The sequence below is a fragment of the Halomonas piscis genome (assembly GCF_031886125.1).
In the GTDB taxonomy this organism is placed as follows: domain Bacteria; phylum Pseudomonadota; class Gammaproteobacteria; order Pseudomonadales; family Halomonadaceae; genus Vreelandella; species Vreelandella piscis.
On the sequence record NZ_CP119391.1, the window covers coordinates 2,663,069 to 2,891,089 of the forward strand.

The window sequence follows — 228,021 nt, forward strand, 5'->3', positions numbered from 1 at the left end:
GCCGTCTCCGGCCGCGAAGTGAATATTCTGGGAATGCAGCGCCTGCTGACGCTGGCCGAAGAAGAAGCCCAGGAAGCCACGTCTTCCTGAGACAGTATTGATACCCCCTCAAGCCGCTGGACAACAAAACAAGGGGCATGGGTTTGTGGGAGCGGACTTCAGTCCGCGAAGAAACTGCCCCGACACCGCCTTCGCGCAATGAATTGCGCTCCCACACTCATAGTCGGCCAGGCGCCACCCCTAGCCCACGTTGAGCGCCTGGATGCGCCCGGCAAGCGCTTTTTCCTGCTCGGCTTCCAAGTGTTCGAAGTCAAACAGCGTACGGTCGGCAAGCTGGGACGGGGCGACGTTGGTCACCGCCTTGAACATGCTTTCCAGCCGGCCGGGATGGTTCTTGTCCCAGTCGTCGAGCATGGCCTTGACGTTCTGACGCTGCATGTTGGGCTGGGAGCCGCACAGGTTGCAGGGGATGATGGGGTATTCCATCTGCCGGGCAAACTCGGCGATATCCGCTTCCTTGCAGTAGGCGAGCGGGCGGATGACGATGTTCTTGGCATCGTCGGACAGAAGCTTGGGCGGCATGGCCTTGAGGCTGCCGCCGAAGAACATGTTGAGAAACAACGTCTCCAGGATGTCTTCGCGGTGGTGGCCAAGGGCGATCTTGGTGGCGCCGATTTCCTCGGCAAAGCCGTAAAGCGAGCCCCGGCGCAGCCGCGAGCACAGCGCGCAGGTCGACTTGCCCTCGGGGGTTTTCTCCTTCACTACCGAGTAGGTGTCGCGCTCGAGAATGTGGTAGTCCACGCCGAGGCCGTCCAGGTAGTCGGGGAGCACGTGCTCGGGAAAGCCCGGCTGCTTCTGGTCGAGATTGACCGCCACCAGCGAAAAGCGTACCGGCGCGTTGCGCTGGAGGCTGCGCAGCATGTCCAGCATGGTGTAGCTGTCCTTGCCGCCGGACAGGCACACCATCACCCTGTCGCCCTCTTCGATCATGCGATAGTCGATGATGGCGTTGCCGGTCTGGCGGCGCAGACGTTTTTGCAGCTTGTTGAAGTCGCGCTTGCGGCGCACGTCGTCTACCGACGCGCTGCCTTCGAAAGCGGCGGAAGCTGCGGGGTCATGGGCTTGCACGGGATCGGAATGCGACATGGGGAATCTGCGCGTGTTGGTGGTAAATGGGCGGCGAGTGGCGCAGGCGGCGCCACGACGCGAAATCAATGGCCGCTATTGTAGCAATACCCGGCGCCTGCCCACCAACACTGGCGGCCGTTCAGGCGTACTCCAGGTGATAGCGGTGCGACAGCCGCTGCTTGAGGTCCTTGACAATATGCAGCGATTCGCGCAGCAAATCGCGCTCAAGGGACGACAGCGCCTGCACCACCACCCGGTCGCGGCCCTGACCGCTGCTTTCTTCCTCCGCCAGCTGGCCTTTGAGCCTGAGCTCGCTGAACAGCGCCAGCGCCTCGCCGACGTCGTCGGCAAAGCGGCGCTTCAGCCGGCCGTCCTCCACCAGCGCATCCAGCCGGGCAAAGGTCGAGGTGGCCTTGATGCGCCGCTCCAGCGCCATGGTGCGCACGCCGTGAACAATGGGGAAGATACCGCCTTTCTTGATATCGATGCCGTGCTGGGGCTTTTTCAGCGAGCCGAATAGCGTCAGCGGCGTCGAGAAGCGCAGCGCCGCCCGGGCAAAGTAGGACAGCAGCAGCTCGTCGTCGGCGCAGTGGTCGAACAGCGTCTCGCGCACGCGATCGAGCAGCGCGGCGTTACCAGCCACGGCGTGGGCGTCCAGCATGATGGCAAGCTTCATCAGGCTGTCGCCGTCCCGGGCGGCTACCCAGCGCACGATGCGCGCCTGCCACTCGCTGACGCTGCCCCGCCACTGGGGATTGGAGACCATGATGTAGCCCGGGCACGGCGGGTAGCCAAGCGTTGCCAGGGCGTCGCTGAAGCGCTGCACGGTGTCGCCGGCGTCGGGCCAGTCCAGGTCGTCTTCGACGATCAGCCCGTTGTCCTGATCGGTCTTCAGGACCTGTTCGCCGCGCCCTTCGCTGCCCATCACCATCAGGCAGCTGGCGCGGCGATAGGGCGCCTCGACGCAGAACGTCCAGGCCTTGTGAATGATGCGGCCGTTGAGCGCCGCCAACAGCTCCATGGCAAAGCGCAGCTTGACCCCTTGCGCCATCAGCGCGCTGACCAGCTCCGGCGTGCGCCGGCTGGCTTCGGCCAAGGCCTCCAGGTCGGGGGCCTGCTCCACCTGCAGGCTCACCACGTAGCTGCGGCTGGAAAAATAGCTCAGCACGTCGGTCAGCTCGACCACGCCAACCGGTACGCCCTCCTCCAGCACCACCACCCGGGCCACCTGACGGCGCGTCATCAGCACCAGCGCCTCGAACAGGTATTGCGCCGGCACCACCGTAATCAGCGCGTAGCGGGCAAGCCCGCCCACCGGGGTTTGCCGCGAAGCCCCTTCCAGGACCATGGCGTTGAGCAAATCCGTCTTGGTCAGCATGCCGTGGCCGTCCTCGCCCTCGACCAGCAGGCTGTCGGCGTGGTGGCGGTTAAGCTCTGCCACCGCTTCGGCGATATCGGTGTCGGCCTTGAGCCGGCGGGGGGTACGCATGCAGTCGCGCACCTTGGCCAGCATGAAGCCGGCCATGGTCACGCCGCCCTGGGCGCGCTTTTCCATCAGCCGGCGGGCCTTGCGCGCCAGGGACTGGCGGAAGTAGTCGTCAAACTCGGGGCAGGCGCGGCACAGCTGCTGAAACAGCACTTTGGGCACCAGGTAGCATACGCATTCCTGCTCGGCGATAAAGCGGTAGCGGCTCTGACCGTTGATGATGCTGATGGCGCCGAACACGTCGCCGTCGGTATAAAGGCCGATGCGCGCGGTGGCGTCGGGCAGCGTCGGGTCCACCTCGGCGACCTCGCCCCGGTGAATCAGGTACAGAAATTCGCCGGGCTGCCCGGTATCCAGCAGGATTTCGCCGCGCTCGAAACAGGCGATGTCCATGCCGCGCCGGGCATGCTCCCGCCCGGCCGCGTCGAGCAGGGAAAAAGGCGGCTGAGACAGCTCGACATCGACCATGGCTCCTCCGGCAACAGATAAAGGCAGATGCCGGCAGTATCGACGCTATGGCGCGCGCCGGCACCTATACCATCGTCATATTCATCAGCGCCGGATATATCAGCATCTTCTGCATGGCCCCTGAAATGCGCCGGCAGGGCGGGAGTGGCGGGCGTTTGATACCTTCGTGTAGAGACCAAAGTCTGGATTTATTTTCGCTACGTTTTGCCCAGTATAAGGGCACGTCGTGCCGGGCCGGCGCCCTGCGCGATGAAATCCACATACCATCTCCAACCTTAAACAATCACAAGCGGAGAACTACGCCATGGCAGATGACAACACCAACGCCAATGCCAACGCTACGGCATACTGGAAAGCCAACGTGCGCACCATTCTTGGCTGCCTGGTCGTCTGGGCCTTTGTCTCGTACGGCTGCGCCATTCTGTTTCGTCCGTTGCTTGCGGGCATCCCCATCGGCGGTACCGATCTGGGCTTCTGGTTTGCTCAGCAGGGCTCGATTTTGACCTTTATCGCGATCATCTTCTTCTACGCCTGGAAGATGAATCGGCTCGACGCCAAATATAGCCTTGGGGAGTAAGCCAGCATGGATCAGTTCATCATCAACATCCTCTTTGTGGGCGCCTCCTTTGCGCTCTACATCGGCATTGCCGTCTGGGCGCGCGCCGGCTCGACCAAGGACTTCTACGTCGCCGGCGGCGGCGTCCATCCGGTTACCAACGGCATGGCCACGGCGGCGGACTGGATGTCCGCGGCGTCGTTCATTTCCATGGCCGGCCTGCTGGCCGCCGGCGGCTACGCCAACTCGACCTATCTGATGGGCTGGACCGGCGGCTACGTGCTGCTGGCCATGCTGCTTGCCCCCTATCTGCGCAAGTTCGGCAAGTTCACCGTCCCGGCCTTTATCGGCGATCGCTTCTACAGCGACACGGCGCGCCTGATCGCGGTGGTCTGCCTGATCATTGCCTCAACCACCTACGTCATTGGCCAGATGACCGGGGCCGGCGTTGCGTTCTCGCGCTTTCTGGAAGTGCCCAACACCGCAGGGATCTGGATTGCCGCGCTGATCGTGTTCCTCTACGCCGTGTTCGGCGGCATGAAGGGCATCACCTATACCCAGGTGGCCCAGTACGTGGTGCTGATCATCGCCTACACCATTCCCGCGGTATTCATCGCCATGCACCTCACCGGCAACCCCATCCCCATGTTCGGGATGTTCAGCACCCACACCGAGTCCGGCATGCCGCTTCTGGACAAGCTCGACCAGGTGGTGACGGCGCTGGGGTTCAACGCCTACACCGCCGACGTCGACAACAAGCTCAACATGGTGCTGTTTACCCTCTCGCTGATGGTGGGTACCGCCGGGCTGCCCCACGTCATCATCCGCTTTTTCACCGTGCCCAAGGTGGCGGATGCGCGCTGGTCCGCGGGCTGGGCGCTGGTGTTCATCGCCCTGCTGTACGTCACCGCGCCGGCGGTGGGCTCCATGGCGCGGCTCAACCTGCTGACCACGGTCTACCCGGACATGGCCCAGCAGACCGAGAACTACGACGCCGCCGCCCAGAACCCCATCCGCTATGAAGACCGTCCCGGCTGGATCCGCTCCTGGGAAGAAACCGGTCTGATCACCTTCGAGGACAAGAACGGCGACGACCGCATCCAGCTCTACAACGACGACAGCGACGCCTTTAGCGACAAGGCCGAAGAGTTCGGCTGGGAAGGCAACGAGCTGTCGGTCAACAACGATATCCTGGTGCTGGCCAACCCCGAAATCGCCAATCTGCCGCCCTGGGTGATCGGCCTGATCGCCGCCGGCGGGGTCGCCGCCGCGCTTTCCACCGCGGCCGGGCTGCTGCTGGCCATTTCCTCGGCGATCAGCCACGACCTGATCAAGAACACCATCAACCCGCGGATCACCGAGCGAGGCGAAATGCTCGCCGCGCGAATCTCCATGGCCGGGGCGATCCTGCTCGCCACCTATCTGGGGCTCAACCCGCCCGGGTTTGCCGCCCAGACCGTGGCGCTGGCCTTCGGTATTGCCGGTGCCTCGCTGTTCCCGGCGCTGATGATGGGCATCTTCTCCAAGCGCATCAACAACCGCGGCGCCGTGGCCGGCATGCTCACCGGGCTTTTGACCACGCTTCTGTATATCTTTACCTACCTGGGCTGGTTCTTTATCCCCGAAACCAACATGCTGGCCAACACGCCGGAAAACTGGGTGCTGGGTATCTCCCCGCAGTCCTTCGGGGCGCTGGGGGCGATCATGAACTTCGCCGTGGCTTTCGCCGTTTCCAGCGTTACCGCTGCACCGCCCAAGGAAATCCAGCTGCTGGTGGAAAGCGTGCGCTACCCCAAGGGGGCCGGCAGCGCGCCGCACCTGAGTCAGCACTGACGCATGACTCCACGCTGAATATCTGCCGCTGAGGCGTTCAGCCACTGGGATATTGTGTCTCTCCCACCCGGCGGGCTTCCGTAAGGAAGTCCGCCTTTTTTCCACCGCGCCAACGCCCCGCACCGGCGTTGGCGCCCCGTCATCGAGGAGACGCCATGCTCTGGCACTTGATCGCCGCCGTGGTTTCCGGCCTGGCCGCCGCGGGCATCGGCCTGTTTTTGCGCACGCTGAGCGGCAAGCGCCTGCCCAAGTGGATTGTTCCGGTCTGCGCCGGGCTGGGCATGCTCGGCTATCAGATCAACGCGGAATATCGCTGGTTCGAGCACAAGCAGCAGCAGCTGCCGGAAAGCGCCGTGGTCATTTCCAAGGAGACCGGCAGCGCCGTGTGGCGGCCCTGGACGTTTCTTTTTCCCATGGTGGAAGCGTTCAGCGTGGTCGACCGCGACAGTATTCATCGCCGTGGCCGGGAAGAAACGCCCGTCACCGAGCTGATCGTCTATCACTTCGAGCGTCACTATGCCGACGTGGTCACCCCCACCCCCTACCTGATCAACTGCGACACCCGCGAGCTGGTGCCGCTGGATGACGCCTCCGGCAAGCCGGCGATGAACGAGCTGCGCACCCTGCGCAAAAGCGCTCCGCTGTATATCGCCGCGTGTCGGCCGCCCCAAAAGGTCTGATACGCCCGCCCCGCTCGCTTCAACTGCCTGACGCCTACGCCCATTTCACCTAGAATGGGCCTTTTCCACCGGCGGCCCGGGCCGCGGTGCGCCACGGCGGGAGCGTTCGATGTTTTATGCAGGGCTACTCATCGCGGTATCGCTTTTGTACATTGCGATGCTGTTCGGCATTGCCTGGTACGGCGATCGCCGAGCCCACACCCGGGGCGCCAGCCGCCGCCGTCCGCTGATCTACAGCCTGGCGCTGGCGATTTACTGCACGTCCTGGACGTTTTACGGCGCCGTGGGCCAGGCGGCCACTTCGGGCTGGTCCTTTGCCAGCATTTTTGTCGGGCCGGTGCTGACGTTTCTGCTGTTCTGGCCGGTGCTGGCGAAGATGATTCGCGTGGCCAAGCATCAGAACATCACCTCGATTGCCGACTTCATTGCCTCGCGCTACGGCAAGGCCCAGTCCCTGGCGGTCCTTGCCAGCCTGATCGCGCTGATCGGCACGCTGCCCTACATAGCCCTGCAGCTCAAAGCCGTAGCCTCGTCGTTCAGTATCCTTACCGACAGCGCCAGCGCTCCCCATGCACCGCTGTTTGGCGACGCCGCCTTTTACATTGCCGCGGTCATGGCGCTGTTCGCCATTCTGTTCGGCACCCGCCACACCGACGCCACCGAACACCACGAGGGGCTGATCCACGCCGTGGCCTTTGAGTCGCTGATCAAGCTGGCGGCGTTCGTGATTCTGGGCGCGGTGGTCACCTGGGGCATGTTCGACGGGCTGGGCGGGCTTTTGCGCTACGCCGACGATCAGCTCCAGCTGGAGCGCCAGCTGACCGAGCAAGATTTCGCCCACGGCTTCTGGGCCCAGACGCTGCTCGCCATGCTGGCGATTTTCTGCCTGCCGCGCCAGTTCCACGTTGCCGTGGTGGAAAACACCCACCCCGACGATGCCCGGCGGGCACGCTGGCTGTTTCCTCTCTACCTGGCCGCGGTAGCCTTTTTTGTCGTGCCGCTGGCCGGCGCCGGGCTGTGGCTGTTCGGCGACACCGATATCCAGCCCGACACCTACGTGCTGGCGCTATCCATGGCGTCAAACCACGGCTGGCTGCCGCTTTTGACCTTTATCGGCGGCTTTTCCGCCGCGACCAGCATGGTCCTTGTCGCCACCGTGGCGGTGTCGATCATGGTATCCAACGAGATCGTCATCCCCGCGCTTTTTCGCCTGCGCTGGTTCGATACCCAGGCCCGGGACTACGGCCGCCTGGTGCTGCGCGTCAGACGCTTTACCATCGTCGCCGTGCTGGTGCTGGCCTACGGCTTCTATCGGCTGCTGGCCGAGTTTACCTCGCTTTCCTCCATCGGCATGCTGTCCTTTGCCGCCGCCGCGCAGTTCGCCCCGGCGCTGATCGGCGGCCTTTACTGGAAGCGCGGCAACTGGCTGGGGGTCACCGTGGGGCTGAACGCGGGCTTTGCCGTCTGGGCCTACAGCCTGCTGGGCCCGGCGCTTGCCAGCGCCGGCGTGCTGCCCGGCGGCTGGGTCGCCAATGGTCCGCTGGGGGTCGGCTGGCTCTCGCCCGTGGAGCTTTTCGGCCTGCAGCTGGGCGATCCTTTCACCCACGGGGTCATGCTGTCGCTGGGGCTCAACCTGTTTTGCTATATCTTTATTTCCCAGCTGAGCACTCAGCGAGTGGTGGAACGCATCCAGGCCTCGCTGTTCGTGGACAGCGTGGAAACCCGCCAGACGTCGATCAACCGCCCCTGGCTCGGCGCCACCACGGTGGGCGACCTGAAGGTGCTGTGCGAACGCTTTCTCGGCGAAAGCCAGGTGGCCAAGGCCTTTAACGACTACGCCCGGCGCAACGCAACCACCCTTGACGACGACGCCCGGGCCTCCATCGACGTCATCCAGTTCACCGAGCGCTTTCTGGCCTCGGTGCTCGGCGCATCGTCGGCGCGCATCGTGGTCAACTCGGCGCTGCAGGGTCGCGGTATCGGCATTTCCGACGTGATCTCGATTGTCGATGAGGCCTCCCAGGTGCTCGAATTCAACCGTGCACTGCTTCAGGCCACCATCGAAAACATCAGTCAGGGCATCAGCGTGGTGGACCAGCACCTGCGGCTGGTGGTGTGGAATCAGCGCTACCTGGAGCTGTTCCGCTTTCCCGACCACCTGATCCGCGTGGGCGCGCCCATTGATCGTATCTTCCGCTACAACGCCCACAGCGGCGAATACGGCCCCGGCGACCCGGAAGAGCACGTGGAGCTTTTGCTCGACAATATCCGCGAGGGTCAGCCCCACCGCTACGTGCGCTATCGCCAGGACGGCAGCGTGCTGGAAGTCCAGGGCAATCCCATGCCCGGCGGCGGCTTTGTCTATACCTACCAGGATATTACCCGGCAAAAGCGCACCGAAGAGGCGCTGATCCGCTCGGAAAACAACATCCGCATCTATACCGACAACGTGCCGGCATTGATCGCCTACTTCGACAAGGACTGCCGCTACCTCTTTACCAACCGCGCCTACGAGCAGGCCTTCGGCGTGGATCGCCACGCGGTGATCGGCCGGCGCTTTGCCGACGTCATGCCCGCTGACAAGGCCCGGGTGCGCGCCGACTGGATCCGCCGGACGCTTGCCGGCGAGCGGGTCAGCTTCGAAGTCGCCATGCCCATCGCCGGCGAGCGCCATCACATGCTGGTGACCTACACCCCGCACTTTGACGATGGCGGCGCCGCTCTCGGCTTTTTTGCCCTCTACCAGGACATTACCGAGCGCCGCCTGGCCGAGATCGCGCTCAAGGAAACCAACGAGACCCTGGAAGAGCGGGTGTACGAGCGCACCCAGGAGCTCTCCCGGGCCAAGCAGCTGGCGGAAGACGCCAACACCTCCAAGACGCGCTTTCTTGCCGCCGCCAGCCACGACCTGCTGCAGCCGCTCAACGCCGCGCGGCTGTTCACCTCGGCGCTGGCCCAGAACCAAACCGCCGACGACGATCGTCACACCATCGACCATATCGACAACTCGCTGCAGGCCGCCGAAGAGCTTTTAGGTACCCTGCTGGACATTTCCAAGCTGGACGCCGGCGCGCTCACGGCCCGGCGCAGCCACTTTGCCCTGGCCGACATTTTCCGCCCGCTGCGCGCCGAATTCGACGTCATGGCGGCCGACCGAGGGCTGGACCTGACCGTGGTGCCTACCGAGCAGTGGGTGGACAGCGACGCCCAGATGCTGCGCCGTATCGTGCAGAACTTTCTCTCCAACGCCCTGCGCTATACCCGGGAGGGCCGCGTGCTGCTGGGCTGCCGGCGCGCAGGGGAACGGCTGCGCATCGAAGTCTGGGATACCGGCCCGGGGATCGCCGAGGCCAAGCAAGCGGAAATCTTCCAGGAGTTCCGCCGCCTGGATCAAAGCTCACGCCACCGCGAAAACGAGAAAGGGCTGGGGCTGGGGCTATCCATTGCCGAGCGCATGAGCCGGGTGCTGGATCACCCCATCGCGGTGCGCTCCCGGGAAGGCGCCGGCACGGTATTCTCCGTCAGCGTGCCGGCGGTCGAAGCCCAGGCCGCCGCAGACACGGCCCCCGAGCCTCGTCGCCGGGCAGGCAACAAGCTCGCCGGCGCGCGCATTGTGTGCATCGATAACGAGTCGCTGATTCTCGAAGGCATGAGCGCCATGCTCGGCGGCTGGGGGTGCGAAGTGTTCACCGCCACCAGCATCGGCGGGGCCAAATCGATTCTGCGCAATATGGAAGGCGACCCTGAGGCGATACTCGCCGACTACCATCTGGGCAACGAAGTCACCGGGCTGATGGCGCTGGAGGCCCTTGGCGAACGCCTGCAGGGCGAGGTGCCCGGCATCGTGATCACCGCCGACCGCACCGAAGCGGTGGCCGACGAGGTCCGGCGCGCCGGCCACCACCTGCTGCAAAAGCCGGTGCGCCCGGCGGCCCTGCGCGCCCTGCTGACCCGGACGCTGCAGGCCCGCCGCGGGGCGCAGAAAACCTAGCGTCAGACTTCAGGATTCGAGCTTGGGCGGCTCTACCTCAAGCTTCTGGGCGGCGATGACCGCCTGGGTGCGCGAGTGCACGCCGAGCTTGCGCAGGATGGCGGTGACGTGGGCCTTGATGGTGGCTTCCGAAACGTTGAGCTCGTAGGCGATCTGCTTGTTCAACAGGCCGTCGGTGAGCATGTTGAGCACGCGAAACTGCTGGGGCGTCAGCGACGCAATGGCCTCGGCAAAGCGCGCCTCTTCCTCGTTGGCATCGTCAAGCACGCCGGCCAGGGCCTCGGGCAACCAGACTTCGCCCTCAAGCACTTCGCTCACCGCCTCGGCAATCAGCGTCAGGGAAGACGACTTGGGAATGAACCCCGATGCGCCGTAGTCCAGCGCCCGGCGCACCACGTAGGGCTCGTCGCTCCCCGAGATGACCACCACCGGTATGTCGGGCATTTGCCCGCGCAGCTGGATCAGCCCGGAAAAGCCGTTGGCGCCGGGCATGTGCAGATCGAGCAACACCAGGTCGGCATCCGGATGCCGGTTGACGGCCTCCGTGGTGGCTTCCATGGTGTCGGCTTCGACGATCTCCGCTTCGGGCGCCAGCTGACGCAGCGCCTGGGTCAGCGCGGCGCGGAACAGCGGATGGTCGTCAGCGACGATAAACTTATGGGCAATAGCCATGGGGTCTCCTCCGGATCCTTGAGCGGCCGTCTGGTAACTGCCGCACCGATAACGGCGGCAGCACCTTTCGAATGGTACCCCAAGGGCTTCACCCTGCCCAAGGGCAGCAGGCATGCCCGACTTTTTTTATCCGCGCACAGACCCCGGCGCGCCGCTGCCGCCCGAAAACAGCAATGCCGGCGCGCGGCCGGCATTGCAGAAGGTGGGCAGAAACGCGCCGCGGCTCAGCGGTTAGCGCGGTGCTCGATCAGCTCATCCACGACGCTTGGATCGGCAAGCGTGCTGGTATCGCCCAGCCCTTCGGTCTCATTGGTGGCAATCTTGCGCAGAATGCGGCGCATGATCTTGCCCGAACGGGTCTTGGGAAGGTCGGTAGCCCACTGAATCACGTCCGGCGAGGCGATAGGACCGATATCCTTGCGCACCCACTGGATCAGCTCTTTCTTGAGCTCATCGCTGGGCTCGAAGTCTTCGGCGAGGGTCACGTAGATATAGATGCCCTGCCCCTTGATATCGTGGGGGAAGCCGACCACGGCCGCCTCGGCCACCTTGTCGTGGGCCACCAGCGACGACTCGATCTCGGAGGTGCCCATGCGGTGCCCGGAGACGTTGAGAACGTCGTCCACCCGCCCGGTGATCCAGTAATAGCCGTCCGCATCGCGGTACGCGGCATCGCTGGTGAAATACATGCCCGGATAGGTCGAGAAGTAGGTCTGCACGAAGCGCTCGTGATCGCCCCAGATGGAGCGCGCGATTCCCGGCCAGGCATCGAGGATCACCAGGTTGCCCTCGGCTTCGCCTTCCAGCAGGTTGCCGTCGTTATCGACGATACCCGGCTTGATGCCGAACAGCGGCAGGGTGGCGGAGCCCGGCTTGAGGTCGGTGGCCCCGGGCAGCGGCGAGATCAAAATACCGCCGTTTTCGGTCTGCCACCAGGTGTCGACGACCGGGCACTGCGCTTTGCCCACCACCCGATAATACCACTCCCAGGCCTCGGGGTTGATCGGCTCGCCCACGGTACCCAGCACGCGCAGGCTGTCGCGGCTGCTGGAATCCATGACGTCGTCGCCGTGAGCGCGCAGCGCGCGGATGGCGGTGGGGGCGGTGTAGAGGACGTTGACCTTGTGCTTGTCGACCACCTCGCCCATGCGGCCGGGCGTCGGATAGCTCGGTACGCCCTCGAACATCAGCGTAGTGGCGCCGTTGGCCAGCGGCCCGTAGACGATATAGCTGTGGCCGGTGATCCAGCCAACGTCGGCGGTGCACCAGTAGATGTCGCCATCGTGGTAGTCGAAGACATACTGATGGGTCATGGCGACGTACGTCAGGTAGCCGCCGGTGGTGTGCTTCATGCCCTTGGGCGCGCCGGTAGAGCCCGAGGTGTAGAGGATGAACAGCGGATCCTCGGCCCCCATCTCCTCGGCCGGGCAGTCGGTAGCCTGGCGAGAGACAAGATCGTCGTACCAGACGTCGCGCCCCTCGTGCCAGTCGATATCGCCGCCGGTACGCTTGACCACCAGCACGTTTTCGCACACCTCGGTGCCGTCACGCGTCAGAGCGGCGTCGACGTTGTCCTTGAGCGGCACCTGCTTGCCACCGCGCACCGACTCGTCGGCGGTGATGATCAGCTTGGATTTGGCCCCGACCACACGCTGGGCCACGGCATCCGGAGAGAAACCGCCAAATACCACCGAGTGGATCGCGCCGATGCGCGCGCAGGCGAGCATGGCGATGGCCGCTTCGGGAACCATCGGCATGTAGAGCGTCACCACGTCGCCCTTGCCGATGCCCATTTCCTTGAAGCCGTTGGCCAGCTGACAGGTCTTCTCGTAAAGCTCGCGATAGGTGAGCGTCTTGTCGTTTGCCGGGTCATCCCCCTCCCAGATGATCGCCGGCTGGTCGCCGCGAGTCTCGAGATGACGATCAAGACAGTTGACGCTGGCGTTGAGGGTGCCGTCTTCGAACCAGCGGATATCGACGTTGTTCACGTCGAACGAGGCGTTCTTGATCTTGGTGGGCGCCTTGATCCAGTCAAGCCGCTTGGCCTGCTCCGCCCAGTAGCCTTCGGGATCCTCGATGGACTGGCGATAAAGTGCCTCGTAGTCCGCCTTGCCGATCCAGGCACGCTTCGCCAGTGCGTCGGGAACCGGATAGATGTTCTTGTGCTGCTCCGTCATAAACAGACCTCTTGATCGGGATGAGAACCAGGCAAAAAGCGTCCGACCGCGTTCGGTGTTGAGCGAGCCGGCTCCTTGTGCTCCGCACTCAGCATATAGGTCTCGGCGCGGTCTTCCCTTTAGACCTTGGTATGAAAAAAAATCTCTTTAATAACAAAGGATTACGTGAGCAATTCGGGCGTTTAACCGCCACAATAGACCAACGTCTGAGCGCACCGCCGACAGCGGTAACGCCGCCCTTTACGCCGCTGGGCATGGCGCTGCGGGGTGAAGTAGTGATCGCCACAGCTGCAAACGTAGCGGTACGGGGCCGAGCGTGCCCGGCTGACGTCCAGCCGGTGGGTCACCCGGGGCGTCAGGGCATAAAGGTCACGCATCACCGTTTGCCATTCGCGCCCGTGGGGCTTGAGCCGCGGCCCGTTCTCCAGATGAAACACCAGCCAGTGGGCCATTTCGTGGGGAATGACGTCGCTAAAGAACGCCGCGCGGTTTTCTGCCAAAAGCACCGGATTGAAGCGCAGCCCGCCGCGCCCCAGGTGGGCCTGGCCGGCCGAGGCGCCCCTGAGATCGAACCATACCCGGGGCGCGGGCAAACCCGGATGGACCTCCCGGGCGCGCTCGAGCGCCTCGGTCACTCGCCGACGGGCAGCCTGCTCCAACGCTTCGTCATCGAGCCCGGCCAGCGCCTCGTCGGGCCAGGCGGGCAGCGGCGCAGCCGTTTTTGATGGTAAACTGGACACCTTGTTTTCCCTGCTATTTTCCATGCCAACCCATGAGGCCTTGCATGTCACAGCGCCCTGCTTCCCCCCGCCCGAGCGACGACGCTTCCGCTGCCGCGCCCCCGGAGCCGCTGCTGGACGACGACGCCCTTGAGCGGCTCGACGACTTCCTCGACTCCGGCCGCGTGGACGAAGACGCCCTGGATCTTATCTCGACCCACGGCTTCATGGTTGCCCTGGCGGTGGCCCCCAGCCACATCCCCGACGACCCGTGGCAGGCCGAGCTGTTTCAGGGCGAGCCGGACTACGCCGATCGGGCCGAGCGCGATGAAATCACCGGCCTGCTGGCCGCGCTGCGCGATAACGCCGTTGCGCTGCTGGAACAGGGCGGGCTTGTCGAGCTGCCGTTCGAGCTTAGGCTCGACGGTCTGCCCCCGGAAGAAACGCCGATCGGCGACTGGTGCGCCGGCTTCATGGAAGGCGTGTTCGTTGATGAAAGCGCCTGGTTTGCCGAAGACGAAGAGGCCGCCGCCACCCTGCTGCTGCCGTTCATGCTGCTGTCCGGCCTGTTTGACGACGAGCCCGATATTGCCGAACTCGCCGGCGATACCGAACGGCTGGAAGCGCTCACCGCCCAGCTGCCCGAACTGGTGCTGGACTTATACCTGCACTACCGCGTCACGCCGGAAAATACCGGCAAGCCCAAGCCGCGACCGAAAAAATCCGCCGGCGGTGCCAAGGGCAAGGGGGGCAAAGCGAAAAAGCCGCGCCGTTAGCTATGATAATACCCGCCTGTTAGCGCCACCCGGTTTTAGACTGCCATCACGATTTCGCGCAATAAATTGCGCTCCCACCATGTAGCGAACCTAGCGCTTAAACTAAACGGGGTGGTGGAAGCTGAATTTGTTCAGCGAAGATCATGCCGCTAGCCGCGACCCGGGCGCAGGGAGCGGTGAACGTAGATATCGTAGCGGCTGGTCTTGCCCTCAAAGGCGTGCGACGCCCCGGGGCCTTCGATGGGCGGGGCCTTGCGCGGGCGCTTGACCACCACCCGGTGAGTGGCGACGTCGAGCGCGGCCTCAAGCAGCCCCGGGGCGTCGGCGTCGTCGCCGGCCAGCCGGCGAAAAAGGCGCATTTCCTTTTTCACCAGCGCGGATTTTTCCCGGTGGGGGAACATCGGATCCAGATGCACCACCTGGGGAGAAAAATCAGCCGCGGCCACCAGCGCCTCAAGCTCGACGGCGGCGTCCCCCGGCATTAACCGCATTCGCGCGGCGATGTTGGCGGTATCGGGGTGCGCCGCGGCGCGCTCAAGGCCGTCGGCCAAGAGCGCGGCGATCGCCGGCACCCGCTCGATCAAAAGCACCGGTGCACCCAGGCTTGCCAGCACAAAGGCGTCCCGACCAAGCCCGGCGGTAGCATCCACCACGCTTGGAGTCACCCCGTTCGCCAGCCCGCAGGCCCGGGCAATGAGCTGGCCGCGCCCGCCGCCAAAGCGGCGCCGGTGGCCGGCCTTGCCGCCGACGTAGTCCACCCGCAGCGGCTTGCCGTCGCGCGCCTCACTGCCGGCCAGCACCAGCCCTTCGGCGCGCCGCTCCAGAACGAGCCCTTCCGGCAGCGCCATGCCGGCCTCGCTCACGCGGACGTTTTCCACGCCACCTCGTTGCGCAAATACACCGGCTGGGCCAAATGCGCCGGCTGGCCGCGGCCGGCGTCGAAATCCCGGGCGGCAAGCCACGCCATTTCTTCGGCCCGGGGCTCCAGCGCGCCGGGCGCCAGGGCCGTATCCAGGGGCTCGAGACGTGCGCCAACCGCCGCGGCAAGGCTGTCGCGCAGGGCAAGACCGGTGCCCACGGCGGTCCACTGCCGGGCCTCGTCGTCGTCCGGCAGCGTCAGCTGCGCCGGCGCCAGCACGGCCTCGTCTCCGCGCCGAATCGTGGCACCGTCGGCGCAGTGCCAGAAGGCCGCGTAAATCTCGCCCATGCGCGCGTCGATCAGCGTGGCGACCCGGCCGGCGTCAAAGCGCCTGTGGGCCTGAAGCGCCAGCGCTTCCAGGGTGGAAATACCCAGCAGCGGGCGCTCCAGGCCGAAGGCCAGCCCCTGGGCGGCGCCGGCGGCAATGCGCAGGCCGGTAAACGAGCCGGGGCCGCGGCCGAAGGCCACGGCGTCGAGCGCTCCCGGGGCAATGCCGGCCTCGGCCAGCACTTCGTCCACCATGGGCAGCAGGCGACGGGTATGCTCCCGGGGCGTCATGGCAAGGCGCGCAAGGCAGCGCTCGCCGGCAGCATCCCGGCGCAGCAGAGCCGCCGAGCAGGCCCCCGAGGAGGCGTCCATGGCAAGCAGGTTAAGCGCCATTACGCGACCTTCGGCCCCAGCGCCTCGGTAACCTGGCGGGTAATGTCCTCGACGCTGCCCACGCCTTCCACGCGGTGGTACTCGGGCGCTGCCTCCGGGTCTTCCTTGGCCCACTGGCGGTAGTAGTCCACCAGCGGCGCGGTCTGATCGTGGTAGACGGCCAGACGATTGCGCACCGTGGACTCCTGGTCGTCCTCGCGCTGGATCAGGGCCTCACCGGTGACGTCATCCATCCCCGGCTCTTTGGGCGGGTTGTGGTCGATATGGTAGGTGCGCCCGGAAGCCGGATGCACGCGGCGCCCGGCAAGGCGGTTGACGATCTCTTCGTCGGCCACGGCAATCTCCAGGACGTGATCGAGCTTGACGCCGGCCTCTCGCATGGCGTCGGCCTGGGGAATGGTCCGCGGAAAGCCGTCGAACAGAAAGCCGTTTTCGCAGTCCGGCTGGCTGATGCGATCCTTGACCAGATCGATGATGATGTCGTCGGACACCAAGCCGCCGCTGTTCATGATGTCCTGAACCTTGAGGCCCAGCTCGCTGCCGTCCTTGATCGCCGTGCGCAGCATGTCGCCGGTGGAAATCTGGGGAATCTTGTACCGCTCGCAGATAAACTGCGCCTGGGTCCCTTTGCCGGCACCGGGGGCGCCCAAAAGAATTAATCGCATAGCCACTGTTCCTTGAATGATAGAGAAGAAAAAAGCAGGCCACCGACAATAACGGCGCTTGTCCGGCGACACAACTCTCTATTAGGGCCTGTTGACGTTTCACATTGGTAGCCATAAAAAGCCGCATGCCAAGGCCACCATGCTTTCGTAATTTCGTTTGAGCTTATCGTAGCGCGTCGCAATGGCGCGATACGGTTTCAATCGAGCAAAGGCATTCTCAACCAGATGCCGGTAGCGATATAACCCTCTGTCCAGATTGGCATTTCCTTTTTTCGAGTTACGCCTGCGTGGAATGACGGCAGCCATTCCTTTGGCTTCGACCTGCTCACGGATACGTTCACTGTCATAGCCTTTGTCAGCCACCAGCGCGTCACCTGCCGGCAAACCGTCAATCAATGCCTGGGCTTCCGTGCTGTCGTGCACTTCACCCCCGGTTATTCTGAAGGCGATCGGCAACCCATAAGCATCCACGGCCAAGTGGATCTTGCTGGTATTGCCTGCACGACTTTTGCCAATGGCTTCTGCATCTTCCGTGGCAGCCCCAGTGCTATCTTGGTGAGCCTTGACGTAGGAACCATCAATAAATAGCCACTCGACATCAGGATCTTCCACCAGAGAGATGAAAATCCTCATCAGCTTTCCACTCGCTGACCAGGCGTTGAAGCGCTTGTAGACCGTGTTCCAGGGGCCAAACGCCTCCGGTAGGTCCCGCCACGGGCAGCCGGTTCGCATCCGATAAAGGATGCCTTCCACCGTGGTACGCAGATCGGTCTTGTCATAAATACCTTGTTGAAGCAGGATAGATTTCAGCTTCGGCCAGTGTTCATCCGTGAGCATTTGTCGGGGCATGGCAGGCTTGCAGTTTGTTGGCTTAGGAACCTTTATTCTGTGAGCTTGCCCCTATCCTGCCAATACCCCTGCCATGAAACGTCAACAGACCCTAGCCGTAGAGCCGGCGATTCGTTTCGCCCCTTGCTGCCGGGCCATTGCTTATAAACACCAACGGCGCCCGCAGGCGCCGTTGGTGCATCGACACGCCGCTTGCCGGTTACAGCAGCAGGCGACGAATATCGGTGAGGACGTCGGCCAGAAACGCCGTGAAGCGCGCCGCGTCCGCGCCGTTGACCGCACGGTGGTCGTAGGACAGCGACAGCGGCATCATCAGGCGCGGCTGGAAATCACTGCCGTCCCATTCCGGCTGCATCTTGGCCTTGGAAACGCCGAGGATGGCGACTTCCGGGGCGTTGACGATGGGCGTGAACGCCGTACCGCCAATGGAGCCCAGGCTCGAGATGGTAAAGCAGCCGCCGGTCATGTCCTCGCGCTTGAGCTTCTTGTCCTGAGCTTTCTTGCCCAGCTCGCCCATTTCGCGCGCGATTTCCAGAAGCGACTTCTGGTCGGCGTCGCGCAGCACCGGCACCATCAGGCCTTCCGGCGTGTCCACGGCGATGCCAATATGGATGTATTTCTTCCATACCACGGTTTCGCCGTCGCCTTTGAGGCTGACGTTGAACTGCGGGAACTGCTTGAGCGCAAAGGCGCACGCCTTGACCAGAAACGGCAGCGGCGTGAGCTTGGCACCCTGGGCCTCGGCCTCGGCCTTCATCGACTTGCGGAAGGCTTCAAGCTCGGTGATGTCGGCCTCGTCGAACTGCGTCACGTGGGGCAGGTTCACCCAGCTGCGATGCAGGTTGGTCGCGCCCATCTTCATCAGGCGCCCCATGGGCTTCTCTTCCACCTCGCCGAACTGGCTGAAGTCCTGGTCGGGAATCGGCGGAATGCCGCTGCCGCCGGCCGCCGGCGCTTCGCCTGACGCCTGGGACTTGCCGGAAAGCGCACTTTTGACAAAGGCCTGCACGTCTTCCTTGAGCACGCGATCCTTGGGCCCGCTGGGCGGCACCTGGGCCAGATCCACGCCAAACTCCCGGGCGAGCATGCGCACGGCGGGGCCGGCGTGGACGCGCTTGCCGTCTTTGGCCGGGGCGGCGCTGGGCTCGGCGGAGGGCTTGTCGGCGCCGGACGCAGGCTTCTGCTCCGCCTGCTTTTTCGGCGCGGACTTTTGCTCGGCCTGCGGCTCCGCCTGTTTTTTAGGCGCCGACTTCTTTTTGGCCCCGGCAACTTCGACGATGCCGATGACGTCGCCCTCGGACACGCTGTCGCCTTCCTTCACGGAAATCTCGACCAGCTTGCCCTTGTAGGGGCTGGGCACGTCCATGGAGGCCTTGTCGGACTCCAGCGTAATCAGCGCGTCTTCCTCGTCGATCTCGTCGCCTTCGCTTACCGCAACGTCGATGATTTCCGCGCTGTCGCCGATGTCCGGCACGCGGATTTCCTGACGCTTCGGCTCGCCTTCGTCGCCGTCATCCTCGTCATCCCCGTCGTCTTCGGGCTCACTCTGGCTTGCCGCCGGGGCGCTGTCGGCAGAGGTATCTTCGTCCTGGGCGTCGTCGCCCTCGCCTTCGATTTCCATCTGGCCGATGACGTCGCCTTCGGAGACGCTGTCGCCTTCCTTGACGGAAAGCGATACCAGCTTGCCGGTGTAGGGGCTCGGCACGTCCATGGAGGCCTTGTCGGACTCCAGCGTGATCAGCGCGTCTTCTTCCTCGACGTCGTCGCCTTCGCTGACCGCGACGTCGATGATTTCCGCGCTTTCGCCGATGTCCGGCACCTTGACGTCGACGGTCTGCTTGCCGCCGGCCTTTTTCCGCGGCGTCTCTTCCTTTGGCACCGACTCGTCTTGCTGTGACGCAGCGCTATCCTGGCTGGACGCCTCGTCTTTTTCCGACGATTGCTGTGCCGACGCCTCTTCGCCCTGGTCGTCGCCGGCGTCGCCGCCGTCCTCGACTTCTAGCTCGACGATATCGTCGCCTTCGGAGACGGTGTCGCCCTCTTTCACCAGCACTTTGAGCACCTTGCCGGCTTTCGGCGAGGGTACGTCCATGCTGGCCTTGTCGGACTCGAGGGTAATCAGCGCATCTTCTTCTTCGATGACGTCGCCTTCGCTGACCGCGACGTCGATGATTTCGACATCGTCGCCGCCGATGTCGGGCACTTTGATGTTTTCGCTACTCAAGGTCGCGCTCCTTCCAAATCGGGTCGAGCCGGCGGGGGTACCCCCGCCGGGCAGCGGATCAGCTGGTCAGCGGATTGGACTTGTTGGCATCGATGCCGTACTTCTTCAGCGCCTCGCCCACAACCTTGCGGTCGATGTCGCCGCGGTCGGCCAGCGCCTTCAGCGCCGCCACGGTGACGAAGTAGCGATCCACTTCGAAGAAATGGCGCAGCTGCTCGCGCGAATCAGAGCGGCCGTAGCCGTCGGTGCCGAGTACATGATAGTCCATGGGCACCCAGGCGCGCACCTGATCGGCGTAGAGCTTCATGTAGTCGGTGGCGGCAATCGCCGGCCCCTGGCGGCCTTCCAGGCACGCGGTGACGTGCGGCTTGGCCGGCTTTTGGTCGGGCTTGAGAAACGCCTGGCGATCGATCTCCAGCGCTTCGCGACGCAGCTCGTTGAAGCTTGTCGCGCTCCAGGTGTTGCTGCCCACGCCCCAGTCCTCGGCGAGCATCTCGGCGGCGGCCTCGACTTCGCGCAGGATGGTGCCGGAGCCCAGCAGCTGGACGTGGCCCTTGCCCTTCTTGCCCTGGGTATGGCCCAGCAGGTACATGCCCTTGATGATGTCGTCGGCGGGCACCTCGTCAAGCGCCGGGTGCTCGTAGTTCTCGTTCATTACCGTCATGTAGTAGAAGACGTTTTCCTTGTCCTGGTACATGCGCTTGAGGCCGTCCTGGACAATGACCGCGACTTCGTGAGCGTAGGTGGGATCGTAGGTGCGGCAGTTGGGGATGGTCGACGCCTGGATCAGGCTGTGGCCGTCCTGGTGCTGCAGGCCTTCGCCGTTGAGCGTGGTGCGCCCGGCGGTCCCGCCAATCATGAAGCCGCGGGCCTGCATGTCGCCGGCCGCCCAGGCCAAGTCGCCGATGCGCTGAAAGCCGAACATCGAATAGTAGATGTAAAACGGCAGCATCGGCAGGCCGCTGTTGCTGTAGGACGTCGCCGCCGCGATCCACGAGGACATCGCCCCCGCTTCGGTGATGCCTTCCTGAAGTATCTGACCGGACTGGGACTCGCGATAGTACATCAGCTGGCCCTTGTCCATGGGCTCGTACTTCTGGCCTTCGGCGGCGTAGATGCCGAACTGGCGGAACATGCCTTCCATGCCGAAGGTACGCGACTCGTCGGGCACGATGGGCACCACGCGCTTGCCGAACTGCTTGTTCTTGATCAGGCCGTTCAAAATGCGCACGAACGCCATGGTGCTGGAGAACTCGCGTCCCTTGGAACCTTCCAGCTGGGAGGCGAAGATCTTGTCGTCAAGACCGGGGATCTCGATGGCTTCGAAGTCCGCATGGCGCGTTGGCAGATGCCCGCCCAGGCGCTCGCGCTGGAGCTTCATGTACTTGATTTCCGGGGAGTCGTCATCCGGCCGGTAGTACGGCATGCCCTTTTCCAGCTGCTCGTCGGTCAGCGGGATCTCGAAGCGATCGCGCACCTTCTTCATGACGTCGATGTCGTCGATCGACTTGATCTGGTGCGCTTCGTTGTCGGCTTCGCCGCCTTCCGCGGTGAGGCCGTAACCCTTGACGGTGTGCGCCAGGATGACCGTGGGCCGCTCGTTGGCGTTGTGGAAGGCTTCGTAGTAGGCGGAGTACACCTTGACCGGATCGTGGCCGCCGCGGTCCAGCTGGCCGATTTCCTCGTCGGTCATGTCGGCGACAAGCTCGGCGGTTTCGGGGTACTTGCCGAAGAAGTTTTCCCGAGTGTAGGCGCCGCCCTTGGACTTGCAGTTCTGATACTCGCCGTCGACGGTTTCGTCCATCAGCTTCTGCAGCATGCCGCTCTTGTCTTTTTCAAACAGATGGTCCCACTTGCGGCCCCAGATCAGCTTGATGACGTTCCAGCCGGCGCCGCGGAAGATACCTTCAAGCTCGGTGACGATGCTCTGGTTGCCGCGCACCGGGCCGTCCAGGCGCTGCAGGTTGCAGTTGATGACGAAGTTGAGGTTGTCGAGCTTCTCGCGGCTGGCCAGGTGGATGGCGCCGATGGTCTCGGGCTCGTCGCACTCGCCGTCGCCGAGAAACGCCCAGACCTGGCGGTCCTTCATGTCCTGCAGCTCGCGGTTGTGCAGGTACTTGATGAAGCGCGCCTGATAAATGGACATGATCGGCCCAAGCCCCATGGACACCGTGGGCAGCTGCCAGTAGTCCGGCATCAGCCAGGGGTGGGGATAGGACGACAAACCGTCCCCGTCCACTTCTTCGCGGAAGCGGTCCATCTGCGCTTCGGACAGGCGGCCCTCCAGAAAGGAGCGCGCGTAGATGCCCGGCGAGCTGTGGCCCTGGATATAGACCAGGTCCCCAGGATGGTCACCGTGGGGCGCGCGGAAGAAATGGCCAAAGCCCACGTCGTAAAGCGTTGCCGCCGACATGAAGCTCGCCAAGTGGCCGCCGATCCCCGGATTGCGGTTGTTGGCTCGAGTGACCATGGCCGCCATGTTCCAGCGAATCAGCGAGCGGATATGGCGCTCCATGTCCAGATCGCCCGGCATGCGCGCTTCGCGATGCGGCGGAATGGTATTGCGATGCGGGGTTGTCACCGAGAACGGCGCCACGCCCGAATCCTGGCGCATGCGGTCGGCCAGGCGGGTCAGCAGATAGCGAGCGCGATCCTCTCCTTCGCGATCCAGCACCGATTCCAGGGCTTCCAGCCACTCCATGGACTCGACCGGGTCAAGATCTTCTCGTGTCTCAAGACTCATAAAGGTCTCTCCGAATGACGATAAAATGACATTGGCCCCGCGAACCTGGGGCCCGAGTGGCCGCGGTAGTCGTTGTGCCACCACAGGCCTGCGTTCGCCGGCGCGCCTTGCCAATTGCCAGCGCAGAATGGAAATCCATTCTACAACCAAGACGTAGCGTTCGGCAAAGGTAGCAAAGCTACATAAAAATAGGAAAATAACGTTGCTTTCTGTGAAAAACGATACTCCAAAGCCGCTGGCCTGCCAATCACCGCCGTGACAAAAATCTCTCGATCGCCCCGCCATTCGCGGCAACATCGGATTTTTTTCAAGCTGTTAAGCCCGGCGTCACAAACCAACGCATTCGTAGCTAAACTACTTATTTTTGCCGCTCAGCGGTACCACCATACTGCCGTCGACGGCGCTGCTGGTAAAAGTACGCCCAGTCGAACGCCGGCCCGGGGTCGGTCTTGCGTAGCGGTGCTACATAAGCATGGCTGGTAATACGCGCGGCATCCAGCGCCGTAAAACGCCCTTCGAGCCAGGCCACCAGCTCGGCAAGCCGGGCGTACTGGGCGCGGCTAAACGGCGTGTGATCGTCGCCTTCAAGCTCGATGCCCACGGCAAAATCGTTCAGCGCCTGGCGCAGCTCCCCGCGACGCGGGTCGAACCAGCGCGAGCGGCCGGCGTGCCAGGCCCGGCGCTCGGGCTCGACAAACTGCACGCATTCGCCGTCGCGGCGAATCAAAAAGTGCGCCGATACCCGCACGCCGGCAATGCGGGCAAAAAACGGGTGGCCATCCGCGTCCAGCCGGTTGGTAAACAGCGCCTCGATGGCATCGCCGCCAAACGCTCCCGGCGGCAGGCTGATGGCGTGCAGCACGATCAACGAAACCTCACCGGCGGGACGCTCGTCGGCGTTGGGCGAAGCCAGCCAGCGCGCGCGGGCCCAGCGGCTTGCGGATACATGGTCTTGGGACACGCGATCTCCTTTATCTCCGGGCTCTTTTACTGCCGCGGCGGTCGTCTATAATAGCGACGTTAGCCCATCGCTTTACACAACGTTTGGGAAGGCACGCTGCCATGCGCTACTACACCGCTCTTGCTGAAGACATACGCTCAGGCGTTGCTCACCTGCTGGCCGAGGACCTGGGTCCCGGCGACATCACCGCCGACTTGATTCCCGAGCAGCAGTGGGCAAGTGCCAGGGTGATCACTCGAGAACACTGCGTCCTCTGCGGCGTGGCCTGGGTAGACGAAATATACCGCCGGCTGGACAACAGCGTGACCCTGAGCTGGCAGGCGGCCGACGGCGACCGGCTCACGCCCGGCCAGTGCTTTCTGACGCTGGAAGGCCCGGCGCGCAGCCTGCTCACCGGCGAGCGCGCCGCGCTCAACGTGCTGCAGACCCTCTCGGCCACGGCGACGGCTACCCGGCGCTACGTGGATCTGCTCGAAGGCACCGGCGTGCGCCTGCTGGATACGCGCAAGACCCTGCCCAATCTGCGCCTGGCGCAGAAATACGCCGTGACCTGCGGCGGCGGCCATAACCACCGCATCGGCCTGTGGGATGCGTTTTTGATCAAGGAAAACCACATCGCCGCCTGCGGCGGCATAGCGGCGGCGGTGCGCCAGGCCCGCCGGCTTTCAAGCGAGCTTGACGTCGAAGTGGAAGTGGAAAATCTCGACGAGCTGGAGCAGGCGCTGGCCGCCGAGGCCGACACCATCATGCTCGACAACTTCTCCCTTGACGCGCTGCGCGAGGCGGTGGCCCGCACCGGCGGTCGCGCCGTACTGGAAGCGTCGGGCAACGTCGACGACACCACGCTCAGAGCCATTGCCGAGACCGGCGTCGACGGCATCTCCAGCGGTGCGCTGACCAAAAACATCAAGGCCGTCGATCTGTCCATGCGGCTGGTGGAGCAGGAAGCGCCCTGACCCTTTCTGTCCGAGCCGGCTCAGGTTTCCACGGCGTAAAGGCGCTTTTGCAGCCGATAGCGCTTGAGTTCTTCGCCGCCGCGCTCGACCCACTGCTCGCCGAGGTTTTCCCAGCCCCGACGCTCCAGGCGCTCGACCAGCATGAGGCTTGCCTCGATCTCCACGGCGTCAATTCCCTGCTCCAGCAGCAGGCGCTCGGCATGTACCAGAAGCGTGGTGCCAATGCCGTGCCCGCCAAGGGAGGGCCAGACGTATAGCGTTTCCACCCTGGCCCGGGGCATATCCAGCTCCAGAAAGCCCACGCAGCGCCCGTCGCATACCGCCACCAGGGTGGTGTAAAGCGGATGGCGGGCAGCCCAGGCGCTGGCTTCCCGGGGGAGCGCCTGGGCCCAGGCTCGGCGCTGGGTCAGCGAATAGTGGCTGGCTGCGCTCTGCATGACCGCGTGATAAAACACTTCGGCCTGATCTGCCCCGTCGCGCATCAGCGCCTCGCGGTAAACGATGCGCGGCGTGGCTGCCGTCGCCGGCGTGTGGCTATCGCTCATGTCTGCCTCGTCGTCAGCACAAACGGGTCAACATAAACTCTGACCATACGAAACAATCCTTCTTTCACCAACGAAGGTCAACGTACCTTATACTAAGCCGATCTTCACCTTTTCGCCCTAGACAAGGGCGACAACCCGCCTCGCAGCGAGCTGCCCAAACCATGCCCCACCCTCGCCAGACATCCCCCACCGCCGCTTTTGCCGGCGAGCCGCCGTTGCCGGTCGGCGTTATCGAAAGCGACTATCCGGACAAGTTCGGCGTCCCCCGCCAGCCCGGCCTGGCCCCGGCGGCAAAAGCGGCGCTTGTGCTTGTTCCGCCGTTCGACGATCCGCTGGCGGTACGCGGCCTGGCGGCGTTCAGCCACCTGTGGCTGACGTTTATCTTCCACAAAACGCCGCCGCTCGACGATAATGGCTTTACGCCGCTGGTGCGACCGCCGCGCCTGGGCGGCAACCGCAAGGTAGGCGTTTTTGCCAGCCGTAGCCCCAACCGGCCCAACCGCCTGGGGCTTTCGCTGGTCACGCTGGAAAGGGTAGACACCCAAGGCGGGGTCAGGCTGACGCTCGGCGGCTGCGACCTGGTGGATCAAACGCCGGTGATCGACATCAAGCCTTATCTTCCCTGGGCAGAGGCACGCCCGGATGCCCGGGCCGGCTTTGCGCCAGCGCCGCCGCCCGAGGTGGAGGTGGCGTTTTATCCCGCAGCGCGCGACGAACTTGCGCGCCGCGATGACGGTGCCTCCCTCCAGGCGCTGATTGAGCAGGTGCTCAGACAGGATCCGCGGCCGGCGTACCGCCACGGGCGCAAGCCCACAGCGCGGGTATACGGCGTGCGCCTGCGCGATGTAGAGGTGAAGTTCCGGGCGCTCGAGGAAAAGAGGGCCACCCTCCTGGCGGTGGTGGCCATTGAGCCGCTGCCAGGCCGGGCATGAGCGGCGTCAGGGCGTGCTCTGGCCTTCGGGAAATACGACGCCCAGACGGCGGCCGACTTCTTCATAGGCTTCGATCACGCCGCCGAGCCCCTGGCGAAAGCGGTCCTTGTCCATCTTCTCTCGGGTGTTGGCATCCCACAGCCGGCAGCCGTCCGGGGAAAATTCGTCACCGAGGATAATACGGCCGTCGTAGAGGCCAAACTCGAGCTTGTAGTCCACCAGCAGCATCTCGCCCTCGGCGAACAGCTGCTTGAGCACCCGGTTGACCTTGAACGTCAGCGCTTTCATTTCGCCAAGCTGTTCAGGCGTCGCCCAGCCGAACGTTTCCGCCAGCGACTCGTTGATCATGGGATCGCCGCGCTCGTCGTCCTTCAGAAAAAGCTCGAACGTGGGCGGCTCGAGCGTCGCCCCTTCTTCGACGCCGAGGCGCTTGACCAGGCCGCCGGCGGCGATATTGCGCACCACGCACTCCACCGGGATCATGTCCATTTTCTTGACCAGGCTCTCGGTGTCGGACAGGCGCTTGTCGAAATGGGTAGGAATACCGGCGTCTTCCAGGCGCTCCATGATGAAGGCGTTGAAGACATTATTGACCATGCCCTTGCGCTCGAGCGCTTCCTTGCGCTTGCCGTCAAAGGCGCTGGTATCGTCGCGGAACTCGAGTATCAGCCGGTCCGGCGCATCGGTGGTGTAAACGGATTTGGCCTTGCCGGCATACAGTTCCTGGCGCTTTTTCATCTTGACTCCCCCTGGGTCATTTTTCCCGGCTCAATGCAGTCACCCGTGGCGCTCATCAGCGCAAGTAGCCGGACACGCGCTCGAGCAGCTCGCGCCTGGCGTCCACGCTGAGCGTTGGCTCTTCGACGCCCTGAACGCGCAGCCGGCTCTGGTCACCCTGCTCGTCGAGCGTCAGACGCACCTTGCGGGCGCTGTCATCGGCAAAGGGGTTGAGCTGGGCCAGCACGCCGCGCCGGCGGTTATCCAGGGTCTGATAGTTTACGGTAAAGGAATGGCTGGCAGCGTCGCTCTCCAGCAGCTCGCGCTCGCCGGGCTGGTCGAAGTCCAGCGCCAGATAGTGGGCAATTTCTGCCCAGGTGCGATCCGCAGAGTAGGGAATGCGCACGCTGACGTCATCCCCCGAACGCCTCAGCTGCACGGCGCGCTGTTCGTCAACCCGCTGGGCGTTGAGCGACGACAACGTATCCTCGCCGCCGGACTGGCTGGCCAGATAGCGCTCAAGGCGCTCAAGGCAGGCGGCGCGCGGCTGGCCGGCGCGCTCGCAGTGCACTTCGCTGGCGCCGGGGCGTACGGCACTGTCCAGCCGCAGCGTACCCTCGCGGGTTTCCAGCACGCCTCGGGACGGCCGGCTGCGCTCAATCCCCCCGGCGCGGGTGCGGGCAAAGCGCTCGAGCCGGGGCCAGACGCTGGCCGCGTCGTCCGCCACGACCAGCCAGCGCCTGTCGCGGATCTTTCGAGTCGTCACGTAGTTTTCCTTCAGCCCCCGCGCGGCGGTCAGCGGGCGCGGCGCACGCGCCTCTACCGGCTCCTCGGGGCGCGCCGCCGAATCGCCATCTGCCGGTATGGGCAGCGCACTCTGGTAGCGGCTCTGATCCCGGGTCTCCGGCAGCGTCAGCGGCGGCGCGGGGGCCGACTCGACGTAGTCGAGGTTGCGATCGTCGTAAAACCCGTCCCGGGCGCAGCCGGCAAGCGCCAGAGCGCCTGCCAGGGCCAGCGGTATCCATTTGAGCGCTGCGTTCATCCAGCCACCTTAATCCGTTGAGCAAGTTCCGTTGGGCCAGTCAGGCGCCGGCGGTACGCGGCCGGCGACGGCTGGGGTGTGCGGCTCCGGTCGTCCGCTGATTCAGTCTTCTACCACCTCAGCCATCTGCAGCGCTTCGCTGATGGTGGCGTGGTACCTTTCCGACAGCCACGTCAGCGGCAGGCGCAGCCCGCCGGCCTCAACGTAGCCCATGCGGTTGAGCGCCCACTTGACCGGAATCGGGTTGGCCTCGATCCCCAGGTTGGTGTGCAGCGGCATCAGCCGGGTGTTGATCGAGTGCGCGGTTTCGGTATCGCCGGCCACCGCCGCGGTGCACAGCTCGTGCATGGCCCGGGGGGCGACGTTGGCAGTGACCGAAATATCGCCGTGGCCGCCCATCAGCATGAAATCGCAGGCGGTGCCGTCGTCGCCGGAGTAGAGCATGAAGCCGCTGCCCTTGAGCCGGGCGATCAGATCTTCGGCGCGCTCCAGGTTGCCGGTGGCGTCCTTGAGGCCGACGATGTTGTCCACCTCGGCCAGGCGCATCACGGTCTCGTTGTAGAGATCGGAGCAGGTGCGTCCCGGCACGTTGTACAGGATGACCGGCAGCTTGCTGCCCTCGGCCACCGCCTTGAAATGCTGATAGAGGCCTTCCTGGGTCGGCTTGTTGTAGTAGGGGCATACCGACAGGCAGTAGTCGGCGCCCACTTCGCTGGCGTAGCGAGCAAGCTCCACGGCCTCGGAAGTGGCGTTGGCGCCGGTGCCGGCGATGACCGGAATGCGCCCGTCGACCTGCTCCACCACGGTGCGAATCACGTCGAAGTGCTCGGCGAAGGACATGGTGGTGGGCTCGCCGGTTGTCCCCGCCGCGACGATGCCGTCGGTCCCGTTCTCAAGATGGAAGTCCACCAGGCGACGAAGCGCTTCCCAGTCGATATCGCCATTGACCTTCATCGGCGTCGCAAGGGCAACAATGCTGCCAGTGATCATCCGCTTGTACCTCACGCAAAAAAGGTGGAACGCGCCGCCGGACACAGGGCGTGCGCGAACGCATTGAATTCAAGGAGCCGCGCTGGCGCCTTGGTATAACGCCCTACGGTTCCACAGACACCAAATGGTACTCAGGCGATCAAAGCCTGTACAGCGCAAAGCGCTGCCAGTCGCTCCCGCGCGGACGTTTTTTTGACACCTGGCGGCTCGCTTGCGTGTCATCGTTCTCTTGCCTTACGTTGATGGCCGTCCCTGTTAACAAGGAGTATTGCATGAGCGTTGAACTCGACAAGCCCGTTTCCGATTTCACGGCCACCGCCACCGGCAACACCACCGTGACCCTGTCGGAGCTGCAGGGCGAACAGGTGGTGATCTATTTCTATCCCAAGGCCAGCACCCCCGGCTGCACCACCGAAGGCGGCGACTTTCGCGATCGCAAGGCCGCGTTCGACGACGCCAACACGGTGATTCTCGGCGTTTCCCGGGACGGCCTGCGCGCCCAGGAAAACTTCAAGGAAAAGCAGGACTTCAACTTTGCGCTGATCGCCGATACCGAGGCTGCGCTGTGCGAGCAGTTTGACGTCCTCAAGCCCAAGGCTGATGGCGAACGCCCGGGACTTGAGCGCAGCACCTTCCTGATTGATGCCGAGGGCAGGCTGGCCAGAGAGTGGCGCGGGGTGAAAGTGCCGGGCCACGTCGACGAGGTGCTCGAAGCCGCCCAGGCCCTCAACGCCAAGGGCTAAGCACCCCGGCGTTACTCGGCGGCGGTATCCTCTTCGCTGCCTTCCAGCGCCAGCCGCTCGTCGCGCTGGCGCAGCCCTCGCGGCCAGGCATACACCAGCGCCTTGATCAGCGTGGCCAGCGGAATGGCGAAAAACACGCCCCAGAAACCCCAGATACCGCCAAAAAACAGCACCGCCACGATGATCGATACCGGGTGCAGGTTAACCGCCTCGGAGAACATCACCGGCACCAGCACGTTGCCGTCCAGCGCCTGAATGACGCCGTAGGCCAGCACCACATAGGCCAGCTGGTCGCTCAGGCCGAAATGAAACCCCGCCACCGCCGCCACCGGCAGCGTCGCCAGCGCCGCGCCGATATACGGCACCAGTACCGAAAGCCCTACCACCACGCCCAGCAGCGCCGAATACGGCACGCCGAGAAAGGCGAAAGTGGCAAACGCCACCGAGCCCACGATAATGATCTCGATCACCTTGCCGCGGATATAGTTGGCGATCTGGGCGTCCATTTCCTTCCAGATACGCGACAGCAGCGTACGCTTGCGCGGCAGCAGCGAAAGCGTAAAGCCGACCAGCGCATCGCGGTCCTTGAGCATGAAAAACACCAGGATGGGCACCAGCACCAGATAGATGATCAGCGCCAGCACGTTGCCCAGCGAAGCCAGCGACAGCGACAGCGCCCGCTGGCCCAGCTGGCTGATCTGGCGGCTGGCAGCGCCCACCCAGTTTTGTACCTGGTCCGGCGTAATCAGGTTGGGGTAGCGCTCCTGCAGCTCGCCAAGCCAGCTCTGACCGCTGGCAAACATGCGCGGCGTTTCCTGCACCAGCCCCACCAGCTGGTTCCAGATCAGCGGCAGCAGAATCAGCGCCAACGCCAGCACGATGCCCAGAAACCCCAGAAACACCAGCATTACCGCCAGCAGATGCGGCACCCGGCGGCGGGTCAGGGCGTTGACCGCGCCCTGGAGCAGAAAGGCGATGACCAGCGCGGTAAAAAACGGCGCCAGCATTCCGCCAAGCCAGATGACCGCGGCAAACCCCGCGATGAGCACCAGCAGCAGAATGACCGCTTCCTCATCGGAGAAGTAGCGATCCACCCAGCCCTTGAGGATGGCGCGCAGCGTCATTGATCGCCATCCTCGGCCTTGCGCAGCCAATAATAGTAGACCCCGTCTACCTGGCAGCGATCTTCGAGAACATGGGCGCTGTGCTCGGCAAACGACGCCATGTCGCGCCAGGAGCCGGCGTCGGTGGCGTGCACCTCCAGCAGCTGGCCGCCGGCCAGGCCGTAAAGCGCCTGCTTGGCCTTGAGCAGCGGCAGCGGGCAGGCAAGCCCGGTGGCATCGAGCACGGCATCCACAGCGCCGACGTGGTCCGGGCGCACCGACGTCGAATCGTCACGGTTCGATCCGCTATCATTTACCATGGTGTCTCCTTCAGGCGGCCGGCGGCAGCGGCCGATAAAACACCGCCGGCATCGGCAATGTCACATCCCTGCTATTATCGCATAAACCCGCAGCGCATAAACCGCTCGGCCACCCTGACCGCTTACCGTTCATCTGCGAGGACGCCATGACACGTCTGCGCCATGCACCACGCCGGCTCTGCGCGATTGCGCTGGCCGTCAGCCTGCCCCTGAGCGCACCGGCCAGTGCCGCCACGAGCGACTACCACCTGCCCTCGCTCGGCGGCGTTCCCCACGCTGCCAGCAGCAAGGAAGAGCGCCTGGGCCGCGCCTGGCTACGCCAGTTTCGCGCCCAGGCGCCCCAGTGGCAGGACCCCATCGCGCACTACTACCTGGACCGGCTGATCGCGCGTCTGGCGCCCCACAGCGGCATCAGCGGGCAGGTGCCGATCAGCGTGATGGTGGATAACGACTCGCTCAACGCCTTTGCCGTGCCCGGCGGCGTCATCGGCATCAACGCCGGGCTCTATGCCTTTGCCCCGGACGAGGGCGCCTTTGCTTCGGTGCTCGCCCACGAGCTTGGCCACCTGGCCCAGCGCCACTTCGCCCGGAGCAGCGAGCGCGCCGGGCAAACCCAGCTGCCGACCATGGCCGCGATGCTTGCCGGCATGGTGCTTGCCGCCAGCGGCGCGGGCAGCGCCGGGCTTGCCACCGCCATGGGCTCCCAGGCCGCGATGCTCCAGGACCAGCTGCGCTACTCCCGGCGCTTCGAGCAGGAAGCCGACCGCGTGGGCATGAAAACCCTGGCCGAGGCCGGCTATCCGCCTGCCGACATGGTGCGCATGTTCAAGGCCATGCAGCGCATGGCACGCCTTCAGGGCGACACGCCGCCGGAGTTTCTGCTCAGCCACCCGGTAAGCGAAAGCCGCCTGAGCGACGCCCAGTCCCGAGCCGCCCAGCTGTCGGTCGCCGATACCCATCAGGATGATACCCGGTACGACATGGTGCGCGCCCGGGCCCTGCTTCACCTGCACGCCAACGATCCGCAGCAGGCACTGATTACGCTGCGCCAGGACGACGCTGCCGCCGCGGCCATCAGCTACCTGGAGGCGCTCATCGACGCCGATCGGGGGCAGACGCAGCGCGCGCTGGACCGCCTGGACCGCCTGGCCGACGAGCATCCGGACCTCGGCCTGCTGCCGGCCTCGGCCGCAAGCATCGCCCTGGACGCGCGCCGGGTTGACGACGCCATGAGCCGCAGCCGGCGGCTTCTGCGCTTCATGCCCGGCTACCTTCCCGCCCAGCTGACGCTGGCCGAAGCGCAGCTTTCGCGCGACCCCCAGGCCGCCTACCGGCTGCTGCGGGACGTCACCTCTCAGCATCCCGAAGACCCGTCGGGCTTTACCCTGCTGGCCGAGGCCGCCGGGCGCAGCGGCCGTACGGCCGAAGGCCGCCTGGCCCGGGCCGAATACCTGCAGCTCACCGGGCGCATCGACAAGGGCATCCGCCAGCTCGACCTGGCCCGGGACGCCGCTCGGGGCAGCAACAACCCCGGCCTTGAAGCGCGTATCGAGTCGCGCCGGGAAGCGTTTATCGAATACCGCGACGCCCTTGACGAATTTTCATGATGCGCGGGCAGGCCTGGCGGTCCGCTTTCGCGCACTGAATCGCGCGCTCACCCTGTAGCCGGCTTTGTTTTGCGGGAGCCGAATTCAGTCAGCGACGGCCAGACCATCGCTCTGGGTCAGGCGTTGAAGCTGAGCATTCGCTCCAGCGGAATCAGCGCCTTTTGGCGCAGCGCTTCATCCACGCGCACCTCGCCGCTGCCTTCGCGCAGCGCACCGGCCAGGTTGTCCAGGGCGTTCATCGCCATCCACGGACAGTGAGCGCAGCTCTGGCACGTCGCCCCGTGACCCGCTGTGGGCGCTTCGAACAGGCTTTTTTCCGGCGCGGCCTGCTGCATCTTGAAGAAAATCCCCCGGTCGGTGGCTACCACCAGCTTGTCGTTGGGCAGCTCCTTGGCCGCCCTGATCAGCTGCGAGGTCGAACCCGCGACGTCGGCAAGCTCGATCACCGGCGCCGGCGATTCCGGATGCACCAGCACCGCGGCGTCCGGATAGAGGCGCTTGAGGTCTTCCACGCCCTTGGCCTTGAACTCTTCGTGGACGATGCAGGCGCCGTCCCACATCAGCATGTCGGCGCCGGTCTTTTGCTGAATGTAGCCGCCCAGATGCTTGTCCGGCGCCCAGAGAATCTTTTCGCCCCTGGCCTGGAGGTGCTCGATCACCTCTACCGCGATGGAGGAGGTCACCACCCAGTCCGCGCGCGCCTTCACCGCCGCCGAGGTGTTGGCGTACACCACCACGGTGCGATCCGGGTGAGCGTCGCAGAAGGCGCTGAACGCGTCCGGCGGGCAGCCGGTGTCCAGCGAACAGGTGGCCTCGAGGGTGGGCATCAGCACGCGCTTTTCCGGCGACAGAATCTTGGCGGTCTCGCCCATGAAGCGCACGCCGGCCACCACCAGGGTGGAGGCCTCGTGGCGGGCGCCGAAGCGCGCCATCTCCAGCGAGTCCGCCACGCAGCCGCCGGTCTCCTCGGCCAGCTGCTGGATGGCGTCGTCGGTGTAGTAGTGCGCTACCAGCACGGCGTTTTCAGCCTGCAGCCGCCGCTTGATCTCGGCCACGCGGACCTCGTCCTCGGCGGCCATACGGGTGGGGCAATAGGCGGTCGGGGCCAGCGCCTCGGCGCCTGACCGGGATGTCATTATCGTCATTGTGTCTACCACTGCGATAAAGCAGGGAATCCCCCTGCTGTTTACTGATCGCGGCGCACGCGCTTTGCATGCTCCGCGCCCTGGCGGGCAGCCGGCGCGTCTGTCGCGGTGGCCTCCCGCCTGTCTCCCGGCCATATTGCCGGGCAACGTCTGCCTCTGGCAAGCGCCCCCGCAAACAAAACGCCCCCGGCAGAAGACTGCCGGGGGCGCTGAATCTGGTGGGTCGTGCAGGATTCGAACCTGCGACCAATTGGTTAAAAGCCAACTGCTCTACCAACTGAGCTAACGACCCTTCACAGGGCTCGAAATGGTGGGTCGTGCAGGATTCGAACCTGCGACCAATTGGTTAAAAGCCAACTGCTCTACCAACTGAGCTAACGACCCCCTCGAACGGATGCATATATTACGGATATGGCCTTCCGGTCGCAAGCGTTTTTTCGCTTTTCCCCGATAAACCTAGCGGCGCGAGCGTTTTGCTCTGGGCTTGCGCATGGCCTGGACCGGGCGTCGCTTGTTCTTGTCCCGGCTCCAGCGATTTTTCTCCTCCGGCGTCAATTCCGGTACCCGGCGCGCGGGCAGGTCGGCAAGCGCGGCGAGATCGTCGACCTCGTCCTGGCCAAGCTCCACCCATTCGCCGGCGCGGGCCCGCTTGTCGAGGAAGATATTGCCGTAGCGTACCCGCTTCAGGCGGTTGACGGTGAGCGCCTGGGACTCCCACAGGCGGCGCACCTCGCGGTTGCGACCCTCAAGGATGACCACGTGGAACCAGGTGTTGATGCCCTCGCCGCCGAATTCCTGAACGTCGGTAAAGCGCGCGGGGCCGTCGTCGAGCATCACGCCTTCCACCATGGCGACGACGTTGTCCTGCTTGACCTCGCCCATCACCCGCACGGCGTATTCGCGCTCGACCTGGGTCGAGGGGTGCATCAAGCGGTTGGCCAGCTCGCCGTCGGTGGTGAACAGCAAAAGCCCGCTGGTGTTGATGTCCAGCCGGCCGATGGCGATCCAGCGTTCGCCCTTCAGCCGCGGCAGGCGCTCGAACACCGTGCGCCGCCCTTCCGGATCCTTGCGGGTGCAAAGCTCGCCTTCGGGCTTGTTGTACATGATCACCCGGCGCGGAGTTTCCTGTTCGGCTTTCAGCGTCACCGGGCGCTCGTCGACCGCCACGCTGTCGCGCGGCTCCACCCGGTCGCCCAGGCTGGCAAGCCTGCCGTTGACCTTGACGCGCCCGGCGGCAATGGCGGTTTCCATTTCCCGGCGGGAGCCCAGGCCCGCGCGGGCCAGCACTTTCTGCAGCTTTTCCCCGCTGGGGGACGGTTTGCCGTGGGGGGTTCTATTCTGACTCATGGTCGTCGGACCTCGTAGGATTCTCGTCCGGGCGCTCGTCGTCATCCGCGCGCCCGGCACGGGCCGCCAGCCTGGCTTCCAGATCGGCAAAGCTCAGCGGCCGGGTTAACGCCGTCGCGGCGTGGTTGGCGGCATCGTCTTCTTCCGACGCTGCCGTCTCGGGGGGCGCATCGTGGCGCGTTTTTTCCTCGTCGGCAAGGGGCTCTGCCGGCTTATCATCGTCGGTGGCCTCGGCGGCCTTTTGATCGCCGGTCAGCTCGTGCATGGGCGGCAGCGCGTCCAGGGTCTTGAGGCCAAAGTCGTCGAGAAAGCTCCGGGTGGTAGCATACACGCCCGGGCGGCCGGGGACGTCGCGGTGGCCGACAATGCGGATCCAGCCGCGCTCGCTTAGCGTGCGCATGATGGAGCTTGAGACGCTCACCCCGCGCACCTCTTCAATATCGCCCCGGGTCACCGGCTGGCGGTAGGCAATCAGCGCCAGGGTTTCCAGCAGCGCCCGGGAGTAGCGCGCCGGGCGCTCGTCCCAGAGCCGCGATACCCAGGGGGACAGCCGCGGGCGAATGCGCAGCTGATGGCCGGAAGCGCTTTCGACAAGCTCAAGCGCGCCGCCGGCGTGGCGCTCCCCAAGCCGGGAAAGCGCCAGGCGCAGCTCGCCCCGGGCCGGACGCTCGGCCTCGGCAAACAGCGTCTCCAGCCGCTCCACGGCAAGCGGCTCGCCGGCGGCCAAAAGCGCCGCCTCGAGGATGTCGTCAAGCGTGATGCCCGCTTCGCTCATGGCTCGTCCTCGTCGGCAAAGGCGGACTCGCCGCCGCGGTCGTGGGAGGCGTTCTGCAGACCGGGGGCGTCAAGCCCCGGCGCCGGGTATTGCGTATCGTCAGGCTCGGCGACCCGGGCGCGAACGTGAATAGGCGACAGCGGCGCGTTCTGCACAATTTCGATCATCGCCTCCTTGGCCAGCTCCAGCATCGCCATGAAGGCGACCACCACCCCGGCGCGGCCTTCTTCCAGGGTGAACAGGGCCTCGAAGGGCGTATAGCGCTCGGCGCTCAGCGCCTCCATGATGCGCAGCATGCGCTCCCGGGTGGAGAGGACTTCGCGGCTGATCTGATGGCTCTGGGTGAGCTCGGCGCGCCTGAGAATACCGCTCATGGCGCCGAGCAGCTCGTCAAGCTCCACCTCGGGATGGATGACCCGGGCATCAAGCGCCGGGACCTCAGCTCGGGCGCTGAACCAGTCGCGCCCGGTGCGCGGCAGGGTATCCAGCGTTTCGGCGGCCTCCTTCAAGCGCTCGTATTCCTGAAGCCGGCGGACCAGCTCGGCCCGAGGGTCGTCCTCTTCCTCCTCGTCCTCCCGGGGCGGGCGCGGCAGCAGCGTGCGCGACTTGATCTCGGCAAGCATTGCCGCCATCAGCAGATACTCGCCGGCAAGCTCGATCTGCATCGCCTTCATCAGCTCCACGTACTCGATGTACTGGTGGGTCACCGCGGCGACGTTGACGCTCAGAATATCCAGGTTCTGGCGGCGAATCAGGTACAACAGCAGATCCAGCGGGCCTTCAAACGCCTCCAGGAACACCCGCAGCGCCTCCGGCGGAATGTACAGATCCTCCGGAAGCTCGGTAATCGGCTCGTCGAACAGCAGCGCCAGCGCCCCGGAGACCGGCTCGCTGGCGGCTCCGGCGGCGTCGGGGCTGGACGAATGATTGGCGGCGGGCGTCTCGCTCACGCGGGCGTCTCTCTGGTGAAGGGCGCATTCAAGGGCTGAAAGCCGTTCAGTCTAGCAAACTTGCGCTTTTGGCGAGCGGCTATCCGGCGTCGGCGGCGCGGCGATAGCGCCCGGCGTAGTCGAAGAGCTTCTCGCGGACCTTGAAGTAGCGCCCGACCCGGCGGCCGATGACAAAGTCCGGGTGGCGCAGGCGCTCGCGCCCGGCCACCACCTCCTCCGGCGTGGCGGGCTTCCAGCCAATGCCCGGCGCGCGCAGGTGGCGGCGCAAAAACGCCGCCTGGAAGGCCCGGCGCTGGGCGGCGGTTTCCAGCGCGAACCACTCGTCAAGCGTGGCGCCGTCCTCGTCGTGGTAGGTCACCTTCAGCCGTGCCAGGCCCCGGCCGTTGACGGTGGCTTCGAGCTGCATGCCGGAGACCCTGAGCACCCGAGCGTCTTTTAATTTCAGCGCGTCGCGCAGCTTGTCGTCGGCGTCCACCAGCAGCTTGCCGCAGCCGTGGCAGCGGCTTGCGGCGATGTCGTTCTCGGCGCCGCACTCGTCGCAGGTCTTGAAGCGGAAGCGAAACGAACATTGCACTGCCCTTCCCGCGGCATCCTCTACCAGCCCGTGGCAGCGCCGGCCGTAGTGCTCGAGCAAAAGCTCGCCGTCGTACTTGCCCCAGAAGAGGTTGGCGTGTTCGCACTCGGGGCAGATGACCTGCACCGGCTCACTGTCGCTTGCCGGGCGCGGCTCGCCCACCTCCGGGGCATAGGTATCCCAGGGGTTGCCGGCATAGTCGAGAATCAGGCAGTCGTCCTTGCCCGGAGACAGCCGGAGTCCCCGGCCGATGATCTGCTGATAGAGACTGGCCGACTCCGTGGGGCGCAGAATCGCGATGACGTCCACGTGGGGCGCGTCGAAGCCCGTGGTGAGCACCGCCACGTTGACCAGATACTTGATCCGGCGCGCCTTGAACGCCGCGATAAGCGCCGTGCGCTCGCGCGCCTCGGTGGCGCCGGTAATCAGCGCCGCCTCGCCTTGGGGCAGGTAGCCCAGCACCTCTTCGGCGTGGGCCACGGTAGCGGCAAAGATCATCACGCCAAGGCGACCTTCGGCCCGGGCGATGATATCGGCGACGATGCCCGGCGTCGCGCGGCTGCCCGCCACCACGCGGTTCAGGGCGGCCTCGCTGAAGGCGCCGCTCTCGGTGGTTGCAAGGCCGGCGAAGTCGTAGTGCTCGACGGCCATGTCCCGCCGTTCCGGCCGGGCGAGATAGCCCTGCTTGACCATCAGCCGCAGCGGCTGCTCGAACACGCAGTCGCGAAAAAAGCAGTCGTCATCGCCGCGCACCATGCCGCGGTGGTGGCGATGATAGATAAATCCCTGCCCCAGCCGGTACGGCGTGGCGGTGAGGCCCAGGATCTTGAGGCTGGGGTTTTGCCGGCGCAGCTGCTCGACCACCCGGCGGTAGCTGCTTTTTTGGTCCAGGGATACCCGGTGGCACTCGTCGATGACCAGCAGGGTGAAATTGCCGTCGGCAAAGCGCTCGGGGCTTTTCACCACCGACTGCACCGAGCCGAATACCACCTGGCGGCCGGCCTCCTTGCGCTTCAGGCCGGCGCTGAAGATATCCGCGGTGAGGCCGTAGGCCTCGTACTTGGCGTGGTTCTGCTCGACCAGCTCGCGCACGTGGGCCAGCACCAGAACCCGGCCGCGCGCCAGGCGGGCAAGCTCGGCAATCACCAGCGACTTGCCGCTGCCCGTGGGCAATACCACCACGGCGGGCTCGCTCGAGGCGCGGAAGTGCGCCACCACGCGGGCGACGGCCTCGCGCTGGTAGGGACGCAGGGTGGGAACGGCTGAAGTCGGAGCGGCAGCAGCAGAAGAGTCGGCAGCAGTCATGTCGCTCAGGATACCGCTGCCGGGGCGACCCGCGCCAGCCGGTCTACGCCGTGGTCGCCCGCTTTTCCCACACCTCGATCGCCGCGGCGAGGTCTTCAAGCGAGGCGCCCACCGACTTGAACAGGGTGATGGCCTCGGGGCCGCTGCGCCCCTCTCTGCTGCCCCGCAGCAGCTCGGCCAGCTCGCCGCGAATGTCGCCAAAGGCAAAACCGCCCTCGTCGACGGCCTGGAGGATATCTCCGGCCTCTCCCTGCGCGCCGGCGTAGGTGTCGACAAACACTTCGCTGCGGGCCAGGCAGTCGGCGTCGGTCTCGCGCATGTTCGGGCGAAACGCGCCGATCAGGTCAAGGTGCGTCCCCGGGGTCAGCCACTGGCCGTGAATCAGCGGCCGGGTGGAAAGCGTCACGCAGCTGATCACGTCGGCGTCGGCGCAGGCCGCCTGCAGATCGGTGACCGCCTCGGTAGCAAAGCGATCGGCGTACTCGGCAGCGAGCCGCCTAGCCTTGTCGGGGCTGCGGCCCCAGATGCGCACCCGGCGGATCGGGCGCACCGCGGCGTGGGCTTCGATGACCATGGGCGCCAGCTTGCCGGTGCCTGCCACCAGCAGCGTGTCGGCGTCTTCCCGGGACAGCTCGCGAGCGGCCAGCGCCGAGGCCGCGGCGGTGCGTCGGCGGGTCAGCTCGCCGCCGTCGATACAGGCCAGCGGGCGCCCGTGCGCGCCCTCGCTGAGCAGATAAACCCCGGCAATCGCCGGCAGCCCGTGGTCGGCATTCTGGGGAAAGACGTTGACCATCTTGACGCCGATGTAGCCGTCCTGCTCCCAGGCCGGCATCAGCAGCATGGTGGCCTCGCCGTCGGGCCGCTGCACGGCGTGGTGGTGGCGCGGCGGCGACTCGACGCCGGCGCAAAAGGCCTGCGCCAGACGATCGGTCAGCGCCTTCCAGTCCAGCGCCTCGGCCACCTCGGCCGCCGTGATCACGCGCATGATCAGCCCTCCGGAAGCGCGGCAACGACCATGATCTCGACCTTCCACTCGGCGTTGGCAAGCCCGGCCTCCACCGCGGCGCGCACCGGCGGCCGCTCCGGGATGACCCAGGCGTCCCAGGCGCGGTTCATTTCATCGATTTCCGCCATGCTGGTTACCCAGACCTGTGCGGAAATCAGCCGCGTCTTGTCGGTACCGGCCCTGGCCAGCAGATCGTCAATGCGCGCCAGCACCTGCTCGGTTTGGCCGCGCATATCGGCGGTGGCATCGCTTGGTACCTGGCCCGACAGATAGACGGTGCCGTTGTGGATGACGTACTTGCTCATGCGTTCGTTGCTGTCGTGGTGGGTCAGGCTCATGGTGTTCCTCCGTGGTTAGCGACGATGGCAGTCGTAGAAAAAAATCCTGGCTCAAGGAGACGCCAGGCTTGGCGCTCAAGCCACACTGAAGCCGCGCATGACCGCGGTCAAGTTGTGCTTGAGCGCCGCGGTGGGGTAGCCGCCCTCCTGAACCAGCACCGTCGGCAGCGCCAGCGCCGCCAGCCGCCGGCCAATACGGGCAAAGTCCCCGGTTTCCAGCGCCAGGCCGGCCAGCGGGTCGTCCTTGTGGGCGTCGAGGCCCAAGGGCACCACCAGGGCTCCCGGCGCAAAGTCGCCCAGGCTCTCGATCAGTCGGTCAAGCGCTGCCAGAAAGCGCTTCCCGTCGCTTCCCAGGGGCAGCGGCAGATTGACGTTGGCGCCCAGCCCCTCGCCTTCGCCTGTTTCATCGGCGCCGCCCCAGAAAAAGGGATAGAAGTCGGCGGGGTCGGCGTGCAGCGAGCCGGTCCAGACATCGCCGCGGCGATAGAAGATGTCCTGGGTGCCGTTGCCGTGATGCAGGTCCACATCGAGAATCGCCACGCGGTCGAAACGCTCGCGCAGCACCGCGGCGGCCAGGGCCGAGTTGTTGAGAAAGCAGAAGCCGCCGGCCCGCTCCGGCCCGGCGTGATGTCCCGGCGGGCGGCACAGCGCATAGGCGCTGGGCTCACCGCCGAGCACCGACTCGGCGGCGGCCTGGGCGGTCGCGGCGCTGGCCAGGATGCCCGCATGGCTGTCCGCGCCGAGCGGGCAGGCCATATCGTGCAGGTGCCAGCCGGCCTGCCCGATCGGGTGGCGCGGATAGTGGGTACCGCCGCCGCAGGGGTGGACGTTGGGCACCACGGTTTCGGCGGCGTTCGGCAGCGCCTGCCAGCGGGCATGGATGGTCTCGAGAAAATCGAGATAGCGCGGGCTATGAACATGTCCCAGACGCTCGCGTAGCCGGCGGGTATCGACCGCGTCGGGCGCGGTAGTTGTCAGCCCCAGCGCCGTCAGCCCGCGGGTCAGCAGCTCGGCGCGCAGCGGGCGCTCCGGTGACGCAGCGGGCCGCCCCTGCAGCCAGAAGCTTCCGGGGTCGTGGCGCTGCTGGTCGGGATGATAGAAAACCTGCATACGACGTTACCTCGATAGATCGACTTTGGGTTCGCAAGCCCTGTTCACTTGAGCAGCGAGGGTATCCAGGTGGACAGCGCCGGAAAGGCCACGACCAGCAGGATCACCGCGGCAAAGGCGACATAGAACGGCAGCGAAGCAATGATCGCCCGCTCAAAGGGCACGTCGGCGATACGCGCCGCCGTCATCAGCGTCATCCCCACCGGCGGCGTGACGTTGGAGATATTGAGCACCACGATCATCAGGATGGCAAAATGCAGCGGGTCCACGCCCAGCTGCACCATCGCCGGCACCAGCACCGGCGCCACCACCACCAGCGCCGGCAAGACGTCCATCACGGTGCCGATCAGGATCAGCAGCGCACACACCAGCAATAGCTGAAGGAACATGGAGTCGCTCAGGGTAGTAATCAGCCCCGCCGCGTCCCGGGCGATGCCCGAACGGGTCACGAACCAGCCGAGCACCGCCGACGTCGCCAGCAGAAAAAACACCACCCCCGAGAAGCGCACGGTCACCACCAGCGCCTGCCAGATCTTCTGCCAGGTCAGGTTGCGGTAGAACACCACGCCGATGATGATGGCATAGACCGCCGCGAAGCCCGACGCCTCGGTGATGGTGGTCAGCCCCGAAAGGATGCCGCCAAGAATGATCAGCGGCACGATCATCGCCGGCAGCGCCACCAGAAAGGCGCCCCAGGCCACCCTGAGCGGCGTCGGTGCCTGCTTGGGGTAGCCGCGCCTCCAGGCCAGGAAAAAGCTCACCGCCAGCAGCGCCGCGGCCATCAGCAGGCCGGGGACAATACCGCCGGCAAACAGGTCGATCACCGAAATATCGCGCAGCAGGGTGGCATAGATCACCATCACCACGCTGGGCGGTATGATCGGCCCGATGATCGATGAACAGGCGGTAATCGCGGCGGCGTACTCGGCGTCGTAGCCCTGCTTTTTCATCTCGGGGATCATGATCTTGCCGATGGCCACGGTATCGGTAATCGCGGCCCCGGTCAGCCCGGCGAAAAACACCGATACCGAGATGTTGACGTGGGCCAGCGCACCGCGCACCTGACCGAAAAGCGCATTGTTGAAGGCGATCAGCTTCTGGGTCAGCCCGCCCTGGTTCATCAGCTCGGCGGTGAAAATGAAATAGGGCACGGCGATGAGCATGAATCCCGAAACGCCGGAAAACATGCGGTCGGCGATGATGCCGAGCATGCGCTCACCGCCCATGGCAAAGCCGCCGGCCAGGCCGGAGAGAGCCATCACCACGGCCACCGGCGTACCAATCAGCAACAGCAGCACAAAGGCAACAATGGCAGGCATCATGAGCGCTTCTCCCCGTTGTCGGCATCGATGAGCCCTTCGATAACCGACTCGTCATCGATGAAATGTTCGAGCAAGGCGAAGCCCTGCACCAGGTGCAGCAGGATGATGGCGCCGCTCAGGGGCAGCACCACGGCGGTAAACTTGGCGGAGACCTGTATCTGGTCGGACACCATGTAGACCTGTCGGGCGCTTTCGAAATAGCCCCAGCCGTACCAGAGCAGCAGCGCGCCGAACAGCGCGATCACCCCAAGGCAGAGGGCCGCGGCCAGTTTCAACAGGGCCCGGGGCAGAGCTCGAACCAAAAGCGTCATGGCCACGTGCTCGCCGTAGCGCAGCGAAATGGTCATGGAGAGAAAACCGATCCAGGGCAGAAACAGCCGCGCCAGGGAGTAGGTCCAGCTCAGGCTGCTGCCGGTTATCAGCTTGTAGGTGAAGGCCGTGAAGGAGATACCCAGCATGACCAGTACGCAGGCCACGCAGAGCACGATCGCCGCCTGGTTGACCCAGTCGCTCAGGCGGCGGAGAGGCTTGAGAAAGCGCATCGATGAACCCCGCAGGCTTCAGAAGCCGGCCGGCCATGCCGGCCGACGTTGACGGAGAAACGACAAGGCGTCACCGGCCGTAGTTGTCCATGTCCGACTGCTTGACCTCCTCTCCGACGCGATCGACCTCGTTGAGGAAGGCGTCGACCTTCTCGGCCTCGAGGCCGAAGTCGTTGACGATCCAGTCCTTCCACGCCGGGCGCGCGATCTCGGCCATGCGGTCGCGCTCCTCGGCGGGCATGATGTAGCATTCCTTGAAGATCTCGCAGGACTCCTGCCACCCGGCCGTGGCCAGCGCCGCGGACATGCCGTGGCCAATCTCGATGGCCTCGCGCGCCGAGGTAATGATCGCTTCCTGCTGCTCCTCGGTAAGGCTCTGGTACCAGTTCTCGCTGACCAGCCAGGCGGCGCTGTTATAGACGTGGCCGGTCAGGGTGGTGTAGTCGGTCACCTCGTCGAAGTTGAAGGTGGTGTTGAGCACCGTCGCGTTGAACTGGCCGTCGGCCAGGCCGGTTTCCAGCGCCGTGATCACCTCGCCCCAGGGCAGCGGCGTGGCGGAGGCCCCCAGCGCCTTCATGATGGCGACGTGCCCGGGATTCTCCTCGGTGCGAATATTGAGCCCTTCGAGATCCTCCACCGTCTTGATCGGACGCTCGTTGTTGGTAAAGGCCACAAAGCCGCCGCCGTCGTCGAAGGTGCCCAGGTAGCGCATGTTGGTTTCCTCGACGGTGCCGGCCATCAGGTCGGCAAACCAGTCGCCGTCGAGAAAGGCCCAGGCCTGGCGCCAGTTATCGAAAATAAAAGGCGCGGTCATCAGCTGGTAGTCGTCGTAGTAGGACGACATGGCGCCGGTGGTAATGATGGTCGACTGCAGGGTGCGGCCGCCCTGAACCTCCTTGGCGGTATCGACCTCCGAGCCCAGCTGGCTGTTGCCGAAGATGTTCACCTGGATGGCACCGTCGGTACGCGTATCGACCAGGTCCTTGAAGCGTATCAGCGCCGGGTAAATCGAGTTGTTGCTCATGTTTTCGGGCAGGATGGTGGCAATCGCCATTTCATTGGCTTGTGCCTGGGCGGCGGCCATGGCCAGCGGCAGGGCCGCCAGTGCGGCCATACGCGAATACGTCTTGATGGGCATATGCGCAGACTCTCTTGTCGTTATTGTGTGCTTTGTCCCAACGCAGGTAGAACGACCGGCAGAGGCTGAACCGGCTGCTTTCGAAAGACGCTAAGCCGTTAACTTCCTCCTGTGCCTCGTTTCAAGCGTCGTGGCCTCAACATAGGCCGGACTCTTGAAATGGGCAAGCTCATGCCCGGCGTGGCTGAGTCCAAGGCCACAGGCGATCGGGACGGCATCAACTCCCGGCAATGCTAAAATGGCCTTCCTTTCCTGTTATGACGCTTTTTCGCGCTGAAGGCAGCCCATGATCTACATCGACAACGAAGGCATCACCGATCCCCACGTCAACCTCGCTATCGAAGAACACTGCATTCGCCATCTGCCGGCGGGCGAGGACTACCTGTTGTTCTACATCAACGCGCCGTCGATCATCATCGGCCGCAACCAGAACACCCTGGAAGAGATCCACCAGGCCTATATCGACGAGCACGACATCCAGGTGGTGCGGCGTATTTCCGGCGGCGGCGCGGTCTACCACGACCACGGCAACCTCAACTTCAGCTTTTTGACCGACTTTTCCAAGGACAAGCTGAACAACTTCAAGCAGTTCGCCACCCCCATCATCGAGGTGTTGAACGAGATGGGCGTGGCGGCGGAAATGAAGGGCAGAAACGACATCGTGGTGGGCGATAAAAAGATCTCCGGCAACGCCCAGTTCTCCTCGACCAAGCGCATGTTCAACCACGGCACCCTGCTGCTGGACTGCGATTTAAGCCAGGTCAGCCGGGCGCTGGACGTGAAGATGACCAAGATCCAGTCCAAGGGCCACAAGTCATCCCGGTCGCGGGTGGCCAACATCGCCGAGTTTCTCGACGAGGCGCTTTCCACCGAGGCGTTCAAGGAAAAGATCCTCGATGGCATCTTCCCCCAGAGCACCGAACGTCGCGTCTACCGCCTGACCGACAAGGACTGGGAAAGCATCAACGCCCTGGTCGAGGAAAAGTACGGCCGCTGGGAGTGGAACTACGGCCGCTCGCCGGACTTCGATATCCAGCGCACTCGCCACTTTGCCGCCGGCATCGTCGATTTCCGCCTCAAGGTCAAGCGCGGCGGCACCGTGGAAAACGTCAAGATCTACGGCGACTTCTTCGGCCAGCGCCCGATCGAAGAGATCGAGGACGCGCTTATCGGCGTGCGCTACCACAGGCAAGACATCGAGGCGGCGCTTGCAGGCTTTGATCTCTACGCCTACGTCGGCGACGTCGACCGCGGCGAGTTCATCGACCTGATCTACGGGCCGGATGAGGTGTGATCGAACGGATAAAATAAGCGTTTTTCACGAATCAGCCCTTATATAAGCGTTCCTGATTACGCATAAAAGTCAGCCATCTTCAGGAACCGGTACGGCATCGGCGGCGTTCTCGCTGCCACCGTCAGAAAGCGCGGGATCATGGCCTTGAGGTCATAGCGCCGATTGAACCGATACTCGAACTCGGCCAGGTAGCGTGGGGCATGCTGCCCGCGGATGGCATGGTAAGTGCCGGTGATCGCGTTCTTGACGTTGCCCAGCAGGGTGTTGACCCAGTTGAACTCGGGGTTCTCCACACTGGCACGCCCACCCCCGGTGATGTGGCAGTCATGGACGTAGAGGGGCGTGTCGAAGGCTCGGAAACACCCGAGACCGTCGCTGATGACCTGGCTCCCGGGGGCAATGGCCTGTTCGGCGTAGCGACGGATCTCGGTGAGGGTGAAGCCGCTCACACGGCGAAGCTGAACCCGCAGTGGGTGGCCTTCCTCATCGGTTTGTACGGCCGCCACGAACGGGAACTTGTGCTCGGCGCCGCGCCCGCGCTTTCCCGGCCGTTCACCGCCCAGGTAGGCATCATCCAGCTCGATACGTCCGGAGAGCCGCTCTCCCTGGTTGCGCTCGTGCATGACCTGCAGCAGCTTGTGCTTGAGCTTCCAGGCGGTGTTGTAGCTGACGCCGAGCTCCCGGGACAGTTGCAGCGCCGAGATGCCGCTCTTGCGCTGGGTCAGCAGATAGATGGCCAGAAACCAGGTGGTCAACGGCAGGTGCGTGGCATGGAAGATGGTCCCGGCGGTCAGCGAGGTCTGATGATGGCAGCGATGGCACTGGTAGAGCCCCCGCGACAGCCGGCAGCCCGTGGTGTTGCCACAGTCGGGGCAGACGAACCCCCTGGGCCAGCGATGCTGGAAGAGGGCTGCCTGGCATTGCGCTTCCGTGCCGTACTGCTCGAGGAAGGCCGGCAGCGACAGGCCGGGCTGGAACTGGATAGGATTGCGTGCCATGACGTCGGCTCCTCTACTGGATATAACCTCAGTATAGGACAAGCTGGCGGGATGGTGGCTGACCAACATGAGTAATCAGGTAAGCGTTTTTCACGGTTAATAAGTGCTTTTCGCGCGGCTCGGCAGTAACCAAAAAACGCCCGCATGAGCGGGCGTTTTGTCTGCGTCACACGGCGTGGCGGGTTAGCCCAGCCACACCCGGGCGTTGCGGAACATGCGCAGCCAGGCGCCGTCTTCCTGCCAATCCTTGGGCCGCCAGGAGTTGGTCACCGCACGGGTAACCCGCTCGGGATGCGGCATCATCGCGGTGACGCGGCCGTCCGGGGTGGTGAGTCCGGTCACGCCGGAGGCGGAGCCGTTGGGATTCGCCGGGTAGCGCGTGGTGACCTGGCCGTAGTGGTCCACGTAGCGCAGGGCGATCTGGCCGCCGGTCTGCATCTGGCGCAGGTGTGCGCTGTCGGCAAACTGCGCCCGGCCTTCGCCGTGGGCCACCGCAATGGGCAGCATCGAGCCCTCCATGCCCTTGAGCATGATCGACGGCGTCTCCTCGACCCGCACCATGGCCACTCGGGCCTCGAACTGCTCGGACTCGTTGCGCACAAAGCCCGGCCAGCTGTCCGCCCCGGGGATCAGCTCCTTGAGCTGGGAGAGCATCTGGCAGCCGTTGCACACCCCCAGCGAGAAGCTGTCGTCGCGCTGGAAAAAGTCGGCGAACTGCTTTCGAGCGCGGGAGTTGAACAGAATCGACTTGGCCCAGCCGCCGCCGGCGCCCAGCACGTCGCCGTAGGAGAAGCCGCCGCAGGCGGCAAGCCCCTTGAACTGGCCAAGCGTCACGCGCCCTTCGAGAATGTCGCTCATGTGCACGTCCACGGCGTCAAAGCCGGCCCTGTCGAAGGCCCAGGCCATTTCCGTCTGGCCGTTCACGCCCTGCTCGCGCAGGATAGCCACGGCGGGTCTGGCCGTGTTCACAAAGGGCGCCGTGATGTCTTCGTCGACGTCGAACGACGGCGTGGCGGAAAGCCCCGGGTCCCGGGCGTCGAGCAGGTTGTCGAACTCGCTCTTGGCGCAGTCGGGGTTGTCGCGCAGCGCCTGCATGCGGTAGCTGGTTTCGCTCCAGGTGCGCTGGGTCAGCTGGCGAGTGGTTTCCAAAAGCGGCTCTTCGAACAGCGTCACCCGCACCTGATCGTCGTAGCGCGGGCGGGCGATCACGCCGCAAGTGTCGATGCCGGCCATGGCGAACTGGGTCAGCACCTCGGCGGTGTGCTCGCGGCTGACCTGAATCACCGCCCCCAGCTCTTCGGTAAACAGCGCGCCGACCGCGTCCACCGGCTGGTCGATGAGCCAGTCGAGCTTGATCTCAAGCCCTGAGTGGGCGGCAAAGGCCATTTCCAGCAGGGTCACGAGCAGCCCGCCGTCGCTGCGGTCGTGGTAGGCCAAAAGCTTGCCGTCGCGATTGAGCCCCTGGATGACGCTGAAAAACGCCTTGATGTCCTCAGCGTCGTCCACGTCCGGGCAGTCTTTGCCCAGCTGACCGTAGACCTGGCCCAGCGCCGAGCCGCCCAGGCGATTCTGGCCGTGGCCCAGGTCGATCAGAATCAGATCGGATTCGTTCTGGTCCAGGTCAATCTCCGGCGTCAGGGTGGCCATGGCGTCCACCACCGGAGCAAAGCCAGTCACGGCAAGGGACAGCGGCGAGGTCACGCTCTTGTCCCGAGTGACGTCGCTGTCGTCGGTTTCCTGCCAGGCGGTGCGCATGGACATGGAGTCCTTGCCCACGGGAATGGCGATGCCCAGGTCCGGGCACAGCTCCATGCCCACGGCGTAGACGGCATCATAAAGCGCCTGGTTTTCGCCCGGGTGGTCGGCCGCGCTCATCCAGTTGGCCGACAGCTTGATATCGGAAAGGCGCGCAATCGGCGCGCTGGCCAGGTTGGTGACCGCCTCGGCCACGGCCAGCCTTGCGCTGGCCGCCGGGTCGAGCAGCGCCACCGGCGCCCGCTCGCCCAGGGCCATGGCTTCGCCGGCGTGGGTGTCGAAGCTCGCCGTGGTCACCGCGGCGTCGGCCACCGGCACCTGCCAGGGGCCGACCATCTGATCCCGGGCCACCAGCCCGGTGATCGAGCGATCGCCGATGGTGATCAAGAAGCTCTTGGAGGCTACCGACGGCAGGCGCAGCACCCGGCCGAGCGCTTCGCGCAGGTCGAGGTTGTCGAGCATCATGTCCGAGCGCTCGGGCGTTTGCCGCTCGAACTCGCGCTGCATCCGCGGCGTCTTGCCGAACAGCACGCTCATGGGCAGGTCCACCGGACGGGTGTTGAAGTGGCTGTCGTGGACTTCCAGGTGATGGTCTTCCAGCGCCTCGCCGACCACGGCGTAGGGGCAGCGCTCCCGACGGCACAGCGCCTCGAAGGTGTCGAGGTCCTCCGGCGCCACCGCGAGCACGTAGCGCTCCTGGGCCTCGTTACACCAGATTTCCAGCGGGCTCATGCCCGGCTCGGCGCTGGGCACGTCGCGCAGCTGGAAACGCCCGCCGCGGCCGGCATCCTTCACCAGCTCCGGCAGGGCGTTGGACAGCCCGCCGGCGCCGACGTCGTGAATGAAGCGCAGCGGGTTATAGTCGCCCAGCGCCCAGCAGCGATCGATGACTTCCTGGGCGCGACGCTCGAGCTCGGGATTTTCCCGCTGCACCGAGGCGAAGTCCAAATCGGCGCTGGAGACTCCCGATGCCATGCTCGACGCCGCGCCGCCGCCAAGGCCGATGAGCATTGCCGGTCCGCCCATGACGATCAGCTTGCCGCCCACGGGGATCTCGCCTTTCTGCACGTGCTGGGCGCGGATATTGCCGTAGCCGCCGGCGAGCATGATGGGCTTGTGGTAGCCCCGGCGCTCGACGCCGTGGTTGCTGAGCACGTCCTGTTCGTAGGTGCGGAAGTAGCCGGCCAGGTTGGGCCGGCCGAACTCGTTGTTGAACGCCGCCCCTCCCACCGGGCCGTCGAGCATGATCGCAAGCGCCGACTGAATACGCTCGGGCTTGCCGTAGTCGAAGGTTTCCCAGGGCTGAACAAACTCGGGGATACGCAGGTTGGAGACGCTGAAGCCGGCAAGCCCCGCCTTGGGCTTGCCGCCGATGCCGGTAGCACCCTCGTCGCGAATCTCGCCGCCGGCGCCGGTGGCAGCCCCCGGGTACGGCGCGATCGCCGTGGGGTGGTTGTGGGTCTCCACCTTCATCAGAATGTGGATGGGCTCCTGATGGGTCTCGTAGCGGGCGGTTTCATCGCCCTGGCCGGTGAGCGGCGCGGGGAAAAAGCGCCCGCCCTGGGAGCCCTTGATCACCGCGGCGTTGTCGCTGTAGGCGGAAAAGACGTTGTCCGGGGAGCTGGCGAAGGTGTTCTTGATCATCTTGAACAGCGACTGGGGCTGGTCGACGCCGTCAACGGTCCAGTCGGCGTTGAAGATCTTGTGCCGGCAGTGCTCGGAGTTGGCCTGGGCAAACATCATCAGCTCGACGTCGGTGGGATTGCGCTCAAGCTCGGCAAAGGCCACCGCCAGATAGTCGATCTCGTCCTCGGCGAGCGCCAGCCCCAGCTCGCGGTTGGCCGCCACCAGCGCCTCGCGGCCGCCGCCCAGCACGTCGATGCTGGCAAGCATGGCCGGCTCGCGCCGGGTGAACAGCTTGGCCGCATCCGAGGCGTCAAACAGCACGGTCTCCACCATGCAGTCGTGCAACAGCGCGATCAGTGTTTCGAAGGCCTCCTCGCCCGGCGGCGTGGAAAAGGTGATCCGGTAATCGATACCGCGCTCGATGCGCGCCACCTGGTCCAGCCCGCAGCTGTGGGCGATATCGGTTGCCTTGGACGACCAGGGCGAGAGGGTGCCGAGCCTTGGCACCACAAGAAAGCGCTGACCGCCTTCCGCCGCCGTCTCGTCTCCGGGGCGGTCGGCATGGTGGCCCTCCCGGCCATAGTCCAGCAGCTCAGCCAGGCGTTCGCGCTCCGCCTTTGCAAGCTCGCCGTGGTGGTCGACAAAGTGAACGTAGTCAGCAGTCAGCGTTTTGACGTCGCCTACGCGCTCGCGCAGGGTGTCAAGCAGTCGCGCATGACGGAACGCGGAAAGGGCGGGAGCGCCTCGCAGTTCGAGCATATCCGGAAAGCCTCTAGAGCAGGAAAATTCGAGCAGGGAATCACCAGGCCGCACAGCGGCAATTCGCGCCATGATACTGGAAAGCGCCTGACAGACGAAATCGGCCGGGTGACAGCCTGACCGGGGCTTAGTATCGTTGCGCCATGCCAAATGTCGCCACCCTGCTATGCTGACGCCGAGCCGCCTTTTTTCCGCCCGCATCGGCGGCTACATCGCCTGTGCGGCGGTGTTCCTGCTGGTCATGCTGCCGGCGTTTCCGCCGGACCCAGAGGGCAAGAAACTGCGCGCCATCAAGCAGCGCGGCTTTCTCACCGTGCACACCCGCACCTCGCCCACGATCTATTATGCGGGGCGGCGCGGCCCTGCCGGCTTCGAGTACGAGCTGGCGCGCCGCTTTGCCGACCACCTGGGCGTCAGCCTCAATCTCGAGGCCAACCACCACCTGGACGACGTGCTGCCCGCCGTACGCCACCGTGGGGACCTGGGCGCCGCGGGGCTGGTGCTGACCCCGGCCACGCCGGGTATCAGCTTCACCCGGCCGATTATCGACATGCAGCCGCTGCTGGTCTACCGGCGGGGACTGCACGGCATCGGCGGCCCGGAAGATCTGGCCGGGCTTGAGATCGGCACGCTGCGCGGCGCCAAAGGCGCCGGCACCGCCGCTACCCTGCGCGAGCTGCAAAAGGACTATCCGGCGCTCAGCTGGAAAGAGTCCGGCGAGCTCGAAGTCGCCGACCTGCTGGCCCAGGTCGAAAACAGCGACCTTGACGCCGCCGTGGTTTTCGCCCATCAGTTCCGCGTCAACCGGCTGTTTTTCAAAAACGTCGAGCGCGGCTTTCCGCTGGGCAAACCAAGCTCTCTGGTCTGGGCCGTCCCCGACCGGCACAATCTGGCATTCTTGGGCGAGGCCAACCGCTTTCTCGACGACCTGCAGCAAAGCGGCGAGCTGAAAAAGCTGGTGGAGCGCTACTTCGGCCACGACGACTACCTGGAGTACGTCGGCACGCGGACGTTTCTCGACCACCTGGACTCGCGCCTGCCGCGCTACCGGGCGCTTTTTCAGCAGGCCGCCCGCGACACCGGCTTTGACTGGCAGCTGCTCGCCGCCGTGGGTTACCAGGAGTCCCACTGGGATCCGGACGCCGTCTCGCCCACCGGAGTGCGCGGTCTGATGATGCTGACCTCACCCACGGCGAAAGAGGTCGGCGTTACCAACCGGCGCAATCCGGCGCAAAGCATCGACGGCGGCACGCGCTACCTGCGCCAGCTGGAACAGCGCCTGCCCAAAAGCATTACCGGCGATGACCGCCTGTTCATGGCGCTGGCGGCGTATAACGTCGGCCTTGGGCATCTGCTCGACGCCCGGGATCTCGCCCAGCGGCGCGGCGGCGATCCCGACCGCTGGCGCGACGTGCGCGATGCTCTGCCGCTACTGCAGCAGCGCCAGTGGTACGAAAAGACCCGCTACGGCTACGCCCGGGGCGGCGAGCCGGTGATTTATGTGCGCAACATCCGCCGCTACTACGAAATGCTGCAATACGTCGAGCGCAGCCGCCAGCAGTTCTTTCAGCTCGATAGAAACCTTCCCTCTGACGAGACGCTGATGCCGTTTGACCTGGTGCTGCCGCTGAATTAGCGCTGCCGCCAACTCGTGGCAGTCACCTCCGGGCTCAGGCGCGCCGAACGGCAAAGAACTGCTTGAGCAGGCGTCTTGACGCCGGCGCCAGCACCCCCGGCGTCACCGCGACTCGATGGTTGAACCACGGCTGCGCCAGCAGATTGGCCCTGGATTCCACCATCCCCGTACGCGGCTCGGCGGCAGCATACACCAGACGCTCGAGGCGCGCGTTGACCGCCGCCCCGGCGCACATCATGCAGGGTTCCAGGGTCACGAACAGCGTGCAGCCGTCGAGCCGGTAGTTGCCCCGCGCCTGCCCCGCCAAGCGCAGCGCCTGTACCTCGGCGTGGGCGCAGGGGTCGAGCGCAGTCACCGGGGCATTGTGGGCGGCGGCGATAACCTCCCCCGCCGCATTCACCACCACCGCGCCCACCGGCACTTCGCCGGCTTCGGCTGCCTGGTGCGCCTGGTCCAGAGCGCGGTGCATGTAATACTCATCGCTGCGCATGGCGCAAAAACTCCGTTAAAGTAAGCAGACTGTCGCATGATATCCCAAGGAGTTGCCCCATGAATCACACGCCCGCACCCGGCACCGAAGCCCTCGGTGAGCTGGTGGCGCTGCTGGATCTCGAGCCGCTCGAAGACACGCTGTTTCGCGGCCAGAGCCAGGATCTGGGCCTGCCCCAGCTTTACGGCGGCCAGGTGCTCGGCCAGGCGCTGGCCGCGGCCACGCACACTGTGCCCGACGAGCGCCGCCCGCACTCCCAGCACGGCTATTTTCTGCGCCCGGGCGACTCCCACCGCCCGGTGGTTTACCAGGTCGACAAGGTGCGCGACGGCGGCAGCTTCACCACCCGGCGAGTCACCGCGATCCAGAAGGGCCGGCCGATCTTTTTTTGCAGCGCCTCTTTCCAGATTCCGGAAAAAAGCCCGCTGCTGCACCAGCGGCCGATGCCCGACGTGCCGACCCCCGAGGCGCTGCTGCAGAAAAGCAGCGCGGCCAGACACTCTCAGACCCTGAGCCATCCGAGCCGGTTTCTTCCGGTCCCCCGGCCGCCGGAGGAGACCCACCCTGCCAGACGCTGCCTGTGGTTTCGCTTTGACGGCGCGCTGCCGGACTCCCCGGCCCTGCACCGCCATCTGCTGTCCTACGCCTCGGACTTCAACCTGCTGACCACGGCGCTTCTGCCCCACGGGGTCAGCTTCACCGACCCAAAGCTGCAGATAGCGAGCCTCGACCACGCCCTCTGGCTGCACGCCGACGCCCGCGTGGACGAGTGGCTGCTATACGTTATCGAATCGCCCTGGAGCGGCAGCGCCCGAGGGCTTGCCCAGGGCCATATCTATCGCCGCGACGGCACGCTTGTGGCCTCGAGCGCCCAGGAAGGCCTGACCCGGCTGCACAGCGCTCCCGAACGCTAGGCACAAAAACGCCGGCGCCCGCACAGGGCGGGCGTCGGCGTCAGCAAGGTCGGTTCGGCTCGGCCGAGTCAGCCGCCGTAAACGGCGCTGATGGAGGTCAGCGGATAGTGCGCCGGGAACGGCTTGCGCGCCACGCCGGAATCCACGGCGGCCTGGGCCACGGCGGAGGAGACGCGGTCCAGCAGGCGAATGTCCACCGGGGTGGGGATGATGTACTCGCGCCCGAAGGTCATCTCGTCGCGCTCGTAGGCGTCGAGCACTTCCTGGGGCACCGGCTCGCGCGCCAGGTCGGCGATGGCGTGAACCGCGGCCACCTTCATTTCCTCGTTGATCGCCGTGGCGCGCACGTCCAGCGCCCCGCGGAAGATGAACGGGAAACCCAGCACGTTGTTGACCTGGTTGGGGTAGTCGGAGCGGCCGGTGGCCATGATCACGTCCGGGCGGGCCGCGCGGGCGTCGTCGGGATGAATCTCGGGGTCCGGATTGGAGCAGGCGAAGACCACGGGGCTGTCCGCCATCCTGCCCAGCTGCTCTTTGGACAGCAGGTTGGGGCCGGACAGGCCAACGAAGACGTCAGCGTCGTCGATGACGTCGTCCAGGGTGCGCTTGTCGGTCTCGTTGGCAAACTGCGCCTTGTATTCGTTGAGGTTGTCGCGCCCGGTGTGAATCACCCCCTTGCTGTCGAGCATGAAGATGTTGTCCCGGCGCACGCCGCAGGCAATCAGCAGGTTCATGCAGGCAATGGCGGCAGAGCCTGCGCCCAGGCACACTACGCGAGCGTCCTCGAGCTTTTTGTCGGCGATGTGCAGGGCGTTGAGCATGCCCGCCGCGGTGACGATCGCGGTGCCGTGCTGGTCATCGTGAAACACCGGAATGTTGCAGCGCTTGATCAGCTCGCGCTCGACCTCGAAGCACTCCGGCGCCTTGATGTCTTCCAGGTTGATGCCGCCCCAGGTGTCGGCAATGTTGGCGACGGTGTCGATAAACGTCTGGGCGTCTTCGGTATCCACTTCGATATCCACCGAGTTGACCCCGGCAAAGCGCTTGAACAAAACGCCCTTGCCTTCCATGACCGGCTTGCTTGCCTGGGCACCCAGATTCCCCAGGCCGAGGATGGCGGTGCCGTTGGAGATAACGGCAACCAAGTTCCCCTTGCCCGTATAGCGGTAGGCATTTTCCACATCCCTGGCGATCTCGCGTACCGGCTCTGCCACGCCGGGGCTGTAGGCCAGCGCCAGATCCCGCGCGGTGGCGGTCGGCTTGGTGAGCTCTACCGAAAGTTTTCCGGGAATCGGCTTGGCGTGGTAGTCCAGCGCCGCCTGCTTGAATGCATCCTTCATGGTCAGAGTCCAGTTCAGCATTGAAAAATGGAAAAGCGTTTCAGCGTATAGAAAAAACCAAACCGCCTCAAATGTATCAGCCGCCCAAAAGAAAGGCTGATTTCCTTCTTTTTTGCGCTACTTTCGCCGTTCTTGCCGCCAAAAGGCGTTTTCGAGCCGGGGCGTGCCGGTGACTTCCGGCGCGCCTGGCGCTTGCCCGAGGCTGTTTATGGAAAAGTATTCCATAAAACGGCGCCGAACGCATGTGCTCGCTCTCCAAGCATAGCGGATTCTACCGTCAATACGACAAAGGGCATAGGCGACGAGTGATAGCCAGCCCGCGACACGGGGTCGCCCAGTGCCGTCGCCCAGGGCCCTGCTGTTTCCTGCCTGCACAAAAAAACCCACGCCAAACAAGCGTGGGTTGTGTCTTGCCGGGCGGTGCCGGGGCGGCGTTTAGCCGCGCTTCAGGGCGGCGCCGAAGCGCTTGTTGAAGCGCTCTACGCGCCCGCCGGTGGTCGCCTGCTTCTGCTTGCCGGTGTAGAAGGGGTGGCAGTTGGAGCAAACGTCCAGGGAAAAGTCGTGGCCGGCCGTGGAGCCTACGGTAAAGCTCTCGCCGCAGGAACAGGTCGCGGTGACCGTGTTGTAATCCGGATGGATACCTTGTTTCATCGTGAGCCTCACAAAGCTGTATGCCGCCACCTGATCGCCTGCCAGGCACCGCATACGGGTTGAAAAACGTGCTAACCGGTTAGCCGTTGCGCCGCGCCGCTATCTGGGAGGAAAACCGGCGTGATGCAAAGCGGCCGCGTATTCTAGCAAACCTGACGCTGGAGGCCAATTGCCCACCCCCGCCGTTTCGCCTGCATCCATTCTGCGCGTGGCGCTGCCCTCACCCCTGCGCCGGCTTTTTGACTATCTGCCCGCCGCCCGGGCGCCGTCCTGCGGCTGGCAGCCGGGGCTGCGCGTGCGCGTGCCCTTCGGCCACCGGGAGGTGGTGGGCGTGGTCATCGAGCTTGCCGACACCAGCGAGCTCTCGCATGACAAGCTGCGCGCGGTGAGCGAAGCGCTGGACGACACCCCGCTGCCCGCGGACTGGCAGTGGCTGTGCCGCTTTGCCGCGCGCTACTACCAGCACAGCCTGGGCGACACCCTGCACCACGCCCTGCCCGCGCGGCTGCGCCAGGGCTTTCCCATGGCCGGGCGCACCCACACCCTGTGGCGCCGTCACCCAGGCGCCCCCGAGGCGCCGGACTTCGGCCGCGCCACGCGCCAGGCCGAACTCTGGGCGCTGCTGGGTCAGCACCCGGGCGGGCTGCCTACCCGAGCCATTACCGCCCACGGTCTGACCCACGACGTGCTCAACCGGCTGCTGCACAAGGGGCTGGTCGAACGCCGGGAAGTGGAAACGGCCACGGCCGGCCCCGCCGGCGGCTCGCTGCTGGCCACGCCGGCGCTGCCGCTCAACCAGGAGCAGTCCGACGTGCTCGCCGCGCTGCATGAAAAGCTCGCCGAGTTTCACCCCTGCCTGCTCGAAGGCGTGACCGGCAGCGGCAAGACCGAGGTCTACCTGCAGCTCATCGAGGCGGTCGCCGCCAAGGGGCAGCAGGCGCTGGTGCTGGTGCCCGAAATCGGCCTCACGCCGCAGACGCTTGCACGCTTTCGCCAGCGCTTCAACGTGGCGGTGCTGGCGCTGCACTCCGCGCTCACCGACGCCGAACGCCTGGACGTCTGGGAGGCCGCCGCCAGCGGCCGGGCGCGAATCATCATCGGCACCCGCTCGGCGATTTTTACCCCGCTTGCCAACCCCGGGGCCATCATCGTCGACGAAGAGCACGACGGCTCTTACAAGCAGCAGGACGGGCTGCGCTACCACGCCCGGGATCTGGCCGTCGCCCGGGCCCACTACCACGGCATCCCCGTGGTGCTGGGCAGCGCCACGCCGTCGCTCGAGAGCCTGCACCAGGCCCTTGGCGGCCATTATCGCCATCTGCATCTGACCCGGCGCGCCAGCCGCCACCCGCCGGCCAGGCTCGAACTGATCGACCTGCGCCACCGGCGCCGCCAGGGCGGGCTTTTGCCCGACGCGATCAAGGCGGTCAAGGCGACGCTCGACGCCGGCAAGCAGGTGCTGGTGTTCATCAACCGCCGGGGCTTTGCGCCGACGCTTGCCTGCCACGCCTGCGGCTGGATGGCCGAATGCCACCAGTGCGACGCGCGCATGACCCTGCACCGCGCCCCGCCGCTTCTCGCCTGCCACCACTGCGACAGCCGTCGAGGCCTGCCCGACGCCTGCCCGGACTGCCAAAGCGGCGACCTGCGGGCGCTGGGCAGCGGCACCGAGCGCAGCGAAGAAACCCTGCAGACGCTGTTTCCAGAAACGGTGATTCACCGCATCGACCGCGACAGCACAAGGCGCAAGGACAGCTTCGAGCAGGCGCTCCGGGAGATACAGCGCGGCGAACCCTGCCTGCTGGTGGGTACCCAGATGCTGGCCAAGGGCCATCATCTTCCCCACGTCACCCTGGTGGTCGTGGTCAACGCCGACGGCGGACTCTACGCCGCGGACTTTCGCGCCATGGAGCACAACGCCCAGCTGCTCGAGCAGGTTGCCGGCCGGGCCGGGCGCGCCGCCGACCCCGGCCGGGTGCTGGTCCAGACCCTGCACCCGGACGATCCCCACCTGACGCTGCTGGCCGAACGCGGCTACGGCGCGCTTGCCCGGGAGCTTTTGCAAGAGCGGCGCCTGGCCGGGCTTCCGCCCTGCGGCTTCATGGCGCTTTTGCGCGTGGAAAGCCCCAACGCCCAGGCCGCCACTGCCCTTGCCCGGAACGCCGCCGCCGCGCTCGGCGACTGGCTTGCCCAGACGGCTACCCGAGCCCGCTGCCTGGGGCCGGTCCCCGCGCCCATGGAACGGCGCCAGAACCGCTACCACCTGCACGTGATGATAAGCGCCGAGCGGCGCAGCCGCCTGCACGCCGCGGCAAGTTTTCTTGCCCGATGGCTCGAAGCAAGTCCCGAGGCACGCCGGGTACGCTGGTCGCTGGATATTGACCCCCAGACGCTGGCCTGAGCGGCGCTTTGAAACTCGCCGCCAAATGCTGATAATGAGCGCCCAGACGCAAGCGCTCCACCGCCATACCAGCGGCGCGCCCCAACCGGCGCCTGCGCACGCCGCCACCGACGTATCCGGATACCCACATGAAAGACACCATTATCTCTCTGCTCGACAGCGCGCTTAGCGCGCTCAAGCAACAGGGCGTGCTGCCTGACGACCTTCAGCCGGCGATCAAGGTTGACCAGACCCGAGACAAGGCCCACGGCGACTACGCCACCAACCTGGCGCTGGCCACGGCCAAGCCTGCGGGCATGAACCCCCGGGAGCTGGCCGAAGCCATCATCGGCGCCCTCCCGGAAAACGACGCGGTGCAGAAAATCGAAATTGCCGGCCCCGGCTTTATCAACTTCTTTGCCGATGCCGGCGCCGCCGCCCAAGTCGTCGCCCAGGTGCTGGACTCCGGCGACGCCTTCGGCCGCAGCCTGATCGGCCAGGGCAAAAAGGTGCAGGTTGAATTCGTCTCCGCCAACCCCACCGGCCCCCTGCACGTGGGCCACGGCCGCGGCGCCGCCATTGGCGACTGCCTGTGCCGGCTGTTGGAGGCCACCGGCTTCGACGTGACCCGGGAGTTCTACTACAACGACGCCGGCGTGCAGATCAAAAACCTCGCCCGCTCGGTTCAGGCCCGGGCCAACGAGCTGACCCCGGACGATGCCGACTGGCCGGCGGACGGCTACCGCGGCGAGTACATTGCCGACGTGGCGCGCGACTACCTGGCTCAGTACACCGTGGTGGCCGACGACCGCGAAGTCACCGGCGCTGGCGACCCCGACGACCTGGCAGCCATACAGGCCTTCGCCGTGGCCTGGCTGCGCCGGGAGCAGGATCTCGACCTCAAGGCCTTCGGCGTGGAGTTCGACGTCTACTTTCTGGAATCGTCGCTTTACGCGGACGGCAAGGTCGAGGCCGCGGTCAAGACCCTGGTCGACAACGGCCACACCTACGAGCAGGACGGCGCCACCTGGCTGCGCACCACCGACTTCGGCGACGACAAGGACCGCGTGATGCGCAAACAGGACGGCAGCTACACCTATTTTCTGCCCGACGTCGCCTACCACCTGGACAAGTGGCAGCGCGGCTTTACCACGGTGATCAACGAACAGGGCGCCGACCACCACTCCACCATTACCCGGGTACGCGCCGGGCTTCAGGCGCTCGAAGCCGGCATCCCCAGAGGCTTTCCCGACTACGTGCTCCACCAGATGGTGATGGTCACCCGCTCCGGCGTCGAGGTGAAACTTTCCAAGCGCGCCGGCAGCTACGTCACCGTGCGCGATCTGATCGACGAAGTGGGCCGCGACGCCACGCGCTTTTTCCTCGCCGCGCGCCGGGCTGACTCCCAGCTCACCTTCGACATTGACCTGGCCCGCTCCCAGTCCAACGACAACCCGGTGTACTACGTGCAGTACGCCCACGCCCGGGTATGCAGCATGCTGCGCCGGGCCGAGGCCGACGGCCGCACCTTTAACCACGCCCAGGCGCTGGACAACCTCGCCCTGCTGGAGACCGACCAGGAAAAGGCCGTGCTCAACCGCCTGGCGCGCTACCCCGAAGCCGTGGAAATCGCCGCCAAAAACCGCGAACCCCAGCAGATTGCCCAGTATCTGCTGGATCTCGCCGGCGACTTTCACACCTGCTACAACGCCGTCAAGGTCATGGTCGACGACGACGCCACCCGCAACGCCCGGCTGGCGCTGGGGCTCGCCGCCCGCCAAACGCTGCGCAACGGCCTCGACCTGATGGGCGTCAGCGCACCCGAGGAGATGTAACCCATGGCCACCAAGCGCAAGACGCCGCCCCGCCGGGGCGCCACCACCCAGCGCAAGGCGCCGGCAAAAAAGCGCCGCCTGCATCTGCCGGGCTGGTTTTGGGCGCTTGGCGGGGTCATCGCCGGCTTTTTCTTCGCCCAGCACCTGAACGGCACGGCCCCCTGGCAAGAAGACGCCCCGCCCTCGGGCGACGTGGCCTCCGAGCAGCGCGAGGGCCAAGGCGCCGAAGGAGAAGGCCAGGCCGAAGAGGACGACGGCATGCCCACCTTCGAGTTCTATACGCTGCTGCCCGAGTCCGAGGTCATCGCCCCGGGCGGTGCGGTACCGTCCCGGGTGAGCCCACCCGAGCCGACAGCGTCGGACGGTGAGGGCGGCGACGACCCCATCGCCCAGGTCATCGCCGCCAAGAGCAACTCCGACGAAGCGTCGGCCGCCGAGCGCGAAGCGCCCACCGAGCCCGGTCATTACATGCTGCAGGCGGCGTCGTTTCGCGAAGTGGCCGACGCCAACGAACTGCGTTCGCGGCTCGAGAACCTGAGCCTTCTGGCCAAGATCAGCGAGGTCAAGGCCAGCGGCGTCACCTGGCACCGGGTGCAGGTCGGCCCCTACGAAGACACCCGGGAGCTGACCCGCGCCCGGGACCTGATGAGCACCCAGGGCATCGAGCCCCTGCTGATCCAGCTCCAGGACTGAGCCCTCCCGCCCGGTTCTCCGGGCGGCGGTTGATTTTTTCACTCCCGCCCGCATTTTGTGGTGACGTGCTTCATTCCGGGTGCCGGCTTGACGGCATCGACAGTCACCGGGAGTTTTCCTCCCGCAAGGAGTCTTCTCCATGACCACTATCGTATCCGTGCGTCGCGGTGATCAGGTCGCGCTGGCCGGCGACGGCCAGGTATCGCTTGGCAACACCGTGATGAAAGGCAACGCCAGCAAGGTGCGCCGCCTCTATCGCGGCAAGGTGCTGGCAGGCTTTGCCGGCGGCACCGCCGATGCCTTCACGCTGTTCGAGCGCTTCGAGGCCCAGCTGGAAAAATACCAGGGCCATTTGACCAAGGCCGCCGTGGAGCTGGCCAAGGACTGGCGCACGGAACGTGCCCTGCGCCGCCTGGAAGCGCTTTTGGTGGTGGCCGATCACAGCACTTCGCTAGTGATTACCGGCAACGGCGACGTGGTCGAGCCGGAACACGGCGTGATCGCCGTGGGCTCCGGCGGCAACTTCGCCGAGGCCAGCGCCCGGGCGCTTTTGGAAAACACTGACCTTTCCGCCCGCGAGATTACCGAAAAGTCCCTGTCCATCGCCGGTGACATCTGCGTGTTCACCAACCACCACGTCACTATGGAAGAGCTTTAAACCATGACTCAGATGACACCCCGCGAGATCGTCCACGCGCTGGATCAGTTCATCATCGGCCAGAAGGACGCCAAGCGCTCCGTGGCCGTGGCCCTGCGCAACCGCTGGCGGCGCATGCAGCTCGACGACGAGCTGCGCCCGGAAGTTACGCCCAAGAACATTCTCATGATCGGCCCCACCGGCGTGGGCAAGACCGAAATCGCCCGGCGTCTGGCCAAGCTCGCCCGGGCGCCGTTCATCAAGGTCGAAGCCACCAAGTTTACCGAAGTGGGCTACGTCGGCCGTGACGTGGAGTCGATCATCCGCGACCTGATGGAATCGGCGATCAAGATGGTCCGCGAGCAGGCCAAGGAAGAGGTCGGCAACCGCGCCGAAGACGCCGCCGAGGACCGCATCCTCGACGCTCTGCTGCCGCCGCCCCGGGGGCAGGAAGACAAGCCCCGGGAAGACAGCGGCACGCGCCAGTCGTTTCGCAAGAAGCTTCGCGAGGGCCAGCTCGACGACAAGGAAATCGACATCGAGCTTTCCACCCAGGGTCAGAACGTCGACATCATGACCCCGCCGGGCATGGAAGAAATGACCAGCCAGCTGCAGAACATGTTTTCCAACATGGGCCAGCAGAAAAGCGAAACCCGGCGCGTCACGGTCAAGGACGCCTTCGGCCTTCTGCGCGACGAGGAAGCCGGCAAGCTGGTCAATGAAGACGACATCAAGACCCGGGCCATCGACGCCGTCGAAGAGCACGGCATCGTGTTTCTCGACGAGATCGACAAGGTGGCCAAGGGCGGCGGCCAGTCCAGCGGCGGCGACGTCTCCCGGGAGGGCGTGCAGCGCGACCTGCTGCCGCTGATCGAGGGCTCCACGGTCTCCACCAAGCACGGCATGGTCAAGACCGACCATATCCTGTTCATCGCCTCCGGGGCCTTCCACCTCTCGCGGCCGTCGGACCTGATCCCCGAGCTGCAGGGGCGTCTGCCCATTCGTGTGGAGCTCGACGCCCTCACGCCGGAGGACTTCAAGCGCATTCTCACCGAGCCTTCGGCCTCGCTCACTGCCCAGTACAGGGCACTGCTGGCCACCGAAGGGCTGGACGTGGAGTTCACCCCGGACGGCATCGAGCGCATCGCCGAGATTTCCTGGCAGGTCAACGAAGGCACCGAGAACATCGGCGCCCGCCGGCTGCACACGGTGATGGAACGCCTGCTGGAAGAGGCCTCGTTCAAGGGCGGCGACATGGACGGCCCGCTAACCATCGACGCCGACTACGTCAACGCCCAGCTGGGCGAGCTGGCGGTGGACGAAGACCTCTCGCGGTATATTCTCTAGCGCCGCGGGCGCTTCCCCGCTCCTGCCCCTCCCTTGCCCCGCGTACCAGGCGCGGGGCATCATGTTTCGGGCCACCGCATGCAAGAGGTACGCTTATGAATCCCCCCGTTCCCGTCAACGTTCACTATCACAAGAAAGCTCGCCAGCTGGAGCTTGCCTACCGCGGCGGCGAGACCTACCGCGTGGCGGTAGAGCTGCTGCGCGTCTGCTCCCCCTCTGCCGAGGTGCGCGGCCACAGCAACGAAGAGGCCGTGCTGCAGGTCGGCAAGAAGGACGTCGGTCTCCAGGACATCAGCCCGGTGGGCAACTATGCCCTGAAGCTGCACTTCGACGACGGCCACGAAAGCGGGCTTTACACCTGGGAATACCTTTACGATCTGGCCAGCCGCCAGGACGCCTGGTGGGAAGACTATCTCACCCGGATGCACGAAGCCGGCGCGTCGCGCACGCCGCTGGGCATCGAAATCAAGCAGGTATAACACTTCCCGGCGCCAGCGCCTCGCCGGTTGCGACCCGGGGGCGCAGACAAGCCGGGGCGGACAAGGCTACAATGTCGCCAGTTTCTTCTGCGACGGCCACCTTCGAGGAAAAGGCCGCCTTACCGTCTCGACTTCCGGAGCCACCCCATGAGCCCCACGGAAACGCGCAACGCCGACGCCGAGCATCCTCAGGGCAACGACGCCCAGACCACGGATTTTGGCTACCAGGACGTCCCGCGCCATGAAAAAGCGTCAAAGGTCGCGGACGTCTTCCACTCGGTTGCCGACCGCTACGACGTGATGAACGATCTGATGTCCATGGGCATTCACCGCCTGTGGAAACGCCTCACCATCGAGCGCTCGGGCGTGCGCCCCGGCCACCGTGTGCTGGATATCGCCGGCGGCACCGGAGACCTTACGCTCAAGTTCTCGCGCATGGTCGGCTCCCGGGGCCGGGTGGTGCTTGCCGACATCAACGCCTCGATGCTTAACGTCGGCCGCGACAAGCTCATCGACAGCGGCGTTGGCGGCAACGTCGACTACGTACAGGCCAACGTCGAGAATCTGCCGTTTCCCGACAACCACTTCGACTGCATCACCATCGCCTTCGGCCTGCGCAACGTCACCGACAAGGACGCCGCCCTGCGCTCCATGCAGCGGGTGTTAAAGCCCGGCGGCCGCCTTTTGGTGCTGGAGTTCTCCAAGCCCCGCAGCGAGCTTTTATCGAAGGCCTACGACGAATACTCCTTCCGGGTGCTGCCGCGGATGGGCCAGCTGGTGGCCGGCGACGCCGACAGCTACCGCTATCTCGCCGAGTCCATTCGCATGCACCCGGACCAGAAAACGCTCAAGGGCATGATGGAAGCCGCAGGCCTTGAGCGTGTGGAATACACCAACCTCACCGGCGGTATTGTGGCCCTGCACCGCGGAATCAAACTATGACACTGCCCTCCAACACGACGGCAACCCCGACGCTGATGCTCGCCGGCCTCGAGCGCGCCATCAACGCCCTGCTGGCCCGGGACCCTGCCGCGCCCTCGCGCCTTGAAGCGCTGGCCGGCCGCCGCCTGCTCGTCCGCCTGGAGCAGCCGCACCTGCCGCTGATGCTGCATTTTCACCGCGCCGGCATCGACCTTTGGCACGCCGGCAACGACGCCGACAGCGAAGCCTCTGCCGACGCCGTGGTCGAGCTGACGCCGGAAACCCTTTCCCGCTGGGCCAGCGGCGAGAGCCTCGAGCGGCTGATGTTTTCCGGCCAGCTGTCCCTGCGCGGGCGCACCCACCTGCTGGAAGCCACCCGGGAGCTGTTCACCGATCTGGATCTGGACTGGGAGGGCGAGCTTGCCCGGTGGCTCGGCGACATGCCCGCCCACTCGCTGGCCGAAGGGCTGCGCCGGGTCGCCCGCTTTGGCCTGCGCGCCCGGGAAGAGCTTTTGGCCGACGTGTCCGAGTACGTCTTTGAAGAAGCCAGGCTTTTGCCCGGGCGCCAGCAGCGCGAGGTGCTCCGCGACCACCTCACCGAGCTCGATGTTGCCACCGATCGGCTGGAAGCACGGCTGGCCCGGCTGCGCCGGCGCCTGCTGGCCCGGGAGCCTGAGGTGTCGCCATGAGCCTGAGGCTGGTGCGCATCGGCTGGGTGATTGCCCGCCACCGGCTGGACACTTTGGTGCCGTTCGAGCGCCTGCCCTGGTGGATCCGCGTCATGACGTGGTTCTCTCCGCTACGGCTGCTGCCCATGGGTTCGCGAAGCCGCGGCGAACGCCTGCGCCTGGCGCTGGAGGCGCTGGGCCCGATTTTCGTCAAGTTCGGCCAGATGCTCTCCACCCGGCGCGACCTCTTGCCCGAAGACATCGCCGACGAGCTCAAGCGGCTGCAGGACCAAGTACCCTCTTTCCCCGGCGACGCCGCCGCCGCGCGGGTGGAAAACGAGCTGGAAATGTCCCTTGCCGAAGCCTTCGCCCACTTCGAGCGCGAACCGCTGGCCTCGGCCTCCATCGCCCAGGTCCACGCCGCCCGGCTGCACAGCGGCGAGGACGTGGTGGTCAAGATCATCCGCCCGGGCATCAACCGCGTAATGCGCCAGGACATGGGGCTGATGTATCAGGTCGCCAGGCTTTTGGCCAAGGTGCCCGAGGCCCGCCGGCTGCGCCCGGTGGAGGTAATCCGCGACTACGAAGCCACGCTGTTCGACGAGCTCGACCTCTACAAGGAGGCTGCCAACACCTCCCAGCTCAAGCGCAACTTCAAGGACTCGCCGCTGATGTTCGTGCCCACCATCTACTGGGCCTTCACCCGGCGCAAGGTCATGGTTCAGGAACGCATCCGCGGCGTGCCGGTGGCCGACACCGACACCCTGCTGGCCCGGGGCACCAACCTCAGGGCCCTGGCCGAACGCGGCGTGGAAATCTTCTTTACCCAGGTGTTTCGCGACAACTTCTTCCATGCCGACATGCATCCGGGCAACATCTTCGTCAACTGCGACGACGGCGAAAATCCGCAGTACATTGCCATCGACTGCGGCATCGTCGGCAGCCTCACCCGGGAAGACCAGGACTACCTGGCGCGCAACCTTCTGGCATTTTTCCGCCAGGACTACTACGAAGTCGCCGCGCTGCACATCGAGTCGGGCTGGGTGGGCGAAGGCACCCGGGCCAACGAATTCGCCGCGGCCATTCGCACCGTGTGCGAGCCGATTCTGGAAAAGCCGCTCAAGGACATCTCCTTTGGCCAGGTGCTGCTGGGGCTTTTCCAGACGGCCCGACGCTTCAACATGGAGGTTCAGCCCCAGCTGGTGCTGCTGCAGAAGACCCTGCTCAACATCGAAGGGCTTGGCCGCCAGCTCTACCCCGATCTCGACCTCTGGAGCACGGCCAAGCCCTACCTTGAGCGCTGGATGAAAGAGCGCGCCGGCGTGCGCGGCCTGTGGGACTCGCTCAAGCACCAGGCGCCGGACCTTGCCACCCAGCTGCCGGAGCTGCCGGGGCTGGCGCATCAGGCGCTGAGCCGCCTGGAGCACGGCGACCGCCAGCAGCAGCGACAAATTGACGCCGTCAGCGACATGCGCCAGCAGATGTACCGTCAGGGCAAGCGTCAGCACCGGCTCAGGCTGGGGCTGATTATTCTGGGGATCGCGCTTGCCTGGCAGCCGCTCTCGGCCTGGGCCGCGGGGCAGGACTGGTCGGTGCTGGTTGCCGCGGCCATCGGCCTTTTGTTACTGGCCTGGTAACCGATAGGCCGCTCAGCTGATGCGCATCAAGAAATGCCGAAGCGCGATCCATTAGGCTACACATCACGCGACACAGAACGCTATCTATTACGGACACGCCGCCATGACCACCACGCCGACACCGCCCCCCCCGCCTGCCGCTGACGCCGTGCTTGAAGCGCTAGCCGAGGTGCTGGAAGTGCGCCGCCACGCCGACGCCGACGACTCCTACGTCGCCGCCTTGCACCACAAGGGGCTGAACCGGATACTCGAGAAAGTCGGCGAAGAAGCCACCGAAACCCTGCTTGCGGCCAAGGACGCGGGATACGAAAATGATGCGGCAAAGCGTCAGGCGCTTGTCGCTGAAACGGCGGATCTGTGGTTTCATAGCCTGGTCATGCTCTCGCACCTGGGGCTGGACCATCGCCCGGTAATGGACGAGCTGGCACGCCGGTTCGGCGTCTCGGGGCACGCGGAAAAAGCCGCCCGCACGGGCGCATAGCCACGCAACACCTTGCCCCTCCCAACGCAACCGGGGCATTCGCTAACGAGGACACGCATATGCTAGGCGGTATCAGTATTTGGCAGCTGCTCATTGTGCTGGGCATCATCATCCTGATTTTCGGCACCAAGAAGCTGCGCAACGTGGGCACCGATCTCGGCGGCGCCGTCAAGGGCTTCAAGAGTGCCATGCACGAAGAAGAGAAAAAATCCGACGACGACGCCGACAAGCCTCAGGGCAAGGTCAGCCACGAGCCCGGTGAAACGGGGAACACCTACGACGTCGAGGCCCGGGAAAAAACCTCGGAAAACGGCGACGAGCGCAAATAAGCCATGCTGGACATCGGCTTTCTCGAACTGCTGATCATCGCCGTGGTCGGGCTTTTGGTGCTCGGCCCCGAGCGGCTGCCGCGGGCGGCCCGCACCACGGGGATGTGGGTGGGCAAGATCAAGCGCACGGTCTCGAGCATGCAGCGCGAGGTCAGCGCCCAGCTGGAAGCCGAAGACCTGCGCCAGAAGCTTGACGATCAGCAAAAGAAACTCGACGACAGCCTGAACAAGGCCAAGCAGGACGTGGAGAGCCTGGCCGATGCCCCCGGCAAACAGGCTCGGCAGGTAGAGCGCCAGGCCGCCGACGCCTCGGCCCGGCTGGACGACGCCCTGGAAACCCTGCGCGAAACGCCGCCTGAAACGGGGCAGGACGGGAAAAAGGACGAAACATCACATGAGCGGTAGTTCGCACAAGCCACAGACAGACCGCCAGGAAGGCGGCGCCCAGGCGCCGCTAATCGAGCACCTGGTCGAGCTGCGCTCGCGGCTGATGCGAGCCGTCATTGCCATCGTGGTGATTTTTCTTGCGCTGTACGCCTTTGCCAACGATATCTACGGCTTTGTCGCCGAGCCGCTGATGGCGCTGCTGCCCGAAGGTTCCCAGATGATCGCCACCGAGGTGGCATCGCCGTTTCTTGCGCCGTTCAAGCTGACCCTGGTGGTGTCGGTCTTTATCGCTATTCCCGTGGTGCTGCACCAGGCCTGGGCCTTTGTCGCTCCAGGCCTTTACGACAACGAAAAATCGCTGGCCATTCCGCTGCTGGTATCGAGCGTCGGGCTGTTCTACGCCGGTGCGGCCTTTGCCTACTACGTGGTGTTTCCGCTGCTGTTTTCGTTTTTTACCCAAACCGGGCCGGACAACATCACGGTGATGACCGATATCAACCAGTACCTCAACTTCGTGTTGAAGCTGTTTTTTGCCTTCGGCGTGGCCTTCGAGATTCCCATCGCCACCTTTTTGCTGATCCTTTCGGGGGCCACCACGGTGGCAAGCCTGGGCAGCAAGCGCCCCTATATTCTGCTGGGCTGCTTCGTGGTGGGCATGGTGCTCACCCCGCCGGACGTGGTCTCCCAGAGCCTGCTGGCCGTGCCCATGTACTTGCTTTACGAAATCGGCCTTCTGTTCGGCCGCCTGGTGGGCAACCGCCGGGCCCGGCAGCGGGCCGACGACGCCTAGACGGGCGCAAGCGCCGGCGTCAGGCCGGCGTGCGCGCGTCGATCATCTCGCTTATGCGGTCCACCAGCTTAAAAAGCCCCTCGGCGGCAACGCTCAGGCTGTCGGTCTGCATCAGCGCCGGCGTGGTCACCACCTGATGCTCGAAGTCGACGACGATATCGTCGGCTTCGCCGCTGCGGTGCAGCCCGCCCATGGAGCTGATGGCCCCGGCAATGCCGGGATTGCGTCCCACCGTTACCGAAATGCCGTCACACAGCAGGCGCGGCGCCAGCGCCGGCGCAATGCCGGTGAGGCCCACGGGCTTGCCCGCCGCGTAAAACCCCGCCAGCGTCTCGCTCAGCGCTTCCACTACCCGCATACCGGCGCCTTCCCGGCGAAAGTCGGAAATATTCTTCACCACGCCCTCGCCGCCGGGCAGGATCACCGCGTCGAATTCGTTGCCGTCAAGCGCTTCCAGCGGCTGAATACCGCCCCGGGCAAGGCGTCCCGCTTCGTCGAGCACTCGGCGCGTGGCGTCTTCGTCCACGTCGCCGGTACGGTGATTGATCGCCTCGTACTGGTCGATATCCGGGGCAAAAAAACGGCAGTCGATGCCCAGCTGGTCCAGACGCAGCAGCAGCAGCGTGGTTTCGTGGGGATCGGCGCCGTCAAGGGTGCCGCAGCCGGTCAGAATGATCGCTATCTGTTTGTTCACGTTGTTGTTCCTTTGGTTGCACCGCCTTATTGTGGCACGCCAAGGAAGAGGCGAACACCACTGCCTTGTATTCAGGCTCTGCTACCCACTCTAGCCAAGCCCGTCCTGCTGCCACAACTGCCCACCCTGCCACGACGACTTTTGCCCGCGCTGCCGGCTGATATAATACGGGCGGAAAGTTTCATTTGCCTTATTCGCTGGAGATTGCCTTGACTACGTTCGCCCCGCGCCCCTTCCCCGCCACCCGCATGCGGCGCATGCGCCGCGACGACTTTTCTCGCCGGCTGATGCGCGAAAACGTGCTCACCCCGGCCGACCTCATTCTGCCGGTGTTTGTCATGGAAGGGGAAAACCGGCGCGAAGCCGTGCCCTCCATGCCCGGCGTCGAGCGCTTGACGCTGGACCTTTTGATCGAACAGGCGCGCGAGGCCCAGGCGCTGGGTATCCCCGCACTGGCGCTGTTTCCGGTGATCGAGGCCGACGGCAAGACCGAGCATGCCGAAGAGGCCTACAACCCGGACGGGCTGATCCAGCGCAGCGTGCGCGGGCTGAAGGACGCCCTGCCCGATCTTGGCATCATCACCGACGTGGCGCTGGACCCCTACACCAGCCACGGCCAGGACGGCATCCTCGACGACACCGGCTACGTGCAGAACGAACCCACCGTGGCGACGCTGATCAAGCAGGCGCTGTCCCACGCCGAGGCCGGCGCCGACGTGGTGGCCCCGTCCGACATGATGGACGGGCGCATCGGCGCGGTGCGCGACGTGCTCGAGGACAACGACCTGGTCAACACCCGCATTATGGCCTACAGCGCCAAGTACGCCTCGAGCTACTACGGCCCCTTCCGCGACGCCATCGGCTCGGCGGCCAACCTCGGCCAGGCCGACAAGCGCACCTACCAGATGGACCCGGCCAACGATGACGAGGCGCTGCACGAAGTCACCATGGACATCACCGAAGGCGCCGACATGGTGATGGTCAAGCCGGGCATGCCGTATCTGGACGTGGTCCGCCGGGTGAAGGACGAGCTCGCCGTCCCCACGTTCGCCTACCAGGTCAGCGGCGAGTACGCCATGCACCGCGCCGCCTTCGACAACGGCTGGCTGGACGCCGACAAGGTGATCCTGGAGTCGCTCACCTGCTTCAAGCGTGCCGGCGCCGACGGCATCCTCACCTACTTCGCCCTGGACGCCGCGCGGCTGCTGGCCAAATAGCAGAGCTGGTGGCGGTATCATCGCTGACTGAAGTCAGCTCCCACCGGACGGAGACTGCAGGAGGCCCGATTGCACGGTGGGAGTCCAATTTATTGGACGAAAGCAGGCCGCAAGGCCTGCCAGCGGCTGGCAACCTGCCCGGGATAAATGGCGGTATCATCGCCAAGAGAAGTCAGCATCCTCCGTGTAGCGGGTTACCTGCCACAGAAAAGCCGGCCCTTGGGGGGCCGGCTTTTGCGCGTTAGGCGGGCGCCTTTTACACCTTGACAAAGCCCGGGCGGCGGCTAGCTTCCGCGCGCTCGCGCAGGGTCTTTGCTGCCTTGACCATGTTGGCAAGGGCCGGCTCGACCTCTTCCCAGCGCCTTGTTTTCAGCCCGCAGTCCGGGTTGACCCAGAGGCGCTCGGCAGGAATCCGCTCGGCGGCCTTCTCCATCAGCGCCACCATCCAGTCAATGTCGGGCAGGTTGGGGCTGTGGATATCGTAAACCCCGGGCCCGATCTCGTTGGGGTAGTCGAAATCCTTGAAGGCGTCCAGAAGCTCCATGTCCGAGCGCGAGGTTTCGATGGTGATCACGTCGGCATCCAGCGCGGCGATCGCGCCGATGATGTCGTTGAACTCCGAGTAGCACATGTGGGTGTGGATCTGGGTGGCATCGGCAACCCCCGACGAGCTCAGGCGGAAGCTTTCCACCGCCCAGCCAAGGTACGCCTGCCATTCGGCACGGCGCAGGGGCAACCCCTCGCGCAGGGCCGGCTCGTCGATCTGGATCGCCTTGATGCCGGCGCGCTCCAGGTCCACCACCTCGTCGCGCAGCGCCAGCGCAATCTGGCGGCAGGTGATCTCCCGGGGCTGGTCGTCGCGCACGAACGACCACTGCAGAATGGTCACCGGGCCGGTGAGCATGCCCTTCATCGGCCTGTCCGTCAGTGACTGGGCGTACTCGCTCCAGCGTACGGTCATGGGCGCGGGGCGAGTCACGTCGCCAAAGATCACCGGCGGCTTCACGCAGCGCGAGCCGTAGCTCTGCACCCAGCCAAGGCGGGTGAAGGCAAAGCCGCCGAGCTGCTCGCCGAAATACTCCACCATGTCGTTACGCTCGGCCTCGCCGTGTACCAGCACGTCAAGGCCCAGCGCCTCCTGACGTTCCACGGCGTAGGCGATCTCGCGACGCATCCGCGCCTCGTAGTCTTCGGTGTCAAGCTCTCCGCTCCTGTGCGCCCGGCGGGCGGCGCGGATATCCCCGGTCTGGGGAAAGGAGCCGATGGTGGTGGTCGGATACAGCGGCAGCGAAAGCGCCTCGCGCTGGGCCCTGGCGCGGCCGGCATAGGGCGCAGCGCGGCGGCTGTCGGTTTCGCTCACCACCGCAAGCCGCGTGGCCACCGCCGGCTGGTGAATCCGCGCGGACTCCCGGCGGGCGTCGAGAGCACGGGTGGCATCGGCCAGGCGCTGCTCGTCGCCCGCGGTGGCGCGGCCGCCGAGCAGGCGGGCAAGCGCTACCGTTTCGTCGAGCTTCTGGCGGGCGAAAGCCAGCCAGCTCTTGAGCTCGGCGTCGAGGTCGGTTTCGGCGCTCACGTCCACGGGCACGTGCAGAAGCGAGCAGCTGGGCGAAAGCCACAGGCGATCTCCCAGGCGCGCTTTCAGCGGCTGCAGGCGCTCGCGCAGGGCGGCGAGGTCAGCGCGCCAGACGTTGCGCCCGTCGATTACGCCGGCGGAGAGCACCTGATGCGGGCCGAGGCGGTCGGCTACGTGGTCCAGCTCGCCCGGGGCGCGAACGGCGTCCACGTGCAGCCCGGCCACCGGCAGGCGCGCCGCCAGCGAAAGGTTGTCGCCCAGGCCGCCAAAGTAGGTCGCCAGCAACAGCTTCACCGGGGCGGCCTGCAGTCGATGGTAGGCGCGCTCAAAGGCCTGCTGCCATTCGGCGGGCAGGTCCTGTACCAGCGCCGGCTCGTTGAGCTGCGCCCATTTCACGCCCTGCTCGCCAAGCCGGGTGAGCACCTGGGCGTAGACGTCCAGCACGCCGTCGAGCAGCGCCAGGCGGTCGAACTCGCTGCCCTTCTCCTTGCCCAGCCACAGCCAGGTCAAAGGCCCGGTGAGCGCCACCTTGGGCGCAAAACCTCCGGCCTGAGCCTCGGCGACTTCGTCGAACAGGCGGTGGCAGGCCAGCCTGAACGTCTGGTCTTCGTGCAGCTCCGGGACCAGGTAGTGATAGTTGGTATCGAAGTACTTGGTCATTTCGCAGGCGGCCGCGGGCTCGCCGCTGGGCGCCCGCCCCCGGGCCATGCGAAAGGCGGTGTCCAGGGTGACGCTACCCTGCTCGACTTCGGCGGCGGCGTTGAAGCGTTCGGGCACCGCGCCCAGCAGCACGGAGACGTTGAGTACCTGATCGTAAAAGGCGAAATCGCCCACGCTGACAAAGTCCAGCCCGGCCTCGCTCTGGGCCTGCCAGTGTTCGGCGCGCAGGGTTTTGGCGGTTTGCTCCAGCGTCGCAAGATCGATCTCGCCCTTCCAGTAGGCTTCGGTGGCCGTTTTCAGCTCGCGCCGGGCGCCGATACGCGGGTAGCCCAGAATATGAGAAACTGTCATGCAATAGATCCTTTCAAAGGCAGCGAACGGATGGCGAGTTCCGATTCGGGGAAACGTGCCGACAGTTTGCGTACGGGATAAAACTGAATCAAACTAATCTTTTTAATACAGGCAGTGAAAACCACTCATCATGATCGAGCTTCGCCACCTCCGCACCCTGCTCGCCCTGCGCGAAACCGGCTCGCTGGTCGAGGCCGCCGAGCGCGTCCACCTTACCCAGTCGGCGCTTTCCCATCAGCTCAAGGACCTGGAAAGCCGCCTGGACAGCGCGCTGTTCGTACGCAAATCCCGGCCGGTGGCGTTTACCCGAACCGGAGAGCGGCTTCTGGCGCTGGCCGAGCAGGTACTGCCCCGGGTGCGCGAGGCCGAGCGCGACGTGGCCAGGCTTGCCGGCACCGAGCAGGGACGGCTGCACATGGCCATCGAATGCCACAGCTGCTTTCAGTGGCTGATGCCCACGGTGGACCATTTTCGCGACCACTGGCCGGAAATCGAAATCGACATTCCCACCGGCCATCACTTTGAACCGCTGCCGGCGCTGGCCCGGGAACAGCTCGACCTGGTCATCACCGCCGACCCCCAGCCCATTGACGGCATTCACTACGCGCCGCTGTTTCGCTACGAAGGGCTTTTGGCAGTGGCGCGCCAGCACCCCCTGGCCGGGCAGGACTTCGTGGTGCCCGAGATGCTGTCCGACCAGACGCTGATCACCTACCCGGTGGAACAGTCGCGGCTGGACGTGTTTACCCAGTTTCTCGACCCGGCGGGGGTCAGGCCGGAGGAGGTCCGCACCGCGGAGCTCACCATCATGATGATGCAGCTGGTGGCGAGCGGGCGCGGAGTCTGCGCGCTGCCGAGCTGGGCGCTGACCGAGTATCTCGAGCGCGACTACGTCAGCGCCGTGCCGCTCGGGGAAAGCGGAACATGGAGCACGCTGTACGCCGCGCTGCGCGACGACACCCGGGAGGCGCCGTGGATGCAGGACTTTCTGCGCACCGCCCGGGAAACCTCGTTTGCGGTGCTCTCGGGCATCAGGCCGGCGGGCCGCGACGCGGAAACACCAGGGTAAAACGGGCGCCGCCCAGCGTCTCGCTCTGATCCACGCTGGCGCTGCCGCCGTGGCTGGCCATGATCTTCTGCACGATGGAAAGCCCCAGTCCGTAACCGCCGGAGCTGCGGTTACGGCTGGTATCCAGCCGGGAAAAGGGCTGAAAGATCTCTTCCCGGGCATCAACGGGCACGCCGGGGCCGTCGTCTTCCACGTCGATGCGCACCAGCTCCGGCTCGCCGGTCAGCGTCACCGTCACTTGGGAATGGCCGTGGCGGCAGGCGTTGCTCACCAGGTTTTGCAGCGCCCGCTGCAGATAGCGCGGCTCGGCCTGAAGCGCCACCTCAGGGCCCTCCGCCAGACGCAGCGTCAGGCCTTCATGCAGCGGCGCCAGCGTGTCGATCACGCGGCTGGCGATCGCCCGGCACTCGACCCGGGTCATCTCCATTTCGCCCGTGACGGGCCCGCCGAGCCGGGCAAAGGTGAGGATTTCATCGATCAGTTCGTCAAGCTCGCCGATGTCGGCGTCGATGCCCCGCAGCTGACGATGGATGACGGGGTCGTCGGTCATGTCTTCGACCATCTGCGCGGCAAAGCGGATACGGGCCACCGGCGTGCGCAGCTCGTGGGAGACGGCGCGAATCATCTCCTGCTGGCCGCGTAAAAGCGCCTGCACCTGGCTTGCCATGCCGTTGAACGCCATGCCCAGCCGGCCCAGAAAGTCGCTGCCTTCCACCTTGACCCGGGTTTCCAGGCGGCCGTTGGCAATCCGCCCGGCGGCAAGCTCGAGTCGCCCCAGGCGCGACTCGATACTGCGCATCACCAGGTAGATACTCAGCGAAAATGCCAGCAACAGCCCCATGATCAGCGGCAGATTGAGGTTGAGCGCCAGCGAGCCGCCGCGGTTCATGGGGCCCATCTTGACCCAGCGCGCCTCGCCGGGCAGCCGGGCCCAGAAAGTGACCGCCAGCTGCTCGTGTTCAAGCCGGGTCACGACCTGCCCTCTATCCAGCGCGGCGCGCTGCCCGGCGGCAAGCGACTCGGGCAGGCGCTCGTGCAGCGACACCGGCCAGCTTCCCGAGGCCAGCCCGTTCAGGCGCTCGCGGCGCTGGTCGGCCGGCTGAGCGGCCAGCCATTCCCCCAGCAGCTGCGCGACGGCGTGCCAGTGGCGCTCGCTCCAGTCGTCGTCAAGCCGGGCCGTCAGCAGCCAGTCCGAGTCCGGCAGGCGCTTGCGCAGCACCCAGGGCGAGGCGCTTACCCGCACCTTGCCCTGCTCCAGCCGGGCCCGGTCAAAATAGCCCAGGTCGGCGGCCTCCATGCGCTCAAGCTCGAGCGCCATGCCCAGCCGCTCGCCCAGCGCCGCCAGGCGCTGCTCGCGCTGGTCGGGGTCAAGCGCCGAAAGCTGCGCGATCGCCAGCGACACGGGCAGCGCTGCCATCTGTTCGCGGTAGTCTTCGCGGCGGACCTGATCGATCAGCGCGCGGCCGCCCAGCGCAATCAAAAAGACTGCCAGCAGGATGGTGATCAGCAGCAGATAAAAGCGGGTAAACGAGCCGCGGCGGAGCCTCCAGCGCATCGTTCCTCTCTCGCGCTCGCGCCGGCAGCGACGCCGGCGTGGGGTGAATCGTCCATGACGACGACGTCAGCCGTCCTTGACGAACAGATAGCCTTTACTGCGCACGGTCTTGATACGGTGCGGGTGGTGGGTGTCGTCGCCGATCTTGGGGCGAATACGCGACACGCGCACGTCGATGGAGCGGTCCTGGCCGTCATACTTGATGCCGCGCAGGTCTTCGAAGATTTCTTCCCGAGTCAGCACCCGCCCGGCGTTGCTGGCCAACAGCCACAGCAGGTCGAACTCGGCGCTGGTCAGGTCAATACGCTCGCCGGAGAGCCAGGCCTCCCGGGTGGCGTGGTCGATTTCCAGATTGTCGAAGCGCAGCCGCGCTTCGTCGCCGGCCGGCAAGCCGCCTTCGGCACGGCGCAGCAGGGCCCGCACCCGCGCCAGCAGCACCCGGGGCTTGACCGGCTTGGGCATGTAGTCGTCGGCACCCATTTCCAGCCCCAGCACCTGGTCCAGATCGTCGGTGCGCGCGGTCAGCATCATGATCGGACCGGCGTAGTGGGGCCGCGCCCGGCGGCAGATGGAAAGCCCGTCCTCGCCGGGCAGCATCAGGTCGAGAATCACCAGATCCGGCTGCAGGCCGGTAATGCGCTCGACGCCGCTGGCACCGTCGGCCTCGAGCGTTACCCGAAAGCCGTTGGCTTCCAGATAATCCCGGGTCAGGTCGGCCAGCCGCTGATCGTCTTCGATAATCAGCACGTGTTCCCGTTCGGCGTCGTCCGCGCCGCCGCTATCCTGGCTCAGCGTTTGAAACTGTTTTTCCAGATGATCGACCATGTGTACTCTTGACTCCGCTCGGGCAACCCTTGATACCCGACAATATGCATAATAAACGACACCTTGCCGCTGCGGGATGACAGCGCTTGCGCTATGCCGCAAAATAAGTCAGGCGCCGCGGGCGCCCGGCCGATACCGCTGCGGGGCGCTCGCTGTCGAACCGCTGACAGAAAGGAAAACCGCATGACCCAGCGCAAACCCAAAAGCGTCATCAAGCGCGTTTACGTCCCCACCCAGGTGCACGACCTGCCCAACGGCGAACGGCTGACGGTGCCGGGGCACTACGACCCCGACCATCCCCGGCTGTCAGACTCGAACCATAGCGACGACAACGACTGATCGGGCGCCGGGCGTCCATTTTACCCTCATCCGGCGCCCTGTCACCCGAGCGCTATCAACGTCGGGCAAAAAGGCCCGGCGCCGTTTGCGCCGGGCCGGGATTTTCTCGAGGCCTTGACTGGCCAGGCCTCCATGCAAAAAAAGGCAGGCTCTCGGGCCTGCCTTTTCGACGGTGCTTGACGCTACCCCTTGGGTCCCAGCAATAGCCAGATGATCAGCCCGAATAGCGGGAAAAGCAGCAGTACCAGAATCCACAGCAGCTTGGCCAAACCGCCTGCCGAGCTTTTCGCCACCTTGACGATGGCCCAGATAACGATAATCAGCCAGATGAGGCCTAACAGTCCACCTACTTCAATGCCCATGGCAGCTCCTTAGCTGGTTAGCGTTGTCATCCCGTTAACAATCATCCTGCAAGCAGGGGTGTCTCGCGGTCGGCATCGGTGCCTCGCCAAGCTAAGCATAGCCGCCGGCCCTGTACAAGTCGTGCACAAACTCTGCTTTTTCTGCGCTACCCCTCGCCGCGCGCCTCGGGCAGCGTGAGCACCATTTCTCCTCCGCGAATCTCGATCGCCAGATGGCTTAAAAAGCTCATGCCCAGCAGCACCGTGTCGTCTTCCATGTTGGGGCTGACCGAGCCCTGAACGTTGTCCAGACGAATGCCGCCCAGGCTCACCGAGTCCAGATCCACCAGCGTTCCCTGCACCCGACCGTTGGCGGTGTTGAACCAGACGTGTCGGCCGCGCTCCAGCTCAAGCCTGTCGGCAAGCCCGGCGGACAGGGCCACGTAGGTGGCGCCGGTATCGAGCAAAAACGTCACCGGCACGCCGTTGATCTCCCCCGGCGCCTTGAAATGTCCGGCGCGATCGCGCTCAAGCGTGATCGGCGTGCCCGGCTCCGCCGAGGCGACGACTTGAGCATTGGGATTTTGCAGCGCCTCAAGGCCACCCTTGAGCCACCAGGTGCCGCCCACGATCAGCAGCACCCAGAACAGCAGCATCATGACAAGACCGCCGCGCTGCCCCTGCGCTTTTGCTGCCATACGCCCTCCTAGTCACCGGACTCTTCCGGCCGCCACTGCCCGGCTGCCGCGCGGCCCCGCGACTCGTTAACGCGTGTGCAGATCAGCATGGCCACCATGAACAGCGCCGCGCAAAGCAGTATCGACCCGGCGAGCCCCACCAGCACCTGCAGCGTGCCCAGCAGCACGATACCCAATACCCCGGCCAGCTTGTTGGCCAGCCCCCAGAAACCAAAAAATTCGGCGGACTTCCCCGCCGGGGAAAAAAGCCCCACCAGCGTACGGCTGGCCGACTGGCTGGAACCCAGACTCGCCCCGGCCAGACACCCCACCACCAGAAACAGATGCTGAGCCTGCCACGTCAGGCCAAGGCGGTCATTGACCCATTCGGTCAGCGCCGGCGTGGCCCAGATGGCAATGATCGCCGCCACCCAGAGCGCGAGCGTCAGCTGGTAGGTGCGCTTGCCGCCAAGCCGATCCTGCAGGGCGCCAAAGCCCAGGGCGCCGCCGGCAGCGGTGATCTGCACGATGATGAACATGACGTTGCGCACCCCCGCATCCCAGCCGATTACCTGCCCGCCGTAGATAAAGGCAAAGGCAATGATGATGTAGACCCCGGCCATGGAAAACAAAAGCGAGACCAGAAACAGGCTCAGGTCCCTAAAGTGGCGCAAATCTCGCCAGGTTGCCAGTACTCGCTGGCGGGCAATACGCACGTAAGAGGCGCTCACCGGCTGCGGCGTCGCGCGCTCTTTCAGCCAGGCAAAGGTGGGAATGGCGGCTATCAGGAAAAACCCGGCGGCAAACGGGCCCACAAAGCGGATGCGCTCGAAGTTTTCCGCCGTGGCCTCGCCCAGCACCAGCAGGGTAAAGCCGGCGGCAAAAAGCCCGCCCAGGTAGCCCAGCGCCCAGCCGAAGCCGGAAATTTTCCCCAGCGCCGCCGGCGGCCCCAGGCCGGGCAAAAAAGCGGCAATGAACGACTCGCCCATGGAATAGGCGTAGTTGGAGACGACGATCAGCAAAAGCCCGGACACAACGTAGCCCGGCCCGACAAAGTACAAAAGCGCGGTCGAGACAACGGTGGCTACATAGCTCCACCACAGAAAACGCTTTTTTTCCGCGCGGCAGTCCATGATGGCACCGCACAGGGGCGCGGTCAGCACCACCAGCAGATAGCTTACCGCCAGCGCCAGGCTCCAGAGAAAGTTGGCCAGCCGGTAGCTGCCGCCATACTCGCCGACAATCACCGTCGTATAAAGATCACCAAAGACCACGGTGATGATCAACAGCGTATAGGCCTGGTTGGCGAAATCGAACATCGCCCAGCCGACAATCTCCCGGCGTGAGGCGTAGCGGTGGCCCGCACCGGAAGCACGGCGGGTATCGGACTCAGGCAAGGCAGACGGCATGGCGGCTCCCGGTGGTTTCAACGGTGGTCAGGAAGGCGAAGGCTTGGCGCGCCGGCTACAGCAGCCAGTGCGCGAGCACCGCCGCCGTGCCTACAATCAGCGCCGTCACGACGGCAATCGTCACCGCCGCGTTCAGCCAGCGGTCGAGCCGGCCGACGGCGGGCGCGGGGCGCTCGGCCTTCCGCCGGGTAGCGCCACGCCGAGCGGGGCCGGGTCGCGAGTCTTTTGCCATTACGCCGCTTTGCTCCTTGGGCTCAGCACCCCTGCCCCGCGCCTGCGCCTAGCGGTTGATGCGCCGGTTGACCACGCTCGGCGCCCGCCGCAGCCGCTCGTCTTCGCCGAGCTGGTCGGCCTCGAAAGCGTCCGCCCCCACCGGCGTATCGCCGTGGCGACGATACAGCTGGGTGAGCATGGCCTTGCGGTCGGCGCGCAGCTCGCGCAGCAGCACCACCACCATCATGTAGAGAATAAACGTAAACGGCAGCGCCGACAGCACCGACGCCGACTGCAGCCCGCTGAGGCCGCCGGCCACGATCAGCGTCAGGCATATCGCGGCGATCAGCACCCCCCACAGCACGCGCTTGTAAAGCGGCGGGTTGATCGAGCCGCTGTCGGTCATCTGCGCCACGATATAGGAAGCCGAGTCCGCCGAGGTCACCAGGAACACAAAGATCAGTATCATCGCCATGATCGACAGCACGCCGGAAAACGGCATCAGATCGAACATCTCGAACAGCGCCACGGTAATATTGTCCTGGGTCGCCTGGGCCAGGCCGATATCGCTGCCGCCAAGATCCATGTGCAGCGCCGCCCCGCCGAAAACGCCGATCCACATGCAGGCCAGAAGCGGCGGCACCAGCAGTACGCCAAAGACGTACTCCTTGATGGTGCGCCCCCGCGATACCCGGGCCACGAAAGTGCCCACAAACGGCGACCAGGCGATCACCCAGGCCCAGTAGAAAATCGTCCAGTCGTTACCCCAGTTGGTCTCGTCGTACGGCGCAATGCGCAGGCTCATGCCGACGAAGTTCTGCAGGTAGTCGCCGATACCCAGGGTGATCGTCTCGAGAATCGCCACCGTGGGGCCGCTGAGCAGCACGTAAAGCATCAGACCGATGCACAGCGCCATGTTGAGGTTGGAAAGGCGCTTGATGCCTTTGTCCAGCCCCGACCAGGTCGAGGCCATGTAGGCACAAAACATGACCAGCAGAATGATGAACTGCCACCAGCCGTTTTCCGGCAGGCCGAACACCGCGTTGAGCCCGCCGTTCATCTGCAGAACGCCAAGCCCCAGCGAAGTGGCCACGCCCATGACCGTGGCCACCACGGCAAAAACGTCGAGCCAGGAGGCGTAGGGTCGCACCCGCGGGTATTTCGCGGTGACCGATGAAAGCACCGAGGACACCAGCCCCGCCTGCCCCTTGCGGAACTGGAAGTAGGCGATAATCAGCCCCACCACGGAAAACGCCGCCCACTGGTGAATCCCCCAGTTGAAATAGGTGTACTGAATGGCGTAGCGCGCCGCGGCCACGCTTTCCGGCGTTTCGTCGCCGTAGGGCGGCTCGATATAGTGCGTCATGGGCTCGGCCATGCCGTAGAACACCAGCCCCACGCCAAAGCCGGCGGCGAGCAGCATGCTCACCCAGGAAAAGAAGCTGTAGTTGGGCGTGCTGTCCTGGGGGCCAAGGCGCACCTTGCCGTACTTGGAGAACGCCAGCCCCAGCAGAAACACCACAAACCCGAATATCGAAAACAGATAAAACCAGCCGAACAGCCGGGTGATGGTATCCAGCGCTGCCTGGGCCGCGTTGCCGAAGCCTTCGGGAAACGCCGCCCCGATTAGCACCAGCCCCAGGATAATTATCGCCGAGGCGATAAATACCGTCCTGCCGCCGTGATCCGCCATTTCGTCCCCTTGCCGTGAGTCCGTTATCGAAAGCGCTGCTGCCGACCCCTTGTCGGCACCGTGCCGACTCTATCAGCTAAGCCCGAAAGGTGCATAAGCCTGCCTTCATGCAACACAGGCGTCACGCCTTACGCCGGCAAGGCACAGAACGACGCGCCGAGTGAACTCAAGCGCCGTACAGTGTTCTACTGGACAGACAGACGCACGCGCAACACCCTGCGTCTAGAGGAGCGTCTTCAGGAGAGTTTCATGACACAGCGCAATACCCGCAACGCCGCCTGGCAGGCCGCCCAGCAGTGGCGCGCCAGAGCCGCCCAGTCGCGCCCGGCAAGCCTTGGCGGCAGCATCCGGCTGTTTTTCACCTGGCTTTTGTTCGGCGCCATGATGATCGTGGCGCTGGTGCTGGGCTTTTTCCTGCTGCTGATCGGCTGGGCAATGATGCCCTTCATGCGCCACAAGATGAAAAAGCGCATGGACGCCATGCGTGCCGAACAGGCCACCGACATCGGCGGCGGCACCTACCGCGAGTCCCGGCGCCCCCAAGACGCGCTGGAAGGCAGCTTTGACGTCAAGGACGACAGCGTGAACTCGCGCTGAGCCTGACCGAGACGGCGCCGGCAAACGCCTAGGCTTGCTCGCCGGCACTGGCCGGCGGCTCGAGAAAGCGCTCCCAGAGCGCCTGGACGGCGCGCCGGTGGCCATCAAACGCCCCCGCGGCCATGCGCGGTTTGTCGCCGGTCAGCGCGGCGCGGTGGGTGGTGCTGCGATAGGCCAGATAGGCCTCGCGCAGCGCCCCGGCCTCGTCGTCGGGCAGGTGGCCGCTTTCGGCCAGGGTCTCGAGAATGCGCACGCTGTCGCTGTAGGCCAGCAGCGCCGGCGCCTCGATGCCCAGCGCCAGCACCGCGTACTGGCAGAGAAACTCGATATCGATCATGCCGCCGGCGTCCTGCTTGACGTCAAACGTATCCCGGGTGCGGCTGCCCAGGTGAGCGCGCATCCGATGGCGCATGCGGACCACGTCGTCGCGCAGCGCCCGACGGTCCCGGGGCCGGCCCAGCACTTCCTTGCGCACGGCGTTAAAGTCGTCGGCGAGCGCCGCGTCGCCGGCCACCACCCGGGCGCGCACCAGCGCCTGGTGCTCCCAGGTCCAGGCGTTCTGGCGCTGGTAGTCGGCAAAGGCGGGCAGCGACGTCACCAAAAGCCCGGCGTTGCCCGATGGCCGCAGGCGCATGTCCACCTCGTAAAGGCTGCCCGCCGGCGTCACCGCGGTGAGCAGGTGGATCATCCGCTGGCCCAGGCGGGTGAAAAACACCGACGCATCCACCTGGCGGCGACCGTCGGTGGCCCCCCGGGTGCCGCGGTGCAAAAACACCAGATCCAGGTCCGACCCGTACCCCAGCTCGATGCCGCCCAGCTTGCCGTAGCCGACGATGAGAAAATCCGGCGCGTCGCGGCCGATGCCCGGCGGCACGCCGTGCTTGCGGACCATGTGTTTCCACGCCATGGCAAGCACCGCGTCGAGAATCACCTCGGCGATGTAGGTCAAATAGTCGCTGACCTTCATCAGATGGCGGGTGCCGGCGATGTCCGAGGCGGCCACGTGCAGCGTCTGGGCGTGCTTGAACACCCGCAGCGCTTCCATCTGGGCTTCCTCGTCGTCTTCGGGCAGGCGGTTCAGGGTCTGGCGCAGCTCGTCGGCGAGCCGCGCCTTGTTCGCCGGGGTGTAAAGCGACTCCGGGGTCAGCAGCTCGTCGAGCAGAATCGGGTAGCGCGCCAGCTGGTCGGCAATCCACGGGCTTGCCGCACACAGGCGCATCAAATGCTCCAGCGCCTGGGGATTTTCCCGCAGCAGGGCAAGATAGGCCGTGCGCCGCAGCACCGCCTCGATCAGCGGCTGCACTCGAGGCAGCGCGGCGTCCGGGGTAGGGTTGTGCGCCAGGGCATCGAGCAGCAGCGGCATCAGCGCGTCCAGGCGCTCAAAGCCGATGGCCTGCATGCTCTGCACCGCCCGGGACTGATGCAGGCGTTCAAGGCGTTGGCGCGCCGCGGCGGGGTCGTCAAACCCGGCCTCGGCGAGGCGGCGTTCGGCGTCTTCTGCGGCAAGCTCGCCGCGCCACAGCCGGCGCCACTGCTCGAGCCCCGGCGTTTCGCTGTCGTCTTCCACGTCCTCTTCGGGCTCGGCGATGACGTCGTCGAAATAGTGCTGGATGCGCTCGCGGCCTTCGCCAAGCCGCGCCATCACGCCTTCCCAGCCGTCATACCCCAGCGCCAGTGCCACCTGCTCCCGGGCCAGGGCCTCCTCGGGCAGCCGCTGGGTCTGGCGGTCGTCCAGCGCCTGCAGCGCGTGCTCCAGGTCGCGCAGAAAAGCGTAGTCCGGCAGCAGCTCGTCCACCGCCTCTTGGGGCAGCAGGTCCAGCGCCGGCAGCCGCACGAGGGCGGCGCGCAGGGAAGTCTGCTGCAGCTCGGTGTCGCGGCCGCCGCGAATCAGCTGAAACGCCTGCACCACGAATTCCACCTCGCGGATGCCGCCGGGGCCGAGCTTGACGTTGTTTTCCATGCTGCGCCGCTTGACCTCGCGGTGGATCATGGTTTTCAGCCCGCGCAGGGACTCGATGGCGCCAAAATCCAGATACTTGCGGTAGACAAAGGGGCGCAGCCCGCGCAGCAGCGCGGCGCCGCCGGCGACGTCGCCGGCCACCGGGCGCGCCTTGAGCATGGCGTAGCGTTCCCATTCGCGGCCCTGATCCTGGTAGTAGGCCAGCAGCGCGGCAAAGCTGCCCACCAGCGGGCCGCCGTCGCCCAGCGGGCGCAGGCGCATATCCACGCGAAAGGCAAAGCCGTCGGCGGTGACATTGTCCAGGGCTGCGATCAGCTTTTGCCCCAGCTTGGTAAAGTATTCCTGATGGGCAAGCGTTTTGCGCCCGCCCCGGGTCTCGCCGTCTTCGGCGTAGGCAAAGATCAGGTCGATATCCGACGACAGGTTGAGCTCGCCGGCGCCCAGCTTGCCCATGCCCAGCACCACCAGCCGCTGGGCCGAGCCGTCTTCGCAAGGAGCCGGACGGCCCCAGCGCGGAGCGTAAAACGCCTCCAGCCAGCCCAGCGTCGCTTCAAGAGTGACTTCGGCCAGGGCCGTCACCGCCGCGGTGGTGTCCCAGACGTCGTAGCCGTCGGGGCGGTTCAGGTCGCGCCAGATGATGGCCAGCATCCGCGCCTGACGAAAGCGCCGCACCGCTCGGTACAGCGCCGCTTCGTCTTCGGCCGCGGCCAGCGCCTCGCCCAGCCGGCGCGCCAGCACAGCGCCCGCCGGCGCGGCGTCCAGCTCGCCGGCGTCAATAAGCTCGGCCAGCAGCGCCGGCGTGCGGACCAGCACGTCCAAAGCAAAGTTCGAGATCGTCACCGTGCGCGCAAGCGCCGCCCGCCGCGAGGCGGGCAGCGCCTGCCAGACTGCCGGCGTTTCGTCGTCGAGATCGTGCTCCAGCGCCTCGGCCAGACGCAGCCGGGCCTGTTCGGCGGTTTCGTGCAGCGCCGCCGGCAGGTCGTTCAGCGGCAGAAAATCGTTGTCCAGCGCCATATCGTGCCCTCCCCGTCGCGGGATTGATCAGCCCCAGAAGCGCAGCCAGAGCATCAGCCCCCAGACCAGCGCGGCGTAGCCCAGCGCCAGCATCACCGCCGCCGAGCCGATGTCCTTGGCGCGGCCGGAAAGCTCGTGATGCTCGGTGCCGATGCGGTCCACCACGTTCTCCACTGCGCTGTTCAAGAGCTCGGCCACCATCACCAGCACGCAGCTGCCGATCAGCAGCAGCACCTGGGTCGCGCTCTGCCCCAGCCATACCGCCAAAGGTATCAGCACGACGCTCAGGGCCACCTCCTGGCGAAACGCCGTTTCGTGGCGAAACGCCGCGATCAGCCCGTTGAACGAGTAGCGCGTGGAGTGCAGCAAATGGGAAAACCCCGTACGCTCAGGCTTCATCCTGGCTCCTTGTGCAGTGGTTCACGACCCGCCTAGTGCGTATCGATCATGTCGGCCAGGTCCGCAGATAGCGGCTCCAGCACCTTGCTCCAGCTAAGGTAGGGCGTTGAGCGATCGCCGTTGATCAGCACGCTGAACACGCCCCAGCGTCCGCCGGCGGTGCGGAAGTACCCCGCCATGGCGCGCACCGCGTAGGGCTCGTTGAGCGTGCCGGTCTTGAGCATGACGTTGTGCTGGAAGCTCTCCGGCCCCCGGCGGATAAAGCGCATCACGCCGTTTTCCGGCGACTGCAGCGCCGCCACAAAGCTCGGGAACAGCGAGCTCTGGTGATACATGGACTCGAGCATCACGTTGACGCCGTGGGCCGTGGTGCGGTTGTCGGTGGTGAGGCCGCTGCCGCTTTCAAGGGTCACCTCGCCGTGGCCGGGCAGCCCCGCCGCATAGCTTTCCAGCGCCCGGCCGGCATCGGCAAGCTCGGCGCCGGGGGTCTCGACCAGGTTCAGCGCCAGCACGTCGGCCATGTAGTTGTTGGAATAGTTCAGCGTGCGCAGTATCAGCTCCTGCAGCGGCTTGCCTTCCACCGCGGCGAGAGTCTGCGCGGCGTCGGGGGGCTTGGCCGTGGTCACCCGGGACGCGCCGGAAACGTCGATGGCGAAGCGCTCGAGCATCGCCGTCAGCGTGTCCGCCGTCTGCTCGGCGCCGTTGCTGGCGCCGCGGTATTCGTCCCGGGGCCAGGCGTTGGCGGAAATCTGCCCGTCGACGCGCATCAGGTCGCCGTGGTCGGTAGTGACGCGCTCGGCGCTGATCCGGGTGTCGCTGTCATCGGGCCGGGTGACGACCTGGTTGTCCACCGACACCAGCGACGGCGGCCCGTCGCAGTGGGTCACCCGGGCCGGCTCGCCCGGGGCAAGGCCCGGCGCGATATTGACGCACCAGCTGCCGAAGTTGACCCCGGCGGACGACAGCGGCGCGCTGTAGGCGTTATCCACCCGGGTGCGCGCCTCGCAGCGGTCGGTGGTGGCACATTCGACCGGGCCAAAGCGCCACTGGCTGACCACCACGTCGCCGTTGATGCGGCGTACCCCGGCCTGGTGCAGGCGCTGGACCAGCCGCCAGAGCTTCTCGCTGGTGAATCCCGGGTCGCCGCCGCCCTCAAACCACAGGTCGGCGTTCAGCACGCCGTCGGCCGGGGCCGCCTCGGCGAGGCTTTTCAGGCGCGTGGTAAAGCGGTGCTGGGGGCCAAAGCGCTCAAGCGTGGCCGCCGCCGTATAGGTCTTGGTCACCGAAGCCGGCGACAGCGCCTGCCGGGGAGCAATGCTGCCCAGGGTTTCCCGGGAGCCGTCCAGCAGCCGGGCCTCGGCGCTGATGGCAAAGCCGTCGTCGGCAAGCTTGCCCAGCCGGGAAAAGTCCGCCCGGGCCGCCGTACCGCTGTAAAGCGCCAGAGCCACCGCCGCGGCGAACAGAACCAGCCGCTGACCGCAGGCGGCGCGCGGCAATCCACGATGAATCATGTCCCTCGTCCTTAATGCACGTTCATGGTCGAAAACACCTGCAGCACCACCACGCCGGCCACAATCAGCGAAATCCCCGCAATCGCGGGCGCATCCGGCTGCTCGCCGAACGCGATCATGCCCACCAGGGTCACCAGCACAATGCCAAGCCCGGCCCAGATGGCGTAGGCCACGCCCACCGGCAGCGTGCGCAGCACCAGGCTCAGCAGATAAAACGCCAGCCCGTAGCCGATCACGACCAGCGCGCTGGGCCCCAGCCGGGTAAAGCCGGCGGAGGACTTCAGCGCGCTGGTGGCCACCACTTCGGCCACGATCGCCAGAATCAGGTAAATAAATGCCATTGTCGCTCCAGATCGATCGTTAGTTGCCAAAGCGGCTGCCCGCCCTCGGCGTACTTGGCCTCGAACGGCGTCAGATACGCCGCTCCCGACTCTCCCCCCGGCGCATAGCGCGCCACCGCCGCCTCGCGGCCGGTGGCCCAGGTCACCGCCAGGGCGAACTCCTCGGCGTACAGGCGCCAGTTGGTGCGTAGCTCAAGCCGCCCGCCCAGACCCAACAGCCACGGCAGTACCGGATGGCCGTGCCAGCGCATTTTCAGCTGGGAGGCCTTGGGGTACGGATTGGGGTACAGCAGATAGTGCCGCACCGGCGCCCAGCCGCCCTGCCAGGCAAGCCGCCAGAAATCCACCAGGTCCGCCCGCACCAGCAGCGCGTTCGCCGGCACCGGGCCGTGATCCCGGCTCAGGCGGTCGGCGCTGCGGTCCACGCCGATCACCGCGTGCTCGGGAAACGCCGCCGCCAGCCGTCGGGTCGAAAGCCCCACCCCGCAGCCGGCGTCCAGCATCAGCGGCCTTTGCTGCGCCGCAAGCCAGGCGTTTGCGCGGGCAAAGGCGGCCCGAGTGTGCTCGGCCACCGGCTTTTGCAGCGGCGTGGCCAACGCCCGCGCCACCCGGCGCGCCAGGTCAGGATGGGGACCGGGCTGGCCGGAGACCACAACCCGGCGAGACGGGTGCGACGCTGTAGGCAACAATGACGACGACGGCATGGCGTATTCCGGGCACAAAAGCGTGATTCTATCAGCCTTGAGCGCTTGCGGCATGACGCCGTTGCGCGGCCGGTGCTATGATCACGCCCAGCAGACTTTTAGACTTGCGTTTTATCACTCAGGCGCCCGCACCGAGCGGGGCACGCCAGCTTTTTTTCCATTACCGCACCACGAGGAACCCGGCTTGTCACATTTACCGGTGATCGTCGGCATGGGCGGCATCAACCCCGCCGGCAGAACGTCAGGCCACCAGGCCTTCCGCCGAACCGTGCTTGATGCGCTGCCCGCTGACCAGCAACGCCAAACCGTTCAGGGTCTGGCCGCCCTGATGCGCCTTGTCGAGCCCGGCAGCGGCAGCACGGCAGACGCCGAGTCGCTGCGCGCGGCGGTGCTCAAGCACACCCTGGTGCGCCGCAACGAAGATCCGGCCTTCAGCGCCCCGGGCCTGCCGGCCAACCGCCAGGCCAACATGGCCCTTGACGCCCCGCTCGAGTTTACCCTGCGCCGCCGCCAGCTCCCCGAGCATCTGCCGCCCCACTGGGAAGTGCGCGAGCTGGACCAGCGCACGGTGTCGGTCAGCGTTCCCCGGGGTGAGTTCAACGCCCTGCTGCCCGACGCCCACACGCCCAAAGTCAGGGCCGCTGCCCAGCTGCCCCGGGGCTTTGAGCCGGCGGCGCTCTACCGCAGCGTACACCACCCCCGCGGGCTGTCCATGGCGATTTTCGGCGCCAGCGACTGCCTGAAGGCCAGCGGCCTCGAGTGGGAGCACCTGCGCGATCGGCTCGACCCGGACCAGGTGGCCGTCTACGCCGGCAACTCCATCGGCCAGCTGGACGACGAAGGCTGGGGCGGGCTTTTAAAAAGCCTGGTCGCCGGCCAGCGCGCCACTTCCAAGCAGATGCCGCTGGGCTACGGCCAGATGCCCGCCGACTTTCTCAACGCCTACGTGCTGGGCAGCGTCGGCGGCACCGGCGCGGCGCTGGGCGCCTGCGCCAGCTTTCTGTACAACCTGCGCCTGGGGATCGACGATATCCGCGCCGGGCGGCGCCGCGTGGTCATGGTAGGCACCGCCGACGCCCCCATTACCCCCGAGATCATCGAGGGCTTTCGCACCATGGGGGCGCTTGCCGACGACGCCGGGCTCAAGGCGCTGGACGCGCTCGAGCTTCTCACCGACGACGACTACCAGCGCGCCTGCCGGCCCTTTGCCCGCAACTGCGGCTTCACCATGGCCGAGGCCAGCCAGTTCGTCATGCTCATGGACGACGCCCTGGCGCTGGAAGAAGGCGCCGAGATCCTCGGCGCGGTGCCCGAGGTGTTCGTCAACGCCGACGGCTTCAAGCGCTCGATCTCCGCCCCCGGCATCGGCAACTACCTTACGCTTGGCAAGGCGGCCGCGCTGGTGCGCGACATGCTCGGCGCAAGGGCGCTCAGAGAGCGCAGCTTCCTCCACGCCCACGGCACCGGCACGCCGAAAAACCGCACCACCGAGTCCCACGTGTTCGACGAAGTCGCCCGGGCCCACGGCATCACCGACTGGCCGGTAGCGGCGATCAAGGCGTTTGTCGGCCATTCCCAGGGCTCTGCCGCCGGCGACCAGCTGACCAGCGCCCTGGGCAGCTTTGCCTACGGCATGATCCCCGGCATTCCCACCCTGGACGCCGTGGCCGACGACGTCTACGCCGAGCGGCTGCGCTTCTCCCGAAAGCCTCGGGCGCTTGACGCCGACGCCAGCTTTCTCAACGCCAAGGGCTTTGGCGGCAACAACGCCACCGGGGTGGTGCTCTCCCCCCGAGTGACCGAAAAGCTGCTGGAAAAGCGCCACGGTGCAGAAGCCTTGAGCGCCTGGAAAGCGCGCCGGGAAGGCGTGCGCGAAGCCGCCGCCGCCTACCTGGAGCAGGCGGATCTGGGCCACTACCAGCCGCGCTATCAGTTTGGCGAAGCGGTGCTCGAAGGTCCGGAGCTTGGCATCCATGCCGACCGCATCGACATCCCCGGCTATGCCCGGCCGGTATCGCTGCGGCCCCATAACCCCTACGGCCGGCTCGACGAGGAAGACAGCGAGGAGTCCTGATGACCACCGCGGTATACCCCGGCACGTTCGACCCCATCACCCACGGCCACTTCGACATCATCGAGCGCGGTGCGCGGCTTTTCGACCGCGTGGTAGTCGCCGTGGCCGCCAGCTCCGGCAAGGACCCGGCGTTCGGCCTCGAGGCCCGCATCGCCCTGGTGCGGGAGGCCTGCGCGTCGCTCGCCAACGTCTCGGTGATCGGCTTTTCCGGCCTGCTCACGCAGATGATGCACGAGCAGAACGCCACGGTGATCCTGCGCGGGCTGCGCGCCGTCTCGGACTTCGAGTACGAGCTGCAGCTGGCCAACATGAACCGCGCCCAGAACCCCGAGCTCGAAAGCGTGTTTCTTACCCCGGCGGTGGAGAACTCCTATATCTCCTCCACCATCGTGCGCGAAATCGCCCGGCTCGGCGGCGACGTCTCGCCGCTGGTGCACCCCCGGGTGACCGAGGCGCTGTCAAAACGCTACCACGGCTGACGGCACCCTAGCGCTCGTTCGCCCGGCGGCTGGTCTTGCACCCCAGACAGCGGCGGAAAGTGGCCTCGGCGGGCGTCTTGACCAGCGTCTCGGCGGCTTCGTCCACGCCGCCGCCCAGCGCGGTGAACGGCAGCGACACCAGAAATACCGCCGTACCCCCCACCGTCGCCACGGCGAGCAGCGGGCGCGCTACCAGGGCGTCAAGCGTCATCGCCGCCCCGCTGGGGCTGGAGCGAACCTCGTGCTGGGGCTCGTCGAACGCCACGGCCGGCTGGCCCGCGGCAAGCGCCACGATCAGCGCCAGCCCCAGAGTCTGCAGAATACGCCTATAGCTTGTTGTCATGTCCCTTGCTCCCGCAGGTGGTGATACTCAAGCCAATGGTACCGGGTTACGCCAAACCTGAAAGGCCGGCGCGCGGATTTCCCGACGGCGACACGAGCAAACCGCAACCTTTTGTTTCATTAGTTCACGTTTTCACGCTTCTTGATACCGGCTATACTTCGCGGCGGCTGCCGCGCCGACCTCGGCGCTGGCCTTTTCCTAGCCATACTTCATACCACGACCCCGGAAGACATTCCCTTGCCAAGGAGCGCCCCATGAAGCGACTGCTCGCCGCCGCCGTCACCGCCCTGATGGCCACCACCGCCGCAGCCCAGAGCCACGTCTACAATCCCGACGAAGGCCCCTACCTGGGCGCCGGCATCGGCCACGCCAAGATGGACAACGACATCCTCAATGACCTCGATCGCTGGGGCGCCAGCACCGACGACAGCGATACCGCCTACAAGCTGTTTGCCGGCTACCAGTTCAACCCCCACTTTGCCGTCGAGGCCGGCTACGTCGACTTCGGCGAGTTTACCGCCAGTTCCAGATACGCTAATGGTACTATGAAAGCTGACGGCTTTACCGCCGCGCTGGTGGGCAAACTGCCCATCGAAGGCGGCTTCGGCGTTTACGGCAAGCTGGGCATGATCGCCTGGGATGGGGAAAGAAGCTCCACGCTCACCGCTAAAGAAAGTGAAGACGGCACCGACCCCTTCTACGGCGCGGGCCTTGAGTACGTGGTCGACCAGATCGTCATGCGCGCGGAGTTCGAGCGCTACGACATCAGCGAAGGCGGCGAAGACTTCGAGACCGACCTGATCTCGGCAAGCCTCGGCTACCGTTTCTAAGCGCCAGCGTGACCGCATCGCTCGCCGTTCCGGCCCCGCTCTGGCGGGGCCGTTGCATTTGTCGGCGGCCATCCTCATGCTACCGGCCCTGTTCATGGACGGAGCCATCGTGACCGCCACCTCTGCCCCGCAATCCGCTCCCGCCCGCCGGCGCATCTGGGCGCTGGCGTGGCCGATTATTCTTTCCAACGTCACCGTGCCGCTTCTGGGGCTGGTGGATACCGCCGTGGTCGGCCACCTGCCGGACTCAAGTTACCTGGCGGCGGTCACCCTGGGGGCGACGCTGTTCAGCTTTTTGTACTGGGGCTTTGGCTTTCTGCGCATGGGCACCACCGGGCTTACCGCCCAGGCCGTGGGCCGCGACGACGGCCAGGCGGTCAGAAACCTGCTGGGCCAGGCGCTGATCATGGCAGCGGTGATCGGCGGGCTGCTGGTGCTGCTGGGCTCGCCGCTGGTGAGCTTCGGCCTGTGGCTTTTGGACTCAAGCCCCAGCGCCACGCCGCTGGCCCAGGCCTACGCCGACATCCGCCTGCTGTCGGCGCCGGCGGTGCTCGCCAACTACGCCATTCTGGGCTGGTTTCTCGGCCAGCAGAACTCGCGGGTGACGCTGTGGATTCTGCTGCTGACCAACGTGGTCAATATCGTCTTCGATCTGTGGTTCGTCATGGGGCTGGGCATGAGCAGCAACGGCGTGGCCTGGGCCAGCGTGCTCGCCGACTACTCGGCCTTTGCCTTCGGCGGCTATCTGGTGCTGCGCCAGCTGGGTCGCCTGCCGGGGCAGTTTTTACGCCGGCAGCTGCTCGCCCTCGGCGCCTACAGGGCGCTGTTCAGCGTCAACGCGAATCTGTTTGTGCGCACCCTGGGGCTGCTGTTCGCCATGGCGTTCTTTACCGCTCAGGGCGCCCGCCAGGGCGACACGGTGCTCGCCGCCAACGCCGTGCTGCTGCAGTTCATCATGCTGACAAGCTACGCCCTGGACGGCTTCGCCCACGCCGCGGAGTCGCTGGTCGGGCGCGCCGTCGGCCGCCGGGACTGGTCGGAATTCGCCGCCACCGTGGGCGCCACCGCACGGCTGTCACTGTATACCGCACTGGCCGCGGCGCTTGGCTTTGCGCTTTTCGGCAACGCTCTGATCGCGCTGCTCACCGGCCTGCCCGAGGTGCGCGCCACCGCCGCGAGCTACCTGCCGTGGATGGTGGCCATGCCGCTGATCGCGGTGTGGAGCTATCTGTTCGACGGCGTCTTCATCGGCACCACGGCGGTGCGCGAAATGCGCAACAGCATCTTCATCGGCCTGGCGGTCTACCTGCCGGTATGGTGGCTTTCCCGGCCGCTGGGCAACCACGGGCTGTGGCTGGCGTTCATGGCGTTTACCCTGGTGCGCTCGGCCACGCTGATCGGCTACTATCAGCATTACCGACAGCACCGCTGGCGCACGCGCCGCTAAGGGTTGCGCTATACGCCGGGGCAGCGTTGCTCTATGGTAAACAGCCTTTGCCCTACCCAAGTCCATAAAGGAACGCCATGACCCAGAACACGGACGCCTATCAAGAGATGCTGAGCGGCCAGCACGAACTCTCCATGACCGTACTGATGACTCCGGACATGGCCAACTTCAGCGGCAAGGTACACGGCGGCGCTATTCTCAAGCGCCTCGACGAGGTCGCCTACGCCTGCGCCAGCCGCTATTCCGGGCACTACGTGGTCACCCTCTCCGTGGACCAGGTACTGTTCAAGCAGCCCATTCACGTCGGCGAGCTGGTCACGTTTCTGGCCTGCGTCAACCACGTCGGCCGTTCGTCCATGGAGGTGGGCATCAAGGTGGTCGCCGAGGATATCCGCCGCCAGGTCATTCGTCACACCAACAGCTGCTATCTGTCCATGGTGGCCGTGGACGACGACGGCAAACCGGCCAGAGTGCCGCCGCTGGAACTGGAAACGCCGCTGCAGCGCCTGCGCTTCGAGAAGGCCGCCCTGCGTAAAAAGCTGCGCAAGGAAGCCGAACAGGCCGAAAAGCGCGCCCAGCAGGAGCATCAGGCGGACAGCTGATGCCACCCGGAGGAGCCCCCATGTCTGCTAAACCGTCGTTTTCCCCAAGCGGTTCGCGCTCGCGTACCGCCGAGCTTGCCTATCTGGGCTGGGACGTGCTGATCATCGCCGCCGTGGTCGCCAACCTGACGCTTTTGCTGGTGGATTCCCTGTATCTGATCGAGCCGCTGAGCGAAGGGCTTGAAGCCGTCGCCCCCAACGTCCACGCCTGGTATGACCGCGTCATTCACCAGCGCTTTTTCCAGATCGACCTGGCCTTTGTTTCGCTGTTCGTGGCTGACGTGCTGCTCGGCTGGGCGATGGCCATTGCCGAGCGGCGCTACCACCGCTGGTTTTTCTACCCCTTTGTGCGCTGGTACGACGTGCTCGGCTGTATTCCGCTCAGCGGCTTTCGTCTGCTGCGGGCGCTGCGCGTCATCTCGCTCTTGCACCGCCTGAACCGTTTGAGGCTTATTCACATCGAGCGCTGGGAGGTCTACCGCTTCGTCGCCAAGTATTACGACATTCTGCTCGAAGAACTTTCCGACCGCATTGCCGTGCGCCTGCTGAGCAATATCCAGGAGCAGGTCAGGGCCGACAGCGCCCTGGCCGACGGGCTTGTCAACCGCGTCGTCGCCCCGCGCAAGGAGCAGCTCATTCGCGAGATCACCCAGCGCATCGAGGCCAGCGCCGGGCGCGCCTACGACGGCAACCGCGAAGAGGTAATGCGCTACATCAGCGAAATGGTCAACCACACCCTGCGGGAAAGCCCGGAAATCCGCCGGCTGGAGCGCCTGCCCATGGGCAGCGCGGTTTCCGGCAGCCTGGAAGCCTCGCTTGCCGGCGTGGCACACCGGCTGGTCGACGAGCTGGCCCGGGGCATCCATACCCCTCGCTTTCGCACGCTGGTCAGCGATACCGCCGAAAGCGGCTTTGACGCCTGGCTGAAAGTGGACGAAGGCAGCGCCGAGGTCACCGAAGCGGTGCTGGTGGACGCGCTGGAAATGCTCAAGGAGCAGATCAGCCGCCAGGCGTGGAAAGACCGCTACCAGTAGCGCCGCTGCCCCGCGGGCGGGCGGCTCTGGATATGCTATCCTGCGGTGTTGGCTGGTGGCCTCTACCGGCCTTTATCCTCCTCCACCTTTCGTCAGCTACCGTAACGGCTTTGCATGTCCCACTCTTACCGCTTGATCGTCTCCTGCCCCGACCGGGTCGGCATTGTCTCCCGGGTGTCCAGCTTTATCGCCGCTCAGGGCGGCTCCATCACCGAAGCCAGCCAGCACTCCGACCTTGAAACCGGCCGGTTTTTCATGCGCTACGAGGTGCGCGCCGACACCGTCGGCATTACCTATCGCGAGTTCAGCGACGCCTTTACGCCCATCGCCGAGGCGTTCGACATGGACTGGGCCATGACCGACTCGCAAGATAAGCCGCGCGTGGTAATTCTGGTCAGCAGGGAGGACCACTGCCTGACGGATCTGCTGCATCGCTGGCGTAATGACGAGCTGGACTGCGATATCGTCGGCGTCGTGTCCAATCACACCAACATGCGCCCGCTCGCCGAATGGCACGGCATCCCCTTCCACCACGTCCCGGTCGAGGCGCACCACAAGGCCCCGGCCTTCGCCGAGGTCGAACGCCTGATCGACGACATGCGCGCCGACTGCATCGTGCTCGCCCGCTACATGCAGATTCTGCCGCCGGAGCTTTGCGCCCGCTATGCCGGACGCGTGATCAACATCCATCACAGCTTTTTGCCGTCCTTTGCCGGCGCCAAGCCGTATCATCAGGCCTACGAGCGCGGGGTGAAGCTGATCGGCGCGACCTGCCACTACGTGACCCAGGAGCTTGATGCCGGCCCGATCATCGAGCAGGGCGTTCATCGCGTCAGCCACTGCCACACGCCCCGGGATCTGGTGCGCTTTGGCCGCGACGTGGAAAAGAACGTGCTGGCCAGAGGCCTGCGCTGGCACCTGGAAGACCGGGTCATCGTGCACGACAACAAAACCGTGGTTTTTGCCTAGTACTACAGTCGTAACTACAGCCGTGATCGTTCATGCATTGCCATCCGGGCTTGCTGCTGCCGACAGTGGCATTGCCAAGCCCGGTACTGGTGCTTTCGTCGCCAGTCCGACCAATGAAGCACATGGGACAGGGCCTGTTGTCCTTGCCATAGACATCTCCCGATTAGTCGCCTGAGCTCGGAGAGTGTCAACTGAATCCTGTCGGTACGAGTTTTTTTTGCTGGTGACTCGCTTGCCGTATCGCCACCAGCAAGGCGTGGGCGAGCAGCGACAAAGTAATGTGGCGATGCCAACTGGCCCAGCGCCTCACCTCATACTCATCCAGACCGCATTCCCCCTTGGCCGTCTGAAAACCCTGCTCGATTTTCCAGCGCTGACCCGCGACTCGAACCAGCGTCTCTATCGATACCCAGTCCCTGGGCGCGTGGACCACATAATAGGCCAACTCATCCGGTGTCGAGAGGCTGCGTCGGATCAGAAGATAATGGCCCCAGCGGCGTGCCTCTTCCGTAGGCTGCAGCCTTGTCAGCGGCGTCAACGCCCAGTCGTACCTGCGTTCGCCCTTGCTGCCTGAGCCAGCGGATAGGGTCTGCCATGCGTCATCCGGCAGTGCCGCCGCGATCTCGTCGGCTCGCGTGTACTGGAAACTCTTCCACCACAAGGGTTCGTTGCAAGCCACTTCTAAAACAAAGGGTTGTGAGCGATCCTCCAGCCACAGACGCAGGCTGCGGTTACCGCCATAGACGCTATCCCCCGTCACCCAGGCGGCCGGTATGTCCTGATCCATCGCGCGCTCCAGCATCCGGCGAGCGAGCTCGGGTTTGCTGGCAAATTCGACGTCATCAGGGATGCCCGCACGCCGACAACGCTCGCGGTCCTGTGTCCAGGATTTGGGCAAGTACAGGGCGCGATCCAGGAAGGCATGCCCTGCCGGGCTAGCGTAGAGAAGAAAGACCCCGATCTGACTATTTTCGATACGGCCGGCGGTGCCACTGTACTGGCGTTGCACGCCGGCCGAGTGCTGGCCTTTCTTGATAAAGCCGGTCTCGTCCAGGACCAGGACACCCTCAGGCGAGCCCAGCGTATCGATGACCCATTGGCGGAGAATATCGCGTGCTGCGTCCGCATCCCAGCGGGCACGATCCAACAGGTACTGCACCCCATCTGGGGTGGCATCCCCGAGCCACTCGGCAAGATGCCAGCTATTCTTACGTTCGCACTGACTAAGCAGACCCTGGAGGTAGCGTAGTGCGCGATCGCGCGTTTCCGAACGCGGAAAGAGCGGGCCTAACCGATCTGCCAGGTCATCCAACAATGCTGAGACAGAGAGATCCAGTTCTTGCATCCTTCACCCTGTGATCGCTTCCATATCAACCACATGCATTGTAGCTTATTCAGTTACGACTGTAGTACTAGGGGGCGTTAACAATTAGGCCAGCCATATGGCGGCTGACACGAGGCAGAGGAGTGACTGGTAGTTTCTTGCCAGTCGCTCATAGCGTGTAGATAACCGCCGGAACTTCTTGATTTTCTGAAAGAACCTCTCCACCAGATTGCGATCTTGGTAACAGTGCCAGTCTACTTCAATGCGCGCCAAACGATTCTTTTTCGGAGGAATCACCGGCTCGGCACCTGCGGCCTGAATCATGTCCCGCAGAGCAGTGGAGTCATACCCCTTGTCGCCCAGCACTGCTTGCGGGGAAAAACCTTCCAGTAGAGCGGGAGCAGCACCATACTCCGACGCCTGGCCCGGTGTGAGAACCAATCGTACTGGGTTACCTAACGCATCGACTGCGGCATGAATTTTGGTGCTCAATCCGCCTCGAGATTTGCCCATGGCTTCGACGTCTTGCGTGTTTTTTTTGACGCTCCATGCTGGTGCACCCTGACGATGCTACCGTCGATCATTAGCTGCTCTAGATCGGGATCGTCGGCTACTGTGTCAAAAATACGCTGCCAAACGCCCTTTCGTGACCAACGGTTATACCGCATGTAGACGGTGTGCCAGCGCCCAAAAGATTCGGGAAGATCACGCCACGGGGCGCCGGTCCGAGCGATCCAGAGCACGGCTTCCACGAACAGGCGATTGTCCTTGGCAGTTACCCCACAGTCTGAGGCTTTGCCGGGGAGCAGGTGCTCGATTCGCTCCCACTGATCATCGCGTAACTTCAACCGACTCATGGCCCACCAAAATCTATGAATACTAAATCAGTTTAAACGAAACTAATGATTGTTAACACACCCTAGCACCTGCCCGCTTTCCTGCCAGTCGCAGGCCCGGCGGCCAAAGGCCGCCTAGCTGTGATCTCTCGGTAGGTTGTTCATCCGGAGCCAACCCGGAAGACTGGAGATGCAAACCAACCAATCTCTCCAGGAGGCCCGGATGAACACCCATAAGAATGCCCGACTCACTCCGCACGGTCGAGCCCTGCTGGTCGCTCGCGTCATCGATGAAGGGTTGCGGCCCAGAGAGGTCGCGCAAGCCCAGGGCGTCAGTGTGAGAACGGCCTACAAATGGGTGCGTCGTTTCCGTGAGGAGGGACTCGAGGGCCTCCAGGACCGTCGGTCACGCCCTGCCCGAAGTCCCTGGGCGACCGACGCAACGACGGTGGAGCAGATCGTCGAGCGTCGTCAGCGACGCCAGACCTATTGCCAGATTGCCCAGGCGCAGGGGGTTGGCCAGAGCACGGTAGCGCGCATTCTCAAGCGCAAGGGGCTGAATCGCTTGGCGGCTCTGACACCGCCAAGGCCCAGCAATCGCTATGAGCACGACGCACCCGGGGATCTCCTGCATCTGGATATCAAGAAGCTCGGTCGCTTCGCGCGCCCGGGGCATCGGGTCACCGGCGATCGCCAACAGGCCACGCGCGGCGCAGGGTGGGAGTATGTCCATATCGCCATCGACGATCACTCGCGGGTGGCCTTCGGCACTCGCTACCCGGATGAAACCGGCTGGAGCGCCTGTTATGCGCTATTGGAGGCCATACGGTATTATCGAGACTTGGGGACTCGCTTCACGCGGGTGCTCACCGACAATGGCGCCTGCTACCGGTCCCGGGCGTTTCACCGCCTGTGCCGGCGGGTGGGGCTGAAGCACAAGCGCACTCGCCCCTATACGCCCCGCACCAATGGCAAGGCAGAACGGTTCATTCAAACCGCTCTGCGCGAGTGGGCCTATGCCCAGTCTTATGAGAGCTCGGAGGAGCGAGGCAAACACCTTTCCGCCTGGCTTCACCAGTACAACTGGCACCGGCCACATGCCAGCCTGAACTATCACCCTCCGGTTAGCCGGTTGGGGCTTTCCGTGAACAACCTGGTGGGTTTACACACCTAGCTGTGGGCGGCGTCCTGCACGGCTTCGCCGCCCTCTTCCACGTCCTGCCCCATGCCGGCCATGGTGTTGCAGCCGCTGAGCATGCCGGCCATCAGCAGCGCGGCAAAGCTTGCGGCGATCGCCTTGAGTGCGGTGTTACGCGTTGTCATCGCTTTCATCGTTATCTCCTTGATCCACCTTGCGGGGCCTGTTCATGACACTTGTTCAGCGTACTTTTTCATAATACGTCGGGTGTCTTTACCGTCAACGCACAAGGCTAACGCCTTGGCGTATAGTCAGCCTAACAGCGTTTGCCGCCTCTATGGACAAAATAATGGACGCCAAAATGTAAAAGTAGCCGCCGCCGTCTTTTTGGCGGCGCGGCATCGACGCCAAGGGGTTCTCTCGCCGCGCTTGCCTGCTATGCTGCAACACTGTCATTCGTCTTGGCCTTTCGTATAACAATCACCACCGATGACCCCTAAGGAGTTGGCACGATGCACGTTTTGCTCTGCCCCGACAGTTTCAAGGACGCCCTGGGCGCCCAGGACGCGGCCGATGCCATGGCCCGCGGCATCAAGCGCGCCCTGCCCGAGGCCCGCACCGAGACCTGCCCGCTGGCCGACGGCGGCGAAGGCAGCCTGGAAGCGCTGATCATGGCCACCGGCGCCGAGCGTCGCAGCGTCGGCGTACAGGACGCCCTGGGCCGTCCGGCTACCGCGACCTGGGGCTGGCTAGGGGCCGAACGCACGGCCTTTATCGAGCTTGCCGAAGCCAGCGGCCTGCAGCAGCTCAAGCCCGCCGAGCGCGACGCCCGCACCACCACCACCTACGGCGTGGGCGAGCTGTTTGGCGCCGCCCTGGACGCCGGCGCAAAGAAAGCCCTGCTGCTGCTCGGCGGCAGCGCCACCAACGACGCCGGTGCCGGCATGCTCGCCGCGCTCGGCGCGCGCCTGCTGGACGCCGACGGCAAGGCGCTGGCCCCGGGCGGCGCGGCGCTGGCCGAGCTCGACACCCTGGACCTTTCCGGGCTCGACCCGCGCCTGGCCGCACTTCAGGTAGAAGCCGCCGTGGACGTGGACAACCCGCTTCTCGGTGAGCGCGGCGCCAGCGCCGTGTTCGGCCCGCAAAAGGGCGCGAGCCCCGAGGCGGTAAAAGAGCTGGACACCGCCCTTGGCCACTTTGCCGACGTCAGCGCCGAGGCGCTTAGCCAGGACGATCGCCACCTGGAAGGCGCCGGCGCCGCCGGGGGCATGGGCTTTGCCGCTCGGGCTTTCATGGGCGCGACGCTCAAGCCCGGTATCGACATGATCATGGAGCAGGCGGGCATGGCCGAGCGGCTGAAACAGGCCGACCTGGTCATCACCGGCGAAGGCAAGCTCGACGGCCAGAGCCTCTCGGGCAAGACGCCCATCGGCGTCTCCCGGGCGGGCAAGGCCGCGGGCAAGCCCGTGGTGGTGCTCGCCGGCAGTCTGGGCGACGGCTGGCGGGCCTGCCACGACGAAGGCGTGACCGCCGCCTTTGCCCTGGCTGACGGCCCCATCACCCTGGAAGACGCCGTGGCGCGCACCGCGGAGCTGTTGACCGACCGCTGCGAGAGTATCGTCCGGCTGTGGCAGTCCCGCCCCTGAGCGCAAGGCGCTCCCTTGCCTCGCCCCTATCGCTTCCACACAAAAACGGCGCCTCCTTGGGCGCCGTTTCTGTGTGCCTTACCGCAGGAGGGCGGCTTTGCCGCGCGACCGCACCCCGCCGAATCCGGCAGGCCTGCGGCCTGCATCGCCCGGCAAAGCCGGCCTCCTACACAACCGGGTGACCGCCACTGCAATCGTCTGGCAAGGCTGGCCTCCTGCAAAACCCGGTAATGGCAACCAACTGCCCGTCGCAGTCACTCAGCGGCCTGCCGCCCCAGCGTTTCCACAAGCGCCTTGAGCAGCGTCCAGAACTCCTCGACCGAGTCGATATCCACGCGCTCGTCCGGCGAGTGGGCGCCGAGGATTGTCGGGCCAAACGAGATCATATCCAGCGCCGGATACTTGCTGCCCAGAATGCCGCACTCGAGCCCGGCGTGAATGACCTTCACCGCCGGCTCGCGGCCAAGTCTGGCCTGATGGCAGTCGATGAACGTGGCCAGCAGCGGGCTTTGAGCGTTGGGCACCCAGCCCGGATAGCCGTGCTCGGCCTTGACCCGGGCACCGATCAGCCCGAACAGCGCGCGAAAGCGGTCGACCATCGCGGTGACGGCGCTGTCGTGGAGCGAGCGCACCAGCGCGCAGAGGTGAGCCCGGCCGTCTTCCAGCTGGACAACCCCCAGGTTGTTGGAGGTGTCCACTACGCCCTTGACCTCGGCGCTCATACGCTCCACGCCGCAGGGCGCGGCGTGGAGCGCCGCTACCAGCATGGCGCTGGCATCCAGGTTGAGCGCCTCGTCGGGCGCGTCGGCGGCGGCCACGGGCTTCACGCTCAGGGCAAAGTCGCTGTCGGCCGGGGCAAGTTCGCCGCGCAGCGTCGCCTCGAGGGTTTGCACCTTGGCCGTCACCGCGTCGATCTCGTCTGCCGGCAGCGCCACCCGGGCAAACGCCTCCCGGGGAATGGCGTTGCGCAGGGTGCCGCCCTGGTAGCTCACCAGCCGCGCGTCGGCAAACTCCAGCAGGCGCAGCACCCGCGCCAGCAGCCGGTTGGCGTTGCCCAGCGGCCGGTGGATATCCAGCCCCGAATGGCCGCCCGCCAGACCGGTCACAGCGATATCCAGGCAGCGCTCGTGGGCCTCCACCGGCGTTTGCGGCAGCCGCGCGTCCACCACCGCGTCGCTGCCGCCGGCGCAGCCGATATAGGCTTCGCCCCGGGCTTCGCTGTCCAGGTTCAACAGCAGGCTGCCCTCAAGCCAACCCTCGTCGAGGCTGAGCGCTCCGCCCATGGAGGTTTCCTCCTCCAGGGTAAAAAGCGCCTCGAGCGGCCCGTGAGCCACCTCCGTGCTTTCCAGCAGCGCAAGAGCGGCGGCCACGCCCAGGCCGTTGTCCGCGCCCAGGGTGGTGCCCTCGGCGTGCAGCCAGCCGTCGTGCACATAGGTGCTGATGGAGTCCCGGGTGAAGTCGTGGGGGCTCTCGGCGTTGGCCTGGGCGACCATGTCCAGATGGCCCTGAAGAATCACGCCCGGGGCGTCTTCGCAGCCTTTGGCGGCGGGCTTTTTGATCCGCAGGTTGCCGAAAGCGTCGCGGTCGTGGGCCAGCCCCAGCCCGTCGGCCCAGGCTTCCAGTTTGGCCACCAGCTCGGCCTCGTGGCCGGAGGGACGCGGGGTGTTGCAAAGGGTACGAAAGTGGCGCCAAACCGGCGCGGGGCTTAGCGCATCAAGGTGTTCGTTCATGGAAAATCGTCTCTTCGTGGGTGCCAACACTGTACTCCCCCGCACAGGCGTGCGAAAGAGCAGGCCGCAGGCCTGCCGGGTTCGGTGGGGATACAGCCACCCGACAAAGCCGGCCTCTTACGGCTCACCTTTTTCAAGCTCAGCCAGCTGCGCCGCGTGACGACCTCCCCACCGAGGCTGCCCGGGCTTGCCTACCCCTCGAACGCCTGGGCGGGGAGCATGGCCTCGACAAACATCACCAGCTCTTCGAGTATCCGGCGCGAACGGTCATCCAGCGGCTGCTGGTTGTACTGCTCGATTTCCCGGGCGAAGTCCCTGAGGGTAAAGCCGGCAAGCGCCGGGTCGTTCAAGCGCTCCCAGCGGAAGGCTTCCCACTGGGCGAGCTCCTCGCCTTCCAGGGTTTCCGGATAGCTGCGCGCCCGATAGCGAAACACCATCTCTTCCAGCCGCGAGTCCTGAAAGGCAAAGCGCTGGCCGACCAGGTCCCAGGCCGGGGTTTGGCGCACGCGCTCCATTTGCTCGCGGTCGGACCTGGAAAAAAAGCCCCCGGAATACAGCATCAAATCCGGATCCTTCACGTCCTCGGCATAGGGCGTGTTAAACACTTCGGCCGCCTTGGCGGCAACGCCCGGGGTCTCGTGCAGCGTCTTCCAGTGACGGCGGCAGACGGGCAGGTCGATCCCCAGCCGCGCGACGATATCGCCGTACTCGCCCTTGTGCGGCCCGTCGATATCCTTCAAAAAGCTTGCCGGAAACAGCACCGGGCAGCGGTTGATGTGGATCACCTTGAGCGGAATACGCGTTTCGCCCTCGCTCAGGTCCGCCTGGCTGACAAACACCCGATCGCGGACCTGCTCGGCGGAAAGCTCGAGCATGGTGCCTGGCTCGACGCTCAGGTCGTAAACGATAACGCCGTTGGGGTTGGTGGGGTGCTCGGCCAGCGGCATCACCAGCGCGCTGCATCCGCGGCTGGCCGGGTAGCGCCTCGAGATATGCAGCATCGGCTTGCCGCCGGGCAAATCCAGCTCCCGGGACACGGCCCGCTTGCCGCGCCGGGCCAGCAGGTAGTCAAACAGGCCGGCGTTTTTCTCGCGCAAAAGCCGCGCCAGGGCGATGGTGGCGCGCACGTCGGCAAGAGCGTCGTGGGCGCCGGCGTGCTCGATACCGTTGGCTGCGGTCAGCTCTTCCAACTTGAAGCTTGGCGCGCCGTCGTCGCGCAGCGGCCACTCGATGCCCGCCGGGCGCAGGGCATAAAACGCCCGCACCACGTCGATCAAATCCCACCGCGAATTGCCGTTCTGCCACTCACGGGCGTAGGGGTCGATCAGGTTGCGGTAAAACAGCTGGCGAGTAATTTCGTCGTCAAAGCGCAGGCTGTTATAGCCCACCGCGCAGGTGCCGGCCTTGCTCATGTGGCCCAGCACCTCGCCGGCGAACTCGGCTTCCGGCAGGCCGTGGCGGCGGGCCTTTTGCGGTGTAATGCCGGTAATCAGGCACGCCACGGGGTGCGGTAGATCGTCATCGGCGGGCTTGCAGTAAAGCTCCACCGGCTCACCGATTTCGTTGAGCGCGGCATCCGTGCGTATGGCCGCAAACTGGGCCGGCCGGTCCCGGCGCGTATCGGCGCCGAAGGTTTCGTAGTCGTGCCAGAGAAAGCTGGCCGGGGCGGCAGTGGATGGCGCCATGAAAGATCAGTCTCCCCCTCAGGTTTTGGGCAGGGTCACGTTAAGCTCCAGCACCGAGCAGCTGTCCTCGCTGTCCATGGATATCTGCACGGCATCGTCGTCGATATCGACGTAGCGGCGAATGACTTCGACCAGCTCGCGCTCCAGCTTGGGCATATAATCCGGCTGGCCGCGCTGGTTACGCTGGTGGGCTACGATGATTTGCAGGCGCTCTTTTGCTACCGGCGCCGATTTTTTTCGCTCGCGCTTTAAAAACTCCAGCAGTTTCACCGGCGACCTCCTCCGAACATGCGGTTTAGCAGGCCCTTCTTCTGGGCTTCATGGAAACGTAGCGGAATATCTTCACCCAGCAGACGCGATACGGTATCAGTGTAAGACAGGCCGGCGTCGCTGGACGAATCGTGGGTAACCGGCACGCCCTGGTTGGACGCCCGCAGCACCGCTTCGGACTCGGGAATCAGTCCCAAAAGATCGATCGCCAGAATTTCGCGAATATCGTCAAGGGTCAGCATGTCACCGCTGGTCACCCGATTGGGATTATAGCGAGTGATCAGCAAGTGCTCCTTGACCGGATCGCCTCCCTGCTCGGCGCGCTGAGTTTTTGCCGCCAGCAGCCCCAGAATGCGGTCAGAGTCGCGCACCGACGACACCTCGGGGTTGGTGACCACAATGGCTTCGTCGGCGTGGTACATGGCCAGCTGAGCGCCGCTCTCGATCCCCGCGGGGGAGTCGCAGATAATGTAGTCGAACTGCTCCTTGAGCTTGTCAAATACCTCTTCGATGCCTTCCCGGGTCAGCGCTTCCTTGTCGCGGGTTTGCGACGCCGGAAGAATAAACAGGTTCTCCACGCGCTTGTCGCGAATCAGCGCCTGATTAAGCCCTGCCTCGCCCTGAATCACGTTGACCAGGTCATAAACGACCCGGCGCTCGCAGCCCATGATCAAATCCAGATTGCGCAGGCCCACGTCAAAATCGATGACCACGGTTTTCTTGCCGCGCATGGCAAGCCCGGTAGAAATGGCGGCCGCGCTGGTGGTTTTGCCGACCCCTCCTTTGCCTGAGGTCACTACAATGATTTTGGCCAAGGTTACTGTCCTTTAGGTAACGCCCGTCGCATAGGCATGACAACGCTTTGTCTGCCGAGCAGGCTGCTGCGCCCGGCTCGCGCGGCAAACGGCTGCGCTATGCCAGGGGCTTGATCTCAAGTTGCTGATGATGAAAGCGCACTTCGGCAGGCGCGCCCAAAAGCTGCGGATCTATGTCTTCCAGGCGCTTGTAATTGCCGGCCACGGACAAAAGCTCTGCCTTCAGCTCGCGACAAAAAATGCCGGCCTCCAGATCGCCGTGAATACCGGCCAGCGCGCGCCCGCGCAGGGCGCCGTACACATGAATATTGCCGGCGGCCAGTACTTCGGCCCCGGCGTTGACCGCCCCGATCACGACCAGATCGCCGTCCGCCGAGCTGATCTGCTGGCCGGAGCGCACCGTGCCGCGGTAAAGCCTGGCGCCCACCACCGGTGCCATTTCCGGCGGCGGCTCGGCGGCAGCGGGCTTTTCCGCCGGGGTCTCGGCGGGGGCGGCTTCGGGCGTTTTTTCCACGCTGGTCAGGCGCCGGGCGCGCTGCTCTTCGACCGGAGCAAACCAGCCAAGGCCCAGCGCCCAGGCCGACTGGCGCACCGGATCGGCGCCGCCGCGGACGGCCACCGGCAACAGCTTGTGATCCCGACATACCGCGCAAATGCGCTCGAGTGCCAGGTGTGGCTCGCCCAGTTTTTCCACGCCGAGCACGACCGGTGTATGCTGAAAGAAAGCGGGCGACTGGTTACGCTTGCTTTCCAGCTGCTGGCGGATACGCTCCGGGTCGGCACTGCCCAGCTCCATGACGGTCATGGGCAGCATGCCGCCTTTAAACGTAAAGGCCTCTTCGGCACCATCCACATTGAGGCTCATGGCCGAAACTCCATGTTGGGATCGGTAAGATAAAACGGTAGCGCATCCGTCACATGCGCCGGACGGTGGGGCGATTTCCCCGCAACACCGACCATGCCACCGCCAAAGCTAAGCGACAGCGTGGGCAACTGCAACCACCAACTGCCAATGGCTTGTTTTTTTCACGTTCGGCCCTTTTTTATGCAGGATGAGACATGCAAGGACTGTTACGTCGCCTGTTTGCCCCTCGCTGGCAGCACCCGAGCCCCGACGTGCGCCGCCGGGCGCTCGAACAGCTGGACCCCGGCCGCCCCGACGACCGCCGCGGGCTTGAAGCCCTGACCCGAGACAGCCACGCCGACATCCGCCTGGCGGCGCTGTGCGCCCTGGACGACCTTCCGGGGCTGGCGCAAGCCTTTGCCGAACAAAGCGACGACGCCTGGCGGGCAGCGCTCGCCGCGCGGCTGTGCGGCCGCGAGGGCCAAAGCCCGCTGGCCGAGCGCCAGCGCCAGGTGGAACAGCTTGACGATACCCGGCTGCTTCGCGACGTCGCCTTTCACGGGGACAACCTTGATTTACGCCTGGCCGCCCTTGCCCGCCTCAACGACGAACGCGACCTGATCGATCAGGCCTGCCACAACCGGGTGGCCACGGTGCGCCACCGGGCAGCCCAGCGCGTATCGAGCGAAGCCGGGCTCAAGCGGCTGCTGAAAGAGTCTCGCCGCGACCGCCAGGTGGCCCAGCGGGCACGCGAGCACCTTAATCGCCTGAAGGCCGATGCTCAATGGGTGCGCGACCAGCAGCAGCGCCGCGACGTCCTGCTTGAGCAGCTGGAGAGCCTGGCTCGTTCGGTGTGGGAGCCGCACTACCAGACCCGGCTGCGCCATTTGCAGAAGGAATGGGAAACCCTTGCCCATCCGCCGGGCAGCGACGCCGAGGCGCGCTACCAGCACGCCGTCACGCGCGCCGAAAAAACGCTTCACGATCGGGCCGCCGAAGAGCACGCCCGAAAGCAGCATCAGCGCCGGCAACAGTCCGCGGACGACGAGCGCGAGACACTGCTTGCCGCGTTTGAAAGCAGCCTGGACGAGCTCAGCCAGGGCCAGGCTCCCGGCGCCCAGAACTTCGCCAGCCTTCGCGCCCAGCGCCGGCTCGCCGGTCAGCAGTGGCAGGCGCTCTCTGACATTCATCCTCCCGCCGAGCCTGCTCGCCAACGCTACGCTCAGGCCATGAAGCGCTACGAGCGCTACAGCGCCGCCTGGCAGCGCTACCTTGACGCCACCCCCGAGCTGGAGCATGCGCTGAAGAATGACGATCCCCAGGCGCTTAGCGCTCAGGCCAAGGCCTGCCAGTGGCCGGAGGAGCTGCCGCTGCCGCCGCTGCTTGCCCAGGCTCGGCGGCAAGCACAGCAGCGTAAGGACGCCTCCCGAGCCGATGCCGAGCCGCACTCCCTGGATCAGGCGCTTGGCACCCTGGAGCAGCACCTGGAGCGCGGCGAATTCAACGAGGCCAACCGTCTTCACCAGCAGCTCAAGCCCCACATTCAGGCGCTGCGCGGCCCCGACAGCGAATCGCTCCAGGCGCGCCTGAGACAGCTCGGCGCCAGGCTTGCCGAGCTGCGGGACTGGCGCGGCTTTGTCGCCGGCCCCAAACGCGAGCAGCTGTGCACCAGTATTGAAACGCTGGCATACAACGTCGAGCTCACCGATACCGCGCTGGACCGCCGCCACCGCCAGCTGGTCAAGGAGTGGAAGGCTCTGGGCGACGCCGCCGCCACCCGGGAAATGTCGCGCCGCTTCCGCGCCGCCTCGGATCGCATTCACCAGCGCCTCAAGCCCTGGCGCGAGCGCCTCGACCAGCAGCGCAGCGCCAACCTGGCCGCCCGCGAAGCGCTCTGCGAACAGCTGGAAATGCTACTTAAACAGCCCGCCGACAACGCCGACCCCGACGCGCTGCGCCAGATCCGCGACCGCTCGCGCTATCAGTGGCGAGAATACTCCCCGGTGCCCCGCCAGGATGCCGAAGCCGTGGGACGCCGCTTTGGCCGGGCGCGCCACCGCCTGCAGGCGCTGATCGACCGGCGCGCTCGGGAAATCGCCGCGCACAAGCGCGCTCTGGTCGAGCAGGTCCAGGCGCTTGAGCACGGCACAGAGCCGCTCGATACGCGCATTGCCCGGGCCAAGGCCCTCCAGCAGGAGTGGCGCCAGCTCGGCCGCGCGCCCAAGGGCGAAGAAAAGCCCCTGTGGCGGACCTTCCGCCGCTCCTGCGATCGCCTGTTCGCCGCGCGCAACGCCCACCGAAACGAGCGCGCCGAACGCCAACAGCAGCGTCTGGACGCCATGCAGGCGCTGCTTGACCGCATGGATGCCTGGCAGCCCCAGGACACCACCGACGCGCCGGCGCTGGAAGCGTTTATACGGGAAGCCGAAGCGCTTGAGCCCCTGCCCCGGGGCCGACGCAGCGACGGCATGCAAAAACGCCTGACCGGCATCATCCGCGCCCGGCGCGAGCGGCTTGACCAGCTCGAAACCGATGCCGTCATTACCCGATGGCAGCAAAGCGTACCGCTGCTCAATGCCCACCTGGCCGCCGACCAGGCCGCGCTGAACGGCGACGCCGTCCGCGAAGTGGACGCCGCGCCAGTGCTCGGCGCCCCGCTGTTCGAGCGCTTTGCCGAGGCTCACCGCCAGCGCAACGCCAGCCGCCACCGGGCGAAGCACTTTGATGCCCGAGCTCATGAAGTTCAGCGCGATAGCCTCGCTCGCCTGCGCGTACACCTCTCGCTGCTGGCCACCGGCCAGGTGCGCCAAAGCGACGAGCCGCTGCGCCTGGCCATCCAGGTGGAGCGCCTCAACGAGGGCCTGGGGCTAGGCCACGAGCGCAGCACCGCCGACGAGCTAGGCAGCCTTCTCGCTGACCTGCTCGCCCTTGGCCCGATGCCGCAAGGGCTCTGGGAGGCCAACGTCAACGATTTCGACGCCCTGATACACCAGCTCTCCGGCGGCCAGGGCAACGAAGTGTCCGATGAACACAAGGATGTTTGACTTCTCACAAAAAACCGCTATACTGTGCCCGCACGTTGATGCGGGGTGGAGCAGTCTGGTAGCTCGTCGGGCTCATAACCCGAAGGTCATCGGTTCAAATCCGGTCCCCGCTACCAATATTTCGAGAGGCAGATCAGTTACTTACTGGTCTGCCTTTTTTGTGTTGGGTCAGCGCAAAATCGCCTGTGGCACATATCTGGTCCCCGTGTGGCACTCCACACGCATTTTGCTTGCCAGCAGGATATCAGTTATGGCCTTCAGGCTACTCAGGTAAAGTTTGTTGGTTACGGCTCACTAGCGTTTCTTTACCAGCCTTGCACACTTCGAGGCACATACGGCGACAAGTGTTCGAGTACTTTGAGATGGGCTGCAACCGGCAGGGTCCGAGCTCCTTTCAATAGTGTTGCGCTTGGAACTTGAGACCGCCAATGCACGTTAAATTTAAATTCAATTACAAGGGCTTACTTCTTCCATTTAAAATATTGTATAATGTATATCTTTTGGCTAAAGAGACTCCATCATGCCTCCTTTTAAGACACGCGCTCAATACGTCGCCGATGACCTTCGCCATCGCATTCTCAGCGGCGAATTCAAAGGCGGCACACAATTACGCCAGGATGCCCTCGCCGGAGATTATGAGGTCAGCCGCATCCCCGTGCGCGAGGCGCTGCTGACTCTCGAATCGGAAGGCCTGGTTGAGTTTCACGCACATCGCGGCGCGTTTACCACAGAACTTTCCGTGGCCATGATTCGTGAGCTTTTCGATCTGCGAGTACTGCTGGAAACGCACCTTCTCCAGCACGCTATTCCCCATATGACTACGCAAATATTGGATAACGCAGAATCCATTCTTCTTGAGTACGATGCAGCACTGAACAGCGGCAGCCAAATTGATAGTTGGAGTGAATATAACTTTGCGTTTCATAAGGCCCTGTATAGCCCGGCTAACCTTCCTGAGGCCATGAGTCTAGTCACTCAACTCAACACAAAATCAGATCGCTATATTCGCATGCAGCTTCTTTATACTCAGGCCATCGAGAAGGCTGAGAGGGAACACCATGCGTTACTTGAGCTTTCACGTCAGGGTGAGGTTGACGCAGCTTGTGATCTTCTGCGGCGTCATATTCTCGACGCCTGCGAAGGCATCGTTTCGCTGCTGGAAGGCCAAGTGGAAAAAGAACAAGGCTAAAAGCACCTGACGCCGCATACCATCGCCAAATACCAGCGCAAAAATGCCGTTGCCACTTCTTCATGGCAACGACATCACAGTCGATAAACGGCGCTGCTATAGTCTTACGCCCATAAGCTCGACCAGCTCAACAACAGCTTAGTTGACATACCAGATGGTTTTGGTCTGCACATATTGATCGAAGGCTTCAACCCGGCCTATTCATGAGGCCGGCCTGAAAACGAAGATAGCGGATGGTATTCTCTTGAAAATTCAATGTGTTCCGCCAAGAACCTGAACCAAGAGAGCCATCCGCTATGGGTGAAAGCCTATCTACCTGGACGCCCTCGTGCAACGGCTCCGTCCGTGTCGAGCTGAGCGGCCACCGCACCACCAGTGACAGCGGCGCTCTGCTGCTGCGTGAAGCCCTCGACAACAGCGGTGTGATCGAGGCGCTCGAAGACAATCTGGTCGATCAACGCCACCCGCTACGCATCCGCCACTCGCTGGCCAGCCAGCTGCGAACCCTGGTGCTGCAGCGCGCGATGGGCTGGATCGACCTCAGCGATACCGACACGTTGCGGCGTGATCCCCTCTGGCAGCTGGCCTGCAGCGATGCGCGTGGAATGACGCCACTGGCCCAGGACCGGCCGTCTCAAGCCACGCTGTCGCGGCTGCTGACTTGCCTTGGACGCAACGACAACATCGATGCCGTGCATGAAGGCCTGCTGCGACTGGTAGTCTGGCGCCTGACCTCGCTGAAGAACGGCGAGCGACCCAAGCAGTTGACCCTCGACATCGACGGCCTGCCGATCGAGGTCCACGGTCACCAAGGTGGCTCGGCCTATCATGGCCTTTACGGGGTCCGCATCTACTCGCCGCTGGTCGCCTCGCTGGCCGAAACCGGTGACATGGTGGGCGGCCTACTACGCGAAGGCAACGCCGGCCCGGCCGAGAACGCCGATACCTGGATCCCGCACCTGGTGAAGCGGCTCAACGAAAGCACCGGCGCCCAGGTTCGGGTGCGTATCGACGCCGGGTTCACCGACAACGACACGCTGGAGGCGTTGGAAGATCGCGGCATCGAGTACCTGGGCCGGCTGCGCAGTCACACGGGGCTGCAGACACTGGCGGCGCCGTACCTGAAGCGGCCCCGAGGTCGGCCGCCCGAGCAGCCACGGGAATGGTGTCATGACCTGGAGTACCAGGCCGGCACCTGGCCTGAACCACGGCGCGTGGTACTGGTCGTGCAAGAGCGACCCGATGACCTGCTGTTGCATGCCTTCTTCCTGGTCACCAACCTCAACAAGTTCGACTGGCCGCCGGAGAAGGTCCTGGCACTGTACCGCAAGCGCGGTAGCGCCGAAGCGCACATGGGCGAGGTGAAATCAGCGCTCGACGTACACCTCTCGTCGACGGATCGTGGCGCCTCCACGGTTCAGGACGTGATGGCGCGTAACGAGGTGAGCCTGCTACTCAGCCTCTATGCTTACCAGGTCCTGCATGGTCTGCGTTGCCTGCTGGAGCGGCAGACTCGGCAAGGCTGGAGCCTGAGTCGGATGCGCGAGCAGGTGCTTAAGGTCGCCGCCACACTGAAGCTGCATGCCCGGCGGATCACCCTTCATCTGGGTGCCGCCGCCGATAAGTGGTGGCCGACGTTGCTGAAGGGGCTGCCGAAGCTGACGGCGCTGAGTTGACGCCCGGCGAGACGGCTTCAGGACCTGAAATCGAGCGACCGCTGCAGCGGCCGGCGGTCACGGCTGCTTTGACGGTCGCAATGGATTCCCAAGAGCTATAAGAAACCGGGAAGAAAGCCATGTTCGGGCATTACTCAGCGGCCTCTCGCGTCGGAGAGGCCGATCCTGATGAGCGACGCCGCCAGCCAGCCTCTTCACGCCGCCCAGTCAGCGTCTTCGTGAATAAGGCGGGTTCAAGCCCGTTGTCGCGTCCGCCAAAACCAGAGAGCTTATAGCCGCCAAAAGGCGTGGTTATATCCCCTTCCGAGAATCCGTTTACCGATACTGTGCCCGCGCGAATGCCACTTGCCATACGCTGAGCACGACGCACATCAGAGGTATACAGCGACGCAGCCAATCCATAGAGCGTATCGTTAGCCAACGACAACGCCTCTTCTTCCGTTTCGAAGGTGGTCACCGCCAGCAGCGGCCCGAACACTTCTTCACGGAATAGCCGCATCTCGCGGGTCACGGAATCATAGATAGTTGGCTCAACAAACCACCCGCTGCCATGTTCTAGAGTACGCCCACCCACGACTGCCTGTGCACCTTCTTCCTTAGAGGGTGTTTACAAAAATAACGTACAATCAAGGATGTGATTTGAGTTGATCATCCGGAGTGCGTTTTGTCGAGAGGCGGTCGTCCCAAAAAGATTGGCGAAGAAGAAAAAGCCGTTTTACGTGAGATAGTTGAGGCGTCGCCCATGGCGACGCTAGAAGAGATCACCGCGGCGTTTTACGCGCGCACGGGGATATCAGCTCATAGCGCCACCGTGCGCAAAGGACTACGAGACGCCGGAATCCGGCGCGAGCGTGCCCCGATCGTGCAATCAAAGCCGGCGGACGAGGGCCCAGCACGATATGGCTATCAGCCCCACCATCGAGACCAGAGGCCCGAACAGCGTTATCCAAGCTGTTTGACCGATGCCGAGTGGGCGTTGGTATCGGATCTGTTTGATAACGAAAGCGGTCGCGGTGTGCCGCCGCGCTATAGCCGCCGAGCGCTGGTCGACGCCTGCTGTTACGTGGTGCGCACCGGTTGCGCCTGGCGGATGCTGCCCGCCGAGTTTCCGCGTTGGCAAAACGTCTATCGCACGTTTCGACGCTGGGCAGCCGCCGGCAAATTCGAAGTCATGCACGATCGATTACGCGCTCAATGGCGCGAACGCGAAGGCCGCTCGGCCGAGCCGAGTGCGGCTGTGCTCGACGCGCAATCCACCCGAAGCTCACCGCAGGGCGGGCCCAACGGTTTCGATGCGGGCAAGAAAGTTAAAGGGCGCAAGCGCAATCTGATCGTGGATACGTTGGGTTTGCTAATCGCTGTCACGATCTCGGCGGCGAGTGTTCAGGACCGCGATGCCGCGCCCGTGCCGGTCGCCCAGGCGATGGATAAATATCCGCATATCGAAACCCTATTTGTCGATAATGGGTATGCGGGTCAATGCGCGGCCGCGCTACGGGACGCCCATCAGTTGAACGTCGATGTCGTGCGCCACCCGGCCAACCGGCAAGGCGGTTGCTGGCGCCATCCGGACCAGGGTGAGCTATTTCCAGTTACCGCTGACAGCAAAGGCTTTGTCGTCTTGCCCAAGCGTTGGGTGGTTGAGCGTACCCACGGCTGGAATGAGCGCTCCAGGCGTCTAATCATGCATCACGATCGACGCATCGACGTGTCGGAAGCCTGGGTCTGGCTTACAGGCGCCCGAATGCTCGCGCGGCGGCTAACCGCTACTGCTTGATTTTGTAAACACCCTCTTAGAGGGTGTTTACAAAAATAACGTACAATCAAGGATGTGATTTGAGTTGATCATCCGGAGTGCGTTTTGTCGAGAGGCGGTCGTCCCAAAAAGATTGGCGAAGAAGAAAAAGCCGTTTTACGTGAGATAGTTGAGGCGTCGCCCATGGCGACGCTAGAAGAGATCACCGCGGCGTTTTACGCGCGCACGGGGATATCAGCTCATAGCGCCACCGTGCGCAAAGGACTACGAGACGCCGGAATCCGGCGCGAGCGTGCCCCGATCGTGCAATCAAAGCCGGCGGACGAGGGCCCAGCACGATATGGCTATCAGCCCCACCATCGAGACCAGAGGCCCGAACAGCGTTATCCAAGCTGTTTGACCGATGCCGAGTGGGCGTTGGTATCGGATCTGTTTGATAACGAAAGCGGTCGCGGTGTGCCGCCGCGCTATAGCCGCCGAGCGCTGGTCGACGCCTGCTGTTACGTGGTGCGCACCGGTTGCGCCTGGCGGATGCTGCCCGCCGAGTTTCCGCGTTGGCAAAACGTCTATCGCACGTTTCGACGCTGGGCAGCCGCCGGCAAATTCGAAGTCATGCACGATCGATTACGCGCTCAATGGCGCGAACGCGAAGGCCGCTCGGCCGAGCCGAGTGCGGCTGTGCTCGACGCGCAATCCACCCGAAGCTCACCGCAGGGCGGGCCCAACGGTTTCGATGCGGGCAAGAAAGTTAAAGGGCGCAAGCGCAATCTGATCGTGGATACGTTGGGTTTGCTAATCGCTGTCACGATCTCGGCGGCGAGTGTTCAGGACCGCGATGCCGCGCCCGTGCCGGTCGCCCAGGCGATGGATAAATATCCGCATATCGAAACCCTATTTGTCGATAATGGGTATGCGGGTCAATGCGCGGCCGCGCTACGGGACGCCCATCAGTTGAACGTCGATGTCGTGCGCCACCCGGCCAACCGGCAAGGCGGTTGCTGGCGCCATCCGGACCAGGGTGAGCTATTTCCAGTTACCGCTGACAGCAAAGGCTTTGTCGTCTTGCCCAAGCGTTGGGTGGTTGAGCGTACCCACGGCTGGAATGAGCGCTCCAGGCGTCTAATCATGCATCACGATCGACGCATCGACGTGTCGGAAGCCTGGGTCTGGCTTACAGGCGCCCGAATGCTCGCGCGGCGGCTAACCGCTACTGCTTGATTTTGTAAACACCCTCTTAGCGGACTCGATAAAACCACGCACCTTCTCGAAGTGAGCTTGCTCGACCATCGGACCGATATGAGTTTGTGGATCTGTAGGGTCTCCCACTTTCCAGCCCTTCAGACCCTCAACCAATTTTTCCAGTAACTGATCTTTGATACTGTGCTCAACAATCAGCCGGGAGCCGCAACTGCAATTTTCGCCCATATTCCAAAAGGCAGAATTAAGCATATCATCAACCACAGCGTCGATATCGTGCAGGTCGGCGAAAACCACCTGTGGACTCTTTCCTCCGCATTCCAGCACAATTTCCTTGAGGTTACTGCGGGCGGAGTACTCCAGGAACTTACGTCCGACTTCCGTAGAGCCGGTAAAGGACACTACATCCACGTCGCTGTGCAAGCCCAGGGGCTGCCCCGTATCCTCGCCATGGCCGGTCACCACCAGTAAAGCGGCCTCGGGTATCCCTGCCTGGTAGGCAAGTTGCGCCATACGGTACGCGCTCATGGAAGTCTGTTCGGCAGGCTTAACGATAACCGAATTACCCACAGCCAACGCCGGCCCGACTTTCCAGGCAAACATTTGCGCCGGAAAGTTCCAGGGAAGTGCTTATATGGACCCGTCCTGTTGTGCAAGCCAGAAGCAACAACGCATAAGAGTGAGGACTGCACGCTTATATCCGGCCTATTGATGGCACTTGCCGTGCCTGGCCCTGATGGAATACGCGCTCTCTGCTCTGATCTCCCACTCGGCCTCGTGATGGGCCTGCGCACTTTACAGAGTGACAGAAAGCCGGTCTGACCCGTTATGCCATCGAAGCATCTCGCCTGCGCAACCTCGGGGTTGGGTAACTTATCGCATGCTAAGCTATATTCCCTGTTTGTTCGGTATCATCAAGCGGCCTCCTGTGGCTGATAGCGCCGTTCATGGGCCAATAGCGACCAGCAAATCCGCGCCATCTTGTTCGCCAGGGCCACAATGGCCTTGCGTTGCCCAAGACGCGCCGCTAACGAGCAGGCCCAACGGGACAGCCGGTCGGGATGTTCCTGACGTTGGAACTGGCGTAATGCCGCGCGGGCACCGTGCACCAACTGCTTTCGAACCTCGCCATTGCCGCGTTTGGTGATCCCCATCAACTGGTTGCGACCCCCGCTGGAATGCTGGCGTGGCACTAGCCCCAACGAGGCGCTGAACTGACGTCCGTTGGGGAATCGCGCCGGATCGCCCAGATGGCTGAACAACAGCGTCGCATTGATCGGGCCGATGCCGGGCAGACTCATCAGCCGCTGCATGTCATCTGATGCCCTGGCCAGACGCTGCAGACGCTTGTCATAGCGCGCGATCCGGGCATCGTTCTCGAGCCATTGATCGAGCAGGTCGTTCAGCAGGGTGTAGAGTTCTTCCCCCAGCCGTGCCCGTTGCTCGTCCAGCCGCTCACGAATAACGCCCTGGCGTATCACCGCGTGCCCCTGCGACACGATTAGACCAAACTCGCCCAGCAGGCCGCGCAGCTCGTTGCCGACGGCGGTGCGTTCGCGCACTAACCGACTGCGTACTCGGTGCACTGCTTGCAGGGACTGTTGTGCTTCCGTCTTGATCGTCACTCGAGGCGTGGCCGGGCGCGCCGCGGCCTCGGCGATAGCCGCGGCATCGCGCGCATCGTTCTTGTGGCCCAGCACGAAGGGCTTGACCGCCTGCGGTGGCAGTAGTTCGGCCTCATGGCCCAGCGTGCCAATGTCTCTCGCCCAGTAATGAGCGGAGCCGCACGCTTCCATGGCGACGTGGCAAGGCGGAATTTGGGCCAGCGTCAAGCGTAACTTCTCTCGCCGGACTTGCTTGCTGAATACTTTGTGACCGTGCGCATCCACGGCATGCAGTTGAAAAACGTGTTTCGCCAGGTCAATGCCTATAATGCTAATCTGTTTCATGGATGGATCCTCCTTCACCGATGCCGTCAGTGTTCTGTGCACTGCTGGCTAGATGTTATATCCAGCTTGGCACAGAAGGACGGGTCCATCCCATTTCCCACCACTCCGATGGGTTCCTGGACAATCAAGCCCACGGCGTCACCCCCGGTCGGTGCCACCTTGCCATAGATCTTGTCCACGGCTTCGGCATACCAATGCAAGGTCGTGAGCGTCTCGGGAATATCCGTCTCACGGCATTCCGTGATCGGCTTGCCGCCATCGATGCAGTCCAGCGCGGCCAGCTCCTCGGCGTGCTGCTCGAGGAGTGTGATCCATCGCTGCATGATCTCCTTACGCTCGGCCGGGGCAAGCTTCGACCAAACGCCGCTATTAAAGCCCTCGCGCGCGCTTTCCACGGCTTGGTCAATGATACTCGCATTTCCTTTGGCTACCCGCCCGATTTCGCTACCGTTATGGGGCGCAACGGTGGCAAAACTGTCATCCCGCTTCTCGTCGAGCCCGGGGATCAGGTGCCCCGCCCATAGCTTGCCCTCGTGTGCCTGGGCAAACACCTCTTCGACGCTTAATGGCTGAGTATTCATGGTATAACTCCTCGCATTTATTCTACTGATGATCGACAGCGCTCAGTGAATCTACAAAGGACCGGGCATCGGCATCACTGACGGGGCATAGCGGTAAGCGCACTTGCCCCACGTCAATTCCATGGCGCATACAGCCCAGCTTGGCCTTCTGGTTATAATCGCCACCCTCCATATCCCGAATGGCCGGCATCATGGCGCGCATGATCGCGCGCACTTGATCCCAGTCGCCTTGCTCGGCGGCCTTGAGCATCTGCACCTGCTCGGCGGGAAAGACGTTGGCCCCTCCGCTGATCCAGGAGCGCGCGCCCCAGAACAGATAGTCGGCTGCCTGGTCATCAGAGCCGCAGACTACCTGGAAGCTCTCATCATTTAACTCCATCAACGCAATAGCGCGGCTAAAGTCACCACTACTTTCCTTGATCCCGATAATTTTCGGCATCTTGGCCAAGCGCGCAACAGTATCAATCTCAATATTTACCGCGCTTCGGTCGGGGAAGTTATAAAGAACAATTGGCAACGCCGTGTTAACCGCCACTTCTTCGTAATGGGCGACTATTTCATCCTGGTTAGGAAGTACATAAGCGGGGGGCGCTAACATCAACACCTCATAACCGAGTGCTTCAGCCTGCTTGGCACGCTTAACGGCTTCACCGGTCGATAGTGAGTTAATACCGGCAACCGCTAACGCCTGCTCGCCCACTGCGTTGCGTACAGTACGCAGCACGCCATCGCGTTCGCTTTCATCCAGCGCGTAGTATTCACCCGTGGTACCACACGCAACGACACCACCCACTCCCGCATCGAGAAATTTGGCGACCAGCGCTTTCAAGGCATCAAAATCGACGCTGCCATCAGCACCAAAGGGAGTAACAATGGGAACAAGAATGCCGTTGAGCTTCATAGGAAATGTCCTTTGTTGTGTGAAATATTGCATTGGAAAAGATACTCACGAGGTGGCCATAGCCGCATTCGACTCATTGGCATCAGTGGGGGTTGTTCGCCAGATAGCAATATTGGCGTAGCCGTAAACTACCGTAAGGACTATCACCAACATGTGATACCAGAGAAAGGGCAGATAAGTGAGTGTCGAAACGCCTAAGGTTGTTGCCATAAAGACCCCGCCGTCGGTCCAGGGAACCATGGGGGTGGTAATAGTGCCGCCGGCTTCGACGTTGCGTGAAAGTACGCGACGGTCAACACCCTGCTCGTCGTAGCTATTCTCGGTGATGGTGCTACCAGTAATTACCGAAACGTAGGCCGCACCGCCGAAGAAATTACCGAAAAATGCACTCAGCATGGTCGAGACAGTCAGCCGCCCGGGGTTATTGGCCCAGCGTAAAAAGCCATTGCTGATGGTTTGCAGCACACCGATGCGCTCCATCAGGCCGCCCAGCCCCAGGGCGAATAAAATCAGCGCGACCACGCCGAGCATCGACTCCATACCACCCCTGTTAAGCAGCGTATTGAGGAACTCCACGTCCGACTGCATGGCATTGCCCACATAGGCGGTGCGCAGCGCATCGATGGGCGCAATATCCTGGGCCAACCAAGCGCACAGGCTACCCATTACCGCGCCGAAGGTGATCACCGGAATCGCCGGATAACGCCGCGTCAGCAGGCCGATGACGATTACCGCCGGTAGCAGCAGCCAAAGGTTGATGGTGAAGTGACCCTTCAGGGCTTCCATGGCTATCTGCGTCCGCTGGGTATCAACGCTGTCACCTATGTAGAAAAAACCCACCACCAGAAACAGAAGCGATGCAATTATCGCGGCGGGGCCGCTGACCCACAGCATAGAGCGGATATGATCCACAAGGCTGACACGGCACAACGAGGCGGTCATTACCGTGGTATCGGAAAGCGGCGACATCTTGTCACCCACATAAGCGCCGGAAATCACCGCGCCGGCGACCAGCGGCAACGGGATGCCAAAGCTGTGGCCGATGCCCATCATCGCCACCCCTGCGGTGCCCGCCGTACCGAAGGAGGTGCCAGTGGCCAGCGAGGTAATGGCACAGATGAAAAACGCCGCGAACAGAAATATCTGCGGGCTCATCACCGACAAGCCATAGTAGATGATGCTGGGCACGATACCGCCGGCGATCCAGGTGCCGATCAAAGCCCCCACCGTGGTCAACACCAGCACCGCCTCCATGCCGTTATGGATGCCGTCGATCAGCCCCTGCTGCATGGCTGCGTAGGACATTTTCAGCTTCAGCCCTAGGGCCTGTTGACGTTTCATGGCAGGGGTATTGCAGGATAGGGGCAAGCTCGCAGAATAAAGGTTCCCACACCAACAAACTGCAAGCCTGCCATGCCCCGACAAATGCTCACGGATGAACACTGGTCGAAGCTGAAACCTATCCTGCTTCAACAAGGTATTTATGACAAGGCCGACTTGCGTACCACGATAGAAGGCATCCTTTATCGGATGCGCACCGGCTGCCCGTGGCGGGACCTACCGGAGACGTTTGGCCCCTGGAACACGGTCTACAAGCGTTTTAACGCCTGGTCAGCGAGTGGAAAGCTGATGAGGCTTTTCAGCTCTCTGGTGGAGGAGCCTGATGTTGAGTGGCTGTTCATTGATGGCTCCTACGTCAAGGCCCACCAGGACAGCACCGGAGCTGCCACGGAAGACGCAGAAGCCATTGGCAAAAGTCGTGCAGGCAATACCAGCAAGATCCACTTGACCGTAGATGCCTATGGGCTACCGATCACCTTCAGAATAACCGGGGGTGAGGTGCACGACAGCACGGAAGCCCGGGCATTGATTGACGATTTGCCAGCGGGTGATGCATTGGTGGCTGACAAGGGCTATGACAGCGAGCGTATCCGTGAACAGATCGAAGCCAAGGGCATGGCTGCCGTCATTCCACGCAAACGCAACTCAAAGAAAGGAAATGCCAATCTGGACAGAGGCTTATATCGCTATCGGCATCTGGTTGAGAATGCCTTTGCTCGATTGAAGCCGTATCGCGCCATCGCAACGCGTTACGACAAGCTCAAGCGAAACTACGAAAGCATGGTGGCCTTGGCCTGCGGCTTTTTATGGCTGCCCATGTGAAACGTCAACACGCCCTAGCCCCATCACCAGAAACCAGGCGGAAAATAGCGCCAGCTGGATGGGCAGATCGAAAACGTTGATATACAGGAACATGATGGCGATAAAGCCCACCATGATAGTTATCACCTCACCCATAGTGGGTAAGCGTGTCTTGCCGATTGTCTCAGTCATGAGTTGCTCCGCTCGTATGCATTTGTTGTTGTTACGATGCTGATGTCGCGCGTCAGCGCGCTTGGGAACCCATCCTTGTTGCCACTACCGCTAAGTCCTTAGGCAAAACGAGCCAGCCGATACGGCTCAAGTGAAGGCAGTGATGTTGGCGTGGTAGTTGCCACGCTTGGCGTATCCTCCTCGTGCAAAAAACTCCCGATCAAACGCGCCGTGATAGCGGCCTGCGTCAGCCCGAGGTGGTGGTGACCGAAGGCTAACCAGAGCCGTTTTCCGGGGCCCACTCGGTCGATGACAGGCAGGGAATCCGGCAGCGATGGCCGAAACCCCATCCACGGTGTCGCGCCCTCGCTATTCAGTGGACGACGGAACATCCCTTGGGCAAGACGTTCCAGCTGCCAGGCTCGCCCCATGTTCGCGGGCCGCTTGAGGCCAGCAAATTCTACGGTTCCCGCCAGGCGCAGCCCCTGGTCCATCGGCGTCATAATGAAACTGCGTTCTAGCGAGGTAACCGCCATCGGCAAGCGGTTGGATTCATTGGGTAGCATCAGGTGATAGCCGCGTTCGGTATCCAACGGCACACGTACCTCACTCAAGGCTTCAACCAGTGGGGCTGAATGGGCGCCGCAGGCGACCAACACCTGCGATGCGGTGATGACGCCAGTGCTGGTTTCAAGGCGCACCCCATCATCGCTAACGCGCCCCCCTTCCACCTCAGCCTGAACAAACCGCGCCCCATGCTGTTCGGCAGCACGGACCAGAACGCTGACGAGACGATACGGATCCGTGACGTGGCCGGTATCAGGGAAGAATAGAGCACCCTGGATGGCCTCGGTAAGCTCGGGGGCACGCTCTAGCACCTGCTCCCGGGGAAAGCGCTCAACGGGGACGCCCTGGGCCTGCATCCGCTTGGCGATACCGGCCAATGCGTCGGAGCTATCAGCTCTCTCATGTACCAATAGTGAGCCTTCGGCTTTGAGCAGCCCCGTCTGACCAATATCGCCCAGAAGCTCTTGCCACGCGGTAAGACTGGCTTCGTTCAACGCGCTTAAACCTGCCGTCGCCTGGCGTGTGGGGCCGGCCCGCATATTCCACATCAGGCGCATAAGCCAAGGCGCGGCCTTGGGCAGATAGCGCCAGTCCAACCGCAAGGGGCCCGTTGAATCCACCAGCATTCGCGGGATCCGCCACAGCATTGAGGCATCGGCGACCGGAAACACCTGCTCCGTTGCCATATGCCCGGCATTCCCGAAAGACGCACCCATTCCCGGCGCCTCACGATCGATCACCAATACTTTGCGACCTAAGCGGCTTAGCTCAAGCGCGCAGGCAACTCCGACGATACCGGCACCAACGACGACAATATCGGCATCAGTGCGTTGGCCGGCGGCGGAATGAGGGGGAGCAGCGTGTAAAGACGAGTGGGTTGTCATAGTTATCGTTCCGTCATCGCTGAAAGCAGTATTGATTGTATAAAATATATAATCTACTATTTCAAGCGTTAGAGACGAAGGTATAAGACAACGAGTAGCTTAATAACAACAACCGGAGGCTCCGATGAAAAACATCAGAATTATCGACTCACATACTGGCGGCGAGCCGACCCGCCTGGTCCTAGGCGGGTTTCCAACACTAGGCGACGGCAGCATGCAAGACCGCCTCGACGTGTTACGCCGCCAACACGATCACTGGCGCAGAGCCAGCATGTTAGAGCCGCGGGGGCACGACGTATTAGTAGGTGCCCTGCTCTGTGAGCCGGTGACACCGGAGGCCACCTGCGGCGTTATTTTCTTCAATAACACCGGATATTTAGGCATGTGCGGACATGGCACTATCGGCGTGATCGCCTCACTAAAGCACCTGGGGCGCATCGCACCGGGGAAACACCTTATTGATACGCCCGTGGGCCAGGTAGAGGCGACGCTGCACGACAACGGCGAGGTCAGTTTTCGCAACGTTTTAGCTTATCGTCATCGCCAGAACGTTCCTCTCGATATTCCTGAGCATGGAAGAATTCACGGTGATATTGCCTGGGGTGGGAATTGGTTCTTTCTGATCAGTGATCACGGCCAGCGTATCGCCCTGGACAACACCGACGCCTTGACCGACTACACCTGGCGGGTGCGACAGGCGCTGGAAGCGCAAAACATCACCGGTAAAGACGGCGGCGTCATCGACCATATAGAGCTCTTCGTCGATGATCCTAACGCCGACAGTCGTAACTTCGTACTATGTCCGGGAAAGCAATACGACCGCTCGCCCTGCGGCACCGGTACCAGCGCTAAACTGGCCTGCCTGGCCGACGACGGAAAACTGGCGCCCGAGGAAATTTGGCAGCAAGCGAGCGTAACGGGCAGCGAGTTCGATGCGTATTACGAGCAGGAAGAGGGCGCGATTCGCCCTTACATCCGCGGACGTGCTTATCTGAGTGCCGATACGACGCTAGGGCCTGTTGACGTTTCATGGCAGGGGTATTGGCAGGATAGGGGCAAGCTCGCAGAATAAAAGTTCCCACACCAACAAACTGCAAGCCTGCCATGCCCCGACAAATGCTCACGGATGAACACTGGTCGAAGCTGAAACCTATCCTGCTTCAACAAGGTATTTATGACAAGGCCGACTTGCGTACCACGATAGAAGGCATCCTTTATCGGATGCGCACCGGCTGCCCGTGGCGGGACCTACCGGAGACGTTTGGCCCCTGGAACACGGTCTACAAGCGTTTTAACGCCTGGTCAGCGAGTGGAAAGCTGATGAGGCTTTTCAGCTCTCTGGTGGAGGAGCCTGATGTTGAGTGGCTGTTCATTGATGGCTCCTACGTCAAGGCCCACCAGGACAGCACCGGAGCTGCCACGGAAGACGCAGAAGCCATTGGCAAAAGTCGTGCAGGCAATACCAGCAAGATCCACTTGACCGTAGATGCCTATGGGCTACCGATCACCTTCAGAATAACCGGGGGTGAGGTGCACGACAGCACGGAAGCCCGGGCATTGATTGACGATTTGCCAGCGGGTGATGCATTGGTGGCTGACAAGGGCTATGACAGCGAGCGTATCCGTGAACAGATCGAAGCCAAGGGCATGGCTGCCGTCATTCCACGCAAACGCAACTCAAAGAAAGGAAATGCCAATCTGGACAGAGGCTTATATCGCTATCGGCATCTGGTTGAGAATGCCTTTGCTCGATTGAAGCCGTATCGCGCCATCGCAACGCGTTACGACAAGCTCAAGCGAAACTACGAAAGCATGGTGGCCTTGGCCTGCGGCTTTTTATGGCTGCCCATGTGAAACGTCAACACGCCCTAATCATCGATGAGGACGATCCTTTTGCTTGGGGAATAAACGCCTCGTGAAGTGCGCGCAACACCCGCTATCCATCGACTGGGTTGCCCTTCACGCCCGACGTGATAGCCCCAGCAATACAATACCGGCCATCACTATGACGCCGCCGGCAAGTTGGATACTGGAAAGCCCCTGCCCCAACACCACAAAACCCAGTACCAGCGCGGCCACGGGTTCTGCGTTCATGGCTGGGGCGTTGCGTGCGATATCAAGACGCGGTAGACAGATGAACAACACCGAAAATGCCACGCCGTAGAGTAACGCCAGCATGGCGAGGCTCCACCAGCCCGGGGCTGATTCGGGCAGCGCCATACCGCCCGGAACCAGCCCTAACCCGCCCGCCAACAGCATGGCTAGCAGTACTGTAGCCATGGTCAATAAGCTTCTCAAAGTACTGCTGACTCCGCCGAGTCGGTGTTCGGTAATCCATAACGCGCCGGCATACGCCGTCGCTGATCCCAATCCGAGCCCAACACCGCTCAGCCAGCCCGGCCCCATAGCCCCGGGATTGGCGAGCCACGTTGGCACCTCGAGCACTACCACCAGGCCCGCCAGAATAATCGCCATGATCAGTGCCATTCGCCCACCTGGCCTTGGCCCACCCAACGCCCAGGTCAGCACCGCCAGCTGGATCGGGAAGGTATTCATCAGCAGCAGCGCTACCACGACGGGAATCCGTGCCACCGCCGAATACAGGCACAGGCTTTGTACCGCAATCAGCAACCCGGCCAACAGTTGCCATGGCCGACTTCGGACAGGCAACACAAGCCTTTTGCGCTGCATGACAACGAGAGCTCCTAGTACCACCACCGCGACGGCAGCGCGCACCAGGATCGCCAACAAGAGTCCCGTGCCAGCATCAAAGGTGACCCGCGCCGCAACGTGATTGCCGGCGAACATCGTCGCCACACCCACCAATAGCAGCAAGGCCAGCGGGCGAGGAAAGAAACGCGGAGCCGCCGGGGCGGTAGATGCAGACGACATGGATCACTTCTATGTGGCAATGAGCGAGGTAATATTGGCGACTTCAATACATAAGTGCAATATCTTCTCATCCGGCATAGCGTGTGCTTGATAGATAACAGGCATACGGGAGATAGCTCACTCAAGAAAATTCTCATTAAAGGCTGCTGCTATGAAGCCAGTCTCCTCACGGTCAAAAATTGCTGTAATATTTATTTTTTATTTTGTGACATCCCAGCAGTCGCCTTTATGACGCTAAACGACGTTATCCCATTTTTAAAATCGCCGAAAACCCGCGTATGACGGGACTTAGCGCCATTTTGCGCCGCATAGCATCAAGCTGGCTATGCGACCGGCATCCACCTCATAACCCGAAGGTCATCGGTTCGTTCTTTTTCAGGTCGGCCTCACTGCCGATATTTCGTCGCACAGCGTGTGCTCAGCACGATCGCTCGGCTCCCTGCCCGTGAGGAGTCTCACGCCTGAGCGAATTTGTGATACAGGTCAGGTCGCCTTTCCCTCTTGCTATGGTAGGCTGGCTGTGAACATGAATTATCGCCACTTGAGGTGATTCGGAGGCCATTATGTATCAGTCTATTTTAGTGCCCGTTGACGGCTCAGACCAGTCCCGCGCAGCGCTTGAAGTCGCGACCAGGCTCGTTGCTGCCGACGCACAAAGCCTGTACGTGCTGAATACTCAGGAGGCGCCTCTCGCCGAGGATGGCATCGGCAAGGTAGCAGGGGCACCTGCGCTCAATGCGGAAGAGCTCGTGCAGCAGAAGGGCCGGGAGGTCATTGAACAGGTATACCAGCAGGTCGGGATCGACAGCCAACAGGCACAGCCCATCGTGCGCGCAGGCAAACCGGCTCAAACCATCCTTGCGGAAGCGAAGCGCCTGGGCGTTGATGCCGTCGTGATGGGAAGCCGTGGTAACAGCAACATCAAAAGCCTGGTGGTAGGCAGCGTCTCCCACCGCGTGATGCACGTTGCGCCCTGCGCCGTGATTGTCGTTGGTTAACCCGTTCGCTGCCATTCTTCCTTGTCTTTTCTGAATTCAGGTTTCTATGACGGTAACCGGGCGGGATATCACTTCGGCAATCGCCCTCAGTGCCGGCGGCTCTTGTCGACCTCTTCCTGCAGAACCTGCATCAGTTCTTCAATACTGTGGATCCCCTGGGCCTTGAGCGATTCTTCCATATCGAGGGACTGCGCCGGCGTCGGGCGTGACTCCCGGGGCCCGTCACCCAGGCGGCGAAACCCAGCCTGGAAGGGCTCGAGCATGTAGGCGATCTCCGCCTCATCCAGCGCCTCGGGATCGAACTCGCCGCCAAGCGCCTCCAAAAGCTCCTGGCCGAAGGTATCCTTGTCGCCGGCTGCCGCGGCCTTCAGGGCCGCATAGCCGATCGTGCCACCAATATCTTCCGGCGGGCAGGCCATGGCGCCGTCAATCAACCGCGGACAAGGATTGGTCTCCTCCAGGCCTGTCGCCTCGACGACGATGCGGTGTTCCCAGCCGTCGCCGAAGTCGTAGAGGTAATGGAAAGCGCCGCCTCTGGCGCGAGCCGCCAGCGACTTAAGCTTGGCATTGTGTGCCTGCGCAATAGGCCGATCGCTCCACTCGTCCGGCTCGCCGTAGTAGCGGCCGTTGCACTCGAACTCGTAGAGGTGACAGTCTGCCCAGCCCATCACATCCTGGATGAGCTCGTGGAGACGATGCAGGTTGATCTGCTCGGGCACCACCACACGACGCCAGACCAGCGGGTCGGTATCGAGCAGTTCGATGCGCAGGCGAATATCGGGCATTGGGACACTCCGCTGATGCGTATGGTGCCATGATACCGGGTATGCACAGCGAAACCAGCCCATGTGGCTACCGCCCTGTGCGAGGCGATCCGGCTTCTTGCTTCCCCGGTGGATAGAAGAAAACTTTCAGCGTCAGACAATTGTTTAGGGAATGAATCGCTCCGAGCTTGCCGGCTTGCGCGCGAGCATGGTGGCAAACTGCAGCTGCGCGCCGTTGTGCATGGTGCCAAGATCCTCGTTGTATTTGACCAGTTCCCAGCCATTATAGGCCTCCCGCAGCTGGTCTTCTTCCAGGGTAAACGGGAACGGCATGGGGCACGGATGCTGCTGGGTATTCATGGCGCAGACGATCAGATTATAGCCGCCGGGTTGGGTGTGTGCCTGCATGTCGGCCAGCACTGCAGGAACGCTTGCCGGGTTTAAAAACATCAGAGTGACGGTGCAGGCGATAAAGCCGTAGTCCGCATCAAGGGCGGCGCTGTTGATGTCGTATACCCTGGGTTTGACGTTGGTGATCCCCTCCGCATCGACGATTTGCTGGAGGCTGTTGATCGCGCCAGGGTTGCTGTCTACCGCGGTAACATCGAAGCCGAGCCCGCTCAGGTATAGCGCGTTGCGCCCGCTGGAGCAGCCCATGTCCAGGGCGCTGCACGGGGCTATCGTCTGGCCCGCCTCTACCACTTCGCTGTGAGCCGGGTTCAGGCCGTAGCGGCTGTTCAGATCGGAGGTCATGGTTTCCACCAGAGGTTGTTGAGCAAGAGCCTTCATATTACCACTTTGACCGCAGGGGCCGGGCGAGCTATCCAGCCGTTTTCGCCGGAGTATTGCTTCGGGTCATCCACTCAGCCTCGCTGTGCAAATGGTGGCTGGGGAAAGCCATGATTGGCAAGCAGTCGGCAGCTCCAAGCGCCACGCCTGCTTTAACCTGACGCCGGCCTGCCCTATTATCGGGTGTTTGCCACCCTGAGGGTACGCGCCTTGGATTACGCCTCTCTCAGCCAGCTTCGCCGCCTCCACCCGGCCTGGCGGCTGCTGCTGGCCGACCACGCTCCGCTGATCATCAGCTTTCTGGACGCGGCTTTTATCCAGCCCAATGCGCGGGTTTTGGCCGAAGCCGGGCTGCGCTCGCAGCTGGAAGACCTGCTGTTTCAACTGCGGGAAACCCACGGCGAGGCAGCCTTTCCCCGTAGCGCCGGTGACTATCTGAATGACTGGGCGGACAACGACAAGGGCTGGCTACGCAAGTTTTACCCGCCGGGCAGCGACCAGGCCCACTTCGATCTGACCCCGGCCACGGAAAAAGCCCTTGGCTGGCTGGAAAGCCTTACCCAGCGCCAGTTCGTGGGCACCGAGTCGCGCCTGCGCACCGTGTTCGACCTGCTTCAACAGATGATCGCCGGGACCGAGACCGACCAGCAAGCCCGGCTGGACGACCTACACTCGCGCCGGGCGGCCATTGACAGGGAGATTGCCCGGGTGGAAGCCGGCGAGATCGCTATCATGGATGACACCGCCCAGCGCGAACGCTTCCAGCAGCTGAGCGGTACCGCCCGGGAGCTGCTGGCGGACTTTCGTCAGGTGGAACAGAACTTCCGCCAGCTGGACCGCGAAGCCCGGGAGCAAATCACCGCCTGGGAGGGCAGCAAGGGCAAGCTGTTGGAGCAGATATTCGGCGAGCGGGATGCCATTGCCGACACCGACCAGGGGCGGACCTTTCGCGCCTTCTGGGAGTTTCTGATGTCGCCCACGCGCCAGCAGGAGCTGTCGGAAGGGCTTGCCCGCGTCTTCGAGCTGGACGCGGTGCAAAGCCTTCAGCCGGATGCGCGCTTCAAGCGGATTCACTTTGACTGGCTGGACGCCGGCGAGCAGACCCAGCGCACCGTGGCCCGTCTCTCCCGGCAGCTGCGGCGCTTTCTGGATGACCAGACCTACCTGGAAAACAAGCGCATCATGCAGTTGATCCAGTCGCTGGAAGGCCGGGCGCTTGCGCTGCGCGCGACGCCGCCCGAAGCCACGCTGATGACCATGGAATCACCCCAGGCCGGCATTCATCTGGCCATGGAGCGGCCTTTGTTTTCGCCGCCGCTAAGGCCGGTGATCGAATCCGACGTTGACGCCGGGGACGAATCGGACGTGGAGCCCGACGCCCTGTTCAATCAGCTCATCGTGGATCGCCAGCGCCTTGCAGGCCATATCCGCGATACCCTGCGCGACCGCCCCCAGGCCACGCTCGCCGAGGTCATCGAGCGTCACCCCCTGCAGGTAGGGCTTGCCGAACTGGTCACCTATCTGAGCATCGCCAGCGAGGATGCCCATGCCAGCTTTGACGACAGCCGCCAGGAGAGTATCCACTGGACGGATGAAACCGGCACCGGCCGCCTGGCGCGTATTCAACGTGTCATCTTTACCTGCTAGGCCGGGTATTGCCGTCACCTTTCCTTCCCTTGCCCTGCCGTGGAGGCTCCGCTGACATGACCGTGCCCGAACCTTACGACACTGCTTCAGATAACGCGCTGTCCCTGGCTGTAATCAAGCTGCTCAAGGGAGTGGTCTACCAGGATGACGACCCCGACCTGTGGCAGCAGATCATGGCACTGCAGCCGCGCATCCGCGACTACGTGGCCGTGCTGGGTCTTGTCTTTCAGCTGGACGAGGCGGAGGGCTACGCCTGGCTTGCCACCCGGGAAGACGATACCGGTAACGCGCCGCTTCCTCGGCTCATGAGCCGCCGCCAGCTTTCCTATCCGGTCAGCCTGCTGATCGCCCTTTTGCGGCGCAAGCTGGCCGAGGCGGATACCTCCGGCGGCGACGTCCGGGTTATTCTGGACCGGGAGGAAGTGGTCAGCCTGATGCGCACCTTTCTACCCGAAAGCTCCAACGAAGCGCGCCTGGTCGACCGGATCGACAGCCACATCAACAGGGTCGCCGAGCTGGGGTTTATCCGCCGCCTGCGCAACCAGCCGGATAAAATCGAAATCCGCCGGATCATCAAGGCCTACGTGGACGCTCAGTGGCTGAACGAATTCGACCAGCGTCTGGCAGACTATCAGCGCCATATCACGCCGGCGGACGACACGTCAGACAACCGGGAGGGTGAGGACTAATGCAGGAACAGCTGCTGGACATGGTGGATAGCGATACCCGCGCCGGCTTTCGGCTGCAATATCTCGAGGTGCTCAACTGGGGCACTTTTGATCGCCGGGTCTGGCGGGTAGAGGTCAACGGCGACAATGGCCTGCTTACCGGCGACATCGGTTCCGGCAAATCGACCCTGGTCGACGCCATGACCACTCTGCTGGTGCCCACCCAGCGTGTTGCCTACAACAAGGCCGCCGGGGCGCAGCACAAGGAGCGCTCGCTGCGTTCTTACGTTCAGGGCTATTACAAGTCCGAGCGCAGCGACAGCGGCCACACGGCCAAACCCGTCGCCCTGCGCGACCATAACAGCTATTCCGTGCTGCTTGCCGTATTCGGCAACGAAGGCTACGACCAGCAGGTCACTCTGGCCCAGGTTTTCTGGCACCGGGAAAAGCACGGCCAGCCCGACCGCTTTTACCTGGTCGCCGAAGACGCCCTGACCGTACGCAAGCACCTGGCTCACTTCAATAACGACCTCGCCACGCTGCGCAAACAGCTGCGCGCCCGCCCGGGCGTTCAGCTGTTCGAGAGCTTTCCGCCTTATGAAGCCACGTTCCGCCGGCTGTTCGGGCTGAAAAACAACCAGGCGCTGGAACTGTTTCATCAGACCGTGTCGATGAAGTCCGTGGGCAACCTGACCGATTTCGTCCGCGAGCACATGCTCGAAGCCTTCGATGTGCAGCCACGTATTAACGATTTGCTCCACCATTTTGACGACCTGAGCCGGGCCCATGCCGCCGTGCTCAAGGCCCGCCGCCAGATTGATGCGCTGACGCCTCTGGTGGCCGACGGCGACCGGCATGCGCAAAGCGTCAGCCAGCGCCAGCGCTGGGAAAGCAGCCGGGATACGCTAAAAAGCTATTTTGCCCGGCATCGCCAGGAGCTGCTGGAAAAGCGTCTCGGCCATCTGGAAACCGAGCACGAGCGCCAGCGCCGCCGCCTGCAGCAGCAGGCCGACACCCTGAGCGAGCAGCGCGGCCAGCGTGACCAGATCAAGGAAGCCATTGCCCAGCAGGGCGGCGACCGCCTGGAGCAGCTGGCCGCCGACATCCACCGACTGGGCCAGGAACGCCAGCGGCGTCAGCAAAAAGCCGACGACTACGCGCGCCTTGCCGACGGCCTGGACCTGACACGCCAGCCCGATCTGGACACCTTTACCCGCCAGCTCGGCACGCTCAACGCGCGCAAGGACGAGCTTCAGGACCTAGCTGCCGAGCTGGACAACCGCCACACGGAGCTTGAGGTATCGCGCCGGGCGCACGGTAAAGAGCACGAGGCGCTGGAGAACGAGCTGTCCTCCCTGCGCCAGCGCCGCTCCAATATTCATTCGCGCCAGGTGGGGATTCGTGACGCCCTGTGCCAGGCCCTCGAGCTGGACGCCGACGATCTGCCCTTTGCCGGCGAGCTGCTTCGCGTGCGCGAGCAGGAAAGCGCCTGGGAAGGCGCGGCCGAGCGCGTGCTCCACGGCTTTGCGCTGTCGCTGCTGGTCGCCGACGAACACTACGCCAGCGTCGCCCGCTGGGTCGAATCCACCAATCTGCGCGGGCGGCTGGTCTACTTCCGGGTGCGTCAGCCCCAGGCTGCCGCGCCGCCCGAGCGGCACGCCCGGTCGCTGATTGACAAGCTCGACATCCGCCCCGATTCGGCCTTTTCCCCCTGGCTTGAACAGGAGCTGGCCCGCCGGTTCGACTACGCCTGCTGCGACGACCTGGCGCAGTTCCGCCGCGAGCCCCGGGCCCTCACCGCTTCCGGGCAAATCAAGACCAGCCATCACCGTCATGAAAAGGACGACCGCCACCGCCTGGATGACCGCAGCCGTTATGTCCTCGGCTGGAGTAACGAGCAGAAAATCGCCGCCCTGGAAAACCGCCAGGCCGAGCAGGAAAGAGCCATCGAGACGCTGGCCACACAGCTGGCCGAGATTGACACCCGCCGCCGTGAGCTGACCGCCCAGCGCGACGCCATCACTGCCCTGCTGCAGATGCAAAGCTTCAGCGAGATTGACTGGCACACGCCGGCGCAGCGCATCGCCGAGTTGACCCGGGAAAAGCAGGCGCTGGAGTCCGCTTCCAGCCAGCTGCAAGTGCTGACCGAGCAGCTAACGACGCTGGAAGCGCGCATTCGCGAGCAGGAAGATGCAGAACGCCAGCTCAACCGTAAGCTGGGCCGCACCGAAGACAAGCAGCGCAATGCGCAGCAGGCGCTGACAGAGGCGCAAGCGCTTTTAGCGCAAGAGCCCGGACAGGACGAGGACCTCAGGGAGCTGGAGGCACTGCGCCCCGAGGCGCTGGGCGATCAGCAGCTGACGGTAGAGTCCTGCACCAACCGCGAGCAGGAGTTTCGCGAATGGCTGCAGCGAAAAATCGACAACGAAGCAGGGCAGCTAGGACGACTGGAGGCACGCATCCTCAAGGCCATGAGCCGATTTCAGCACGATTGGCCGCTGGATACCCAGGAGGTGGACGCCAGCCTCGACGCCATGCCCGAATACCGCGCCATGCTGCACGCCTTGCAAGCCGACAACCTGCCCCGCTTCGAGCAGCGGTTCCAGGAGCTGCTGCAGGAAAACACCATCAACGAGATTGCCAGCTTTCAGGGCCAGCTGCACAAGGAACGCCAGCTGATTCGCGAGCGTATCGACCAGATCAATCGCTCGCTGGCCGATATCGAATACAACCCCGGGCGCTACATCCTGCTGGAAGCCCAGCCCAATACCGACGTGGACATCCGCGAGTTTCAGGAAAGCCTGAAGGCCTGTACCGAAAACACCACCCTGGGAGTTGAAGACGATCAATACGACGAGCGCAAGTTTCTCCAGGTCAAGGCGATTATCGAACGCTTTCGCGGCCGTGAAGGCACGACCGAGCTGGACCAGCGCTGGACCCGCAAGGTAACCGACGTGCGCCAGTGGTTCACTTTTGCTGCCTCCGAGCGCTACCGCGAGGACGGCAGCGAGTACGAACACTACACCGACTCCGGGGGTAAATCCGGCGGGCAGAAAGAAAAGCTGGCCTATACCGTGCTCGCCGCCAGCCTGGTCTACCAGTTCGGGCTGGAATGGGGAGAAGTGCGCTCGCGCAGCTTCCGCTTTGTCATGATCGATGAAGCCTTTGGCCGTGGCTCTGACGAATCGGCCCGCTTCGGCCTGGAGCTGTTCCGCCAGCTCAATCTGCAGCTCTTGATCGTCACGCCGCTGCAAAAAATTCACATCATTGAGCCCTACGTCTCCCACGTCAGCTTTGTGGCCAACCCCGAAGGCCGGGAGTCGCTGCTGCGCAACCTCACCATCGAGGCTTTCCGCGAAGAGCGCGCAGCAAGAGAAGGCAGGCCCCACTCATGAGCCAACCCCGCTGGACCCGCTTGTCTGATATACACCGGCAACTGGAAAAGCGCTGGCAAAAAGGCGAACTGCTGCGCGCCGGTGAGCAGCCGGACGAGGTCTTCCCGCTTCGCCTGGCGCTGAAAAAACCCACGGCGAGCGGGCTGCTGGAGCATTTCCATGACGCCCGGCGCTGGGCCACGCACTGGCAATGCGCTACCAGCCAGAATCTGGTACCGGAGTGGCGCACCGTCAATCATCGCCAGCTGGGGCGTAATACGCTGCCGGTGGCCGTCGTCATCCCCACGCTCGATGCCGCGCTGCGCCAAATCGGCCGGCAGGACGACGCTCGCCGCTATCACATGCTCGCCGCCGATATCACCCGGCGTTTTCCGGTGCTTGCTCATTGGTGCCGGCGCAAGCCGCTAAAAGTCCTGGCGCTGCAGGCCCAGTGGCCTGCCCTGCTGGCCACGCTTGCATGGATGGCGCAGCACCCCAGGCCAGGGCTATATATTCGCCAGCTGGAAATCCCCGGCGTGCACACCAAGTTTATCGAGAGCCACCGCGGACTGCTCGGCGAGCTGCTTGATCAGATCTTGCCGGAAGGGGCAATTGACCGTAGCACTACCGGCGTGGGCCACTTCGAACAGCGCTACGGCTTTCGCCGTCGGCCTTCCCGCCTGCGCTTACGCATTCTGGATAGCGCACACCGCCTTGCCGGACTCGACGATATCGAGATTCCCGTTGAGCAGTTCGCCGCGCTCCGCCTGCCGATCAGCACGGTGTATATCGTGGAAAACGACATCACCGCCCTGGCCTTTCCGCCCACGCCGTCGGCGATGGTGATCTTCGGCCAGGGCTACGGCATCGGCCGCCAGCTTGCCGACGCCCACTGGCTCAAGGACAAGGAGGTGCTTTACTGGGGCGATATCGACACCCACGGTCTGCGAATTCTCAGCCAGCTCCGCGACACTCTGCCCCACAGCCGCTCCTTGCTGATGGGCGCCGCCACGTTGAAAGACCACAGCCATCTCTGGGGCACGGAGCCCTCGCCGTACATCGGCGAACTGCCCAACCTGACGGACGACGAGCAGGACGTGTATCGCCTGCTTGGCACCCTGGAACCCGACCGCCACCTGCGCCTGGAGCAAGAGCACATCAAGTTCTCGGCGCTATAGCAAACCGGCATCGGTTTTCCAGGGGGCTGCAGTCATTCGGAAGCCGACACCTGCTCCAGCAGTTTCCCGGTGATTTCGACAAAACGGTATACGGCCGGGTTTGTGCTGCTGTTTAACCAGGCCATTTCAGTGGTGAGCTTTGTATCGCTATCCGATAGCGGCCGTATAACAATGCCCGGTCTGTCATAGTTGAGATGGCAATCTGGATAAAGGGTAACCCCCATCCCTGCAGCCACGAGGCCAAAAATACTATCGCTGTTAGGCGCCTCTCGGGCGATCCTGGGCATGAACCCGGCCTCTAGGCATAACGCCTGGATCTGCGGCACCAGGTGCCGCCACTGATGTATTTCACCCAGTACAAAAGACTCCCCAGCTAACGCCTTAACCGGCACGGCGTCTAAAGCGGCAAGTCGATGGTGAGCAGGCAAAACCGCAACAAATGGCGTTTGATGAACGCAGCAGTGCTGCAGCTCTTTTCCGTTAACGGCCCCAGTCAAAAACCCCATGTCCAGACGCTCGCTAGCGAGATCTTCAAGCTGCTCATGAGAATCTCGGCGAATCAAGTCAATATCTACCGCAGGTAAGGCCTCATGAAAAGCTGCCAGGATGGAAGGTAAGCGACCATTGATGGCGAAATCGGTATAGCCAATCACTAGCTGGCCCCTCTCTCCAAGGTGCGCCTGGACTGCCCGTCGTTCAGCGCGCTCCATGATCCGCTGAGCCGCACGGCACTCTTCCAGAAAAAGTTTTCCAGCGGCCGTCAGGACAACATGCCGACGGCTGCGCTGCAGCAGTACTGCCCCTACCTTTTCCTCGAGCTGCTGCACTGCCCGACTCAGTACCGGCTGCGCAATATGCAGTCGTTCCGCGGCTCGGCGGAAATGCAGCTCCTCCGCTACCGCAACAAAATGACGAATATACGGCTGGAAATGTCTCATCACTGATACCTTTAAAGCATCAAAAAGTAGAATATTGATATTATACGTATCAGCAAGCCTTCTACTACTGTCAGTAAAGCGGTAATCATTTTATCGCCCCTTTGGTAATAGCAAAAATAATTGACAAGAGAAGCTTTATGGCCGAGGAACTCAGAATTAATCAGGATCGTCTTTGGCAGCGGTTGATGCGCATGGCAGAAATCGGCGCGACGCCTGCGGGCGGCAGCTGCCGTGTTGCACTCACTGAGGAGGATCGCCAAGGCCGCGACCTATTTATCGAGTGGTGCCACACGCTTGGCTGTGAAATTCGCATTGACCGCATGGGCAATATTTTCGCCCAGCGTCCCGGTACTGATCCGCAACGCTTACCGATCGCCTGTGGCAGCCATCTCGACACCCAGCCTCACGGCGGAAAATTCGACGGTGTTTATGGCGTGTTGGCCGGCGTGGAAATTTTTGAAACGCTAAACGAGAAAAATATTGAAACCGCCGCCCCGCTGGAAATCTGCGTCTGGACCAACGAAGAAGGCGCGCGCTTTGCTCCGCCCATGATTTCCTCGGGAGTCTTTGGCGGCACCTATGAACTCGATTATGGACTAAGCCGAGAGGATGCTGATGGCATCACGCTTGGCGAAGCATTGGAAAGTATCGGGTATACGGGAGCGCTACCCTGTGGTGACCACCGGCTCGGCGCCTTCATCGAGGCGCACATTGAACAGGGGCCCATTCTTGAGCGGCAAGAGGAAACCATCGGTGTGGTCACCGGTGTCCAAGGCTCTCGCTGGTACCGGGTGACCTTTCATGGCCAGGACGCGCATACGGGCTCAACTCCCATGGAGGGCCGTCGTGATGCCCTGCTCAGCGCTGCTCAAACGATCAATGCGGTCAAGAAGATCGCAGAAGGGCAAGCACCGTCCGCCGTTGCAACCGTGGGACGTATTGACTGCTTACCCAACTCCCACAACACCATACCTGGTGAAGTAGCGCTTACCGTCGACATGCGACACGCCAGCACCGAAACGCTCGATACCATGGAAACCCAACTCCATGAAGCAGCTAGTGCGGCAGCGCAGCAGGAAAGTACGGAAGTCGAAATACAGCGGATAATGAATACGCCTTCTGTCCACTTCGATACACACTGTATTGTTGCCGTCGCTTCGGCTGTTCATCAATTGGGGTATCCCCATCGGCGCATGCTTTCCGGTGCCGGCCACGATGCCTGCCATGTAGCGCGCGTGGCGCCTACCAGCATGATCTTTGTCCCTTGTGCAGGAGGACTCAGCCACAACGAAGCAGAAAGTGCCACCCCAGAGGATCTGGCTGCTGGCGCTAACACTCTGCTTTATGCATTGATCAAGTTAGCCCGTTAAACTCTAACCTACCCTAAAACATCAACGGATTAACCGAGAAAATTGATTAAAAACATATAAAAAGACAAACCATGAAACATAAAAACAAACTACTACTGGAGAAATCCTATGGCTTGGTATTTAACCTATACTATTGCATACTTCATTTTCATGTTTGCAGTAGGCATATACTACTTCACTAAAGTAAAAACATCAGATGAGTACTTGATCGCCGGCTGGAATATGGGATTCTGGAACATTACCGGAACGATCATCAGCACGAATGCTGGCGCTGCCGTTTTTATCGGATATGTCGGCATGGGATTTACCATGGGTATGTCCGGCTATTTTAAATTTGCTGTCCCATCTGTCCTGTTCAGCATGATATTAGTCGTTCTATTCAGCAAACCCTTAAGAAGACAGCGACTCTATACAATAGCCGACTTATTCAGCGAACGCTTTGGGAAAAAAGCAGGGCTGCTCCCGTCTATATTCTCTGCGTTTGTTTACTCTGTCCCCACAACGGCATTGCAGATAGTGGGCATGAGCACGATATTTAATATTGTTTTCGACACCCCCCTTAACTATGGCATCACTCTGTCTTTTTTTCTCATTCTAGGATTTACAATCTTAGGCGGCCTGGTAGCTACCATCGTTACTGACGCAGTGCAAAGCATTATCGTAATTGTAGGAATAATACTTCTTTCCCTTGCTGCTGTAAATTTTGGCGGTGGCCTTGACCAAATAATTGAGAGCACTCCGGCAAGCTATTTAAGCCCGTTAGGCCCGGACGGCCTTAGCGATGTACTTATCTTCGCCTTTACAGTAGGTCCTTTCTATATCGTATGGCAGTCCACGTGGCAAAGAATTTTTGCTTCACGCACTGAAGAAATAGCAATCAGAGCAGGTCTGGCGGGGTTTGGTATATACTTAGTCATTGCTATTCTTCCGGTTATCATTGGCGTTATTGCACGTCAGTTCGTCCCGTTAGACACAAGTCCAGATTTGGTTTTCTCCTATGTAACGGTTGAACTTATGCACCCTGCCATCGGCGGAATTGTCGTAATGGGACTACTCTCAGCCTTAATGACAGGCGCTGACTCTTTTATTCTTCAGGGAAGTTCTAATCTGGCACAAGATTTCTACCATCGCCTAGTCAACCCTCATGCCAATAAAAAGCAAAAAATGTTTGCCGCAAGGCTCAGCGTACTTCTTATCTCTCTCCTTGCCGTAGTTGTGGCTTATTTAGTAACTGATATTATAAGCATGTATCAGTGGGCGCTACGCATCACTGCTACCACTTTGCTTATCCCCTTTATCGCCGTTATGTTCTGGCGAAGAGCTACCGGCACTGCTTGCTTGCTGAGCATGAGCTTATCAGCCATCACAACCATTCTATGGCCTATTTTAGGCACAAACATTGATCCAGTTTTTCCCGGATTCTTTGTCTCACTGACCACCCTTATTGGCGTAAGCCTTGTCACTGATCATGCCGAAGACGAAAGTGTCAAAGCGATTTATTGGGAAAACCTTCCTACCGCCATATCAAGGCAGCGTTCTGACGCCAAGCTTTCTGATGAACATTCCTAATGTGTACAAACAAAAAAGGGAGCTCTACCATGACAACAATCTATTCTGCCAAGCGCATCATTACGATGAACCCGTCTCAACCGGAGGCCACCCACATCGCTGTCCGTGACGGGCGTATCCTGGCCGTGGGAACCCAGGAGGCCATGCAAGATTTTAAGGACGCCCGCCACGACGCGCGGTTTGCCCACGACATTCTTTTACCGGGCTTCGTCGAAGGGCATAGCCATGCGCTGGAAGGCGCCTTATGGAACTACGGCTATCTAGGCTATTTTGGACGCACCGACCCTGATGGACACTATTGGGAAGGCTTACGCAGCATTGAAGCAATGCAGCAGCGGCTAAAGAAATATGCCGCCACGGTGGATAAGGCATCGCCGGTCATCACTTGGGGATTCGACCCAGTATATTTCCCTGGCGAAGAGCTCAATCGACATGTGCTGGATGCCGCCGTCAGCGAACGCCCGGTCGTGGTGTTTCATGCCAACCTCCACGTTCTGACGGTCAATACTGCCATGCTCAAGCTAGCCGGTATCGATCAGGTAAAAGATACCCAGGGCATTCGCCTGGGGGAAGATGGCAAACCCGACGGCGAGCTACAGGAAATGGCCGCCATGCATGTGGTATTCGACGCGTTGGGCTTCAGCATCTTCGATCTTGTGGCTTCCACCGAAACCTTGCAACGCTACGCGCGCATCGCACGACACAGTGGCATTACCACAATTACCGACCTGTACAACCCGCTGTCCGATGAAGGAATCACCGCCCTGGAAACGGCCACTGCGGATACCGCCTATCCGGTGCGAATGGTACCAGCCATGGCGGCCCTGAACTGGTCCCCGGATGAGGGCATAGCAAGACTACGCGATTGTCAGCACCGCGGCAGCGACAAACTCCACTTCGGCCCGGTCAAGCTAATGACCGATGGCTCAATTCAGGGCTACACCGCACGGCTAAAATGGCCTTATTATCATGATGGCAGCCCCAACGGCATTTGGAACGCACCGCCGCAGCAATTGAAAGATATCGTCCATCATTATCATCAAGCCGGCATTCAACTACACATCCACTGCAACGGCGATGAAGCCGTAGAGCTGATGCTCGATGCCATTGAGGAGGCCCAGGAACTCTGGCCACGTTTCGATCACCGTCACACCTTGCAGCACTGTCAGATCATGGATCATGCGCAACTACGGCGTGCTTCCCGGCTTGGCATCTGCCTGAACATTTTCGCCAACCATCTTTATTATTGGGGTGATATCCACCTTTCCCGCACCCTGGGCTTTGAGCGCTGCCAGCGCCTCGAGCCTCTGGCCTCCACCAGGCATTTGAACATTCCCCTGGCTATTCACAGCGATGCGCCCGTCACGCCGCTCGGTCCACTCTTCACGGCCTGGTGTGCGGTCATGCGGCATAGTGCTTCGGGGGTACAGCTGGGCGAACAGGAAAAGCTCACGGTGCCGCAAGCGCTGGAGACGATTACCCTTGGCGCTGCCTATACGCTGCGGCTGGATCATATGGTCGGCAGTCTGGAAATCGGTAAGTTTGCTGATATTACTGTCCTCGAGGAGGACCCGCTGGCCTGTGAGCCAAACCATCTCAAGGATATCCGTGTGAAAGCCACCGTCCTGGGGGGCGAGGTACATGCCGACGATTAAGTGCGCGCCGATTCCTGTAACTGTCATCGGAGGCTTCCTCGGTACGGGCAAGACCACTTACCTCAACCGCCTGATCCAAGGCGGCTTGCGCCCGGATGCCCTGATCATCGTCAACGACTTCGGCGACATCAATATCGATGCGGCGCTGATCGAGTATCGTGATGACAATGTCATGCAGCTCAGCAATGGCTGTATCTGCTGCACCTTGGGCGGCACTCTGGCAGAGCAACTCGCTGAAGCGTTGCGTATCCGTACAGAGCCCGGAGCGATCATCATCGAGGCAAGCGGTGTCGCGAACCCGGCACGCATTGCTGATATAGCGCGTGTTTCTCGCCGACTGCACTTGGCTGAAGTGGTGTGCATTATTGATGGCTCTCGGGCTCAGCAACACGCAGCAGACCCGCTGGTAGGTGATGCCTGGCGCGACCAGGTCAAGGCAGCGGATACCCTGCGGGTCAATCGTCTAGCTCCCCACGGTACGCGCGAATTCGAACAGTGGTTAAGGCAGTTCAACCCACACGCCCTTATCCAATACGAGACAGAAGGTACACCGGCCGACGCATCTCTCCAGCCGCCCATTTCTCCTTCCCCTCCAGGCCCAATCAGCCACCACGCCGCGCCGCACGGTCATTGGCATACCTTCAGCCTGTCTGGCCAAGAGAAAATCGATAAGGCGCGCCTCGCCACGCTGCTTGAAGCATACCAGGACGTACTTTTTCGTGCCAAGGGCTTTATGCTTGTCGAACCCAGTGGCGACATCGAATTATTGCAATTCAGTGGGGGGCGACTGCATTGGCAACCTGCGCTGCACGCGCCCAAGGAAACCAGGCTCGTCTTTATTGGGCTATCCGGGGAACGTTTCAGCGCCTTCGAACAAGCCGTAAGGCTATTATTGAAGGATTCATTATAAATAGCATCTCCTCTTCATCATGCATCGAGGCATCAATCCCGCCCGCCTGGAAGAGCGCATACTCAAGGTAATGAGTGGGCTTCAGCACGACTAGCCGCTGAGTAGCCGTTATCACCCCATGCTGTGCCCCCGGTATTAGGCCGCGGTTCACGGCTGACAGTGCTGCGACTATTCTATGAATCCAGGGGTTAAACTCCATGAACCCGCCTCATTCACGAGGGTGCTGATTGAGCGGTCTGAAGGTACTGACTGGTGGCATCGCTTATCAGGATCGGCTTCTTCAGTGCGAATGGCCGTTGAGTAATGCCAAAACGCTGAAATTTTCCCGCTTTCTTATAGCTCTTTGGAATCAATTGCGACCGTCCAAGCAGCCGTGATCGCCGCCCGCCGCTCCGGTCGCTCGCTTTCTGATGCTGTGGTGGTCTCGCAGGAGCGTCAGCTCAGTGCGGTCAGCTTCGGCAGCCCCTTCAGCAGCGTCGGCCACCACTTGTCGGCGGCGGCACCCAGATGAACGGTGATTCGCCGAGCGTGCAGCCTCAGCGTGGCGGCGACCTTCAGCACCTGCTCGCGCATCCGGCTGAGGCTCCAGCCTTGCCGGGTCTGCCGCTCCAGCAGGCAGCGCAGGCCATGCAGGACCTGGTAGGCGTAGAGGCTGAGCAGCAGGCTCACCTCGTTGCGTGCCATCACGTCCTGAACGGTGGAGGCGCCGCGATCGGTCGACGAGAGGTGCACGTCGAGCGCCGACTTCACCTCGCCCATGTGCGCCTCGGCGCTGCCGCGCTTGCGGTAGAGCGCCAGGACCTTCTCCGGCGGCCAGTCGAACTTGCCGAGGTTGGTGACTAGGAAGAAGGCATGCAGCAGCAGGTCATCGGGGCGTTCCTGCACCACCAGCACCACGCGACGCGGTGCCGACCAAGAGCCCGCTTGATACTCCAGGTCATGGCACCACTCGCGAGGCTGCTCGGGTGGCCGGCCGGGTGGCCGCTTCAGGTGCGGTGCCGCCAGCTTCTGCAGACCGGTGTGACTGCGCAGCCGGCCCAGGTACTCGATGTCACGCTCTTCCAGGGCCGCCAGCGTCGCGTTGTCGGTGAAACCGGCGTCGATGCGCACGCGAACCTGAGCCCCGGTGCTCTCGTTGAGTCGCCGCACCAGATGCGGGATCCAGGTGTCGGCGTTCTCGGCCGGGCCGGCGTTGCCCTCGCGCAGCAGGCCGCCCACCATGTCACCGGTCTCGGCCAGCGAGGCGACCAGCGGCGAGTAGATGCGGGCCCCGTAAAGGCCATGATAGGCCGACCCGCCCTGGTGGCCATGCACCTCGATCGGCAGGCCGTCGATGTCCAGCGTCAGCTGTTTGGGACGTTCACCGTTCTGCAGCGAGGTCAGGCGCCAGACCACCAGCCGCAACAGGCCTTCGTGCACGGCATCGATATTGTCGTTACGACCGAGGCAGCTCAGCAGCCGCGACAGCGTGGCTTGAGACGGCCGGTCCTGGACCAAGGGCGTCATGCCGCGCGCATCGCTGCAGGCCAACTGCCAAAGCGGGTCACGGCGCAGCGTGTCGGTATCGCTGAGATCGATCCAGCCCATCGCACGCTGCAGCACCAGGGTACGCAACTGGCTGGCCAGCGAATGACGGATGCGCAGCGGGTGGCGTCGATCGACCAGATTGTCTTCCAGCGCCTCGATCACGCCGCTGTTGTCGAGGGCCTCACGCAACAGCAGAGCGCCGCTGTCGCTGGTGGTGCGCTGGCCGCTCAGCTCAACACGGACAGCGCCGTTGCATGAGGGCGTCCAGGTGGATAGGCTTTCACCCATAGCGGATGGCTCTCTTGGTTCAGGTTCTTGGCGGAACACACTGAATTTTCAAGAGAATACCATCCGCTATCTTCGTTTTCAGGCCGGCCTCATGAATAAGCCGGGATGAACCGGCTCTTCGACGTTTCATGTGGATTTGGCCTGATCGAGCAAGCGTCCCACAGGACTGCCGATCAGGTAGATCATCGCGATGAAGTTGGCCTCATTTCGGTAACCACGGGCACGTGATCGAGCTGCCTGGAACAAGCCATTCATGCCTTCCAGGCGGGCGTTGGTCAGACCGGATATCCAGCGTCTTACCACCTGTTCGGTATGCCGCTCAAGCGTCGCAAGGGCCTTCGCCATCGGCTTAAGCAGTACCTGGCCGGTGACGGCCCTTCGCATGACCTTGAGGTAGTTCGTAATACGCCACCGAGCGGCGCGTGGCGTGGGGGCTTTCTGGATCCAGCGCAGCTTTTCCTTGATGACCCAGGCATCCCCCGTGGCCCCTTGATCGGCGATCAACTCCTGAAGGGCTGAGACCTGTTGGGCTGTCATATTGCCATTATCCAGATTCTTCAGGATCGCCCATCGAAGGGACTTGGGGTGTGCCTTCTCACGGCGCTCCTTCTTGCGGACCTCGTCCAACGCCCTGGTGAAGGTCTGCACGATGTGGAACCAGTCGACCGTCACCTCGGCCCGGGGCAGACTCTCAGCCACGCCGCTGAGGAACGGCTTTGACATGTCGCAGACCACTTCGGCCACGTTATCGGGCGCGCCACCATGCGTCGCCAGGAACGTGCTGAAGGCCTTGATGGCCTCCTTGCCATGGCCCGGAATGGCGAAGATGACTGGTTCCTGTTGACGCTGCATGTCGAGAAACACGGTGACGTAACGTTGCCCGCGCCGGGAGGCGGTTTCATCCACGCCGACGGTAGCCACGCGGCTCAGGTCCAGCGCTCCCAGCATGCGGCCTACATAGTGGTGCACGATGCGCCATAGTCGTTTATCGGAGATCTCCAACTGCCGGGAGACGGCCAGCACCGGCATCTCCTTGACCAGTGACATGGCGGCCTGCTCGAACAGCAGAGTGAAGTCGCTACCCGGTCTCGCCCAGGGCACCTCGATGCGCTTGACGCCATGCTCGGGGCACTTGGTGCGAGGCACGCGCGCATGCAGATAGCAGTGATGCTGGAAAAAATTCAGATGTCGCCAGATTCTGTCGGCGAAGTCGTGAGCCGGACAGGCCTCGCCGCACTCCGGGCAGGGGTAAAGGCTGCCGCGCTCGGCCTCGACATAGAGATCTAGCCGATGAGGAGACACAGCGGTATCCAGGTGTTGATCCTTGAGAGCCCAGGGGGCTTCCAGTCCCAGACCAAGCGTTAGAATTTGGGTACCGTCCATGCCATGCCTCCTGTTGTCGTCGAGGCCATATTTTGGCCCAGCTCAGGTGGCGAATTCCACACCCAACGACGAAGAGCCGATGAACCCAGCCATTAAGCAACGGAGAGAAGCCTTTGTGACCCATGCCTTTTACACGGTCGGGCATTCAACCCGATCCCTTGATCAGTTGGTCGTCCTGTTACGTATGGGCCATGTCGAGCATGTCGTTGACGTGCGTGCCATGCCACGTTCACGTACCAATCCACAGTTCAATTACGACACGCTGCCCGAGGAGCTTGCGCCGTTGGGTATCGGCTATACGCATAGCCCGGGGCTAGCAGGATTGCGCAGCCGATCGAAAGCCGTAGACGACACTACCAACGGCTACTGGCGTAACCGCAGCTTCCATAACTACGCGGACTATGCCTTGTCGGCAGCCTTTCGCCAGGCGCTCGCATCGCTGATTGAACTCGGTCGTCATCAATCTTGCGCGGTGATGTGCGCTGAAGCGGTGTGGTGGCGCTGCCATCGTCGCATCATTGCCGATCACTTGCTGCACCAGGGCAAGCAGGTTTATCACCTGATGAACGATAGCCGTGTTCAACCTGCGGTAATGACTGAAGCGGCCCGGACCGGCGATGATGGCACTCTGATCTATCCCGATCCGGCGAGGTAGTCCCAAGCTTACGCAGACAAAGCTAATCAGCTGCTAAACAAGAACGCGCAGCCGGCAAGGCGTTACCGCTGGAGCACTGTGCCATCGTCATCAAGCAGTGGATAGCTGCCTTGCTCGTCGTGATCCTCCGGCCCCACCAGCGCCGGCGAAAAGGCGCAAATCACGGTCATGCCCTTCTCGCTCGACAGAATATGCTGCTGATGCTTGTCCAGCGCATAGAGCACGCCGGGCTTGAGGTCCCATTTTCCGCCTTCGGTGAGATCCTCAATCTGCCCTTCGCCCTCGATGCAAAGCACAGTTTCCTTGTGGTTCTTGTACCACATATGGAGCTGTTTGCCGGGTTTGATATAGGTCTCGTGCAATGAGTGCCCCATACCGTCGGCGCGCAGGGTATAGCGGCGACTAATCCACTTTTCCTCGTCGACGGCATCGTTCTGGGCATCTTCGTGAGTCCGTATGATCATGTCGTTCTCCTCTGTTTGGGCTATCAACCTACTAGGGAGCAATATTCTGGCTGGCGTATCACCCTATTGCCGCTAGCACTTCTTTCCATATCTGATCCATTGGAATAGGCGACCTTTACGTCGATACGATACGGCGCATCGTTAGCCATCAGCGCCAAGCCATCATTCGTAGTAATAGCCCTGCCGCGCCTGCCTTTCCCATAGCAAGCTTATTATTTTTTGCCAGAGCCGATACCACAAAGTCAACAGGCTGTACCCGATAGATAGCGGGCCAATAGCGCTTGGGGAATGCCCCAGCCGTCTTCGACTTTGTGACGTCAAATAACCGATTCGTAGCAAGCACACTTCTGCACCAGCGCTTCTATAATCTTAAGAAATGTAAACAGCTGTATTTACATGCTTAATAATCGCTTATATAGAATTATTAACTCATTGTTTTTAAACAATTTATAAAAAATCAGTATTTTGTATTTTGTATTTCTTCAAAACTCGGCTACGGTTTCCTTGGGGCATCCCTTCATGCCTTGAACCGCGCGACACTGAATAAAACGCACAGCGAGGAAGCCGTCATGATGACAACAACAACACGCCTAACCCGCCACTGCTGCACCGCCCTGCTGATTTTGGGTCTTGGGACACCTCTGCTGGCCGATGCTGAGTCCCTGCGCTTCAGCGGCAACTTTCCGAACGACCACTCCAGCAGCAAAGCCATGGAGGTATTCAAGGAAGAGCTGGCCAGCCGTACGAATGGCAATCTGACCGCTCAGCTGTTCCCCAATATGCAGTTGGGTGGCGCCAGCGAAAATGTTGACCAAGTCTCGAGCGGCTCCATCGCCGGCACTTGGATTGGCCCTGCATACCTATCGCGTATCGTCCCAGAGCTTGAGGTACTGAGCCTGCCCTTTGCCTTCGACAGCCGCGAGGACGCCTTTCGCGTCATCGACGGCGAGGTGGGCAAGATGCTCGACGAAAAGCTGGCCGAAAAAAACTGGTTCTTCGTCGTTTCATGTGGATTTGGCCTGATCGAACAGGCGCCCCACCGGGCTGCCAATCAGGTAGATCATGGCGATGAAGTTGGCTTCGTTCCGGTAACCCCGTGCGCGTGACCGAGCCGCCTGAAACAGACCGTTCATGCCTTCCAGTCGTGCGTTCGTCAGTCCCGAAATCCAACGCCTGACCACCGCATCGGCGTGGCGCTCCAACGTCGCCAGGGCCTTTCCCATCGGCTTCAGCAATGGCTTCTCCGAGACCGCCGCCTTCATGACCCTGAGGTAGTGCGTGATGCGCCATCGAGCCGCTCGTGGCGTCGGCGCCTTCTGGACCCAGCGCAGCTTCTCCTTGATCACCCAGGCATCGGACGTGGCGCTCTGGTCAGCCACCAGCTCCTGGAGAGCCGCCAGCTGCTTGGGCGTCAGGTTCTCGTTGTCCAGGCTCTTCAGCAGGGCCCAGCGCAGCGACTTGGGGTGTTCCTGCTCGCGGCGCTCCTTCTTGCGCACCTCGTCTAGCCGCTTGGTGAAGGTCTGCACGATATGGAACCAGTCGACCGTGACCTCGGCCTTGGGAAGGTACTCAGCCACGCCGCTGAGGAAGGCTTGTGACATGTCGCAGACGACCTCGACCACGTTGTCCGGATCGCCGCCATGGGCCGCCAGGAAGGCGCTAAAGGCCTTGATGGCGTCCTTGCCGTGGCCGGGGACGGCGAAGATCACCGGTTCCTGCTTGCGTTGCATATCAAGGAACACCGTCACATAGCGCTGGCCACGCCGGGACGCGGTTTCGTCCACGCCAACGGTGGCCACGTTGCTCAGATCCAGCTGCCCCAGCATCCGACCGACGTAGTGATGCACGATGCGCCACAGCCGCTTGTCGGAGATCTCCAGCTGTCGGGAGACGGCCAACACCGGCATCTCCTTGACCAGTGACATGGCCGCCTGCTCGAACAGCAGGGTGAAGTCGCTGCCCGGCCTCGCCCAAGGGACCTCGATACGCTTGACGCCATGCTCCGGGCACTTGGTACGCGGCACGCGAGCATGCAAGTAGCAGTGATGCTGGAAGAAGTTCAGGTGCCGCCACGTCTTGTCAGCGAAGTCATGAGCCGGACAGGCCTCGCCGCACTCAGGGCAGGGGTAGAGGCTGCCACGCTCGGCCTCGACGTAGAGGTCCAGACGGTGGGGCGATACGGAGGTGTCCAGGTGCTGGTCCTTGAGAATCCAGGGCGCTTCCAAGCCCAGGCCGAGGGTCAGAATCTGGGTGCCGTCCATGTCATACCTCCTGTCGTCGTGGAGGTCATATTCTGGCCCAGCTCAGGGGGCGAATTCCACACCCAACGACGAAGAGCCAAAAAACTTCGTAGCCCTAGGTTGGATGGAAATGGGCTTTCGACAGGTTACAAACAGTCAGCGACCGCTTGAGACCATCGAAGACTTCCAGGGCCTGAAGATACGCTTACAACCCAACGAGGTTCACCTAGATACTTTCCGCGCTATCGGAGCCAGTCCAGTTTCCATGGACATTAGCGAAGTCTATAGCGCTTTGCAGCAAGGTGTAGTAGATGGTCAGGAGCAACCCTATTCCCTTACTAATACTCATCGCCTGGATGAGGTACAGAGTTACTTCTCTGATACCAAACATTTCTACGACTTCATAGTAGTCTTAATAAACCGAAATGTCTTCAATAACTTAAGTGACACACAGCAGAAAAATGTGCATGAAGCCATGTCCAAGGCCGTGGCCTGGCAGCGCGAAAAAGCTGGTCAAGAAAACGAAGCTGCACGCCAGACACTGATTGAACGCGGTATGCAGTTCACTGAAATTGGAGATAAAACCCGCTCTCAACTGCGTAAAGCCACCCAAGGCGTGGTAGAAGATCTGCGTGAAGAAGTCGGCGCAGAATTAGTTGATCAGGTGCTCGAGGAGTCCGGATCATGACGCCCCGCCCCTGGCATCGGCTGGGGGCTTATGCTTCCAGCCGATTCAAGCGTTATTTTATACATAGTTTAGCATTGCTCGACCGAGGTTCTTATTACACCATTCTAATAGCGATGGGCATGATGACGCTGCTGGTCACATTACAGGTATTCGCTCGCTACATCTTATCGGACTCGATCGATTCTGCTACTGAACTCTCTCGTTTGTTCTTCGTATGGTCGATATTTCTAGCTATTCCACATGGCATTAAGGTGGGAATTCATGTAGGTATTGATGCCTTGGTCAACTTGCTACCTAAGGCTATACAGTGCCGACTGCAGCGCCTAATGGCTCTTCTCAGCGCCGCACTTATGGCGGCGCTGGTCTGGATCAGCATAGGCGCTGTAGCCGACAAGTGGCAGCAATTGATGCCCACCATCCCAATCACTGCCGCCGTATTCTATATTCCCGTGCTACTTAGTGCCGGGCATTGTTGCCTGCACCTGATTGCGCAAGCCTGGCAAATTGAACCACTGCCCAGCGCACCCGCGGCGAGCAAAGAAGGGGAAACTTTATGACTTTGCCAATCATTATCACATTTCTAGCTCTTGCACTACTATGCATGCCGCTGGCATTTGCTTTAGGTTTAGCTTCGCTGGTCGGCCTGTATGTCGGTGGCATGGACTTTTCAGTGCTGCCGCAGCGTATGTTGCACTCGATCAATAGTTTTCCTCTGATGGCTATCCCGCTGTTCATGCTGGCCGGCGAGCTCATGGTGGCCGGCGGCATTCTGCAACGTCTGGTGGATTTTGCCAACTCTTTAATCGGCCGTGTCCATGGCGGGCTGGCACACGTCGCTATCGTCGCCGGTATGGTGCTCGCGGCCGTCAGCGGGGCTGCCGTTGCCAGCGCCAGCGCCTTGGGTAGTTCATTAGTACCGTCCATGCGCCAACAATACGATACTGGCTATAGCAGTGCTGTCGTAGCATCAGCTGCAAATTTGGGCGCCATTATTCCGCCGAGTAACGCCATGATCGTGTATGCGCTGATGGCCGGTTCCAGCGTCTCCGTCGGCGGGCTGTTCATGGCCGGTGTGGTGCCGGGGATCATTCTTGCCGTGGGCTTTATGGGGCTGGCCTCGTTTATTGCGGCAAAGCGGCGCTATCCGCTCATCGGCGGCAACCTGGGGCTGAAGCACGTGCTAGTTCAGACCTGGCGTGCCCTGCCTATTCTGCTGATGCCTATCATAGTGGTTGGCGGCATTATCGCCGGGGCTTTTACGCCAACAGAAGGGGCTGCCATCGCCGTGGTCTATGCCCTACTAATCGGTTTCTTCGTAACTCGCAAGCTGCGCCTGTCAGACCTCCCCAAGGCCATGTTCAATGCCGCAGTGACTGCTTCCATGGTCGGGGCCCTCATTGCCTTCGCCTCAACCATGACATTTGCGTTCACTATCGACCTGATCCCGATGCAACTGACTAGCTGGATGCAGGGGCTGACTTCCGAACCGTTGACTTTCCTGCTTCTGGTGATGGCACTCTTGATCTGCGTGGGTATGTTCATCGAATCCAACGCTGCCTATATCATGCTAGTGCCGTTGTTGTCACCGATCGCCCTGACTTACGGTATTGATCCGCTACTGTTCGGTTTCCTTTTCGTTATGAATCTTGTGGTGGGTATGATGACACCACCTGTGGGGGTGCTGCTATTTGTGATGTGTGGCATTTCTAAGATCAGCCTTAACGAGCTGCTGAAGAGCGCATGGCCATTCATCGCTTTCCAGTATGCGGTGCTGGTTGCCTGCATCACCTTCCCGGGCATTGTAACCTGGTTGCCGCGGACGCTTGGATACTGACTATGCCTCTAACCTCCACTCGTGCTAGAGGGGTCTTTCTTCCTTGCGTAGCAAACTATCTCATCATAACTAAAACAGTGAGCATGCCATGAAACTACTGGTCATCAATCCCAATATCTCCCAGGACGTGACGGACCTGATCGAGGCGGAAGCCTCACGCAGCATTCGCCCCACCACCGAGCTTTCCATGGCCACCGCGCCGTTTGGCGTGGCCTATATCGAGACCCGGGCCGAATCGCTGATCGGCGGCTACGCCACTCTGCAGGTTGCCGCGCAGCACTACCGCCAATACGACGCCATCGTGGTCGCCGCCTTTGGCGACCCGGGCCTCAACGCCCTGCGCGAAATCATGCCGATTCCGGTGGTCGGGATGACCGAGGCAGCGCTGATGAGCGCCTGCCAGCAAGGGGGGCGCTTTTCCATCATCGCCATTTCCCAGCGCATCCAGGCCTGGTACCGCGAATGCGTCGCGGCTTATGGCCTGGGGGGGCGCCTAGCGAGCATTCGCGCTCTCGATGAGCCGCTGCAGCATATCGGCCAGGTACAGGAAAACCAGGGCGAACGGCTGATCGAACTGGGCCGGCGAGCCGTGGAAGAAGACGGCGCCGACGTACTGATTCTGGCCGGCGCCCCTCTGGCGGGGCTTGCCCGTTCCGTGGCCGACCAGATGCCTGTACCGGCCCTGGACGGCGTAACCTGTGCCGTGATCCAGGCGCAGGCCATGGCTGATATAGGAGCAACTATGCCCTCCGCAGGTAGCTTCGCCGCCCCGCCCTGCAAGCCCTGCCAAGGCTTACCTGAGGCTTTGACAAAATTAGTTGGTCGCCAATAATTGATGACCCATACGAGCAGAGCTTCCTCGTATGAGCGGGGAATGGAACAACCCAGCTAAGAGGAAATACCCATGAATATGGAGTCGTCCGCGGGCGCTTCTCGCATTATACTACCGACCTTGGCAGAAGAAGCCTACCAAACCTTACATCGGCTGATCGTGCGTGGCCAGCTATCGCCTGGGGTCCTCCTTCAGGAACAAGCTCTATGTACGCAGTTGGGTATTTCCCGGACCCCATTGCGTGAGGCTCTAAAGCGCCTAGCAGGCGAAGGGTTGGTGCTTATGCCTCGCAATCGCCGTTCCCGGGTCGCTCCCATTGATGTCCAAGAACTTGAACACCTCTTTGAAGTAGAGGCTGGTTTGGAAAGCATGGCCGCCGGTTTGGCGGCCAGCCGCATAACTAATACCGAACTCCAACGTTTGGAAATGCTGCAGGAGCGCTTAGAGAAACTTCATGTCCAAGGCGACCGCGCCGGCTATTTCGAGCTCAACCAGCGCATCCATAGCTTAATCGTAAATGCTGCTAAAAATCCCGTACTGGAAGAAACTCATCAAAGTTTGCTGGGCAGGCTGGAGCGAGCCCGCTACTTAGCTCTTAATCGCCTGGGCCGTTGGCAGGAATCAACTAATGAACATCGTGAGATTCTCAACGCGCTCAAAAACCGAGATAGCACACTCTCTCAGTATTTATTGGCCGAGCATGTCCGGCATACTGGCGAGGCCATCGCTTCCATTAATCGTCATTCCCCATGAGGAGCCGCCCAACATGAACATTGAAGAAGAACCGCAAAATTCATAATGATTTATTCAACGGCACTGAATGTGACAATACTGTCATGGCCGATTTAGTCGTACAGAAGAACATTTCCACGCCGCCTGTGGATGATGCTAGTAACAATATTGTTTCCGTTGACCGGGCGCTAAATAATAGCAGATCAAATAAACCATCCTCAAGAGGTTAACTATGCCAACACTCATAACAGGAAATTCTGGGTTTGTAGGACTCGCCCTGACAGAGAAGCTTTTGGAACTTGGGAGTGACGTTGTGGGATTCGATACGAAACCTCCTTCTCCAGAAGCTCTAAGAATTTTTGAAAAATTACCTGGAACCTTCACACACAATATCGGTGACATTCGTGACCCATTATCTATCGAGGCAACCCTAGCTTCTCATCCGTGTGATGTGCTTGTAACACTGGCTGCGGTCACTGCTGATGAATCAAGAGAGCGTCAACAGCCCGGCTTTATTTACGAAGTCAATGTAGCCGGCGCTCTGCATGCCATTGAGGCAGCCACAAGGCACGGCATCTCCCGCTTTATCCACATGAGCTCAGGCTCAGTGTATGGTAAAAGTGGCTACGAAGACGCCGCGCTTGATGAGTTTAACACGGTTTGTCGGCCAGAAGGGCTGTATGGGATGTCAAAACACGCTGCAGAAATTGCCGTAACTCGCTTGCAAGAACTGCACGAGATCGACTTGGTCATTGGCCGCTTGGGAACATGCTTCGGCCCCTGGGAACACGATACAGGATTTCGTGATACGTTGAGTGCGCCATTTCAAATCCTGAAAATCGCCCAAAATGGACAGACCGCTATCCTACCACGCGATAGCAAGCGTGACTGGCTTTACATCCGGGATGCTGCATCAGCAATCACTTCTCTTATCCAATCTCGCCAGCTTCCACATCGTATCTACAACGTAGCTTCTGGCTTCGAATTTTCACTCTTTTCGTGGTGCCAAAAGTTACAATCATACTTCCCTAACTTTCAGTGGTATGTAGACGACTCCGACAGAAGATACAACGTCAATTTGTATGGGGATAAAGATCGCGCCAGCATGGAAATCACCAAGCTCTTGTCCACTACGAAGTTCAAGCCGCTCTATGATCTCGACACTGCATTCGAGGATTTTATGAGTTGGCAAAAGTAATTTGGAAAATGTAAGTGAAGACAGCAACCACCCTCGAGGCGCTCAAGGCCCGGGACGGCGAGCAGGCTCAACGGCTCCTATCCGACCACGTGCGCCATACCGGCGAAGCCATTACCAATAGCGCCCGCTAGCAGTCTGTCGGGTTTTCGATAACGACGTGAGATACTCTCATCATGCTGCCACTACTGGAACGTCGCCATGAGTCGCTTCATCCCCGTTGACCGCCAGACCGACTATCTCCTGCCGCCTTCGGTGGACGAGTGGCTGCCCGATGGCCACCTGGCACGGTTCGTGGTGGATATTGTCGAGCAACTGGATCTTTCGGCATTGACGCGGCGCTACGCCGGCCGCGGGCACAAGGCGCATCACCCGGCCGTGCTGCTGAGCCTGCTGATCTACGGCTACGCCACCGGGGTGGTCTCCAGCCGCAAGATTGAGCGTGCTACCTATGACTCGGTGGCGTTCCGCTACCCCTGTGTGTCAACCTGAATCCATACACCGGCTCAGTGAGTTAAGCTCAATATCAGAGCCCGAGGTTCAGGAGCCCGTATCATGCCGAAACCGCCAACCGAGCTGCCCGATCATCAGGTCACGCCGAATCCCAAGCTGGAGAAACGCACACGTCGTCAGTTCTCGACCGAATACAAGTTGCGCATCCTCGCAGAAGCCGATGCCTGCCAGCATGGTGAGCTCGGGCAGCTGTTACGCCGCGAAAAGCTCTACAACAGCCAGCTGACCACTTGGCGCAAGGAGCTTGCCGAGAGCGGCGTGGAGAAGCTCCACAAGACCGCCCCAGGGCCGAACCCGAGCAAGACGCCGGAGCAGAAGCGTATCGAGGCACTGGAGCGTGAGAACGCCCGTCTTCAGCAGAGGCTCTCGACCGCCGAAGACTGCCTATCGCTCCAAAAAAAAGCGCTATCGATGCTCGATCGCATGAACAATGGGAGCGAACCATGATCACGGTGCTCGAAGAGCGCCCGGCGCGCCTCCCATTGGCCATGGCCTGCCGAGCCCTGGGCATCAACCGCAGCACGGTGTACGCCTGGCGAAAACGCCGCCATGAGCCTTATACCGGAGCTTCAACGTCGCGCCGGCATTGCCCGCAGCCCAGGGCCCTGTCGGCCGAGGAGCGAGCGAAAATGCTGGAGATCGCACATAGCGAGCCTTATCGGGATCAGCCCTGAGGAATCCCCATGAAATGGGTAATAAAATCAGCATGATAGGATTGAAAAAGCCTGCATGAGTCATGCATGTTGTGAGTTACGACACACAACAACATGCGAAGGAGACCCATGCAGGCCCCTCGATTCTTGCATAACTTGCTGACGTCTTCACTCTCCGTGATCCATGCCAAGCGGCTACAGACCGTCCTCGATACCGTTGGCGCTCTGCTGGGCGAGCGACGTCTGGGATTAACGGCCATTGGCCGTGCGTTGCCGAGCTCGACGGATGCCAAGCACGCCATCAAACGAGTCGATCGACTATTAGGCAACCCTCACCTTCATCAGGAACGACCGCTGTTCTATTGGCTCATGGCCTCGCTGCTGATCGGCCATACAACGCGCCCACTGATTCTGGTGGACTGGTCGCCGATTGATGACCGCGGCAGGCATTTCCTGCTGCGTGCGGCGGTGCCCTTCGCCGGGCGATCGCTGCCCATCTTCGAGAAGGTTCATCACAAGGAAGGATGCCCATACTGTGAAGCCTATCTGCTGGATGCGCTGGCAAGGATCCTGCCCGACAAGGCCACGCCGATCCTGGTGACCGATGCCGGCTTTCGTAACCCGTGGTTTCGGGCCGTTGAAGCGCGCGGCTGGTATATCGTTGGACGGGTCCGTCAGCCCGCCCGTTACCAGGCGTCAGGCGAAGCATGGCAACCCGTGAAGACCCTGTTTCAACACGCGACATCGGAACCGCAGGCGTGGGGCTCCGTCCGGATCGCCGAAAACCATCCGTTCCGCGCTCAGATGGTGCTCTATTATCGACCGCCACGGGGACGTAAGCATCGCAATAAACAAGGCCGGATCTCTCGGGACGGCGGCAGCCGGACGATCGCCCGGCGTCAGCAGGAGCCCTGGGTGCTGGTCAGCAATCTGCCGGACCGCTCAACGCTGGCGAATAAAGTGGTAACGATCTACCGACAGCGCATGCAGATTGAGGAAGGGTTTCGCGATGTCAAAAGTCCCTTGTTCGGGCTGGGCTTCGGCATGCATCAGTCTCGCCAGGGCAAGCGCATCGAGGTCCTGCTGCTGATCGCCATGTTGGCGAACGTGGCCATGATGGTGGCCGGCCTGGATGTCCGAGCCCGGGGGCAACAGCGGCGCTATCAGAGCAACAGTATCCGGCACCGGAGCGTGCTTTCCGTGTGGCGCCTGGGCTTGGAATGTCTTCGTCGTCATCAACCCGACGCCGTGCCTTGGCCTGCTTGGACAACCCTCCGAGCACGACTTCGCGAGGAAGTCAGGGAGCAGAGCCTATGCGGCGAGTAGCAACATATTCGTGGGGATTCGTCAGGGATCAGCCGGTGTATGAGATCTATCACGACCTGCTGCAGCAAGGGATCTATCTTGGCTCGCTCAGCACGTGGTACCGGCAGCTGCGTGAGGCCAAGGAGAGCGGTGACCGCCGTCCTCAGCGTGCTCCCCAACACCATGCCGTCCCACGCATCACGGCAAGGGCCGCCAATGAGGCCTGGACGTGGGACATCAGCAAATTGCCCACGCGGCGACGCGGCGTCTACCTCAACCTCTACGTGGTGCTGGACCTGTACAGCCGCTTCATCGTGGCCTGGATGGTCTCCCACAAGGAGAATGCCGCCTTGGCTCAGCAGCTCTTCCAGGAGGCCGTGGATCGCTACGGTATCCCGCATGGCGCACTGACGCTCCACCAGGATCGAGGCTCGCCGATGATCGCCCGGAGCTATCTGGATCTCATGGGAGAGCTGGGGGTCACGTGCAGTCATAGCCGGCCGCGGGTCAGCAACGACAACCCCTTCAGCGAAAGCCAGTTCAAGACCAGCAAGTACCAGCCCGATTACCCGGGGCGCTTCGAGAGCATCGTCCATGCCCGGCAGTGGTACAGCGCTTACGTCGACTGGTACAACCTGCTGCACCATCACAGCGGGCTGGCTGGCTTCACGCCGGAGCAGGTCTTCACCGGCCGATATCGCGAGATTGCCGAGGTCCGCCAGCGAGCGCTCGATGACAGCTTCGAGGCGCATCCCGAGCGGTTCCTACGCGGACGCCCAAAGGTGGCGCTGCCACCGGACAGTGTCTCGATCAATCCAGTACAGCCCGATGACGACGACCCGGCCCCCTACAGCGTGGTGAACTTCCCGACGCTATCGGCGGCAGGTGCCACCGCGACGAAATCGACACTAATTTTTAACGATCTGTCCGAATCAGGTTGACAGGTTCCGCTACCTGGCCGCCAACACTCACCCCGACCACGACACGCTGGCCACCTTTCGCCGCCGCTTTTTGCCGGAACTGGAGCAGTTGTTCGTGCAGGTGCTGCTGGCCCGCGAGATGAAGCTGCTCAAGCTCGGCGCCATCGCCCTGGACGGCACCAAGCTCAAGGCCAACGCCAGCAAGCACAAGGCGCTATCGTATGGCCACGCCAAGAAGCTGGAGGCGCAGTTCAGGGCGGAGGTGAAAGCGCTGACGCAGCGGGCCGAGTCGGCGGACAAGGAGGACGCTGCCGATGGCATGGATATCCCGGCCGAGATCGCCCGCCGTGAAGCACGCCTGGCGGCGATCGCTGAGGCGAAGGCCAGGATCGAGACGCGGGCGGCGGAACGGGACGCCGCCGAGCAAGCGACCTACCAGGAAAAGGTGGCACGGCGGGATGCGCAGCGCAAGGCCGGCAAGAAGCCCCGCGGGCGTGATCCCGAGCCGCCGACGGGTGGCTCGCGTGACAAGGATCAGGTCAACCTCACCGACCCGCAGTCACGCATCATGCCGGTTACCGGCAAGGGCTTTGACCAGTGCTACAACGCCCAGGCCGCCGTTGATACCGATAGTTTGCTGGTGACCCATGTCCACGTCACTCAGGCGACCAACGACAAGCAGCAAGTCATGCCGTTACTGACGGCCTGGCAAGGCTACCCGGAGGTGCTGGGAAAGCCTGACCACCTGCTGGGTGATACCGGCTACTTCAGTGCCGCCAATATCCAGGCCTGCCATGACCATGGCATCGAACCGCTATTGGCGATGAAGCGTGACATCCATCACCTTCCGGTCTTCGAGCGTTTCGCCGCTGATCCGCCTGCACCCAAGAGCGAGGACCCTGTCGAGCAGATGGCGCATCGCTTGAAGACGCAGGCAGGGCGTGCGCTCTATGCGTTGCGCAAGCATACGGTGGAACCGGTCTTCGGGATCATCAAACACGTGATGGGATTCCGTCAGTTCTCGCTACGTGGACTGGATAAGGTCAGCGGCGAATGGCGATTGGCCACCTTGGCATGGAACATCAAGCGGATGCATCGCCTGGCAGCGGGCTGAGGGGCGTCCCTCAGCCTGACAGGGCGTCGTCACAAGCGCTCAGGCCACTCCTGGAGCGCCGAATGGCGCCATATAGAAGACATGGCCGGAGCCAACACGAAAATTAAGAGAAGTGGGTGTCGTTACTGTGAGCGACACCCATAACCCGACAGACTGCTAGGCGGGCCCGATGAGACGTATCGGTGAGCATGCGGGCGCACCGCCACTTTTCTCCCTGAATTTTTTCCCTGAACTTTTCCTCTTAGGAGAGTCAGCCATGCAGAACAACAAGGAACTCAAGGTGCGGATGTTTGTCAACGGCCAGGCGCTGGCCGGGGGCTCGATCAACTTTGCCCTGGCCGGCAGCACCTTCCTTGGCCAGGCCAGCACCGCGCCCAGCTACCGCTTTTACGCCGTGCGCGACGAGTTTCCCGGCCTGGTGCCCGCCCACGAGGGCGGTGCCAGCATTCCCGGGGAGCTTTACGAGCTTTCTTACGCTCAGCTGCGGGAGAGCCTGCTGCCCAATGAACCGGAGGAGCTGGAGCTGATGGTCATCGAGCTTGCAGACGGTTCGGGCTCGTTGAGCATGCGCCTGAGGGAAGCGCTGATCGACGGGCCGGACGTCGTCGATATTACCCACCGCGGCGGCTGGCTTGCCTACCAGGCGGGCCGCAAGCCTCAGGGCTAAGGGAAGCACAGCGGCCTTACAGCATAACGACAACAAAGGAGCAGCGAGATGCCACGCTTTGACACCCTGATCACAAACGGCCTGATCACCACCGCCGTCGACGCCTATTACGCCGACATCGGCATTAAAAATGGCCGCATTACTGCGCTCGGCCACGAGCTCGGCGACGCCGCGGCGGAGATCGATGCCGAGGGGCTGCGGGTTCTCCCCGGCGGCATCGACGCGCACTGCCACCTGGACCAGCCCATGGGCGACGGGGCGGTGATGGCCGACGGCTTTTACAGCGGCACCCGCTCGGCGGCGGCGGGAGGCACCACTACCGTGATGCCCTTTGCCGCCCAGAAAAAAGGGCAAAGTCTGCGCGCCGCCGTGGACGACTATCACCGGCGCAGCGACGGTCAGGCCTGCGTCGACTACGCCTTTCACATGATCGTCACCGACCCTACCGAGACGGTGCTGAAAGACGAGCTCCCGGCGCTGATCGAAGAAGGCTACAGCTCCTTCAAGATCTACATGACCTACGACGACCTCAAGCTCAACGACCGCGAGATCCTCAACGTGCTGGCGCTGGCCCGGCGCGAAGGCGCCATGGTCATGGTGCACGCCGAAAACGCCGACTGCATCGCCTACCTGAGCGAGCTGCTGACCGAGTGCGGCAACACCGGGCCCTACTACCACGGCGTGGCCCACTCAAGCATCGGCGAGCGCGAGGCGTCCCACCGGGCCATCTCCCTGGCGGAGCTTATCGACGTCCCGGTGCTGATCGTGCACGTCTCCGGCGCCGACACCATCGAGCAGATCCGCTGGGCCCAGAGCCGGGGCCTGCGCGTCTACGGCGAAACCTGCCCGCAGTACCTGATGCTCACCGCCGAGGACCTGGACCGCGACGGCTTCGAGGGCGCCAAGTACGTGTGCAGCCCGCCACCCCGGGACCCGGCCGCCCAGGAGGCCGTCTGGGAGGGGCTCGAGTCCGGCGTCTTTCAGGTCTTCTCCTCGGACCACGCGCCGTTTCGCTTCGAGGACACGAAAGGGAAAAAGCTGCGCGGGGAAAACGCCCACTTCGAGCACATTCCCAACGGCATTCCCGGGCTCGAAACGCGCCTGCCGATCCTGTTCTCCGAAGGCGTGGTCAAGGAGCGCATCGACATTACCCGCTTTGTCGCGCTGACCGCGACCAACCCCGCCAAGATCTACGGCCTCTATCCGCGCAAGGGCACCATCGCCATCGGCAGCGATGCCGACCTGACGCTGTGGGACACCTCGGCTAAAAACACTATCCGCAACGCCGATCTGCACCACGACGTGGACTACACCCCCTACGAAGGCATCGAACTCACCGGACGTCCGGTGCTGACGCTGTGCCGCGGGCGCGTGGTGTCCCGCGACGGCCAGCCGGAAAGCGACGCCGGCTACGGCGAGTTCCTCGCGTGCGCCAAACCCCAGCCGGCGCGCCCGCGCGGCAATGCTAAAGGATTTTGATCAGCGCCCCACTCACCGTAGCCGGCACACCTTCTCAATACGCCGATCGCGCCCGGCAAGCATGCCCATGGCAGCGATCACCAGTGCCAGCATCACGCATATACCCAGCGGCACCTGCCAGCTGCCCAACGCATCGTGCAAAAGGCCCATGGCGGGCGGGCCGGCCGCGGCCAAAGAATACCCGATGCTCTGGGCCATGCCCGAAAGCGAGGCGGCCTGCTGCGCGCTGCCGGTGCGCAGGCCAATAAACGAAAGTCCCATGATAATGCCCGAGCCGGTGCCCAGCCCGAACAGCGACGACCACAGAAGCGCCAGCTGCGGGGCGATGATAAATCCGGCCAGCGCCACCGCCGACATCAACGCCGAGCCCGCAGCGGGCAGGCGCTGATCGTAGATATGGCGCAATACCAGCCCCAGCACCAGCCCGGGCACGGCGGTCGCAAATTGCAGCACGCCGTGCACGGAACCGGCGCGCTCCGGCGACATGCCTGCCTCGGTCAATATGGCCGGCAGCCAGCCAATACCGATGTAGTAAATGGTGGAGTTAAGCCCGAAGAACAGCGTCACCTGCCATGCCAGACCGGCGCGCCAGATAGGGATCCCGGCTGCCGGCGGCGTTTGCGGCCCTGCCGCCGCGGCCGGCTGCCGAACCGGCGCCTTCAGCTGAGTGGCCCAGACCACAAGGGCTGCCAGCGGAAGCACGATGAACGCCGCCAGCGACCCGCTCCACCCCCACCGGTCGGCCATGGGCACGGCCAGGCCGGACAGCAGCGCAGCGGCCACCCCCATGGACAGCGCGTAGGCTCCGGTTAGGGCGGCAATATGATAGGGAAAATCGCGCTTGAGCAAGCTTGGCAACAGCACGTTGCCTACGGCAATGCCCATCCCGATCAGGCCGGTGCCCGCATAAAGGCTCCATAATGGGCCAACCGAGCGCAGCGCAATACCCGCAGCGACAACTCCCATAGCCAAAAAAAGCGCCCGTTCAAGCCCCAGGGCACGCGCCACGCGAGCACTAAAGGGGGACACAGCGGCAAACGCCAGCAGCGGCACCGTCGTCAGCGCGCTGGCAGCCGTGGTACCAAGGCTGAACGCGTCTTCCAGAAATCCCAGCAGCGGTGGCAGGCCGGTAAAGGGAGCCCTCAGGTTGGCGGCTATCAATAAGATGCCCGCCAGCAAAAGGCCCTTGCCGGCGGCCGACCTGTGTATCGAAGTACTCATGAAACGCTCTATCGCAGTGAAGGGGCTGTACTTTAGCCAGCCTTTTCATGCTTTAATATCGAAACAATGACACTTAATCGTTAAATCATGACAAAAAGCAGCCTGCTGACCGACCTGCTGGCGCAGTTCAAGCCGGATCCTCATGAACGGCCGGTGGTAGCCCTGCGGGTAGAGGTCGACCAGAATGACGCCGAACAGCCGGTACACTGGCATCGCAAGGGCCAGCTGGTGCTGGCGCTGCACGGCAGCGTCACGTGCGACGTGCCCAATGCCATCTGGATGGTGCCGCCGCAACATGCGGTGTGGATCCCCGGCGGAACGCCGCACAGTAACCGGGTAACGGAAAACGCGCACATTTATTTTCTGTTTATCGAGCCCGGCGCTACCCCACTGCCGAACGAGTGCTGCACCCTGGCGATCAGTCCGCTGGTGCGCGAGCTGATCAGGCATCTGGCACAGACGCCGGCCTATCCCAGCGAAAGCCCGACCGAGCGCCTGGCGTCGGTGCTGCTCGAACAGCTGCCGCTTTCTCCCGTGCAGCGGCTGCATTTCCCGGTGCCGGAACATCCCGGCATCCGCCGGCTGGCCGATGCCCTCGAACAAAACCCGGCCGACCGCACCACCGTCGCCGAGTGGGCGGCAAAGCTCGCCATGAGCGAGCGCTCGCTGGCTCGGCTGGTGCAGCGGGAAACGGGGCTGACCTTCGGCCGCTGGCGCCAGCAGCTGCATCTGATCGTCGCCCTGAGCGAGCTGGCCGGCGGCGCCACAGTGCAGCAGGTCGCCGGCACCCTTGGCTATGATTCGGTCACCGCCTTTATCACCATGTTCAAAAAGGCCCTGGGCCTGCCGCCTGCTCAGTACTTCACGGCCCTGCGTTAGCCCCGCCAAGCAGCCTTCTCTTAATTAACTCCTGCCTTGGCTGTCCCACTCTCCAGCCCCGCGGGGAAGAGAGCATCGTAGGCCCAGTTGAAGACAAAGGCGTAAACGACGTAGAACACCGAGAAGGAGATATCCATCTGGAAGGCCTGAAGCAGGGATATGCCGAGGTACCACGCAAAGAACGGCAGCAGGGCAATAAGCAGGCCGGTTTCAAACAGCAGCGCGTGCACCACGCGGATCAGCAGCGTTTTACGCACGCTGCCAAAAAGGCGCAGCATGGCGTGGTCAAACCCCAGGTTGTAGACGTAGTTCCAGCAGGTGGCCGCGGTCGCGCCGACGATGGCAAGGACGCCAATATCGTTTGCCGGCTTGTCGAACGCCCAGGCGCCAAGCGGAATCACCAGCAGTATGCCGATGACCTCAAACGACAGCGCATGGCGGATACGATCCTTAACGGTGCGCATGGCACGCTCCTTGGTTGAACCGGTGCGGGGAGCACAAGGTACGGGCAGCGCCGGGCCGCTTCAAGCGGCGCTAGCTGCGGCGGCCCGCCGGCGCAATCAGCTGATCGGCCAGGGAAGAAAGCCCCGAGGCAACGATATTCGGATGCGGCACGCCGGAGGCCGGCAGAATAGCGTTGTGGGAACGAGCGACCCAGGCACCGCGACAGCCGGCCGCCTGAGCGCCGATGGTATCCCAGAGGTGACACGCCACCAGGCACAGGTCAGACGTCTCGACGGCCAGCGCCTCGGCCACCAGGCGGTAGGTGTCGGGCGCCGGCTTGAACTGCTTGACCGCGTCAACGCTGAACGAGCGCTCGAAAAAATGGCTTAGCCCGGCGGTGTCCAGCGGGGTCGGCGAAGCGCCGCCGGCGGAGTTGGTCAGGGTAACCAGGCGGAAACCGGCATCGCGCAGCCGGGCAAGGGCCGGGGCCGCATCGGCGTGGGCCGGCATGGCGCTCAGCCGCTCTTTCAGCTCGGCGATGTCCGGCTCTGCCAGGCTGACCTTGTGAATATCGGCAACCATCCGTAGCGCGCCCGCTCCCAGCTCGCCGAAGGGCGTATAGAGGCCGGCAAGCGTCAGCGTCTGCGAGTAAAGAACCAGCTGGGCAAACCACTCTCTCAGTACCGCTTTGTCACCGAAAACGCGATCAAAAAGCGGCGCCAGATGGGTAATATCCAGCAGCGTCTCGTTTACGTCGAACACGAGAACCGCCGGCGATGTTAGATCCTGCGCTGTCTCTGCCATGGTGCCTCCCTGGTTGGTGCGGCCAAAATAGTGAGTCGGCGGGCGGTCGCCTGTCTCCGCCCCGTCTGTGCTAGGCTTTGCCTGTTTTCCCCGTCGTTTTTCGCGACGTATCGGCAGTCAGGCGCGTGCCGGGCACGCTCAGGAGATAGCAAACCATGCGAGTGATTCAGGTCAATGAACCCGACCAGCGCGAGGCCTGCCTGGCGCGGCTGTGTGCCGATACCTTCGGCAGCGATGCCGGCCTGACGCCCCTGCTGCGCTTTGCCGGCGTCGCCGGCGTCCTGTTTGAGCAGCAGGCGGCGCGGGTGCTGGCGCTGGTAGACGACAGCAGCCGTCCCCTGGCGCTGGCGCTGCTGGTACTGGATAAGGCCAACCAGGGCATGACGCCGATGCTGATGGTAGACCTTGACAGCGAGGCCGGTAACTCGCCGGCCATGGTGCTGATCCACGAGCTGGCCGAGCGCGCCCCGCTGCGCGTGGATGCCAGCGACGACGCCGAACGGGAGCGCTTTGAGCACGCCGGCATCGGCCGCTGGTTTGACGGCCCTCACGACATACGCATCGGGCTAAATTCGCACCATCCGGCCACCGGCCTAGACGACCTGTCGCCGCCGCTGGGCGTGGACGACGCCGCCGTGGCCCAGAGCCTCAAACGAGACCCAAAGCTGTTCGAGAGCTATAAGCAGCGCTTTACGAACGGCCTGGCGAATTTCCCCGCGACGCTTTAAAACCGCCGCCCGTCTTTTATACGAGATTTTTACCATGTCCCAGCGTATTCAGTTTTCGCACCCCGGGGGCCCCGAGGTTCTCGAACTCGTGGAAACCACCCCGGCGGATCCCGGCCCCGGCGAAGTGCGCGTGCAGAACAAGGCCATCGGCCTGAACTTCATCGATATTTACGTGCGCACCGGCCTTTACCCGGCGCCCTCGTTGCCCTCCGGGCTGGGCACCGAAGGCGCGGGCGTGGTCGACGCCGTGGGCAAGGGCGTCACTCATTTTCGCGAAGGCGACCGGGTCGCCTATGCCCAGGGGCCGCTGGGTGCCTACGCAGACTATCACACCCTGCCCGCCGACAAAGTGATGGCCCTGCCCCGGGCGGTGAGTTTCGACACCGCCGCGGCCTGCATGCTCAAGGGGCTTACCACCCAGTATCTGCTGCGCCAGACGTATCCGCTTCAGGGCGGTGAAACCGTTCTCTGGCACGCTGCCGCCGGCGGCGTCGGCTCGATTGCCTGCCAGTGGGCGCGGGCGCTGGGCGTACGCTTGATCGGCACCGTCAGCTCTGCGGAAAAGGCCGAGCTTGCGCGCCGCAACGGCGCCCAAGAGATCATCGACTACCGCCGTGAAAACGTCGTCGAGCGCGTGCGCGAGATCACCGACGGCGCCATGTGCGACGTGGTCTACGACTCGGTGGGCAAGGATACCTGGGAAACCTCCCTGGACTGCCTCAAACCCCGCGGCCTGATGGTGAGCTTCGGCAACGCCTCGGGCCCGGTAGAAGGCGTTAACCTGGGTATTCTCAACCAGAAGGGCTCGCTGTTTGTCACCCGCCCGAGCCTCAACGGCTATGCCACGACCCGGGAGCGCCTGGAGGCCATGGCAGAGGAGCTGTTCGCCATGCTGGAAAGCGGCCGGGTGAGCATTGATATCGCCCAGCGCTATCCGCTCAGCCAGGCCGGCGACGCCCAACGGGCGCTGGCCGAGCGGCGCACCACCGGCTCGACCCTTTTACTCCCCTGAACAGGCACCCCCAATGCCCCAGCTGAGGATGAGCCATGATCGGCGCCGTCGAGGCCAACGCATAATGCTCTGGGCGCTGCTGCTGCTCGCGGCTGCCTGGCTGGCCATGGGGCTGTGGCAGCGCTACAAGCCGCTGCCTGACGGCGTCGGCGTGGCCTGGCCCGCACGACCGGCGGACAACGTGCGCCTGCTGACGGATGAAACCTGGTACGACGCCGAGGGCCACCAACACCGCCGCCAGGCGATTTTTGACGAAGTGATGGACATGATCGCCCAGGCCCGGCGGCTCGTCGTTGCGGACATGTTCCTGTTCAACGACTTTGCCGCCGGCGCCGACAGCGACGACGTGCGACCGCTCTCCGGCGAGCTGGCCGACGCCCTGATCGAGCAAAAGCGCCGGCACCCGGGGATGAGCGTCAAAGTGATCACCGACCCGCTCAATACGCTTTACGGCGCCCAGCTGCCCGAGCACCTGGCGCGGCTGGAAGACGCCGGCGTGGAGCTGATCATGACCGATCTGTCCCGGCTGCGCGCCTCCAATCCGCTGTGGTCGGGCCTTTGGCACCTGGGGCTGCACCGGCTGGGCAACGATCGGGGCGGCGGCTGGCTGCCCAACCCCCTGGGCGAAGGCCGCATTACCCTGCGCAGTTACCTGGCGATGGCCAACTTCCGCGCCAACCACCGCAAGACCCTGGTGGTCGACCAGGGCGACGGCTGGGCCGGGCTGGTGACCAGCGCCAACCCCCACGACGCCAGCAGCCGCCACGATAACGTCGCCCTGCGCTTTGAGGGGCCGGCGGCGCTTGACCTGCTGGCCTCGGAGCGACTTCTGGCCGGCTGGTCGGGCAGTGGCAAAGCGCCTGACGCGAGGGCCTGGCCGGCGGCCTCGGCCAAAACCGCCAGACAGCGGGCGGAAACCGCGCCGGAAGGCACCGAGGGCGCGCGCCTGCGCCTTCTCACCGAAGCGGCGATCCGCGATGCCGCACTCGGTCGCATCCGGCAGGCCGGAAGCGGCGACCGGCTGGATATTGCCATGTTCTACCTGGCCCACCGCGCGACCGTCGAGGCGTTGAAAGCCGCCAGCGCCCGAGGCGTGGTCGTGCGGGTGCTGCTGGACCCCAACCGCGAGGCCTTCGGCATCAAAAAAAGCGGCATTCCCAACCGGCCGGTGGCCGCCGAGCTTGCCGGAGCCGGCGCCGAGGTGCGCTGGTGTATCACCCGGGGCGAGCAGTGCCACACCAAGCTGCTGCTGCACCGACAAGCCGCGGACGCCTCGCCGGTGAAAGCGACAATGATACTGGGTTCGGCCAACCTCACCCGGCGCAATCTCGACAACCTCAACCTGGAAACCAGCGTGTCGCTTGCGGGCAACGACGCGACCCCGGCGATCGCCCGGGCCGCCGAGCTGTTTGAACGCCAGTGGCTTTCCCCGGCGTCACGGCGCACCAGTGTAGCCCTGGCGGAAGACGCCGCTGTCAGCCCATGGAAGCGCTGGCGCTACCGGCTGATGGAAGCCACCGGGCTTTCCAGCTTCTAGCCGCGGCCAGGCGTCAATCGACGCCCTGCATGGTCTTGCGGATAAACGGCAGGCAAACCAGCAGCAGCGCCCCGCTCCCCAGGGCAATGGCCGCCATGGTAATGAAATAGGTCACTTCGGTTTCCGGTGTGTAGAGGCCGCCCAGCTCTCCGCCGGAGGCGAAGCCCAGCGACATCGACATGAAAAAGAGCGCCAGCATCTGCGTCTGAAACGCCTGGGGCGCAAGCTTCGTCGAGACCGACAGGCCGATCGGCGAGAGGCACAGCTCGGCGCAGGTAAAGCCGAGCAGCAGCACGACCAGCACGGCCAGCGGCATGCTGTCCGCCAGGCTACCCAGAAAGGGCACATAGCCGAGAAAGGTCAGTCCGATGATGCCCATGGCCAGCACGAACTTGCCCGCGGACGAGGGCTGGCGCTTGCCAAGGGTGGTCCACAGCCAGGCAAACACGCCGGAAAAGACAATGATGGTCAACGCCTGCACGGACACCAGCCAGCCCACCGGCACCGTCCAGCCCCAGAGGTCTCGATTCACGCGCTGGTCGAAAAACGCGGTAATGACGGTATAGAACTGGCTGTAGAGCGCCCAGAAGACCGCGCTGGTCAGAAACAGCGGAATAAAGGCGTAAACCCGGCGCTTTTCCTCGTCCGTTACCCGATCAGAGCGAAGGATGACGTAGAAGTAGGCAACGGAGGCGCACGCAATAATGCCCAGCAGCACGGCGGCGAGGTTGTCGGCGCGAACCCAGCCCGCGGCGATGGCCAGCGCGAGACCGGCAACGGCAGCGGCGCCGGCAATGGCGTAGCGCTTGGCGCTGCCCTCGCCCAGCGGCGTCGGCGCGGCCTTCTGTGTCTCCGGCAGCCGTTTGCGCCCCTTGGCATACTGCAAAAGGCCAACGGCCATGCCGAGGGCGGCGATGCCGAAGCCGTAATGAAAGCCGGCGCTTTGCTGCAAAAGCCCGGTGAGCAGCGGCCCGGCGAAACCGCCGACGTTAATGCCCAGATAGAAAAGGGAAAACCCCGCATCCCGCCGCGGGCTACCCGGCGCGTAGAGCGAGCCCACCAGCGACGAGCAGGTCGCCTTGACCCCGCCACCGCCCAGCGCGATGCACACAAGCCCCACGGCCACGCCGTGGACGCTGGGAATGAGCGCCAGGGCCGTATGCCCCAGCATGACAATAATACCGGAGTAGAAAAGCGTGCGCTCGGCGCCGAATACCCTATCGGCGAACCAGCCCCCGAGAATCGCCGCCAGATACACCCCGCTGCCGTAGGCGCCGACGATGCCGATGGCCACCGGCTGGCTGATATCCAGCCCGCCGCGGGAGGTCTCGTAATACAGGTAGATCAGCAGGATCGCCTGCATGCCGTAGAAGGAAAAGCGCTCCCAGACCTCCATGCCGAACAGCGTCGCAAGCGGCCAGGGGTGGCCAAAGAAAGTGCGTTCGCGTCGGGCACGGCCGTCGTTTGGCAGGTCGTTCATGTTGGCTCCACATCACTATGCGGCTAGTGATCGGTTAAGGCATTAAGCGGACTCGCCGTCGAGCAAGCGGCAGGGCTCGCCGTGCTGTTCAAGCGCGGGGCTCTGTATAAAACATCGGCAAACGGCTTGGCAAGGCATCCGCTCAAATTTTACGACGTGAACGCAGGCAGTAGGGGCAGGGCTGCAAGCGCCCGGCCGGAGGCGGGCAGCAAAAAAAGCGGCACCTCAGAAGTGCCGCTGGAGGGGAATCATTCAGGGGTGCCGGTATCGCCGCCGCCCGCCGAGGGTTCGCTGCCGCCCATGCCGCTGTCGGCAGGATCCTGGTTCATTTGATCATTTTGCATCGGGTCATCTTGCATCTGCCCGCCTTCGGGGCTGCCCGTTTCGGGTTCTGCAGGCATGTCCGAGCCGCCGTCGCAGGCGGCCAGGCCCAGCGCCGTTACGATAAAAGCGGGCGCCAGCAGAGACTGCTTGATGTTACTCATAAAGCTCTTCCCTACACATTGGATAACGTCGACAACGGGGAGTGTTACGCGGTGGGCATATCACCCCCGGCTTACATGCTTCGTGTTACAGCTGACACTAGCCCAGAAGAAACGCTGTTTTCTTTGCTGGTGCCCTTGAGTCACCGCCAGGGGGGGAAAGTTTGCCGCCAATCGCGCAAAAAACATGCAACCTGTTCCAGGTCTGCGGCCGCGAGCTTCTGACAAGCGGGCACCCCGCCACGGCGAGGGAGGCCATGCGGATACCGGCATTGAACCGGTCATGCAGTAGCGCAAGGAAATATTAGCCATGCCGCAGGGCGGCGGAGAGGAATCGAGAGAGGGGAAACCACAGACGCCGCCTGCACGGCATTAGGTGCAGGCGGCGGGTACTTCAGTCCTGGTGGAGAGTCTTAGCCGCGGCGCACCTAGTGACGCTGCGAATCGGATGACGCGTAGAACTCGTCGACTTCCTTACGAGCCTCTTCCTCGGCCAGCCCGTAGCGCTCCTGCACCTTGCCGATCAGCTTGTCACGCTCGCCGGCAACCACGTCAAGTTCGTCGTCGGTCAGCTTGCCCCAGCGCTTCTTGGCTTCGCCTTTCAGCTGCTTCCAGTTGCCTTTCGCTTGATCGCTATTCATCGCGTACTCCGTTAGCTAACGCAGCGGATCAAAATGATCCTGCCTGCTTAATTTGGCAGAAAATCGCCCGCCTGCCTAACCTTGCACTGTTTTTTCTCTATTGCGCCCGTCGCATAATGGCCCCGTCCCTTGGCTTCACGGCCTTTTACGGCAAGGAGATGTCGCGATGCGCTATATGCCCAATGAGCACCGTTACGAACGCATGCCCTACCGCCGCTGCGGGAAAAGCGGCTTGAAGCTGCCGGCGATTTCGCTGGGCCTGTGGCAGAACTTCGGCGAAAACGCCCGCGCGGACAACGCCCGGGCCATCTGCCGCACGGCCTTTGACCACGGCATTACCCATTTCGACCTGGCCAATAACTACGGCCCGCCGCCGGGCAGCGCCGAGGAGCTGTTTGGTCGCATCCTCAACACCGATTTTGCCGGCCTGCGCGAGGAAATGGTGATTTCTACCAAGGCGGGCTATTACATGCACCCTGGCCCCTACGGCGAATGGGGCAGCCGCAAGTACCTGCTGTCGAGTCTGGACAGCAGCTTGCAGCGGATGGGGCTGGACCACGTGGATATTTTCTACTCTCACCGCTTTGACCCGGAAACGCCGCTTGAGGAAACCATGGGCGCGCTGGACCACGCCGTCCGCCAGGGCAAGGCGCTGTACGCGGGGATTTCCTCCTACAACGCTCAGCGTACCCGAGAGGCGGCGGCCATTCTGCGCGAGCTGGGCACGCCGTGTCTGATCCACCAGCCGAGCTACTCGCTGGTCAACCGCTGGATCGAAGACGACGGCCTGCTGGATACGCTGGATGACCTGGGCATGGGCTCCATCGTGTTTTCGCCGCTGGCCCAGGGGCTTTTGACCGACAAGTACCTCAAGGGCGTGCCCGAGGGCAGCCGGGCGGACCGGAGCAGGACCATCCGCGCCGGGCACCTGTCCGAGGAAAACCTGGAACACGTGCGCGCGCTCAACGCCATTGCCGAGCGCCGGGGCCAGACGCTTGCGCAGATGGCCATTGCCTGGGTGCTGCGCAGCGGCCGGGTAACCTCGGCGCTGATCGGCGCCAGCCGCCCGGAGCAGGTGACCGACTGCGTGGGCGGGCTGGATGCGCCGGACTTTACGAAAGAAGAACTGGCAGAAATTGACCGCTACGCCGTGGAAGGCGGGGTGAATATCTGGGCGCCATCGTCGGAGGCGTAAATGCAACAGCCCATCGTCGGCTATCACAAGGACGAGGAAGACCATTGGGTGGCGCGGCTCGCCTGCGGCCACAACCAGCACGTGCGCCACCAGCCGCCGTGGACCGAGCGGCCCTGGGTGACGACCGAAGCCGGCCGCCGCTCCCGGCTGGGCCTTGAGCTTGGCTGCGTCAAATGCGACCGCAGCGAACCCCGGGACTGGCACGAGCCCGCGTCCGAGCCTAAAGACTGACGCCTAGCCCGCCGGCGCCACCGCCGGCAGCCAGAATGCCAGCGCCAGCAGGGTGGCCAGCAGCACCGGCGTGGTGATGACCACGCCGACTTTCATATACTGTCCCCAGCCAATGCGGTAACCCTTGCCCGCCAGCACGTGCAGCCACAGAAGCGTGGCGAGGCTGCCGATGGGGGTAAACTTCGGCCCCAGGTCGTTGCCCACCACGTTGGCGTAAATTATCAGTTCTTGAGTCATCTGCGGAAGCTCGGCCTGATCGATGGCAAGCGCCCCGATCAGCGTCGCCGGCATGTTGTTCATGACGGATGCCAGCAGCGCCGCGGCCACGCCGGTGCCCACGGTCGCTGCGACCTCACCCTGCCCGGCCAGCCACTCCAGCACGCCGGACGCCGCGCCTGTCAGCCAGGCGTTGCCCAGCCCGTAGACCACCAGATACATCCCCAGTGAAAACAGCACGATCTGCCACGGGGCGTTTTTGATCACTTTGCTAAGCGACACCGGCCGCGGCCGGCCAAGAGCCCAAACCCGCGCGGCAATAGCAGCAAGCAGCAGCGCTGCTGCGCCCATGATCACGCTAAACGGCAGCGGCCAGCGGGTGCTGGCAAACAGCGCCGCGAGCAATAGCCCCAGCAGCGGGAAGGCGGCGTAAAACACGTAGCGGTCGCGGATCGCGCTGGCCGGCGCTTCGAGCTGCGCGACGTCGTAGCGCTTGGGGATATCCCGGCGGAAGTACCACCCCAGCACGCCAAGCGTGGCGGCAAGAGAAACCAGGTTCACCGGCACCATGACTTCGGCGTAGCGGCCAAAGCCGAGGTCGAAGTAGTTGGCGCTGACGATGTTGACCAGGTTGGAAATCACCAGCGGCAGACTGGTGGTATCGGCAACAAAGCCGGTGGCGATGATAAACGCCAGCGCTGCGGCCGGGGTAAACGACAGACGCAGCAAAATCGCCGCGACGATGGGCGTAAGCAGCAAAGCGGCACCGTCGTTGGCAAAGGTGGAGGCAATCAGCGCGCCCAGCAGCACGATCAGCGGGAACAGCAGCCGCCCGCGCCCGCCGCCAAGGCGGGCAATGTGCAGCGCCGCCCAGGCAAAAAATCCCGCTTCGTCGAGTATCAGCGAGATGATGATCAGCGCGACAAAGGTAAAGGTGGCGTCCCACACGATACCCCACACCACCGCCACGTCGGCAAGGTTCACCACGCCGGTGGCAAGTGCCACGGCCGCCCCGCCCAGCGCGCTGACCCCGATACCGAGCCCTCGGGGCTGCCAGATGACCAGCGTGAGCGTGGCGATAAAGATTACCAGCGCGAGCATGCCGTGCTCCTGTGGTTAGCCATTTTACTCCCTCCGTTGGCGCTGCCTGACCGCCTAACGTGCCGCGTCACCCGGCTGCACGATCTCGCCGTTTTCCTTGGTAAAGGATTCAACCGGCGTGGCCAGAAGCGAAAGCACGGTCTCCGGCGGGCGGCACAGCTGTGCCCCCTTCGGCGTCACCACGATGGGCCGGTTGATCAGCACCGGGTGCTCGAGCATGGCGTCGATCAGCGCGTCGTCATCCAGCGCCGAGGCGTCCAGATCGAGACCGCGGCGCTCGATTTCCTTGCTGCGCAAAAGCGCTTGCGGGGTGATCTGCATGGCGTCAAGCAGTTCGACCAGCTTCTTTTGCGTCGGCGGCGTTTTCAGGTACTCGATCACGTGGGGTTCTTCGCCGGAGGCTCGCATCATCGCCAACGTATTGCGCGAGGTGCCGCAAGCGGGGTTGTGGTAGATCACGCTTGTCATGGGAATATTTCCTTGAAAGTCGAGTGTTGGCGCAGACGTCGCGCAGCGCTGCGGATCACCGGCGCAGCAGTCCTGCACCAGAAAATCCAGCGTTTCATTCAGGCTTTCCAGCCGGGCGCGGTAAATGATCGAGCGGCTTTGGCGGCGCGAATCCACAAGGCCTGCGCGCTGAAGCGTGGCCAAATGCGTCGACATGGTGTTATGCGGCACGCCAAGCGCACGCGCCACCTCGCCGGCCGAGAGCCCCTCGGGCTCGTGGCGTACCAGCTGGCGAAAAGCTTCCAGCCGGGTGGGTTGGGCCAGCGCGGCAAGAACGTCGAGTGTCTGCGTATTGTCCATCTGTCTAGAATTACAGACATAACATACCAAAACAAGAAAAAATGCCTGTCAGTGGCGATAAATTAATTAGCCTGATAATAATTTTTAATTTGTCACGACCCCGTACGCAGGCGCAGTATATGGCCACCACACGGGCGGCGCGGTCATCAAAGCGCCCCCTATCGTTACGGAGTTACACCATGAAGAAGTCACTGCTTTTCTCTCTCGTTATTGCCGCTACCCTGCCCGCTGCGGCCAGCGCCAGCGTGGTCATCCAGCAGGCCAACGAGGATATCCAGGAGCCGATCGCAGCCACCGCACCGACAGCGCAGCCGGCCAAAACCAACGTTGATGCCGAAAACGTACTAGGACACAGCGTTGCCCTGACCAAAGCCGAGTTCGCGCTGATGGCGCGCACCCACCAGACCACCGAGCTGCCCGCCAACGACCATCATCTGGATAGCCCCGAGCAGCCTTCGGACTGGTAAAGCGCTGCCCGCGCTAACGCGCCGGCACCGTCAACCGGCCGGCCTGAAAAAAGCCCCGCCCTGCAGACAATGCAGGGCGGGGCTTTTTGTCTGGGCGACTCCGGTCAGGCAAAGGTTTCGACGACCACCTTGCCCCTGGCCGTGCCGGTTTCGATCAGCGCGTGGGCCTTGAGCACGTTCTCGGCGTTGATCGGGCTCAGCACGGTCTCAAGCGTCGTCCGGAGGCGGCCGGCGTCGACTTCTCGCGCCACGCGGTTCAGCAGCCGATGCTGCTCGACCATGTCCGGCGTCTTGAACATCGGCCGGGCAAACATGAACTCCCAGTGCAGGCTCGCCGCCTTGGTCTTCAGCCCGGCCATGGGCATGGGCTGCTCGGTATCGTCAATGCTGACAATGCCGCCCTGGGGGCGGATCAGCTCCACGGCGGCGTCCCAGTGGCCCATGTCGTTGAAGATCGCGATGTGATCCACGTGTTCAAAGTCCAGCGCGCGCACCTGCTCAACCATGGGTTCGCGGTGGTTGACCACGTGATCGGCACCGAGCTCCTTCACCCAGCGGGTGGTTTCTTCCCGGGAGGCGGTGGCGATCACTTCGAGCCCGGCGGCTTTCGCCAGCTGGATGCCGATGGAGCCCACTCCGCCGGCCGCGCCAACGATCATCAGGCTTTCGCCCTTGTTGGCACCGTCCGGGTCAATGCCCAGCCGCTCGAAAAACGCCTCATAGGCCGTAATCGTCGTCAGCGGCAGCGCGGCGGCCTCGGCAAAGCTCAAGGAGGTTGGCTTGGGGCCGACAATGCGCTCATCCACGCGCTGGTATTCGGCGTTGGAACCGGAGCGGGTGATATCGCCGGCGTAGTACACCTCGTCGCCGGGCTTGAACAGCGTCACGTCCGGGCCCACGGCCTCGACCACGCCGCTGGCGTCAAAGCCCAGTACCCGGGGCGAACTTTCTTCCTGTTCGCCACCTTTACCCTTGGGGCCACGCAGCTTGGTATCGATGGGGTTGACCGAAACGGCCTTGACCGCGACCAGCAGATCGTGGCCCAGCGGCTCGGGTTTGGGCAAATCGACGTCCAGCAGCGCCTGGGGATCGTCCACGGGCAGGTGTCGCGTTAGCGCAACCGCTTTCATTACGTCTGACTCCTTTGATCAATGCACTGACGTGCGTTGGCTACCGTTTATCGCCGGTAGCGCTGTCAACGTCCCAGTGTGCCCATGACGCGCCGGGAAGTTAATCCCCCGGGCGCTAGTTCGGCGCTTTTCCGCCGCCGGCGCAGGCGATGGCCGCGCCATCCGCGGACTTTTCGCCAACGCCATTGTTTTTACAACGTTTTATTCGTATACTCACGCGCGCAACATGCTCGATGGCTTTTCTCAAGGCGAGTCGTTTTTACACCAACGCCCACTCCGCACAAGCAAAGCCACTCCCGCAATATGCAACGTCTTTATTTGATACGTCGACGTCAGGAGCCATCATGCTACGCACTGTCCTACTTACGCTGTTTTTCGCCGCCGCCCTTACCCTTGTCGGCCTCTCCCAGGCGCAGGCGAACCTCTCGCCGCATGCGATGCAGCAGGCTGAATCGATGCAGCCCATTCCAGGGGCAGTGCAATAACAGAGTGGCCGACGCTAACTCGGCATATCTCACCGTCAAGGCCGGCGCTTACGCCGGCCTTTTCTTTATGCGCCGTACTTATGCGCCGTACTTATGCGCAGTACTCGGGTTTTATCCGCCCGGGTGCGTCAATATGGAACCAGGCCAAACTACCGAATGGCGCCGCCTATATAGTAGTATATGAAATACATCATAAGGCCGGAAGCGCCGGCCGCTGACCCGCGAGGTGACCCATGGCTGACGCCCCCAATAGCGCATACGCTGCTTCTCCGGATATCGACCACCCGACGCTTGATAAAAACGCGCCCGGCCGCGGTATCGCGGTGATTGTCTACTGGCTGCTTCTGGGCAGCATCATGACGGTGATCACCGCGCCTATCGGCGCGCTGCTGGCACACCGCCACTACCGCCACGCCGCGCCCTGGGTGCAAAGCCATCTGCAGTTTCAGCTGCGCACCTTCTGGCTGGGCGTGCTGGGCGGCGTCGCCTTTATCCTTGCCTGGGAGCTGCTAGGCGTGATCGGCATTTCTCCCCTGACGCCCTGGGCCATGGGCTACGCCTTCTTTACCGTCTGCCTGATCTGGCTGGTGGGCCGCTGCGGCGTCGGCGTTTCGCGGCTGATGACCAATCGCCCCATCCCGCACCCCAAAAGCCCGGCCTTTGGCGGCGCCGGTATTACCCTGGCGGACTCATGAGTCAGTACGACCAGCCCCAACCCGGCCGCCCGCTGCCCAACCCCGGCTGGGGGCCGCTTTCCGCCCTGCCCGGCAACCCCCTGATGTGGGTGCTGATCCTGAGCGAGCTGGTAGTCTTCATGGCGTTTTTCGTGCTCTACATCACCGAGCGCGCCGCCCAGCTGTCGCTGTTTGACTCCTCTCAGCAGCAGCTGGATCCGCTTATGGGCGGGCTCAACACCATGGTGCTGCTGACCAGCGGGCTCTTTGTCGCCTTTGCCGTGGAAGCCGTTGATGCGGGGAAGATACGCCGTACCCGCCAGTGGCTTGCCTGCGCGGCAGGGCTCGGGGTGCTTTTCGGCGCTATCAAGGTGTTCGAATATACGAGCAAGTTTGCCGTCGGCATTACCCCGGAGACCAATACGTTTTTCGGCTTTTATTTCGGGCTCACCGCCTTTCACTTTGCCCACGTGCTGTTCGGGCTGGTGCTGCTGGGCCTGGTCAGCTGGAAAACCAGCCTGGAAAACGTCGAAACCGCGGCCGCCTTCTGGCACATGGTCGACCTGATCTGGATTTTGCTCTACCCGCTGCTGTATTTGCTGCGCTGAGCGGCAGCCTTTTTCAAAGGAGAGTGTCATGGCAACGCTGCCCGGCAAACGCCACCTGCTGATCACCTGGGGCGTACTGATAGCGCTGACGGTGGTCTCCATGGTCTCGGCCCGGCTGGACCAGGACGGCTGGCAGGCGCTGCCGCTGTGGTCGGCGGCGCTAGTGGTGCTGGTCACCGGCTTCAAGGCCCAGCAAATACTGCTGGTCTATCTGAACCTGCGCCAGTCCACCGGTGCCTGGAAAGGCGCCTTTATCGGCATCATCACGCTGACGCTTTTGCTGATCAGCGCGGGCTATCTCTACGCCCGCCTGGTGGTGTAGGTGTTGATAATGTAGTCACTGTGCCATCACAAGCTTGCGCAGTGATCTCGGGGTATCTTGCATTCAGCACGGTAGGGAGATTGCCACGGCGCAAGCGCCTCGCAATGACACAGGGCGCGAGGCGCCTCGTCTAAGCCGGCACTCTGGCCCAGTGCTCCAGCCGCCGGGCCAGGCGCATCAGGCCGTACACCACCGCGGGCATGATCAGCATCAGCGCAATGCCCCAGTCGCGGTTGTTGATCAGCCACACCAGCGGCAGCATCACCGCCACCGCGCAGACCAGCCACCCCGCCAGTGCCAGGCACAGGCGCGAGCGGCTGAACGATTGAATCCATGATGGGCGCAATATATTTTCCTCCCCTCAGGTGGCAATGATCTGGCGGTAAATCCCCGGCAGCGCCAGTGCCAGATGTTCCGGCCGTTCGACAATGGCATAGCCGCCGCGGCCGAACAGGCGCGGTATATACTGGCCGGCCTGACGATCGATGGTCACGCCGAACACGCGCACCTCTTCACGCCGGGCCTCGAGCACCGCCTTGCGGGTGTCTTCGATGCCGTAGCGGCCTTCGTAGTAGTCGTTGTCGTTGGGCTTGCCGTCGGTGAGCATCAGCAGCAGCCGGTGGCGGTTGGGCCGCTCGGCCAGCTCCCGGGTCAGGTGGCGGATGGCCGGTCCCATGCGCGTATAGCTTCCGGGCCTGAGCGCCGAAATGCGCCGGGTTACCCTGTCGCCCATGGTTTCGTCGAAGTTCTTGAGCGTATTGACGAAGACCTTGTGACGCCGCTGGGAAGTGAAGCTGTGGATTGCATAGTCGTCGCCGCAGCCGGCAAGCCCGTGCCCCAGCACTAAAAGCGCCTCCTTGGCCACGTCCAGCACCCGGCGGTCGTCAAGCCAGGCCTCGGTGGAAAGCGAGACGTCCACCAGAATCGACACCGCCAGATCCCGGGCCTGGGTGCGGCTGTCCACGTAAAGCCGGTCGCTGGATTCGCCGGTGGCGGCGAAATCGCAGCGCGCGCGAATCACCGCGTCCATGTCCAGCTCGCTGCCGTCCAGCTGGCCGCGCAACAGCTCGCGCCGGGGCCTTAGCGCCTCGAACTCCCGGCGCACCCGGCGGATGCGCCGCCGGGTAAGCTCGTCCGGCGTCCAGTCTTCGCCCTCCTCGCTCTGCTCTTCGCTATAGACCACGCAGTGGTCGGGCAGGTAAGCCTGCTTGCGGTGGTTCCACTCCGGATAGACGTGGCGGCCCTTCAGCCGGCCGCCGCTGGCTTCGTCCGGCGCCAGGTCAAGGTCGAGCTTGAGCTTGGAGGCCGCCTTCTTGCGGTTGGACGAGAGCACGATCTCCTCCATCTGGTCGGCAGCCTGGCGGGCGTCCTCGTCCTCGTCGTCCACGTCGCGGTTGAGGTTGACCATTTCGGCCCAGGAGAGCATTTTTTCCGAGGCGTTGAGCATAAAGGGATCGTCGCGGTCAGCCTGATCCTGTTCGCGGCGGTCGGCTCGGCGCTTGCCCTGGTCGTCTTCGTCCTCGTGGCGCGTCTTGAGCTCGGCGCCGTCGTCGTCTTCCACGGTGTCCTGCTCGGCGTCCCGGGTCCCCATCTGCACGGCTTCGCCCCAGAGCGGTACCGGCAGCGGCGGACGGTAGCCCTGGGGCGCGCGAAACGCATCCAGCGAGGCGTCGGGGTCGCGGATAGCGCGCTGATAGTCGAGCGCCTGCCCGCCTTCCGGGTCCGGCGCGCCCAGCTCGGCGCACAGCGCCATTTCAAGCGCCGCCTCCACCGGCGGCAGCCGCCGGCGCCGCGGGCGGATGGCCAGCAGCGCCGCGCACAGCGCCCTATAGCGATTTTGCAGCCCGGGAAAGCGCGCAAGCGCCGCCTGCCCGGTGCGCCGGGCCTCCCGCAGCCGGTGCAGGTCCGCCTGCAGCGGGTCGGCGGGCAGCGCCACCGGGCGCACTTCGGCCAGGTAGGCCGTCAGCCACAGATACAGATCGCGGTTGAGCGCCGTTTCGGAAAACAGCGCCAGGCGCGGCGGCAGCAGCAGATGTTCTTCGTCCCGCCGCGCCTGATCCAGGGCTTCCTCGTCCAGCCCCAGCCGCTGGCGCAGGCTCAGCCGGTGGCGCGACGCGCGAGGCTTGATCGCCGCCACTTCCACCCCGGCATCGCCGCCGGCGGCGCGAAAGAACACGCCGAGCAGGTGCTGCATGTCGTCCAGCAGCACCGCCGCGTCCGGATGGTCCGGATAGCTCTCTGCCCGGGATGCCCAGCGGTGCCAGTGGCGACCGACAAACTCTTCTACTTCAAGAAAATCCAGCATGGCTGCCTCCTGGTCGCAGGTTCCTGAGCAAAGGATCAGCCGAAGGTGGCGCGGACGGCTTCCATCAGCCCTTCCTGAACGTCGGCGTCGTCGGAAAGCGGCTCCACCAGAGTGGCCCGGGCGGCGTCGACGATGGGCATGCCGGCGCGGATCAGGGTGGCGCAGTAGACCAGCAGACGGGTGGAAATACCCTCCTCCAGATCCTGGCCCTTCATGCCGCGCAGGCTGGCGGCGAGGTTGACCAGCGCCGCGCAGCGCTCCGCGGGCAGGCCGCTTTCCTTCGCCACGATATCGCGCTCCACCGGCGGCGGCGGAAAGTCAAACGACATGGCGACAAAGCGCTGGCGGGTGCTGGGCTTGAGCGATTTGAGAATGTGCTGATAGCCCGGGTTGTACGAGACCACCAGCATGAAATCGTCCGGCGCCTCGAGCATCTCGCCGGTACGCTCCAGCGGCAGCACCCGGCGGTCGTCGGTGAGCGGGTGAAGCACCACGGTCACGTCCTTGCGCGCCTCGACGACCTCGTCGAGGTAGCAGATGCCGCCCTCGCGCACCGCGCGGGTCAGCGGGCCGTCCACCCAGCGGGTTTCGCCGCCCTGGAGCAGATAGCGACCGGTGAGGTCGGCGGCGGTCAGGTCGTCGTGGCAGGACACCGTGTGCAGCGGCTTGCCGAGCTTTGCCGCCATGTGGCTGATAAAGCGGGTCTTGCCGCAGCCCGTGGGGCCCTTGAGCAAAAGCGGCAGGCGCTGGGCAAAGGCCTGCTCGAACATCTCGGTTTCGTTGCCCACGTTCTGGTAGTACGGCACCGCGGCGTCAACCTCGGGGGCAGAAGCGGTAGATAAAGACATGAAACACTCCCGGCAGCAGGAAATCTGGGACAGGCCTGAAGGCGTAGCCTAAAAGGCCCCGCGAACGGGGCCCCTTCTTCATCGGCTTCAGGCGCTTTCGGGGCCTGCGGCGGTCATTTGCGTTCCGCTATCCGGCACCTGGAGTCGCCGGGGGCCGAAGAAAGCGTAGATCAAGAGCGCGGCGCCGATCGCTACGGCCACGCCTGCGCCCAGACGCATGACGTAGAACAGCCCCAGCTGGTCCTGAACCTCCATATAGTTCATGCCCAGCACGCGCTGCAGGTGAGTCTGCACCACGCCGCCGAAAGTCAGCGTAAAGGTCATGAAGCACATGGCGCTGGTCATGATCCAGAAGCCCCACATGTTCATCACCTGGTTATACGGCTGGCTGCGACGCAGCGACGGCATGGCGAAGGTCATCACGCCGAGGATGATCATCACGTAAGCGCCGTAGAACGCCAGGTGGCCGTGGGCCGCGGTGACCTGGGTGCCGTGGCTGTAGTAGTTGACCCAGTGCAGGGTATGCATGAAGCCCCAGACACCGGCGCCGAAGAAGGCCACGGTGGGGCAGCCCAGGGTCCACAGCATGGCGGCCTTGTTGGGGTGGTTGCGCCGACCTTTCCAGAACATGGTAAAGGCGAACAGCACCATGGTGAGGAAGGGCGCAATCTCGAGGGTGGAGAAAATATCGCCGATAGGCTGCCAGTAGCTCGGCGCGCCGATCCAGTAGTAGTGGTGGCCGGTGCCCAGAAGACCGGAGAACAGCGCCAGACCGACAATCACGTAGAGCCACTTTTCGATGACCTCGCGGTCCACGCCGGTCATCTTGATCACCAGGTAGCCCAGCAGGGAGGCCATGATCAGCTCCCACACGCCTTCCACCCAGAGGTGGACCACCCACCACCAGTAGAGCTTGTCCACGGCGAGGTTGGAGGGGTTATAGAAGGCGAACAGCCAGAAGATGGCCGCCAGCCACAGCCCCAGCATCAGCACCATGTTGATCGCGGTCTTGCGGCCCTTGGCAAGCGTGGCGCTGGTGTTGAACAGGAACAGCAAGAACGAAATGGTGATCAGCACCTTGACCCAGAACGGCTGCTCGAGGAACTCGCGCCCTTCGTGGATGCCGAACTGGTAGCCGACCAGCGCGGCCGCGCCGGCAAAGGCGAAAATGGCCAGCTGCAGATAGGCGACGGTAGGGCTGGCGATCTCATGCTCCGCTTCTTCGGGCATTAGATAGTAGGTGCAGCCCATAAAGCCGATCAGAAGCCACACGATCAGCAGGTTGGTGTGGCTTACCCGCATGATGTTGAACGGCATGATGCTGGTCATGAAGTCCGGCCAGGCATAGACCGTCGCAGACAGCAGCCCAAAGATCAGCTGCAGGGCAAATAGCGCCATGGCAACCATGAAGAACGGTAGCGCTACCTTTTGCGTTTCGTATTTCATTGATGGGTTCTCCTTGGATCAGCCGGCAGAATGCGGCGGCCAGTCTTGCGCGTTGATGCCGTCGGTCCATTCGAAAAAGTCGATCAGCGACTGCATCTCCTCGTCGCTCAGATCGTAGGCCGGCATCTGGCGGCGCCCGGGTATGTCCAGCGGCTGCGCGCGGATCCAGGCTTCGATCCCGCTACGTGCAGCCTCGGGGCTTTCATGCCCGCCGTAGCGCTCCCACACGTTGGAAAGCTCCGGGGCGAAGTAGGCGCCCTCGCCCAGAATGGTGTGGCAGTTGATGCACATGTTCTCTTCCCACACCTCTTTGCCGTGCTTGACCGATTCGGTCAGCCCGGCGCTGTCGGTGGAGTCATTCACCATGTACCAGTGGCTATGCACGGTCAGCGCCGTGAACAGCAGAAAGAAGAACAGCGACCCGCCGTAGAAAATATTGCGGGCCGCCGACCTGGTGAGTCCTTCGGCCATGAATCATCCCCCCTTTTGCTCGCCCGGCCGGTGGCAGCAGCCCCGGCTTTCGGTTTTTAAGATGCACCCTGAATGCATCTTTATTATAAAGCATTTGCCTTTTGGAAAACGTTGATAACGATCAAAAAGGCGCGGTAAATCGCCGCATCAGCGACGGACGTAAAGCGGCACGCGATCGTAGCCGCCGGCAGGATAGCGCGCGCGCACTGCCGGATCCTCGCCTGCCAGGCGAATTTCCCGAGTCGCGCTCATCAGCGCCTGGGTGAAATATACAAGCTCCATACGCGCCAAGGGTGCGCCGGGGCAGACGTGAACGCCGGCACCGTACAACAAATTGTGTCTGGGGTCACGGTCCAGCCGCACCTGGTCGGGCTCGGGGAATACCTCGGCGTCGCGGTTGGCCGAGCCCCACAGAATCGTCAGCCGCTCGCCCTTCTCGATACGACGCCCGCCCACCTCTACCGGGCAGGTGGCCACCCGGCGGTTGGACATCAGCGGCGCGTCCAGGCGCAGAATCTCGTCGATCAGCCCAGAGACAATGGTCGGCTCGTCGCGCAGGCGCTGCTGCCAGTCCTGGTTGGCGGCGAGAAAGCGCATCACGATACCGATGCTCGCCGAAATGGTGCCAAGCTCCCCGACCGTCCAGTTGCGCATCAGGCTGACCAGCTCTTCATCGGTGAGCGGGCGGCCGTCGATGGTTTCGTGCATCAGGCGGGTGGTGACGTCATCCGGCGGCGTGTCCATGCGTCGGCGCACTGCCAGACGCTCACGGATCACGCCGTCAAACTCCAGCGCCAGCTTGCCCAGCGCCTCGCGGTCGCCGGCGAAGGTTGCCGCCTGCTGACGCTTGACCCAGTCGCGCAGCGGCTCGTGCAGGCTGTCGGGCCAGCCCATGAACGCGCACTGGATTTCCAGCGCGAAATTCTGCCCCATGGCCGCCATGGCCTCGACTTCGCCGTCATGCGGCAAACGCTCCACCACGCCTTCGGCAATGGCCCGGCAGCGGGGCGAAAACTCGTCCATGGCCGCCTTGTTGAAGTAGGGCTCGATGATGCGGCGAAAGCCGGTGTGCTCCGGCGGATCCATGGCGTTGGGCACCGACAGATGCCGGCTGGCCGCGTTGCTGAAAGTGACGTGGTCTTCAAGCACGCGCATGACGTCGGCATGGCGCAGAAGCGACCACTGCAGATAGTCGCTGAAGGCTACCGGGCAATGGCTGCGCATATCGTCATAGGCTTGAATCTGATCGGCCTGGACTTCCTCCGTGCGAGGGTCCCAGTCGTTCTCGCGGGGGGTACTCATGCTGCCTCCTGAGCAGATGGTGAGAGACAACGCCCAGCAAACCACGGGCCGCCCTCTGCCCGTATTGATTCAGGTCAAGGCGGCTCGCTGCCGCGCTCAGGCTTCGCCCGGCGGGTCGGTCAGGCAGAACGTATCCCTGAACCGGCGCAGCTCCGGCTGGTGCTGCGCGGCGATTGTGCGGGCCAGCTCGGCCCCGCGGGGCAGTAGATGAACTTCGCTGCGGCGACGATCCTCACGGCCCCGCGCACGCCTGACCAGGCCGGACTGCTCGCAGCGATCCACCAGCATTACCGTGCCGTGGTGCTTGGCCTGAAGCCGCTCGGCAAGCTCGCCTACGGTCGCCCACTGGCGGCCCTTGCCGGCCAGCAGGTGCAACAGCAGCTGATACTGCAGCGGGGTCAGGCCGTGCTCGCGGCAGATATCCTCACTGTGGCGCAAAAAACAGCGCAGCTGATAGCGAAACGCCGATAGCTGCTGAAAGTCCTGCGGGGAAAGAGAAACGTCATTCATGGCGCTGTCCGCGGCGCCCCGTTCGTCTTGACAAGCGAACGGGCGCAGCCTGATGGTTTCAACACAAAACATCATAGTATGATACTTTTGGCCGCCTGACGAGCCATCGTCTTTATGCTAATGGTTGTATTAGTCCCTGGCTGCCACTCTCTTCTCCACCCACCCTCGAGGACACCGCCATGAACCCCACTACCGTGATCAAGCTGCCCTTCACGCGCCGGGCGGGCTGGAAAGAACTGCAGCGCCGCCGGCCGTCCATCGCCAAGCTGGCCTTTGGCCTGGTGCTGCCCATGTCATTGATTCCGCCGGTACTTTTGTATTATGCCGGAACGCACTACGGCGACGCCTTCGTCGCCGGATTCGGCGATCGCCAGTGGCGCTTTATTACCACCATCCTGTTTTTGTCCGAGCTTCTGACGTTCTTCGTCATGGGCTGGCTGATTCATACCGTGGTCAACATCGCCGACGACCTGACCATCGACTACCAGGACGCCTACCTGCTGGCCGCCCTGGCCCCGCTGCCGCTGTGGTCATCCGCCGTGGTGCTGCTCATCCCCAGCCTATTGCTCAACGTGCTCGCCGTGCTGGTGGCGCTGGGCATCTCCTGTAGCCTGGTGTATCAGGGACTGGGCGCGCTGTGCGAGCGCCAGGGCCAGGACATGACCACCATGTCGGCCACCTACACCATCATGGCGGCCGGGGTGCTGGCCTGGGGCCTTTTGATGGCCATCATCTGGTCGTACTGATCCAGCGTAAAAGCCGCCAGGCCGCCACGAGCCAGGCCGCACTCCAACACAGCGCCGCGCTCCACAGCGCGGCCGGACCGCCGCCCAGGCGCAGCGCCGCCGCGGCGGCAAACAGCAGCGCCAGCGGCATGAAAGCCCGCTCGCTTTCCGGACGGGCCTTCGCCCGGGACACCGCCTGACGCAGCATCACCGCGCTGGCAAGCGACCCAAGCGCTCCCACGGTCACCCCATGAAGCGCCGTGCTCATCGGCAATACTCCCGCGGTCGCTGCGGCGTACAGCCATAGCCCCGCACCGAGCCAGGCGTAACCTGCCATCAGCGCCAGCAGATCCGTCCGCGCCCGACACTGCCAGGGGGCAAAGCCCCGCAGCCGGTATAGCACCAGCGCCCCGCCGACGGCGGCCATCAGCGCCGCCACTATCCGGCCGTCAGGCAGCCAGAGCGCCATTGGCAGAGCCCCCAGAAGCACGATCAGCGCCGCTTCGAGCCGCGGCTGCACCCCGGCGCCGCTCTTGTTGAAACGCCGCTTCAGATAGCCGTTTACCGCCGGGGCGATCAGCCGCCCGCCCATGAAGGCCATCAGCAGCGCGAGCCACAGCACGCCCTGCTCAAGCAGCAGAAAAGCCGACCACCCGGCCAAATAGCGCGTCCCCAGGGTGGCGACAGCCAGCAGGCAGATCAGGCCGACAAGCGGCGCCAGCACGCGGTTGCGCCACTTTTTGGCGGCGAAAAAGCGCGGCACCACCAGCCACGCCACGGCGGCGGCAAAGAGCGCGTCGGCGAGGCTCGCGACGACCAGCCAGCCGCCGCCCGCCGTACCCAGCCGGCCGAGAAGCCATAGCGCCACCAGCGCTGCCAGCCGCCTTTTGGCCAGCGGGCCCAGCAAGTAGCCGGCGATCACCGCCAGGGCAAAGCCGAACAACAGCTCCCGGGCGTGCCCGGCGGGCGCGGCAAGCGGCGCAAGCCGGGGCAGCCAGCCGTGCATTGCCGCCAGCGAGAGCGGCACGAACAGCGCCGCGTGAAAGGCCGCCAGCGGGAAAAACGCCTGCCAGGCCGGCACGCGGTCGCGCCGACGAGACGCCGGAGGAGGGCGGTGCCCGGCCCGCTCAGCAGGCCCAAAGCGGAAAAGAGATTTTGTTGACATGGAAACAAAATACGTCTTTAACGACCCTGAGGCCAGCGCCGAGCCAGGCTTGCCGGCGCGGGGCAAGTTGCCCAAAATGGCGTTCTGTCCGGCTTAGCCGGCACTTTTTGAAAGCGGAGGTGGCCATGGCCGAAACGGCTAGGCGCGTTTTGATTCTGGTGGTCAGCGGCCCGAGCACGCCGGCACGCTGCGCGGCGCCCTTCCACATTGCCACGCTGCTGGCCTGTATGGACGCCGAGGTGACGCTCTACCTGACCGGAGAAGCCGCCGAGCTTGCTTGCCCGGGCGTTGCCGAAGCGCTTTATGCCGACCCCGACGGCGCGCCGGTGATCCATTTCGTGCGCCAGGCCAAACAGGCCGGCGCCGGGCTCTATCTATGCCGCAAACCGCCGGCGCCGGGGCAGGCACCAACGGCGCCCGAAGCGCTGATCGACGAAGTCGACGACTACGGCAGCGGCGGCGAGCTGGCCGCCATGATTCTGGAATACGACAAGGTGCTTTCCCTGTGAAACTCGACGGTTTGACGTTTCCCGACGATCGTCTTTACGCCCCCGAACACAACCTGTGGCTGCGCGAGGAGCCCGACGGCGAGATTACTCTGGGCCTGAGCGACTATGGCGTGGCGCTTTACGGCGAGATTTTCGCCTTTACCCCCAAGCGGATTGGCCTGCGCATCGCCGCCGGGCGCAGCTTCGGCGTGGTGGAATTCGCCAAGGCGGCGGCGGCGGCCAAAAGCCCGCTGGCCGGCACCGTGAGCGCGCACAACCCGCAGCTGGAGCAGCGCCCGGCGCTGATTCATCTGGATCCTTACGGCGAAGGCTGGATGATTCGCCTGACGCCGGAAGACTGGCCTGCCGCCCGGGCGCAGCTGCTGCACGGCGCCAGCGCCGTTGCCGCCTTCGAACGGGAGGCCGAGCGCGACGGCTTCAACCCCGACGACACCAGCGTGCAGGCGTTCCGCCGCGGAGAATGACGCGCTCGCACCACCGACAGCGCTCGGGCAGAACGACCGCAGATACAAGAAAACAGGGGGTAAAGAGCAGAGGCCAAGGAAAAGAGGCGGAAGGGAGAACGGGAAAGCACCGGGGAATGGCGGAAGGCAGTGGGAGTCGAACCCACCCAGGAGCGGCTGCCGCCCCCAACCGGATTTGAAGTCCGGCCGCACCACCGGATGCGATTGCCTTCCTCAATATGCGCCGGCCACGATTTTAACGCGTTCTGAGGCGCTGAGCCATGCTGCTTTCCTCGCGGATGCGCCGCCGGTTGCCAAACCGGCGCGTCACGCCGACGTGATCGAGATATTCCAGCAACTGCACGCAGCGCTTGCGCCCCAGCCCCAGCCGGTCGCGGAACGCCACCACGCTCAAACCCGTGTCGCTGTCGGCAAGGGTCATGGCCTCTGCCGCCAGCGCTTCCACGGCGGCGGCGGGGTAAAACAGATCGCGCACCACCTGATGCAGCTGGCCCATCCGTGAAAGCTTGCGCAGCAGCGCGCGCACCCGAGCCTCGTCGATATTTTCGCGGCGCGCCAGGTCGCGCACCCAGGGCGGATCCATGCCGCCGGCCTCGAGCAGCGGCCACAGCCGCGCCTTGAGCGCGTCTTCTTCGGCGCTCAGGCGTATTCGATGGTCCGGCAGATGCAGCCAGGGGCCGGACGCGTGGATCGCGCCCGCCGCCAGCGCCTCGTCCACCAGCGCGGTATACACAGCCGGCTCCAGGTACGCCAGGGCAAAACGGCGCAGCCGCGCCCGGTCCGGCCCCGGCTCGTCGGGCTGCTGCTCGTGAAACGCCGCCAGCGCCGCCGTCAGCGCCTGGCCAAGCGCTCGCCAGCGCGCCTCGGCGAACAGCCGCTCCCCGCGCCGGGTGGTCACCGAGCGCACCCCGTCGGGCAGCTGCCGGAGAGCCCCGGGGCGGTTGTACTGGCGCACCAGGGCGTCAGGGGCGAGGCCGTTATGGGCAGTTTCCAGGCGCGTGGTCAGCGTTGTCTCAAGCCCGCCGCTGGCCAGCAGCTCAAGCTCCGCCAGCCGGGCCGGGGTGCGCCGCCCCCTGGCGGGCGCCTGAGGGTCCAGCACGCACCCGCCGCCCAGGGTAAACCATGCCGACTGGTCGCGCAGCACCACGGCGTCGCCGTGCACGGCGTGAACCTGGCCTTCCAGCACCAGCTGGGCCGGCCCCTCCTCGCCCGGCGCCAGCGCCTTGCCTGCCAGCAGCGCCACCCGCCCCATCAGCCGCTGAGCGCCGAGGTGGACGTGCACCGGCGTCCAGTGGCTCAGCGCCCGGGGGGCGTCCTCGAGCACGCGCAGCTGAACATCCAGTCGTCGGCTGCTGCCGCGCAGGGCCTCGCCCACCAGCCAGCTGCCCCGGGGAACGTGCTCGGGGCGCAGGCGCTCGCCGGCGAGATTGAGCGCCACCCGCTGCCCCGCCGTCGCCGTTTCCCCCGGGCGATTCTGGGCGTGCAGGCCGCGCACCCGAAGCCGGCGCGCCCGGCCGTCCTCGCCTTCGCTCCACAGGCTGTCGCCGACGCTCAGACGCCCGGCCAGCGCCGTGCCGGTGACGACCACGCCGGCCCCGGCCACGCTGAAAGACCGATCCACGGACAGCCGAAACTCGCCTTCATCGCTGCGCGCGGCCACCTCTCGGGCCTGGCGGGCAAGCGCCTCGCGCAGGGCGTCGACGCCCTCACCGGTATGGCTCGACAGCGCAAAGCACGGCGCGTCCTGGTACCCGCTCGCGGCCAGCAGCCGGCGAACGTCGGTTTCAACAGTTTCGCAGCGGTCAGCGTCGACGCGGTCGGTCTTGGTCAGCACGATCCATAGCCGCGGTATGCCCAGCAGCCCCAGAATCGCCAGGTGCTCCCGGGTTTGCGGCATCACGCCGTCGTCGGCGGCCACCACCAGCAGGGCGATATCCACACCCCCGGCGCCGGCCAGCATGTTGTGGACAAACTTTTCGTGCCCCGGCACGTCGATAAAGCCAAGCGTGGTCGCGGCGTCCAGCGCCGCGTAGCGGTAGCCAAGGTCAATGGTCATGCCACGCTCGCGCTCTTCCCGGCGGTGGTCGCCGCCGGCCCCGGTCAGGGCGGCAAGCAGCGCCGTCTTGCCGTGGTCGATATGTCCGGCGGTGGCAACGATCATGCGTTGTCGACTCCTTCCGCGGCGGGGTGCGGCGCTTGCGCTGCGGCCAGCTGGTAGAGAAACGCCGCTTCGTCATCCAGCTGGCGCAGGTCGAGCCACAGCGCCCCGGCCTCGATGCGGCCGATCACCGGGATCGGCAGGCTTCGCAGCCGCTCGGCCAGTGCCGCCAGCTTGCCGCCAGCGTCTCGCCGGGGGGCGTTCGGCGTCAGGCAAAGAGCCGCGCCGGGCAGCCGGGCAACCGGCTGGGCGCCGCTGCCGATCATGCCCTGGGCGTCGGCGACCTCCACCTGCCAGTCCTTTCCCAGCCAGGCGGCCAGCCGCGGCGCCAGGCGTTCGGCCTGGGCGCGGATGGACTGCGCCGGCCGGGCGAGCAGCGCAAGCGTGGTCAGCCGTTCCGCCAGGCGGTCGGGGTCGCGGTAGAGCCCGAGCACGGCTTCCAGCGCGGCCAGGTTCAGCTTGTCCATCCGCAGCGCGCGCTTCAATGGGTGGCGCTTGATGCGCTCGATCAGATCGCGCCGGCCCACGATCACCCCGGCCTGGGGGCCGCCCAGCAGCTTGTCGCCGCTGAAGGTCACCACGTCGGCGCCGGCGATAAGCGACTCCTGTACCAGCGGCTCCCGGGGCAAACCGTAATGCGACAGGTCCACCAGGCTGCCGCTGCCCAGATCCTCCACCAGCGGCACGCCGTGGCAACGAGCCAGCCGCGCCAGCTCCTCGGTGGGCACGCTGCGGGTAAAGCCTTCGATGCGGTAGTTGCTGGGGTGCACCCGAGCGATGAGTCCGGTCTGCTCGCCAAGCGCACTGGCGTAATCGTGGGGGTGGGTGCGGTTGGTCGTGCCTACCTCGCGCAGAGTGACGCCGGCCTGCGCCATGATATCGGGTATGCGAAAGGCGCCGCCGATTTCGACCAGCTCGCCCCGGGAAATCACGCCTTCGCGCCCGGCGCCCAGCGCGCTGAGCGCGAGCAGCACCGCCGCGGCGTTGTTGTTGACCACGGTGGCGGCCTCAGCGCCGGTGAGCTCGCACAGAAGCGGCTCGACCAGGCTGTCGCGGTCGCCGCGCCGGCCGTCGGCGAGGTCAAACTCGAGATTGAGCGGGTAGCGCGCCGCCTGCACCACCGCCTCCACGGCAGCGTCGGGCAGCAGCGCCCGCCCGAGGTTGGTGTGCAGCACGGTGCCGGTGAGGTTGAAAAGACGCTGCACCCGGGGGCGGTGACGAGCTTCGAGCCGTCGCGACAGCGCCTCGACCAGCGCCGGTAGCGAAGCGGCTTCCGCCGTCAGCTGACCGCGGCGATAGGCCTCGCCGAGGGCGGCAAGTTCGCTGCGAGCCGCGTCGCGCACCGCCTGATGGCCAAAGCGCTCTTCGAGTTCGGCCATGCCTTCGGCCCCCAGCAGACGATCCACCGCCGGCGGGCGCGGGCCGGGCGGTGCGCTCATGGCGTCTCCTGGCCGCCGGGAACCAGCAGCAGGTTGGGCGCGCGCCGCCGATAGCCCTGCTCGTCCAGGCGCAGGTCCAGATCCAAACTCGCCAGATCCGCGGAAACCGCTTCGCCTTCCGGCGCCTGCTCCAGGTACAGCTGTTTAAGATAGGTATGGCACTCCGGGCAGGCCTCGGCCTTCATGCCGTAGGGAGCGTCGTCGAAGTGCAGGTAATCGAGCTCCTTGGTGCTCAGGCAGTGGCTGCACTTGAGGCGCACATAGTGCCACTCCGCCGAGCACAGCGAACACAGCAGATAGCGCACGCCGTCGATGGGCCGGCGGTGGCGGATCACGCCGACCACGGGCAGCGAGCCGCAGCAGGGGCACAGCGTCTGGTCTTCGCGCTCGCGGATGCCGCTGGCATCCACCTGGCTGAGCCAGTGGCGCCAGGCCAGCTGCAGCGCCGCGCCGATAAAGGGCGCCAGCGCCGCGGGCACGTCGCCAAAGCGCCCGCCCAGAAGCGCCTGGGCCCACTGCTTGCGGATATCGCCGTCGGCATCGCGCAGCGCGGCAAGCGCCTCGCTCACCGCGGCGGCGGGCGCCGGCTGCTCGGCGTCAAAGGCATCGAGCCAGGCGTCCAGCAGCGTTTGCCAGCCGGGATTCTGCACCAGCGTATCCACCGCCAGCGGCGGCATGTCGTGGCGGTACGCGGCGTCCAGATCGCCGGCGGGAAGCGCCGGCACGTCGGGCGGGTCGTCCAGCACCCGCTGCTGGGCCCGGGCCACGCTTGCCATGAGCGTCAGATAGTCGCCCATGGCGTGGCCGTCGGCCAGCTTGTCCAGCTGCTCGGCGCGAAAGCGAAACTGCGCTTCCGGCGGCAGCTGGACAAAAGGTGGCGTAGTCGCCGAGGCTTCAATCTGCCCCGGCTCGAGAATGGGGGAAGACACGGCGGCCCTCCTTGTCAGGTCGGCATGCGGATTACGCCCCGCCGCCGGCGCAGTGGCCGGCGGCGGGGCGTAGCGTTTCAGCGCTCTTTCTTGCGCATTTTCTCATCGTGCCACAGAGGATGGTGCTTGCGCGCCCAGGCCTGGCTGACCTTGCCGTGAAGCATCGCGCCCACCGAGCCCTTGACCCAGATGGCAGCGTAGATGTGCACGATAATCGTCGTCACCAGCACGAAAGCGGCGAAGGCGTGCAGCAGGCTGGCAAAGCGAATCAGCCCCACGGCAAAGGCGCCGCTGAAGTATTCGCGCCAGATCACGATCCCGGTCAGCAGCAGCACCGCAAGGCTTGCCACCAGCACCCAGAACAGCAGCTTCTGGCCGGCATTGTACTTGCCCACCTTCGGCAGCCTGTCGTCGCGCTTGGCCACGACGTCGCGCCACTGGCCGAGCCACTGGCGATCCCGGGGCTGAATGCGGTTGCGCCCGGCGAAGCGCCAGGCCATCAGCGCAAACAGCACGCTCATCGCCACGCCGATAAAGGGGTGGAGAATCCGCGTCCAGGGGCCGCCACCGAACAGGTGGCTAAGCCAGAATAGCGCCGGATGAAACAGCGCCAGCCCGGAAAGCGCCGCCAGTATGAACAGCAGCGCGACCGCCCAGTGATTGCTGCGCTCGTTGGCCGTATACCGCTGGATATCCCGTTTCATGTCAGTGCCCTCCTCGGTCAGCGTCGTGGCGCTCGTCACGCTCGGCGGCCACAGGCGGCGTCGCGTCGTCCACGTCGTCCTCCTCGACGCGGTTGGGGCCCACACGCACGTAGTGGAAGAAACCGGCGAGCGCCGTGGCGCCCATGGCCAGCATCGCCAGCGGCTTGGTCAGCCCCTTCCAGGCGCCGACCATCGGGCTGATGCTCGGATCCTCGGGCAGGCCGCTGTAAAGCCCCGGCTTGTCGGCGTGGTGCAGCACGTACATCACGTGGGTGCCGCCCACCCCCGCCGGATCGTAAAGCCCGGCGTTGTCAAATCCGCGCGACTTGAGGTCGGCAATGCGTCCGTCGGCGTGCTCCTTCATGTCTTCCTTGGAGCCGAAGACGATGGCGCCGGTAGGGCAGGTTTTCACACAGGCCGGCTCCAGCCCCACGCTCACCCGGTCGGAGCACAGCGTACACTTGTACGCCTTGTTGTCCTTCTCGGAGAGGCGCGGCACGTCGAACGGACAGCCGGTGATGCAGTAGCCGCAGCCGATGCAGTTGTCCTGGTTGAAATCGACGATGCCGTTTGAGTACTGGATGATGGCGCCGGGGCTCGGGCAGGCCTCCAGGCAGCCCGGCTCGACGCAGTGCATGCAGCCGTCCTTGCGAATCAGCCACTCCAGATCGCCCTCGTCGGTTTCGTGCTCGGCAAAGCGCATCACCGTCCAGGAATCGGCGGTGAGGTCGTCGGGGTTATCGTACACCCCGACGGTGCTGCCGATCTCGTCGCGCACTTCGTTCCACTCCATGCACGCCACCTGGCAGGCCTTGCAGCCGATGCACACCGAGGTATCGATGAGCTTGGCCACGTCCAGCTGCTCGCGCACCGAGGGGCTGGGCGTGGTGGTGGCCGAACGCGCGATAACGTCTTGAGTCGCCATATCAAACCCTCTCCACGTTCACCAGGAACGACTTGAACTCCGGCGTCTGGGTGTTCCCGTCGCCCACGAAGGGGGTCAGGGTGTTGGTGACGTAGCCGTTCTTGGCCAGCCCCACATAGCCCCAGTGCAGCGGAATGCCCACGTGGTGCACGGTCTTGCCGTCGACCTCCAGCGGCTTGATGCGCTTGGTGACCACCGCCACCGCCTCGATATAGCCGCGGTTGGACGATACCCGCACCCGGTCGCCGGCCTTGATGCCGAGCTCGTTGCCCATGGCCTCGCCGATTTCCACAAACTGCTGGGGCTGCAGGATGGCGTTGATCCGGCAGTGCTTGGTCCAGAAGTGGAAGTGCTCGGTCAGCCGGTAGGTGGTGGCCGCATGGGGGAACTCCTCGGCGTCGCCGAACAGCTCCATGTCGTTGCGGAACACCCGCGCGGCGGGGTTGCTGGTCACTTCCGGCTTGTCCGGGTTCAGCGGGTTACGGCCGATGGGCGTTTCGAACGGCTCGTAGTGCTCGGGGAATGGCCCTTCGACCATGTTGTCCCGGGCGAAGAAGCGCGCCACGCCTTCGGGGTTCATGATGAACGGGCTTATTTCCTCTTCCGGCGCCGAATCCGCGGGGAAGTCCGGCACGTCGGTGCCCGTCCACTTGCTGCCGTCCCACCACACCAGGCGCTTGTCGTCGCTGTCCCAGGGCTTGCCGGCGACGTCCGCCGAGGCGCGGTTGTAGAGGATGCGGCGGTTGGCCGGCCACGACCAGGCCCAGCCCAGCGTCTGGCCCATGTTGTAGGGGTCGGCGTTGTCGCGCCGGGCCATCTGGTTGCCTTCCTCGGTCCAGGCGCCGCAGAAGATCCAGCAGCCGCTGGCGGTAGAGCCGTCGTCGCGCAGCTGGCCGAAGCCCGCAAGCTGCTTGCCGGCGCTCAGCTCGACCTCGTCGGTGTCCTCGTTGCGCAGATCCTCGACGGCGTAGCCGCTGAACTCCCGGGCCACTTCGTCCGGCGACGGCTCGTCGGGACGCTGGTAGGACCAGTCGAGGTTGAGAATGGGATCGGGGAAAACCCCGCCCTCGCGCTGGTACAGATCGCGCAGGCGATGGAACATGCCGCCCATGATGGTGATGTCCGGCCGCGCTTCGCCCGGCGGCTCGCCGCCTTTCCAGTGCCACTGCAGCCAGCGGCCGCTGTTGACCAGCGAGCCGTCTTCCTCGGCAAAGCAGGTGGTAGGCAGGCGGAACACCGTGGTCTGGATATTGGCGGTATCGACGTCGTTGTACTCGTCGACGTTCTGCCAGAACTCCGAGGTTTCGGTCTTCAGCGGGTCCATCACCACCAGGTACTTCAGCCGCGACAGCGCCGCGCTGATCTTGGCCTTGTTGGGGAAGGAACCGATGGGGTTGAACCCCTGACAGAAATAGCCGTTGACCTTGCCCTCGTACATCATGTCGAAGAACTTGAGCACGTCGTAAAGCGGCTCGTCGAGCTTGGGCAGCCAGTCGTAGCCCCAGTTGTTGTCCTCGGTGACGGCGTCGCCGTACCAGGCCTTCATCAGGCTGACGTGGAACTTCTCGTAGTGCTGCCAGTAGGACACCTGCCCCGGGCGCAGCGGCTGCTGGGCACGGCTGGCAATGTAATCCTCGTAGCTCTGCTCTTCGTCCCGGGGCAGGGTCATGTAGCCCGGCAGCAGGTTGGAGAGCAGCCCCAGGTCGGTCAGCCCCTGGATGTTGGAGTGGCCGCGCAGGGCGTTGACCCCGCCCCCGGGCATACCGATGTTGCCCAGCAGCAGCTGCAGCATGGCGCCGGCGCGGATCATCTGCGAACCCACCGAGTGCTGGGTCCAGCCCAGCGCGTAGAGGATCGTCATGGTCTTGCCGGGCACCGACGTCTCGGCAATATCGTCCCAGATCTGCATCATGCGCTTTTGCGGAGTGCCGCAGATGCGGCTGACCATTTCCGGCGTGTAGCGGCTGTAGTGCTTTTTCATCAGCTGATAGACACAGCGCGGATGCTCGAGCGACATGTCCACCCGGGCATAGCCGTCATCGTCGAGCTCGTAGTCCCAGGCGTTCTTGTCCGGGTAGGCGCGACCGTCGGCGTCGTAGCCGTTGAACAGGCCGTCTTCAAAGGTGAAGCCGCGCTTCACGATGAACGGCATGTCGGTGTAGTTACGCACGTACTCGTGCTGGATACGCCCGTGTTCCATCAGGTAGTGGATCAGCCCGCCGAGAAAGGCGATGTCCGTACCGGTACGGATCGGCGCGTAGGTGTCCGCCACCGAGGCGGTACGGGTGTAGCGCGGATCCACCACCAGCAGCTTCGCCTGGTTGTGCGCCTTGGCCTCGGTCACCCACTTGAATCCGCAGGGATGAGCCTCAGCGGCGTTGCCGCCCATTACCAGCACCAGGTTGGCGTTCTTGATGTCGCACCAGTGGTTTGTCATGGCACCACGGCCAAACGTCGGGGCAAGACCTGCCACCGTCGGGCCGTGTCAAACGCGCGCCTGGTTGTCGAAACCGAGAATCCCCAGCGAACGCACGACCTTGTGGGTCATGTAGCCGGCTTCGTTAGACGAGGCGGATGCCGCCAGAAAACCCGTGGACAGCCAGCGGTTGACGGTATCGCCGCTGTCGTTCTTTTCCACGAAGTTGGCGTCACGGTCGTCCTTCACCAGCCGCGCAATGCGATCCAGCGCCTCGTTCCAGCTGATGCGCTTCCACTCGCTGCTGCCCGGCTCGCGCACCTGGGGATAGTGCAGACGGTTGGGGCTCTGGATGAAGTCGACGAGCCCGGCGCCCTTGGGGCACAGCGTGCCGCGGTTCACCGGGTGGTCGGCGTCGCCTTCCACGTGAAAGATATCTTGGCTGACGTTCTTTCCGCCGCTGCCGCGGCTGTAGAGAATAATGCCGCAGCCGACAGAGCAGTAAGGGCAGGTATTGCGCGCTTCCTTGGTGTTGGCCAGTTTGAAATGGCGGATCGACTCGGCATAGGCCGGCTCCGGCGCCATGCCCAGCGCGGCAAGGCTGGACGCCCCGATCCCCGCACCGCAAAACTTGAAAAATTCCCGACGATTCATTTCCATCGCGGACTCTCCTCTCGTTGCTTCCGATCTATCGGGCCCTGGCCGCCCTCTTGGTGGAGCTTGGGCGCAGCGGCCATCGGATATGGCAACCGTCATTGCCGTATAGGGACTCCTCCCCGGTTGCAAGCCTCGAAAGCCTGAAAAACACAGCCGATGCGTGCGTATAGTCGGTCTTTATACGGGGTCGCTATCCCCTGACCCTGATGAACGTCGCGCACCTTCTCTCCTCAACGAGCATTAGGCCTTTCAGCCATCGCAATGATCAGGTTTTGAGAAGGTCGGTCTGACCTGTTTTTCATCCCTCGTGGCTCGGCAACAAGGTGATGGCACTAGCGTGCCAGCATCCCCTGTACTGGTGGCCAACCGGCCATCAGCACTGGAATTCGGTGTCTACATAATCCGCCCGGTACGTCGTGTTGCCGTGCAGCAGCGCCCAGGCCACTCGCACGGTTTTGTTGGCCAGGGCAACGGCCGCCTTGTTCTTGCCCACGCGGTCGACCAGCGCTCTCAGCCAGTGGCTTTTGCTGTCCTGCTTGTCGCCCAGCCGCTGGATTACCGAATGCGCCCCGCGGATCAGCGCGGCCTTGAGGGAGAGCTGGCCGGTTCGGCCTATCCCCGTCATGGCCACCTTGCCGCCGCTGCTGAACTGGCGCGGTGTCAGGCCCAGGTAGGCCGACGCCTGTCGTCCTTTGCTGAACGCCTTGCCGTTACCCAGGGCGCTGTAGAGCTGGGTGGCAACGACGGGGCCGACGCCTTCCACGGCCTGCAGCCGCTGACACGCCGGAATGGCGCGGCTCAGCTGCTCCATTTGCTTGTCCAGGCGGTGAATGCGCTCATTTTGATGGTCCAGCTCGGCCATTTGGTCGGCCAGCAGCTCGCGTATCGTGAACGTCAGTTCGTTCTCCGCGTCCTCCAGCACACGCCACAGGGTCCGCTTCAGGGCCGCCTGACCGCGCCCGGAGACAATGCCGTATTCCTGCAGCAGGCCATGTACCTGGTTGATCAGCTGGGTGCGCTGTTTGATGTAACGATCTCGGATGCGATGCAGGCTCTGCAGGTCCTGCTGCTCCAGGTTTTTCTGAGGCACAAAACGCATGTGGGGTCGCAACCCGGCCTCCACGATCGCCAGCGCATCGTTGGCATCGGTCTTATGCCCCTTGCGAAACGGGGTGACAAACTGCGGTGCAATAAGCCGTACCTCATGCCCCATGGCCTGGAACTGCCGCGACCAGTGATGCGAGCCGCCGCAGGCCTCCATGAAGACGCGACAGCTTGGCTGACGCCGCAGGTAATCCAGCAGCTCCGCGCGCTTCAGCACTTTGTTGGTACGAACGCGTTGTTGACGGGTATTCACGATGCACACCTGAAACGCCTGCTTTGCCAAATCAATGCCAATCGCCGTATGCTGGTTCATGACTCTTCCCCCTCTTTTGGTGGTCTCAACGCCATTCTGCCCGATGAGGCATCGGAGTGGGGAGGAGTCCCTTTCATTGAGCATGGCGCACCCTGCCGGCATGAACATGAAAATAGGGGCCGCGCGGGCGGCCCTGCTGGTTTGCACATTCAGTTTAGCATGCGCTAACGGCTCACACATCGTCCTTCCACGCCTGCGTCTTATGCCTTGGTCGTAAGGAATGCACGTTTTATCCGCCTGGCACGGCTGCGCTTGCAACTCGCCGGCCGCCGCGTTAGCTTCGCTATATACTCTACTATATAACGGTATGTTCTCTTTATGTGCACCGCGACTTTGCTTTCTTCTCCGCCTCTTTCCTTGCCCAAACCGCTGCGTCTGGCAGTCGCCCTCGCGGCGCTGGGCCTGGCCGGCGCCGCCCAGGCGGGCACCCTGCACGTCGCCGCTGCGGCCTCCATGACCGACGCCATGAACGAAGCCATTGAAACCTACACCGCCGAGCACGACGACGTGGATATCGTGCCGGTGTACGCCTCTTCCTCGACCCTGGCCCGCCAAATTGCCAGCGGCTCCCCGGCCGAGGTTTACGTCTCCGCCAACCAAAAGTGGATGGACTGGCTCGAAGACGAAGGCGTCAACGTGGAGCAGCGTGTCGACCTTTTGCAAAACCGCCTGGCGCTGGTCGCCCCGGCAAACGAAGCCGGCGGCGACTTCACCCCCGGCGAAAGCGGCAAGCTTGCCGGCCTGCTGGATGACGGCGAGCGGCTGGCCGTGGGCGACCCGGACCACGTCCCCGCCGGCATCTACGCCAGGCAGGCATTTGAAGCCCTTGGCGAGTGGGATGCCCTCGCGCCGCGGCTGGCCCGGGCAAGCGATGTACGCAGCGCTCTTGCCCTGGTAGAACGCGGCGAAACCCCCGCCGGCGTGGTCTACCAGACCGATGCCCGGGCCAGCGACGGCGTTACCACCCTGGGGCTTTTTCCGCTGGCTACCCACGACGCCATCGTCTACCCGGCAGCCGTCATTGACGCTGAGGATAGCGACGAGGCGTCAGCCTTCCGCGCCTGGCTGGAAGGCGACGAGGCGGTCGGCATCTTCGAGGGTTACGGTTTTGCCTCGGCCCTTGATCGGTAAGGATACGACATGCTCTCAGCGGCAGAATGGGACGCCATCCAGCTCAGCCTGCGCATCGCGCTAAGCGCGGTGGGCTGGATTCTGATCCCCGGCATTGCCGTGGCCTGGCTGCTGGCCCGGCGGGAGTTTCGCGGCAAGGCGCTGCTGGACGGTATCGTCCACCTGCCGCTGGTGCTGCCGCCGGTGGTGATCGGCTACCTGCTGCTGGTCTCCATGGGCCGGCGCGGCGTGATCGGCCAGTGGCTCCACGAGCTCGCCGGCATATCCCTGCCCTTTACCTGGCAGGGGGCCGCCGTGGCCAGCGGCGTGATGGCGTTTCCGCTGTTTGTCCGCGCGGTGCGCCTTTCCCTGGAGGCGGTGGATCCCAAGCTTGAGGCCGCGGCCTACACCCTGGGCGCAAGCAAATGGCGGATTTTTCTCACCGTCACTCTGCCGCTATCGATCCCCGGGCTGGTGACCGGCACCATGCTGGCCTTTGCCCGAGCGCTATCCGAGTTTGGCGCCACCATCACCTTTGCCTCCAACATTCCCGGCGAAACCCGCACCCTGCCGCTGGCGCTGTACAGCCTGATACAGACGCCGGGGCAGGAAGCCGCCGCCGCGCGGCTGTGCGTGATTGCGGTGGTGATCGCCATGGTCTCGCTGGTGGCTTCCGAGTGGCTTTCGCGCAACGCCCGCCGGCGGATGAGCGAGCGCGACGGCCAGGAGGCGGCGCCATGACGACGACCGGACTTCAGATCAGCGTTGAAAAGCGCCAGGGGCGCTTTACCCTGGACGCCGACCTCGCGCTTCCCGACCGTGGCGTCAGCGCCCTGTTCGGCGCCTCGGGCAGCGGCAAGACCACCCTGCTGCGGCTGATTGCCGGGCTGGACAGGCCCGATGCCGGCCACGTCACGCTTGGCGCCCGAACGCTGGCGGACACCCCCAGCGGAACATTTCTCCCGCCCAGCCAGCGCCGCATCGGCGTGGTATTTCAGGAACCCCGGCTCTTCCCCCACTACCGGGTGCGCAAAAACCTCACCTACGGCATGCCGGCACAGGCTCGCCCGCGCTTTGACGCCATCGTCAGGCTTCTCGGCATCGAGCACCTGCTCGCGCGCATGCCGGGTACGCTCTCCGGCGGCGAGGCCCAGCGGGTATCCATCGGCCGGGCGCTGTTGACCGATCCGCAGCTGTTGCTCATGGACGAGCCGCTTTCGGGGCTTGACGGCGCGCGCAAGCAGGAGCTTTTGCACTTTATCCTCACGCTGGTGCGCGACGTGAATATCCCCGTCGTCTACATCAGCCACGACCCGGCCGAAATCACCGCCATTGCCGACCACCTGGTGGTGCTGGAAAACGGCGGCGTACTGGCAAGCGGCGCGCTGGAAGACGTGCTGCTGCGGGTGGACCTCACGCGCCAGCTGGGCGGCTTCGATGCCGCCTCCCTGCTCGACGTCAGCGTGGTCGGTCACGACATTGACTACGGCCTGACCGAGCTTGCCGTGGACAGCGAGCGCCGCCTTCAGGTGCCGCTACACGACGCGCCGGTGGGCTCTCGCCTGCGCCTGCGCATTCCCGCCCGGGACGTGGCGCTGGCGCTCACCGCTCCGACAAGCACCAGCTATCGCAACCGCCTCTCGGCCCGAGTGCAAGCCGTCACCCCGCTCCCCGACGACGCCACCGCCGTCGAAGTAGTGCTGGCGCTTGGCGAGCAGCGCCTGCGCGCCCGGCTGACGCGCAAGTCCCGGGACGAGCTGGGCCTGGCAGAGGGCCAGGCGGTCACCGCGCTGATCCGAAGCGTCGCCTTTGATACGCGCTGACGATAGGCTTGGTGACTCTTTTCGTTTGCTTTCCTCTGCCAGGAGGCTGCCATGGCGGATTCTTCCGCTCACCAACACATTGCTCCGCTCACCCTCGACGGCCAGCTGTGGCTCAACGCCGGCGAGCAGCGCCTGGCCAGCCACGGCCGCATGCGTCTGCTGGCCGCCATCGCCGAGACCGGCTCGATTTCCGCCGCCGCCCGGGCCATCAAGATGAGCTACAAGGCCGCCTGGGACGCCGTGGACCAGATGAACAACCTCGCCGGCGAGGCGCTGGTTGAGCGCAGCGCCGGCGGCAGGGGCGGCGGCACCACCCGCCTGACCGCCGCCGGAAGCCGGCTAATCGAAGACTTCAACGCCCTCGACGCCCTGCACCGGGACTTCGTCGAACGACTCAACCGCGAGGCCGAAAGCCTCAGCGACAACCTGCCACTGTTAAGGAAACTCAGCATGAAAAGCAGCGCACGCAACCAGTTCAGCGGTACCGTCTCCGCTATCCGCCAGGGCGCGGTCAACGACGAGGTCGAGCTGACCCTGCCCGGCGGCCAGCGGCTTGTCGCCGTGATCACCCAGGAGAGCGCGGCCTCCCTTGGCCTGGCCGAAGGCAGCGAGGCGTTCGCGCTGATCAAGGCGTCATCGGTGATTATTGCGGTGGAGACCGAGGGCACCAGCCTGTCCGCGCGCAACTGCCTGGCCGGCACCGTGGAGCGCCTGGTCCCCGGCGCGGTAAACAGCGAGGTGGTGCTGGCCCTTGACGGCGGCGAGCGCCTGGCGGCGATCATCACCCGCGAAAGCGTCGAGCATCTGGGCCTTGCCGAAGGCTCTCCGGCCAGCGCGCTGTTCAAGGCCTCGAGCGTGATTGTCGGCACCCGCTAAGCGGCGCAGCGCTTTACCCCCTGCCCGGTCGCTGAGCAAACGCCGGCGGCCGGCGTCATTTAGCCATGTCGAATAATATTGAATATCATTTGCCTCATGCGGTAACGTGCGCAAACATTCCGACTCGCATACCGAGGACACGTCGCATGAACCGACACCCGCTCGCTGCCGTTGTTTCGCTTGCCGCCCTGATGCCGCTGGCCGCCCAGGCCGCCAACGACGCCACGCCTGACGCGGTCATCGCGAACTACGCCGATATCGCCCACGCCACCTACGAGGACTCGCTGACCGCGGCGCAAACGCTCAACGAGCGCATCGATGCGCTGCTGGAAAACCCCACCGCCGAGACTCTGGCCGCTGCCCAGCAGGCCTGGCTCAAGGCGCGGGTGCCCTATCAGCAGTCCGAAGTGTTCCGTTTCGGCAACGCCATCGTTGACGACTGGGAAGGCCAGTTCAACGCCTGGCCGCTGGATGAGGGCATGATCGACTACGTCGAGACCGACGACTACCAGCACGAGCTGGGCAGCGACGGCGCCACTGCCAACATCGTCGCCAACGACACCATCACCGTGGGCGGCCGCGACATCGACGTCAGCGAGCTGACCCCCGAGGTGCTGGCCGACCTCAACGAGATCGGCGGCTCCGAGGCCAACGTGGCCACCGGCTACCACGCCATCGAGTTTCTGCTCTGGGGCCAGGATCTCAACGGCTTTGACGCCGGCAACGGCGACCGCCCGGCGAGCGACTACGCCGCCGGCGACGACTGCACCCACGGCCACTGCGACCGCCGCGGCGAGTACCTCGACGCCGTGTCCGACCTGCTGGTCGACGACCTTGCGTGGATGACCGAGCAGTGGGCCGAGGGCCAGGACGACAACTACCGCGCCGAGCTACTCTCTGAAAGCGACGAGGAAGGCCTGCGCCGCATCCTCTTCGGCATGGGCTCGCTGTCCCTTGGCGAGCTTGCCGGCGAGCGCATGAAGGTGGCGCTCGAAGCCAACTCCTTCGAGGACGAGCACGACTGCTTCAGCGACAACACCCACAACTCGCACTACTTCAACGGCCAGGGCATTCAGAACGTCTACACCGGCATCTACGAGCGCACCGACGGCAGCGTCGTTTCCGGCCCGGCCATCGCCGACCTGGTGGAACAGGAAAACCCCGAGCTTGCCACCACCCTGCGCGGCCAGCTGGAAACCACCATGGACAAGCTTGGCATGATCAAGCAGGCCGCCGAGGCCGAAAGCTCGCCCATGGCCTTTGACATGATGATCGCCCCGGGCAACGAAGAAGGCAGCGCCATGATCAACGACGCCATTCTCGCGCTGGTGACCCAGACAGCCTCGCTGGAAAAGGCCGCCGGCACGCTTGGCGTGACCTCGCTGCAGCCGGATACCGCCGGCCACCGCTTCTAAGCGCCGCCTTCCCCCTGCTTAGCGACTACCGCCCGGCGCCCTCCGCCAGGGCGGTTTTCGCCGTCAAGGCCTACAACTCCTGCGAGACAGCCCATGACATCGCCCTCTTTGACGCTTCTGGCCGGGCTTGCGCTATCCGGCCTGACCCTCGCCGCCCCCGCTTTCGCCGCTGATGCCGGCAAGGCCGCCGACTATCCGCTGCAAGAGACGCGGCTCTCCGGCGGCGCCGGCTCGGTAGAGCAGTTCGACCACAACGCCTACTCGCTGCCGCTGGACAACCTGGCGATGACCAAACGGCTGGATTTCAGCGTGGGCAACAGCTTTTTTCGCAACCCCTGGGTCATCGCGCCGTCAAGCACCGCCGCCCGCGACGGGCTGGGGCCCCTGTTCAACACCAACAGCTGCCAGGGCTGCCACCTGAAGGACGGCCGCGGCCACCCGCCCGACGGCGATGAAACGCCCATTGCGCTGTTTCTGCGCCTGTCGCTGCCCGCCGGCCAGGGCGACGACGACACCCTTGAGCAGCTCGGCGTGGTGCCGGTGCCAAACTACGGCCGCCAGCTGCAGACCGCCGCCATTCCCGGCGCCGAGCCCGAGGGCAGGCTGATCATCGAGCACGAGCCCCGCGACGTCAGCCTGGAAGGCGGCGAGACGGTCACCCTTCAGGCGCCGCGCTACCGCATCGCTGACCCGGCCTACGACGCGCTGCCCGAGGACCTGGAAACCTCGCCCCGGCTGGCCCCGCCCATGGTCGGACTGGGGCTCTTGTCCGCCGTCCCCGAAGATGACCTGCTGGCCGCCGCGGACCCTGACGACGCCGACGGCGACGGCATCTCCGGCCGGGTCAACCATGTTTGGGACGAGCGCCGGCAGGAAACCGTGGTCGGTCGTTTCGGCTGGAAAGCCGGCGAACCCAGCGTCGAACAGCAGAGCATGCACGCCTTCGCCGGCGACATGGGGCTGACCTCGAGTCTGGCCCCGGCCACCGACTGCACCGCCGCGCAGCGCTGCGACGAGTTCGAAAGCGGCGGCAAGCCCGAAGTCAGCGACAAGGTCGCCGACTTCATCACCTTCTACGCCGAAAGCCTGGCCGTACCCATGCGCCGGAACATGGACGATCCGACGGTGGCGCAGGGCGCCCGCCAGTTCAACCGGCTGGGCTGCGCAGCCTGCCACACTCCGCGCCAGCAAACCGCCGACGACGCCTCGCGAGCGGCGCTTGCCGGCCAGACTATCTGGCCCTACAACGACCTTTTGCTTCACGACATGGGCGAGGGCCTTGCGGACAACCGCGCCGAGTTCGAGGCCACCGGGCAGGAGTGGCGCACCCCGCCGCTTTGGGGCATCGGCCTTGCGCAAACCGTGAATCCCCGGGCGCGTTTTCTGCACGACGGTCGCGCCAAGACCCTTGAAGAAGCCATTTTGTGGCACGGCGGCGAGGCCGAACCGGCCAGGGAGCGCTACCGTAAGCTGCCGAAAAGCGAGCGCCAAAGCGTGCTGCGTTTTCTCGAATCGCTGTAACTCCCCTGTTTGATCAAGGAACCCGCATGGCTCACCCAAGCTCTTTATACCGCGCCGGCCTGACAGCGTTCGCGCTGCTGATGGCCGCCAATACCGCCAGCGCCGGCGAAACCCCGCGCGAGCAGTGGCACCGAGCGGCCGCGCAGCAGTACTCGGCCCTGGCCGGCGCCGCCGAGACGCTCGAACAAAGCACCGCCGACTACTGCGATACCCCCAGTACCGATGGCCGCGCTACGCTGGAGGACGACTGGCTTGACGCCTATCAGCGCTGGCAGGCGGTGCGCTACGTTCAGTTCGGCCCCGTCGAGCAGCAGAGCCGAGGCTGGCAGCTGCAGTTCTGGCCCGACGGCAAGAACCTCGTCGGGCGCAAGGTGAAAACGCAGCTGAACGCCGACACGCCGCCCACGCTCGAGGACGTGGAGCAGGCCGGGGTGGCGCTGCAGGGATTCCCGGCGCTTGAGTACCTGCTGTACGACGACGCCATGGACGCCACTGCGCTCGAAAGCCCTAACGCCTGCGGGCTTTTGAGCGCGGTGAGCACCAACCTGGTCCACGTCACCCGGGCGCTTGAAGACGACTGGCAGTCGTTCGGCGAGCGCTTTATCGGCACCGACAGCTACACCCATACCCTGCTGCAAAGCGCGATCCAGAGCGTGGAGCTGCTGGAAGAAAAGCGTTTGGCGAGCCCCCTGGGGCTACGCGGCAAGCCGGCCAGCATCTATCGCGCCGAGGCCTGGCGCAGCGGGAAAAGCGTAGCGCTGATGCGGGCAAGCCTTGAAGGCCTCCAGAAAGGCCTGATGCCGGGGCTTACCGCGCTACTGGAAAGCCGCGGCCACCCAGCGCTTGCGGACAAGCTGGAAAAGCAGCTGAAGGAGGTAGCCGCGCGGGCCGACACGCTACCCGACGGCCTGGCCCCGGCCATCAAAGGTGAAGGTTCTGGCTCCGAGCCCGAGAAAAAAGCCGCCTTTGCCGACTTCCAGGGCTTTTACGTGCAGCTAAGCCAGCTGCGCCGGCTGCTGGCCCGGGACGTCGCCGCCGCCACCGGGCTGCGCCGGGGCTTCAACTCGAGCGACGGAGACTGAGCGATGACCGTCAACCGAACCCGCCGCCGCCTGCTTGCCGCCGGTGCCGGGGCGCTTGCCCTGCCGGCGCTGCCCTCCCTTGCCTGGGCACTACCCGGGCGAAAACACGCCGACTGGCTGTTCAGCGCCGTGGACGACGCCCGCGGCAACCACCGCATTGCCGCCATCACCCCGAACGGCGAGCAGCACTTTACTCTGGCCATCCCCGAGCGCTGCCACGGCGGCTGCCTCTCGCCCACGGCCCCGCGCGCGGTGGTGTTTGCCCGGCGGCCGGGGCAGCATTTTTACGTGGTGGACGGCGACCGCCGCGAAGTCAGCCACCGCGTCGCCGCCGGCGGCGGCCATCACTTTTACGGCCACGGCGTGTTTGCGCCCGACGGGCGCTATCTCTACGTCACCGCCAACCGTCTGGAAGACGCCATGGGGCTGGTGCGGGTATACGACGCCGAAGACGACTATCGCCACGTCCGCGATATCGAGCTTGACGGCATCGGCCCCCACGAGATCCGCCTGATGCCCGACGGCGAGACCTTGGCGGTGGGGCTTGGCGGTATCAGGACGCATCCGGACTACGGCCGGGTCAAGCTCAATCTCGGCGACATGGACCCGGCGCTTCTGCTGGTCGACCGCGAAAGCGGCGACGTCACCGCCCGTCACCGGCCGTCCCACCACCAGCTAAGCTGCCGACACCTGGACGTGGCCGAAGACGGCACGGTCATCGCCGGCTACCAGTTTCAGGGGCCGGAGTGGGAAACCCGCCCGCTGCTCTGCCGGCTGGGGCCGGACGGCGCGTTCTCGGAGCTTGCGCTGGACGAGGCGCTGACCGCGAGCCTGCAGCAGTACACCGCAAGCGTCGCTGTCAGCCGCCGCCGGCCGCTTGCTTTGGTAACCGCGCCCCGGGGCCACAAGGTGCTGCTGCTCAACCACCAGAGCGGCAAGCTTGTGGCCGAGTACGCCCTGGCCGACGCCGCCGGCGCCCGCTGCGACGGCGAGGGGGGCTTTGTGGTGTCTTCCGGGCGCGGCGGGCTGTATCGCATTGCCCCGAACAAGCCCGAAGCCTTGGCCCTTGCCAGCCTGCCCCTGCGCTGGGACAACCACCTGACCTAGGCTGGCTCGTCTGGCCTTGCCGGCACATCACCCGTCCGCCGGCTGCTCGGCCAACTGGCGGCGGATCAGATCCCCCAGCTTTCTCGCCGGCTCCGAGGGTCGATGGGGCGCCCAGTGCAGCGCCAGCTCGATGCTCGGCAGCGACGGCAAGCCGCTCGACTCATCCAGCGGTTTGAGCATGGGCGTGAGCATGCTGCGGGTAATCACCACGACCGCAAGCCCCGCTATCACCAGCGGCGCAAGGCCGCTCATGGACTGGCTGGTATAGGCCACCTGCCACTGCCGCCCGGCGGCTGCCAGCGCCTGCTCGGCCACCTCCCGGAACACGTCCGCCCCGCGGGAATACAGCGCCAGCGGCAGCGGGTCGCGCAGCAGCGGCTGGTGCTGCAGCCCCACGGCCCACAAAAGCGGCTCCCGGCGGATCACCTCGCCGCCCGGCGAATTGCGCTGGCGGGTCACCAGCACCAGATCCAGCTCGTCGCGCTTTACCCGCGTCACCAGGTCAGCGCTGGTGCCGCAGATCACCTCCAGCGTCACGCCGGGGTAGAGCTGATGAAAGTAGCTGAACACCGCCGGCAGCAGCAGCGCGTAGTCTTCGGGAATCCCCAGGCGCAGCCCGCCGCTCACCTGGCGGGCCTGCATGTCCTGCCAGGCTTCGTCGTTCACTGCCAGCAGGCGCCGGGCGTGAGTCAGCAGCCGGTCGCCTTCGGCGGTCACCTTGAGCGTGCGCCCCACGCGCTCGTGCAGCGTCACGTCGAGCTGCGCCTCCAGGCGCTTGAGCTGCATGCTCACCGTGGACTGGGTGTAGGACAGCCGCCGAGCCGCGGCGGTGACGCTGCCGGTATCCGCCACCGCTACCAGGGTGCGCAGCAGGGTAAGATCAAAGGTGGGGGCACGCATGCTGTCTCCCGATCAACCAATATCACGAAGTTTGATCAATACTATCAAAAACTATCGATTTTATGATGTTTTGTTCGAGGCTATGCTACGAGAGCAAGATTCAAGGCAAGGAGCTTTCGTATGCATCACATTCATCTGTTTACTCTCCGTCATTTCAGCGTTGCCGCTGCGTTAGTTGCCGTCGTGCTCTGGAGCTCTGCCCCGCTGCTTGCCGAGCATGCGCTGGACCTTGCCCCGCTGCCGCTGGCCGCGCTGACGCTGCTGGCCGGCGCGCTTGCCACCTTGCCGCTCACCCGGCGCGAGCCCACCGGCCATCTGAGCCTGGGCTGGCGCGCGGCCATCTGGATTGGGCTGCCGCTGCTGACTACCGGCGCGGTGAGCAGCTACTTTATCGGCATGCGCCTGGCGCCGGCGTCGGACGCCGCCCTGATTACCTATACCTGGCCGGTGCTGTTCATCCTGCTGAGCCAGTGGCTCACCTTTGGCAAGGTACGCTTCGCCAGCGTACTGGGGGCGATGATCGCCTTTGCCGGCGCGGCGGTGCTGATGGTGCCCGAGGCGGCCAGCGGCCAGAGCGGCTCGCTTGCCGGCTACGGCTTTGCCGCGCTGGCCGCGGTATGCTGGGCGCTTTACTCCTGGCTTTGCCAGGCCACGCCGGTGGCGCTCTCGCCTTTGATGCCGCGCATACTGCTGACTTCAAGCGTCATTACCGCAGCGGCCGCGCTGCCGTTTGCCCAGGGCAGCTTTACCCTGCCCGATCACGACACCCTGCTGGCGGGGCTCGCCATCGGTCTGGGGCCGTTCGGCATCGCCATGGTGGCCTGGGACAAGGCCCTGCGGTTCGGCAAGGCGAGCGTCATCGGCAGCCTGGCCTACGGCGTGCCGGTGCTGGCCGCGGCGTTTCTGGTACTCGCCGGCATGAGCGTGCTGGACTGGCGCCTGCCGATAGCCGGGGCGCTGGTGGTTGGCGGCTGCCTGCAGGCGAGCCGTCGCTAGTGCGGCTTCCGCGAGGCGGGACGACTGCCCCGACGTGAGGCGCTGCGGGCCGCCGAGTAGCGGCGCAGGGCATAGAGCAGCGCCGCGCCCAGAACGAGCCCGCCCAGCGCCCATAGCCCTTCCCGGTAGTCGCTGGCGGTCGCAAGCGCCCCCAGCTGGCTGCCCAGCAGCGTCACCCCTACAAGCCCGGGCACGATGCCCAGAATCGAGCCCGCCATGTAGTCGCGAAAGCGCAGATGAAAGGCCCCGGCCATCATGTTGGTCAGGGTAAAGGGCGCCAGCGGCAGCAGGTTGACGATGACCATGGCGCTCACGCCGCGCCCGGCCAGATAGCGCGACAGGCCGTTCAGGTGCCGGCCGCCGTAGTTGAGCAGCGCCTCCCGCCCCAGCCAGCGCCCCACCGCGTAGGACACCACGGACGAGCACAACGTCCCCAGAGTGGCATAGATAAAGCCCCACAGCGGGCCAAAGACCAGGCCGGTTACCGCCACCAGAATACTCAGCGGAAACATCACCAGAAGCGCCGCCACGTAAATCCCGACCACGGCGATAAACGCCCAGGGGGCGTCCCGCCACTGCGGCGTAAGCGCCACCCAGTCGCGCACGCGCTCGGCCGTCAGCACGTCGTGCAGCGCCAGCCACTGCCACAGCCCGGTAAGCGCCAGCAGCAACAGCAGCGTCCCCAGCGCGATGATAAGCGATCGTTTCATGGTACCTTTACCTCGGTGGTCGTGGCGTGGTGCGTCGAGATGGCCCGCAACGGGCATGTCCACGGCCTTTCGTGCTATGTTTTGCGGCATTATCCGCCCGCTCGAGGAGACCCAAGCGCGTGCGACGCCAGCGACTCATCCCCTGGATTTTCTATCTTAACCTGACGCTGATTGCGGCTCTGCTGGGCTACAAGGTGTATCTCAATTTTTTTGAGCAAAACTTTGCCGCCAATCACGCCGTCCAGGTCGAGGAAATAGAGGCGCTGCTGGACAACAAGACCCGCTACCGCTTTGCCGTGCTGGGCAATATCAACAATTCCGTGGGGATTTTCGAGCGCAAGATCGTACCGCTGCTCAACGACGGCGACTACGACTTCGTCGTCTCGGCGGGCAACGCCGTCTCCAGCGGCGGCGAGGACAAGTATCGGGCGCTGTTCGGCACCCTCTCCCGGCTGGACATGCCCTACCTGCTGACGTTCGGCCCCCATGAGGAAAGCCGCATCGGCGGGTTTCGCTTTTACGACCACTTCGGCCCCTACCATTTCAGCTTTGCCGCCGGCAACACGCGCTTCACCTTCCTCGACAGCACCGGCACTACCGGCTACGGCTGGCAGCAGCGCTGGCTCGACGAGCTGCTTGCCAGCTCCCACGCGGCCAACCATTTCGTCTTCAGCGCCTACCCGCTGTACCCGGTGGACTATTCCGGCCTCTTGCGCCTGGACGACGACTATCTGTTTCCCGACTCCCTGCGTCGGGCCTTTACTCGGCTGATGGAAGACGCCGGCGTCGACGCGGTGTTCTCAAGCGAGCTTGCCCTGTTCGACCGCCAGACCCACAACGGCACCGACTACGTGGTCACCGGCGGTGCCGGCGGGCTGGTGCTCAACCGCGGTCGCAGCCGCTACCACTTTGTTGCCGTGGAGGTGGACGGCGAGCGCGTTACCATCGAGGAAAAGCCCCTGGACATCGGCCAGCACCCGTTCTGGCGCACCGTCGAGGGCCTGTGGTTTTTCATCTATTCGCTGTTTTACGTGGGCTATCTGAACTTCATCCTGCTGGTGGCGGTTTTTGTCACCGTCGCCATCTGGCTCTATCGCCGGTTCTTTACCGAGCCGGACTACTATCCCGACTTCGACATCGACCCCGACGCCGACGACGGCACGCCGCTGCGCACGGCCATGTTCACCAACAACTATCTGCCGTTCATCGGCGGCGTGCCCATTTCCATCGAACGGCTCAAGCGCGGGCTTGACGCCCTGGGGCACCCGGTCATGGTGGTCGCTCCACGCTATGGCAGCCAGCCGGCAACCGGCGAAGACGAGGTGCTGCGCCTGCGCTCCCTGCTGCCGCTGGGCAAGCACCAGGAGTTCCGCCTGGCCAACATCTTCAGCCCGCGAATGCTGTCCCGAGTGCGCGCCTTTGCCCCGACCCTGATCCACGTCCATCACCCTTTCTGGATCGGTCGGGCCGGCCAGCTGCTGGGGCGGCTGCTGGGCGTGCCGGTGATCTACACCTATCATACCCGCCTTGAGCACTACGCCCACTACGTGCCGCTGCCCGGGCCGCTGTTTCGTAATTTCATCTCCCACGCCCTGGTCAAGCGCTTTGCCAACGGCTGCGACGCTGTCATCGTGCCCACCAGCTCGGTGGAAGAGTACCTGCGCATCATCGGGGTGAAAAAGCCGATTTTCGTCCAGCCCACGGGGATCGAGTACGAGCGCTTTGCCCAGGTTGACCCCGAGGCGGTGACGGCGCTCAGGGAGCGCCACGGCCTTGACGGCAAACGCGTGCTGGTGTCGATTTCACGCCTGAGCCAGGAGAAGAACGTCGATTTCCTTCTCGACGGCCTGCGTCTTTTGCACGATGACGGCGAACACGACGCTCACCTGCTGCTGGTGGGCAAAGGCCACGACCGCCACCGCCTCGAGGCCCGGATTGACGCCCTCGAGCTCACCGAGCACGTCACCCTGGCAGGCTCCGTGCCCCCGGCGGAGATTCCGCTGTACTGCCACGCCGCCGAGCTGTTCGTCTTCGCCTCGCGCTCGGAAACCCAGGGCATGGTGGTACTGGAAGCCATGGCGGCCGGCCTGCCGGTGGTGGTGATCCGCTCAAGCGGCATCGAGGACATCGTCAGCCAGGGCAGCAACGGCTACAAGACCGCGCCCGACCCCCAGGCCTGGAGCCGAGCGGTAGCGGAGCTTCTGGGCGATGCCGACAAGCGCCGGCGCATGGGTCGCCAGGCGGCTAACTTTGCCGCCGCGCACCGCATCGAACACTTCGCCCGGAGCGTGCTGCGCGCCTACCGCTACGCGCTGGCCGTCAAGCGCAAGCGCGACCGCCGCCACCGCAGCACGGGCAGCAGCCGCTAGTCCGCCTCGGGGTCAGCGGCAATGCGAAACCAGACCGCATACAGCGCGGGCACAAACAGCAGCGTGATCAGGGTGCCCGCGGCCACGCCGCCGATGAGCACAAAGGCCAGCGGCCCCCAGAAGCTGTCAAGCGTAAGTGGGACAAAGGCAAAGATCGCCGCCAGCGCGGTCAGCACCACCGGCCGGGCGCGCTGGACGCCGGCCTCGACGACGGCGTCGTGCAGCGCCATGCCGTGCTGCTGGTTGTCCGCCACCTGCTGAGTCAGAATCAGGGTGTTGCGCATGAGGATACCGGCAAGCCCGATAAGCCCCAGCATGGCGACGAAGCCGAAGGGCTGGCCGAACAGCAGCAGCGCTCCCACCGCGCCGATCAGCCCCAGCGGAGCCGTCGCCACCACCATGAAGGTCCCGGCGAAGGAGCGCATCTGCAGCATGATGAACGCAAGCATGAGGATGACCATCAGCGGCTGTAGCGCGGTGATCGAGGCTTCGGCCTTGTCCGACTGCTCCACCGAGCCGCCGATCTCCAGCCGATAGCCCTCGGGCAGCTCGTCGCGCAGCCCGGCAAGCGACGCCCAGACATCACCGCTGACGTCCTTGGCCTGGGCCCCCGCCACTTCGGCGTAAACTGCCAGAAAGGGTTCGCGGTTGTAGCGCTTGATCACCGGCTGCTCGAACGACACCTCAAGCTCGCCCAGCTGGGAAAGCGGCACGCGCTTGCCGTCCCGGGTCTGCACCTCGAGGCTTTCCAGCGTTTCCACGTCGCTGGCCGCCGCGCGACCCACCGCCGGCGCCAAGCGGATGCCGTCGCGCAGCCGGGTGATGGTGAGGCCGTCGAGCTGGAACTGAAGCTGGCGGGCCACGTCGTCCGGCGACAGCCCCAAAAGGCTCAGCCGGTGGCTGTCCATGGCCAGGCGCACCGCCGGCACCTGGCTGTCCCAGGCCAGGTGCGAGTCCCGGGTGTGCGGGTTTTGCGCGAACACCTCGCGTACGTCGTGGGCGATATTCCGTAGCCGGTCAGGATCGGGGCCCAGCACGCGCACGCTCACCGGCCACTCCACCGGCGGGCCGTAAAGCAGGGTTTGCACCCGTACCCGGGCCTCGGGAAATTCGCCGTCCGCCACATGCTGGTCGAGCGTTTCGATCAGCGCATCCCGAGACTCGATATCGTCGGCCACGGCGATCAGCTCGGCAAAGGCCGGGTTGGGCTGCTCGGGGCTGGCGGAGATGAAAAACCGCGGGGCGCCGCGCCCCACGTAGGCGGACAGCGACGCTACGCCGTCGGCCTGGTCCACCAGCCTTTCCAGCCTCTGTGCGGTGGCATCGGTGGCCTCGATGGCGGTGCCTTCGGGATGGTCGATACTCACCAGCACTTCGAGCCGGTCGGAACTGGGGAAGAACTGCTGCTCCACCGGCCCGAGCATGCCCAGAATCGCCAGCGCCAGCAGCGCTACGGTGCCGCCCACGACGGTTTTGCGGTAGCGCACGCAGGCGGCAACGCCCCGACGCAGGCGCCGGTAGTGGGCAGACTGGTAGGCATTTTCCTCGGTGGTGGCGTTTTTATGCCGCGCCGGCATCAGCTTGACCCCCAGATAGGGGGTAAACACTACCGCCACCAGCCAGGAAAGCGGCAGTGCAATGGCCAGCACCCAGAAGATGTTGCCGGCGTACTCGCCGACGTTGGAGCGGGCAAAGCCGATGGGGACAAAGCCGGCCACGGTGACCAGGGTGCCGAAAAGCATCGGCGCGGCGGTCACTTTCCAGGCGTGAGAGGCGGCGCTCACCCGGTCCCAGCCCTGCTCCATCTTCACCATCATCATCTCGATGGCGATAATGGCGTCGTCCACCAAGAGCCCCAGGGCGATGATCAGCGCGCCCAGGCTTACCCGGTCGAGGTTGATGCCCATGGCCTTCATCACCACAAAGGTCATCGACAGCGTCACCGGAATGGCGATGCCCACCACCACGCCGGCGCGCAGCCCCACGGCGACCATGGTCACCAGCATGACCACCACCACCGCGACCAGAAACTTCACCTGAAAGAGATTGACCGCCCCGGCGATGGCGTCGGCCTGGTTGGTCATCACGTCAAGCGAAATCCCCAGCGGCAGGCGCGCCCGCTCTCGGGCCCAGAAGTCGTCCAGCCGCTCGCCGAGCTCCAGACCGTTTTCGCCCTCGCGCATGACCACGCCCAGCAGCAGCGCGTCCTTTTCGAAGGCGCGCACCATGAAGTCCGGCGGGTCCTCATACCCGCGCGAGACCTCGGCGATATCGCCCAGGCGGATCAGCTCATCGTCGATGCGCAGCGGCACGTCGGCAAGCGCCTCGGGGTCGGAGACGTCGTTGCCCAGCCGCAGATATACCCGAGGTCCGGCGGTCTCCAGATAGCCCGCGGGCAGCAGCTTGTTGTGCGCCTCGATGGCGTCGAACACGTCCTGGGGGGCAATTCCCAGGCTCTGCAGCCGGCCGATGTCAAAGTCTACCTGCACCCGCTCGTCGCGCTCGCCCAGTACCTCGGCGCGGTTGACACCCTCGACCCTCTGCAAACGGTCGCGGATGCCTTCGGCCTCGCGCAGCATCTCGCGCATGGAAAGCTCGGGCGCGGTGAGCGCCACCAGCGAGAAGTAGACGTCGCCGAAATCTTCGTTGATGACCGGCCCCACCACGCCGTCGGGGAGGTCGCCGGCGGCGTCCTGCATGCGCCGGCGCACCTGATAAAAGCGCTGGGGGACGACATCGCCGGGCGTCGATTCCTCGAATTCGATCTGCATGTCCGCCCGGCCCGGGCGAATCGTGGTTTCTACCCGGTCGACGTTGTCCACGGCCTGGATCTGCTTTTCCAGCGGGTCGGCGACGTGGTTTTGCACTTCTTCCGGCGTAGCCCCCGGCCATACCGCGGACACCATCATCACGCGCATGGTGAAATCGGGGTCTTCCGCCCGGCCCATGGAGGCAAAGGCGTAAACCCCCGAGGCCAACGCGATCAGCAAAAAAAACAACGTCACCGCGCGCTCGCGTACCGCCAGCGCCGACAGGTTGGGAAAGCTCACGGCGCCGGCTCCTCTTTCTGCACTGCCGCTTCGCGCCCGGCGGCAGCGCTCTGCGCAAGCGCCTTGACCGGCATGCCCGGGGTCAGCAGGTGAGTGCCGAGGGCAATGACCTCCATGCCCTCCTCAAGCGCTTCGCCGCTGATCAGCGCCCGGTCGCGCTCCACCCGGGCGACGCTGACGTCGAGCGGACGGGCCTTGTCGTCTATCAGGTGCCATACCTGGGCGCCTTCGCCGCGCTCGTCCACGGCGGCCACCGGTACGCGATAGAGCCGGGGCGAGGCAGGCGCCGCCGCCAGCCGGGCGGCCGGAGTTTCAAAGCGGGCTTTTACCACCTCGCCCAGCCCTACCGCCGCGGGCAGCTCCTCTGCCAGCCGGTAGCGCGCCTGCCAGGTGCGGCTGGCCGGGTCCACCGACCCGGAGACTTCGCGACGCTCGAGGCCGATACGCTGATCATCCAGTAAAAGCTCGCCGGTTGCCGGCGGGCGCACGTCCGAGGGAAACGCCACCTCGATTTCCCGGGGGCCGGCCTTGGCCAGCCTGGCCACCGGGTGACCGGCGTCCACTACCTGACCCGGCTCGCCGCTGACCCGAGTGAGCAGGCCGTCGGCCTCGGCGCGCAGGGTGGCGTGCTCAAGCGCGGTTTTCGCCTGTTCCACTCGGGTGCGGGCGGCCGCCTGCTCGGTGTCGGACTGCTTGGCCGAGAGCTTGGCACGGTCGAACGCCTGGCGGCTGAGATAGTCGCGCTCAAACAGCTTGCGGTCGCGCTCCAGATCCGCCCGGGCCACCGCTGCCGAGGCGCTGGCCGAAGCCAGCTCGGCCTCGGCGGCCGTCAACGACTGGCGCAGATCGCTGTCGTCCAGGGTGAAAAGCACATCGCCCCGGGCTACCCGCTGGCCCGAATCCACCCGGCGAGCGACAATCTGGCCGCTAACCTGGAACGCCTGGGGCGTTTCGTAGCGGGCGCGAATCACCCCGGTCAGGCGAATGACGGGCGCGGCGACCGCAGCGACCGGCGCGGTCTTGACGCGCCGGGCAGCGGTATCGCCGCCGCTTGTCGACGATTCACCGCAGCCTGCCAGCAGCAGCGCGGCACAAACAAAAGCAGCTAGTTGGCGCATGGGGGGTCTCTCGGGCTGGCTTGAGTCGAAAGCTCAAGCCTAAATCAAACGCTTGTTTATTGACATGCCAAAGGGCCGCATCGCCGTCCGAACCCGGCGCGCGCAGGGGACGATGCAGGGGATAAAAGCCCGGGCGGAACCGGGCAGCACCTTGAATACGCCCGGGCTCGCCTGCATATCCTAGCCAAACTTCCCACTAAACAGAGAAGAGTCGCCATGTCGATTATTGATCCGCGTACCGGCGAGGCGCTGACGGCGCCGGTTGACCAGTCCACAACGACATCCGCTGACGCCGCCGCCCAGCCCGGCGCTCAGCAGGGCGAAGGGGTTCGCCCGGAGGACGTGATTATCGACGCGGACGCCGGCAATATTCAGCAGATTCTGGAAGCCTCCATGCGAGTGCCGGTGCTGCTCGACTGCTGGGCCCCCTGGTGCGAGCCGTGCAAGACGCTGACCCCGGTGCTGGAAAAGCTTGCGGTGGAATACGGCGGCGCCTTTATTCTGGCCAAGCTCGACGTCGAGGCCAACCCGGATATTTCCGGCCAGCTGGGCGTACGCTCGGTACCGGACGTCAAGCTGGTCAGCCAGGGCGGGCTGGTCGACAACTTTACCGGCGCGCTACCGGAGAAGGAAATCCGCGAGTGGCTGGGCCGCTATTTTCAGCCGCCGGAAGACGCCCCGGCAAGCCCCGAGGAGCTCGCCGAGGCCGCCCTTGAGGCCGGCGATGCGGCCACCGCCCGAGAGATCTATCAGGAGCAGGTGGAGCAGTACCCCGAGCACTACGCCTACCAGGTCAGCCTGGCCCGGGCGCTGGTAGCCGAAGGCCGCGCCGAGGAAGCCCGCGCCGTGCTCGACAATCTGCCGCCGGAAGAGCGCGACGCCGCGCCGGCCCGAGGCGTGCGCTCAAGCATCGAGTTTGGCGAACGCGCCCTGCCCCACGCCGAGATCGAGGCGCTAGGCGAGCGCGACGACAGCGAAGCCCGCTTTCAGCGCGCCCTGCGAATGCTCGCCGACGGCCAATACGAAGCCGGGCTCGAAGGCCTGCTGCACCTGATGCAAAGCGACCGTGGCTACGGCGACGACGCTGCGCGCAAGACGCTGCTGCAGGTGTTCGACGCGCTGGGCGCCGAGCATCCGCTGACCGTGGCCTACCGGCGCCAGCTGTTTGCGCTGCTCTATTAAACGCCGCGCCTCAGCCCCTGAGCAGCGCGTCCATGCGCTCCAGAGCCGCAGTTAGCTGGGCGGCCGTGGTACCAAAATTGAGGCGCGCAAAGCCGGGAGAGCCGAAATCCGCGCCGTCGGAAAGCGCCACTCCGGCCTTTTCCAGTAGCGCCTGCTGGGGACTGTCTCCTAGCCCCGCCTCGCGCATGTCCAGCCAGGCAAGGTAGGTGGACTCCGGCGGGCTCATGCTCACTCCCGGCCAGCGGGCGACGTACTCCTCGAGCCGCGCACGATGGCCGCGCAGGGTCTCGAGCAGCGCCTGGCGCCAGGGCTCGCCCCTGGCATAGGCGGCCTCGGCCGCGGCCAGGCCCAGCACGTTGCAGTCGGGCACCAGCCCCGCTGCTGCCGCGCTGAAGCGTTTGCGCAGCGCCGGATCGGGGATCACCGCGCAGGCCGTGGACAGCCCCGCCAGGTTGAAGGTCTTGGACGGCGCCCAAAGGGTGACGGTTCGCGCAGCAAGCTCGGGGTAAGCGGCCGCCAGCGGCCGGTGGCGCGCGCCTTCGTCGAGCAGCAGATCGCAGTGAAGCTCGTCGGAGACCACGTACAGATCGTGGCGCACCGCCAGGTCGGCGAGTCCGGCAAGCTCATTGTCGCGCCAGACGCGGCCGGTGGGGTTGTGCGGCTGGCACCACAGCAGCAGCCGAGTTTCCGGGGTAATGGCGGCTTCCAGGGCCTCGAGGTCCAGCCGCCAGCCGGCGTCGGGTGCTTTCGGCGGAGCCAGCGCCGCCTGCTGGGCAAGCCTGCCGGTATGCCGAGCCACGCTCAAAAACGGCGGATAGATAGGGGTGACGGTCAGAACGCCGTCGCCGGGACGGGTCAGCGCCAGGCTCGCCAGGTGCAGCGCCGGCACCACGCCGGGCAGCCACTGCTGCCACCGGGGATCGATGGCCCAGCCGTAGTGGTGACGGCTCCAGGCGCACAGCGCTGCTTTCAGCCCCTCGGGCACCTGGGCATAGCCGTAAACGCCGTGCGCCACGCGCCGCTCGAGCGCGTCGATCACCGCCGGCGGCGAACGAAAATCCATATCCGCGACCCAAAGCGGTAGCACATCGTCACCGTAGCGATGCCATTTTTTCGACGACCAGCCGCCGTCGGGGCAGCGCCGCTCCACCGGCGTGGCAAAATCAAACGCCATGTTAACCCTCTCTGTTGTGTATCGCTGATGCCTGGATCACTCGACAGGCGTCACCATGGGAGACCCCTCGTGCCCGCAGCATGCCGCGGCGACCGGCACCGGGCAACCCGAGGAGCCAACAACGCTCAGGAGCCATGCCTATGGCCATTCGTTACAACCTGTGGCTGGATCCGGAGAACACGGCCCAGCACCGCGCCATGGAAGCCGAACTGGAGCGCTACTTCATGGCACGCTTTGCCGACTATCCGCATATCTCTCTGGCCGACGACGACCCCTACGACTATGATGCGCCGTTCAACCGGCTCTACGACGTACTGATCGCCCGGGCCGCCGAGCACTGCGAACACCACTGGGGCTATGTGGCCACGCCCGCCCAGCTCAATCGCTGCTTCTTCCGCGCCGTGGGCCGCTCCAACAAGATTCTGCCGGATACGCCCGGCTAGCGCCGCTTGCCGGGCCCGGCGAGTAGCCCAACAGTCACGCTTCACCCATACGCCCCGCAAGAGATACCGCCATGCTGATCCGAACTGCGCACGCCCCCTCGGCGTCCGAGCTTGATATCATTACCTGCCAGCTGGGGCGCGCGCCCCGCGGCCTCGAGGCCATTGCCGCGGTGGACGGCGAAGGCACGCCGCTTGCCCTGCGCATGGCGCCGATGGTCAACGACGCGCCGTTTCCCACGCTCTACTGGCTGTGCAGCGCGCAGCTGAAAGTGGAAATCTCGCACCTGGAAGCCGCCGGCGTGATCAAGCAGCTGGAGCAGCGGCTCCAGGAAGACGCCGACTTTCTCGCCGCCTATCACCAGAGCCATCGCGACTACGTGGCCGAGCGCTGGTCGTGGATGAGCGAGGCGCAAAAGGCCGAGGTCGGCCGCCGCGGCTATACTCGAGTGCTCACCGAGCGCGGCGTGGGCGGCATCAGCAACTGGGACCAGGTGCGCTGCCTGCACACCCAGTACGCTCACCATCTGGGCAGCTACAACGCCATCGGCCAGTGGCTGGACGATACCTATCAGCTGGATCGCTGCCTGCCCTGAGCTTGCGCCTCTTTACCTACTCAAACGACTGTTACCACAAGGATCCCGGCATGGCACGTTTTTGCGCTTATCTTGGCTCCCGCCCAGGCAACCATCCCGCCTTTCGCCAGGCGGCGATCACGCTAGGCACCGCTATCGCTCAGCGCGGGCATACGCTGGTCTACGGCGGCGCGCGCATCGGCCTGATGGGGGAGCTGGCCAACGCCGCGCTTGACGCCGGCGGCGAGGTGATCGGCGTCATGCCCGACCACCTGGTGGAGCGCGAGCAGGCCCACTTCGGCCTGACCAAACTTGTTCGGGTGCGCGACATGCACGAGCGCAAGGCCACCATGGCCGCCCACGCCGATGCGTTCATGGCGCTCCCTGGCGGCATCGGCACGCTCGAGGAGCTGTTCGAGATCTGGACCTGGAACTATCTGGGCCTGCACGACAAGCCGCTCGGCGTGCTCAACGTCGAAGACTTTTATACCCCGCTGCTGACCTTTCTCGACGCGACCGCCGGCCACGGCTTTTTGAACGCTGCGACCCGCGCGATGCTGCTCGACGCCGACGCGCCCACGACGCTGCTTGACGCCCTGGAAGGCCGGCTGCAAGGCTGAGCCCTCGCTCATAAGGAGATTTTCATGTACGCCGTCACCTTCAGCCAGCAGCAGAGTCGCTGGCAGTCAGTGCCCGACCTCGACCCGCCCGGCCCGGAAGAGGTGCAGATCCGCGTCGCCTACGCCGGCATCAACCGCGCTGATCTGATGCAGCGCGAAGGCAATTACCCGCCGCCGCCGGGCGTTACCGACATCCCCGGCCTTGAAGTCAGCGGTACGGTCACCGGCGTCGGCGTCAATGTCGATTCGCTCACCCCCGGCCATGAGGTCTGCGCGCTGCTGGCCGGCGGCGGCTACGCAGAGTACGTCAACGTCGACGCTCGCCAGGCGCTGCCGCTGCCCCAGGGGCTCTCCCTGCGCGACGGCGCCGGGCTGCCCGAGGTATTTGCCACTGCCTGGCTCAACCTCTTCATGGAAGGCCGGCTGAAGTTCGGCGAGCGCGCACTCCTCCACGCCGGGGCCAGCAGCGTGGGCCAGGCGGCGATCCAGCTGTGCCGGGTTTTCGGCCATCCCTGCTTTGTCACCGCCGGCAGCCAGGCCAAGCTGGATGCCTGCGCCGCGCTGGGCGCCGACGCCGGCTTCAACCGCCACGACGGCAGCTTCGTTGAGGCGGTAAAAGCCTGGGGCGGCGCCGATATGATTCTGGATCCGGTAGGCGCGAGTTATCTCGCCGACAATCAGCGCGTGCTCAACGCCGACGGGCGGCTGGTACTTATCGGCCTGATGGGCGGGCGACACGCCGAGCTGGATATGGGGCGAATGCTGATGAAGCGCCAGCGCCTGATGGGCTCGACCCTGCGCGCCAAGGCGTCGGCAGCCAAGGGCGATATCATGCAGGCGCTATACGCCCACGTCTGGCCTCGCCTGGAAAGCGGCGAGATCAGCGCCCGGGTCGACCGCTGCTGGCCGATCGAGCAGGTCGATGCCGCCCACGCCTGCATGGCCGACAACGCCAACGCGGGCAAGATGCTGCTGGCGATCAGCGAGCCGTCGTGAGTCTGAGGGTATAGGCGTAGGTCAGCTGCAGCAGGCGAGCGTCGTCGCCGGCGCGATGGCGCTGGATGCCGCGCTCGGCCATCAGCGCCTCCCGAGTCTGGTTCCACAGAGCCAGCTGGGCCTCGCTGAGCAGCAGGTGCAGCGCCTCCAGACGAAATGCCGGCAGCATGCCGGCATGGTGAAACAGCAGCGCAAGCCAGGTGTTATCAAATCCCCAGCTGTCGCTGTATACCTTGCCAAGACCGCCGAGCTCGTCGTTGAGCCAGCCGGCGACCTGGCGCACCGACTGGCCTTCGCGCTCAAGGCGCGCGCGCGAAATGCCGTGGAGTTGCTCGGCCTTGGTATCCCAGTGGGTCCACTCCTGCTGGGGACGAATCAGCAGCGCGCAGCGGCTGCCGTCGCTGCGGGCAATGCCCACCTCGATCGGATAGCTGCCGCGCCCGAAGCCGGACGCTTCGATATCCAGCAGTGTCGGTAGCGTCTCGGTCACGGGCATTGGCATCCTGTGAAGCGCGTGATGGGGAGAAAGGGATGGCAAGCCCCTCGGGCTTACGCAGCCCCGGCCGCCAGCGAGTCCTCGGCCAGCTGCTGCCAATATTGTGCCTGTTCGGGATCCACCGCAAGACCCAGATCACCCTCCCGATACGCCTGCATCAGCCGCTCGGCGGCAAGGTAATGGCCGGCCTTGGCCGCCCGGGCGTACCAGGTCACGGCGTACTCGTCCCGCCGCGGATACTGCGCGCAGCCGTATTCGTAGATGCGCGCCACCTGATACTGGGCCTTGAGATCGCCGGCGTGCGCGGCTTCTACTACATAGCGGGCACCGCGAGCCTTGTCCTGGGGCGAGGCGCTGCGGTGGAACAGCATGTGGCCATACACCGAGAGCGCATCCGGATGGCCGGCCTCGGCACAGTGTTTGAACAGCCTGAGCGTCAGTTGCTGGGTGCGCTTTGAGCGCGGCAGCAGCCAGCGAGTATGGAACAGCCTGGCGGCCAAACGATATTCAAGACGCGTAAACAAAGATGATGCCTGCTGCATGGCGAACCACCTTGCCTTCAAGTTGAACCCGGAAAAGCCCGCCAACAAGGGGCGTGCGGCTACCCTATATCTGCCATGGGCCGGCGCTTGGCCGGCCAACGGGCTGGCAAGCATACGCCGGGCACGACAAGGACTCAACCCCCGGCATTTATTGCCCGTCCACCGCCGCTATCAGGTTAATAGCCCCGGGCCGGGCCAAGGCCTGATAGCATAGCGCCAAGCGTTTGATGCTTTCTTCAACGGTTCACGGAGTACCCATGCTAAGCGTTGTCTCCCCTGCCAAGAAGCTGGACTTTGACACCCCGGCCACCACCGCCGAATACACCCAGCCCGACTTTCTCGAACACAGCCAGACGCTGATCGACATCCTGCGCGAATATTCGCCGCATCAGCTCAGCGAGCTGATGAGCATAAGCGACAAGCTCGCCGGCCTCAACGCGGCGCGTTTTGGCCAATGGCAAACTCCCTTTACCCCGGATAACGCCAAGCCGGCAGCCCAGGCGTTTCAGGGCGACGTATATGCCGGCCTGGCGGCGGCCAGCTTCAGCGATGCCGACAATCGCTTTGCCCAGTCGCACCTGCGCATCCTCTCGGGGCTTTACGGGCTGCTGCGCCCGCTGGATCTCATTCAACCCTATCGCCTGGAAATGGGCACCAAGCTGGCCAATCCGGCAGGCAAGGACCTCTATGCGTTCTGGAAGCCCACTGTCACCCAGGCGCTGGATGAAGCCATTGCCCAAAGCGGCTCGAAGGTACTGGTCAACCTGGCCTCCAACGAGTACTTCAAGGCCGTGGACCATCAGGCCCTTGATGCCCGGATCGTCACGCCGGTGTTCAAAGACGAGAAAAACGGCCGCTACAAGATCATCAGCTTTTACGCCAAGAAGGCACGGGGACTGATGAGCGCCTGGATGATTCGCGAGCGGCTGGATGACGTAGAGGGGCTCAAGGACTTCAGCGTCGCCGGTTACGGCTTTGACGCGGCGGCGTCAGAGGGCGATACCCTGGTGTTTAATCGACGCGAGCGGGATCGCCCCTGAGGTTATAGCCCCGCGGCTAGAAAAACGTCAGCGGCCGCGCCGAGCGATGCTTCAAAAACTGCCGGTGCGCCTGCCTGAAGATCGGCGTATCGCAGCGCTCAAGCCACTCATAGGCGGCCATGTCCGCCGTGATACTTACCGCGCCGCCGGTAACCGCACGCTCCCTGGCAAGCCGAGCCTCCTCCGGTCGCCGGCTTGCCGATGCCTCGCTCAGCCAGTACACACGGTAACCTGCTGCCAGCAGCCCCAGCGCGGTTTGCAGTACGCACACGTGCGCCTCGCTACCGCAGATCACGATTTGCGACACCTTCGCTGCCGTCAGCGCATCGCAAAAGCTCGCCTCCTCCATGGCGCTAAAGTGCTGCTTGTGGAAAAGCTCGTATTCACCCAGCGCCTCCAGCAGCTCGGGTGCGCTTGAGCCGATTTTTTCCGGCGCCTGCTCCGTTACCCAGACCGGCACGCCCACCAGATCTGCTACGCCGGCCAGCCAGCCAGCCTCGCATACCGCTTGCATCCCGCCGTCCACTACCGGCAGCAAGCCGGCCTGCAGGTCAACGATCAGCAACAGGCTGCTCTTATGATTCAGGCGCATATCACACTCCGCTGCCAGGCTCGCACCAACGTGCAGACAAGCCGGCCGTTGCCAAAATACAAAAAAGCCGCTCTATGAGCGGCTTTTCCCTTCGATACTTTCTCTTAACGCTTTCTTTCCACCACGACGAGGTATAAAGCCGCTGGGGAGCTCGTTATTCGGCCGCATCCTCTGCCGAACTTTGAATCTCGTCTCCCGCTTCTTCCAGGCTTTCCCCGGCGCTTTCCATGCTTTCATCGATGCTTTCGCCGGCTTCCTCTGCCGGACCCTGCTCTTCGCAGGCTGCCAGACCGCCCGCCATCATCAAGATACCCAGCACGACTGCCAGCTGTCTCATCGTTGCTTTCATGACCTGCTACTCCTTTCGGGCGTTAAAACAATCCGTTTGGGGAACCTGTCTCGAAAGATAACAGAGCGCGCCTGAAGCGTCATGCCGCCCCTGACGCTTTCATATTACCTGCACAGCCTTTCCTTTCGCACACACAAAAAACCCGGCGCGGGGCCAGGTTCTCTGTGTTAAGTGCCTGACGATGTCCTACTCTCGCATGGGGAGGCCCCACACTACCATCGGCGCTGAGCGGTTTCACTGCTGAGTTCGGCATGGGATCAGGTGGTTCCCGCTCGCTATGGCCGTCAGGCGTAACCGGTGACATATCATGCCGAGGGTGATCGTCTCGTGTCGTATCCGACGACTTTACTGTCTCATCGTTGTCGCGACCCGACCCCTTGGGCGTTATAGGGTCAAGCCTCACGGGCGCATTAGTACCGGTTAGCTCAACGCCTTGCAGCGCTTCCACACCCGGCCTATCAACCAGCTCGTCTTGCTGGGCCCTTCAGGAGGCTCACGGCCTCGGGGATGTCTCATCTTGAAGGGGGCTTCCCGCTTAGATGCTTTCAGCGGTTATCCCGTCCGCACTTAGCTACCCGGCAGTGCCACTGGCGTGACAACCGGAACACCAGAGGTGCGTCCACTCCGGTCCTCTCGTACTAGGAGCAGCCCTTCTCAAACATCCGACGCCCACGGCAGATAGGGACCGAACTGTCTCACGACGTTCTAAACCCAGCTCGCGTACCACTTTAAATGGCGAACAGCCATACCCTTGGGACCGACTTCAGCCCCAGGATGTGATGAGCCGACATCGAGGTGCCAAACACCGCCGTCGATGTGAACTCTTGGGCGGTATCAGCCTGTTATCCCCGGAGTACCTTTTATCCGTTGAGCGATGGCCCTTCCATACAGAACCACCGGATCACTAGAACCTGCTTTCGCACCTGCTCGACGTGTCTGTCTCGCAGTCAAGCACCCTTGTGCTCTTGCACTCACTGCACGATGTCCAACCGTGCTGAGGGTACCTTCGTGCTCCTCCGTTACGCTTTGGGAGGAGACCGCCCCAGTCAAACTACCCACCACACACGGTCCTCGATCCGGATCACGGATCGGAGTGAGAACGCCAATGATGCCAGGCTGGTATTTCAAGGGTGGCTCCCCCCGGTCTGGCGACCGGGGTTCCAGGCCTCCCAGCTATCCTACACAAGCAACATCGGCGTCCAGTGTGAAGCTATAGTAAAGGTTCACGGGGTCTTTCCGTCTGGCCGCGGGTACACCGCATCTTCACGGCGATTTCAATTTCACTGAGTCTCGGGTGGAGACAGCGTGGCCATCATTACGCCATTCGTGCAGGTCGGAACTTACCCGACAAGGAATTTCGCTACCTTAGGACCGTTATAGTTACGGCCGCCGTTTACCGGGGCTTCGATCAAGCGCTTCGCCGGAGCTAACGCCATCACTTAACCTTCCGGCACCGGGCAGGCGTCACACCCTATACGTCCGCTTGCGCGTTGGCAGAGTGCTGTGTTTTTAGTAAACAGTTGTAGCCACCTGGTATCTTCGACCGCCTTCCGCTCCGTCCGCGAGGGACTTCACGTACCGGCGGCGTGCCTTCTCCCGAAGTTACGGCACCATTTTGCCTAGTTCCTTCACCCGAGTTTTCTCAAGCGCCTGGGGATTCTCACCCTGACCACCTGTGTTGGTTTGGGGTACGGTCTCACCGTATCTGAGGCTTAGAGGCTTTTCCTGGAAGCGTGGCATCGATGACTTCCAGCCCGTGGGCTGTTCGTCTCGTCTCTCGGCCTTGAACCACCGGATTTCCCTGATGGTTCGGCCTACGGACTTTTACCGGGACGACCGTCGCCCGGCTCACCTAGCCTTCTTCGTCCCCCCGTCGCAATACTGTGAGGTACGGGAATATTGACCCGTTTCCCATCGACTACGCCTTTCGGCCTCGCCTTAGGGGCCGACTCACTCTGCTCCGATTAGCGTCGAACAGAAACCCTTGGTCTTCCGGCGAGGGCGTTTTTCACGCCCTTTATCGTTACTCATGTCAGCATTCGCACTCGTGATACCTCCAGCAGACTTTTCAATCCACCTTCATCGGCTTACACGACGCTCCTCTACCACGTATCCCGGAGGATACGTCCGTAGCTTCGGTACCTGATTTAGCCCCGTTACATCTTCCGCGCAGGCCGATTCGACCAGTGAGCTATTACGCTTTCTTTCAAGGATGGCTGCTTCTAAGCCAACCTCCTGGCTGTCTAAACCTTCCCACATCGTTTCCCACTCAATCAGGATTTGGGGACCTTAGCTGACGGTCTGGGTTGTTGCCCTTTCCACAATGGACGTTAGCACCCACTGTGTGTCTCCCACGCTGGCACTCACCGGTATTCGGAGTTTGCCTCGGGTTGGTAAGTCGGGATGACCCCCTAGCCGAAACAGTGCTCTACCCCCGGTGGTGATACGTGAGGCGCTACCTAAATAGCTTTCGAGGAGAACCAGCTATCTCCGGGCTTGATTAGCCTTTCACTCCGACCCACAGCTCATCCCCGCATTTTTCAACATACGTGGGTTCGAGCCTCCAGTTGATGTTACTCAACCTTCACTCTGGCCATGGGTAGATCGCCCGGTTTCGGGTCTATTCCCCGCAACTTGTCGCCCGGTTAAGACTCGCTTTCGCTACGCCTCCCCTAATCGGTTAAGCTCGCTACGGAAAATAAGTCGCTGACCCATTATACAAAAGGTACGCGGTCACCGAACGAGTCGGCTCCCACTGCTTGTACGCACACGGTTTCAGGATCTGTTTCACTCCCCTCACTGGGGTTCTTTTCGCCTTTCCCTCACGGTACTGGTTCACTATCGGTCAGCCAGGAGTATTTAGCCTTGGAGGATGGTCCCCCCGTCTTCAGTCAGGGTTACACGTGCCCCGACCTACTCGATTTCACGCGATCGGACTTTCGACTACGGGGCTGTCACCCACTATGGCGGCCCTTCCCAGGGCCTTCGTCTAGTCGTTCACGCGCTTAAGGGCTGCTCCCCGTTCGCTCGCCGCTACTGGGGGAATCTCGGTTGATGTCTTTTCCTCGGGGTACTGAGATGTTTCAGTTCCCCCGGTTCGCCTCGTCTCCCTATGGATTCAGGAGACGATACTCACCTTGTGGTGAGTGGGTTGCCCCATTCAGAGATCGCCGGGTCAAAGGTTGTTTGCCACCTCGCCGACGCTTATCGCAGGCTGCCACGTCTTTCGTCGCCTCTGGCTGCCAAGGCATCCACCGTGTGCGCTTCATTGCTTGACCCTATAACCCCAAGGGGTCGGTGTCGCAATGACAACGATTGCCGGATACGCTTGAGACGTATCACATAATCTTCTTGCGAAGATCGTTTTGTCAGCATGATATATCTTGTTAAAGAGCACTGCCTGAAAGCAGTCATAAGCGTCGTGACGGTTCACGGAGCTTATGACTGCTCAGGGGCACAGCGATCAGGCAATTCATTGTGGGCACTTGCCGAGCGGATGACGCATCGGTTAAGGAGGTGATCCAGCCGCAGGTTCCCCTACGGCTACCTTGTTACGACTTCACCCCAGTCATGAACCACACCGTGGTGATCGCCTTCCGAAGTTAGGCTAACCACTTCTGGTGCAGTCCACTTCCATGGTGTGACGGGCGGTGTGTACAAGGCCCGGGAACGTATTCACCGTGCCATTCTGATGCACGATTACTAGCGATTCCGACTTCACGGAGTCGAGTTGCAGACTCCGATCCGGACTGAGACCGGCTTTACGGGATTCGCTGACTCTCGCGAGCTCGCCGCCCTTTGTGCCGGCCATTGTAGCACGTGTGTAGCCCTACCCGTGAGGGCCATGATGACTTGACGTCGTCCCCACCTTCCTCCGGTTTGTCACCGGCAGTCTCCCTGGAGTTCCCGACCGAATCGCTGGCAAAGAGGGACGAGGGTTTCGCTCGTTACGGGACTTAACCCAACATTTCACAACACGAGCTGACGACAGCCATGCAGCACCTGTCACTGCGTTCCCGAAGGCACCCCGAGATCTCTCTCGGGTTCGCAGGATGTCAAGGGTAGGTAAGGTTCTTCGCGTTGCATCGAATTAAACCACATGCTCCACCGCTTGTGCGGGCCCCCGTCAATTCATTTGAGTTTTAACCTTGCGGCCGTACTCCCCAGGCGGTCGACTTATCGCGTTAACTTCGCCACAAGGGTCTCAAGGACCCCAACGGCTGGTCGACATCGTTTACGGCATGGACTACCAGGGTATCTAATCCTGTTTGCTACCCATGCTTTCGCCCCTCAGCGTCAGTGTCAGTCCAGAAGGCCGCCTTCGCCACTGGTATTCCTCCCGATATCTACGCATTTCACCGCTACACCGGGAATTCCACCTTCCTCTCCTGCACTCTAGCGCGACAGTTCCGGATGCCATTCCCAGGTTGAGCCCGGGGCTTTCACAACCGGCTGATCGCGCCGCCTACGCGCGCTTTACGCCCAGTAATTCCGATTAACGCTTGCACCCTCCGTATTACCGCGGCTGCTGGCACGGAGTTAGCCGGTGCTTCTTCTGTGAGTGATGTCGTTCCTGGCGGGTATTAGCCGCCAGGCCTTCTTCCTCACTGAAAGTGCTTTACAACCCGAGGGCCTTCTTCACACACGCGGCATGGCTGGATCAGGCTTTCGCCCATTGTCCAATATTCCCCACTGCTGCCTCCCGTAGGAGTCCGGGCCGTGTCTCAGTCCCGGTGTGGCTGATCATCCTCTCAAACCAGCTACGGATCGTCGCCCTGGTGAGCCGTTACCCCACCAGCTGGCTAATCCGACATAGGCTCATCCGATGGCGGGAGCCTGAGCCCCCTTTCTCCCGTAGGACGTATGCGGTATTAGCCCGAGTTTCCCCGGGTTATCCCCCACCACCGGGCAGATTCCTATGCGTTACTCACCCGTCCGCCGCTCGACGCCCAGGAGCAAGCTCCTGTCGTTTCCGCTCGACTTGCATGTGTTAAGCCTGCCGCCAGCGTTCAATCTGAGCCATGATCAAACTCTTCGGTTTCAATCATATAGTCCGTTAAGCGGACCAAACTTGGCTCAAGGTATCAAACGTCTCAAACGAGACCCGAAGGTCTCTGACGAGTCGCTTGCCTTGATGATAGGTGATTTGTCACCCACCCAGGCAAGCGCCCACATGAATTACCTGATCAACTTGTTAAAGAGCGTCTCGCTTTTTGCGGCGAGGAGGGCGTATTCTACACGCCTTTGAGCGGCTGTCAACGGCGATTGTTTCGAATAGCGTAACTCGTTGAGACCACCGGCCTTTTGGGGCCTTTCGCCGCCGGTGACGGCTTGGCGTCGTCGGCAGCGGATGCGTACTGTAGGATCTTAAAAGCTGCTTGGCAAGGGTTTAGCCAAGAAATTAATGCCGCCGTTTGACCTTGCGTAAAACGGCCTGCAGCGGCCCGGAAATCACGTAGGCACCAAAAAGCAGCAGCAGCATGGCCGAGGGCTCGACGGAAATCATTACAAAGCCCAGCACCACGGCTAGCAACACGACAAACGGCACCGGCTTCTTGAAGTCGATATCCTTGAAGCTGTAATAGCGAATATTGCTCACCATCAAGATGCCGGCCGCAGCAACCACGCCAAGCATCAACAGTTTGAAGCCGAATTCGTTGGCATCAAAACTGTTGAAGGTCCACACGCTTGCCGCCACCAGCGCCGCCGCCGAGGGGCTGGGCAAACCAATAAACCACCTCTTATCCACGCTGCCGATCTGGACGTTGAAGCGCGCCAGCCGCAAGGCAGCGCAGGCGACGTAGAGAAACGCCACGATCCAGCCGGGCTTGCCGATATCCTGCAAAATCCAGGTGAAAGCTACCAGCGCCGGCGCCATGCCGAACGAGAGCATATCGGCCAGGCTGTCATATTCCGCCCCAAACTCGCTTTGCGTATTCGTCATGCGCGCTACACGCCCGTCCAGCCCATCAAGCACCATGGCAATGAATATAGCGATGGCCGCTGCGGAAAAATCTCCGTTGATACCGGCCACAACGGCAAAAAAACCGGAAAAAAGCGCCGATGTCGTAAAAAGATTGGGCAACAGGTAGATACCCTTGCGGCGCACCTTTTCCCCCTCGACCATGGACTCTTCGACCACCTCCGTCTCACGCATGAAGGTGGCTGCCATGTCTTCATTGCGGCGGATATCCGCCTGCGTCTCATGCGACGATGTCGAGGATGACGTTACGTCGCGGTTATCCTGAGTCATAGCAATTACCTTGAGTCGTGGATGGCATTCCAATTCACGGGGGTCGCGGCCTGAAAGCAAATCGCTGCGATACGCCCTGCATTCTACATGGTGGCACTACAACCACCACAGGCAAGGCCTCAACGCCCGGATGGTGAAAAACAAAAAGCGCGTACGATGTCAATCGTACGCGCTTTATAGCAGTACAGAGCAGCGCCTGGCTGCTCCATCACCTAGAGAGCGTTAACAATTAGGCCAGCCATATAACGGCTGATACAAGGCAGA

The 228,021-nt window shown here is 63.7% G+C and carries 208 protein-coding genes, 4 tRNA genes, 3 rRNA genes and 3 pseudogenes (2 of these 218 only partly in view); 103 read left to right on the top strand and 115 right to left on the bottom strand.

The genetic code is table 11. The annotated features are described in order from the left end of the window. Positions 1-90: the 3' portion of a fumarate/nitrate reduction transcriptional regulator Fnr gene (gene fnr, locus P1P91_RS12525; RefSeq protein ID WP_311883030.1), read on the top strand. It extends 663 nt beyond the left edge of the window; the window shows 90 of its 753 coding nt (coding positions 664-753); the start codon falls outside the window, past its left edge; the stop codon is at positions 88-90. Positions 91-240: 150 nt separating this feature from the next. On the opposite strand, the gene ttcA is transcribed toward fnr, so the two are convergent. Together ttcA and P1P91_RS12535 are read right to left on the bottom strand one after the other, a co-directional pair. Next, the gene (gene ttcA / locus P1P91_RS12530; protein WP_311883031.1) at positions 241-1,146 is read right to left on the bottom strand and encodes a tRNA 2-thiocytidine(32) synthetase TtcA; all 906 of its coding nucleotides are present in this window, start codon (positions 1,144-1,146) and stop codon (positions 241-243) included. Positions 1,147-1,267: 121 nt separating this feature from the next. After that, positions 1,268-3,082 (bottom strand): DUF294 nucleotidyltransferase-like domain-containing protein, encoded by a 1,815-nt coding sequence (locus P1P91_RS12535; RefSeq protein ID WP_311883033.1) that lies wholly within the window; start codon positions 3,080-3,082, stop codon positions 1,268-1,270. Between the two features lie 304 nt (positions 3,083-3,386). Here P1P91_RS12535 and P1P91_RS12540 point away from each other — a divergent pair, with 304 nt between their 5' ends. The 4 genes from P1P91_RS12540 (at position 3,387) to P1P91_RS12555 (ending at position 10,142) form a co-directional block, all read left to right on the top strand. Further along, entirely contained in the window at positions 3,387-3,659 is a 273-nt protein-coding gene (locus P1P91_RS12540) for a DUF4212 domain-containing protein (RefSeq protein ID WP_311883035.1), read from the top strand. Positions 3,660-3,665: 6 nt separating this feature from the next. Then, positions 3,666-5,471, top strand: a complete 1,806-nt coding sequence (locus tag P1P91_RS12545; RefSeq protein WP_311883036.1) for a sodium:solute symporter family protein — start codon at positions 3,666-3,668, stop codon at positions 5,469-5,471. A 155-nt stretch (positions 5,472-5,626) separates the two neighbouring features. Further along, positions 5,627-6,151, top strand: coding sequence for a hypothetical protein (locus P1P91_RS12550; protein WP_311883037.1), 525 nt, complete (start codon positions 5,627-5,629; stop codon positions 6,149-6,151). Positions 6,152-6,260: 109 nt separating this feature from the next. Then, a complete protein-coding gene (locus P1P91_RS12555) occupies positions 6,261-10,142 on the top strand; it encodes a NahK/ErcS family hybrid sensor histidine kinase/response regulator (protein ID WP_311883038.1) in 3,882 nt (1,293 codons plus the stop codon). A 9-nt stretch (positions 10,143-10,151) separates the two neighbouring features. Here P1P91_RS12555 and P1P91_RS12560 read toward each other — a convergent pair whose 3' ends face one another. The 3 genes from P1P91_RS12560 to P1P91_RS12570 all read right to left on the bottom strand — a co-directional run bounded on the left by P1P91_RS12560 (position 10,152) and on the right by P1P91_RS12570 (position 13,731). Beyond that, positions 10,152-10,814 carry a response regulator transcription factor gene (locus tag P1P91_RS12560; RefSeq protein ID WP_311883039.1) on the bottom strand — a complete coding sequence of 221 codons (663 nt, stop codon included), beginning with the start codon at positions 10,812-10,814 and terminating at the stop codon, positions 10,152-10,154. Between the two features lie 224 nt (positions 10,815-11,038). After that, the gene (gene acs, locus P1P91_RS12565; protein WP_311883040.1) at positions 11,039-12,991 is read right to left on the bottom strand and encodes an acetate--CoA ligase; all 1,953 of its coding nucleotides are present in this window, start codon (positions 12,989-12,991) and stop codon (positions 11,039-11,041) included. Between the two features lie 182 nt (positions 12,992-13,173). After that, positions 13,174-13,731 carry a SprT family zinc-dependent metalloprotease gene (locus P1P91_RS12570; RefSeq protein ID WP_311883042.1) on the bottom strand — a complete coding sequence of 186 codons (558 nt, stop codon included), beginning with the start codon at positions 13,729-13,731 and terminating at the stop codon, positions 13,174-13,176. 44 nt (positions 13,732-13,775) lie between these two features. Here P1P91_RS12570 and P1P91_RS12575 point away from each other — a divergent pair, with 44 nt between their 5' ends. Further along, positions 13,776-14,486 (top strand): YecA/YgfB family protein, encoded by a 711-nt coding sequence (locus P1P91_RS12575; RefSeq protein ID WP_311883043.1) that lies wholly within the window; start codon positions 13,776-13,778, stop codon positions 14,484-14,486. 149 nt (positions 14,487-14,635) lie between these two features. Here the strand turns inward: P1P91_RS12575 and P1P91_RS12580 are convergent, their stop codons facing one another. The 7 genes from P1P91_RS12580 to ampD form a co-directional block, all read right to left on the bottom strand. Next, positions 14,636-15,334, bottom strand: coding sequence for a class I SAM-dependent methyltransferase (locus P1P91_RS12580; protein ID WP_311885802.1), 699 nt, complete (start codon positions 15,332-15,334; stop codon positions 14,636-14,638). 11 nt (positions 15,335-15,345) lie between these two features. Then, complete coding sequence (tsaB, locus tag P1P91_RS12585; protein WP_311883045.1) at positions 15,346-16,065, bottom strand: tRNA (adenosine(37)-N6)-threonylcarbamoyltransferase complex dimerization subunit type 1 TsaB; 720 nt, start codon at positions 16,063-16,065, stop codon at positions 15,346-15,348. Continuing rightward, on the bottom strand, positions 16,065-16,730 hold the full coding sequence (gene adk, locus P1P91_RS12590; protein WP_311883046.1) for an adenylate kinase: 666 nt from the start codon (positions 16,728-16,730) through the stop codon (positions 16,065-16,067). Before adk ends, tsaB begins: the two co-directional genes overlap by 1 nt. 99 nt (positions 16,731-16,829) lie before the next feature. Next, positions 16,830-17,579: an IS5 family transposase gene (locus P1P91_RS12595; protein WP_311881913.1), complete on the bottom strand. Its 750-nt coding sequence runs from the start codon at positions 17,577-17,579 to the stop codon at positions 16,830-16,832. Positions 17,580-17,778: 199 nt separating this feature from the next. Further along, positions 17,779-19,803 (bottom strand): pyruvate dehydrogenase complex dihydrolipoyllysine-residue acetyltransferase, encoded by a 2,025-nt coding sequence (aceF, locus tag P1P91_RS12600; protein WP_311883048.1) that lies wholly within the window; start codon positions 19,801-19,803, stop codon positions 17,779-17,781. A 58-nt stretch (positions 19,804-19,861) separates the two neighbouring features. Continuing rightward, complete coding sequence (gene aceE / locus P1P91_RS12605) at positions 19,862-22,546, bottom strand: pyruvate dehydrogenase (acetyl-transferring), homodimeric type (RefSeq protein ID WP_311883050.1); 2,685 nt, start codon at positions 22,544-22,546, stop codon at positions 19,862-19,864. A gap of 358 nt (positions 22,547-22,904) precedes the next feature. Next, positions 22,905-23,507, bottom strand: coding sequence for a 1,6-anhydro-N-acetylmuramyl-L-alanine amidase AmpD (ampD, locus tag P1P91_RS12610; protein ID WP_311883052.1), 603 nt, complete (start codon positions 23,505-23,507; stop codon positions 22,905-22,907). A 101-nt stretch (positions 23,508-23,608) separates the two neighbouring features. Here ampD and nadC point away from each other — a divergent pair, with 101 nt between their 5' ends. After that, positions 23,609-24,463 carry a carboxylating nicotinate-nucleotide diphosphorylase gene (gene nadC / locus P1P91_RS12615; protein WP_311883053.1) on the top strand — a complete coding sequence of 285 codons (855 nt, stop codon included), beginning with the start codon at positions 23,609-23,611 and terminating at the stop codon, positions 24,461-24,463. 20 nt (positions 24,464-24,483) lie between these two features. Here nadC and P1P91_RS12620 read toward each other — a convergent pair whose 3' ends face one another. Continuing rightward, positions 24,484-25,008 carry a GNAT family N-acetyltransferase gene (locus P1P91_RS12620; protein WP_311883054.1) on the bottom strand — a complete coding sequence of 175 codons (525 nt, stop codon included), beginning with the start codon at positions 25,006-25,008 and terminating at the stop codon, positions 24,484-24,486. Between the two features lie 161 nt (positions 25,009-25,169). Between P1P91_RS12620 and tsaA the strand changes: the two genes are divergently transcribed. After that, complete coding sequence (gene tsaA, locus P1P91_RS12625; RefSeq protein WP_311883055.1) at positions 25,170-25,940, top strand: tRNA (N6-threonylcarbamoyladenosine(37)-N6)-methyltransferase TrmO; 771 nt, start codon at positions 25,170-25,172, stop codon at positions 25,938-25,940. 6 nt (positions 25,941-25,946) lie between these two features. Here tsaA and purC read toward each other — a convergent pair whose 3' ends face one another. The 3 genes from purC to dapA (P1P91_RS12640) form a co-directional block, all read right to left on the bottom strand. Then, positions 25,947-26,678, bottom strand: coding sequence for a phosphoribosylaminoimidazolesuccinocarboxamide synthase (gene purC / locus P1P91_RS12630; RefSeq protein ID WP_311883056.1), 732 nt, complete (start codon positions 26,676-26,678; stop codon positions 25,947-25,949). A 55-nt stretch (positions 26,679-26,733) separates the two neighbouring features. After that, positions 26,734-27,699 carry a lipoprotein, NlpB gene (locus P1P91_RS12635; protein WP_311883058.1) on the bottom strand — a complete coding sequence of 322 codons (966 nt, stop codon included), beginning with the start codon at positions 27,697-27,699 and terminating at the stop codon, positions 26,734-26,736. Between the two features lie 102 nt (positions 27,700-27,801). Next, the gene (dapA, locus tag P1P91_RS12640) at positions 27,802-28,689 is read right to left on the bottom strand and encodes a 4-hydroxy-tetrahydrodipicolinate synthase (protein WP_311883059.1); all 888 of its coding nucleotides are present in this window, start codon (positions 28,687-28,689) and stop codon (positions 27,802-27,804) included. Positions 28,690-28,961: 272 nt separating this feature from the next. Here dapA (P1P91_RS12640) and P1P91_RS12645 point away from each other — a divergent pair, with 272 nt between their 5' ends. Then, entirely contained in the window at positions 28,962-29,432 is a 471-nt protein-coding gene (locus P1P91_RS12645; RefSeq protein ID WP_311883060.1) for a peroxiredoxin, read from the top strand. A gap of 11 nt (positions 29,433-29,443) precedes the next feature. Here the strand turns inward: P1P91_RS12645 and P1P91_RS12650 are convergent, their stop codons facing one another. Beyond that, positions 29,444-30,556: an AI-2E family transporter gene (locus P1P91_RS12650; RefSeq protein ID WP_311883061.1), complete on the bottom strand. Its 1,113-nt coding sequence runs from the start codon at positions 30,554-30,556 to the stop codon at positions 29,444-29,446. Next, positions 30,553-30,855: a sulfurtransferase TusA family protein gene (locus tag P1P91_RS12655; protein WP_311883063.1), complete on the bottom strand. Its 303-nt coding sequence runs from the start codon at positions 30,853-30,855 to the stop codon at positions 30,553-30,555. Before P1P91_RS12655 ends, P1P91_RS12650 begins: the two co-directional genes overlap by 4 nt. 146 nt (positions 30,856-31,001) lie before the next feature. Between P1P91_RS12655 and P1P91_RS12660 the strand changes: the two genes are divergently transcribed. Next, positions 31,002-32,462, top strand: a complete 1,461-nt coding sequence (locus P1P91_RS12660; RefSeq protein ID WP_311883064.1) for a M48 family metalloprotease — start codon at positions 31,002-31,004, stop codon at positions 32,460-32,462. 116 nt (positions 32,463-32,578) lie between these two features. Here the strand turns inward: P1P91_RS12660 and nadA are convergent, their stop codons facing one another. The 13 genes from nadA to dctP form a co-directional block, all read right to left on the bottom strand. Beyond that, positions 32,579-33,607 (bottom strand): quinolinate synthase NadA, encoded by a 1,029-nt coding sequence (nadA, locus tag P1P91_RS12665; protein WP_311883065.1) that lies wholly within the window; start codon positions 33,605-33,607, stop codon positions 32,579-32,581. Between the two features lie 216 nt (positions 33,608-33,823). Further along, a tRNA-Lys gene (locus P1P91_RS12670) sits at positions 33,824-33,899 on the bottom strand. Positions 33,900-33,915: 16 nt separating this feature from the next. Continuing rightward, a tRNA-Lys gene (locus P1P91_RS12675) sits at positions 33,916-33,991 on the bottom strand. A 72-nt stretch (positions 33,992-34,063) separates the two neighbouring features. Continuing rightward, positions 34,064-34,954: a 23S rRNA pseudouridine(2605) synthase RluB gene (gene rluB / locus P1P91_RS12680; RefSeq protein ID WP_311883066.1), complete on the bottom strand. Its 891-nt coding sequence runs from the start codon at positions 34,952-34,954 to the stop codon at positions 34,064-34,066. Then, on the bottom strand, positions 34,941-35,729 hold the full coding sequence (gene scpB, locus P1P91_RS12685; protein WP_311883067.1) for an SMC-Scp complex subunit ScpB: 789 nt from the start codon (positions 35,727-35,729) through the stop codon (positions 34,941-34,943). Before scpB ends, rluB begins: the two co-directional genes overlap by 14 nt. Further along, the gene (locus tag P1P91_RS12690; protein ID WP_311883068.1) at positions 35,726-36,679 is read right to left on the bottom strand and encodes a segregation and condensation protein A; all 954 of its coding nucleotides are present in this window, start codon (positions 36,677-36,679) and stop codon (positions 35,726-35,728) included. The genes scpB and P1P91_RS12690 overlap by 4 nt, the downstream gene beginning before the upstream one ends. A 79-nt stretch (positions 36,680-36,758) precedes the next feature. Beyond that, the gene (locus tag P1P91_RS12695) at positions 36,759-38,558 is read right to left on the bottom strand and encodes a DEAD/DEAH box helicase (protein ID WP_311883069.1); all 1,800 of its coding nucleotides are present in this window, start codon (positions 38,556-38,558) and stop codon (positions 36,759-36,761) included. Positions 38,559-38,601: 43 nt separating this feature from the next. Then, positions 38,602-39,543: a bifunctional Delta(1)-pyrroline-2-carboxylate/Delta(1)-piperideine-2-carboxylate reductase gene (gene lhpI / locus P1P91_RS12700; protein WP_311883070.1), complete on the bottom strand. Its 942-nt coding sequence runs from the start codon at positions 39,541-39,543 to the stop codon at positions 38,602-38,604. Positions 39,544-39,545: 2 nt separating this feature from the next. Next, positions 39,546-39,902: a RidA family protein gene (locus P1P91_RS12705; protein ID WP_311883071.1), complete on the bottom strand. Its 357-nt coding sequence runs from the start codon at positions 39,900-39,902 to the stop codon at positions 39,546-39,548. A gap of 75 nt (positions 39,903-39,977) precedes the next feature. After that, on the bottom strand, positions 39,978-41,012 hold the full coding sequence (locus P1P91_RS12710; RefSeq protein ID WP_311883073.1) for a histone deacetylase family protein: 1,035 nt from the start codon (positions 41,010-41,012) through the stop codon (positions 39,978-39,980). 44 nt (positions 41,013-41,056) lie between these two features. After that, positions 41,057-42,334, bottom strand: coding sequence for a TRAP transporter large permease (locus tag P1P91_RS12715; RefSeq protein WP_311883074.1), 1,278 nt, complete (start codon positions 42,332-42,334; stop codon positions 41,057-41,059). Continuing rightward, entirely contained in the window at positions 42,331-42,876 is a 546-nt protein-coding gene (locus P1P91_RS12720) for a TRAP transporter small permease (protein WP_311883077.1), read from the bottom strand. Before P1P91_RS12720 ends, P1P91_RS12715 begins: the two co-directional genes overlap by 4 nt. A 70-nt stretch (positions 42,877-42,946) precedes the next feature. Then, on the bottom strand, positions 42,947-44,014 hold the full coding sequence (gene dctP, locus P1P91_RS12725) for a TRAP transporter substrate-binding protein DctP (protein WP_311883079.1): 1,068 nt from the start codon (positions 44,012-44,014) through the stop codon (positions 42,947-42,949). Between the two features lie 286 nt (positions 44,015-44,300). Here dctP and P1P91_RS12730 point away from each other — a divergent pair, with 286 nt between their 5' ends. Further along, positions 44,301-45,308 (top strand): lipoate--protein ligase, encoded by a 1,008-nt coding sequence (locus P1P91_RS12730; RefSeq protein WP_311883081.1) that lies wholly within the window; start codon positions 44,301-44,303, stop codon positions 45,306-45,308. A 56-nt stretch (positions 45,309-45,364) separates the two neighbouring features. Here P1P91_RS12730 and P1P91_RS12735 read toward each other — a convergent pair whose 3' ends face one another. After that, a complete protein-coding gene (locus tag P1P91_RS12735; RefSeq protein ID WP_311883082.1) occupies positions 45,365-46,306 on the bottom strand; it encodes an IS1595-like element ISHzi1 family transposase in 942 nt (313 codons plus the stop codon). 183 nt (positions 46,307-46,489) lie between these two features. Beyond that, positions 46,490-50,446, bottom strand: a complete 3,957-nt coding sequence (purL, locus tag P1P91_RS12740) for a phosphoribosylformylglycinamidine synthase (protein ID WP_311883083.1) — start codon at positions 50,444-50,446, stop codon at positions 46,490-46,492. Between the two features lie 166 nt (positions 50,447-50,612). Here purL and mltF point away from each other — a divergent pair, with 166 nt between their 5' ends. Next, positions 50,613-52,082, top strand: a complete 1,470-nt coding sequence (gene mltF / locus P1P91_RS12745; RefSeq protein ID WP_311883084.1) for a membrane-bound lytic murein transglycosylase MltF — start codon at positions 50,613-50,615, stop codon at positions 52,080-52,082. Between the two features lie 34 nt (positions 52,083-52,116). Here mltF and tadA read toward each other — a convergent pair whose 3' ends face one another. Continuing rightward, entirely contained in the window at positions 52,117-52,572 is a 456-nt protein-coding gene (gene tadA, locus P1P91_RS12750; RefSeq protein ID WP_311883085.1) for a tRNA adenosine(34) deaminase TadA, read from the bottom strand. 59 nt (positions 52,573-52,631) lie between these two features. Between tadA and P1P91_RS12755 the strand changes: the two genes are divergently transcribed. Continuing rightward, entirely contained in the window at positions 52,632-53,486 is an 855-nt protein-coding gene (locus P1P91_RS12755; RefSeq protein ID WP_311883087.1) for an acyl-CoA thioesterase, read from the top strand. A gap of 68 nt (positions 53,487-53,554) precedes the next feature. Here the strand turns inward: P1P91_RS12755 and P1P91_RS12760 are convergent, their stop codons facing one another. Together P1P91_RS12760 and rpmE are read right to left on the bottom strand one after the other, a co-directional pair. Further along, the gene (locus P1P91_RS12760; RefSeq protein WP_311885803.1) at positions 53,555-54,826 is read right to left on the bottom strand and encodes a malic enzyme-like NAD(P)-binding protein; all 1,272 of its coding nucleotides are present in this window, start codon (positions 54,824-54,826) and stop codon (positions 53,555-53,557) included. A 435-nt stretch (positions 54,827-55,261) separates the two neighbouring features. Continuing rightward, entirely contained in the window at positions 55,262-55,477 is a 216-nt protein-coding gene (gene rpmE / locus P1P91_RS12765) for a 50S ribosomal protein L31 (RefSeq protein WP_311883089.1), read from the bottom strand. Positions 55,478-55,646: 169 nt separating this feature from the next. Between rpmE and P1P91_RS12770 the strand changes: the two genes are divergently transcribed. The 13 genes from P1P91_RS12770 (at position 55,647) to tatC (ending at position 68,061) form a co-directional block, all read left to right on the top strand. Next, complete coding sequence (locus P1P91_RS12770; RefSeq protein ID WP_311883091.1) at positions 55,647-57,878, top strand: primosomal protein N'; 2,232 nt, start codon at positions 55,647-55,649, stop codon at positions 57,876-57,878. A 128-nt stretch (positions 57,879-58,006) separates the two neighbouring features. After that, the gene (argS, locus tag P1P91_RS12775; RefSeq protein WP_311883093.1) at positions 58,007-59,692 is read left to right on the top strand and encodes an arginine--tRNA ligase; all 1,686 of its coding nucleotides are present in this window, start codon (positions 58,007-58,009) and stop codon (positions 59,690-59,692) included. Positions 59,693-59,695: 3 nt separating this feature from the next. Then, the gene (locus P1P91_RS12780; protein WP_311883095.1) at positions 59,696-60,385 is read left to right on the top strand and encodes an SPOR domain-containing protein; all 690 of its coding nucleotides are present in this window, start codon (positions 59,696-59,698) and stop codon (positions 60,383-60,385) included. Positions 60,386-60,524: 139 nt separating this feature from the next. Next, positions 60,525-61,043 carry an ATP-dependent protease subunit HslV gene (gene hslV / locus P1P91_RS12785; protein ID WP_311883098.1) on the top strand — a complete coding sequence of 173 codons (519 nt, stop codon included), beginning with the start codon at positions 60,525-60,527 and terminating at the stop codon, positions 61,041-61,043. Between the two features lie 3 nt (positions 61,044-61,046). Beyond that, on the top strand, positions 61,047-62,369 hold the full coding sequence (hslU, locus tag P1P91_RS12790; protein WP_311883099.1) for an ATP-dependent protease ATPase subunit HslU: 1,323 nt from the start codon (positions 61,047-61,049) through the stop codon (positions 62,367-62,369). 95 nt (positions 62,370-62,464) lie between these two features. Next, positions 62,465-62,848, top strand: coding sequence for a DUF971 domain-containing protein (locus tag P1P91_RS12795; RefSeq protein ID WP_311883100.1), 384 nt, complete (start codon positions 62,465-62,467; stop codon positions 62,846-62,848). Positions 62,849-62,995: 147 nt separating this feature from the next. Next, positions 62,996-63,790, top strand: a complete 795-nt coding sequence (ubiE, locus tag P1P91_RS12800) for a bifunctional demethylmenaquinone methyltransferase/2-methoxy-6-polyprenyl-1,4-benzoquinol methylase UbiE (RefSeq protein WP_311883101.1) — start codon at positions 62,996-62,998, stop codon at positions 63,788-63,790. Beyond that, a complete protein-coding gene (locus P1P91_RS12805; RefSeq protein WP_311883102.1) occupies positions 63,787-64,458 on the top strand; it encodes a ubiquinone biosynthesis accessory factor UbiJ in 672 nt (223 codons plus the stop codon). Before ubiE ends, P1P91_RS12805 begins: the two co-directional genes overlap by 4 nt. Beyond that, a complete protein-coding gene (gene ubiB / locus P1P91_RS12810) occupies positions 64,455-66,074 on the top strand; it encodes a ubiquinone biosynthesis regulatory protein kinase UbiB (RefSeq protein WP_311883103.1) in 1,620 nt (539 codons plus the stop codon). Before P1P91_RS12805 ends, ubiB begins: the two co-directional genes overlap by 4 nt. A 103-nt stretch (positions 66,075-66,177) precedes the next feature. Next, entirely contained in the window at positions 66,178-66,555 is a 378-nt protein-coding gene (locus tag P1P91_RS12815; protein WP_311883104.1) for a phosphoribosyl-ATP diphosphatase, read from the top strand. Between the two features lie 59 nt (positions 66,556-66,614). Beyond that, positions 66,615-66,884, top strand: a complete 270-nt coding sequence (gene tatA / locus P1P91_RS12820) for a Sec-independent protein translocase subunit TatA (protein ID WP_311883105.1) — start codon at positions 66,615-66,617, stop codon at positions 66,882-66,884. Between the two features lie 3 nt (positions 66,885-66,887). After that, complete coding sequence (tatB, locus tag P1P91_RS12825; protein ID WP_311883106.1) at positions 66,888-67,289, top strand: Sec-independent protein translocase protein TatB; 402 nt, start codon at positions 66,888-66,890, stop codon at positions 67,287-67,289. Beyond that, positions 67,279-68,061 (top strand): twin-arginine translocase subunit TatC, encoded by a 783-nt coding sequence (gene tatC, locus P1P91_RS12830; protein ID WP_311883107.1) that lies wholly within the window; start codon positions 67,279-67,281, stop codon positions 68,059-68,061. Before tatB ends, tatC begins: the two co-directional genes overlap by 11 nt. 19 nt (positions 68,062-68,080) lie before the next feature. On the opposite strand, the gene elbB is transcribed toward tatC, so the two are convergent. Continuing rightward, positions 68,081-68,755, bottom strand: a complete 675-nt coding sequence (elbB, locus tag P1P91_RS12835; protein ID WP_311883108.1) for an isoprenoid biosynthesis glyoxalase ElbB — start codon at positions 68,753-68,755, stop codon at positions 68,081-68,083. A gap of 209 nt (positions 68,756-68,964) precedes the next feature. On the opposite strand from elbB, the gene hemB reads away from it, so the two are divergent. Continuing rightward, a complete protein-coding gene (gene hemB / locus P1P91_RS12840) occupies positions 68,965-69,972 on the top strand; it encodes a porphobilinogen synthase (protein ID WP_311883109.1) in 1,008 nt (335 codons plus the stop codon). Positions 69,973-70,228: 256 nt separating this feature from the next. Here the strand turns inward: hemB and metE are convergent, their stop codons facing one another. Then, positions 70,229-72,556 (bottom strand): 5-methyltetrahydropteroyltriglutamate--homocysteine S-methyltransferase, encoded by a 2,328-nt coding sequence (metE, locus tag P1P91_RS12845; RefSeq protein ID WP_311883111.1) that lies wholly within the window; start codon positions 72,554-72,556, stop codon positions 70,229-70,231. Between the two features lie 130 nt (positions 72,557-72,686). Here metE and P1P91_RS12850 point away from each other — a divergent pair, with 130 nt between their 5' ends. Further along, entirely contained in the window at positions 72,687-73,625 is a 939-nt protein-coding gene (locus P1P91_RS12850) for a LysR family transcriptional regulator (protein ID WP_311883113.1), read from the top strand. Here the strand turns inward: P1P91_RS12850 and P1P91_RS12855 are convergent. Continuing rightward, positions 73,588-75,180, bottom strand: coding sequence for an ATP-binding protein (locus P1P91_RS12855; RefSeq protein WP_311883114.1), 1,593 nt, complete (start codon positions 75,178-75,180; stop codon positions 73,588-73,590). The genes P1P91_RS12850 and P1P91_RS12855 overlap by 38 nt on opposite strands. A gap of 66 nt (positions 75,181-75,246) precedes the next feature. After that, positions 75,247-76,005, bottom strand: coding sequence for a winged helix-turn-helix domain-containing protein (locus P1P91_RS12860; RefSeq protein WP_311883116.1), 759 nt, complete (start codon positions 76,003-76,005; stop codon positions 75,247-75,249). Between the two features lie 183 nt (positions 76,006-76,188). On the opposite strand from P1P91_RS12860, the gene P1P91_RS12865 reads away from it, so the two are divergent. Next, positions 76,189-76,344, top strand: a complete 156-nt coding sequence (locus tag P1P91_RS12865; RefSeq protein WP_311883118.1) for a hypothetical protein — start codon at positions 76,189-76,191, stop codon at positions 76,342-76,344. 182 nt (positions 76,345-76,526) lie between these two features. Here P1P91_RS12865 and P1P91_RS12870 read toward each other — a convergent pair whose 3' ends face one another. From P1P91_RS12870 to P1P91_RS12890, 5 genes are all read right to left on the bottom strand, one after another. Continuing rightward, on the bottom strand, positions 76,527-76,706 hold the full coding sequence (locus P1P91_RS12870; protein WP_311883123.1) for a PLDc N-terminal domain-containing protein: 180 nt from the start codon (positions 76,704-76,706) through the stop codon (positions 76,527-76,529). Positions 76,707-76,852: 146 nt separating this feature from the next. Further along, positions 76,853-77,383, bottom strand: coding sequence for a retropepsin-like aspartic protease family protein (locus P1P91_RS12875; RefSeq protein ID WP_311883124.1), 531 nt, complete (start codon positions 77,381-77,383; stop codon positions 76,853-76,855). Between the two features lie 8 nt (positions 77,384-77,391). Beyond that, positions 77,392-78,771 (bottom strand): MFS transporter, encoded by a 1,380-nt coding sequence (locus tag P1P91_RS12880; RefSeq protein WP_311883125.1) that lies wholly within the window; start codon positions 78,769-78,771, stop codon positions 77,392-77,394. Between the two features lie 55 nt (positions 78,772-78,826). Continuing rightward, on the bottom strand, positions 78,827-79,003 hold the full coding sequence (locus P1P91_RS12885; protein WP_311883126.1) for a hypothetical protein: 177 nt from the start codon (positions 79,001-79,003) through the stop codon (positions 78,827-78,829). 48 nt (positions 79,004-79,051) lie between these two features. Beyond that, positions 79,052-80,677 (bottom strand): BCCT family transporter, encoded by a 1,626-nt coding sequence (locus tag P1P91_RS12890; RefSeq protein WP_311883128.1) that lies wholly within the window; start codon positions 80,675-80,677, stop codon positions 79,052-79,054. Between the two features lie 249 nt (positions 80,678-80,926). On the opposite strand from P1P91_RS12890, the gene P1P91_RS12895 reads away from it, so the two are divergent. Further along, positions 80,927-81,274 carry a hypothetical protein gene (locus P1P91_RS12895; protein ID WP_311883129.1) on the top strand — a complete coding sequence of 116 codons (348 nt, stop codon included), beginning with the start codon at positions 80,927-80,929 and terminating at the stop codon, positions 81,272-81,274. Positions 81,275-81,302: 28 nt separating this feature from the next. Here P1P91_RS12895 and glnE read toward each other — a convergent pair whose 3' ends face one another. Genes glnE through P1P91_RS12920 form a run of 5 tightly spaced genes read right to left on the bottom strand, consistent with a single transcriptional unit; the run spans position 81,303 to position 87,203 of the window. Next, positions 81,303-84,248, bottom strand: a complete 2,946-nt coding sequence (gene glnE, locus P1P91_RS12900; protein ID WP_311883131.1) for a bifunctional [glutamate--ammonia ligase]-adenylyl-L-tyrosine phosphorylase/[glutamate--ammonia-ligase] adenylyltransferase — start codon at positions 84,246-84,248, stop codon at positions 81,303-81,305. 27 nt (positions 84,249-84,275) lie between these two features. After that, positions 84,276-84,647: a diacylglycerol kinase gene (locus tag P1P91_RS12905; protein WP_311883133.1), complete on the bottom strand. Its 372-nt coding sequence runs from the start codon at positions 84,645-84,647 to the stop codon at positions 84,276-84,278. 32 nt (positions 84,648-84,679) lie between these two features. Continuing rightward, positions 84,680-86,158: a D-alanyl-D-alanine carboxypeptidase/D-alanyl-D-alanine endopeptidase gene (gene dacB / locus P1P91_RS12910; RefSeq protein ID WP_311883134.1), complete on the bottom strand. Its 1,479-nt coding sequence runs from the start codon at positions 86,156-86,158 to the stop codon at positions 84,680-84,682. An 11-nt stretch (positions 86,159-86,169) separates the two neighbouring features. Continuing rightward, on the bottom strand, positions 86,170-86,499 hold the full coding sequence (locus P1P91_RS12915) for a DMT family transporter (RefSeq protein ID WP_311883135.1): 330 nt from the start codon (positions 86,497-86,499) through the stop codon (positions 86,170-86,172). After that, positions 86,481-87,203, bottom strand: coding sequence for a class I SAM-dependent methyltransferase (locus P1P91_RS12920; protein WP_311885804.1), 723 nt, complete (start codon positions 87,201-87,203; stop codon positions 86,481-86,483). The genes P1P91_RS12915 and P1P91_RS12920 overlap by 19 nt, the downstream gene beginning before the upstream one ends. A 211-nt stretch (positions 87,204-87,414) precedes the next feature. Here P1P91_RS12920 and P1P91_RS12925 point away from each other — a divergent pair, with 211 nt between their 5' ends. Then, positions 87,415-89,277: a beta-ketoacyl synthase gene (locus P1P91_RS12925; RefSeq protein ID WP_311885806.1), complete on the top strand. Its 1,863-nt coding sequence runs from the start codon at positions 87,415-87,417 to the stop codon at positions 89,275-89,277. After that, entirely contained in the window at positions 89,277-89,756 is a 480-nt protein-coding gene (coaD, locus tag P1P91_RS12930; RefSeq protein ID WP_311883136.1) for a pantetheine-phosphate adenylyltransferase, read from the top strand. The genes P1P91_RS12925 and coaD overlap by 1 nt, the downstream gene beginning before the upstream one ends. Positions 89,757-89,763: 7 nt before the next feature. Here coaD and P1P91_RS12935 read toward each other — a convergent pair whose 3' ends face one another. Then, positions 89,764-90,099 (bottom strand): hypothetical protein, encoded by a 336-nt coding sequence (locus tag P1P91_RS12935; protein WP_311883137.1) that lies wholly within the window; start codon positions 90,097-90,099, stop codon positions 89,764-89,766. Positions 90,100-90,353: 254 nt separating this feature from the next. On the opposite strand from P1P91_RS12935, the gene P1P91_RS12940 reads away from it, so the two are divergent. The 5 genes from P1P91_RS12940 (at position 90,354) to purU (ending at position 94,981) form a co-directional block, all read left to right on the top strand. Beyond that, positions 90,354-90,929, top strand: a complete 576-nt coding sequence (locus P1P91_RS12940) for an outer membrane beta-barrel protein (RefSeq protein ID WP_311883138.1) — start codon at positions 90,354-90,356, stop codon at positions 90,927-90,929. A 109-nt stretch (positions 90,930-91,038) separates the two neighbouring features. Further along, positions 91,039-92,376, top strand: coding sequence for an MATE family efflux transporter (locus P1P91_RS12945; RefSeq protein WP_311883139.1), 1,338 nt, complete (start codon positions 91,039-91,041; stop codon positions 92,374-92,376). Between the two features lie 77 nt (positions 92,377-92,453). Then, positions 92,454-92,978 carry an acyl-CoA thioesterase gene (locus P1P91_RS12950; protein ID WP_311883140.1) on the top strand — a complete coding sequence of 175 codons (525 nt, stop codon included), beginning with the start codon at positions 92,454-92,456 and terminating at the stop codon, positions 92,976-92,978. Positions 92,979-92,998: 20 nt separating this feature from the next. Further along, on the top strand, positions 92,999-94,012 hold the full coding sequence (locus P1P91_RS12955) for an ion transporter (protein WP_311883141.1): 1,014 nt from the start codon (positions 92,999-93,001) through the stop codon (positions 94,010-94,012). Between the two features lie 114 nt (positions 94,013-94,126). Further along, positions 94,127-94,981, top strand: coding sequence for a formyltetrahydrofolate deformylase (purU, locus tag P1P91_RS12960; RefSeq protein WP_311883142.1), 855 nt, complete (start codon positions 94,127-94,129; stop codon positions 94,979-94,981). 187 nt (positions 94,982-95,168) lie between these two features. Here purU and P1P91_RS12965 read toward each other — a convergent pair whose 3' ends face one another. Both P1P91_RS12965 and P1P91_RS12970 read right to left on the bottom strand, forming a co-directional pair. Beyond that, positions 95,169-96,326, bottom strand: coding sequence for an IS701 family transposase (locus P1P91_RS12965; protein WP_311882712.1), 1,158 nt, complete (start codon positions 96,324-96,326; stop codon positions 95,169-95,171). A gap of 84 nt (positions 96,327-96,410) precedes the next feature. Next, positions 96,411-97,162, bottom strand: a protein-coding gene (locus P1P91_RS12970; protein ID WP_407650535.1) for an IS5 family transposase whose coding sequence is annotated in 2 segments (ribosomal slippage) — positions 96,411-96,827 and positions 96,830-97,162 — 750 coding nt in all. Because the reading frame shifts where the segments join, the coding sequence is not laid out codon by codon here. A gap of 202 nt (positions 97,163-97,364) precedes the next feature. Here P1P91_RS12970 and P1P91_RS12975 point away from each other — a divergent pair. Beyond that, on the top strand, positions 97,365-98,315 hold the full coding sequence (locus tag P1P91_RS12975; protein ID WP_311885807.1) for an IS481 family transposase: 951 nt from the start codon (positions 97,365-97,367) through the stop codon (positions 98,313-98,315). Here the strand turns inward: P1P91_RS12975 and P1P91_RS12980 are convergent. Further along, a complete protein-coding gene (locus P1P91_RS12980; RefSeq protein WP_311883145.1) occupies positions 98,312-98,473 on the bottom strand; it encodes an entericidin A/B family lipoprotein in 162 nt (53 codons plus the stop codon). The two genes, P1P91_RS12975 and P1P91_RS12980, sit on opposite strands and share 4 nt — an antisense overlap. 318 nt (positions 98,474-98,791) lie before the next feature. Between P1P91_RS12980 and P1P91_RS12985 the strand changes: the two genes are divergently transcribed. Further along, positions 98,792-99,925 (top strand): glycerate kinase, encoded by a 1,134-nt coding sequence (locus P1P91_RS12985; RefSeq protein WP_311883146.1) that lies wholly within the window; start codon positions 98,792-98,794, stop codon positions 99,923-99,925. Positions 99,926-100,179: 254 nt separating this feature from the next. Here the strand turns inward: P1P91_RS12985 and pepD are convergent, their stop codons facing one another. From pepD to minC, 5 genes are all read right to left on the bottom strand, one after another. Beyond that, entirely contained in the window at positions 100,180-101,655 is a 1,476-nt protein-coding gene (gene pepD / locus P1P91_RS12990) for a beta-Ala-His dipeptidase (RefSeq protein WP_311883147.1), read from the bottom strand. Positions 101,656-101,846: 191 nt separating this feature from the next. Continuing rightward, positions 101,847-103,340, bottom strand: coding sequence for an exodeoxyribonuclease I (sbcB, locus tag P1P91_RS12995; protein ID WP_311883148.1), 1,494 nt, complete (start codon positions 103,338-103,340; stop codon positions 101,847-101,849). An 18-nt stretch (positions 103,341-103,358) separates the two neighbouring features. Further along, on the bottom strand, positions 103,359-103,610 hold the full coding sequence (minE, locus tag P1P91_RS13000) for a cell division topological specificity factor MinE (protein WP_311883150.1): 252 nt from the start codon (positions 103,608-103,610) through the stop codon (positions 103,359-103,361). Continuing rightward, a complete protein-coding gene (gene minD, locus P1P91_RS13005) occupies positions 103,607-104,425 on the bottom strand; it encodes a septum site-determining protein MinD (RefSeq protein ID WP_311883152.1) in 819 nt (272 codons plus the stop codon). The genes minE and minD overlap by 4 nt, the downstream gene beginning before the upstream one ends. A gap of 97 nt (positions 104,426-104,522) precedes the next feature. Beyond that, the gene (gene minC / locus P1P91_RS13010) at positions 104,523-105,290 is read right to left on the bottom strand and encodes a septum site-determining protein MinC (RefSeq protein ID WP_311883153.1); all 768 of its coding nucleotides are present in this window, start codon (positions 105,288-105,290) and stop codon (positions 104,523-104,525) included. A gap of 194 nt (positions 105,291-105,484) precedes the next feature. Here minC and P1P91_RS13015 point away from each other — a divergent pair, with 194 nt between their 5' ends. From P1P91_RS13015 to P1P91_RS13030, 4 genes are all read left to right on the top strand, one after another. Next, on the top strand, positions 105,485-108,313 hold the full coding sequence (locus tag P1P91_RS13015) for a DUF349 domain-containing protein (protein ID WP_311883155.1): 2,829 nt from the start codon (positions 105,485-105,487) through the stop codon (positions 108,311-108,313). A gap of 39 nt (positions 108,314-108,352) precedes the next feature. Then, positions 108,353-108,429 (top strand) — tRNA-Met (locus P1P91_RS13020). Positions 108,430-108,833: 404 nt separating this feature from the next. Beyond that, positions 108,834-109,502: a GntR family transcriptional regulator gene (locus P1P91_RS13025; RefSeq protein WP_311883156.1), complete on the top strand. Its 669-nt coding sequence runs from the start codon at positions 108,834-108,836 to the stop codon at positions 109,500-109,502. A 296-nt stretch (positions 109,503-109,798) separates the two neighbouring features. Beyond that, the gene (locus P1P91_RS13030) at positions 109,799-111,178 is read left to right on the top strand and encodes an IS1380 family transposase (protein ID WP_376717491.1); all 1,380 of its coding nucleotides are present in this window, start codon (positions 109,799-109,801) and stop codon (positions 111,176-111,178) included. A 130-nt stretch (positions 111,179-111,308) separates the two neighbouring features. On the opposite strand, the gene P1P91_RS13035 is transcribed toward P1P91_RS13030, so the two are convergent. After that, positions 111,309-111,752, bottom strand: coding sequence for an aldehyde dehydrogenase family protein (locus tag P1P91_RS13035; protein WP_311883157.1), 444 nt, complete (start codon positions 111,750-111,752; stop codon positions 111,309-111,311). Between the two features lie 90 nt (positions 111,753-111,842). On the opposite strand from P1P91_RS13035, the gene P1P91_RS13040 reads away from it, so the two are divergent. Both P1P91_RS13040 and P1P91_RS13045 read left to right on the top strand, forming a co-directional pair. Then, positions 111,843-112,955 carry an IS5 family transposase gene (locus P1P91_RS13040; protein ID WP_311883158.1) on the top strand — a complete coding sequence of 371 codons (1,113 nt, stop codon included), beginning with the start codon at positions 111,843-111,845 and terminating at the stop codon, positions 112,953-112,955. Between the two features lie 84 nt (positions 112,956-113,039). Next, positions 113,040-114,152, top strand: coding sequence for an IS5 family transposase (locus tag P1P91_RS13045; RefSeq protein WP_311883158.1), 1,113 nt, complete (start codon positions 113,040-113,042; stop codon positions 114,150-114,152). On the opposite strand, the gene P1P91_RS13050 is transcribed toward P1P91_RS13045, so the two are convergent. The 5 genes from P1P91_RS13050 to nhaC form a co-directional block, all read right to left on the bottom strand. Continuing rightward, the gene (locus tag P1P91_RS13050) at positions 114,135-114,734 is read right to left on the bottom strand and encodes an aldehyde dehydrogenase family protein (protein WP_311883159.1); all 600 of its coding nucleotides are present in this window, start codon (positions 114,732-114,734) and stop codon (positions 114,135-114,137) included. The two genes, P1P91_RS13045 and P1P91_RS13050, sit on opposite strands and share 18 nt — an antisense overlap. 311 nt (positions 114,735-115,045) lie before the next feature. Further along, complete coding sequence (locus tag P1P91_RS13055) at positions 115,046-116,080, bottom strand: IS110 family RNA-guided transposase (protein ID WP_311882018.1); 1,035 nt, start codon at positions 116,078-116,080, stop codon at positions 115,046-115,048. Positions 116,081-116,106: 26 nt separating this feature from the next. Beyond that, complete coding sequence (locus tag P1P91_RS13060) at positions 116,107-116,661, bottom strand: aldehyde dehydrogenase family protein (RefSeq protein WP_311883160.1); 555 nt, start codon at positions 116,659-116,661, stop codon at positions 116,107-116,109. Between the two features lie 22 nt (positions 116,662-116,683). Beyond that, positions 116,684-117,562, bottom strand: a complete 879-nt coding sequence (gene dapA, locus P1P91_RS13065; protein ID WP_311883161.1) for a 4-hydroxy-tetrahydrodipicolinate synthase — start codon at positions 117,560-117,562, stop codon at positions 116,684-116,686. A 45-nt stretch (positions 117,563-117,607) separates the two neighbouring features. Further along, entirely contained in the window at positions 117,608-118,903 is a 1,296-nt protein-coding gene (gene nhaC / locus P1P91_RS13070; protein WP_311883163.1) for a Na+/H+ antiporter NhaC, read from the bottom strand. 72 nt (positions 118,904-118,975) lie between these two features. Here nhaC and P1P91_RS13075 point away from each other — a divergent pair, with 72 nt between their 5' ends. Continuing rightward, positions 118,976-119,725 carry an IS5 family transposase gene (locus tag P1P91_RS13075; protein ID WP_311881892.1) on the top strand — a complete coding sequence of 250 codons (750 nt, stop codon included), beginning with the start codon at positions 118,976-118,978 and terminating at the stop codon, positions 119,723-119,725. On the opposite strand, the gene P1P91_RS13080 is transcribed toward P1P91_RS13075, so the two are convergent. After that, the gene (locus P1P91_RS13080; RefSeq protein ID WP_311883165.1) at positions 119,708-119,896 is read right to left on the bottom strand and encodes a hypothetical protein; all 189 of its coding nucleotides are present in this window, start codon (positions 119,894-119,896) and stop codon (positions 119,708-119,710) included. The two genes, P1P91_RS13075 and P1P91_RS13080, sit on opposite strands and share 18 nt — an antisense overlap. Positions 119,897-119,994: 98 nt before the next feature. After that, positions 119,995-121,326: an NAD(P)/FAD-dependent oxidoreductase gene (locus P1P91_RS13085; protein WP_311883166.1), complete on the bottom strand. Its 1,332-nt coding sequence runs from the start codon at positions 121,324-121,326 to the stop codon at positions 119,995-119,997. Positions 121,327-121,450: 124 nt separating this feature from the next. On the opposite strand from P1P91_RS13085, the gene P1P91_RS13090 reads away from it, so the two are divergent. Both P1P91_RS13090 and P1P91_RS13095 read left to right on the top strand, forming a co-directional pair. Beyond that, positions 121,451-122,398, top strand: coding sequence for a 4-hydroxyproline epimerase (locus tag P1P91_RS13090; RefSeq protein ID WP_311883168.1), 948 nt, complete (start codon positions 121,451-121,453; stop codon positions 122,396-122,398). 32 nt (positions 122,399-122,430) lie between these two features. Next, the gene (locus tag P1P91_RS13095) at positions 122,431-123,180 is read left to right on the top strand and encodes an IS5 family transposase (protein ID WP_311881892.1); all 750 of its coding nucleotides are present in this window, start codon (positions 122,431-122,433) and stop codon (positions 123,178-123,180) included. Positions 123,181-123,285: 105 nt separating this feature from the next. Here the strand turns inward: P1P91_RS13095 and P1P91_RS13100 are convergent, their stop codons facing one another. Beyond that, positions 123,286-124,218 (bottom strand): DMT family transporter, encoded by a 933-nt coding sequence (locus P1P91_RS13100; RefSeq protein WP_311883170.1) that lies wholly within the window; start codon positions 124,216-124,218, stop codon positions 123,286-123,288. 563 nt (positions 124,219-124,781) lie between these two features. Here P1P91_RS13100 and P1P91_RS13105 point away from each other — a divergent pair. Next, positions 124,782-125,216 carry a universal stress protein gene (locus P1P91_RS13105; protein WP_311883171.1) on the top strand — a complete coding sequence of 145 codons (435 nt, stop codon included), beginning with the start codon at positions 124,782-124,784 and terminating at the stop codon, positions 125,214-125,216. A gap of 86 nt (positions 125,217-125,302) precedes the next feature. Here the strand turns inward: P1P91_RS13105 and P1P91_RS13110 are convergent, their stop codons facing one another. Next, on the bottom strand, positions 125,303-126,001 hold the full coding sequence (locus P1P91_RS13110; protein ID WP_311883172.1) for a plasmid pRiA4b ORF-3 family protein: 699 nt from the start codon (positions 125,999-126,001) through the stop codon (positions 125,303-125,305). A 144-nt stretch (positions 126,002-126,145) separates the two neighbouring features. Beyond that, complete coding sequence (tehB, locus tag P1P91_RS13115) at positions 126,146-126,733, bottom strand: tellurite resistance methyltransferase TehB (protein ID WP_311883176.1); 588 nt, start codon at positions 126,731-126,733, stop codon at positions 126,146-126,148. 246 nt (positions 126,734-126,979) lie between these two features. Here tehB and P1P91_RS13120 point away from each other — a divergent pair, with 246 nt between their 5' ends. From P1P91_RS13120 to P1P91_RS13135, 4 genes are read left to right on the top strand one after another with little or no spacing between them, the layout of a single operon-like run. Next, the gene (locus tag P1P91_RS13120; RefSeq protein ID WP_311883177.1) at positions 126,980-128,416 is read left to right on the top strand and encodes a DUF3375 domain-containing protein; all 1,437 of its coding nucleotides are present in this window, start codon (positions 126,980-126,982) and stop codon (positions 128,414-128,416) included. A gap of 56 nt (positions 128,417-128,472) precedes the next feature. After that, positions 128,473-129,105 (top strand): DUF4194 domain-containing protein, encoded by a 633-nt coding sequence (locus P1P91_RS13125; RefSeq protein ID WP_311883178.1) that lies wholly within the window; start codon positions 128,473-128,475, stop codon positions 129,103-129,105. Then, positions 129,105-132,479 (top strand): ATP-binding protein, encoded by a 3,375-nt coding sequence (locus P1P91_RS13130; RefSeq protein ID WP_311883180.1) that lies wholly within the window; start codon positions 129,105-129,107, stop codon positions 132,477-132,479. Before P1P91_RS13125 ends, P1P91_RS13130 begins: the two co-directional genes overlap by 1 nt. After that, on the top strand, positions 132,476-133,636 hold the full coding sequence (locus P1P91_RS13135; protein WP_311883181.1) for a DUF3322 domain-containing protein: 1,161 nt from the start codon (positions 132,476-132,478) through the stop codon (positions 133,634-133,636). Before P1P91_RS13130 ends, P1P91_RS13135 begins: the two co-directional genes overlap by 4 nt. 32 nt (positions 133,637-133,668) lie before the next feature. Here the strand turns inward: P1P91_RS13135 and P1P91_RS13140 are convergent, their stop codons facing one another. Then, positions 133,669-134,289 carry a LysR family substrate-binding domain-containing protein gene (locus tag P1P91_RS13140; RefSeq protein ID WP_311883182.1) on the bottom strand — a complete coding sequence of 207 codons (621 nt, stop codon included), beginning with the start codon at positions 134,287-134,289 and terminating at the stop codon, positions 133,669-133,671. 153 nt (positions 134,290-134,442) lie between these two features. Continuing rightward, positions 134,443-134,574: pseudogene (locus tag P1P91_RS15185) on the bottom strand (helix-turn-helix domain-containing protein); the annotation flags it as partial. A gap of 137 nt (positions 134,575-134,711) precedes the next feature. On the opposite strand from P1P91_RS15185, the gene P1P91_RS13150 reads away from it, so the two are divergent. The 4 genes from P1P91_RS13150 (at position 134,712) to P1P91_RS13165 (ending at position 140,078) form a co-directional block, all read left to right on the top strand. Beyond that, positions 134,712-135,944: a Zn-dependent hydrolase gene (locus P1P91_RS13150; protein ID WP_311883184.1), complete on the top strand. Its 1,233-nt coding sequence runs from the start codon at positions 134,712-134,714 to the stop codon at positions 135,942-135,944. A 108-nt stretch (positions 135,945-136,052) separates the two neighbouring features. Next, on the top strand, positions 136,053-137,513 hold the full coding sequence (locus tag P1P91_RS13155) for a sodium:solute symporter family protein (RefSeq protein WP_311883185.1): 1,461 nt from the start codon (positions 136,053-136,055) through the stop codon (positions 137,511-137,513). 29 nt (positions 137,514-137,542) lie between these two features. Further along, a complete protein-coding gene (locus P1P91_RS13160) occupies positions 137,543-139,168 on the top strand; it encodes an amidohydrolase (protein WP_311883187.1) in 1,626 nt (541 codons plus the stop codon). After that, a complete protein-coding gene (locus tag P1P91_RS13165) occupies positions 139,155-140,078 on the top strand; it encodes a CobW family GTP-binding protein (RefSeq protein WP_311883188.1) in 924 nt (307 codons plus the stop codon). Before P1P91_RS13160 ends, P1P91_RS13165 begins: the two co-directional genes overlap by 14 nt. Before the next feature lie 435 nt (positions 140,079-140,513). Here P1P91_RS13165 and P1P91_RS13170 read toward each other — a convergent pair whose 3' ends face one another. Beyond that, positions 140,514-141,893: an IS1380-like element ISPsp9 family transposase gene (locus P1P91_RS13170; protein ID WP_376717215.1), complete on the bottom strand. Its 1,380-nt coding sequence runs from the start codon at positions 141,891-141,893 to the stop codon at positions 140,514-140,516. 126 nt (positions 141,894-142,019) lie between these two features. After that, positions 142,020-143,276: an ISL3 family transposase gene (locus P1P91_RS13175; protein ID WP_311883192.1), complete on the bottom strand. Its 1,257-nt coding sequence runs from the start codon at positions 143,274-143,276 to the stop codon at positions 142,020-142,022. Positions 143,277-143,355: 79 nt separating this feature from the next. On the opposite strand from P1P91_RS13175, the gene P1P91_RS13180 reads away from it, so the two are divergent. Further along, positions 143,356-143,931: a DUF488 domain-containing protein gene (locus P1P91_RS13180; protein ID WP_311883194.1), complete on the top strand. Its 576-nt coding sequence runs from the start codon at positions 143,356-143,358 to the stop codon at positions 143,929-143,931. Between the two features lie 62 nt (positions 143,932-143,993). Here P1P91_RS13180 and P1P91_RS13185 read toward each other — a convergent pair whose 3' ends face one another. After that, entirely contained in the window at positions 143,994-144,395 is a 402-nt protein-coding gene (locus tag P1P91_RS13185) for an ectoine synthase (protein ID WP_311883196.1), read from the bottom strand. 569 nt (positions 144,396-144,964) lie between these two features. Between P1P91_RS13185 and P1P91_RS13190 the strand changes: the two genes are divergently transcribed. Beyond that, positions 144,965-145,501, top strand: a complete 537-nt coding sequence (locus P1P91_RS13190) for a TRAP transporter substrate-binding protein (RefSeq protein ID WP_311883197.1) — start codon at positions 144,965-144,967, stop codon at positions 145,499-145,501. On the opposite strand, the gene P1P91_RS13195 is transcribed toward P1P91_RS13190, so the two are convergent. After that, positions 145,400-146,656, bottom strand: a complete 1,257-nt coding sequence (locus P1P91_RS13195) for an ISL3 family transposase (RefSeq protein WP_311883198.1) — start codon at positions 146,654-146,656, stop codon at positions 145,400-145,402. The two genes, P1P91_RS13190 and P1P91_RS13195, sit on opposite strands and share 102 nt — an antisense overlap. Positions 146,657-146,759: 103 nt before the next feature. Here P1P91_RS13195 and P1P91_RS13200 point away from each other — a divergent pair, with 103 nt between their 5' ends. The 14 genes and pseudogenes from P1P91_RS13200 (at position 146,760) to hydA (ending at position 158,567) form a co-directional block, all read left to right on the top strand. Then, on the top strand, positions 146,760-147,323 hold the full coding sequence (locus tag P1P91_RS13200; RefSeq protein WP_311883199.1) for a TRAP transporter substrate-binding protein: 564 nt from the start codon (positions 146,760-146,762) through the stop codon (positions 147,321-147,323). Continuing rightward, a complete protein-coding gene (locus P1P91_RS13205; RefSeq protein WP_311883200.1) occupies positions 147,320-147,880 on the top strand; it encodes a TRAP transporter small permease in 561 nt (186 codons plus the stop codon). Before P1P91_RS13200 ends, P1P91_RS13205 begins: the two co-directional genes overlap by 4 nt. Before the next feature lie 44 nt (positions 147,881-147,924). Next, positions 147,925-149,157 (top strand): TRAP transporter large permease, encoded by a 1,233-nt coding sequence (locus P1P91_RS13210; protein ID WP_311883202.1) that lies wholly within the window; start codon positions 147,925-147,927, stop codon positions 149,155-149,157. Positions 149,158-149,245: 88 nt separating this feature from the next. Then, positions 149,246-149,989 carry an aspartate/glutamate racemase family protein gene (locus tag P1P91_RS13215; RefSeq protein ID WP_311883203.1) on the top strand — a complete coding sequence of 248 codons (744 nt, stop codon included), beginning with the start codon at positions 149,246-149,248 and terminating at the stop codon, positions 149,987-149,989. A gap of 72 nt (positions 149,990-150,061) precedes the next feature. Next, complete coding sequence (locus tag P1P91_RS13220; protein ID WP_311883204.1) at positions 150,062-150,742, top strand: GntR family transcriptional regulator; 681 nt, start codon at positions 150,062-150,064, stop codon at positions 150,740-150,742. A 211-nt stretch (positions 150,743-150,953) separates the two neighbouring features. Further along, a complete protein-coding gene (locus P1P91_RS13225) occupies positions 150,954-151,919 on the top strand; it encodes an NAD-dependent epimerase/dehydratase family protein (RefSeq protein ID WP_311883205.1) in 966 nt (321 codons plus the stop codon). A 198-nt stretch (positions 151,920-152,117) separates the two neighbouring features. Then, positions 152,118-152,390 (top strand): annotated as a pseudogene (locus P1P91_RS13230) (transposase); the annotation flags it as partial. An 81-nt stretch (positions 152,391-152,471) separates the two neighbouring features. Beyond that, the gene (locus P1P91_RS13235) at positions 152,472-152,876 is read left to right on the top strand and encodes a transposase (RefSeq protein WP_027961730.1); all 405 of its coding nucleotides are present in this window, start codon (positions 152,472-152,474) and stop codon (positions 152,874-152,876) included. Further along, positions 152,873-153,103, top strand: a complete 231-nt coding sequence (locus P1P91_RS13240; RefSeq protein ID WP_311883207.1) for a helix-turn-helix domain-containing protein — start codon at positions 152,873-152,875, stop codon at positions 153,101-153,103. Before P1P91_RS13235 ends, P1P91_RS13240 begins: the two co-directional genes overlap by 4 nt. A gap of 108 nt (positions 153,104-153,211) precedes the next feature. Beyond that, positions 153,212-154,408: an IS4 family transposase gene (locus P1P91_RS13245; protein ID WP_311882096.1), complete on the top strand. Its 1,197-nt coding sequence runs from the start codon at positions 153,212-153,214 to the stop codon at positions 154,406-154,408. 224 nt (positions 154,409-154,632) lie between these two features. Further along, a complete protein-coding gene (locus P1P91_RS13250; RefSeq protein ID WP_311883208.1) occupies positions 154,633-155,328 on the top strand; it encodes a DDE-type integrase/transposase/recombinase in 696 nt (231 codons plus the stop codon). Positions 155,329-155,332: 4 nt separating this feature from the next. Then, positions 155,333-156,421: pseudogene (locus tag P1P91_RS13255) on the top strand (transposase); the annotation flags it as partial. A gap of 256 nt (positions 156,422-156,677) precedes the next feature. Further along, on the top strand, positions 156,678-157,088 hold the full coding sequence (locus P1P91_RS13260) for an allophanate hydrolase-related protein (protein WP_311883209.1): 411 nt from the start codon (positions 156,678-156,680) through the stop codon (positions 157,086-157,088). Positions 157,089-157,136: 48 nt separating this feature from the next. Continuing rightward, positions 157,137-158,567 (top strand): dihydropyrimidinase, encoded by a 1,431-nt coding sequence (gene hydA, locus P1P91_RS13265; protein WP_311883211.1) that lies wholly within the window; start codon positions 157,137-157,139, stop codon positions 158,565-158,567. Positions 158,568-158,579: 12 nt separating this feature from the next. On the opposite strand, the gene P1P91_RS13270 is transcribed toward hydA, so the two are convergent. Then, the gene (locus P1P91_RS13270; RefSeq protein WP_311883212.1) at positions 158,580-159,788 is read right to left on the bottom strand and encodes an MFS transporter; all 1,209 of its coding nucleotides are present in this window, start codon (positions 159,786-159,788) and stop codon (positions 158,580-158,582) included. An 87-nt stretch (positions 159,789-159,875) separates the two neighbouring features. Between P1P91_RS13270 and P1P91_RS13275 the strand changes: the two genes are divergently transcribed. Beyond that, positions 159,876-160,667 carry an AraC family transcriptional regulator gene (locus P1P91_RS13275; RefSeq protein ID WP_311883213.1) on the top strand — a complete coding sequence of 264 codons (792 nt, stop codon included), beginning with the start codon at positions 159,876-159,878 and terminating at the stop codon, positions 160,665-160,667. A gap of 20 nt (positions 160,668-160,687) precedes the next feature. On the opposite strand, the gene P1P91_RS13280 is transcribed toward P1P91_RS13275, so the two are convergent. After that, positions 160,688-161,131 carry a PACE efflux transporter gene (locus P1P91_RS13280; RefSeq protein ID WP_311883214.1) on the bottom strand — a complete coding sequence of 148 codons (444 nt, stop codon included), beginning with the start codon at positions 161,129-161,131 and terminating at the stop codon, positions 160,688-160,690. 70 nt (positions 161,132-161,201) lie between these two features. Beyond that, positions 161,202-161,915, bottom strand: coding sequence for a haloacid dehalogenase type II (locus tag P1P91_RS13285; RefSeq protein ID WP_311883215.1), 714 nt, complete (start codon positions 161,913-161,915; stop codon positions 161,202-161,204). Positions 161,916-162,070: 155 nt separating this feature from the next. Between P1P91_RS13285 and P1P91_RS13290 the strand changes: the two genes are divergently transcribed. From P1P91_RS13290 to P1P91_RS13300, 3 genes are all read left to right on the top strand, one after another. Then, positions 162,071-162,643, top strand: a complete 573-nt coding sequence (locus P1P91_RS13290) for a hypothetical protein (protein WP_311883217.1) — start codon at positions 162,071-162,073, stop codon at positions 162,641-162,643. 34 nt (positions 162,644-162,677) lie between these two features. Continuing rightward, positions 162,678-163,655 (top strand): NADPH:quinone reductase, encoded by a 978-nt coding sequence (locus tag P1P91_RS13295; protein ID WP_311883218.1) that lies wholly within the window; start codon positions 162,678-162,680, stop codon positions 163,653-163,655. Between the two features lie 64 nt (positions 163,656-163,719). Next, entirely contained in the window at positions 163,720-165,192 is a 1,473-nt protein-coding gene (locus P1P91_RS13300) for a phospholipase D-like domain-containing protein (protein ID WP_311883219.1), read from the top strand. Between the two features lie 13 nt (positions 165,193-165,205). On the opposite strand, the gene P1P91_RS13305 is transcribed toward P1P91_RS13300, so the two are convergent. The 3 genes from P1P91_RS13305 to P1P91_RS13315 form a co-directional block, all read right to left on the bottom strand. After that, entirely contained in the window at positions 165,206-166,672 is a 1,467-nt protein-coding gene (locus tag P1P91_RS13305) for a peptide MFS transporter (RefSeq protein WP_311883222.1), read from the bottom strand. Between the two features lie 248 nt (positions 166,673-166,920). After that, positions 166,921-167,157 carry a hypothetical protein gene (locus P1P91_RS13310; RefSeq protein WP_311883224.1) on the bottom strand — a complete coding sequence of 79 codons (237 nt, stop codon included), beginning with the start codon at positions 167,155-167,157 and terminating at the stop codon, positions 166,921-166,923. 425 nt (positions 167,158-167,582) lie between these two features. Next, positions 167,583-167,795 carry a CsbD family protein gene (locus P1P91_RS13315; RefSeq protein ID WP_311883225.1) on the bottom strand — a complete coding sequence of 71 codons (213 nt, stop codon included), beginning with the start codon at positions 167,793-167,795 and terminating at the stop codon, positions 167,583-167,585. Positions 167,796-167,961: 166 nt separating this feature from the next. Here P1P91_RS13315 and mgrA point away from each other — a divergent pair, with 166 nt between their 5' ends. After that, positions 167,962-168,990, top strand: coding sequence for an L-glyceraldehyde 3-phosphate reductase (gene mgrA / locus P1P91_RS13320; protein WP_311883226.1), 1,029 nt, complete (start codon positions 167,962-167,964; stop codon positions 168,988-168,990). Further along, positions 168,991-169,221, top strand: coding sequence for a DUF3565 domain-containing protein (locus tag P1P91_RS13325; RefSeq protein ID WP_311883227.1), 231 nt, complete (start codon positions 168,991-168,993; stop codon positions 169,219-169,221). A gap of 3 nt (positions 169,222-169,224) precedes the next feature. On the opposite strand, the gene P1P91_RS13330 is transcribed toward P1P91_RS13325, so the two are convergent. Next, on the bottom strand, positions 169,225-170,538 hold the full coding sequence (locus tag P1P91_RS13330) for an arsenic transporter (protein ID WP_311883228.1): 1,314 nt from the start codon (positions 170,536-170,538) through the stop codon (positions 169,225-169,227). A 54-nt stretch (positions 170,539-170,592) separates the two neighbouring features. After that, entirely contained in the window at positions 170,593-171,345 is a 753-nt protein-coding gene (arsC, locus tag P1P91_RS15205; RefSeq protein ID WP_446497204.1) for an arsenate reductase (glutaredoxin), read from the bottom strand. A gap of 179 nt (positions 171,346-171,524) precedes the next feature. On the opposite strand from arsC, the gene P1P91_RS13345 reads away from it, so the two are divergent. Continuing rightward, positions 171,525-171,812 (top strand): hypothetical protein, encoded by a 288-nt coding sequence (locus tag P1P91_RS13345; protein ID WP_311883230.1) that lies wholly within the window; start codon positions 171,525-171,527, stop codon positions 171,810-171,812. A 104-nt stretch (positions 171,813-171,916) separates the two neighbouring features. On the opposite strand, the gene P1P91_RS13350 is transcribed toward P1P91_RS13345, so the two are convergent. After that, positions 171,917-172,942: a zinc-binding alcohol dehydrogenase family protein gene (locus P1P91_RS13350; RefSeq protein WP_311883231.1), complete on the bottom strand. Its 1,026-nt coding sequence runs from the start codon at positions 172,940-172,942 to the stop codon at positions 171,917-171,919. Positions 172,943-173,175: 233 nt separating this feature from the next. On the opposite strand from P1P91_RS13350, the gene P1P91_RS13355 reads away from it, so the two are divergent. From P1P91_RS13355 to P1P91_RS13370, 4 genes are all read left to right on the top strand, one after another. Beyond that, complete coding sequence (locus P1P91_RS13355) at positions 173,176-173,427, top strand: hypothetical protein (protein ID WP_311883234.1); 252 nt, start codon at positions 173,176-173,178, stop codon at positions 173,425-173,427. 233 nt (positions 173,428-173,660) lie between these two features. Further along, positions 173,661-174,122, top strand: coding sequence for a DUF4870 family protein (locus tag P1P91_RS13360; protein ID WP_311883236.1), 462 nt, complete (start codon positions 173,661-173,663; stop codon positions 174,120-174,122). After that, positions 174,119-174,709: a cytochrome c oxidase subunit 3 gene (locus P1P91_RS13365; RefSeq protein ID WP_311883237.1), complete on the top strand. Its 591-nt coding sequence runs from the start codon at positions 174,119-174,121 to the stop codon at positions 174,707-174,709. Before P1P91_RS13360 ends, P1P91_RS13365 begins: the two co-directional genes overlap by 4 nt. Before the next feature lie 28 nt (positions 174,710-174,737). Continuing rightward, positions 174,738-175,031: a cytochrome C oxidase subunit IV family protein gene (locus P1P91_RS13370; RefSeq protein WP_311883238.1), complete on the top strand. Its 294-nt coding sequence runs from the start codon at positions 174,738-174,740 to the stop codon at positions 175,029-175,031. A gap of 130 nt (positions 175,032-175,161) precedes the next feature. Here P1P91_RS13370 and P1P91_RS13375 read toward each other — a convergent pair whose 3' ends face one another. From P1P91_RS13375 to P1P91_RS13405, 7 genes are all read right to left on the bottom strand, one after another. Further along, positions 175,162-175,377: a hypothetical protein gene (locus P1P91_RS13375; RefSeq protein ID WP_311883240.1), complete on the bottom strand. Its 216-nt coding sequence runs from the start codon at positions 175,375-175,377 to the stop codon at positions 175,162-175,164. Between the two features lie 15 nt (positions 175,378-175,392). Further along, positions 175,393-177,336: a nitric oxide reductase activation protein NorD gene (locus tag P1P91_RS13380; protein ID WP_311883241.1), complete on the bottom strand. Its 1,944-nt coding sequence runs from the start codon at positions 177,334-177,336 to the stop codon at positions 175,393-175,395. Positions 177,337-177,371: 35 nt separating this feature from the next. Then, on the bottom strand, positions 177,372-178,184 hold the full coding sequence (locus tag P1P91_RS13385) for a CbbQ/NirQ/NorQ/GpvN family protein (protein WP_311883243.1): 813 nt from the start codon (positions 178,182-178,184) through the stop codon (positions 177,372-177,374). Positions 178,185-178,271: 87 nt separating this feature from the next. Then, positions 178,272-179,630, bottom strand: a complete 1,359-nt coding sequence (locus P1P91_RS13390; protein WP_311883245.1) for a cbb3-type cytochrome c oxidase subunit I — start codon at positions 179,628-179,630, stop codon at positions 178,272-178,274. An 18-nt stretch (positions 179,631-179,648) separates the two neighbouring features. Beyond that, the gene (locus P1P91_RS13395; RefSeq protein WP_311883246.1) at positions 179,649-180,101 is read right to left on the bottom strand and encodes a c-type cytochrome; all 453 of its coding nucleotides are present in this window, start codon (positions 180,099-180,101) and stop codon (positions 179,649-179,651) included. A gap of 147 nt (positions 180,102-180,248) precedes the next feature. Continuing rightward, positions 180,249-181,403, bottom strand: coding sequence for a cytochrome P450 (locus P1P91_RS13400; protein WP_311883247.1), 1,155 nt, complete (start codon positions 181,401-181,403; stop codon positions 180,249-180,251). A gap of 96 nt (positions 181,404-181,499) precedes the next feature. Then, positions 181,500-181,913, bottom strand: coding sequence for a MarR family winged helix-turn-helix transcriptional regulator (locus tag P1P91_RS13405; protein WP_311883248.1), 414 nt, complete (start codon positions 181,911-181,913; stop codon positions 181,500-181,502). A 179-nt stretch (positions 181,914-182,092) separates the two neighbouring features. Here P1P91_RS13405 and P1P91_RS13410 point away from each other — a divergent pair, with 179 nt between their 5' ends. Next, positions 182,093-182,659: a YIP1 family protein gene (locus P1P91_RS13410; RefSeq protein ID WP_311883250.1), complete on the top strand. Its 567-nt coding sequence runs from the start codon at positions 182,093-182,095 to the stop codon at positions 182,657-182,659. On the opposite strand, the gene P1P91_RS13415 is transcribed toward P1P91_RS13410, so the two are convergent. Next, positions 182,643-183,803, bottom strand: coding sequence for an NnrS family protein (locus tag P1P91_RS13415; RefSeq protein WP_311883251.1), 1,161 nt, complete (start codon positions 183,801-183,803; stop codon positions 182,643-182,645). The genes P1P91_RS13410 and P1P91_RS13415 overlap by 17 nt on opposite strands. Before the next feature lie 125 nt (positions 183,804-183,928). On the opposite strand from P1P91_RS13415, the gene P1P91_RS13420 reads away from it, so the two are divergent. Then, positions 183,929-184,312 (top strand): DsrE family protein, encoded by a 384-nt coding sequence (locus P1P91_RS13420; protein ID WP_311883252.1) that lies wholly within the window; start codon positions 183,929-183,931, stop codon positions 184,310-184,312. Beyond that, positions 184,309-184,776: a glycine cleavage system protein H gene (locus tag P1P91_RS13425; protein WP_311883253.1), complete on the top strand. Its 468-nt coding sequence runs from the start codon at positions 184,309-184,311 to the stop codon at positions 184,774-184,776. Before P1P91_RS13420 ends, P1P91_RS13425 begins: the two co-directional genes overlap by 4 nt. Before the next feature lie 117 nt (positions 184,777-184,893). Here the strand turns inward: P1P91_RS13425 and P1P91_RS13430 are convergent. The 8 genes from P1P91_RS13430 to P1P91_RS13465 all read right to left on the bottom strand — a co-directional run bounded on the left by P1P91_RS13430 (position 184,894) and on the right by P1P91_RS13465 (position 195,421). Continuing rightward, positions 184,894-184,989, bottom strand: a tRNA-Sec gene (locus P1P91_RS13430). A 22-nt stretch (positions 184,990-185,011) separates the two neighbouring features. Beyond that, a complete protein-coding gene (gene selB / locus P1P91_RS13435) occupies positions 185,012-186,937 on the bottom strand; it encodes a selenocysteine-specific translation elongation factor (RefSeq protein WP_311883254.1) in 1,926 nt (641 codons plus the stop codon). Further along, positions 186,934-188,373 carry an L-seryl-tRNA(Sec) selenium transferase gene (selA, locus tag P1P91_RS13440; protein WP_311883255.1) on the bottom strand — a complete coding sequence of 480 codons (1,440 nt, stop codon included), beginning with the start codon at positions 188,371-188,373 and terminating at the stop codon, positions 186,934-186,936. The genes selB and selA overlap by 4 nt, the downstream gene beginning before the upstream one ends. Then, positions 188,370-189,302, bottom strand: coding sequence for a formate dehydrogenase accessory protein FdhE (fdhE, locus tag P1P91_RS13445; protein ID WP_311883256.1), 933 nt, complete (start codon positions 189,300-189,302; stop codon positions 188,370-188,372). The genes selA and fdhE overlap by 4 nt, the downstream gene beginning before the upstream one ends. Before the next feature lie 77 nt (positions 189,303-189,379). After that, positions 189,380-190,006 carry a formate dehydrogenase subunit gamma gene (locus P1P91_RS13450; protein ID WP_311883257.1) on the bottom strand — a complete coding sequence of 209 codons (627 nt, stop codon included), beginning with the start codon at positions 190,004-190,006 and terminating at the stop codon, positions 189,380-189,382. A gap of 1 nt (position 190,007) precedes the next feature. Continuing rightward, entirely contained in the window at positions 190,008-190,931 is a 924-nt protein-coding gene (gene fdxH / locus P1P91_RS13455; protein WP_311883258.1) for a formate dehydrogenase subunit beta, read from the bottom strand. A 1-nt stretch (position 190,932) separates the two neighbouring features. Beyond that, on the bottom strand, positions 190,933-194,007 hold the full coding sequence (gene fdnG, locus P1P91_RS13460; RefSeq protein WP_311883259.1) for a formate dehydrogenase-N subunit alpha: 3,075 nt from the start codon (positions 194,005-194,007) through the stop codon (positions 190,933-190,935). Positions 194,008-194,377: 370 nt separating this feature from the next. Then, positions 194,378-195,421: an IS110 family RNA-guided transposase gene (locus P1P91_RS13465; protein ID WP_311882070.1), complete on the bottom strand. Its 1,044-nt coding sequence runs from the start codon at positions 195,419-195,421 to the stop codon at positions 194,378-194,380. Between the two features lie 357 nt (positions 195,422-195,778). Between P1P91_RS13465 and modA the strand changes: the two genes are divergently transcribed. The 8 genes from modA (at position 195,779) to P1P91_RS13505 (ending at position 204,355) form a co-directional block, all read left to right on the top strand. Then, positions 195,779-196,552, top strand: coding sequence for a molybdate ABC transporter substrate-binding protein (gene modA, locus P1P91_RS13470; protein ID WP_311883260.1), 774 nt, complete (start codon positions 195,779-195,781; stop codon positions 196,550-196,552). A 9-nt stretch (positions 196,553-196,561) separates the two neighbouring features. Further along, complete coding sequence (modB, locus tag P1P91_RS13475) at positions 196,562-197,272, top strand: molybdate ABC transporter permease subunit (RefSeq protein ID WP_311883261.1); 711 nt, start codon at positions 196,562-196,564, stop codon at positions 197,270-197,272. Then, positions 197,269-198,354, top strand: coding sequence for a molybdenum ABC transporter ATP-binding protein (gene modC, locus P1P91_RS13480; protein ID WP_311883263.1), 1,086 nt, complete (start codon positions 197,269-197,271; stop codon positions 198,352-198,354). The genes modB and modC overlap by 4 nt, the downstream gene beginning before the upstream one ends. A 51-nt stretch (positions 198,355-198,405) precedes the next feature. After that, positions 198,406-199,230 carry a TOBE domain-containing protein gene (locus P1P91_RS13485; RefSeq protein ID WP_311883265.1) on the top strand — a complete coding sequence of 275 codons (825 nt, stop codon included), beginning with the start codon at positions 198,406-198,408 and terminating at the stop codon, positions 199,228-199,230. Positions 199,231-199,376: 146 nt separating this feature from the next. Further along, positions 199,377-200,645 carry an imelysin family protein gene (locus tag P1P91_RS13490; RefSeq protein ID WP_311883267.1) on the top strand — a complete coding sequence of 423 codons (1,269 nt, stop codon included), beginning with the start codon at positions 199,377-199,379 and terminating at the stop codon, positions 200,643-200,645. 93 nt (positions 200,646-200,738) lie between these two features. Continuing rightward, entirely contained in the window at positions 200,739-202,166 is a 1,428-nt protein-coding gene (locus P1P91_RS13495) for a di-heme oxidoreductase family protein (protein ID WP_311883268.1), read from the top strand. A 26-nt stretch (positions 202,167-202,192) separates the two neighbouring features. Then, on the top strand, positions 202,193-203,248 hold the full coding sequence (locus P1P91_RS13500) for an imelysin family protein (protein WP_311883269.1): 1,056 nt from the start codon (positions 202,193-202,195) through the stop codon (positions 203,246-203,248). Positions 203,249-203,251: 3 nt separating this feature from the next. Continuing rightward, on the top strand, positions 203,252-204,355 hold the full coding sequence (locus P1P91_RS13505; RefSeq protein WP_311883270.1) for a DUF1513 domain-containing protein: 1,104 nt from the start codon (positions 203,252-203,254) through the stop codon (positions 204,353-204,355). A gap of 27 nt (positions 204,356-204,382) precedes the next feature. On the opposite strand, the gene P1P91_RS13510 is transcribed toward P1P91_RS13505, so the two are convergent. After that, positions 204,383-205,255: a LysR substrate-binding domain-containing protein gene (locus P1P91_RS13510; RefSeq protein WP_311883272.1), complete on the bottom strand. Its 873-nt coding sequence runs from the start codon at positions 205,253-205,255 to the stop codon at positions 204,383-204,385. A gap of 120 nt (positions 205,256-205,375) precedes the next feature. Here P1P91_RS13510 and P1P91_RS13515 point away from each other — a divergent pair, with 120 nt between their 5' ends. Beyond that, positions 205,376-206,251, top strand: a complete 876-nt coding sequence (locus tag P1P91_RS13515) for a DMT family transporter (protein WP_311883274.1) — start codon at positions 205,376-205,378, stop codon at positions 206,249-206,251. Here P1P91_RS13515 and P1P91_RS13520 read toward each other — a convergent pair. Continuing rightward, complete coding sequence (locus P1P91_RS13520) at positions 206,248-206,961, bottom strand: TVP38/TMEM64 family protein (protein ID WP_311883276.1); 714 nt, start codon at positions 206,959-206,961, stop codon at positions 206,248-206,250. The two genes, P1P91_RS13515 and P1P91_RS13520, sit on opposite strands and share 4 nt — an antisense overlap. A gap of 119 nt (positions 206,962-207,080) precedes the next feature. Between P1P91_RS13520 and P1P91_RS13525 the strand changes: the two genes are divergently transcribed. Beyond that, positions 207,081-209,330 (top strand): glycosyltransferase, encoded by a 2,250-nt coding sequence (locus P1P91_RS13525; RefSeq protein WP_311883278.1) that lies wholly within the window; start codon positions 207,081-207,083, stop codon positions 209,328-209,330. On the opposite strand, the gene P1P91_RS13530 is transcribed toward P1P91_RS13525, so the two are convergent. Further along, positions 209,327-212,380 carry an efflux RND transporter permease subunit gene (locus P1P91_RS13530; protein WP_311883279.1) on the bottom strand — a complete coding sequence of 1,018 codons (3,054 nt, stop codon included), beginning with the start codon at positions 212,378-212,380 and terminating at the stop codon, positions 209,327-209,329. The two genes, P1P91_RS13525 and P1P91_RS13530, sit on opposite strands and share 4 nt — an antisense overlap. Continuing rightward, positions 212,377-213,498 (bottom strand): efflux RND transporter periplasmic adaptor subunit, encoded by a 1,122-nt coding sequence (locus P1P91_RS13535; RefSeq protein WP_311883280.1) that lies wholly within the window; start codon positions 213,496-213,498, stop codon positions 212,377-212,379. Before P1P91_RS13535 ends, P1P91_RS13530 begins: the two co-directional genes overlap by 4 nt. Before the next feature lie 216 nt (positions 213,499-213,714). On the opposite strand from P1P91_RS13535, the gene P1P91_RS13540 reads away from it, so the two are divergent. Beyond that, complete coding sequence (locus P1P91_RS13540; RefSeq protein WP_311883281.1) at positions 213,715-214,680, top strand: tetratricopeptide repeat protein; 966 nt, start codon at positions 213,715-213,717, stop codon at positions 214,678-214,680. Between the two features lie 10 nt (positions 214,681-214,690). Here the strand turns inward: P1P91_RS13540 and P1P91_RS13545 are convergent, their stop codons facing one another. Then, entirely contained in the window at positions 214,691-215,854 is a 1,164-nt protein-coding gene (locus P1P91_RS13545; protein WP_311883283.1) for a MalY/PatB family protein, read from the bottom strand. 140 nt (positions 215,855-215,994) lie between these two features. Between P1P91_RS13545 and P1P91_RS13550 the strand changes: the two genes are divergently transcribed. The 4 genes from P1P91_RS13550 to P1P91_RS13565 all read left to right on the top strand — a co-directional run bounded on the left by P1P91_RS13550 (position 215,995) and on the right by P1P91_RS13565 (position 218,485). Next, positions 215,995-216,297: a hypothetical protein gene (locus P1P91_RS13550; RefSeq protein ID WP_311883285.1), complete on the top strand. Its 303-nt coding sequence runs from the start codon at positions 215,995-215,997 to the stop codon at positions 216,295-216,297. Positions 216,298-216,368: 71 nt separating this feature from the next. Further along, positions 216,369-216,890, top strand: coding sequence for a DUF501 domain-containing protein (locus P1P91_RS13555; RefSeq protein ID WP_311883286.1), 522 nt, complete (start codon positions 216,369-216,371; stop codon positions 216,888-216,890). Positions 216,891-216,940: 50 nt separating this feature from the next. Then, a complete protein-coding gene (locus P1P91_RS13560; RefSeq protein ID WP_311883287.1) occupies positions 216,941-217,489 on the top strand; it encodes an LOG family protein in 549 nt (182 codons plus the stop codon). Between the two features lie 24 nt (positions 217,490-217,513). Next, positions 217,514-218,485 carry an NAD(P)H-quinone oxidoreductase gene (locus P1P91_RS13565; protein WP_311883289.1) on the top strand — a complete coding sequence of 324 codons (972 nt, stop codon included), beginning with the start codon at positions 217,514-217,516 and terminating at the stop codon, positions 218,483-218,485. Here the strand turns inward: P1P91_RS13565 and P1P91_RS13570 are convergent. Further along, positions 218,469-218,975 carry a 3'-5' exonuclease gene (locus tag P1P91_RS13570; protein ID WP_311883291.1) on the bottom strand — a complete coding sequence of 169 codons (507 nt, stop codon included), beginning with the start codon at positions 218,973-218,975 and terminating at the stop codon, positions 218,469-218,471. The genes P1P91_RS13565 and P1P91_RS13570 overlap by 17 nt on opposite strands. 59 nt (positions 218,976-219,034) lie before the next feature. Continuing rightward, positions 219,035-219,523 carry a tetratricopeptide repeat protein gene (locus P1P91_RS13575; RefSeq protein ID WP_311883293.1) on the bottom strand — a complete coding sequence of 163 codons (489 nt, stop codon included), beginning with the start codon at positions 219,521-219,523 and terminating at the stop codon, positions 219,035-219,037. A gap of 257 nt (positions 219,524-219,780) precedes the next feature. Here P1P91_RS13575 and yaaA point away from each other — a divergent pair, with 257 nt between their 5' ends. Beyond that, positions 219,781-220,563: a peroxide stress protein YaaA gene (yaaA, locus tag P1P91_RS13580; RefSeq protein WP_311883294.1), complete on the top strand. Its 783-nt coding sequence runs from the start codon at positions 219,781-219,783 to the stop codon at positions 220,561-220,563. Between the two features lie 16 nt (positions 220,564-220,579). Here yaaA and P1P91_RS13585 read toward each other — a convergent pair whose 3' ends face one another. The 7 genes from P1P91_RS13585 to P1P91_RS13615 form a co-directional block, all read right to left on the bottom strand. Further along, positions 220,580-221,155 (bottom strand): isochorismatase family protein, encoded by a 576-nt coding sequence (locus P1P91_RS13585; protein WP_311883295.1) that lies wholly within the window; start codon positions 221,153-221,155, stop codon positions 220,580-220,582. 154 nt (positions 221,156-221,309) lie between these two features. Continuing rightward, entirely contained in the window at positions 221,310-221,504 is a 195-nt protein-coding gene (locus tag P1P91_RS13590) for a hypothetical protein (RefSeq protein WP_311883297.1), read from the bottom strand. Between the two features lie 173 nt (positions 221,505-221,677). Beyond that, positions 221,678-221,793 (bottom strand): 5S ribosomal RNA (rrf, locus tag P1P91_RS13595). A gap of 99 nt (positions 221,794-221,892) precedes the next feature. Continuing rightward, positions 221,893-224,782, bottom strand: a 23S ribosomal RNA gene (locus P1P91_RS13600). 231 nt (positions 224,783-225,013) lie between these two features. Then, positions 225,014-226,545 (bottom strand): 16S ribosomal RNA (locus P1P91_RS13605). The 16S, 23S and 5S rRNA genes sit together here, the layout of an rRNA operon. A gap of 360 nt (positions 226,546-226,905) precedes the next feature. Further along, on the bottom strand, positions 226,906-227,676 hold the full coding sequence (gene pssA / locus P1P91_RS13610) for a CDP-diacylglycerol--serine O-phosphatidyltransferase (RefSeq protein WP_407650621.1): 771 nt from the start codon (positions 227,674-227,676) through the stop codon (positions 226,906-226,908). A 310-nt stretch (positions 227,677-227,986) separates the two neighbouring features. Then, positions 227,987-228,021 (bottom strand): IS5 family transposase gene (locus P1P91_RS13615; RefSeq protein WP_311883299.1) (it continues 717 nt past the right edge of the window). Within the gene, positions 227,987-228,021 belong to an annotated coding region that runs on past the window's edge; the region does not span the whole gene.

Coding starts and splice junctions, on each gene's coding strand:
- ttcA (WP_311883031.1), bottom strand. CDS start 1,146: ATGTCGCATTCCGATCCCGTGCAAGCCCATGACCCCGCAGCTTCCGCC.
- P1P91_RS12535 (WP_311883033.1), bottom strand. CDS start 3,082: ATGGTCGATGTCGAGCTGTCTCAGCCGCCTTTTTCCCTGCTCGACGCG.
- P1P91_RS12540 (WP_311883035.1), top strand. CDS start 3,387: ATGGCAGATGACAACACCAACGCCAATGCCAACGCTACGGCATACTGG.
- P1P91_RS12545 (WP_311883036.1), top strand. CDS start 3,666: ATGGATCAGTTCATCATCAACATCCTCTTTGTGGGCGCCTCCTTTGCG.
- P1P91_RS12550 (WP_311883037.1), top strand. CDS start 5,627: ATGCTCTGGCACTTGATCGCCGCCGTGGTTTCCGGCCTGGCCGCCGCG.
- P1P91_RS12555 (WP_311883038.1), top strand. CDS start 6,261: ATGTTTTATGCAGGGCTACTCATCGCGGTATCGCTTTTGTACATTGCG.
- P1P91_RS12560 (WP_311883039.1), bottom strand. CDS start 10,814: ATGGCTATTGCCCATAAGTTTATCGTCGCTGACGACCATCCGCTGTTC.
- acs (WP_311883040.1), bottom strand. CDS start 12,991: ATGACGGAGCAGCACAAGAACATCTATCCGGTTCCCGACGCACTGGCG.
- P1P91_RS12575 (WP_311883043.1), top strand. CDS start 13,776: ATGTCACAGCGCCCTGCTTCCCCCCGCCCGAGCGACGACGCTTCCGCT.
- P1P91_RS12580 (WP_311885802.1), bottom strand. CDS start 15,334: ATGGCGCTGCCGGAAGGGCTCGTTCTGGAGCGGCGCGCCGAAGGGCTG.
- tsaB (WP_311883045.1), bottom strand. CDS start 16,065: ATGGCGCTTAACCTGCTTGCCATGGACGCCTCCTCGGGGGCCTGCTCG.
- adk (WP_311883046.1), bottom strand. CDS start 16,730: ATGCGATTAATTCTTTTGGGCGCCCCCGGTGCCGGCAAAGGGACCCAG.
- P1P91_RS12595 (WP_311881913.1), bottom strand. CDS start 17,579: ATGCCCCGACAAATGCTCACGGATGAACACTGGCCGAAGCTGAAATCT.
- aceE (WP_311883050.1), bottom strand. CDS start 22,546: ATGAGTCTTGAGACACGAGAAGATCTTGACCCGGTCGAGTCCATGGAG.
- nadC (WP_311883053.1), top strand. CDS start 23,609: ATGCGCTACTACACCGCTCTTGCTGAAGACATACGCTCAGGCGTTGCT.
- P1P91_RS12620 (WP_311883054.1), bottom strand. CDS start 25,008: ATGAGCGATAGCCACACGCCGGCGACGGCAGCCACGCCGCGCATCGTT.
- tsaA (WP_311883055.1), top strand. CDS start 25,170: ATGCCCCACCCTCGCCAGACATCCCCCACCGCCGCTTTTGCCGGCGAG.
- purC (WP_311883056.1), bottom strand. CDS start 26,678: ATGAAAAAGCGCCAGGAACTGTATGCCGGCAAGGCCAAATCCGTTTAC.
- P1P91_RS12635 (WP_311883058.1), bottom strand. CDS start 27,699: ATGAACGCAGCGCTCAAATGGATACCGCTGGCCCTGGCAGGCGCTCTG.
- dapA (WP_311883059.1), bottom strand. CDS start 28,689: ATGATCACTGGCAGCATTGTTGCCCTTGCGACGCCGATGAAGGTCAAT.
- P1P91_RS12645 (WP_311883060.1), top strand. CDS start 28,962: ATGAGCGTTGAACTCGACAAGCCCGTTTCCGATTTCACGGCCACCGCC.
- P1P91_RS12650 (WP_311883061.1), bottom strand. CDS start 30,556: ATGACGCTGCGCGCCATCCTCAAGGGCTGGGTGGATCGCTACTTCTCC.
- P1P91_RS12655 (WP_311883063.1), bottom strand. CDS start 30,855: ATGGTAAATGATAGCGGATCGAACCGTGACGATTCGACGTCGGTGCGC.
- P1P91_RS12660 (WP_311883064.1), top strand. CDS start 31,002: ATGACACGTCTGCGCCATGCACCACGCCGGCTCTGCGCGATTGCGCTG.
- nadA (WP_311883065.1), bottom strand. CDS start 33,607: ATGACGATAATGACATCCCGGTCAGGCGCCGAGGCGCTGGCCCCGACC.
- rluB (WP_311883066.1), bottom strand. CDS start 34,954: ATGAGTCAGAATAGAACCCCCCACGGCAAACCGTCCCCCAGCGGGGAA.
- scpB (WP_311883067.1), bottom strand. CDS start 35,729: ATGAGCGAAGCGGGCATCACGCTTGACGACATCCTCGAGGCGGCGCTT.
- P1P91_RS12695 (WP_311883069.1), bottom strand. CDS start 38,558: ATGACTGCTGCCGACTCTTCTGCTGCTGCCGCTCCGACTTCAGCCGTT.
- lhpI (WP_311883070.1), bottom strand. CDS start 39,543: ATGCGCGTGATCACGGCGGCCGAGGTGGCCGAGGCGCTGGACTGGAAG.
- P1P91_RS12705 (WP_311883071.1), bottom strand. CDS start 39,902: ATGAGCCTGACCCACCACGACAGCAACGAACGCATGAGCAAGTACGTC.
- P1P91_RS12710 (WP_311883073.1), bottom strand. CDS start 41,012: ATGCAGGTTTTCTATCATCCCGACCAGCAGCGCCACGACCCCGGAAGC.
- P1P91_RS12715 (WP_311883074.1), bottom strand. CDS start 42,334: ATGATGCCTGCCATTGTTGCCTTTGTGCTGCTGTTGCTGATTGGTACG.
- P1P91_RS12720 (WP_311883077.1), bottom strand. CDS start 42,876: ATGCGCTTTCTCAAGCCTCTCCGCCGCCTGAGCGACTGGGTCAACCAG.
- dctP (WP_311883079.1), bottom strand. CDS start 44,014: ATGCCCATCAAGACGTATTCGCGTATGGCCGCACTGGCGGCCCTGCCG.
- P1P91_RS12730 (WP_311883081.1), top strand. CDS start 44,301: ATGATCTACATCGACAACGAAGGCATCACCGATCCCCACGTCAACCTC.
- P1P91_RS12735 (WP_311883082.1), bottom strand. CDS start 46,306: ATGGCACGCAATCCTATCCAGTTCCAGCCCGGCCTGTCGCTGCCGGCC.
- purL (WP_311883083.1), bottom strand. CDS start 50,446: ATGCTCGAACTGCGAGGCGCTCCCGCCCTTTCCGCGTTCCGTCATGCG.
- mltF (WP_311883084.1), top strand. CDS start 50,613: ATGCTGACGCCGAGCCGCCTTTTTTCCGCCCGCATCGGCGGCTACATC.
- tadA (WP_311883085.1), bottom strand. CDS start 52,572: ATGCGCAGCGATGAGTATTACATGCACCGCGCTCTGGACCAGGCGCAC.
- P1P91_RS12755 (WP_311883087.1), top strand. CDS start 52,632: ATGAATCACACGCCCGCACCCGGCACCGAAGCCCTCGGTGAGCTGGTG.
- P1P91_RS12760 (WP_311885803.1), bottom strand. CDS start 54,826: ATGAAGGATGCATTCAAGCAGGCGGCGCTGGACTACCACGCCAAGCCG.
- rpmE (WP_311883089.1), bottom strand. CDS start 55,477: ATGAAACAAGGTATCCATCCGGATTACAACACGGTCACCGCGACCTGT.
- argS (WP_311883093.1), top strand. CDS start 58,007: ATGAAAGACACCATTATCTCTCTGCTCGACAGCGCGCTTAGCGCGCTC.
- P1P91_RS12780 (WP_311883095.1), top strand. CDS start 59,696: ATGGCCACCAAGCGCAAGACGCCGCCCCGCCGGGGCGCCACCACCCAG.
- hslV (WP_311883098.1), top strand. CDS start 60,525: ATGACCACTATCGTATCCGTGCGTCGCGGTGATCAGGTCGCGCTGGCC.
- hslU (WP_311883099.1), top strand. CDS start 61,047: ATGACTCAGATGACACCCCGCGAGATCGTCCACGCGCTGGATCAGTTC.
- P1P91_RS12795 (WP_311883100.1), top strand. CDS start 62,465: ATGAATCCCCCCGTTCCCGTCAACGTTCACTATCACAAGAAAGCTCGC.
- ubiE (WP_311883101.1), top strand. CDS start 62,996: ATGAGCCCCACGGAAACGCGCAACGCCGACGCCGAGCATCCTCAGGGC.
- P1P91_RS12805 (WP_311883102.1), top strand. CDS start 63,787: ATGACACTGCCCTCCAACACGACGGCAACCCCGACGCTGATGCTCGCC.
- ubiB (WP_311883103.1), top strand. CDS start 64,455: ATGAGCCTGAGGCTGGTGCGCATCGGCTGGGTGATTGCCCGCCACCGG.
- P1P91_RS12815 (WP_311883104.1), top strand. CDS start 66,178: ATGACCACCACGCCGACACCGCCCCCCCCGCCTGCCGCTGACGCCGTG.
- tatA (WP_311883105.1), top strand. CDS start 66,615: ATGCTAGGCGGTATCAGTATTTGGCAGCTGCTCATTGTGCTGGGCATC.
- tatB (WP_311883106.1), top strand. CDS start 66,888: ATGCTGGACATCGGCTTTCTCGAACTGCTGATCATCGCCGTGGTCGGG.
- tatC (WP_311883107.1), top strand. CDS start 67,279: ATGAGCGGTAGTTCGCACAAGCCACAGACAGACCGCCAGGAAGGCGGC.
- metE (WP_311883111.1), bottom strand. CDS start 72,556: ATGACAGTTTCTCATATTCTGGGCTACCCGCGTATCGGCGCCCGGCGC.
- P1P91_RS12850 (WP_311883113.1), top strand. CDS start 72,687: ATGATCGAGCTTCGCCACCTCCGCACCCTGCTCGCCCTGCGCGAAACC.
- P1P91_RS12855 (WP_311883114.1), bottom strand. CDS start 75,180: ATGCGCTGGAGGCTCCGCCGCGGCTCGTTTACCCGCTTTTATCTGCTG.
- P1P91_RS12860 (WP_311883116.1), bottom strand. CDS start 76,005: ATGGTCGATCATCTGGAAAAACAGTTTCAAACGCTGAGCCAGGATAGC.
- P1P91_RS12865 (WP_311883118.1), top strand. CDS start 76,189: ATGACCCAGCGCAAACCCAAAAGCGTCATCAAGCGCGTTTACGTCCCC.
- P1P91_RS12870 (WP_311883123.1), bottom strand. CDS start 76,706: ATGGGCATTGAAGTAGGTGGACTGTTAGGCCTCATCTGGCTGATTATC.
- P1P91_RS12875 (WP_311883124.1), bottom strand. CDS start 77,383: ATGGCAGCAAAAGCGCAGGGGCAGCGCGGCGGTCTTGTCATGATGCTG.
- P1P91_RS12880 (WP_311883125.1), bottom strand. CDS start 78,771: ATGCCGTCTGCCTTGCCTGAGTCCGATACCCGCCGTGCTTCCGGTGCG.
- P1P91_RS12885 (WP_311883126.1), bottom strand. CDS start 79,003: ATGGCAAAAGACTCGCGACCCGGCCCCGCTCGGCGTGGCGCTACCCGG.
- P1P91_RS12890 (WP_311883128.1), bottom strand. CDS start 80,677: ATGGCGGATCACGGCGGCAGGACGGTATTTATCGCCTCGGCGATAATT.
- P1P91_RS12895 (WP_311883129.1), top strand. CDS start 80,927: ATGACACAGCGCAATACCCGCAACGCCGCCTGGCAGGCCGCCCAGCAG.
- glnE (WP_311883131.1), bottom strand. CDS start 84,248: ATGGCGCTGGACAACGATTTTCTGCCGCTGAACGACCTGCCGGCGGCG.
- P1P91_RS12905 (WP_311883133.1), bottom strand. CDS start 84,647: ATGAAGCCTGAGCGTACGGGGTTTTCCCATTTGCTGCACTCCACGCGC.
- dacB (WP_311883134.1), bottom strand. CDS start 86,158: ATGATTCATCGTGGATTGCCGCGCGCCGCCTGCGGTCAGCGGCTGGTT.
- P1P91_RS12915 (WP_311883135.1), bottom strand. CDS start 86,499: ATGGCATTTATTTACCTGATTCTGGCGATCGTGGCCGAAGTGGTGGCC.
- P1P91_RS12920 (WP_311885804.1), bottom strand. CDS start 87,203: ATGCCGTCGTCGTCATTGTTGCCTACAGCGTCGCACCCGTCTCGCCGG.
- P1P91_RS12925 (WP_311885806.1), top strand. CDS start 87,415: ATGGGCGGCATCAACCCCGCCGGCAGAACGTCAGGCCACCAGGCCTTC.
- coaD (WP_311883136.1), top strand. CDS start 89,277: ATGACCACCGCGGTATACCCCGGCACGTTCGACCCCATCACCCACGGC.
- P1P91_RS12935 (WP_311883137.1), bottom strand. CDS start 90,099: ATGACAACAAGCTATAGGCGTATTCTGCAGACTCTGGGGCTGGCGCTG.
- P1P91_RS12940 (WP_311883138.1), top strand. CDS start 90,354: ATGAAGCGACTGCTCGCCGCCGCCGTCACCGCCCTGATGGCCACCACC.
- P1P91_RS12950 (WP_311883140.1), top strand. CDS start 92,454: ATGACCCAGAACACGGACGCCTATCAAGAGATGCTGAGCGGCCAGCAC.
- P1P91_RS12955 (WP_311883141.1), top strand. CDS start 92,999: ATGTCTGCTAAACCGTCGTTTTCCCCAAGCGGTTCGCGCTCGCGTACC.
- purU (WP_311883142.1), top strand. CDS start 94,127: ATGTCCCACTCTTACCGCTTGATCGTCTCCTGCCCCGACCGGGTCGGC.
- P1P91_RS12965 (WP_311882712.1), bottom strand. CDS start 96,326: ATGCAAGAACTGGATCTCTCTGTCTCAGCATTGTTGGATGACCTGGCA.
- P1P91_RS12975 (WP_311885807.1), top strand. CDS start 97,365: ATGAACACCCATAAGAATGCCCGACTCACTCCGCACGGTCGAGCCCTG.
- P1P91_RS12980 (WP_311883145.1), bottom strand. CDS start 98,473: ATGAAAGCGATGACAACGCGTAACACCGCACTCAAGGCGATCGCCGCA.
- P1P91_RS12985 (WP_311883146.1), top strand. CDS start 98,792: ATGCACGTTTTGCTCTGCCCCGACAGTTTCAAGGACGCCCTGGGCGCC.
- pepD (WP_311883147.1), bottom strand. CDS start 101,655: ATGAACGAACACCTTGATGCGCTAAGCCCCGCGCCGGTTTGGCGCCAC.
- sbcB (WP_311883148.1), bottom strand. CDS start 103,340: ATGGCGCCATCCACTGCCGCCCCGGCCAGCTTTCTCTGGCACGACTAC.
- minC (WP_311883153.1), bottom strand. CDS start 105,290: ATGAGCCTCAATGTGGATGGTGCCGAAGAGGCCTTTACGTTTAAAGGC.
- P1P91_RS13015 (WP_311883155.1), top strand. CDS start 105,485: ATGCAAGGACTGTTACGTCGCCTGTTTGCCCCTCGCTGGCAGCACCCG.
- P1P91_RS13025 (WP_311883156.1), top strand. CDS start 108,834: ATGCCTCCTTTTAAGACACGCGCTCAATACGTCGCCGATGACCTTCGC.
- P1P91_RS13030 (WP_376717491.1), top strand. CDS start 109,799: ATGGGTGAAAGCCTATCTACCTGGACGCCCTCGTGCAACGGCTCCGTC.
- P1P91_RS13050 (WP_311883159.1), bottom strand. CDS start 114,734: ATGTTTGCCTGGAAAGTCGGGCCGGCGTTGGCTGTGGGTAATTCGGTT.
- P1P91_RS13055 (WP_311882018.1), bottom strand. CDS start 116,080: ATGAAACAGATTAGCATTATAGGCATTGACCTGGCGAAACACGTTTTT.
- P1P91_RS13060 (WP_311883160.1), bottom strand. CDS start 116,661: ATGAATACTCAGCCATTAAGCGTCGAAGAGGTGTTTGCCCAGGCACAC.
- dapA (WP_311883161.1), bottom strand. CDS start 117,562: ATGAAGCTCAACGGCATTCTTGTTCCCATTGTTACTCCCTTTGGTGCT.
- nhaC (WP_311883163.1), bottom strand. CDS start 118,903: ATGAAACGTCAACAGGCCCTAGGGCTGAAGCTGAAAATGTCCTACGCA.
- P1P91_RS13075 (WP_311881892.1), top strand. CDS start 118,976: ATGCCCCGACAAATGCTCACGGATGAACACTGGTCGAAGCTGAAACCT.
- P1P91_RS13080 (WP_311883165.1), bottom strand. CDS start 119,896: ATGACTGAGACAATCGGCAAGACACGCTTACCCACTATGGGTGAGGTG.
- P1P91_RS13085 (WP_311883166.1), bottom strand. CDS start 121,326: ATGACAACCCACTCGTCTTTACACGCTGCTCCCCCTCATTCCGCCGCC.
- P1P91_RS13090 (WP_311883168.1), top strand. CDS start 121,451: ATGAAAAACATCAGAATTATCGACTCACATACTGGCGGCGAGCCGACC.
- P1P91_RS13095 (WP_311881892.1), top strand. CDS start 122,431: ATGCCCCGACAAATGCTCACGGATGAACACTGGTCGAAGCTGAAACCT.
- P1P91_RS13100 (WP_311883170.1), bottom strand. CDS start 124,218: ATGTCGTCTGCATCTACCGCCCCGGCGGCTCCGCGTTTCTTTCCTCGC.
- P1P91_RS13105 (WP_311883171.1), top strand. CDS start 124,782: ATGTATCAGTCTATTTTAGTGCCCGTTGACGGCTCAGACCAGTCCCGC.
- P1P91_RS13110 (WP_311883172.1), bottom strand. CDS start 126,001: ATGCCCGATATTCGCCTGCGCATCGAACTGCTCGATACCGACCCGCTG.
- tehB (WP_311883176.1), bottom strand. CDS start 126,733: ATGACCTCCGATCTGAACAGCCGCTACGGCCTGAACCCGGCTCACAGC.
- P1P91_RS13125 (WP_311883178.1), top strand. CDS start 128,473: ATGACCGTGCCCGAACCTTACGACACTGCTTCAGATAACGCGCTGTCC.
- P1P91_RS13130 (WP_311883180.1), top strand. CDS start 129,105: ATGCAGGAACAGCTGCTGGACATGGTGGATAGCGATACCCGCGCCGGC.
- P1P91_RS13135 (WP_311883181.1), top strand. CDS start 132,476: ATGAGCCAACCCCGCTGGACCCGCTTGTCTGATATACACCGGCAACTG.
- P1P91_RS13150 (WP_311883184.1), top strand. CDS start 134,712: ATGGCCGAGGAACTCAGAATTAATCAGGATCGTCTTTGGCAGCGGTTG.
- P1P91_RS13155 (WP_311883185.1), top strand. CDS start 136,053: ATGGCTTGGTATTTAACCTATACTATTGCATACTTCATTTTCATGTTT.
- P1P91_RS13160 (WP_311883187.1), top strand. CDS start 137,543: ATGACAACAATCTATTCTGCCAAGCGCATCATTACGATGAACCCGTCT.
- P1P91_RS13165 (WP_311883188.1), top strand. CDS start 139,155: ATGCCGACGATTAAGTGCGCGCCGATTCCTGTAACTGTCATCGGAGGC.
- P1P91_RS13170 (WP_376717215.1), bottom strand. CDS start 141,893: ATGGGTGAAAGCCTATCCACCTGGACGCCCTCATGCAACGGCGCTGTC.
- P1P91_RS13175 (WP_311883192.1), bottom strand. CDS start 143,276: ATGGACGGTACCCAAATTCTAACGCTTGGTCTGGGACTGGAAGCCCCC.
- P1P91_RS13180 (WP_311883194.1), top strand. CDS start 143,356: ATGAACCCAGCCATTAAGCAACGGAGAGAAGCCTTTGTGACCCATGCC.
- P1P91_RS13185 (WP_311883196.1), bottom strand. CDS start 144,395: ATGATCATACGGACTCACGAAGATGCCCAGAACGATGCCGTCGACGAG.
- P1P91_RS13190 (WP_311883197.1), top strand. CDS start 144,965: ATGATGACAACAACAACACGCCTAACCCGCCACTGCTGCACCGCCCTG.
- P1P91_RS13195 (WP_311883198.1), bottom strand. CDS start 146,656: ATGGACGGCACCCAGATTCTGACCCTCGGCCTGGGCTTGGAAGCGCCC.
- P1P91_RS13200 (WP_311883199.1), top strand. CDS start 146,760: ATGGAAATGGGCTTTCGACAGGTTACAAACAGTCAGCGACCGCTTGAG.
- P1P91_RS13205 (WP_311883200.1), top strand. CDS start 147,320: ATGACGCCCCGCCCCTGGCATCGGCTGGGGGCTTATGCTTCCAGCCGA.
- P1P91_RS13210 (WP_311883202.1), top strand. CDS start 147,925: ATGCCGCTGGCATTTGCTTTAGGTTTAGCTTCGCTGGTCGGCCTGTAT.
- P1P91_RS13215 (WP_311883203.1), top strand. CDS start 149,246: ATGAAACTACTGGTCATCAATCCCAATATCTCCCAGGACGTGACGGAC.
- P1P91_RS13220 (WP_311883204.1), top strand. CDS start 150,062: ATGAATATGGAGTCGTCCGCGGGCGCTTCTCGCATTATACTACCGACC.
- P1P91_RS13225 (WP_311883205.1), top strand. CDS start 150,954: ATGCCAACACTCATAACAGGAAATTCTGGGTTTGTAGGACTCGCCCTG.
- P1P91_RS13235 (WP_027961730.1), top strand. CDS start 152,472: ATGCCGAAACCGCCAACCGAGCTGCCCGATCATCAGGTCACGCCGAAT.
- P1P91_RS13240 (WP_311883207.1), top strand. CDS start 152,873: ATGATCACGGTGCTCGAAGAGCGCCCGGCGCGCCTCCCATTGGCCATG.
- P1P91_RS13245 (WP_311882096.1), top strand. CDS start 153,212: ATGCAGGCCCCTCGATTCTTGCATAACTTGCTGACGTCTTCACTCTCC.
- P1P91_RS13260 (WP_311883209.1), top strand. CDS start 156,678: ATGCAGAACAACAAGGAACTCAAGGTGCGGATGTTTGTCAACGGCCAG.
- hydA (WP_311883211.1), top strand. CDS start 157,137: ATGCCACGCTTTGACACCCTGATCACAAACGGCCTGATCACCACCGCC.
- P1P91_RS13270 (WP_311883212.1), bottom strand. CDS start 159,788: ATGAGTACTTCGATACACAGGTCGGCCGCCGGCAAGGGCCTTTTGCTG.
- P1P91_RS13275 (WP_311883213.1), top strand. CDS start 159,876: ATGACAAAAAGCAGCCTGCTGACCGACCTGCTGGCGCAGTTCAAGCCG.
- P1P91_RS13280 (WP_311883214.1), bottom strand. CDS start 161,131: ATGCGCACCGTTAAGGATCGTATCCGCCATGCGCTGTCGTTTGAGGTC.
- P1P91_RS13285 (WP_311883215.1), bottom strand. CDS start 161,915: ATGGCAGAGACAGCGCAGGATCTAACATCGCCGGCGGTTCTCGTGTTC.
- P1P91_RS13290 (WP_311883217.1), top strand. CDS start 162,071: ATGCGAGTGATTCAGGTCAATGAACCCGACCAGCGCGAGGCCTGCCTG.
- P1P91_RS13295 (WP_311883218.1), top strand. CDS start 162,678: ATGTCCCAGCGTATTCAGTTTTCGCACCCCGGGGGCCCCGAGGTTCTC.
- P1P91_RS13300 (WP_311883219.1), top strand. CDS start 163,720: ATGCTCTGGGCGCTGCTGCTGCTCGCGGCTGCCTGGCTGGCCATGGGG.
- P1P91_RS13305 (WP_311883222.1), bottom strand. CDS start 166,672: ATGAACGACCTGCCAAACGACGGCCGTGCCCGACGCGAACGCACTTTC.
- P1P91_RS13310 (WP_311883224.1), bottom strand. CDS start 167,157: ATGAGTAACATCAAGCAGTCTCTGCTGGCGCCCGCTTTTATCGTAACG.
- P1P91_RS13315 (WP_311883225.1), bottom strand. CDS start 167,795: ATGAATAGCGATCAAGCGAAAGGCAACTGGAAGCAGCTGAAAGGCGAA.
- mgrA (WP_311883226.1), top strand. CDS start 167,962: ATGCGCTATATGCCCAATGAGCACCGTTACGAACGCATGCCCTACCGC.
- P1P91_RS13325 (WP_311883227.1), top strand. CDS start 168,991: ATGCAACAGCCCATCGTCGGCTATCACAAGGACGAGGAAGACCATTGG.
- P1P91_RS13330 (WP_311883228.1), bottom strand. CDS start 170,538: ATGCTCGCGCTGGTAATCTTTATCGCCACGCTCACGCTGGTCATCTGG.
- arsC (WP_446497204.1), bottom strand. CDS start 171,345: ATGGACAATACGCAGACACTCGACGTTCTTGCCGCGCTGGCCCAACCC.
- P1P91_RS13345 (WP_311883230.1), top strand. CDS start 171,525: ATGAAGAAGTCACTGCTTTTCTCTCTCGTTATTGCCGCTACCCTGCCC.
- P1P91_RS13350 (WP_311883231.1), bottom strand. CDS start 172,942: ATGAAAGCGGTTGCGCTAACGCGACACCTGCCCGTGGACGATCCCCAG.
- P1P91_RS13355 (WP_311883234.1), top strand. CDS start 173,176: ATGGCTTTTCTCAAGGCGAGTCGTTTTTACACCAACGCCCACTCCGCA.
- P1P91_RS13360 (WP_311883236.1), top strand. CDS start 173,661: ATGGCTGACGCCCCCAATAGCGCATACGCTGCTTCTCCGGATATCGAC.
- P1P91_RS13365 (WP_311883237.1), top strand. CDS start 174,119: ATGAGTCAGTACGACCAGCCCCAACCCGGCCGCCCGCTGCCCAACCCC.
- P1P91_RS13370 (WP_311883238.1), top strand. CDS start 174,738: ATGGCAACGCTGCCCGGCAAACGCCACCTGCTGATCACCTGGGGCGTA.
- P1P91_RS13380 (WP_311883241.1), bottom strand. CDS start 177,336: ATGCTGGATTTTCTTGAAGTAGAAGAGTTTGTCGGTCGCCACTGGCAC.
- P1P91_RS13385 (WP_311883243.1), bottom strand. CDS start 178,184: ATGTCTTTATCTACCGCTTCTGCCCCCGAGGTTGACGCCGCGGTGCCG.
- P1P91_RS13390 (WP_311883245.1), bottom strand. CDS start 179,630: ATGAAATACGAAACGCAAAAGGTAGCGCTACCGTTCTTCATGGTTGCC.
- P1P91_RS13395 (WP_311883246.1), bottom strand. CDS start 180,101: ATGGCCGAAGGACTCACCAGGTCGGCGGCCCGCAATATTTTCTACGGC.
- P1P91_RS13400 (WP_311883247.1), bottom strand. CDS start 181,403: ATGAGTACCCCCCGCGAGAACGACTGGGACCCTCGCACGGAGGAAGTC.
- P1P91_RS13405 (WP_311883248.1), bottom strand. CDS start 181,913: ATGAATGACGTTTCTCTTTCCCCGCAGGACTTTCAGCAGCTATCGGCG.
- P1P91_RS13410 (WP_311883250.1), top strand. CDS start 182,093: ATGAACCCCACTACCGTGATCAAGCTGCCCTTCACGCGCCGGGCGGGC.
- P1P91_RS13415 (WP_311883251.1), bottom strand. CDS start 183,803: ATGTCAACAAAATCTCTTTTCCGCTTTGGGCCTGCTGAGCGGGCCGGG.
- P1P91_RS13420 (WP_311883252.1), top strand. CDS start 183,929: ATGGCCGAAACGGCTAGGCGCGTTTTGATTCTGGTGGTCAGCGGCCCG.
- selB (WP_311883254.1), bottom strand. CDS start 186,937: ATGATCGTTGCCACCGCCGGACATATCGACCACGGCAAGACGGCGCTG.
- selA (WP_311883255.1), bottom strand. CDS start 188,373: ATGAGCGCACCGCCCGGCCCGCGCCCGCCGGCGGTGGATCGTCTGCTG.
- P1P91_RS13450 (WP_311883257.1), bottom strand. CDS start 190,006: ATGAAACGGGATATCCAGCGGTATACGGCCAACGAGCGCAGCAATCAC.
- fdxH (WP_311883258.1), bottom strand. CDS start 190,931: ATGGCGACTCAAGACGTTATCGCGCGTTCGGCCACCACCACGCCCAGC.
- P1P91_RS13465 (WP_311882070.1), bottom strand. CDS start 195,421: ATGAACCAGCATACGGCGATTGGCATTGATTTGGCAAAGCAGGCGTTT.
- modB (WP_311883261.1), top strand. CDS start 196,562: ATGCTCTCAGCGGCAGAATGGGACGCCATCCAGCTCAGCCTGCGCATC.
- modC (WP_311883263.1), top strand. CDS start 197,269: ATGACGACGACCGGACTTCAGATCAGCGTTGAAAAGCGCCAGGGGCGC.
- P1P91_RS13485 (WP_311883265.1), top strand. CDS start 198,406: ATGGCGGATTCTTCCGCTCACCAACACATTGCTCCGCTCACCCTCGAC.
- P1P91_RS13490 (WP_311883267.1), top strand. CDS start 199,377: ATGAACCGACACCCGCTCGCTGCCGTTGTTTCGCTTGCCGCCCTGATG.
- P1P91_RS13495 (WP_311883268.1), top strand. CDS start 200,739: ATGACATCGCCCTCTTTGACGCTTCTGGCCGGGCTTGCGCTATCCGGC.
- P1P91_RS13500 (WP_311883269.1), top strand. CDS start 202,193: ATGGCTCACCCAAGCTCTTTATACCGCGCCGGCCTGACAGCGTTCGCG.
- P1P91_RS13505 (WP_311883270.1), top strand. CDS start 203,252: ATGACCGTCAACCGAACCCGCCGCCGCCTGCTTGCCGCCGGTGCCGGG.
- P1P91_RS13510 (WP_311883272.1), bottom strand. CDS start 205,255: ATGCGTGCCCCCACCTTTGATCTTACCCTGCTGCGCACCCTGGTAGCG.
- P1P91_RS13515 (WP_311883274.1), top strand. CDS start 205,376: ATGCATCACATTCATCTGTTTACTCTCCGTCATTTCAGCGTTGCCGCT.
- P1P91_RS13520 (WP_311883276.1), bottom strand. CDS start 206,961: ATGAAACGATCGCTTATCATCGCGCTGGGGACGCTGCTGTTGCTGCTG.
- P1P91_RS13535 (WP_311883280.1), bottom strand. CDS start 213,498: ATGCGCCAACTAGCTGCTTTTGTTTGTGCCGCGCTGCTGCTGGCAGGC.
- P1P91_RS13540 (WP_311883281.1), top strand. CDS start 213,715: ATGTCGATTATTGATCCGCGTACCGGCGAGGCGCTGACGGCGCCGGTT.
- P1P91_RS13545 (WP_311883283.1), bottom strand. CDS start 215,854: ATGGCGTTTGATTTTGCCACGCCGGTGGAGCGGCGCTGCCCCGACGGC.
- P1P91_RS13550 (WP_311883285.1), top strand. CDS start 215,995: ATGGCCATTCGTTACAACCTGTGGCTGGATCCGGAGAACACGGCCCAG.
- P1P91_RS13555 (WP_311883286.1), top strand. CDS start 216,369: ATGCTGATCCGAACTGCGCACGCCCCCTCGGCGTCCGAGCTTGATATC.
- P1P91_RS13560 (WP_311883287.1), top strand. CDS start 216,941: ATGGCACGTTTTTGCGCTTATCTTGGCTCCCGCCCAGGCAACCATCCC.
- P1P91_RS13565 (WP_311883289.1), top strand. CDS start 217,514: ATGTACGCCGTCACCTTCAGCCAGCAGCAGAGTCGCTGGCAGTCAGTG.
- P1P91_RS13575 (WP_311883293.1), bottom strand. CDS start 219,523: ATGCAGCAGGCATCATCTTTGTTTACGCGTCTTGAATATCGTTTGGCC.
- yaaA (WP_311883294.1), top strand. CDS start 219,781: ATGCTAAGCGTTGTCTCCCCTGCCAAGAAGCTGGACTTTGACACCCCG.
- P1P91_RS13585 (WP_311883295.1), bottom strand. CDS start 221,155: ATGCGCCTGAATCATAAGAGCAGCCTGTTGCTGATCGTTGACCTGCAG.
- P1P91_RS13590 (WP_311883297.1), bottom strand. CDS start 221,504: ATGAAAGCAACGATGAGACAGCTGGCAGTCGTGCTGGGTATCTTGATG.
- pssA (WP_407650621.1), bottom strand. CDS start 227,676: ATGGCAGCCACCTTCATGCGTGAGACGGAGGTGGTCGAAGAGTCCATG.